Below are 230,686 nucleotides of genomic sequence, written 5' to 3' on the forward strand. Positions count from 1 at the left end.
CAGAAACATGGAGCTTGAGGGCAAGACAGCTCTGGTGACCGGCGGCGGTCAAGGGATCGGCCGTGGAATCGTAGACTGTTTCCTGCAAGAGGGGGCCCAGGTGGCCGTAGTCCAGCGCAAGCCCCTCGACCCTGACCTCCAAGCCCATCCCTCAGTACTCGCCATCCAAGCGGACCTGGTGGACACACGCATCCTTTCCTCCGTCGTCAACCAAGCCGTGGACCGCTTCGGCGGCCTCAACGTCCTGGTCAATAATGCCGGCACCATGTTCGAGCGCGGCGTCTCCGACATCCTGCCGGAGGAGTGGGACATGATGATGGCACTGAATCTGCGGACCCCACTGTTCCTTGCCCAGGCCGTGCTGCCGTTCATGCGACAGGCGGGAGGCGGAAGCATCATCAACATCGGCTCAATCGAAGGTCTCGCCGCCAATCCAGAGCACGCAGCATACGCCGCCTCCAAAGCCGGCATCCACGGCATGACCAAGGCCCTCGCCGTGGACCTGGGTCCGGACAACATCAGGTGCAACGCCATCGCACCAGGATGGATCACCTCGGAACTGAGCGAAAACTACCTGCAGTCCCAATCGGATCCCGCCGCCGCGCGCAACGCGCTGCATCGGCTGCACCCCGCGGGCCGCTTGGGCGAGCCCAGAGACGTCGGCGAACTCGCAGTTTTCCTGGCCAGTCACCGCTCGGGTTTCCTGACCGGTGAAGTCATCACGCTCGACGGCGGGCGCACAGCCAAACTACCGCTCCCCTTCTAAGCCCCACCAGGCCAACGACCGGATAGACGTCCAAGCCCGTCACCGCGGCGCCCTGTGCCATCGGGGATCCCTGCGCCTTCTGCCTGGGCGCTTTCGCCAGGGACTCAAGTTCACCAGGCGGCGGGATTGGCGGGCACGCCAATGACTAGGTAAGCCATGCCAAGTGCTTGTGCTGGCCTGCTGTTCGGATGCATTACCCGACGTCTTTCCAGTGCTGGTCTGTCCATAAAGAAGTCGACCCGCCCGGCTTGGAGATTACGCACAAAGATTGTCCTTGGGTACGGGCGTCGGCTGAGCCCAGCCTCTCAGCGGCCACGGCTGGATTGCCCCATTTCCGGAGCCCAAAACGGGCCGCCCCCGTGTTGGGTTGGGGCGTACTTCAACCTGCACGTTACAACGGGGACCTTGATGGCGGTTCGGCAATTGCATCCGGGTGAAGAGCAGCTATCTGAAGGGCGGCGCCGATGATGCCCGCGTCGTTCCTTAGTTTGGCCGGCACGATCGGGGCATTCAGTTTCAGCCTGGGAAGGTACTCATCGGCGCAAGCCGAGATCCCGCCGCCCACTATGAACAAGTCGGGGGAGAAGAGGAATTCAATGTGAGAGAAGTAGCGCTGCAGGATCACGCTGTATTGCTCCCAGTTCAGGTTGTATCTCTCGCGGGCGACGGCCGATGCCTTGGTTTCCGCGACAATCCCGCCGACCTCGAGGTGGCCCAGTTCAGAGTTGGGTACCAGTTTTCCATCGAATACGAATGCCGAACCGATCCCTGTTCCCAGCGTGATTGCCAGGACTTTGCCATTCACACCTTTGCCAGCACCAAATTTCACCTCAGCCAAGCCAACAGCGTCCGCGTCATTGATGACCTCAACACTTCGATCAAAACGGTCTGTGAAGAGGGCTTGAATATTGAAGCCAACCCACGACGGGTCCAGATTCGCAGCGGAGCGGGCAACGCCATGCTGGACGATCCCGGGGTAAGTAATCCCTACCGGTGCACCCACCGATTGCGCTTCCATTCGCTGCTCCAGTTCCCGGACTACTTCTGCAACAGCGTCAGCGACGGCCTGGGGAGTGCGTTGACTTGGGGTCGCGATATGGACCCTGTCTCCTTCAAGGCGGCCAGTGGTGAGGTCAGTGACGCCGCCCTTGATGCCGGTGCCGCCGATGTCGATACCCATCATCGAAAGTGAGGTCATGCCGATGTTTGCTCCTCTGTTAGCTGTTTTATGAATCTTCCGGTTCTGACGTTTGCGTGGCAGCGAACCCGGGCAGGAGCGATCGCAAACGGGCTTCCGGACGAGCAGCGGCGACGTGCGTGCTTTCAGGGTCGGTGACCACACCGCTTGTTACATCGGCCGTCAGCAGTTCCTGCAACCGTTAGCCGTTGCTGTTGAAGGCGGCGTCGAAGCTGGTTTGGGAGGAGGGGAAGTCGTATTTTTTGAGGTTGGCGAGGGCTTCGGGGGCGCCGTGGAGTCGGTCCATGCCGGCGTCTTCCCATTCGATGCTGATGGGGCCGTTGTAGCCGATGGCGGTGAGGGCGCGGAAGGAGGCTTCCCAGGGGACGTCGCCGCGTCCGGCGGAGACGAAGTCCCAGCCGCGGCGGGGGTCGCCCCAGGGCAGGTGGGAGCCCAGGACGGTGTTTCGGCCGGTTTGGCGGATCTTGGTGTCTTTGCAGTCCACGTGGTAGATCCGGTCTTTGAAGTCCCAGATGAAGGAGACGGGGTCGATGCCTTGCCACATCATGTGGGAGGGGTCCCAGTTCAGGCCGAAGGCTTCGCGGTGGCCGATGGCTTCGAGGGTGCGGTGCGTGGTCCAGTAGTCGTAGGCGATTTCGGAGGGGTGGACTTCGTGAGCGAAGCGGACGCCTTGTTCGTCGAAGACGTCCAGGATAGGGTTCCAGCGGTCGGCGAAGTCCTGGTAGCCGGCGTCGATGACCTGTTCGGGGACGGGCGGGAACATGGCGACGTATTGCCAGATGGCGGAGCCGGTGAAGCCGACGACGGTGTCCACGCCGAGTGCTTTGGCGAGCCGTGCGGTGTGTTTCATTTCCTCGGCGGCGCGTTGGCGGACGCCTTCGGGGTCGCCGTCGCCCCAGACCTTTGACCCGACGATGGCTTCGTGGCGGAAGTCGATGGGGTCATCGCAGACGGCCTGGCCCTTGAGGTGGTTGGAGATGGCCCAGACCTTGAGGTTGTACTTGTCCAGGATCTCGAGTTTGGAGTCGATGTAGCCGGGTTCGTCCCAGCGCCAGGCGTCCAGGTGGTCCCCGGAGACGGCGATTTCCAGGCCGTCGTAGCCCCAGCCGGAGGCCAGGCGCGCGACTTCTTCGAAGGGCAGGTCGGCCCACTGGCCGGTAAACAAGGTGAAGGGGCGGGGCATGGTGGGGCTCCTTGGTTGGTGGCGGGTGGCTAGTGGCGCACGACGGTGAGGGTGCTTTTGTTGGCCGCGGATTCCTCCACGGCGTCCAGGACGTATTGGACGTTCAGTCCTTCTTCGAACGACGGCGACGGCGGGGTCCCGGCATCGATGGCGGCCAGGAAGTCCCGGACCTGGTGGGTGAAGGTGTGTTCCCAGCCGATCACATGTCCTTGCGGCCACCACGCCTCCAGGTAGGGGTGCTCGGGTTCGTTGACCAGGATCCGGCGGAACCCCTGCTCACGGACCGGAGCTGTTGCGTCCAGGAAGCGAAGTTCGTTGAGGTTTTCCAGGTCGAAGGTCAGGGCGCCTTTCGTGCCGTATACCTCGATCTGGAGGCTGTTCTTATGGCCCGTCGCCACACGGGATGCTTCGACGGAGGCGCCGATGTTTCCAGTAAGCCAGAAGGTTGCCCACGCGGCGTCGTCCACGGTGACGTCCTCCAGGCCGTCCGGGCCCGGCCGCTGGGTGACGAACGTCTTCAACACCCCGGAGGCCTCAAGGATGCTTTCCCCGGTAAGGAACTGGATCTGGTCGATGGCGTGGGAGGCGATGTCGCCCAGGGCGCCGGACCCGGCGGTTTTCTTCCGGAGCCGCCAGGTCATGGGGGCCTGGGCGTCGGCGAGCCAGTCCTGGAGGTAGGCTGCGCGGACGTGCCGGACGGTGCCCAGGCGTCCCTCGGCGATCAGTTCCCTGGCCAGGGCCAGGGCCGGGACGCGCCGGTAATTGAAGCCGATCATCGACTGCACTCCCCGGGCGCGGGCCTTGGCGGCCGCTGCGGTCATGAGTTCGGCCTCGGCCAGGGTGTTCGCCAGGGGCTTCTCCACCAGCACGTGCTTGCCTGCCTCCAGCGCTGCGATGGCGATCTCGGCATGCATCCAGCCCGGCGCGCAGATATCCACGATGTCGATGTCATCCCGGGTGATCACCGTCTGCCAGTCCGTAGCCGACTCCGCCCAGCCATACCTGGCCGCGGCCTCGGCCACGGCGCCCGCGTCCCGGCCCACGAGCACCTTCTGTTCGAATGCCGGAACATCGAAGAAGCAGCCCACGTTCCGCCACGCGTTCGAGTGCGCCTTGCCCATGAAGGCGTAACCGATCATCGCAACCCCAAAGGTACGTCGGCTTTCGAGCGGGAGTTCAGCGAGGCCTGAGCGAGACGGCATGGTGCCTCCAACGTCGGTACCGATCAGCGGCGTGTTCTTGTGTGACTTCTCGTCCAAAAGACTTCCTTTCGATGCAGGAGCGTGGAGATAGGGGAGGCCGGCAGGGCGACAGTGTGCGCGGAATCGGTGCCGATCTGGTTGTGTCAGTGGCGCTTTTCATGGATGGTGCCGCAGGGCACGCTCGGATCAATCTGGACGGTGTACAAGTCGACGTCTTGCTGCGTGACGAGGATGCCGTGCCTGTGTTCGAACGCGGCAGGTATCAGTTGGTCGACGGCTTCGTTGATTTTCTGGTCCCGGCTCTGTGTGTCGTCCTCCGTCGTGACCTGAACAGAAAGCGAGAGCGGTTGATGACCAAACAGGTCGCTGGGTGTGATGAGGCTGTCCTCGTCGGTGGGCGGCCGTTGGGTGTCGTGGAACATGTGCCCTCCTGGGCTGGTGAATAAGCTGGCAGGGGAATGGACGAACAGATCATCTGCCTTGAGTTCGGGCCTAGGACCCCTTGGCGCCGGCAGACGATCCAGCCTCAGGATGACTGCCATTGCGCGCAGGCCGTTTTGGTGACGCTCAATCGTGGCGAGAACTCACAGGCAGGCTGATCTCTAGGACGGGCCGGAGCCCGGGATGGCTCATCAGTCAACATGGAGAGGGGACCTGGGGTGGTCACCGCGTTGAGGTCTCCGTGCTCGCCGACGAGCTATCGGCAGATCGACCGTAAGCCCACGGTGAGGTAAGCCACTCAATCATGCGATTGATGCTGCGCTGGGCACCGATCGTCGTCGGTTCGTTGAGGTGTCCGTGCTCTGTTCCGTGTTCCGTGACGGTTAACAAGTCCACGCCCGCGCTAGCGAGTTCGGCGGCAAAGGCGTCGCCGGATGCGCGGATGGTGTCCACGTCCGAGTTGAGGATGAACGTGGGTGGGAAGCCGGAGAGATCATGCCCACCAGGGAACGCGTAAGGGTCGCCCAACTGCTTGGGGGCGCCGTTCACATAGTTCAAAGTCAGCCCTGCGACGCCTTCCGGTGTTAGGGGGATGCCAGGGGCCGGTGTTAGTTCGGCGAGCTTTGCCTTCAGTTCGCTGCGGAACTGCGGCAATTGAGGGTGCAGGAGAGGGTAGGCCAGTAGCAGCCTGGAGGGCATGACGAGGCTCTGATCGCGCAAACGCAGAGTCAATCCTGCTGTGAGGGTCCCCCCTGCGCTTGCTCCACCCAGTGCCCAGCCGGCGGGACTCTGCGAATGCAGTTCTGTGTTCGCCCAAGCGAGGACAGCCTCTATCTCGTCGACCGCTGCGGGGTAGTAGGCGTTACCGGCGCCCGGTTCGGCGCCGAGGTCGAGGGCCCACTGAGGGACCGGAGCGAGTCGGTAATCTACTGCGACGACGGAAATCCCGGCCTCGGCCAGGCTGGTGGCGACCCAGTCGCTCTCGGCCATGTCGAGGTCGCCGTAAATGTAAGATCCCCCGTGGCACCACACCACGCCGACCGGCTCGGCGCGGGACGTCGATGGTGTATAGATGCGGATCGGGATTTCCCCGTGCGGCCCTTGGAGTTGTCGGTTCTCGATGTGGACGGTGTGGTCTGTCATGGTCTATTCCTTTCTGGGCGCGGGCGGGGGGCGCACTGCGCGGATCCGGACGGTTGTACGCCTGGACTTGAGCACGCGCAAGAACATGCTTCCGAAACCAGCACTTTTATAAGGCGAGTCGGATATAGGTTCCTGGCAGATTTTCTGCAATGCGCCTGGTCGACGCTCCGGCGTGCATCAACCACAACAGGGATCCATCGCTCGTAACGTCATCCACCCGGCCGTGGTCAATCAGCCGCCCATTCCTGAAAATTTCAACGTCTTGATTCTTGAGTGTTATCCAGTCGTCGACAGGCTTCCATGGGGCAGGCACGTAGGTTGTCTTTGACTGGGAATCAGGCAACGTATGTCCTTGATCTGCGCGGAGGAGGTCCACCGAAGCGTCTGCTCGATTGCCGTGCGTCGAAGTAACGTACTCTGGCGCGCCGGAAGCTGGACTGCGTACTGCCCGTGAACGCATATCCGGCTCTCGGGGCTCATCGGTGCTGGGAATGTATTGAGTTGCTTCTAGACGGTTCCCACGGGCCCTGTGTGGCCGAGGTGCGGGAGGCGGGCCAGGGCAATAGCGGTCATGCGCCCGGTTCTTCGACGCTGGACAGGTATGCCAGGGACCTGCTGATCCCCTCAAAGAGGTCCCCCGAGTAGTCATCAAATTCGACTACACCTGTTTCCAGTGATGTGGCTGCCCGGAGGATGGCCGGGACGTCCATTGCTCCCTCGCCGGCAGGGAGCTGGGCCGTCGTGTCGATACTGATCGGGCCGTCCTTGATATGGATGAACTTCACCCGGTCACCGAGCCGTGTCAGCAGATCAGCGGCATCTTGCCCGGCCACAGCCGCCCAATATGTATCGACTTCCAGAACAACTTCGGGCTTCAGCTTGCTGGCGAAGTACTCGAGGGCCGTGTTGCCGTCGATGGTGCTCTCCAGTTCCCAGGCATGGTTGTGGTACCCAACGCGGATGCCGTACTTGGCCCCTTTCCGGGCCGCAACGTTAAGTTTCTCCGCTGTGGCCAGGATGCTTTCTGGGTCCTGCCAGTGTTCTGCCGGCAGGAACGGATCGATAACTGTCGTGATGCCGAGTTCCCTCGCCGCGGCGAAGATCTCATCCTGGTCCTGGCTTAAAAGCGGGGCGTGGCCGGAAGGAGCCGTGAGGCCGTTTTCCTTCAACGCGGCGCTGAGCTCTTTGACTGTAGCCACGAAGTTGTACGGTTCCACTTTCTTGAAGCCGATAGCAGCGACTTTCCTGATGGTGCCAGGCAAGTCTTTCTGGAGGGAATCGCGAAGCGTGTACAGCTGGAGGGAGTAGGACATGTTTTCCTTTGACGATTTTCTTGCGTCGAGCTTGTCGCGTGTGTCAGCGTCCGGCGAGGGACCCGCCGATTCCGCCGACGCTGAAGTACCTGTTCAGGGTGGCGAAGACGATGATTGGCGGGACCATCATCACGACGGCCAGGGCCATGACTGAACTCCAGTCGGTAAGGTTCTGCTGGAAAAATGACTGGACACCCAGTGGCAGGGTGATGATCTCGGTTGATCGAAGGAACACGATGGCCACGAGGTAGTCGTTCCAGGCGAGCAGGAAGGAAAAGATCGCTGTGGAGAGCACTCCTGGCAGGGAGTTGCGCAGCACGAGCTGGGTAAAGGACCCGAAGACCGAGCAGCCATCGATCCAGGCTGCTTCCTCCAGGCTCATCGGAATGGAGTCGAAGTACGCGGCCATCATCCATGTCGCCACGGTCATCGTGGACCCCACATAGATGATGGTCAGGCCCAGAAGGTTGTCCACCAGCCCCAGCCCGGCGAACAGGATGAACAGCGGTACCACGGAGGTGATGATCGGCAGGGACTGCATGACAAACAGGAGCAGCGAGTAGCCGGAGACTGCCTTGCTCCTGCCGCGGGAGAGGACATAGCCGGCCGGTGCCGCCACGGCGACTGATACAACGACCGTCGCCAACGTGGTGATCAAACTGTTCTGCAACCACGTGGTGGCGAGCGTTTTGGAGAAGATGTAGCCGAAGTTCTCCAGAGTAAGGCCTGTGGCAGTACTAGTCCGTCCTGGTGTCAGTGACAGAACTATCGTGACCATGATGGGGATAAGGACGATGGCAGTGAGCAGGAGAACCAGGACGAACCTCCACCAGCGACCGCGTGTACCGGCCTCAGAAAGCACCGGCGGTTTGCTGCTGGCTCGCGGAAGCCGGCCAGCTTCGGCGGGTGTATGCAGTACTGCATTCATTATTCGACGCTCGACTTTCGGATCTGGCGGTAGAGAATGACCGACACCACCACGAGGGTGAGAGTCATGAGGAAGGCGATAGCCACGCCCGGGCCCGTCTGGAAGTTTTGAAAGACGGTGCGGTAAGCCAAAACCACCAGGGAAGTAGTCGCATCGACGGGACCGCCGCCGGTGAGGAGGTAGATGGTGGGGAAGTCATTGACACAAAAGATCGTCATGAGGATCCAGCTGATGTAGGTCGAGCGGGAGATCAGCGGGAGCGTGATCTGGCTGAACTGCTGCCACCGGTTGGCGCCATCCATGTTGGCAGCTTCGTAGACCGAAGTGTCCACGGATGCCAGGGCCGAGGAGGTCATCATCATCATGAACGGAAAACTGACCCACACCTTGAAGATCATGACGGTGACGGCGGCCAAGGTAGGGTCGGCCAGAAATAAGGGGCTACCCAGGCCGAGGCTACGGAACAGCGCAGGGACAGGACTGTCGGGCGTCGCCACCAGCCAGTTCCAGGCGGCCGCGGAGACCACGATCGGCACTACCCAGGGCAGGAGCAGCAGCACCTTGAAAACTCCGTTGGCCGGGATCTTGGTACGCAACAGCAGGGCCAGTCCCATTCCGACCAGCCAGGAGCCGAAGACTCCGACGACGGTGAACAGCACGGTGAATCGGGCGGCCTTCCAGAACGCCGACGACGAGAGCACACTTGCAAAGTTCTCCCCACCGATGAACTTGCCGGTTTCGATCAGGGAACCGTCATGTGTGGCTTGCACTCCGGCATAAATGAGGGGGTAGGCATAGATGAGGACCAGGAGGACCACCGAGGGCAACAATAGCCAAAAGAAGGTCCGGCGGGTTTGGGTACTGAGCTTGCTCTTGCGGTTTCCCGGCGTGCCGGGCCCGCCGGGGGCGACGCCCCGGCGGGCCCGGTCCAGGCCGATGCGGGCAGTGGATGAGGACACGTTTCAGCCTTACTTTTTCATTACTGATTCGATGCCGGACTGCAGGTCCCGCAGGGCGGTCTTCGCATCGGTCTTGCCGCCAAGTACCGTCTGCGTGAACTGGCCAAGGAACTGTCCACCTTCAACGGCTGCCAGGGATGCGAAGAGCCTGGTGCCTTGGGCGCTGAACGTCTTGGAGATCGGCTGCCAGTCTTTGATGATCTTGACGTTGTTGGCATCCTTCTGGAACTCGGGAAGCTCTGTGATGGATTTGAACACCGGCATGGCTCCCACCACGCCCTGCTTCCACAGTTCCTTCAGCTGGCCCAGGTAGTAGATGAGGAATGCCTCAGAAGACTCCTGCGACGGGGTGTTCTTGTACATCATGATGTTGTTGCCATATGTGAGGGTCGCTTTGTCACCGTGCGGGCCCGTCAGCGGGTCCGCGACCAGGATGTCACCCGTGGTGTCCCCGGCGCGCGCTGTAAGGCCAGGAGAGTGGGTGCCGAAGGCGATCTTTTTGTCCTTCCACTGGCTGGTGAGGCTGTCCTCGTTGTAGCTCACCGCGGCCGGGTCGACGATGCCGTTGGAGACGAGTTCGCGGATGAACTCCACGGTCTCGACGTTTCGGTCATTGAGGGCATCCGGCTGGCCGTCCTTGGTAAACAAGCCGCCGCCGTTGTTGAGCAGCATCTGGACCACGGACTGGACTCCGATGTTGTTTCCCGCGCCGGCGCCGGTACCGAAGGCGAACGCCCCGATTGTTTTGAGTTTCTTGCCGGCTTCCAGCAGTGTGGGCCAGTCCTTGGGAAGTTCAGCTCCGGCCTGCTCGAAGAGTGACTTGCGGTACCAGAAGACGCGCGGGTCCAGCTGCCAGGGGATGGCGATGTAGCCCTTGTCGGACTCAAAGGGTTCGAGGACGCCGGGAAGGAAGTCATCGAACATGCCGTTCTTTTTGAGTTCCTCGACAACTTTGTCGGCGTAGGCGATCTGGTTCTGCTCTTCGAACTGGAACGCCTGGAATCCGGCGCCGGTGGATACTGCAGGCCCCGTCTTGGACGCGATGGCCGAAGAAAAGGTCTGGTAGTAGTTGTTCCACGGGATTTGCTGATATGCCGCCTTGGCTTTTCCGCCTTCAGGTGCATACGATTCCGTGATTTTCTTGGCTGCATCCGTGTACGCGGCTGGACCCCATGGCATGTCCCAGAACTTCACGGTGCCCCCGGCGCCCGAACCTCCGCCCTGGGAGGATCCTGCGCCGCAGGCGGCAAGAAGCGGAACTGCGGCAGCTGCCGCGGTGAGTCCAAGGAAGCCGCGGCGTGAGACTGATGTGGCGGTAGTGCTGTTGGGATTCGTCATTGTTCTTTCCTTTTCTGACCTGGTGTCCCGGGCCTTGCTCTTCGTTGAGATGGATAAATTGGATCTGCTAGGGATATGCGATCGCGGTTCGGAATTCCGCGAGGTCCGGTGCAGTGGAACCGTTGGCAGCCAGTGCTGCCAGGCGTTTCCACGTTGCGCGGTGGGATGACTCGTAGATAGTTGGAGAGGTCAGTGCACCGTGCGGGTCTGTTCTCTTCAGCGTTGCCGGGCGGGCGGTGTCAGGAGCCGGGATCGAGAGGTCGACGCAACCGTTCCTGGTGAGCATCCGGACACGCACGTCGTTGTTCAAAGCGTTTGAGATTACGGCCACTATGGTCACCGGCGTCCCTGATGGGGTGAGGGTGGCAGCAATGGCAAACCCTTTTTTGTTGGTGCGGAGAGTGCGAACGTCATCCAGGTGTCCCAGAAGCCTCCCGGCCAGCACCAGGAGTTCGGCCCTCACCTGCTCAATGGGGATGCCGTTGCGTATGTAGGCAGTTACTTCAACGAGGGCGCTGTCAGGCGCCGCCTGTTTGTAGGCCTCCGCTGCCTGGGCTACCGCAGGGTTGGAAGCCCAGCGGAAGTCCAGCACCACGGGCACCGACTTGCTGGCCGCCAGTCGTTCAAGGGACTGCGTGTCGCCCGGCTCCGGCGCGATCACCGCGACCCCGGCCGCACCCTTCGTGATGGTTTCGGCGGCTCGCTCCGCCCAACCGTTCGTGCCGGACACGCCCTGCAGCGCCGCCGTATCCGCCTGTCCCGGTGCGAGGGACATGGGCAGGGACGCAATGACAGACGCGACCGCGCCAGTCTGAGACGCCCCGTTGTCCGCATAGACGTCGAATGTGGTTCTCATGCTGCGGCCTCTTGTCGTTTCAGTGCTGCCGACGCCGCCGCGTCGGCTGTTGCGAGTGCAAATTGCAGGTCCTGGATAAGAGTGTCGGCGCTCGGAGGATTGACTTCGCCCCGTGCCAGGAGCGCAAGGAACTGCCATTCCCCCTCGTAACCGTTGGCGTCAAAGGGGCCAAAGACCTGGGTCTTCTCGCCGTCGGATATTTCGGCTACGGCGGATCCGGCCTGCACATAGGAGGGCGTAAAAGTCACCTTCAGGGATTGCGTGTCACTGATCGCCTCGAAGGTCCATTCAGGTTCCCAGCTGTCGGACATGACGGCCTGCAGATCGATGGTCCGGCCACCGGCCTGGACGAGGATTAGGTACCCGAACGGCTCCAGGGCCTCTGCGCGAAGTACCTCGAGATCAGTGAACGACGGGACGAAGCGGCGCACCAGCGGAAGATCGTGGATCGCCAGACCCATCACTCCTCCGCGGATCGCGGCCTCCAAGACCGCTGGATCGCGAAGGTCAGGAGCCGCCGAAGTGGCCGGCCGGGCAACGACCTCCGTGGCGAAATCCTCAAATCGGGGATTTGGAGGCAACACGATAGATGACCGCAAGGTGTGCGCTGTCTCGGCCAAGTCGCCCCAGGCTTCAACCGCTGCTGCCCACCCCGGGTCAAAAGCGTGCATCGCGCCCACAATGATCGGCACACCGGTCTCGGCAGAAACGTCCGAGATCCGGGCCGCTTCTTCACCGCTCATGGCAAACGGCTTTTCACACAGGATCGCGCGCTTGCCGGCCCGGCACGCGGCGATGACCTGCTCCGCGTGGAACTGGTGCGGGCTGCAGATCACCACGACTTCGACCTCAGCGTCAGCCAGCAGCGCTTCGACGCTGGTGGAAAAGCGTGCGCCTACACGTCCGGCAACTGATTCAGCAATGCCCTCGTCAACGTCCATCACATGGGCGACAAAGAATGTTCGGGTGAGCCTGGCCAGAGTGGGTAGGTGAATTGCCTGCGTCACTGGGCCTGCTCCCAGTATTCCGACGCCTAAAAGCGCAGGTGCTGTTGTCTCCTGCTGTTCGACAGCGGACATGTGCATCTCCTCATTGATCTGAACACTTGCGTCACCCGGCGTGGGCTAGGCCACTCGAAAACGAACTGGTCGATTACTTTTCACCAAATATAAACAGGTGTTCTGAATTTGGCAAGAGCGCGACGGAGCTTGGTACGGAGGGATGTAACAGGTGGTCGTCAGCTTCACTCAAGAGCCCGGACCGTAAAGGTCGTCCAGCGGTCCCGGCAAGCCGTCGATGCCGCCGCATGAAAATTGTCCCGACATGGGGGCGGGCAGGCCCCGTGAGTCACATGCCCGAGGAAGTTGGCGTGATGGAAGCAGGGATGCCTGAAGGAATACTCGTCACTGCGACGCTCGTACGTTCATGCCAGGTCGAACTAAGGCATGAACGGCTTTTCGATACTGGCCGATGAAGTGCCGGCATACCGCATCCGACGGTGGCCCGAACCTTTGACTCACGGACGGGATGAGAACGCAGGGTCTCGGCCCCGACCCTGCGTTCTCAGTTTGGTGCACGCCCGTTAGGTCTGCGCTGTCACTGGCGGCGGGCCGACGCGTACGTGTCCCAGGCGGCCAGGGCTCGCACGTAGTAGGCCGCCCGGTAGGTGGTGGTGTCGTAGCCGTTCCACGCCTCGGGGGTATTGAAGGCGTAGGCGCCGCCGGCGGCCGCGGTGGGGCTGTATATCTGGTGCACCAGACCCTCCGCGAGCTCGTTTCCATCGGCGACCAAGTCGGGTCGTCCGAGTCGGTGGCCTTCCCGGATGAGCGTTCCGGCGACCTCGAAGTTCGTTCCAGTCCACACCTCTGCCGCTTGGAAACCGACTTCCCTGGGCCGGTTGGGCAGGAATGGGTAGGGCTTGCCCCCGCTCGGGACGAGGTTCGGCGCTCCGAGCGTATGCCCTGTGGAGTCCTTCACCTGCGTGAGAAGGTCAAAGGTGTTCGTCAGGTGCGCGGCCACGCGTTCGGGCGGATTGATGTCGGGCAGCGCGAGCTGCTCGGCCACATGCTGAGGCCACAGCACGTCGACGAAGACGTCGGAGGATCTGGCGCCTGCATCGGTGAACTTGTAGTAGCTCCCGGTCCAGAACGCGGCCTCGTACGCGGCCTGGGAACTGGCCCGCGTGTGATTGAGGGCGTCGACTTTGAGCGCCGAGGCTTCGGAGATCCCGAGCCGTTTAGCGTCCTGAGTAGCGGCTGCCATGATCTCTGTGGCCAGGATGTACAGGCCGGAGTTGTAGACCCCGTGCACTCCGCCGGATTGCCCCATCACGTCATAGGTGCTGGCGAAGACGGCCGGCTCCGTGGGAAGCGTGTCTCCCTGCGGTATCCGGGGTTGGACGTCGTGCGTCCATGCACGCAGCATCGCCGGATATGTCTCGCGCAACAGAGAATCGTTGCCCGAGCTGCGATACGCGCCGTACGTGCGGAGGAGGTACTTGACCGGACGGTCGAAGAAGGTATCTTCGGGTGCGGCTGGGCCGGTAGATTTCTCCCACAGCAGCCACGGCGCGCTCAGCTGCCACCAGATATAGCCGTCGATCGGCGGATTGAAGCCCGGGCTGCCGGGCACCCGGCCGTTGGGGTCTTGGGCAATCATCTCGGACGTCGCGCGGACAGAGTCGGCTTCGATGGAGGGAAACAGCTCACGCAGGGCAATCGCCATCTGACCCTGGACGTCGACCTCCCCGGCGTCGGCCCAGCCACCGCCCGTGAGCGTGTGAAACAGGTGGGTGCCAGGGACTGCCGCGCCTACCCGGGGTACGTCGCTCTGGTGTGGAGTGGAGACGAGGCCGGATTCCCAGAAGGAGCCGTTGAACGTGAGCTGATTGAGTTCGTTCAGCGCGGCCATGCGGACCGCGGGCGACACCGTGTCATCGAGCGCTACCGGCTTCCACCAGCGTTCCACCGCTTCCTTTGCCTCGTCCACGCGTGCGAGGTTCCGCGCAGCGATGGCAAAGCCCTGGTTGCCGGGATAACTGCCCGGGACATAGTTGTTTTGCGCGTCTTCACGCGCTCCGTAGAAGGAGGTGTAGCGCCGCATCCAGGATGTGTCGCCCGCAGTACCGAAAGTGATCTGGGGGAAGTCCCAGGCCAGGACGAAGTGAACGGTTTGCGTTTTATGGGCCGGCAGGTTCATCTCAACTGCGAGGGCGCTGGCGGAGTTGCTGCCGTCGAGGGCCGAGTTGGGGAGACTGCCGGTTGCACTGAAGGGGGTGTAGATGTCAGAGCCGTCGCCGTCGGCGTTCCAGGATGTTGCGTAGGTGACTCGCTGTCCGGGTTCACTTCGCACAGCAGTGGTCCACTCGCTGTTCTGCGAGTCTGCGGTGTTAGCGGGGCTGGAAGCCCCCAGTGTGATACCGGTGATTTTGTTACTGTGATCCTCGGTCTCGCGGCTGGTGTAGCCGGTGCGGACACTGGGAACGGAGCTGGGGGTGTTCTGTACTGTGCTGCCCACGTGTGCTGGAGCATTGGGGAAGGTGAACATGGTCGACACGTTCGTCGGCTTGCTCGTTTCGTTCGTGAGTTCCACATCGAAGTAGGCCACGGGCTGGGATGAGGATTCGTCGTTGCCGGCCACGATTGGTGTCCAGAACGTTGTTGACACGGATGTGGAGGGTACGGGGTCGGCGTAGTCGATGCGGCCGAAGGGGTAGAGCGCGCTGTATGTCCCGCTCCCAGCGTCCAGGGTCGACCAGGCAGGGAGGACGGACCCGAACTCGGAGCTGTTGACGGCGAGCGTCTTGGTCGTGGCAGTTTGGCCTGGCTGCTGTTCACGAATGTGTATCGCGGCCTGGGGCAGGATGCGCTTCTCGTAGTTCGTGTTTGTGGACCCGCCCATGTTCCATGGACCGAAGGTCCCGGCCTGATTGATCATGAAAGAACCTGCTCCGAGTCCCCCGAGCGGAATCCCGAGGCCGGGCTGAGCCATGGGGTTGCCGAGCTGGAACGGCGAGGTATTGGGTTCGGAGGTATCGCCTGCACAGCGTTGCCAGTCGTGAGTGCTGCATGGGGTGCTCCCGATGAGTCCAAGAGGTCGCTGGTATGCGGCTTCACCCAGGGCAGAGGGCTCCGCCGGTTGCGCGGTGGGTGCCAGCGGTGGCGACGCGACGGCTGGTGCGATGGCCGTGGCTGCTATGCCGGCTGCGACGGCAACGCCGGTTAGGCGTCGGGTGTGGCCTTTAAACAAGGTTGGTTTTTTCATCGGGCTGTTATCTCGTGCTGTTCGAGAGCGGACATGTACATCTCCTCATTGATCTGAACACCTGTCTCACTGGATGTGCGCGTGGCCATCCAAAAGAAACCGAGCGATTCGGTTTCGCCAAACATAAACAGGTGTTCCTGATTTGGCAAGAGGGCCATAGGATGGGATACCGAGGAAGGGAAGAGGTGGCATGTCAGCTTCACTCACGAGCCGAGGCCCGTATAAAAAAGGGGTGCTGCGGCGCCAGGAAATCGTCGATGCGGCTGCACGCATATTCGCCAGGCATGGGTATCACGCGGGCTCATTGCGTCACATAGCCGAGGAAGTTGGCGTGACCGGAGCGGCTCTGATCCGCTACTTCGGCAGCAAAGAAGGGCTGCTGATAGCGGTTTTGCGCCACTGGCAGAAAGAGTCGTCCCGCTGGCAGGGACCCCATACAGGTCTTGAACACATCCGGGCCCTGATTCCGCTCATGCGCTACCACACGACGCACCGGGGGTTCATTGAACTTTTCCTGACCCTAAGCACTGAGGCCTCAAATCCGGAACATCCCGCCCGCGACTTTATCGTCAAGCGTTACGAAGATTCGCTCCACGGATTCAATCGGCACTTAAGCATTGCCAGGGACGCCGGCGACATCCTGCCGCTTCCTGACGATGCAATCGATCTGGAGTCGCGCTCTTTGATCGCACTGATGGACGGGATGGAGCTCCAGTGGCTGCTCAATCCCGACCTCGACCTCGTAACCAACTTCCAGGCGCAGGTGAACATCACAATTTCCCGCTGGACCGGAAAGAGCATCGAGGAAGTCACACTTGAGACAGAGAAATGGCTGGAACGGGCCGACTCCTCACGGGCTGCCGCGCCCTGAAGCGCCCCGCTGAGGACCACACGGCATAGAGGGCTGGAACGGCGCCCTGCCTGGCCCGCTCGGTCTCGGCAGCCCTGGCTTCACTAACCCAGACAGGGAAGGAACGCCGTTCCCGCCTAAGAAAACAGAGGAACAGGGCGCACATGACGGATGACGCCGAAAATGAACGCGAAATATCGCTGACACGGCCTGACTATGGCCCGGGGATTGTCCGGCACATCGTGCTGTTCCGTTACCGTGACGACATCGACGGCAAGGACTTACAAGAAATCGAGCAAAAGTTCCACGAGATACAAACATCCAAGCGGGATGGGCGCCCCTACATCCTGAGTATCGAGTCCGGGGCACAAAACAGCCCCGAAGGATTAGGGCAGGGATTCCATCAGGCCTACATAGTGTCTTTCGCGTCGCAGGGTGATCGGAACTATTACGTCGGTGAACCATTGATCACTGACCCGGCACTGTATGACCCGATGCACCACGCTTTCAAATCCTTCATCACGAACTACATCAGCGGTCAGGAGAGTAGCGTCCTCGTCTTCGACCTTCACGTTCAAGCGCCGCAGTGAAGCCGTTGTTGGTCAACCAGCCACCGGCGACGAAGCACGCTAGGGCGGGTACTTGTCGTTAGATATCCCCGGCCTATTTGAAAGGCCGATAATGGTGATTCTGTCAGTCTTCTGAGGCGGGGAACTGGCAGTCTTAGCGCTGCCCTAAGGCTGCCCAGCGCAGGAGTCACATTTTCATCATTCGTGGCTGCCTGCGTGCTAAGTGGCCATCATTACGGCTACAGCAGGTTGAAAAATACACGCCGGGAAGGGCGGGAACGTCCGGTGACAGCATATGAGCGAGCAGGGCGGGGGTGGCTCCGGGACTGCCAGGAATTGGGCACCCGCGTGTACGGCGGCGTCGGCGTGTTCGGCCGCGAGGATGGGGCCGGCACCGACCGAGACTCTTGGCGTGTCCGTTTAGCGCCTCGACGATCCGTTCGCCCTGTGCCCGAGGGCGGACTCACTCCGCGGGGGCGACCCCGAGGTCCGCGGCGTGGCCGCTGATGGTGCGGGCGAGGTCGATGTCGCGGCTGGTGATCCCGCCGACGTCGTGGCTCGAGAGCGTGACGCCGACCTCGGGGTAGGTGAGCGTGAGGTCGGGGTGGTGGTTGGCCTCATCGGCGGAGGCGCCGATGCGGTTCACGAGCTCCAGGCCGGTGGAGAACTTCCGGGTCCTGAAGGTGGCGGCGAGGGCCTCGCCGGTCACGCGCCAGCCGGTGAGCCCGGCCTCGGCGAGCTCGGCGGTGGACAGCTTCCGTTGGGGATCTGTCATGGTGCCATCATGGCTCCGGATGGCCGCCTTGGGCTACCCCTGGAGGCGGCACGCCTCCATGGGTGATGGCAGGCGCCGGCGACTGAGGGCAAACGTCGGCACTGCCCGGGGATGACGTTGTCACGCCTTGGGAGGTGAGAGAAAAGGCCCAGTCGTGATGCCAGACGCGTCCTTCTCCGAGCCTCTCCGCCCACCAAATTCGAAGGCCGATAACGGCCGTTCGGTAAGTCTGACTAGACTCTTCGGATTCAGGCGACTGGCCGACTGAGAGAGACAGCCAGCAAGACTTTATGCCTGCGGCCTCGGCCCCTTGAGCTCGGGAGTCGAATCAAAGGCGGGTGCGGATTGCTGAAGGTGTCAGTACCGCTTTGGTACCATATGGGCATGGCTATGAATCTTCGTGTCCCTGAAGACCTCAATCGACGGCTGGAGAAGTTGGCTGCCGAGGAACACACGTCCAAGTCCGCGCTGCTGTTGCAGGGGGCAGAATTGGTTCTGCAGCGCCACGCGCGCCGACGCGAAATCAGCGAGGGCCTTGATTTTGTTATGAGTCATGACGCTGAGTTGCTGAAGCGTCTTGAGGACGCGTGACAGCGTATCTGGACATTGAGGATGCACTTCAGGTAGTTGATCGCTACGGCTTCCATATCCGTGATGTCGGGTTGTTGGCCTCGGCGTTGGCCAGGCCGGCTACGACTGTCATGGGCGCGGAGGCTTATCCCGAACTGGCGGTGAAGGCGGCCGCGTTGTTGGAGTCGGTCGCACGGTTCCATCCGCTCATTGATGGGAACAAACGGACCGCGTGGACGCTCATGGTGCTGTTGCTGTGGATCAACGGTTACCGGCATGGCTTCACCACGGATGAGGGCTTCGACCTCGTCGTCGGAGTCGCCGCGGGCACTATCGACTTGTTGGACTCTGCCGCTCAGATTTCCAGGCATTTGGTGCCCCGGTAGCCCTTGATCCCCTGAAAATGGGGTGTGGACAATGTCCACACATTTCGTCTCGTACTGCCTCGTACAGCTGCCGGACTTCTTCGAATTCCGCATGTTTTCGCGGGAGCCGAGTGTTTGCAAGGCCTGGAATACAGTTCGAGTCCCACCTCGGGCACAGCAGATCCCCTCGTCGGAGGGGCTTTTTGCTTTACGTGTGGACATGGCTTGTGGTGGCGCCCCTCTGACGGCTGGGTCGCGGGCTGTGGGCCTGGCTGCCGCGGAGCCTATTCAGGTGTGTGGTGTGGCGGGTTCAAGACCCTGGCTGGTGGGCCTTCCGCCTGCTGTCGTGCGGGTCTGCGGTTCCTCGTTCCGGTTATGTTGGTGGGTTGGCCGGTGGTGGCGTGCATCTATTCATGCCGCGGGGGAGTGGGACAACATGACCTTTACGCACCTGCTTTCCTGTGCTGCCGCAGGCCGGTCTGAAGGACCGGTAGAAAGGGTGGCCCGCGTGCTTTTGTCTTGTCAAACGGAATGTGTACAGTGTCCACACCTATATCTGCTTTTCGAGGACGAAGTTATTGAGCTTGCGCAATCCCTGACAGTTCTGATCACTGCACATGCCGTCCAGCTCATGAACAGCTATGGCCTGAGTTCGCCGAGCCTTTGATTATTGCGAACCGAGTCAGAGGACCTGCCGGCACTCAGCGTGATTGTCGTTGTCAGGCCGAGCCTGTCGACGGGACAGACCCCGGCCGCGACAAGCGCGTCGAGCTGCAGCTGCGCGTCCTGGCTGGATGAACTGACCCGTGTATAGCCAAGGTGTCTCACGTTGCCACTGTGGCTCGAAAAGGCCTCTTGAAGGCACTGCTAAGACCTCCCTCGCTGAGACGGCTTAGCGAGACGTCAGGAAACACGGTATGACGCAGAACCCTATTCCTTTGATTGGCCGTAAAGGGGTGTCTTGGAAGGCTTTTGCTTTTCGAGACACATGAGAGATGAGAGGTTGGTTCTCCAGCGAAACCGGTGTCGGAGGGATCCGACAAGCAGTTTCTCGCGGCCGAGGTCTATTGTTCAGCTCGGGCTGTTCGGGACTAGGCGCCAGATTCGGTGGGTTTCGGTGTGGAGCAGCCGCCGTTCCCCGATCTTTGGCCGGCGAATCCATAGAACACCGAGCTCGGGAGCTGTTATTTCAACATATGCCGGATCCGGGCAGTGGAGATCGTCGGAGATAGCGACTGCGTCGCCCGGCTGAAGGGATGACCAGTCGGTGACTTCCTGATGGGTTCGGTGATGGGATTTTGACATGTTCATCCTTTGCAGAGGCAGATGTGAATGGATAACCCGCCCCTGATCGGTGGTGGCCAGACGCGGGCTATCCAGAAGGGGAAATTTAGCCGTTGATTACCTGGGGGACGCCGAGGTGTTTGAGTCCTTCGACGCCGAATTCGAGGCCGTAGCCGGATTGTTTTGCGCCGCCGAAGGGGATGCGGGGGTCGACGGCGCCGTGTTTGTTGATCCAGACGGTGCCGGCTTGGATGCGGGCGGCGACGTTGCGGGCTGTTGCCGGGTCTGAGGACCAGACGGAGGCGCCGAGTCCGACGTCGAGGGCGTTTGCTTTCTGGATTGCTTCGTCGATGGTGCTGTAGCGGATGATGGGCAGGGCGGGGCCGAATTGTTCTTCGGCGACGAGTGGGTTGTCGTTGTCGACGTCGGCCACGAGGGTGGTGGGGTAGAAGTAGCCGGGCTGGTCAGTGTCCGGGTTTCCGCCGAGGAGGACGCGGGCTCCGGAGGCTTTGGCGGCCTCCACGAGGTTCGCGACGATTTCGTATTGTGCCTTGTTCTGCAGCGGTCCGAGGACGTTCTTTTCGTCCAGGCCGTTGCCCATCGGCATGGCCTTGGCCACGTTGGTGAGTTCGTCGCAGACGGCGTCGTAGATGTCGTCGTGGACGTAGAGGCGTTTCAGGGCGGCGCAGGTTTGGCCGGTGTTGATGAAGGCGCCCCAGAACAGGCCTTCGGCGATGGCCTTCGGGTCGGCGTCGGGCAGGACGATGCCGGCGTCGTTTCCTCCCAGTTCCAGGGTGAGCCGCTTGACGGTGTCCGCGGAGGATTTGATGATCGCTTTGCCGGTGGCGGTGGAGCCGGTGAACATGATCTTCCCGATGGCGGGGTGGGAGGCGAGGGCTTCGCCTACATCGCGTCCGCCGGAGACTACGGTGAGGAGCCCTTCGGGCAGGGCTTCGTTGATGGTTTCAACGAGGGCAAGCACGCTGAGCGGGGTGTGTTCGGAGGGTTTGACCACTACGGCGTTGCCCATTCTCAGGGCGGGGGCGACCTGCCAGACGGTGATCATCATGGGCCAGTTCCACGGCCCGATGGCCCCGACGACGCCGATGGGCCGGTAATGCAGCTCGGCGCGTGTTTCACCGTCATCGACCAGGGTTTCGGCTTCGAGCGGTGTCCCGGCGGCGGCGCGGAGCCAGGCGGCGCAGGCGCCGACTTCGAAGCGGGCGTTGGGGCCGTTCAGCGGTTTGCCCTGCTCGCGGGAAAGCAGCTGGGCGAGTTCTTCGGCGCGGGCTTCGATGGCGTCGGCGGCCTTCAACAGTGCAGCGGACCGTGCTTGGTGACCGAGCTCGGCCCAGCCGGGCTGGGCGGCGACTGCCACGTCGATGGCGTGCTGCAGGTCCGCGACCGTGTGGACGGGCGCGTCGCCGACGGGTTCACCGGTGGCGGGATTGAAGATGGTCCGGGCAGCAACGGAGCCCTCGGTCAGGACGGGTGTGGTGTTCATTAGATCCCTCTTATCTGGGTATTCAGTTGCTTGGAGCTGGCGGGACGAATCGTGCTCTAGTCGCAGCGGGTTCGGCTGTGACGGCGGTGTCGGTGAATTCGATGGTGTGTTCGCTTCGGTTGCGGCGCTCCAGGGCCATGCCGGCAATGAAGGCGACCGGGACCATCACGAGCAGCCAGTTGGCTGTGACGGCGTCACCGCCAATGAGGGTGGTGAAGTTGCTGACCACCGACCAGAGCACCGCGGTCATCAGGATTACGGCCAGGATCGGGGCGATAAGTGTCTGCCAGATCCCCTGCCCGCCGTGGCGGCGGAAGAAGACGACGACGGCCACCGATGCCAGGACATAGAGGACCAGCAACGCAACAACCGCGACGCCGGCGAACCAGGCGAAAAGGGTCAGGACCGGGTCCAGCCCCAGGATCGCGAACGGGATTGTCATCACCAGGGCCATCGCGGTCTGAACGTACGCGGCGGCGTAGGGTGCGCCGTGGGAGTTGGTCCGGGCCAGGCGGGCTGGGATGGAGCCGCGTTGGGCCAGGGAGTGGAGGTAGCGGTTGATGGCGTTGTGGAAGGCGATGATGCCCGCCAGGACCGAGGTGATGAGGAAGGCGCCCCCGACCGGGCCGGCCCAGGCACCGAGTTTGTCGACGGCTGCTGCGAAGAAGAACGAGGTGGCGTCGCCGGATTCGACCGCTGCGCCGGCGGCTCCCTGTACGGCTGTCGGGCCGTAGTAGGAGACGAGCATCCAGGTGATGAAGGCGAAGAAGATGGCAATGACACTGACCGAGAGGTAGGTGGCCCGGGCAACGGTGCGCCGTGGATCTTTCGCCTCGTCGGAGTAGATCGCGGTTGATTCGAAGCCGAACATGGACGCTACGGCGAACATGATGGCCACCCCCGGTGCCCCGGCTGCGATCGCGGCCGGTGAGAAGCTGGCGGAAAGGCTGATTCCTTCGGGTCCTCCTCCTGAGGCCAGCACGCTGATGCCGAAGGCGAGCAGGATGGCAACTTCGGCGCCCACGAGGAAGGCCAGGAATTTGGCTCCGAGTTCAACGTTCCTTGAACCCAGGAGCTGCACGGCGCCCATGGTGACCAGCACCAGCAGCCACCACGGTATGGTCACTCCCGTGTAGGTCGCGACGAGGGCGCTGAGACTGGCGCCGTAGAGCCCGTACATGCAGGCCTGGACGGTGCCGTAGGCCAGCAGCGCCAGCCAGGCGGCGCCGGCACCTGTATGCCGGCCCAAACCTGCCCCGACGTAAGCGTAGAAGGCGCCGTTGGCGCGGATCCTGCGGCTCATGGCGATGAATCCGACGGCGAAGATGATGATGACGACGCCGACCGTGAGGTAGGCCCCGGGAGCCCCGGCCCCGTTGCCGAGGAACACCGTGAGGCCGGATGCCCCCGCGATTCCGGTCAGTGGTGCTTGGGCGGAGAGGACGAAGAAAAGGATGCCGAGGACTCCGATGGAGCCCTTTTTCAGGTCGGTGCCCGGCGTCGTTGCCGCGGTTGAACCCGTGGATGTTTCTGTCTTTGACATGGTGGATGTCAACCTTCTTTGAGGATTCTTTGGGGTAGCCGTGCAGGGTTAGGCGCGACGCTGGTTGATAGTGTGTGCTGCTTCCATTCCGCTTTCAATGGCTCCGTCGATGAAGCCACCCCAGCCGTTGGCGTAATCGGAACCTGCGAACAGCAGGGGCCCGTGTGGCTGCTGGAAACTGGGGAGGGATTCGGTGAGGAATCCCGTGCGGTGCATAGGCCAGGTCTGTCCCGAGAGGGGATCGCTGGTCCAGTCGTGGCTGGCGACGTCCAGGACCTCAAGGTCCGGCACAAGGAGGTCGACGGCGGCCTGGACCTGCTGGAGGTCGGTCGCATCGAGGCGGGCGGTGTCGGGGCCGAAGGCCACCAGGATGGTGTTGCCATCCTGGTCGTATTCCGCCTGAGCGTAGTTCAGGGGCCAGTCCGCGGCCCCGAGGGCAACGAAGGGCTTGACCTCGCCCTTGACGGTGATCCAGGCCTTAATGCCTTTGGAGACCTGGCCCTCGGTGATGGCCTGCTGCTCCGGAGCCGGCAGTGCGGGCTGGAAACCGATGGTTCCCAGAGCGCCGAGGGGCACGGTGCAGATCGCGTGTCCTGCCTCGAAGGTGTCGCCGGTGCTGGTGATAACGGACGCCTTGTCGCCGGCGTACTCGACTGCGGCGACCGTCGTTCCGAGCCGTACGTCAGTGCCCTCGGCGATGCTGTTGATCAGTTTGCCGGTGCCGCCTTGGATCTTGAACGTCGCGCAGGCTTCGAAGTTGACCATCCAGTCGCCGTTGGTCAGCGCCACCCACCGCAGGGCCTGGGTGAAGGCTGCGTGGTCAACGGGGCCGTTGAAGTTCAGTGCCCAGAACGATTCCAGGATGTCGCGGGAGTAGGGCGAGAGTCCGAGTTCGGTGAATTTCTCGGGCAGCGAGACATTATCAATACTTTTGATGTCCGGGCTGATGAACGGGCTGAACGGCTGCGGGAAGTAGGTTCGGGACTCGTTCATGAGTTTCCGGTTCGGTTCGTCGATATCGCCCAGCAACTGCTCCGGGGTGCCCTCGTGGCGCTCACCGCCGGCCCACCAGTAGGCCGTCTCAGGGACCGGGCTTTGTACGGTACCCAGCCCGTAACGCTTCATCTCGGACCAGACATAGGGCTGGGTCCAGTGCACCCATGTCCCGCCCATCTCTAAGGGACGGCCCAGTTGCTCGTCCAGCCAGGTGCGCCCTCCGATCCTGTCCCGTGCTTCGAGGACAACGACGGAGTGCCCGGCCTGGCGGAGCTCGCGGGCGGCGGTGAGACCAGCGAAGCCGGCACCGATGATGATGACGTCCGCTTGCTCCGCGGTTGGGTTGGTGTTAGTCACGTTCGGCTCTTTTGCTTTCAAAACGATTCTGGGAATTGATCAGCTGGCGGCTGTTGATCAGGAGTAGACAAAGAACTCGGTGGTGTCTTCAATGACGGTCCATCGGGTCTGGGTGCCCTTATTGAAGGAAGCCGCGCAGCCGGGACGAAGGTCGAAGCTTTCTCCGCCTTCAACTTCAATGTGGAGGTGGCCCTCAAGAATGTGGAGAGTCTCGTCGGCCTCGATCAGAAGATCGAAAGGCTCCGGAGCATCTTCAGTAGTGACGTGCCAGAAACCGGCAGAGAGCGCAGGCCGGTCCCCGTCGCCCGGGCTGCGGACCCACTGGACCTGGCCCAGGATGAACGGCTCGTACTTCTGCGGATCAAAGGCGTCGTGGACGGTGAAGCCGGTGGTGGTCTGGGAAGTGGACATCGTTGTCTCCTCGAGAGAAAGAATAATTACTAAGCGCCCGCTTAGTTGTGCGCTCCATCACATCTAAGCACCTGCTGAGTGTCGACGTCAATAGACGCTCGGAGAACGATAGAATCAAGCCATGAACGGGGATAGGCACAAGGGGTATGGCACAGGCCGGGAGGCGCTGCTGGTTGCGACAGTGCACGTCGTGGCGCGCAAGGGCCTGAGAGGCCTGACCTTCCGCGCCGTGGCGGAGCAAGCGGGGGTCAACAACACCCTGGTGGCCCACCACTTCGGCACTCGGGACGCGCTGATCAAGGCAGCCCTCGATTGGTCGGTGCAGCAATCCATCGGACTGTCGCAACTGGAAGAACTCCCCGCGACGGAAGAAGAGTTTTGCGAAAGCATCCTCGCGCTGATCGCCGAAAATCCCGACCTGCAAATCTTCCAGTACGAGATGATCCTGGAATCACGGCGAAGGCCCGAACTCGCCGAGGCCGTGCAACAGTTGTACGCACGCTACGTTGCCGCGTTCGCAGAGGGTTTACGTCGAATCGGATTCGGTCAGGAGGAGGGTGCGGCCCAGGCTGCCTTCGCGGCACTGGATGGACTGGTGCTGCAGCTCCTGGCCGGCGTCGACCGGCAAGGCGTAGAAAGGTCAATCCGCTACCTCTGGGTGGCATTAGGCGGCCACATCACTGCCGGCGCGGTCAGCGGGGCTAACTAGCAGGATTCACTGCCGGAGCTGTATATCCATGTGCGCTACTGGCCACCGCTCCACCGCCGAGGGCGTAAGCCATTCCTCTTGTAGAACCACCTCATGCGTCAGGTAGCGTCGTGAAAACGCCGCCATTTATCGCCGAAGGTTACGTATTGGGGCCTAAGCTGACGCTTTTGGCACCGATTTCTGCCGTCAGGCTGGGTGTGTACTTCATCTGATACTGCTCAGCCACATCGTGCGGCAGTGTTCGCGCTCCATGGGGGGCTATTGCGTGAGTTAGTGATAGGCGCTACTCTGGTGGTCGGACATGTGACTGGTAGTGCAGGCAGGATCCAATGTAACGCTTTTCAAAAAGCGGGACGTTGGGTCCTTTTTTTGTGCCTGAACGACGAGGAAACGCATCGGTGCGTACGCGCATGGACTTGGAATCCAAAGGAGGACCCATGACAACCCAGGAGAACGCGAAAGCGATTTTGGAGCATGTCGGCGGCGACGCGAACATCACGAACCTGCACCACTGCTCAACGCGCCTACGCTTTAGCCTCGCCGACGACAGCAAGGCCGATGTGGCTGCACTCAAGGCGATTCCGGGCGTCCTTGGCGTCGTCAAGGGGTCGTCCCAAACCCAAGTCGTTGTCGGCGACCGGGTTGTTGACACCTTTGCGGCGATAGAGGCGCTTCGAGGACCGGGCGGCCAGCCAACTTCTCCATCTCAAAGGGCCCCATACAGCTGGAAGTCCCTGGGCGGTACCGTCATGGACTTTGTGGTCAGCGTATTTACCCCCATCATTCCGGCCATTGCGGGGTCCGGTATCTTCAAATCGTTGCTCGTTCTGGCATCTGCCCTGGGGTGGCTGGACGCTAAGAGCGATAGCTACAAACTGCTGGCCGTCATTCCCGATGCGGTCTTCGGGTTCATTCCCCTGCTGGTGGCGTATACCAGCGCCAGGAAACTGAAAGTCAACATACCTCTTGCCATCGGTCTCGTGGGCGTGATGGTCTACCCCGCCTTCACTGCATTGGCCACCAAGGAGGGCGGCGCCGCACTCTTCGGCCTTCCCGTACCGGTTGTGGCTTACACCGCCCAGGTATTTCCCGCCATCCTCACGGTCCTGCTGCTCGCCGTCATAGAGCCGCTCTTCACTAAGCTGGCGTGGGCTCCCATCCGGATCTTCTTCGTACCGATGATGTGCATCGTCATCGTTGCACCAGCGATGATCTTCCTGCTCGGGCCGCTTGGATTCTGGCTCGGAACGCTTCTCACCGGTGCTATGACCGGGCTGCACGGCTCACTGGGTTGGGTCGCCGTCGCACTGCTGGCAGGCGTGCTGCCCCTGATCATCTCCGTTGGGATGCACAAAGCCTTTATTCCTCCGACCATCGCAACGATCGCCGCGACCGGACGGGAATCGCTTTACCAGCCCGCCTCCCTGGCCCACAACCTCAGCGAGGCCGGCGCCGCCCTTGGCGTTGCCGTCCGCACCAAGAGTCCCGCGCTGCGTGCCACCGCTCTGTCTGGCGGAATCTCGGCACTTTTCGGTATCACTGAACCGGCCCTTTACGGCGTCACTCTTCAGAACCGCAGGGCTTTCATCGCCGTTGTCGCAGGGGCGGTGTCAGCCGGAGCCTACATGGGCATAATGCACGTGGCCGGTTTCGTCGCGGTTGGGCCAGGGCTCGCGAGCATCACATCCTTTATCGACGCCGACAACCCCCAGAACCTTCTGCATGCGGTCATTGGACTGCTGGTGGCCGTCGGGGTGTCCTTCGTGACGGCAGCTATCCTGTGGCGTGACGATGTGTCCGCAACCGTCCGCCAGTTCGGCGACGTGAAAGTTGAGACGCCTGAGGGAGCCCGCATCCTCAGCCCGCTCACGGGGGAGGCCATCGCGCTCTCGGAGGTGTCCGATCCGGTCTTCGCAACGGGCGTGCTGGGAGAGGGACTGGCCATCCGGCCCACTAACGGTGAGGTTCGCTCTCCCATCTCAGGGGTGGTGACGGCCCTTCTGGATTCGAAGCACGCAATCGGCATTCGCGGTGATGACGGTGTCGAGGTACTTATCCACGTCGGTATCGACACAGTTCGTCTTGGCGGCAGCGCGTTCGTTACCCACGTGTCAGTCCGTGAGAGGGTCGAAGCCGGGCAACTACTGCTCGAAGCAGACCTCGCCGCAATCACGAATGCGGGTTATGACACCACTACTCCCGTGGTCATAGTCAACTCTGCCCGCTTCGATGTCAGCCCCGTCGAACCACACGCCATTGCGGCCGGAGACCTGCTTCTGGTCGTCAACGAAAAAATCAAGGAGAAGATCGATGCCACTGCCTGAAACTTTCCGATGGGGCGGCGCCCTGGCAGCAAACCAGGTAGAGGGCGCCTGGCGCGAGGGGGGCCGCGGTCCGGCTGTCTCCGACGTCGCAACCTACAAACCTCACGCGGATCCCAAGGACTATGCCGTTCACCATCAGGTGACGGTGGAAGGCATCAACGCGGCGCTGGCCGACCAGAACGACCAGATGTATCCCAAACGGCGCGGCATAGATTTCTATCACCGGTACCCCGGCGACCTGGCATTATTCGCGGAAATGGGCTTCACCACGCTGCGGGTTTCTATTTCCTGGACCCGGCTCTTCCCAACGGGCGAAGAGGTTGAACCGCTGGCCGAAGGCGTCGCTTACTACAAGGCATTGTTCACTGAAATGCGGCGCCTGAACATCGAGCCTCTGGTGACTCTCTCGCATTATGATCCCCCGCTGGCACTGGCTCTGAAAAACAACTGCTGGGTTGAGCGCCGGACGATCGAACTTTTCGAGCGCTTTGCCCGGACCTGCTTCACAGAGTTTGGACACCTGGTCAAGCTCTGGCTCACCTTCAATGAGATCGACGGCATAACACGGCACCCGTTCACGTCGGGCGGCATCATTGACCAGACCGTTGAAGGCAGCCTGGATCAGGCCTGTTACACGGCTCTGCACCATCAGTTCATCGCCGCTGCGTCGGTGACCAGACTGCTGCGGGAGATCTCACCTGATGCCCAGATGGGCTGCATGCTGACCATGCTTGTGACCTACCCCAATACCTGCCGGCCGGAAGACGTGGCGGCGACCCAAGCCAAGGAACGGCTCCTTTACCTCTGCTCCGATGTCCAGGCAGGCGGCGGCTACCCCCGTCTGGCACTTCGTGCCCTCGAATTGCGGGGTGTGAAGATTCCTTTTGAGGATGGTGATGTGGAGTTGTTGGCCGAAAATACCATCGACTTCATATCGTTCAGCTACTACAACTCCATGACCGAGTCGGCAGACCCCAACGCGGAGCGCACGCCCGGAAACACCGTGCTCGGCGTGAAGAACCCCTTCCTGGGATCCACCGAGTGGGGGTGGCAAATCGACCCGATCGGACTAAGGATCGCGCTGATCGACCTCTACGACCGCTACGCAAAACCCCTGTTCATCGTCGAGAACGGTTTGGGAATGCGTGATGAACTCACGGAGGACGGCAGGATCCACGACCCGTACCGGATCGAGTACTTCCGGGCACACTTCCAGCAAATGATCCAGGCCATAGAGGAAGGGGTGGACCTCATGGGATACGTAAGCTGGGCGCCCATCGACCTGATCAGTTCATCAAGCTCACAGATATCAAAGCGCTACGGTTTCATCTACGTTGACCAGGACGATCTCGGCCGCGGAAGTGGTAAGAGATACAGGAAGGACTCGTTCTTCTGGTATCAAAAGGTCATCGCATCCAACGGGGCCGACTTGAGCTAGCACTGCTTCGAAGTTCTTGGCATCGTCAACGGAGACAAACACATGCAGATCATCACAAAGGTGCTCAACTCCAGCGTCCTGCTCGTCGAAGACGAACAGGGAGTTGAGCATGTTCTGCTCGGCAAGGGAATTGGTTACGGCCAAAAGGCAGGCACCTGGGTGGACGGGACGGGTGTCGACCGGGTCTTTGTGTCCCTTGACGATGCCAACCATCGAAACTTCGTTGAATTGCTTGGACAGGTCCCTGGCGAGTTCGCCGAGTTCACCCGGGCTATTGTTGCCGACGCGAAGGCCGAAGGCCTCGAACTGGACGAACACATCTACCTGTCGCTCACAGACCACCTCCACTTCGCCGTGGAGCGCCAAAGACGCGGACTTTTCGTTGTCAACCGGCTCGCCTGGGAGGTCCGGAACGTTTATCCGACGCAATACGCCGTGGGATCCCGCGCGGTTGAGAGGATGAATCAACAGGGCGGTTTCAACCTTCCTGACGACGAAGCGGCCAACATCGCGTTTCACATAGCCAACGCCGAACGGGGCAAAGCCGGACTTGATTCGATGCGGGTCGTCGAGCTCATCAGGGCGGTTTCGACCATCGTGTCGAACGTATCAGGGGTGAGCCTGGACCGTCAGGACCTCCATACGTCCCGCTTTATAACCCACCTTCAGTACATGGCTGAGCGGTTCTTCGCCTCCCGACTGCTTACCAGCGATGACGATTTCCTGTTCAACAGTCTCAGCGAGCGTTATCCGAAGGCAGTCTCCGCAGCCGAACGGGTGCGGACCTTTGTCGCTCAGAAGTACCACACAGACTTGCCCAACGAGGAAGTGGCTTTCCTCGCCTTGCACATCGCCAGGGCATCAAACGGATAAAAATGGCGCGGCACACCCTCGCCATCACGAAAGGCACCTCCATGACACAACGAACAGCAACGATAGCGTCCACCGCAGGCCTGCACGCGCGCCCGGCTGCGGTTTTCGCCAGGGCAGCAGCAGACTCCGCTCATGACGTATCCCTGAGTACCAACGGCCAGACCGTGGACGGCCACAGCCTCCTCTCCATCATCACCCTGGGCATAGCCCACGGGGACGAAGTCGTCATCGACGTAGCAGGCGAGGATGCAGGCAGGGTTGCGGACGAACTGGCTGCGCTCCTTTCCTCGGACCTGGACGCCCACTAGCTACACGGTCTGCTGACTCGGAATCCATCCCATCCGGTCGCACCACACAGGCAAAACAGAACGGTCTTCCTGTCCAGCGGGCAGGAAGACCGTTCTATTATTTGGTAACGCCCTCAGACGCCCGATTTCCGGGGAATCCGATTTACGATACAGCTGACAGGACTAGTTTCGATAGCGTCCAAAGCACGGGTGTGGGGACGCCCGCCTCCTGTCCGAGGCGCACTACAGCGCCGCCGATGTAGTCGATTTCGGTGCGTCGTCCGGCTTCCCGGTCCTGCAGCATGGACGTCTTATGGTCCTTATGACGGGTGAAAGCATTCTCAAGAGCTGACTCTACGCGGTCCCGCTGCAGTGTGACTCCCTTGGTCCGGGCGACCGCGGTGGTTTCATCCAAGACCCGATCAACAATGCGACGGGCTTCCGGACTTGAACCGATTTCCCCTACAGTTTGGCCGGTCACGGCACTGAGCGTGTTCAAAGCGGCATTGAAGGCGATTTTCTCCCAGATGGCCTGATGGATGGCCGGATCGGACGTGGCATTCAGGCGCGCCGTGTTGAGCCTGGCCGCCAGATCATCCGTTTCCCGTTCCAGGCCGCCGGTGAGCGGCCCGAGACGGACCTTCCCGCCGGAGCTTGTGCTGAGAAAGCCCGGCCGTTCCAGATCAGCCGGAAAGTCCGTGATCCCGATCCACGTTCTCTCCGCACCAAATTCCTTCGCCAGGATTTCTGCGTTGCCAAGCCCGTTCTGCAGGGTCAGCCCCATGCTCCGCTCATCGATGAGATGCCGGATGGATTCGATGGCCGCAGCGCTGTGGAACCCTTTGGTGAACACCACCACCAGCTCAAGGGGTTCGGCAAAGTCCTGCGCCGTGCCTGCCCTGGCTGGTGCATGTTCGGCCTGTCCGTCGGTGGTCAGGCTAATCCCGTGACGGTTCAAGGCTTCGATGGTCGTCGCTGAAGCATCGATGAACACAACATCGTTGCCGGCAAGCTGCAACCGGGCACCAAACAACTGGCCCATTGCCCCTGCGCCGAGAATTCCAATGGTCATTGGTATGGTCCTGTCGGTGTTAGAACGGGTACTGGCGGGGGCTGCTCTGGACACTGACCCAGTGGTCTGTGGTGAATTCCTGGATCGCCCACTCGCCGTTGAAGCGGCCGAGCCCGGAGCTCTTCTCTCCGCCGAAGGCAACGTGTGGTTCGTCGTTGACGGGGATGTCGTTGATGTGTGTCATGCCGGCTTTGATGCCCTTTGCGAAGGCAACTCCACGTTCGGGACTTCCGGTGAAGACCGCGCTCGAAAGCCCGAAGCTGCTGTCGTTGGCCAGTTGGAGCGCATGGTGTTCGTCCCGGGCCCGGAGGATGCCTACCAGCGGTCCGAAGATTTCCTCACGGGCTATCTCCATGTCGGGATTAACGTCCGCGAAGATGTGCGGGGGCAGGACGTTTCCGTTCACCTGCCCGTCGAGTACCGTGCGGGCACCCTGCTCTTGGGCGAGCCGGATCTTTTCCTGCAGCCCCTGAAGCTGTTTGCTGTTGATTACTGGCCCGATGATGGTGGCTGGATCAGCCGGGTTGCCCACGGGCAGGTTACGCACACGGGCAGCGAACTTCTCCACGAATTCATCATGGACTGCATCATCGACAATGATCCTGTTGATCGCCATGCAGATCTGTCCCTGGTGCAGGAACTTGCCCATCGCCGCGGCCCTGACCGCCTGGTCAATGTCTGCGTCTGCAAGCACCACGAAGGGGCTGTTGCCACCAAGTTCCAGCGCCACGTGCTTGAGATGTTCGCTGCTGGATGCCAGGCGTGCCACGTTCTGTCCCACCGGGGTGGAACCCGTGAACGAGATGAAGGACGGAACCGGATGTTCTACGAATGCATCACCGATTTCTGATCCTGCCCCGATGACGACGTTAAGGACCCCTGCCGGCAGGCCTGCTTCTTCGAAGACTTTCGCCAGTACGAGCCCGCCGGTGACCGGGGTGTCGCTGGCTGGCTTGATGACGACGGCGTTGCCCAAGGCCAAGGCGGGGGCGATGGACCGCTGCGTGAGGTGCAGTGGAAAGTTCCAGGGGCTGATGACGCCGACGACTCCCAGCGGCCGGCGGTAAACCCGGTTTTCTTTGCCGGCGGTGTTTGACTCAAGGATGCGCCCCTGGACCCGGTGCGGGAAGGAAGCTGATTCGATGGTGATGCCGATGGCCGCACCGAGCTCGATATTTGCCTTGAGGACAGTGCTGCCGGATTCGGCTATGAGCCAGGAGATGATTTCCTCGCGGCGGGTTTCCATTATCTGTGCCGCTTTCAGCATGACCTTTTGACGGGCGGCGGGGCTGGTGGCTGCCCACGCTTTGCCTGCTGCTTCCGCGCTGCTGAAGGCGTCGTCCAGGTCGCTGGTGTCTGCTTGCCGAAGCTCGAGCAGTTGTTCGCCGCTGAATGGGTTGGACACCTTCAACACCGACGGGGAGTTGCCAGCGCGCCACTGACCACCGATGAACTGGTTCCCGGTGATCCATGAAGTTTGATTGGGGGTTTCGCGCTCGATTTCTACAGTCATCTTTCACTCCTGATTGGATTGTTTGGTTTTGTCTCTAGTTGGTGCCTGCGTGGGTCGCGGCTGCTACCGGACCCGGCTGCGACGCATCTTTTTTGTGGGAGGTCCGCGTTGTGAAGACAAGGAGGACGGCAATGATGGCGACGATCCCAGGGGCGGCAAAGATGAAGAAGTTCTGCTCCGGTGGAAGATTCATCGCCAGCAGGCTTCCTCCAAGTACCGGCCCTGCGATTGCTCCCAAACGTCCCACGGCCGAGCACCAGCTGACACCCGTGGACCGGATGGCGGCCGGGTAGAAATCGGCGCCAAAGGCATGCACAACTGCCAGGGTGCCGACCGTGGTGGCTCCAGCCAAGAAGAGCAAGGCGTTGAGCAGGACGGGGGAGGGGTGCATGCCGAGGAGGAGAAGGGAGATGGCTGCGAGGGCGAAGAATGCCACCAGCACTTTCTTGTTGCCGAACCGGTCACCGAGCCAGCCCCCGGCGAGGGCGCCGGCGGTGGCCCCGATGTTGAGAACGACCAGGAACTGCAGGCTCGAGCCGAGGTCGAAGCCGCTGGCGATCATGATTTTCGGAAGCCAGGTGTTCAGGCCGTAAACCATGAGCATGCACATGCCGAAGGCGACCCAGATCATGGGCGTACCGAGTGCGCGTCCGGCCCGGAAAAGTGCCGCTGGAGATACGGATTCCCGCTCTTTGGCTGCAGGCAGTGACCAGTCAGCCGAGGACGCATCAACGGACGGGGCTGACCGGTTCAGCAGCTTGCGGGCCTCAGCGGCACGGCCGCGGTTCATGAGGAACGCCATGGATTCGGGCATGTGACGGTAGATCAGGGGAAGGATTAGCAGGGAGATGCCGCTGACAAAGAACACTGCCCTCCAGCCGAGCAGAGGGAGGATCCACATTGCAACAAGGGTGGCGATGATCGATCCGACCGAGTAGATGCTCAACATGATCGTGGTCAGGGTGTGCCGTTTAGCGGCAGGGGAAAGTTCATTCATAAGGGAAACGACGTTGGGGATGACGCCTCCCAGGAAGATGCCAGTGATGAAACGCAAGGCCCAGAAGACGTCCGGGTTAGGGGCAAAGCCTGTAGCGATCGCTGCGAGGGAGAACAGGAGGGTTCCGTGGACGATGATCGGGCGTCGTCCGACCCGGTCGGCAAGGGAACCCAGAACGAGGGCCCCACACATCATGCCCATCAGGGCGGCGCTTCCAAGCCATCCTGCCTGGTCCGGCCCGAGGTTCCACTCCTTCATCAGGGTCGGGAGTACGGAGCCGTAGACGATCAGGTCGTAGCCATCGAAGAACATGATGAACGAACAGCACAGAAGCAGGATCATGTGGAATTTGGTCAGCGGTGCTCCTGCCATGAGGGAGCCGGGGGTGGAGTGCGTCATTGCGATTCCTTACCTGGGGTTGGGAGGTATAGATGCCCGATGGCAGCCCGAATGGACTGCAGCAGGCGGTGAAAGGGTGGAGAGGGCCCCGCGGGGGTCCGTCGCAGCCGAGCCCAGGGAAGTGGGCACGGGCGCGGTAGGGTGTGGCGGTTTAGATACTCAGTCAGCAGTGATTCGCGTATCGATGAGGAACGGGCCCGTTCCTTCCAGGGCTTCCTTGTACGCCAGTACGAACTCTTCCCGGGTTTCACTTCTGATTGCTGGAACGCCGTAGCCTTCGGCGATGGCGACAAAGTCGATCCTGCCAAGTTGAAGGCCCGGCACATCGGGTACGCCCATGCGTTGTGCGAAGGCGGCCAAGGCCCCGTAGCTGGAGTTGTTGACGATGACGAAGACCGTGCGGGTCTGGCGTTGAGCGGCGGTGTACAGGGCGGTGATTCCGTAGTTGGCCGAACCATCGCCCACCGTGGCCACGACGGTCTTTGAGGGATCACCCAATGCCATGCCTACTGCTGCGGGGAGGCCGAAGCCGAGACCGCCTGAGGCGGGAAAGTGGTACATGCCCGGGCGGTCGATGGCGATGCGCTCAAGGTATTCGAGGTCGAGAGTTGTCGTCTCATTGACGTACGCAACGTCGGTGCGGGCGTTGGCGTTTAGTACTTCGAGGACCTCAGTGCCGGTCATACCATCCGGCGAGGTTTTGGCAGGTGGAAGGACGCGGGTACCGCGCGGTCCCCGCCGCCGGCCGCGGTCCTTGACGCTCTCGGAGAGAGTCCTGGCCGCCTCGGCTACGTCAGCGACGATCGCGCGGCCGTACGGCGCACGCGTTGCTTCACGGGGGTCCTGGGTGAGTTGGACCACCTGTGTTCCGGCAGTGAGGTAGTGTCCCGGCTCCCAACGGTGGTACCGGAAGACCGCCGCGCCCAGAACAAGAACCACATCGTGATCCGCCAGGCGCTCCCGCACGGAACAGATGCCCGGAACCAGGACACCGGCAAAGTTGGGGTGCGTAGTGGGGAAAGGACAGCGCGAGGGGGAAGGGGCGACGTAAACGGAAGCGTCGGTCTTCTCCGCGAGGGAGATAACGTCGTCGAAAACACCGGCGTCAAGGACCGCAGCTGCGTCTACTTGGGGACCAACGACGAGGGCGAGATTCTTTGCCCCATCCACGAGGGAGAGGAGTTCCTGGGTTAGTCCTGGTGTGAGGCCCCCTGCCGACGAGACGGAACGGGTGTTCAGCAGGACATCGTCTTCAAGGGCTGTCTCGGCCCAGTCGTCGAGCGGGACTGAGACGTACACCGGCCCGCAGGGCTGGGTGGACGTCTCAAAAATGGCCTGAGCCAACGTCCGCGGTACGTCAGCAGGGGAGAGGGGCTCGTGCGAGTACTTCACAAGCGGTGCCGGCAGCATGGCGGCATCCGCGCTGGCAAGCATCGTCTCCTGGCCCACAGTTCGCCGCACCTGCTGACCCGCGAGGATGACCATCGGCGTGTGCCCGTATCGAGCGTTCGTCAGGGCGCCCATGGCATTGCCGGACCCCGAAGCCGCGTGAAGATTGACCAAGGCTGGACGGCCGGTAGCCCGGGCATAGCCCTCCGCCATGCCGACAACCACCTGCTCGTGCAGGCCAAGGACAAAATCGAAGTCTTCGTTGAGGCCCGCCAGAAAGGGGAGCTCATTTGACCCGGGGTTCCCGAAGACGGTTGTCATGCCATGGGCACGGAAAACGTCCAGGCTGGATTCCAAAACAGTCTTCTTGCGGGTCACCGGCGTCCTCTTTCAATGTGTTGCGAAGCCCCAGCAGTAATTGGGACTCGGGATCTGCAGGAGGCCAACGCATAACATGCCGCCTCTTCGCCTAGTCCGAGTTTCGGTCCCGGGCCTCACTAGAAAGGCTAAGTGACATCAATCACCCAGGTCTAATAAAGATTCAGGCATGTATTCATAGGTGGTACCTATGGGTTTGCGACGCGGTCTCCGGACCTAAGTTCCTGTCAGGAGGCCTGCATTCTTTTGATCGCCCAGTCGACAAACCAGGATGTCGCCGATGAAGACCTGTCCAGCGCTGCATGCGCACGGACTGGGGCAGCGAACTCGTCGCTGGGCAAAGCCCTGACCTCAAGGCCCCATCGACTGATCCAGTCAGGCGTGACAACCTCCGGAACGAAAGCGACCAAGTCCGAGGCGGAAAGGATGCCAGGAATCGCTGAAAAGCCTGAAAGATACACAGAACCTGGTACCGGCGGCGGCAATAGTGACTGCATAAGGGCATGCCCTGTTGTCCCGCGCACAACGATTCGCGGAAGTACAGTCAGTTCCTCGAACGTTGGCTTCTCACCGGTGAATCGGTTGGGGCGGGAAACACAGACGTATCGATCCCAACGGATCACCGAGGTGAACAGCGACTCTGCAAGCAGGTTTGACGAAACGGCAAGGTCCAGTTGGCCCGAGGCAAGGTCCTGACCTGCCGTTTCTGTATTGAGGTTGGCTACATCGAGGCTGCAGTGTGGGGCTGCTGCAGCAAGACCGGATACCAGTGCCGGAAGGAAGACCGCTTGCCCCAGGTCAGTCAGAGCGATTCGAAACGTGGTCTGTGCCGTAGTGGGGTCAAAGCTCGTGAGTCTGTTAACTGCCGCATCGGCAAGCTTCGGTAGCGTGCCAATCTCCTCGTATAGCTGCAGTGCCGAGCGGGTAGGAGCGATTCCGCGCCCTTCCCGCCGGAACAGTGGCGCGCCCGTGAACCGGCTAAGCCTGTTTAGCCCCTGAGTAACGGATGGTTGGGAAATCTTCAGCCGCTCGGCGGCTCCCGTCACTGAGCCTTCTTCGATAACCGCCGCAAACACCCGGATAAGGTTCAAATCCACAAAGAACGCCTCTCCTTAGCCATAAGGGGCTCCAGGCTCAGAGTAGCAACCTGCTGCCGAAGCGCGAACACCGGGTTCTGCAGTCATTTGATCCATGGAGCCCCCGTCAATTTCTCACGTACAACTGGACTACGCCATGACTGCACCATTCGACTCACTCAGGTGACGGAGAAGTGCCTCGTAAAGGCGCGGCTTACTTGGCTTTCAGTCAGGAGCCGATATTGAAGAATCCGTCAGCCTCAACAGGGCGTCACTGCCCAAAAGGAAGAGTGTCGCATTGTCCACACCCTGGGCTGTGGATCGGCTCATATTGTCCTTGTACTACAGCGGTCAGGAAAACAAGGGACGACGGCGGGAATCCCGCCGTCGTCCCTTGTTCGGTCTTTAGGCTCTATAGGCCCACTGTGCGAGCAGCCGCCCTTGGGCATCGTACTTTTGGACGGCCAGTCCTGGCCCTTGGTAGCTCATGCCGGCTAGAGGGTTGTGGTGGTCGTAGGTGAAGGCGATGAGTGGCCCACTTGAAGCGACATCGTGCAGGTGAAACCGGGTTTGTCCGGCCCCTTCGCGGGCCAAGGCGCTAACTTCCTCCAGACCTTGGTATGTCTTGTCGAGATCGACGATGTTGTATTGAACGTCGTCGTGGAAAGTGGCGATCAGGGGTTCCGCGTCTCCGTTGTTGTAGGCCGCCATCACGGTTCGGACTGTTTCGGAGAGGGTGCTCACGACGCCGCTCCTGCTTTCCCTGGGGGTGCCGTTTTCAGGCCGCTGTCATGCCCTTCTTCGATGTTTTCCTGATTCGTTGGGGTGCGGGGGATGGCAAGGGCAGCGAGTGCCCCGGCTACCGCGACGCCTGCGATGAACAAGAGGGGGACGATGACATTGCCGGTCCAGTCCTGACCGAGCCCCATGACGTAAGGGCCAAGGAAGGACCCTATGGAGCCCACGGTGTTGATCAACGCGATGCCTGCGGCGGCCGCCGTCATGCCCTTGAGTTGGAGGTTGGTGACCGCCCAAATAATGGGGCCGGTGGCGGTAAAGAGTGCACTTGCGAGGGATATTCCGATGAGGGTGGGGACCAGTTGATCGCCGGTGGCCACACTGGCGACCAGTCCCAGTGCGGCCAGTACCATGCCCGTGACCAGTACCCGCCGGTGGGCCTGGCTGCGGTCGCAGTAGATGCCAAGGGCGATGGTCGCCACGACAGCGACTGCGAACGGGACGGAGGACAGATAGCCGATCGTCATTACATCCGTTACGCCGGTGTTCTTGATGATGGTTGGTATCCAGAAGACGACGGCGTAGATGCCTATGTAGTTGGCTGCCAGGATGACGCCGAGGAGCCAGACCCGCCTGTTGGTGATGGCCTTCTTGAACTGCGTTGTTGCTTTCTCACGCGCGCCGGCCGGGCCGAGGCTTGCCGCAATGGCGGTCTTTTCCTCATTGGTGAGCCACGCGGCGTCCTTCGGTGTGCTGGCGACGGCAAAGAAGAAGATAATGCCAAGGAGGGCTGCCGGAATGCCCTGGATCACGAAGAGCCATTGCCAGCCTGCGATACCTGCGAGTCCCCCCAGGCTGGACATGACCCAGCCGGAGAGGGGGCCGACGAACATGCTGCCGATGGGTCCTGCGATAACCAGCAGTGCCAGGGCCTGGGCGAGGCGTTTGCGTGGGAACCACTGGGATAGGAAGTAGACCATGCCTGGGTAGAAGCCGGCCTCTGCGATACCGAGGAAGATCCGGGCAATGTAGAACTGTTCAGTGTTTTGGACGAAGCCGGTAGCGATGGTGACAACGCCCCAGGTGACCATGATGCGGGCGATCCACATTTTTGCGCCGACGCGTTCGAGGATCATGTTGCTGGGCACTTCAAAGAAGATATAGGCGAGGAAGAAGATCCCGGCGCCGAGCCCGTAGGCAGCTGCCGAGAGACCGATGTCGGCACTCATTTCGAGCTTTGCGAAGCCGATATTGACCCGGTCGATGATGGCCACGGCGTAACAGATGGAGGCCAGGGGCAGGATTCGCCAGGCGAGTTTCTTGTAGAGGGTGGTTGGCAGGTCCCCGGTGCCTTCTGAAGCTGTGTTGTGGGTGTACGTCATTGTACGGACTCTTTCGCTCGTCAGTGGGTTGTGTTGTGTGCTGGATGCAGGGCGGGGAATGTCCACCAGGTGTCGGGCTGCCACTCTGCCGATTCCCATACCTGCCGTTGTTGCTGCCGGGGGTCCGGGACCACTGTTGGGGTGGTGTCCAGCAACATTGTCCACCGTTCTGTTCGCCGGTATTCCGGCCAGAAGGGCAGGTCGTGGCTTTCGGGTTTTCCGTGGTGGATGAAGGTTGTCCACGCCTGCCGGATTCCTGATGCCAGAGTCTGTAACGCCGGTTCTGCCGCTTCGAGTCCGATGTCCCAGACGAAGGGAACGTCGGCGCCATGGAACCCCCACTTCTCCTTGGGGGCGCCGGGGCTTGGAGCATCGAAGCGGTAACGCCAGCAGGACGCGTGTTCGGACTGGCTGTCGAGCAGCCGAATGGTGGGGATGCCGTACCGTTCGTCGGCCAGCACGGCGCAGTGTAGGCGGCGCTCGTCCGCCTCTGGGAAGGCGCTCCGGTAAATGTCCAGCACTTGTTCTGCTTCGTCCCCGAAGATCTCCTGTAGGACGCGTGGTGACTGTTGCGATGCACACGGGTCGGCGAGGTCGTAGCTTCCGGCCTCGTTGGCTGTCACGCCGGCCATGATGTTGATCCCCCTGGCGCGGCCCTTGGCGAAGGCGTGGACCGGGGCCTCGGGAAGAATGAGTCCGTCTACGGTTGGGCGCCAGACCCAGGTTGCCCTGACGCCGGCGGCAATCTCCTGCTGTGCGGCGAGGATTGTCTCAACGGGCATCGTTAGGAGCTCCGTGGCATCCGCAGGGCTAAGGCCGAGGGTGCGAAGCAGTGCAGCGGTGACCTGCTCTGCGGTGTCGGGGGTGTTGAGGTGCTCGCCGCCACTTTGAATGATTCCGCGGTGGAACAGGCCCTCGGCCATTGGCGAGGCCATCAGATTGACCACGCTCTTGGCCCCGGCGGAAACACCGGCGATGGTGATGCGTGAAGGGTCTCCCCCGAATGCGGCCACGTTGTCCCGGACCCATTTCAGTGCAGCGATCTGGTCCAGTAGGCCTGCGTTCGCCGACGAGGCGTACTGCTCGCCGAGGAGGTGGTCCAGCTTGAGGAAGCCGAGGGCTCCCAGCCTGTAGTTGACGGTGACCACGATGGTGCCTTCGAGGGCGAGGGCTGTCCCGTCGCCGATAAAGTTGGCTCCTGATCCCCAGGTGTATCCGCCGCCGTGGAACCAGACCAGAACCGGACAGGGCGAGTTTGCCGACTGCGTCGGTGCGGTGATGTTGAGGAAGAGGCAGTCCTCACCCATGGGCGAGTCATCGTCCGACGGCGTTGCCCCGCCAGGCGGCACGAGCTCGGCCGCGAGCACCTGCGGGGCACGCGTTGGAAACGTGGTCACGTCCAGAATGCCCTCCCACGGCTCTGCCGGCTGGGGAGCCTGCCACCGCAGGGCTCCGGTCGGGGGAGCGGCGTACCGTATCCCGCGCCAGCTGATGGTGCCATCGTTCGTGACCCCGCGAACTGCTCCCTGACGCGTCATTGCGACTGTGCCTGTCATTGCTTTTCCTTCACTAGGTATCGACTTCGTCAACAATCGTGTGCTGGGTCACGTGTTTCCGACAACGATTTCTGGATAAGTGGAAGAATCAGCCAAAAGTCTGGCGGAAAGTCTAGAGTTGGAGGTGACAAAGAAGTCGTAAAAGGGAGCGGGAAATGGATGTGCTGGATGAGCTGGACCAGCGGATTGTCGGCGCCCTCCAGGTAGACGGGCGCGCCTCGTGGGCGAAAGTGGCCGCATCATTGGGGGAGGCCGAACGGACGGTGGCGCGGAGGGGCTCCGAGCTCCTCCGGGACGGGCGGGTGCGGATACGCGCGTTGCCGAATCCGAGCCGCTTCAGGCATCTGGAACAGTTTGTGTTGAAGGTTGCCTGCAATCCGGGCTCAGCAGGAATAGCCGCTGCGGCCCTCGCGCGACGGCCGGAGACCTTGTACACCTACATCCTCACCGGTTCGGCGGATTGTGCGGCGGAGTTTTCCAGCCCTGCTTCCAAGTTTGCAGAGCTGCTCATCCGGGACATAGGGAGCATCCCGGGGGTGAGGTCGGCCGCCACGTATCCGGTCCTCAGCTATCCCAGGACCATGCATCAGTGGAATCCCGGCGTCCTGACGCCGGCGGAGATTGAGGCGATGGGCGGAACCCGGTACTCGGAGGCTCCCACCGCCCTGGAGCACGTGGAGCAATTGGGCAAAGAGGACCGGCAGATTCTCCGGGCACTGGAACGCGATGGCCGCGCCAGTTATGAGGAACTGGCGCGTATCACTGGGCTCTCAGTGCAGACCGCCCAGCGCAGGGTGGAGCGGATGCGGCGCGAGGGCACATTGTTCATCCGTGCGGTCTTCGAGCCTGCGCTGCTCGGTTTGCCGGTGGAGGTTCTGCTGTGGGTCAAGGTGCCGTTTCCAGAACTGGACCGTGTGGAAGCGGAAATGCTTCCTTCTTCGTCAGTACGGTATGCCGCGGTCCTCGCCGGTGACTTCCAGCTTGTTGTCGATGCCGTATTTCCAAGCCGCGCAGCACTTTCTACCTATCTAAAAGGGGCTGAGTGGGCCACGCGGGCGCAGGCCATCGAGCCTGCCGTGGTGGTAGACGCGTTGAAGCGCAGCGGAACGATGGCGTTGTCGTTCGGCGAAGACCTCGGCGGGTACAGCTCCTGACAAATTGGCCATCGTTGCCGCAGCGGCAGCAGCGACTCCCAGGCACTACGCCAATGTGTTCAGCGTTTCCTGCTCGGCGGCGATGGTGGTGTCCTCGCCGTGGCCGGTGCGGACCACGGTGTCGGCCGGGAGGGTCAGGAGCCGTTCGCGGATGGAGGTCAGGATGGTGGGGTAGTCGCTGTAGGACCGGCCGGTGGCGCCCGGGCCGCCGTTGAACAGCGTGTCCCCGGTGAAGACCGTCCCCTCGCTTTCCAGGTAGAAGCAGGTGGACCCGGGCGAGTGGCCCGGCGTGTGGATTGCCTTCAGGGTTGCCCCGCCCACCTGGAACACGTCGCCATCGGAGTGGTAGTGGTCCGGTTTGGCGTCCAGGTAGACCTGCTCCCACAACACCAGGTCCTCCTTGTTCAGGTGGATCGGTGCGCCCAGGGCATCGGCGACCTCGCGTGCGGCACCGATGTGGTCGTTGTGCGCGTGCGTGAGCAGGATGGCCTTCACCTTCCGGCTACGGACCTGGTTGATGATCGCGGCGGCGTCGTGCGGCGCGTCGATGATGATGCATTCCTCGTCATTGCCCACGATCCAGACGTTGTTGTCCACGTCCCAGGTGCCGCCGTCGAGCGAAAATGTGCCGGATGTGACCAGGTTTTCGATGGTGACGCTCATGCGGACGCCCCGGCCGGCTGGACCTCGACGACGGAGCGCAGCACCTTGCCCTCGTGCATCTTGCCGAACGCTTCCTCCACCTGGTCGATGGTGATCCGCTCGGACACGAACGCGTCGAGGTCCAGGTTGCCCTGCTTGTAGTGCGAGACAAGCATCGGGAAGTCGCGGGAGGGCAGGCAGTCGCCGTACCAGGAGGACTTCAGCGATCCGCCGCGGCCAAAAACATCCAGCAGCGGCAGTTCCAGCGTCATCTCCGGCGTCGGTACACCGACAAGGACCACGCGGCCGGCAAGGTCGCGGGCGTAGAAGGCCTGCTTGTAGGTTTCAGGGCGGCCGACGGCGTCAATCACCACGTCCGCTCCGTGGCCTCCGGTGAGGGCGCGGATGGCTTCCACGGCGTCCTCCTGGCGCGAGTTCACGCCGTGGGTGGCGCCGAGCGACTTGGCCATGTCGATCTTGTTGTCGTCGATGTCCACGGCGATGATCGTCGTGGCACCGGCCAGCCTGGCCCCGGCGACCGCAGCGATGCCCACGCCGCCGCAGCCAATGACGGCCACGGACTCGCCGCGCTTGACCTCGCCGGTGTTGATCGCGGCGCCGATGCCGGCCATGATGCCGCAACCCAGCAGGCCCACGGCGGCTGCGTCAACGTCCGGGTCCACCTTGGTGCACTGCCCGGCGGCGACCAGGGTCTTCTCGGCGAAGGCGCCGATGCCCAGGGCCGGCGAAAGCACGGTTCCATCCTCCAGGGTCATCTTCTGCGTGGCATTGTGCGTATTGAAGCAGTACTGCGGCTGGCCCTTGGCACACGCACGGCACTCCCCGCAGACGGCACGCCAGTTAAGGATGACCCGGTCCCCAGGGGCCACCGAGGTCACATCCGGGCCGACAGCACTGACAACCCCCGTGGCCTCGTGCCCGAGCAGGTACGGGAAGTCGTTTCCGATACCGCCCTGCTTGTAGTGCAGGTCGGTGTGGCAGACACCGCAGGTCAGGATGTCCACCAGCGCCTCCCCCGGACCTGGATCCGGCACCAGGATGGTCTCCAACGACACCGGAGCGTCCTTCTCCTTAACCACAACTGCTTGGACTTTATGAACCATGAATGTGCACCTTCGTTTGCGTTCTTGCTGTTGAACCGGGGCGGATCAGATGTCTTTAGTGTCGAGATGCCAGATTCTGTGGGTCCCGACGCTGAGAAGCTGGCGGTCACCACTGGAGATTCTGCGGACCCAGATCACGCCTATCTCTGCTGCTGTTTCTTCTACTTGGAGCCCGTCTTGGTAGAAGAGATCTTCTGAGACGGCAACCCTGTCGCCGGCCCGGAGCATGGACCAGTCCTCTACCTCAACTGCACGGGTGTGGCGGTTCAAGTAATCCTCCGCAATGTCGATTGGCACTACTGGGTCGCTGTATCTAGCGTGCGGCCCTTAGCCTTGGCCTTCCGCGGTGGGGGCACCGCCTGCGGCGGTGCCCCCACCAGTCAGTGGTGTTTTAGCCGTTGATTACCTGGGGGACGCCGAGGTGTTTGAGTCCTTCGACGCCGAATTCGAGGCCGTAGCCGGATTGTTTTGCGCCGCCGAAGGGGATGCGGGGGTCGACGGCGCCGTGTTTGTTGATCCAGACGGTACCTGCGTGGATGCGGGCGGCGACGTTGCGGGCTGTTGCCGGGTCTGAGGACCAGACGGAGGCGCCGAGTCCGACGTCGAGGGCGTTTGCTTTCTGGATTGCTTCGTCGATGGTGCTGTAGCGGATGATGGGCAGGGCGGGGCCGAATTGTTCTTCGGCGACGAGCGGGTTGTTGTTGTCGATGTCGGCCACGAGGGTGGTGGGGTAGAAGTAGCCGGGCTGGTCAGTGTCCGGGTTTCCGCCGAGGAGGACGCGGGCTCCGGAGGCTTTGGCGGCCTCCACGAGGTTCGCGACGATCTCGTATTGTGCCTTGTTCTGCAGCGGTCCGAGGACGTTGTTTTCGTCCAGGCCGTTACCCATTGGCATGGCCTTGGCCACGTTGGTGAGTTCGTCGCAGACGGCGTCGTAGATGTCGTCGTGGACGTAGAGGCGTTTCAGGGCGGCGCAGGTTTGGCCGGTGTTGATGAAGGCGCCCCAGAACAGGCCTTCGGCGATGGCCTTCGGGTCGGCGTCGGGCAGGACGATGCCGGCGTCGTTACCTCCCAGTTCCAGGGTGAGCCGCTTGACGGTGTCCGCGGAGGATTTGATGATCGCTTTGCCGGTGGCGGTGGAGCCGGTGAACATGATCTTCCCGATGGCGGGGTGGGAGGCGAGGGCTTCGCCTACATCGCGTCCGCCGGAGACTACGGTGAGGAGCCCTTCGGGCAGGGCTTCGTTGATGGTTTCAACGAGGGCAAGCACGCTGAGCGGGGTGTGTTCGGAGGGTTTGACCACTACGGCGTTGCCCATTCTCAGGGCGGGGGCGACCTGCCAGACGGTGATCATCATGGGCCAGTTCCACGGTCCGATGGCCCCGACGACGCCGATGGGCCGGTAATGCAGTTCGGCGCGTGTTTCACCGTCATCGACCAGGGTTTCGGCTTCGAGCGGTGTCCCGGCGGCGGCGCGAAGCCAGGCCGCGCAGGCGCCGACTTCGAAGCGGGCGTTGGGGCCGTTCAGCGGTTTGCCCTGCTCGCGGGAAAGCAGCTGGGCGAGGTCTTCGGCGCGGGCTTCGATGGCGTCGGCGGCCTTCAACAGTGCAGCGGACCGTGCCTCGTGGCCGAGCTCGGCCCACGCCGGTTGGGCGGCGACTGCCACGTCGATGGCGTGCTGCAGGTCCGCGACCGTGTGGACGGGCGCGTCGCCGACGGGTTCACCGGTGGCGGGATTGAAGATGGTCCGGGCAGCAACGGAGCCCTCGGTCAGGACGGGTGTGGTGTTCATGGCATTCTCCTCATTGAGTGGTTAGTTGTTGTTCCGCGTGAATCCGGGATGGTCACCATTGGTTTTGATCAGTAGGGCCGTCGAGTGTTTCCAGTGCCAGACGGAGTTGCTCGATCATGTGTTGGGCGTGTTCGAGTTCGAAGACGAGCGGTGGCCTCATTTTGAGGACGTTTTCGTGGCGACCGATCTTTCCGATGAGAACGCCGCGGGAACGCATCTCTTCTGTGAGTGCCTTGGTGGCGGCGGGGTCCGGCGTCGCATCGTCGGGATTGACGATTTCAAGGCCAAAGAAGAGGCCCCTGCCGCGGACGCTCTTGATCCTGGGGTTGCCCTTAGTAAGGGCTGCGAGTTCGTCAGCGATGAACTTGCCGAGTTGGTGTGCATTTTCAACAAGCCCGTTCTCTTCCATGACCTGCAGGACAGCAAGGCCTGCTGCTGACGAAACGGGGTTTCCAGCAAATGTGTTGAAGTAGGTGTTGTTTTCCCCGAATTCCTCCATCAGTGCGTGCGTGGTGATGACGCCACCTACGGGGTGGCCGTTGCCCATCGGCTTGCCAAGTGTCACCAGATCAGGGGTGGTGCCGAAAGCCTGGTGGCCCCACATGTGGTTGCCGGTCCGTCCGAAGCCTGACTGGACCTCGTCCGCGATGATCAGTCCGCCGGCGGCATGGACCCGGTCGGTGACCGCCTCGATGTAGCCGTCGGGGGTCTGCAGGAGTCCCTCGGTTGAGAACAGCGGGTCATACAGGATGGCTGAGACGCCGTAGCCTTCGGCCTGGAGCGAGGAGATGGCTGCGTCGACGTCGCGCAGCGCTTCCTGGAGGAGGCGCTTTCGTTTAGCCGGTGTCAGCCCTGCTGCGTCCGGAATACGAATGGGGCGTACGTGGGCGCCGAGGGGTTCTTTGACCTGGAGGCCGGTGGTCAATTCGGCAAGGGTCGTGGTGTTGCCGTGGTAGCTGTGGTCCGAAATAAGGATGCCGGTGTTGCCGGTGTGTTGCCGTGCGATTCGCAGCGCGAGCTCGTTTGCTTCTGATCCGCTATTGGTGAAGAACACCCGCTCCAAGGGGGAATCGAAGAGCGCCAGCAGCTTTTCGGCGTACTCAACGACGCGTGAGTTGAGGTACCTCGTGTGGAGGTTGACGGTCTGCAGCTGGGTTGTGATTGCTTCGCGGACGACGGGGTTGGAGTGTCCGACGTGTGGAACGTTGTTGTAGACATCCAGGTAGGTCTTGCCGGTGGCGTCGTGGACCCACACGCCCTCGCCGGCCACGATTTCCAGGGGAGTGGCATAGAACAGCGGGGAGTGGCGCCCGATGGTGCGTTCGCGGCGGTTAATGAGACCTTCCTGGAGGAGTGCGTCGGGTGCCGGTTCTGTGGCTGTTTCGAGTGTCATTGCTGTCCTTGGCCGTTGGTGCGGATTTGAGTCCGGAACATGAGTCGGTGGGTGTTGCCGGGGTCGGACGGTCGATGGCCGGCCCCGGCAACCGGTTAGAGGGCTTGGGCGCCGGCAGTAGCGACCAGGTGGTCGTTTTCCACGGTGCTGCCGCTGACACCGATGGCGCCGATGGTCACCCCGTCTTTGGTCAGTGGGATGCCTCCGGGAAAGGTGATCAGGCCGCCATTGGACACTTCGATGTTGAACAGCGGTCCGCCGGGCTGCGAGATCGAGCCGATGTCTCCGGTGGGCATGTCGAAGTAACGGGCCGTGCGTGCCTTTTTGATGGCGATGTCGATACTGCCGAGCCACGCACCGTCCATGCGGGTGAAGGCCTTGAGGTTTCCGCCGGCGTCTACAACGGCAATGTTCATCAGAGTTTCCGAGGCCAGGGCTGCCTCTCGTGCCGCTTCAACTATCTTGTGTGCTTCTTGCTGTGTGATGTCGTTCATCTGTTGCTCCGAAATCTTTTTCCTGTTTATGGGCGTAGTTGTATCGACTGGTGTAGAGCCAGCCTTGGTTAGGCGCTAACGCGCGACGGGGGGTGTTAGACGAGAGCTGCCGGTTTTGCGGCTGCCTTTACTAAGTCAGGGAAGTCAGGGGCTGTTATTTCGGTGATCAGCCCTTCCCAGCATGTACGCAGTTCCCCTGCGTAGTCGGCGTCGTCGTTGGGCGCAGCGTTGCCCATTGCGGTGATCCACAGTCCACTGTTGGACCAATGGGCCACCGCCATGAAGAGCCTGGCGCGGGCCATTTTTACTGGGTCAGTGTTGCCGAAATAGGCTTCGAAGAGTGCCTGTGCCCTCTCTTTCCCGAATCCGTTTTGCGCTGCAATAAATCCGATCTCGTAGCACGGGTCCGAGTTGCCGGCGAGGTCCCAGTCGATAATGTTGTAGGTCATCGAGGAGGTGTCCTTGATGATGTTTGCATCCCAAATGTCCAGATGGCAGGGAACAAACTGGGAAGGATCCAGGGCCAGGACGGTCTCCAGGCGGTCCATCAGGGCCTGGATGGCTGACGTTCCGGGCGGCAGCTCGATACCCTGTCTTTTGGCGGCCTCCATCCTTTGTCGGGCCAGGTTGAAGGGGTTGATGTCGTTGAGGAACCGGCGGCCGGAGTGATGAAGCCGGTGAAGGGCAGGGACGAGTCGGGTGACGGAGTCATCGTCCTCGCTTAGCCTCGGGTGGCCTCCCGGAACAAAGTCGAGAGCCAGCGCCAAGGGTTCGTTTGAGACTGTTATGACGGGCGCGCCCACTCCGATCTCGGCGGCAATTCTTGTGTTTTCCAGAACCACGTGGGCGGCGGGCAGAACTCCTACCGTTTCCCAGTAGTTGTTCCAGAGCTTGACGACGCAACGACGGGAACCGTCCTCGACGAGGTAGTTCTTATGGGCCTGGCCGCCGGAGAGGGAATGTGCGGTGACGTGACAGCCAGCCCAGTCTGGGTTCGTCGAAAGCACCGCCTCAATGCTGGTGATTTCGGTATCAGGGACGATGGTCATTAGGATTGGATGTCCTTCGATGTTCGAATGCAGGTGCACTGTGTTGGGGTCGGAGGTTGTCCTGGCTGCACTGTTCGCACTGTTTCACGAGCTCCCACAAGCTCTGTAACGGTGCGGTCAGGACGTCTGCCGGTGTCACTGTTTACGCCTTTGCTATGGCGAAGCGTGAAGGCAGGAACAGGTTTGTTTCGGGGCGGGAAATGCCGTCGACATGATCGGCCAGCATTTCACCAACAACCGCTGCATAGCGGAACCCGCGGCCCATGTCTCCGGTGCCTATGACGACATCGGACGACTCCGGGTGTCCACCGATAACCCAATGGCCGTCCTCCACCTCAGACCACATGCATACGGTGGTCGATACCGGGTTGGTGTCGATGTCCGGGAGCCTGGCGCTGAGCACTTCCTGGATCCGTTCGAGGTCTCCGGGCCTGAGGTCCTGACTAAGGTCCTCGGGGTCGATCCAGTTTCCCTTCCCGGGGACAGAGAACTTCCATTCACCGTTAGGCTCGGAGCAACCGTAAGCCGGTGCCTCGTCCGATCCTGGGGGCTTGGCGAAGTAGATGGCCGGCTTCGGTAGCCCGTCCTGGCGGAAATTGGCCAGCACCTGACGGTCCACCTTGTAGGGCAGATCCAGTTGCGTCAAATGGTTGGCGCGGGCACCCACGGTGACGACGACCTTGTCGGCCGAGTAGTTACCCTGATCGGTGCTCACGACGATGCCCGAAGCGCTCTCATCCCAGCCTTGAACCGCTTCTCCCGTGCGCAGGGTTGCGCCGAGCCGGCGAGCCTCCGACTGCAGGGCCTTGATGGCGGGGTGGACGAGGGCAACGGTGCCGTTTGGCTCCCATACGGCGACTTCGTCGTCACCAATGGTGGCCCAAGGGAACCGCTTCCGTGCCGTCGACGCGTCAAGGGCATCGTACTCAAAATCGGACGCGCTTAGGGAGGCCACCGTTTTGTCGAACCACATTGATCCGGGTTCGCCGACGAACACAGTTCCCGAACGTTCCAACAGCCGGGTCCCGGTTTTCGCGGCCAACTCGTCCCACAACTCAAAGGTCCGCTTTGTGAAGGTGGTGTACTGGGCTCCTGCACTGCTGGATTGCCGGGCCAGCCGTGTGGCGCCTCCGTGCGAACCGTGCATGTGCGGTGGTGCGAACTTATCCAGGCCGAGCACGGACTTGCCGCGGGCTGCCAAGTGCCACGCCGCCGATGAGCCCCAGGGGCCCAATCCAATGACGATGACGTCGTAGTGTTGTGTTGACACAAATTCCTCCGTTAGTGGTTTTCGGACCCTTGGCGGGTCAGACAGTGGCTCGTACTAGAAGTCCGTCCATGAGCAACCGGATAGCCGCGACCGCTGGCCCGGCGTTCGCCGGCTCACGTGCTGCAGCAGCCCCGGCAGCGCGGATCGCCCCGGTTATCGTTGCAGCCAAGGCCTCAGTCGGTGCGTCCTCCGGCAAGGTGCCGCTGTCCTTGGCATCCTTCAGATCCCGCGCAATGAGCTCTTCGAAAGAGCGGGAAGTCGAGCCCATGACGTCCGATAGTGCTGACACCAGGTCCGGTCCCATCACCCCGTAGAACCGGCCCTTGGGCTCCTTTGTCGCCTCCACCAGCGCCGTGGCCAGCGCCGTGATTCTTGCGCCGGGGTCCGTCAGGGGATCCCGCAAGCTGATCCCTCGTACGTACACGGCGTCGGCGATCCGCAGATAAACTTCGCGGACAATTTCGTCCCTTCCGCCGGGGAAGTGGGCATAAATGGTGCCCCTCGAAATACCCGCCTGCTGGCTGAGGACCTCGAGCGCGGTAGAGGCGTACCCCTCCGAACTCAGCAGCTCAGCTGCGGTGTCGAGAATGTCGCCGCGGGTTCTCATGCGGTTGCGTTCCCGAAGGGAGAGGGGCTTGTTGGAGGCACTCATTTCTGGTCCTTCGTGTGGGGTGCTGGTGATCTGCTTCACATGATTGCACATCAGATCCTAAAAGTGAACAGTCTGTGCAAACTTTGAAGAAGAGGTACGCGGCCGCTCCGATGCGGTTGAAAACATTGAACACTATGCCTAAGTTCTGAACTAGTCATGCAACAAACATTTAACGTGTTCTATTGCAGTACGAAACATTCAGTGTTTACCTTTTATGTATGAAACAGGTCACACCAGGCTTGGCTGGCCCTAACTCCCTTGAGGGCGTCCGGAACTTCCGAAGCCTCGGGGGACTGCCAGCGCACGGAGGATCCCGTGTGGCTGAAGGCATGGTGTACAGGAGTGGACACTTCGGATACTCGACAGCCCTGGACCGTCAGAGGCTGGAGGCGGCACGCCTGCACTTCATGGATCTGCGAAGTCCTTGGGAATCCGACGCCGAAGACCGTTGCGTGCCTGCGCTAACGGCTGTACAAACGCCACTTCAGGCTCAAGACAGCAGGGACGCGTGCCTGTGGTCTGCGGTTCGCGAAGGTCGCGTGAGCGAGCTTGGCAGGACGCTGACTGCTGCGGAGGCTGAAGAGGTAATGCACCGGCTCTATGCCCGTGACATAGCCGGCAACCCATCGGTATTTGCCAATTTCCTTCAGTCATTGGCTCGAGTTGAGCTGCCTGTCGTCGTCCACTGCTCGGCAGGGAAGGACAGAACCGGATGGGCAATAGCCATCCTTTTGACCATCCTGGGAGTACCTGAAACCGCAATCCTCGAAGACTACGTTCAGAGTTCATTGCCGGAGAACCAATACCTCATCAGAGATTCCGCAGGCAGCGTCGCGCCCATCGACAGGCACCTGCGAACAGTCATCACACCCTTGCTGGAAGCGCGGCAAGGGTACCTCGAAGCCGCATGGCACAGCGTGGAGCACGCCTGGGGATCACGTCACTCCTACTTGGAAGACGGACTCGGCATCACTCCGGCGCTCACAAACAAACTCAAGGCACGGCTCCTCGTCTGAGGAAGCCCGACCACGGCTACGGCCATTATCTGCCCGAAAGAGAAAACCCATGATTGATAATGTCAGCGAGTTGCCGGCAACGACGCCGTCCAGCACACCTGTCCCACCGCAAGCAGGCCATCTCCGCTCAAATAAACTCGGCGTCTTCGCCATCGCCTTTTTCGTCATCGCAGCGGCGGCCCCCATGGCAGCCGTCGTGGGCACCGGTCCCGTGGTCTTTGCTGCGGTTGGACCGGCAGCCCCCTTGATCTACGCGATCGCTGCCCTGCTCATCGCACTCTTCGCCGTCGGATACCTGCGCATGAGCAGGTATGTCACCAACGCCGGCGGCTTCGTCGCCTACATCGCCAAAGGCCTAGGTACACCCTGGGCCACGGCAGGAGCTGGTCTGGCGCTGCTGATGTACCTCAGCTTGCAGGTCGGGCTCTGGTCGCAGTTCGGCGTCTTCGCCGGGCAGTTGCTGGAGAGCATCACGGGACTCTCCGTGCCCCCGCTCGTCTGGATTGTCGCGTTGCTTCTGATCTCCACGGCACTCACTATGCGGGGCGTCGACACGAGCATCCGACTCTTGGCCGTCCTCATCATTGGTGAAACGCTCGTAGTGGCTGCCCTCGTTATCGTGCTCGTTGCCAGCAAGGGGCCAGGAGTCTTCACATTCTCTGGCTTCACGCCAGAAAACCTCTTCAGCCCGGGCCTGGGCATTGCATTGCTGTTCGCCTTCCTGTGCTTCACCAGCTTCGAAGCAACCGTGGTTTTCTCTGAAGAAGCAATCAACCCCCGCAAGACGATCCCGCGGGCCCTCTACGCCGTGATTGCCTTTGTCGGAATTTTTTACACGCTCTCCATCTGGGTTATCGGAGGGGCCATCGGGGTGGACAACATCCAACAGGCGGCAACGGATGACCCTGCGGGATTCATCTTCAACCTCGCCTCCGAAAGTGGAGGGAGCGTCTTGAGCATGGCCATGCAGGTTCTCGTCGTGACCAGTTACCTCGCCATGCTGCTGGGCCTGATGAACATGTTCGCCCGCTACCTTTTCGCCCTCAGCCGTGCCGGAGTCCTGCCGGCCAGGCTGGCCACCGTTTCCAAGGATGGGAGTCCCGCCACCGCAGCCCTGGCCAACGGCGTGGCCGTCGGCATCGTCGTGGTTGCCTTCCTGGTCTTCGGCGCAGATCCGCTGACCGTCGTGTTCGCCTGGTTCAGCGCCTTGGCAACGGCAGCCTTCATCACCATCCTCATCGTGGCGTCCGTATCCATCGTCGTGTTCTTCTTCCGGACCAAAGACAACACCAGTATCTGGGCGACCAAGATCGCACCCACTCTCTCCACCCTGATCCTCTCCTACATCGGCTACGTGACGGTCGAGAACTACGACTCCCTCATTGGGCCTGACAACGCTGCCGCGAAATGGCTGCTCGTCCTCATTCCCGCCGCGATGCTTGGCGGCCTGGTTTTCGGCAGGAGCAGACGCGACATCGACTACGCCAAAGAAGTAATCTGACGCGGATACCTTGCTGCCGCCCCTCTGGCGGCAGCAAGGTATCCGCCATCGTCGATGGGGAAAGCATTTCGGCATTGAAGCCACCAGAATGACGCGCAAAGGTACGCCGCACCCTTGTTTAAGTCGAAGGGTTAGTCCTTCATGAGACGGCAACAGCACACACTCCGAAACAGAACCGGGAGATCCAAATGACCCCCACACCAGTTGCAGTTATTACGGGCGGAGGAACCGGAATCGGAGCCGCCACCGCCGCAGCACTCCGGGGCCAAGGGTGGGAAGTTGTCATCTGTGGACGCCGGCGGGAAGCTATCGCGAAGGTCGCTGAAACAACCGGCGCCCACGCTATTGTCGCAGACGTCGCTTCGGTTTCCGATATGGAACGGCTGGTCGAGGACACCGTGGATCAATTCGGCACCATCAACGGCCTGGTACTGAATGCCGGAATTGTCCGTGCCGGCAGTGCCGGCGAGCTGTCCGATGAAGACTGGAACGCCATGGTCAGCACCAACCTCACCGGGCCCTTCCTACTAGTCCGTGCCGCCTTGCCGCACCTGATCAAAGCCAACGGCTCGATCGTAGGGGTGGCCTCGGCGGCCGCACTTCGGGCTACCGCTGGAATCGCCGGTTACGATGCCACGAAGGCCGGCCTTGCCATGTTGATGCAGTCCGTGGCCGTCGACTACGGACCGCGCGGGGTGCGCGCCAACGCAGTATGCCCTGGCTGGACCCGGACAGAGATGGCCGACATGGAGATGGGCGAATTCGCTGAACACAGCGGCATCGATCGCGAGGAAGCCTATAGCCTCGCCACAGCGTTCGTCCCAAGCCGGCGCCCGGCCGCATCCTCCGAGGTCGCCGATGTCATTGCCTGGCTGCTTTCCGATCAGGCCTCGTACGTCAACGCCGCCACGATCCCGGTGGATGGGGGACTGATCGCAGTCGAGCCCGGCGCCATCGCCTTCGACCCCCGGGTCAGTATCTGCACCACTGGCACCGACGGACCCACCCCGGCGATGCAAGCGATTCCCTGACTAACCACTACAGCCCGTCTTTCACGAGTTAATTGGAAAAGGAGTGTGGACTTTGTCCACACTCCTGGTCCCGGACTATCCCGTACTGCCTCCAAATGCGCCCGTATTTCCGATGTTTTCGCGGGCTCCCAGTGTTTGCAAGGGCGAGAATGTAGTTCGAGTCCCACCTCGGGCACAGCAGATCCCCTCGTCAGAGGGGTTTTTGCTTTAACGTGTTCAGATAGTTTGAGTGTCGTCGCTCTGGTCCGCCTGCGGTGTCCCGAGATGATGCACCCCACTGCGTGGACGTGTTTCTTTCCTAAAGCACCGCTACTTGCTGGCGCCTGCGGTGAGGCCTTCTCGCAGGGTTCGTTGGCCGAAGATGAAGACGACCAGAGCCGGCAGCATGGACAGGATTACGCCGGCGAGGACCACCGAGATGCTGCCGGTGCCGAGATTGCCCTGGAGCGTGACCAGGCCGAGGGGAAGGGTGAAATTCTGTTCGCTGATGGTGAGGATCAGTGGCCGGAAGAACTCGTTCCAATGGAAGTTGAAGGCGAGGATCCCGACGATCGCCATGCCGGGGACCGCCAGGGGGACGTAGACCGAACGGAAGATCCGCCACGGCCCGGCGCCGTCCAGGGCTGCTGCTTCGGCGAAGTCGTTCGGCAGGCCAAGGAAGTACTGGCGCATCAGGAAGGTGCCGAATGCTGTGGGAATGGCCGGAAGGATCAGGGCCAGCAGGGTGTCGGACAGGCCCATTCCACGGATCAGCATGAACACCGGGACGATGGTGACCTGCACCGGGACCATCATGGTGGCCAGCACCAGCGAGAAGATGGCGTTCTTACCGCGGAAGTCCAGGCGGGCGAAGGCGTAGCCGGCCAGGGTGGCCGACGCCATCTGGCCAAGTGCGATCAGGCCGGTCACCAGGGCGCTGTTCAGGACCAGGAGGCCGACGTTGATCTGCTTGAACACTTCCTGGTAGGCCGTGAAGTCAGGGTTGATGGGCAGGAAGGAGGGCGGCAGGTTGAACGATTCCGACGGCGTGCGCAGCGAGGTGGACAAGGTCCACAGGACAGGGCCGAGGGTCAGCGCCGCTGCCACGGCCAAGGCTGCGTATCTGCCGGCAGTGCCGGCTGATGGCAAGCGGCGGGGCGTACGGGTGGCGGGCGGTTCGGCGGTGGAACCGGAAGGCAAGCCGGTCCCGGTGTGCAGGGTCTGGCTGGACATGGCGGACCTCACTGGTAGAAGACGAAGCGGCGGCTAAGGCGGAACTGCAGGGCGGTGACGGCAAGGATCAGCACGGTGAGTACCAGGCCGACGGCGGAGGCTTTGCCGAACTCCAGTTGCTGGAAGGCGGATTCGAAGATGACCATGACGGCGGTCCGGGTGGAGTCGCCGGGGCCGCCGTTGGTCAGGACATAGGGCTGGTCGAAGACCTGCAGGGCGCTGATGATGGCCATGACGGACGCCACGAGCACCGTCGGGCTGATCAGCGGAAGGGTCACATTGCTGAACTGTTTCCAGCCCGTGGCACCATCCAGGTTCGCTGCTTCATGCAGTTCTTTCGGGATATTGGTCAGGGCGCCGAGGAAGAGCAGGAAGGAGAACCCGAAGTTCTGCCACACGTAGACCAGGACGACGACGGCGGCGGACGCCGCAGGGCTTGTCAGCCACGGCACAGCGGGGATCCCGACGAGCGACAGGAGCCAATTCACCACGCCGAATTGTTCGTTGAACATGTACCGCATGAAGATGGACACCGACGCGGCGGAAAGGACCAGAGGAAAGAAGAAGGTGGAACGGAGGAATACCCTCAGCCAGGACGGCATCCTGGCCTGAAGCATGGAGGCCAGGCCAAGGGCGATGCCGAGTTGAAGGACTACCGCCACAATCACAAACCCGATGGTGTTCAGGAAGGACACGCGGACGGTGGGGTCCTGTGCCAGCGAGGCGAAATTGGCGAACCCGACGAACTGTGGTGCCGAAATGATGTCCCAGCGGAAGAAAGCCAGGACCAGCGAAGCAATGATCGGCAAAAAGGTGAAAAGGGCCATCCCGATCACCGTAGGAGCAAGGAAAATCCTTGCAAGCCGCCGCTCGACAAAGGACCGGCGCACGGCCGGTGGCTTCACTGTTGGCCGCGGGACGGTGGACGTGGTGGTCATAAATTCCTCCTCAGGGCCAGTTCGAGGTCACGTTGAAGGTTGCCCATCGCTGTCCGTACATCGGCGGAGCTGCCGCTGACCGCGGTGGAGACGTTCTTCATCAGGGCAGTTTCGACGGCCGCCTGCTGCGGCGGGGCGGGGATCGGACCGGAGGTGGGGAACCTGTCCAAGGTGTCGTAGAAGACTTTCCAGTGCCGCGGCCCGGTGGCGGCGTACAAGGACTCGTTGACCATCGAACGGCGTGTGGGGGTGGTGTTCGGTTTGGGAATAGCCAGCTTCATCGCTTCGCGGCTGGAGCAGAACTTCACCCATTCCCAGGCCGCGTCCTTGTCTTTCGCAGTGCGCATGATCGCGTAGCCGGCAGCACCGAACTGGTGCCGCTGGGTCCGCCAGCGCGGGAAGAACTGCACGTCGAACTGATCGGCGGTCATCCCGGCCTCGTGCAGGCCCTGCGCCCAATAGCCACCGGCCGGCGTCGTGCCGATGCGGTTGTTGCCGAACAGGCCCACCAGGGCGTTGCCGCCCCCGGATTCGGGCCGCACGCCAAGCCCTTCGGCTACCAGTTCACGCAGATAGTCGAAGGTCTCGACCACCCGCCCGTCCTCGGCGTTGGGGGCCAGCCACTGGTACCCGCCGCCGCGGGTCCCACGGGCAGGATCGCTCGGGTAGAAGCGGTCCCAAAGCCAGTCCCCGCCGGGAGCCTTTGTTTCGGACAGGAAGCTGGTGTCATTGGCGTAAAGCCACGGGACAACCCCGCCGAAAAGCCGGTTGGTCCAGTAGTACGGGGTGAAGTCAGCCGGCCGGGCCTTGCGCAGGGCTCGCAGTGTGGCGCTGAAGTCGTCCTTGGTCCAGTCGTCCCTCGGCCGGTCAACGCCGGCCTGCGCGAAGGTGGTGGTATTCAGGTACATGTTCGCCGCGTTCCAGTCCAGGGGAAGCTGGTACAGGCTTCCCTGGTACATGAAGGCTTCCAGCAGGCTCGGATGAACGTCGTTAAAGTAGTCGCTCATCGCCGCGGCGTCCCGGCGGACATATCCATCCAGAGGCTCGGCCAGCTTGTCGGCGAACAACTGGGCGCCTTCGGTGGCGACATAGACCACATCCGGGGGCGTGCCCGCGGCCACCATGGTCAGGATCTTGGAAAAGAAGTCCTTCCAGTCCGCACCCTGAATCGCCTGCAGCCGCACTGGGATGTCGGGATGGGCGGCGGTGAAAGCCTGGATCAGGCCCTGGCGTCCCGCCGCATCCGCTGCCGTTCCCAGAATGGCGATGTTCAGGGCCTTGCTGCCGCGGCCCGGAATGTCAGCGCCGGTAAGTCGGGGCCAGGCCCCCACAGTGGCCCCCGCCACGGCGAGCCCGCCCAGGCCCAGCATGGAACGCCGGGTGAGTTGCGCAAACCTGCTGCTGGACGGCAGCGAATGCGCAGGGGCTTGGTGCCCCGGTGTCTTTTCAGACGTCATTGTTGGCTCCTCCTAACAGGGTAAACGGCGTCCTTTACTTTTGTTGCCCGCAGGGTCGTTTTGTTTATGCCTGGTCGCATGCGAAAGCCCGTGGTACGGAGGCGTGTGCTTCGACAGCAGCTGTGAGTTCGTCAAGGGTGGGCGGGTTAGCCCCGGCGCGCTGCACGGTGATGGCCGCTGCTGCGGCTGCGGTGCGTCCCAGCTGCTCCATGACGGCGGGGGCAAAGCCCTCGGTGCCGCGGGTGAGCAGGCCCAGGATCAGTGCGGCCATGTAGGAGTCGCCGGCGCCGATGGTGTCCGCCACCGTCGCTTTGACGGCGGGAATGGTGATGCTCGCGGACGGCGAGGTGAATTGGGAGCCGGCAGCACCTTTGGTTATCACCGCCAGCCCGGCGCCGAGGCGGAGGATGTGCTCAGCGGTTTCTTCCAGTGTTTTCGCGGGGTAGAGCCACTGGGCGTCCTCGTCGCTGAGTTTAACGACGTCGGTCAGTGCGCCGATTGCTTCGAAGGTTGCCTTCGCTTCGGCGTGGCTGCCAAGCAGGGATGGCCTGATGTTCGGGTCGTAGGTGATGGTGCAATGCTTGTGGGCTTGTTCGAGCAGGGTTTTGACGGCACCGGCGCCGGGGTTGAGGAAGGTGGCGATGGAACCGGTGTGCAGGATTTGGGGGAAACAGGCAGGCGTTGCTCTTGGCAGCTGCCAGCGGATGTCGAAGTCGTATGCGGCGGATCCGTCCGGTCCGAGGGTTGCGGTCGCTGTTGCGGTGCGGGTGAGGGATTTTGATCCTGGCAGAAGTGTCGCCCCTGCCCGGTGGAGGTGGATCTCTATAGTTCTTCCCCGCTCATCGGGTGCAATGGCCGTGAGCAAGCCCGTGGTGACCCCCAGGAGACCGAGGCCATAGGCGACATTGGCAGGCGATCCGCCAGGATGCTCAACCTGGCTGTTCGGGGTGGTGACCACATCGATCAACGCTTCACCGACAACGACGGCGTCAAAAGGCTTTTGGGAGTCTGGGCAGGCTGCTTTGAGGTAATCCATGTTTGTCTCTCGGACAGTGTTGATGGGGGAGCGGCTAGGTCGTCGCGTTGATCTCGTTGATCGTCAGGTCACTGAAGGTGGCCGTTCCATCGTTGGCGTAGAGCCGGATGTTGTTGTCACCTTCCAGGGGAAAAACGCGGTGTGAGTGCACCACCCGTCCGTCTCCGACGAACATTTCGACGCTGGTCCGGTCCACCAGGAGGCGGAGTGTGAGGCGCCCTGCCGAGGGATCGATAGGTGTCTGGCTTTCCCCGCCAGTGGGGTTGATGGTGGGTCGCCTGTTGACGTAGGCGAACGGGCCGCGGAGGAATGCACCGGCCGCGACGTGCCGGCCCCCACCGGATGCACGGCAGAGCTCAAGGCCGATGTTGGACGGAGGGGCCGCCGGGTCCCATACGAGCTCACAGGTCAGGTCATAGGCCAGTGAACTGATATCGAGGTCTTGGGTTCCCGTGACCTTGACGTCCCCGAGGTGGTGGGTGCGTTTGATGTGGTTGGCCAGGCCGGTGGTGGGGGTTGAGGCGAGGTGGTAGCTTCCGCCTGCCTTCTTGAGCCGGATGTCGCGCACGATCATGTCATCACCGTTGTACGCGTCGGTCGCCAGGGTGGGAGTGTTGTGGGGGTAGTCCCAGAAGTTCGCCCAGCCAAGCGCCCTGCGCAGGGTGGCATCCTCCGCGCCGGAGGAGTCGTGATGGGGGTAGGTCACTGCACCGTAGAAGTCATAGCCGTAGTCCAGCCATTCCGGCTCGGCATGGTCGGGAGTAAACGTGATTCCGTTGAAGGCTCCTGTCCAGTAGGCGTATGTTGCTGGCAGTCCACGGCCCTTGCCGTTGGCGCTGGTGCCCAGGATCCAGTGCGAAGTACCGTCGTCGGCGGTCATGCGGAAAAGGTCCGGGCACTCCAGCAACCCCAGGTCCGTCCGGACGAATTCGCCGACCCGCCGCCAGGAACGCAGGTTGGCAGATGTGTAGAAGCCGAGCTTCTGCCCTTCGGCGTTGACCATGAACCACTGCCCGCGGTCGGCGTCCCAGATGACTTTCGGGTCGCGGAAGTCCTGCACGCCTGGGTTTGGAAGTACCGGCGCCGTCCCACCAGGTTTGAACGAACGCCCACGGTCTGTTGAGTACCAGAGGTATTGCGCCTGGCGGCCCTGGGGTGCCTGGGTCACGAGGGCTATGACGGCGTTTTCACCGTAGCCGGCAGTGTTCCGTTCGTCGATGACAAGACAGCCTGACCAGCAGTCGCCGTTATCGTTGCTGAACTTAGGGATGGCAACGCCACGGTCGCGGAACGAGACGTGGTCGGTGGTGGTGGCACGGCGCCACGATGTGCCGCCGCCGCCCTGGAGGTAATCGGCGTTGTAGAGGTAGTAGTAGTGGTATTCGCCGTCAATGTAGATGGGCCGCTGGGGGTCGTTCTTCCAGTTGTCGGGGACGCTGAAGTGATAAGTCGGGCGCATACGGGTTGGTCCTTTGTAGGGCGGCTTGGCCGGTGCGTTGTCGGGGGCGTTCGGGGGTGCCGCTGCCGCTGACTGGGCGAATGGTGTTGAGAGTGCGAGCGATCCGGTGAGGGCAACGGCCCCGCTTCCGGTCAGGAGGGCACGCCGGGATACGGCGGGTGAATCTTCCATCAGTTACCTTTCGGTGGGCAGCGTCGGTGCTGCCAGTGCGTGAATGTTGATGTTTTGGACGTGGGAACGGGAACGTCAGTCTCCAGGCTCCGGTTCTGTCGCCAATGCATGGCCGCCGGCACCGGCGCGCGGGCGGTAGAGGTGGCAGCGGACCCAGTGGCGGTTGAGGGGGTCGCCCACCTGGTGCCGGACGGGTTCCCCGGATGAGCAGCGCTGCTCCGGGTCGTTCTCAAAGGCGCAGCTGGCGGAAGCCATGACGGCTTGCCGGAGCTGGCCGCGGTGGATGGGGTCGTAGGATCCCGCCCGCGCCGGGTCGGGGACGGCTGAGACGAGCAATTGGGTGTAGGGGTGGGCCGGGTTGGCGAGCAGGTCCAGTGATTCACCTTCTTCCACGATTTCGCCGGCGAACATGACTGCCGTCCGGTCCGCCAGGTACCGGGCGGAGGCGAGGTCGTGGGTGATGTAGAGCATGGAAATGCCCTGCTCATCGCGCAGTTTCCGCATCAGGTTCAGCACGCCGATGCGGACCGAAACGTCCAGCATGGAAGTCGGCTCGTCGGCGAGGATGACGTTTGGCTCCACGGCCAGGGCTCGCGCGATCGCGACCCGTTGACGTTGCCCGCCGGAGAGCTCATGGGGGTAGGAGTCGAGCATGTCGGCTTGAAGCCCGACGGTGGTCATGAGCTCCTCTAGACGGCGCCTGGTCTGCTCTTCGGAACCGCGCTGGCGGGTGCCGCCTTTGCCGTGGACGGTGAGGGACCGGCGGAGGAAGTGCTCGATTCGGTGGGCGGGGTTCAGTGAGCCAAAGGGGTCCTGGAAGACCATTTGCAGCTGGGACCGGAACTCCCGTGAGGCCTGGAAACGGTCACGTTTGAGGACGTCGACGCCGTCGACCAGGATGGCCCCTTCGCTGGGTTTTTCGAGCCGGGCGACACAGCGGGCCAGGGTGCTCTTGCCTGAGCCCGATTCGCCGACCAGTGCCACGATTTCTCCACGGCCGATGGTCAGGTCGACGCGGTGGAGCGCCCGGACCGCCTGGCTGGAGAACAGGCCGCCGATGTGGAAGGACTTACCCAGTCCGCGCACCTCCAGGGCCGGCGTCAGGGTCGAAACATCCGGCCGTGTCGGGGAGTGGACGGCGTGGCTCATTGTGCTGCTCCTTCAAGGACGGCGGCTTCGGCGTCGGCATCAAACGGTGCCACGAAGTGGCCGGGCGCAATTTCGGCGAGGTCCGGGATGTTCCGGAACTTCACGCCTTCGGGCAGGCCCTTAAGCGGGATCCGCGGGCCGGTGAGCGGCGGGAACGCGCCCATGAGGGCTTGGGTGTAGGGGTGCCCGGGGGCGGTGTAGATGTCGTGCGCTTTGGCGGTTTCCACGATCCGGCCGCCGTACATGACGGCCATCCGGTGGGAGAGTTCCACCATCAAGGACATGTCGTGCGTGATGAAGAGGACGGAGAAGCCAAGTTCGCGCTGGAGATCCTTGATCTGGGCCATGATCTCCTGTTGCACCACCACGTCCAGTGCGGTGGTGGGCTCGTCAAGGATCAGCAGTGACGGCTTCAGGGCCACAGCCATGGCGATGACGGCGCGTTGCCGCATGCCGCCGGAGAGTTGATGCGGGTACGACTTGAGGCGGGCGGGGTCCATTCTGACCAGTTCCAGCAGCTGTGCGGCGCGTCGAAGGGATTCTTTGCGCGAGTAGCCGGCGTGGGTGGTGAAGATGTCTGCCATCTGTTCCCCGACGGTGAGCACGGGGTTCAGCGAGTTCATGGCGGACTGGAACACCATGGCGACGTCCTGCCAGCGGAAACGGCGCAGCTCGTCCTGGTTCATGGCGAGCACGTCCTTGCCGCCGAAGGAGATGCTGCCGGCGGCGATCTTCGCCGGGTCCTTGAGCAGCCGCATGATGGAGTTGGCGATGGTTGATTTTCCGCAACCGGATTCGCCGGCCAGCCCGAACACCTCGCCGGCGCCGATGCTGAAGGAGACGTCGTTCACGGCCGTGGTCGAGCGGGAGTCGCCGATGTACTTGACGGTGAGGTTCTTGACGTCGAGGACCGGTTCATGGGAGCCGAAGGAGGTTTGGGAGACGGTCACTGTGCGGCGCCCCTTTCGGTGGTGGCGGGTTTGCGGATCTTCCGCAGACGGGGGTTGGTTACTTCGTCAACGGCGTAGTTGATGAGGGCCAGGGCGAACGCGACCAGTGCGATGCAGAGGCCGGAGGGGATGAAGACCCACCAGCTTCCAGTGAGCAGGGCGCCTTCGTTTCCGGCCCAGAAGAGGTTGTTGCCCCAGGAGACGGTGCTGACGTCGCCCAGTCCAAGGAATTCGAGGCCCGCCTGGGCCCCGATACCGTAGATGACGCAGGCGAGCAGCGTTCCCATCACGATCGATGCCATGTTCGGCAGGATTTCGCGGAACATGATGCGGCCGGCGCGCTCACCGGAGACGACGGCGGCAGCGACGAAGTCCTTGGAACGGATGGACAGGGCCTGTGACCGGACAACGCGCGCTGATCCGGCCCATCCCGTGACGGTGAGGACCAGGATGACCGTGCCCAGGCCTGGGGGCAGGAAGGCGGCCAGGATCACAAGCAGCGGCAGGCCGGGAAGGAGGAGGAAGACGTTAGTCAGCAGCGACAGTGCTTCGTCGATGAATTTGCCGAAATAGGCTGATGCCAGGCCGACGAGGATTCCGATGAAAGTGGATGCGAACCCGACGGTAAGCCCTACGAGCAGGGAGCTTCGGGCGCCGTGGATGGTCAAGGCGAGCACGTCCTGGCCCTTGGCGGTGGTTCCGAGCCAGTGTTCGGTGTCTGGTTCCAGTGAGGCCATCCCGGTGATCCGGGAGGGGTCGTCCGGGAACAGTACCGGCGCGGCCAGGGCCAGGACGATGAAGACGAGCATAATGGCCATGCCGGTCATGGCCTTCTTGTTGGTGATGAGTCCGTGGATGAAACCGCGGTTGGTTTTGCGGGCAGCTTTTGCTTCGGTGGGCTGCTGGAGGATAACGCTGGTCATGGTCGGTCCCTTGGTTACTGGGTACGCACTGCTCAGTTGCTGCGCACGCGGGGGTCGAGGCGGACGTAGAGGATGTCCACCAGGAAGTTCGCCAGCAGCACGGCGGCGGTGATGGTCAGGAACAGGCCCTGCATAAGCGGGTAGTCGAGGCCTTGGACGGCGTTGAGGAGCTGGTAGCCGACGCCGGGGTAGGCGAAGACGACCTCGGTCAGGAGGGCGCCGCCGACGACGAAGCCCAGGCCCATGCCGAAGCTGGTCACCGAGGGCAGCATCGCGTTCCGGGCTGCGTAGCGGAGCATGATCCGTCCGGGGCGCAGGCCTTTGGCTTCGGCCATTGTGATGTAGTCCTCGGAGTTCGTGGCAATCATGGTGTTCCGCATGCCCAACATCCAGCCACCGATGGAGACCAGCACGATGGTCAGCGCCGGTAGCACGAGGTGGGCGGCGACGTCACCGATGAACTCGGCAGTGAACGCCGGCTCCAGGCCGTCGGTGAACGCGTGGCGGATGGGGAACCAGCCGAGCACGACGCCGAACAGGTACAGGGCGCCCATTGCCAGCCAGAAGTAGGGGAACGATCCGATAAAGACCAGCACGGGGGGCAGAGCCGAGTCGAGGGCGCTGCCGCGGCGCCAGGCTGCCAGGATGCCCAGCAGGTTGCCCACGACGGCGGCAATCACCAGCGCGGTCCCGCCAAGCAGGAGGGTCCAGCCGATTTGGGATGAGATGACTTCGGTGACGGGGGTGGGGAAGCGTGTAATCGATACCCCCATCTGTCCGGTGAGGATGTTCTGGAGGTAGCCGGCGTACTGCTCCCAGATGGGCCGGTCGTCCACGCCAAGCAGCTTGCGCAGGGCTTCGAGCTGTTCGGGCTGCATTCTGTCCTGGGAGCGGGCAAACATGCGTGATACGGGGTCCCCGGGCATGAAGCGGGGGAGCAGGAAATTCAGGGTAATGGATGCCCAGAAGGCGATCAGGTAGAAACCCAGTCGGCGCAGGATGAAGCGCACGGTTTCCCTCCAATTCGGGAGTGGTCAAGATTGTGGGTACGCCCGACGGCCGGCTGATGGCATAAGCCAGGCCGTCGGGCATAGGTGGCGTGAGATCAGGTGGACCTCAAGCTCGGCGGTGGATGGGCCCACGCCGCCCTGGGTTCCCTGGCCGAAGCGCAGCGAGGTTAGGGCGGCGGTGGGGACTACTTGCGCGGTTCCAGGCTGGTCAGCACGAGAACCGTGGAGGGTGCGCGGACAGAGAGGGTGGCGTACGGGTTGTCCTGGGTGGGCCAGCCGGTGAAGCGGGTGTCGTTGTACGCACCCCATTCCGGGCCGGAGAACAGCGGCACCAGTGGTGCGACGTCGTTGTATTCTTCCTGCAGCTTGTTGGCAATATCTTTTTGCTTGGACTGGTCCGTGGCTGCGGCGAAGTCGCTCAGCAGGGCATCGGCTTTGGGGTCGCCGAAACGGTGGTAGTTGTCGGAGGCCTTAGTGCCCACCGGCTTCACCGATGCAGTGCCCATGGTGGTGTTGAAGTACTTGTAAGGGCTGGGATCGTTGGCGCTCCAGACGATGCCGGAGTCGAAGTCACCCTTTTCGTACCCTGCCACGACGGCAGCCCAGTCCGGGGAGTCCACCTTCGCGGTCACGCCGACCTCCGCCAGGTTCTGGGAGATAACGTTGGCCACGGAGAGCCAGTCGGACGAGGTAGCACCCACGGAAATCTTGAACTCGAACGGTTTGCCGTCCTTGAGCGTGCGCTTGCCGTCGGCGCCCTTGGGGTAGCCCGCCTTGTCCAGCAGGTCGTTTGCCTGCTGGACGTCGTGCTTGGTCCACGTGCAGTTGTCCTTGACCTGGGTGTTCTTCCAGGTCTCGTAGTTGCCGGAGAGGCCGGTGCAGTCGGCCGGCTGCGCGTAGCCGCTCATGCCGATCTTGGTGACCTGGTCCCGGTCCACGGCCATGCTCAGCGCCTTGCGGACATCAACATCGTTGAAGGGCGCCTTGGTGGTGTTGAGCTGCCAGTTGATCATGGCACCGGTCGGAGGGAACCAGTAGTGCCGGTGGTCCTTGTCCTTCGAGACGAAGGTCTTTTCGATATTCGGGATGTACTGGGGCGCCCAGTCCACGTCGCCGTTGGCGGCGGCGAGGTTGGCGCCGTCGTTCCCCGCGAACGCGAGCATCTTGATGCCGGCAATCTTCTGCTTATCCGGCTGCCAGTAGTTGGGGTTCTTCTTCAGCACGAAGGACTGCGCCTGGAAGTTGTCCACCTCGGTGTACGGTCCGGTGCCCACAGGTTTGGCGTTGGCATCCTTTTCCGGATCGGCCAGTGCGGACCAGATGTGCTTGGGCAGAATGCTGAGCTGGCCGACGTCGTACAGGGCGGGGGACCAGGGCTTGTTGAAGTTGAACGTGACCTTGTTGCCTTGGGCCGTGACGCCGTCGAGGTACTCGTAGCCGCCCTTAAGCTTCTTCTGAAGCTCGAAGGTGTACGCGACGTCGTCGGCAACGAAGGGCTGGCCGTCGGACCACTTCACCCCGTCACGCAGGGTGAAGGTGATGGACTTTCCGTCGTCCGCGGCCTTCCAGTCGGTGGCCAGCCACGGCACCGTATTCCCCTTGGCCGCGTTGAAGACCAGGAGGGACTCGTAAATGGACTGCTGGACCATGGGGTTGACGGTCGGCGCGAACGGGTTGAAGTTCTGCACGAACGTTCCCATGTCTTCACGGGGAATGGTGAGGAATGCGCTGGCGTTGGCCGCGGCGTCGGTGCCGCCGGACTTGTTGCCGGTGGCGGCGCAGCCGGTCAGCAGCATCGCGCCTACCGCCAGTCCGGCCGCGGCAATGCGGGCGGACTTGAGGAACTTGGTTTGTGTCATGATGGGGTTATCTCTTCCTGTCTTCATCAGCAAGGTGAAGGGTGGGTTGGGGTTTTGCTCTTCGACGTTGATTTCGCGGTCAGACCGAAGAGCGTTCTAACAGCGGACAGTCGACCAACTGCTGATTGGCAGTGATCGGCTGTCCGGCTGTAAGGGTGGCGAGCGTCTGGACTCCCAGAGCGCCCATCTTTTCGAACGGCAACGCAACAGTAGTCAGCTTGGGCCTGAGGTAGGCCGCGATGAGTTCCTGGTTGTCGAAGCCGATCACGGCGATGTCACCGGGGATGGCCAGGCCACGTTCCTTGATGGCGTCGTAAGCCCCCATGGCCATACGGTCATTGAGGCAAAACAGTGCGGTGGGCCTTTCCTTGGCCGGGTACCGGTCAAGGATCTGACACGCAGCGTCGTAGCCGCCGTCTGCCGTCGCATATCCGGCCGTCACCAGCTCCGGATCAAGCTCCAGGCCGGCGTCGGCCAAGGCCTCCCGGACGCCCTGCAAACGCCCAACAGCTGCCGGGATGCGCGGGTCCAGGTTGATCACACCGATTTTGGTGTGGCCGGCCCTGAGGAGGCGTTCGACGGCGACCCGTCCGCCCGCGCGTTCGTCAGGGACGATTGAGGGCAGCTTCCCGTCCAGGTCGAAGCAGTTGACGAGCACCGTGGGTACTTCGTGCGCGCTGCGGGGCACATGGACGCCGCGGTGGTGTGTTGCGGCGTACAGCAGGCCTTCCACCCGCTGCTCCAGCAGCTTTTCCACAGCAGCATCCTCCATCCCCTGGTTGGGGCCGGCCGCATCACCCTGGTCCGACGGGGCGATCAGGAGGAACCGGCCGTCACTCCAGGCCTGGTCCTGGGCACCTTTGATGATGTCCACGGCGAAGGGGGCGGTGACGATCTCGGTGACGATCCCGTACCAATCGCTGCGCTGGGATGCCAGCGCCCTCGCCCCGGCATTTGGGCGGTAGCCCAAAGCCTGAACCGCCTCAGCGATGCGGACTCGGGTCTCCTCCGAGATGCTGGCGTCTTCACGGTTGTTCAGCACGAATGAAACAGCTGTCCGGGATACTCCGGCATGCTTGGCTACGTCATTCATGGTGACGCCACGCTGCCGGGCAGTGCCGGGTTTGGCGGGGGAGGTGGTCTTCGCCATTGAATGCTCCAGAGGTCTTCATTGAGCTGGGGTTGCCCGTGCTAATACGGAAGCAATTGGGTGAATCTATGTTTAGTAACTCGCGTTACTTTCGGGCTGTGATCTAAGTTACCCGCGTTACTAAACGGTGTCAAGACGTTTCTTCAGCCGCTGCTGTTAGGGGCGCTGCTTGAAGGACTCGACCTTCCCGGGGTCTCTTTCAATGACGGGGCCGAGGATGTCATCGATCCTCAGGAGCATTTCCTGGTCGAGTTTGACTCCTGCGGCCCGGACATTGTCCACGAGCTGCTCGGGCCGGGATGCTCCCACGATGGCTGCCGAGACGTTGGGGTTTTGCAGTACCCATGCGACCGCGAAGGCTGCCATGGACAGTCCGGTCTCTTCGGCCAGGGGCTTCAGTTCCTGGACGCGGGTGAGGATGTCCTCGTTGAGAAAGCGGTGGTCATTCTTCAGCTCGCCGTTGTCGCCTCGGAAGCGGGAGCCGTGTGGGGGCGCCGCGCCGGGGGTGTACTTGCCGGTGAGGACTCCCTGGGCGAGCGGGGACCAGCAGATCTGGCCAATGCCCAGTTCTTCGCTCAGGGGAACGATCTCCTGCTCGATGACGCGCCACAGCATGGAATACTGCGGCTGGTTGGAGATGAGCTGGACCCCAAGGTCCTTGGCAAGGGCAACACCGGCTCGTATCTCGTCCGCCGTCCACTCCGACACCCCTATATAGTGTGCTTTCCCCGCCCGGACAATATCGGCAAAAGCCCGCATGGTCTCTTCCAGTGGGGTCTCGTAGTCATACCTGTGCGCCTGGTACAGGTCGACGTAGTCAGTCTGGAGCCGGCGCAGCGAGGAGTTAATGGACTCCATGACGTGTTTGCGGGACAGGCCGCGGTCGTTCCGGCCGTCCCCGGTGGGGAAGTAGGCCTTGGTAAAGATCTCCACGCTCTCACGGCGTGTTCCCTTGAGCGCCACACCCAAAGCTTCCTCCGCCCGGGTTCCGGCATAGGCATCGGCAGTGTCGAAGGTGGTGATGCCCAACTCCAGTGCCTGTTTGACGCATTCCGTCGCAGCCGCCTGGTCGATCTGCTCGCCGTGGGTGACCCAGTTTCCGTAGGCGATTTCACTGATGTACAGGCCGGAGGTTCCCAGTTTGCGGTATTCCATTAGGCATCATCCTTTTCGAAGTTGGTGAGTTGGAGCACTGCGTCGGCTGTGCCGCCGGTGGAGTAGAGAGTGAGGGAAGTTTGCGCTGGATCCGGGAAGATCAGTTCGGTCACCGAGACGAGCCCATCGTTCGCGAAGACCTCCACTGAGCAGTGGTCGACAAAGATCTGCAGGGTGTAGTTGCCGTCCTTGGCTGCGACAATGGGGGCGCGGCTGGTAGAGGGAAAGGCTTCGTGGAAGTCGGTGTCGCCGGAGTGGGTGCGGTCCACGATCAGGTCGCCGCTGCCGGGGTGGATCCCGATCCGTGTCCCGACCGTGCCGTCCGCTGGCCCTCTGACCACAAGCCCGAAGTCCTCGGCGTCCCCAGGGGAAAAGGTGATGTCAATAAGCTGTACCGCGGTGCCGCCCTCAACAGTTGCGGAGCCGCTCAGGGCCAGCCGCTGCTCGGGACCGGGTGTCGAAGTTGCCCTCACTTCCGGTACGGGGTGCTGCAGGAGCCGGGGTTGCCCGTTCACGGAAACGAGGGACACGTCCCGGACCAGGCTCATGGGGCTGCGCCAGGGCGAGGTGGGGATGTGGTTGGCATACTGCCAGTTGTTCATCCAGCCGATCATCAGCCGCCGGCCATCCGGGACGTTGCTGAACGAGACCGCGGCGTAGTAGTCCCGGCCCCAGTCCAGCCACTGGTAGTCGGGTACGCGCTCAGGGTCCTGCATCCCCTCGGTGAGGGTTGTCTCGGAGCTGAACGTGACGCCGTCGAACTCTCCCACAAAATACTGCCCTGCGGACCCGCCGTTGGGGCCGCCGGGGTTCATGTTCACCGTCAGGACCCATTTCATGGCTGAGGAGTCACCGTCCAGGGGCAGCTCAAAGAGGTCCGGGCATTCCCAGATCCCGCCGGTGGCGTTGGCCGGGCCGAAGGTGCTGAGATATTCCCAGATCTTGAGGTCCTGTGAGCGGTAGAGCAGGACGGTGAAATCATGGGCTTCCACCGCCACCATGACCCAATAGCTGCCCGAAGGGCCGTCGTAGCGGAAGACTTTGGGGTCCCGGAATTCCGGCGAGTTCCGGGTCAGGACCGGGTTGCCGGCGTACTTCGTCCAGGAGTATCCGCCGTCCGTGCTCCACGCGAGGGACTGCGCCTGCGTGCCCTCGTGGAGGGAGCCCGGCTTGTACGCGCTGGTGTAGATGGCCACCAGGGGAGCCTTACCGTCCGCGCCGAATCCGCTGGTGTTTTCGGCGTCCACCACAATGCTGCCGGAGTAGATTTCCTCGACGTCATCGCAGGGAATCGCTACCGGTTGCTCCGTCCAGCTGACCAGGTCAGTAGAAGTCGCATGGCCCCAGGACATGTTGGCGTGGACGTTTCCGAAGGGGTTGTTCTGGTAGTACAGGTGGTAGGTGCCCTCGTGGAAGACAAGCCCGTTCGGATCGTTGAGCCACGTGTCTTTGGCGGCGAAGTGCATTGCCGGCCTGTAGGTCTCAACGGTGGTGGTAACGCTGTTCATTCTTCTCTTTTCATGGCTGGCTGAGGTCCTCGGACCTGTGGAGCGGGCGTGTGTTGGCGTAAAGGGGCCACTGCGAAATCAACTGGCTGCAATTGCAGGAGTCGGGGTGCTCTCAGGTTCATCGCGTGGGGTGAGCGCCTGGCGAAGCAATGCCTGAGTAGTTCCGTGCCCGGCTTTGGGAGGCGGTGTCCGCCATTGGATGCTCCAGAAGTCTTCGTTGAACTGGACGTTGGCTGCTAGTGGTTTACGCTTATCGCTAGTAACTCGCGTTACCTTGTTGCGTGATCTAAGTTACCCGCGTTAGTTGGGTGGTGTCAAAGGTTTTTTAACTCGTCCGCCGTCGCCCACTACATGGAGGGTTTCGTTCAATGACGGGGCTGAGGGCGAGGACGATGCTGGCGGGGACGATTTCCCGGCCCACACGCCGCGCGCAGATCAGCTGGGGATGCTGGCCTGCTGCAGCCGTGCCGACAGTTCGCCGGCGGTAGGCGGAGCTGCGCCTTTTCGGCTGACCGTGATTGCAGCTGCGGCGGCAGCAGTTCGGCCGAGTCTTTCCTGGGCCTGGGGCGTCAGTCCGTGTGTTCCGCGCGCTAGGAGCCCGTAAATGAGGGCGGCCATGTATGAGTCCCCTGCTCCGATGGTGTCGACGACCGGTGAGGGGAATGCCGGTACGTGCACCCTGCCGTGAGGAGTCATCAGGAGTGATCCGTCTGCACCCAGTGTGGTGACCACCATCCCGGGCCCGAGGCGGAGGATTCGCTTGCCAGCCTCCTCTGCCGTCAATTCTGGGTAAAGCCAGGCGGCGTCCTCATGGCTGAGTTTGATGACGTGTGCAAACGCCGCCAGATCCTCGAACGTCGACCGTGCCTCCCATACGGAGCCCAGCAGAGCCGGCCTGATGTTTGGGTCGTAAGTGATAAGACACCGACGATGAGCCTGTGCAACGAGTTCCCTCACCACCGCGGCTCCGGGCGCCAGGAACGAAGCGAGGGATCCCGTGTGCAGGATTTGCGGCAGGATGGGCGCAGCGATCCTTAAGGGGTCCCAGGCGATATCGAACTGGTAGGACGCGGACCCATCGGCGGACAAAGTGGCGGCTGCGGTGGCCGTAGGGCTGTCGCGGTGTGCACCTGGCAGGAGTTCGACGCCGGCGCTGTTCAGGTGGGCGGCGATCGCGCGCCCCCGGGGATCTTGGCCAATCGACGTGTGGAAGCTGGTTTGGATCCCCAGGCGCCCCAGCCCGTAGGCCACGTTTGCCGGTGAGCCGCCCGGGTGTTCGGACACTCCTTCCGGTGAGTTGACGACGTCTATCAGGGCCTCCCCGACCACAAGGACGTCAGGGCCGTGCGGTTGTTTGGAGCATGTGTTCATGTTTCAGGCGAGCGGCGTCAGCTGCAGAGAAGCGGCGGCTGTTCCGCCGGTCGAGTAGAGCGCCAGCGAGGTCGCGGAGGGGTCAGGGAAGATCAGTTCGGTCACCGTCACGAGCCCGTCCTGCGCAAAGATCTCAACGGAGCAGTGGTCGATGAAGATCTGCAGGGAGTAGGTCCCATCGGGGCCCGGCTGGATTGGTGCGGTGCTGACGGAGGGGAAGGCGTCGTGGAATCCAGTGTCGCCGGAGTTGGTGCGGTCCACAAGGAGTTCGCCGGATACCGGACGGATGCCAATCCTGGTAGCGGCACCATCCTCGCCGCCCCTGACCGCAACGCCGTATTCTTCCGCTGTTCCCGGAGTGAAGGTGACCTGTATCTGCTGGACGGCCGTGCCGCCGTCGACCGCAACCGTCCCGTCCAGTTGCAGCTGCTGAGCGGAAGCGGGAACCGAATTGGTGGTGTATTCGGCGGCGGGTTGCTGGACCAGCCGCGGCTGTCCGTTGACGGAGGTGAGGGTGACGTCGCGGACGAGGCTCATGGGGCTGCGCCAGGGCGAGGTGGGGATGTGGTTGGCGTACTGCCAGTTGTTCATCCAGCCGATCATCAGCCGGCGGCCGTCCGGGACGTTGCTGAAGGAGACTGCTGCGTAGTAGTCCCGACCCCAGTCCAGCCACTGGTAGTCGGCTACGCGGCCCTCGTCCTGCATGCCCTCGGTGACCGTGGTTTCGGAGCGGAACGTGACGCCGTCGAACTGTCCCACGAAGTATTGCCCGGCGGACCCGCCGTTGGGGCCGCCGGGGTTCATGTTCACGGTCAGGACCCATCGGGTGTTCCCGGCGTCGCCGTCCAGGGGAAGTTCGAAGAGATCCGGGCATTCCCAGATGCCTCCCGTGCCGTTCGCGGGCCCGAAGGTGCTGAGGTACTCCCAGGTCTTCAGGTCGTCGGAACGGTAGAGGAGGACAGCGTAGTCGTGGGCTTCTACGGCGGCCATCACCCAGTAGCTGCCTGCGGGGCCTTCGTAGCGGAAGACCTTGGGGTCACGGAATTCGGGGGAGTCACGCGTGAGTACGGGGTTGCCGGCGTATTTGGTCCATGAGTAGCCGCCGTCTGTACTCCAGGCGAGGGACTGTGCCTGGATGCCGGGGTGGGCTGAGGCCGGCTTGTAGGCGCTGGTGTAAATGGCTACCAGCGGGTCGGCGCCGTCGTTGCTGAAACCGGAGGTGTTCCCGTGGTCCACCACGATGCTTCCGGAGAAGATCTCTTCCGTGTTATCGCATGGGATGGCCACCGGCTGCTCTTCCCAGTTCACCAGGTCTGTGGATGTTGCATGTCCCCAGGACATGTTGCTGTGGACGTTCCCGAACGGGTTGTTCTGGTAGTAGAGGTGGTAGGTGCCTTCGTGGAAGACCAGGCCGTTGGGGTCGTTGAGCCAGGTGTCCTTGGCCGTATAGTGCATGGCCGGGCGGAAGGTCTCAAGGGTGGACGTGACAGTGTTCATGGGTCTCTTTCGTGATGCCGCCGGCCGGGGCGGCGCAGGCTCGGGTGCCGGGCGCGGAGTCCGCGCCCGGCACCGGGAGGGAAAGCCGGGGGCTTAGGAGTTGCTCTTGTACCGGTCGTAGGCCTGCTGGTAGACCTCGACCATCTTGTCCACTCCGATGTTCTTAAGCTGTGAGACGTAGCCGTCCCATTCGTTCTCAATGCCGCCGGACACGATCCATTTGGCCGTTGACTGCTTGACGATGGTGGCGGCGTCGGACTCGATGGTGCTGATCTGCTGGATTTCCTCATTGGACAGCGGGACCGGCGGGTAGCCGTCGTTGGCGGCGAAGGGCTTGTAGTTCTCCTGGACCGTCTTCTGACGCTCGGCGGCGCGGGGTTCGGGCGCTACGACGTTCTTGAAGTTTTCAGCGGTGTTGGCTTTGGGACCGCCCGGGGCGACCTTTTGCCGGCGTTCGCCTTCGCTGGTGCCCGCCGGTGCGGGGATCTGGGTGAGCAGCCCGGTGGCGGGGTCCTTTTGCAGGGTTTCGCCGATGGGTCCCCAGTTGGCCTGGGCGGACTGGATGGGTTCGTAGAGGTGGTCCGCCCAGCGGATGGTGGCGGCGGGGTACTTGTCCGCCCGCGTCACGGCGAAGGCGCCGCGCGCGATCTCCTGGTTGTTGGACTGGCTGGCCCGGCGCTTGCCGTCCACTCCTTCCAGGACCGGCAGCAGCTTGTAGTCGGAGGCGCGGTCGGCGCCTACCATTTCCTTGATCTCCCACCAGGCGAATGACCCGAGGTTTTCCGTTCCGGCTTTGCCCTTGGCCAGGTAGGCTTTGTCGTCCTGGGAGAAGGATTCCGGATCGATCAGTCCTTCCTGGTACCACTGGTGCAGGGTCTGGAGCGCTTTCTTGTAACCGTCCTGGGTGGCGGTGTAGATGACCTTGCCGTCCTGGACGATCCTGTGGTCCATGTTGTCCGGAACACCGCCGAGTGCGGCGATCAGGTCCACGATGTCCCCACACCATGAGCCAGGCATGAAGCTCAGCGGGATCGTCTTGCCGGTCCCGGATGCGTCGCGGTTCTTGAAGGCCAGCAGGGCGTCGTGGAGTTCGTTGATGGTTTTGGGCATCGGGATGCCCAGCTTGTCCAACCAGGCGGTGTTGATGGCCATTTCGTTGGGGAACTGGACCAGGCCGAGCTCCTCGATGGAGGGGAGGGAGTAGATGTGCCCGTCGGAGGAGGTGATGGCTGCCTTGATGTCGGGCCGGTCCGTGAGCAGCTTTGAGAGGTTTGGAGCGTTTTTCTCGATCAGCCCTTCCAGCGGGATGAGGGTTCCGCTGGCCGAGTAAGTGGCGATTTCGGCGTCGGTCAGGCCGCTGTTGAAGAAGGCGTCGGGCAGGTCGCCGCTGGCAAGGATGAGGTTCTTCTTTTCCTTGAACACGGTTTCGGGAAGGTTCTGCCACTCGATGTGGACATTGGTGTCCTTTTCCCATTGCTGCACGAGGGACATGGTGTTGTAGTCAGGGGCCAGTGCGGTTTTCGTTCCGGAGAACTTGAGGGTCAGGGTGTCCTTGACGATCGGAAGTCCTGACTGTTGGAAGCCGAAGTCCGCGGACGAATCCTTGATCTCCGTGGTGCCCTTGGAGTTGCCTGAGCAGGCGGTGAACAGCATCGTTCCTGCCATCAGGGCGCCGGCGACGGCGAGTTTGCGGCTGGTTGCCATGGGTTTTCCTTTGCTTGTGTGGAGGGGAGGAGCACGACGGCGATGCGGGGCAACGGCGTCGGGCATTGGTTTTGCAGGGTGTCAGCTCTTGACGGCACCGATCATGGTGCCCTTGGTGAAGTGCTTTTGCATGAACGGCAGGGCGATCATCAGCGGGAGGCTGGAGACCACGATCATGGCGTATTTGGTCAGTTCGGCGATCCGCTGGGCGGCGGCGTAGGACTGGATGTCCCCGCCGGTGGTGCCGGTGGAGGAGACGTCCGATTGGATCAGGATGTTGCGCAGAACCAGTTGCAGCGGGTACTTGGTGTCATCGTTGAGGAAGATCAGGGCGTCGAAGAACGAGTTCCAGTGGGCCACCACGTGGACCATGATCATCAGCATGATGAGCGGCTTGGACAGCGGCAGGACCATCCTGAAGAAGAAGGTGAAGTCGTTGGCGCCGTCCATCTGGGCGGCTTCGCGGAGTTCGCCGGGAATGGTGTGTTCGAAAAACGAGCGGGCGATGATGAGGTTCCATACGCCCACCGCACCCGGCAGGACAACGGCCCACACTGTGTCGAGCATGCCCAGGTCGCGGACCACCAGGTACTTCGTGATGAGGCCCCCGTCGAAGAACATGGTGACCACAAAGAGCAGCATCAGGATCTTCCGGCCGGGCATGTCTTTCCGGGACAGGGCGTAGGCGCCGCACAGGATGGTGCTCACGCCGATGGCAGTCCCCAGCACGGTGTACACCAGGGTGTTGCCGAGGCCGTTCCAGATCCGGCTGTCGGCGAGTATGCGCTGGTAGCCTTCCAGCGTCACGCCGGAGGGGACCAGCCACACTTTGCCTTCATAGACGGCGTTCGGGTCGCTGACGGAGGCGATGACGATGAAGTACAGCGGGTAGACAACCGCGATGATGGACAGGGTCAGGATGGTGATGGCCGTGATGTTGAACGCTTTGTCGGCCCACTTTTCGCGGAAAGGGACAGTCCGCCCGGGGCCTGGATCGTTCGTTCCAGGCCTGTTTCGCTGGGCAGGGGCCGGAGTGGCCACAGGTTCGGTATGGAGGGTCATAGCGGCATCACCAGAGGGTTGCTTGGTTGGCCCTGCGTGCTACCCAGTTGAAGGTCAGCAGCAACACGAGGTTGAGGACGGAATTGAACAGGCCAATGGCGGCCGAATAGCTGAACTGTGCCTGCTGCAGGCCCGCATGGTAGACGTACGTCTGGATGATTTCCGACGCCGGCAGGTTCAGGTTGGTCTGCATCAGCAGGGCCTTTTCGAAACCGACGTTGAGCAGGTTCCCGATGGCCAGGATGAACAGGACGGTGACCACGGGCATGATGCCCGGAAGGTCGATGTGGCGGATGCGCTGAAGTTCGGAGGCGCCGTCCACCTTGGCTGCGTCGTGCAGCGCAGGGTCGATGCCGGAGAGAGCAGCCAGGTAAACGATCATGGAGAATCCGGCGTTTTGCCAGACGTCCGAGATCACATAGATCGGCCGGAACCACTCGGCCGAACCCATGAAGAAGATGGGCTCGCCGCCGGCCAGTTGGATGGCGTTGTTGACCAGGCCCGACCGTGGAGACAGCAGCACGAACATCATTCCCACCACCACCACCGTGGAGATGAACGCCGGCGAGTACAGCACGGTCTGCGTGAACTTCTTGAACCGTTCGCTCTGCAGTTGGTTGACCAGCAGGGCCAGGACAATCGGGATGGGGAAGGCCACAACGAGCCCGAGGATTGCGATCCAGAGGGTGTTCCCCACAACTTGGCCGAACTGGTATGAGTTGACGAACCTGATGAAGTGCTGGAGCCCCACCCACGGACTTCCTGTGAAGCCGTCAACCGGGTTGTAGTTGCGGAAGGCGATCTGCACTCCGTACATCGGCCAGTACTTGAAGACGGCGATATAGATGAGGGCCGGGGTTAGTAATACGTATAACTGCCAGGACCGGGCGACTTTCTTCAGCCGCAGTGGCAGGGGAGTGTGGCGCGTTGGTCCAGCGGGTGGAGCCGGCGGCGCTGCCGGTGTGGATCGAGCCAGGATGCGGCTCATGGCTTCTCCTTGGGATGAGTCACTGAGTTTCTTTCGATCAGGGGGCAGGTGATGAATTCCACCTGGCCGTCGGGTTCGGCGCCTTGCAGGATGAGGTCCACGGCGCGGCGTCCCATCTCCACGAACGGCAGCTCAAGGGTGGTGAGGCCGGGCCGCAGGTGCGGGGCGAGGGTTTCCTGGTTGTCGAAGCCGATGATGGATAGGTCACGCGGAATCGAAAGGTGCAGTTCCTGGGCTGCCTGATAGGCGCCCCAGGCGGTACGGTCGTTGGCGCAGAAGATGGCGGTGGGCGGCTCCGCAGCCGTAAGCAGCTCGATGGCGTGGGTGAAGCCATCCTCTTCGTTGCCCCTGCCGAAGCGCACCAGCTCCGGCTGAACGCCATGCCCCGCTTCGCTCATGGCCTGGGTGTAGCCCCGAAAGCGTCCGACGGCGGCGGGGAGTTCGCTTTCCAGGGTTTCGATGTTGATCATCGCCACCCGGGTATGGCCGGCGTCCAGGAGATGCCGGGTAGCCGTGAGGCCGCCCAATTCCTCGTCGGGAGCCACGCTGTGCAGGCGGAGCTTTCGGTCCTGGGAGTTCAGCACCACGGAAGGGACGTCCATCAGCGCCTCGGGAACGTCCAAGCGGCGGTGGTACATGCCCGCATACACCACCCCAGCCACCTTGTAGCTGAGCATGGAGTCCAGCGACGCTGCCTCGAGGGCCTTGTTTCCGCCGGTGTTCATGGTGAGCAGGAGCAGGCCGTCTTCCCATGCCCGTTCCTGCGCGCCCTCGATGATCTTCCCGGCAAAGGGAGCGGTGGCCACGGCATCCCCGAGGAATCCGATGATTCCAGAGACACCGTCACGCAAGGTTTTGGCATGGGCGTTGGTGCGGTACCCGAGCTTCTGGACGGCATCCTGCACCCGTTTCCGGGTGTCGTCCGAAAAACGCGATCCGGTGGCCGAATTCAGGACCAGGGAGACGGTGGCCTGCGAGACACCCGCTTCCGCCGCGACGTCGTGCATGGTGGGTCCTGAATGGGGGCGGGGTCGTGCCATGGGCACCTCCTTGGGCCGTTGGTTATTCGTATCAGTTATTCGTATAACTGGATTGCTGTAAACTGTAACCTGCGCCATATCGAGCCGTCAAGGGATTGCGGTGGATGCCTGGTAGACGAATTCGCTGTTGCTTGCGTTGGTTTGCCGATGAAGAGTCGTCCTGGCGGGTGATGCCGTGTTCGGCGAGGACAAGGTAGGTTCCTGCACGCTAAAGAGGAAAGCCGCCTCCATGGGGTCGGCTCGTGATCCGCCAGTGCGGCTCCGGAGGGAGATGTTCCACTCCGCGGTCTCCTTGAGTAGTTCGGCGGGATCCGCTGTGTCCGTGGTACCGGTGGCGCTGATGCGTCCGGGATTCTTGTGGTGATCTCCTGCAGGATCCAGCGGTTGCCTTCCGAATCATGGAATGATGCGTAGGAGGCATACGATCGGCCGCCGGGATCTGTCCTGGGGCCCGTCCTTCGTTTGCGATGTGGAAACCACCGCCGAGGCTGATGTGGAAACCACCGCCGAGGCTACCGTTTGGCGACTTGGAAGACCTCGCCCGGTCCATCGCCGTACTCCATCAGGGCAGTGCGGGCGGGCGTCGGTGTCATCGACCACCAGGAGCAGTCCGTCGAGACTGCCGGGTTGGGCGGAGGTGACCTGGGTGCCGAAGAGGACAGGGCGTCTGACCCGGGGGTCAGTTGCATCAGGCGGTACCCATTGCCGTCGTCGAGGTCTGCATCGATTCTCCAGCCCAGCCCCGCGTAGAAGCCCTTGGCCCGGGAGAAGTCGGCGAGGGGATGACCACCGCTTCAACCCGGCACGCCACGGGCGGGGCTTGGATGGCCGTTGTGCTGCTTGGATGTGTCGGGTTCACTGATGCTCCTGTTGTGTGGTGATTGTTCTTGGGGGTTGCTTTTTCAGGCGGCGGGGGCTGCCGGGGTGAGAGCGCTTGCGGTATCGCGCCGTTGGCGGACCAGTTGGATGACGACCGCCGGGACGGCGAAGGCCACGATGGCCGCTGCGTACCACTGGAAGGTCGGTACCGGTCCGAGGATGGGTACAAGCTGCCCGGCGATGATGACAGGAAGACCGAAGGCCAAGTACGCGACCGTGTAGATGCCGGAGAAGACGCCGGCACGCTGGTGCGGCTGGATGTGCGGGACGATCAGGCGGACCTGCCCCCCGAATGAGGCACCGAAGCCGGTCCCGCCGAGTACGGCACCGATCCAGACGGCGGCGAGCCAGGTTTGATTCACGCCGATGAGGACCACGATGACCCCGATCAGCGTGAGGGACGTACCGATGATGGTGGCCTGCCTGGCGGGGTGCCGGTTGAAGGTGAAACTTGAGACGGCAGCGGCGAAAGGACCTAGAAATGCGGTGAACCCTGCGACCAGTCCGCCGTCCAGGGCGAAATGGAGGCGGAGGATCGCAGGTGAGAGTCCAAGGAAGAAGGCCGGGAACATCCAGCCCGCGACGTGCACCGGGACGCCGGCAGCGAACTCGCTGCGGAGCGCTGCGGGCACGCCAATGCGGGGGATGAGGGAGCGTAGTGCGCCGGGCCACTTCGGAGTTGTTTCGGACGTGAAGCCCACGAACACAAGGCCCAGCGCCATGATTGCCGTAAGGGCACTAAATATCACGGTGTTGGCGTCGGAAGTGAATTGAACGGCAGCGCCGGTCACGAGCGCCCCGACACCCAGGCCGCCGGCAACGGAACCCGCAGCCAGGCCCCCGGCGAACTTCTTGAATCGGGCAGGTGCCTGCTCCGTAATGGCAGCACTGAAGGCGCTGGTCGCCAGGCCCGTGGCGATGCCTTGAAGGATGCGGGAACCGATGACCCACGTGATGCTTGGAGCGAGTACGAATCCAATCATCGCAGCGAGTTCAGCAGCAAGAGCAGCGAGCATGACGGGACGACGGCCCACGTGATCGGACAGCGAACCAGCCCCGAGCAGCGCCGCCAACAGGCCTATGGCGTACGCGGAAAAAGCGATGCCAAGGGTGCCAGTTGAAAAGTGCCACTCCTGCTGGCGCAGCGAGAGGAGTGGGGTCGGTGCACCGGCAGCGAAAAAGAACGCTGCGAATACTGCGGCGAGCCCGGGGAAGGCGAGACGCGCGGACATTTTCTTGGGGAACAAGGTGGAAACTCCTTAGACAGATTGGTCTAACACTTCCAGTTAGACAGATCTGTACAAAGCTGTCAAGCGCTGTTTAGACCGATCTGTCTGATATGGTGGATGTATGGCCTCTGCACGGGTTTCGGCACGACAACGCCTCTTGGATGCGGCTGACAAGCTGTTCTATTCCGAGGGAGTCCATACCGTCGGTATTGACCGGCTCATTGAAGAGGCCGGGGTTGCAAAGGGATCGCTGTTCTACAACTTCACGGGCAAGGACGACGTTGTTGCCGCTTATCTTGCCGGCCGGGACCACCGGCGGCGCGACCGGATCGCTCGCCATCAGTTGGGCCTTGAGGACCCGATTGATAAGCTGCTGGCCGTCTTTGATGCCTTGGAGGAGGCAGTTCTCGCCCCGGGCTACAGGGGCTGCGCATTCGCCAACGCCAATGCCGAGGCACTCCCGGACAGCGTCGAAGCCAAGGCCTTGCGTGCCTTCCGCGACTGGCTCGCCGGCACCCTCCTGGCGTTGGCGGAAGAAGCAGGCTTTAGGGACCCCGCCGATGTCGCCGCCCGCATCTGCCTGCTCTACGACGGAGCGGTCGCGAACTCGCAACTCGACAAGCACCCGGACGCCGTCCGGATCGCCAAGGAACTCGCCCGCCTGGTCCTCGACACCTCACCCCGGGGTTAACCGTCGGGCCGGCGCAGCGGACCCTGACAGCTTTGTTTCGCGAACCCATGCACACCAACACCGTCGGGGTGGCACGGACTTGTTTCTCGTCCATCTCTGGGGGAGATGCCGACCCGGACCCGGGATGATGTCGCCCAGGCTAGTTTCACTGAAGACAATCTATTTTCCCTCCCGTCCGAATTGAGTAAGCATTCTTACCAATGGGTGGCCAATCAGTGTCCTCGAGCTCGTTGAAGTGGCACAGCGCCTGGCCACGCCGTCGCGCTTCGTTGCGACCCGGACCGCGCCGTTACGGTGGTAGTTCCGGCCCTTCCTGGGCTTTGCTTCTCCCCCCCCCAGCGACCGACTTTGGACGAGCAAACGCATAAACTCTGGCACCACCTGATGACCGTCATCTCGGCCTCCAGCAGTACGCGGCGCATGGTGGTGATCTCGGCGCCGGAATCACCTCGCGGCTCGGGCAGGCGTATCGTGGCGCCGTCACAGGTATCCATCTCTTGGCGGTCGCTGCCCCGCTTCACATCGACGAGGCGACAGTTACCGGTGAGGAGCGGGAGCATCTAGACAAGGTTCAGGCGTGGATCGCAGCCGAGGGCGCCTAGCAGCATCAGCAGCAGACCCGGCCCCTCACCCTCGCCCCAGCGCTGTCGGATTCGCCCGCAGGGCCTTGCAACCCCACCACGCAGCTGGGCGGAGCGGACGCGGTGTACTCGTCGCACACGGGTGGCAGAAACACCTCGGGTGGTTCGGCGGCGGCGGTATTGAGGAGACCAGCAAGGGCATGGATGCCATGGGCTTCCGTCCTGCGAAGACCAGTGACCTCCGGTGGACCGGACTCAGCACAGCGCCCCTTGACGACCGAGGACCGTCGGCAGAGAGTGGCACATGTGAAGCGTGTGGCTCTTCGGGAGTATCTGGCGAGCGCACTGTGGGCGATGCCGACATGCGCCGTCGTGCTCGCGCTCATCGCGGGGGCGAGCCTTTCCGCTGTGCAGATCGACAAGACGTCGCCTCTTGCAGTCCTCCTCTTCCAGGGGACATCCGATGACGCCCGGAACCTGCTCGTGAGCATCGCCAGCACGATGGTCACGGTCATCGCCCTCGTCCTGGGACTTACCGTGGTGGCCCTGCAGCTCGCGTCGACGCAGTTCAGCCCTCGGCTCCTGCGGAATTTCCTCCGCGACATCCCCAACCAGCTGACCCTGAGCGCCTTCGTCGCGACCTTCGCGTACAGCACGGCGGGGCTCTACACGGTGGGCATCGCAGGCGGCCAACGCATCGAGGAGTACCCCCGACTCGCCGTTAGCGGCGCGCTGATGCTGCTGTTCGTGAGCATGGTGATGCTCGTGTTCTTCGTCCACCATCTATCGCATTCGATCCAGGTGGACCAAGTCATGAAGGGCGTCGAGACGGCGACGCTGAAGGTGATCGAGCAGTCATACGTCCCCGGCGACCCTGGGATCCCCATGCCGGACGTGCCGCAGGGTGCCACCGCCCTGCCGGCACCGGCATCGGGATACGTCCAGGCCTTCCATGTCGGGCCATTCGTCGGTGCACTCGCGGAGCGGGGCCTGAAGGCACTGATGGTGCCCATGGTGGGCCGGCACGTGGTTGCCGGAGCACCCATCGCCTGGGTATGGGACGTCGCTGACGGCAGCGGGAGACCGTATGTGCCCGAGGCTTCCGCCCCGCTTCGGCGTGCACTAGCGCAGAGTGTACGCATCGGCTACGAACGGACCCTGGAGCAGGACGTCGCGTTCGGGATCCGACAGCTCGCGGACGTCGCGTCCAAGGCGCTCTCGCCAGCTATTAATGACCCATACACGGCGAACCAGGCGGTCGACCATCTGGGCACGATCCTCGCCGCGCTTACACTCAGGCAGCACGGCCCGCGAGCAGTGACAGACGCCCAAGGTACGGTCAGGCTCCACATCCCGGCCCGCGACTTCGCCTATCTCGTCGATCTGGCCCTCGGACAGGTTCGGCGTTACGGATCGAACGAACCCCGCGTCGTCAGGGCGTTGCTGCGGGTGTGCCGTGATCTCGCCTGGTTCGGAGACGCCGCGCACCGCGCCGTCGTTCGGCAGTATGTGCAGACCCTTATGAGCGACGTAACCCGGCTCGTGGCGCAGACAGCCGATCGCGACCCCCTGCTGGAGGAGGGCGCAGCGGTCCTTGACCTCTTCGACATGGCGGACGGCCCTCCGGGCACCTCTTAACTCCATCCTCCTCCCGCCGCAGAGACGGCCGGAGAGCGGAGGCAGCCAGTGGCCTGGTGCCACGCTATTTCAAGTTCAAACGCAGGAAGGTCAGAGGGCACGAAGAAGGCGCGCCCCGTTCGCTGAGCGCGCGCCCTTCCCGTATAGAACTGTTACTCCTTGAAGGCATCCTTGACCTTCAATGCCGGCCAATTTCGCCAGGCAAAAACAATTACATGGGACGCGAAGCCTGCCAGCCATAAGCCACATCGGGGCATGCGGGAACGGCATCGTGGTGCTCTACGCCTCGATCACCCGGCCCGCTCGACATGCTCAGGTCCGTTGTTACGGACGCTGTTTACCCTCGTGCTGACAACCCGGGGTGTCAGGGTTGGCTCCGGCAGAGAGCCCAGCAGGTGCTCTGCCACTCAAAGTATCCGTCAGCCGGGAGGATTGCGCTTCGTTTGACCGCCGCTTTGCGGAAAGACGGCTTCTCCAGTTCACTGCGGGCATTGATCAGCTTTTTGCCGATCTTGATGTCTTTCGCCCAAGAGGGGACCAGACCCCAGTGGGCCACGAGCAGATGCCGCTCGATGGAACCCTCGTCCAGGCGCTCAGCCACGATATGCACGCTCTGTGTCGGCGCCACATTCCAGCTCGGAGGAGGCGGGTCACCTTCTACCTCTTTGGCATCAAAGTAGCTCAGAAGGTCGCCGGTGGCCTTGGACATCACGTATCTGCCGCACATGACGCCATTGTGCCTGAAGGCTGTAGTCAGTAGGCGTCGAAGCGAACCAACAATGTTTGTGCCACCTTTCAGAAGTGCATACGGGCTCTCCCTGGCCGTTCATGACCGAATCGTTCCGCCTGCTGCGGGCGTACCTGCCGTTCGGTGCGAGTGAATCCTAATTGGAGCAGTTAGGCCCCAACGGTTCTGTCCAGGGCCTAACTGATATTCGGATATGTCACGCGTTGAACAGGTCAGGTAGCTGTTTCGCTTACTGGAGGGCACCTCACTTCGCCTATAGGTTCAGCACCAGAAATAACGACTTTTTGAGATTCACAGACACGTTCAGAAAGCAGAAAGCAATCGCTCAAGTTGTGGCAGACGTGAGAGGGCTAGGTCATGGACCGTGCTTCCAACACTACTCCTGCCGGAAAGCCTGAGGGGCCAAGGATTCCAGGGCCGCCAACAGGAGAACCAAGCCATGCCGATCGAGTACTAGTTGGGGTCAGGCGGTGGTGATAGGGCCGGGCCGGTTAGACTCGTTTCATGCGCACAACCTCGGCACGAGGCCCCGACGCCGCTGGGAGCGAGCGCGTACTTATCTTGTCAGCAGGGGTAGGAGCGGGGCACAACAGCGCCGCGGCGGCGCTGCGGCAGGCGTGTGCCGCGCGCGCCGACATTGATGAGGTGCAGGTGCTCGACGTGCTGCAGGTGAGCAGCGTGCTCTACCGCTCACTGCTGGGCAAGGGTTACTTCGTCCTTGTCAAGGACTTGCCCTGGCTGGTCGAGTGGGGCTACGACATCAACGACCGTCCGTTCCGGCGCCGGGTCCCAGTTGATCCCTGGACACGGGTAAACGCTCTTCCGGTGATCGGTGCGATCAAGCGATTCCGGCCGACCGCAATCCTGTGCACGCACTTCCTGCCAGCCCAACTGCTGGCGTCGCTGCTCCTTCGCGGCGTGATTGACGCGCGGACCGCCGTCGTCATGACGGACTACGACTTCCAGGGCCTATGGCTTACGGGGGCGTTCCATGCGCTCTTCCTGGCCAGGGAAGAGGGCAGGGTGGAGCTGATAGCGCTGGGTTTGCCCCCCGACCGCGTCGCGGCCACGGGCATCCCGATCGCCAGCCAGCTGGATGTCGCGCCTGCGCGCGATGTAAACGAGCCCCCGATGCTGCTGATCTCGGCGGGCGCGACTGGCGGAGACTATGCCGTCTCGGTCGTGCGGCAGACGCTGCACATGCGCTCATCCTTCACGGCCACGGTTCTGTGCGGACGCAACGATGCCCTGCGGCAGCGTATCGAACAGCTAGTGGCGCCCGCTGGCGACCGCTACCGCGTGCTCGGCTTCACGGCGGAGATGCCCGAGTTGCTGCGCCGCGCCGACCTGTTTGTGGGCAAGCCGGGCGGTCTGGCGGCGGCGGAGTGCATGGCTGCAGGGCTGCCCATGGTGCTTGTGAACCCCATTCCGGGGCAGGAGGTTCGCAACGGGGATTACCTGATGGAGCAGGGGGCGGCGGTCCGTTGCAACACTCCCGCGACGATCGGGTGGAAGATCGACGAGCTGCTGCGGGAGCCGGGCCGCCTGCAGCGGATGCAGGCGGCGGCGCGGAGAACGGGCCGCCCTGACGCTGCAGCGGACGTGCTGACCGGGCTGTTGGACGGCCCGTCCCGTCCCCTCGTCGTGACACGCGCAGCGCAAAAGACAATCCTCGCCGAGAGCGAGCGGCGAGTCGTTTCGACCGATCTGACGGGACCTTCGTCGCTTGTCAGCATGATCGACTCGGCGGCTGGCAGCACGGTCGCGCTGCTGCGAGCCGAGGAGCTGGGAGATCTGCAGAAGTGGTACGCCACCCCGAACGGGGGTCTGCTACTGCGGCGCGGTCACGCGCTCAGGTCGCTCAGATGGGAGGAGCGGCGGCTGCTCCGCGCCATTCTGCGCGCGGACAACGAGCTGCACGTCCGTGTCGAAGGGCCCTCGCCACCGCCTCGCATCCGCCCCTCCCGGTCGCCAGCAGCGGCAAAGAGCCAGGCAGTCGACCCCGAATCAAAAAGCTGAACAGCGAACAGCCGGCTTCGTTTCCGGCTGTGTCGGGTTGGTTCGGGATGGCCAGCACCGGTGCATGGGCCGGGGGGGAGCGGGCACAACAAGACTTTGCTGATTGTGGTGGGAAACTTCCTCGGACTGCTACTTTCTTCGGCGCGGGAGATGGGGCACCTGTCTGTCCTGCCAAAGTTTGCTCCCATCCGGCGGGGACGAGCCGGTAGAAAGACTGAGGAGCAGCGCTTAGCGCTTCCCGTACTTGCGGTGGACGGCTTGTTTGCTTACGCCCAGGCACAGGGCAATGGCTTCCCAAGAAAGGCCGGCCTGCCGGGCCTTCCTGACCAGGGACGCTTCGGTGCGCCCAACCTCCTTCTGCAGCTCAGCGACCGCGCGCAACGCGTCAGCGGGGCCCTTGCCGTCCATTGATGCAACCAATGTCTTCATCCGGTCCACCTCCATGCGTCAACATTAGTTGACGGAAATCGCCAGCGTCAACATTTATTGACAATTCACAAGGTCCTGCAGACGGGTGTGAAGTCAGCAGTCCTCCAATACTCACGGGACAGCCACATGCCCCAGCCTCACCCGGACCAGTCTGAAACGGCTGGGGCTCGTCCCCATGAACTCGCGTCCCGCCGGCGATGCCGTCCGGGGGAGTTCCATCCAGGTCTTCATGCGGTCGACGTCGCTCCAGTCCGTTGTCGAGGATGTGCGGGATGACGCCCTGCCACTCCTGCCGATGGCCCTTTCATGAGCCCTGGCGGCGGCGTATCGTCTATTCCGCCGGGAACGGTCGTAGCCGTCAGAGGAGCGGACATGGCTGGATGGAATGCGGACACAGCGGCGGGGCCGGTGGGGGCGGGAACCGTAACGCTGGTGGAAGGCTCATGTTTCTGCATCTCCGCCGCCAACGGCGACATCCATTCGGAACTTCCCCACGGTGTATTCCACGAGGACACCCGGATCCTGTCCGAGTGGAGCATGACAGTGAACGGCCAGTCGCTTGAGCCGCTGGCCGCGGAAACGAAAGAACCCTACCGGGCACTGTTCATCGGCCGCGTTCCGCGCGGGGACGGATACGCGGACAGCCCTCTGATCGTGGAGCGCCTGCGGGAAGTCGCTGACGGCGTGATAGAGGAAATCACCATTCGCAACTACTCCGGAAACCCTGTGGAGTGCAGCGTCTCCGTTGGCGTCGATTCGGATTTCGCGGACCTGTTCGAGGTGAAGGAGGCGAGGGTCCAGCGGCGCTGGGAGGTCGCCCGTGGAGCCGACGGTGATTCCCTGATTATCAGCGCGGCATGGCAGGACCTGCGGAAGGCTGTCCTGGTGCGGGGACGCGGGGCCGTGGCCACCGCCGGCGCACTCACGTACCAGGCGGTGGTGCCCGCTTACGGCCACTGGACAACGCGGCTAAGCGTTGCACCGGCCGGGCAAAAGGACGTTTCACGCCCTGTCCGGCACGGCACCTCACAGAGTGATCGGCGGCACCAGGAATGGGTCGCGAAGATACCCAGGCTGCAGATGACCAACCGGTCCATCGAACGGACGCTGCGGCGCAGCTACGACGACCTCGGCGCACTTCGGATCGAGGACCCTGCGTATCCGGAGCGGATTGTGGTGGCCGCAGGAGCGCCATGGTTCATGACCCTTTTTGGGCGTGATTCGCTGTGGGCTTCAGAAATGGCCCTTCCTGTGGATCCGTCACTGGCTCTTGGCACCTTGCAGACCCTGGCTGACCGCCAGGGCAAGGTGGTGGACCCGGTGAGTGAGGAGGAACCCGGGAAGATCCTCCACGAAGTACGGCTTGGGGTATCTTCCGGGCTGGCCCTGGGCGGAAAGTCGGTCTATTACGGCAGCGTGGACGCCACTCCGCAGTTCGTGATGACTTTGGCCTCCGTAAGCCGCTGGGGTTTCGCCAAGCAAACCATCGCAGCCCTCTTGCCCAACGCGGACCGCGCCCTGGACTGGGTCCGGAACTACGGCGATAAGGACGGCGACGGCTTCGTCGAGTACTCCCGCCTCAATGACCACGGCCTGCTAAACCAGGGATGGAAGGACTCGTGGGACGGCATCAACTTCGCTGACGGCAACCTTGCCGAGCCGCCGATAGCCCTTTGCGAGGTGCAGGCGCTGGTGTACTCCGCGCTGCAGGCACGGGCGTGGATGGCGTACGACGGCGGCGACGCGGGTTTGGCCGCGCAGCTCACCGACGAGGCGGCGGCGCTGAAGAAGAAGTTCAACGAGGCGTTTTGGCTGCCGGAACGCGGCTACTTCGCGGTAGCGCTGGACGGCAGGAAACGCCCGGTGGATGCCTGTGCCTCAAACATGGGCCAGTGCCTGTGGCACGGCATCATTGATGATGACAAGGTGCCGATGGTGGCCGAGCGGCTGATGTCGCCTGAAATGTTCAGTGGATGGGGCGTGCGGACCCTTGCCACGAACATGGGCGCCTACAATCCGGCAAGCTACCACAACGGGTCTGTTTGGCCCCACGACAATGCCATTATCGCGGCGGGCCTCATGCGCTACGGCTTCGTGGAGGAGGCGCAACGGATCGCCACGGCCCTGCTTGAAGCGGCGGACTACTCCGACGGGCGGCTCCCGGAACTGTTCTGCGGTTTCAGCCGGGAACAGGTAGCCGAACCGGTGCCGTACCCCACGGCCTGCTCACCCCAGGCGTGGGCGGCCACCACACCCATCATGCTGATCACCAGCCTGATGCGGTATGACGCCCACGTGTCGCGGGGCGGCTTCTGGATGGACCCTGCTCTGCCGGCATCCTACGGGGATCTGCACATTACCAACGCGCCCCTGGCCGGGGGCCGCATCACCATTGACATCACCCCCTCTGGCCCATCGGTGCAGGGCCTGCCGGAGGGCATCACCTTCCACCGCGAACACCGTCCGTGGCTGAGCGAGCTAATTTCGCAGGCCGGACTCGACGCCAAAAGCTGAGCGTCCAGCCGGCGTCGTCTTTCAAGCGGCGGTGTCTCAGCGCAAGTCCTCTGACGCAGACTTGCCGGTGGATTCTGTGCCAGGTGCCACGTACCGAATATAGGACTCTTCGGGGCCGCCTTGTATACGTAATTTTGCGTAGCCAGGGGATTGGCAGAAAGGGTGGTTGAGCTACGTCTGATGCCTTGAAACGCGGTAATCCACGCGTCTAGCCTTGTATGACCGGGCTTTCGCTATCAGGGTGGGCAGAAAATGGATGCCGTAGGTGATCTCGCCAGCCAGTTGATCCGGTTGCCGGACCGGGAGACGTACTTGAGAGCGGCCAGCGAACTTCTCTCAAAGCTTTTCCCCTGCGATGGGCTAGCGTGGAATGAGCTGGATACGAAAGCTGCGAAAGCGGAAGTGTTCGCCCGCCCCGCCGACCACCCATTCGGTGACCTTGCCCCGAGATTGCTTGAGAGCCGAAGCTACCATCCACTCGTCACAAGCGACTTGAGCGATTCCCTGTCGGGCGTTTGGCGTCCCCGGCGTCTTAGTGACATTCTTTCGGAACGCGAATTCTATGGGTCCCGGCTCTACTGTGAGGGCTATCGAGAGCTGCGAATTAACCGTCAATTATCGATCCGGACTGCGCAGCACGGGCAAGGAAGCGTACACAGCTGGGTGATGAACCGCTGGAATCACGACTTCAGTGACGGGGAAATGGAGCTTGCCCAGGCAGTCCAGCCTGTACTGCGTTTGCTCGATGCGGCATACGCAAATTTCGACTTGCTGCCGGGCAACGTTTCTCATGGCGACGGCTTGGGGCTGACCGATCGGGAGAATGAAATCATGCGGCTCGTGTCCCGGGGCTTGACGAGCACTGCAATGGGCCATCTTTTGGGAATAAGCCCCAGAACGGTGTCAAAGCATCTTGAGCACAGCTACGCAAAACTGGGATGCAGTAACCGGATAGATGCCATCAGGGTCTTCACTTCGGGAGCGGCCGGCGGTGCGACTATAAGCATCTAGGATGCTCGGTGTCAGCGCCCCCTCGTGAGTCGAAACTTCCAGAGTTCGCGGGATTCGATTGGCAGCTGGCTCCAGGAAGCACCCGGGTGCGCGTTCGCCATCTCACGGGATGCGGGAGTGGTTTCGCTGTCGACGGCGTGATTGGCCTGGCTTGAGGTATCAGGGCCGACAAGCAACACGGCGCCAAAGACAACTGCCGTGAATAATGTCCGGAACCGGACAAAACCGTTTGAAATGCCGTAGGCGTGCATGGAAGCCTCAAATTATTCGTGAAAACTTGCGTGCTGTAACGCCCTGACGCCCTGTGCGCCTGGCTGAGATGCTGGCCGGTCAGGGGGTCGGGTCAACTAAAAACCGTCTAGTGCGGATCTCGAATCCCATGCGCCAGTGACGGGTACGAACCTATCGCCAACACCAAATCGATGGTGCCCAAGGGCGCTCTCCTTGTTCGATCTTCCATACCCTCGATGGTCCGCGCTTTGCCTTATATGAGCCATACGTATTAGTGCGTATGTCCGGGGAGGCTCCTCACGTCCTGTGCCGAAAGCTCTGAGCTGACGAGACCGGTAGCATCATTCGCCTCTTAGCCGTCGAAGTGCGTCGACTCGGTTGGTGCATCCGAGTTTGGTGTAGGAGTGTTCAAGATGCTTGGCAACTGTCCTCGGGCTGATCCCGAGCAGATGGCTGATGGCTTTCGCGGTGAGGCCCTGACCGACCAGTCGGAGGATCTCCTGTTCCCGGGCAGACAGCCCATGCACGTGGGCTGCCGTCGCCCACCTTATGTCAGGATGTTTTTCGTGATGGGATGCCTCGAGGAGCCTGAGTACCGGCTGGATATAGCCCGCAAGGTGAACCTCAAAATCCGTGAAGTCCTGGTGAACTCGGTTTATCGCCCACCCTGTGAGAGTAAAAGGAGTGGGCTGCGTCACCAGAAAGGCAAGCTCCCTGTTGGAACCCAGTGGCGCAAGCGTTTCATGGTATGCGTGGCTCCGGTACAGCTGCGTGTCAGTCACAAGGTCGCTGAGCCGTCGAGGAGTCCAGATGCCGTCACCGGTGTCATGCTGGTAGCTGAGGACCAGCGGGTGGTCATTCCAGATCTCAGGCAGAATATCGGCGGCGTGAGTGGGGAACGGATAGGCAGGAAAGACGCGGACGTCAGCCGCGGGCGCTCGCACGTCAAGAACGTTGTATACGACGTTTTCACAGGGAAAGAGCTTCAGCAGAAGCTCGCCGGCAGCCTGCAGGTATTCTTCAGGGTCACGGAGTCCGATGAGCTCCGCCGCAAGCTTGGTGGCTGGCTCCATCACGCGCCTCCGGACTCTCGGAACAATCCGTTCCCCGCAGCGCCCGGGGCGCTGTTCGAAGCCCTCGTACGCAGTGACGCGCACTGGCATCAGAAGGATGCGTGCCGACCCCTTAGCTGTGGAGATCAACCAAGGTTAGCTCCCGCGGGAAGATCCAAACAACAGCTGTTCGGTTCCGGATTTACTTTTGTATTTGCCTGCTGGTCAGCTGTTACCACTGGGGCCTTCCCCTAGCCGCGGCTTGGGTGGTGTCTCTGCCGGAGGCCTTGTGCCAGACGATCTGCGACCGGTTCTGCGACGCGTGCCGACGGGTGAAATTCGGTCCGCAGCAGCAGTACCAGGGCCACCAGCGTGACGGCCGCGTAGCCAGTCAGGAACCGTGAGAAGAACAGCCCCAAGGCAACATGGAATGCGATAGTGAGGACAAGCCCCATTTGAGTGGCCTTCCGCCGGTGAACACCGGAACAGGCGCGTCGTCGAAGAACTGCGGAGCGTTCACCGCCCGGAGAATTCATTCCAGGCGCAGGGGCCGGCAAACGCGCCAACAGCCACTGCGGTCAACGTTCCCGGCCGCCATTCACGGGCCACGAGAAATGCCAGAACCAGCGCAGCAAGCGCCGACAGCGCCGCTCCGTACAAGATCGTAAGCCACTCCAGCATGGTTGCCTCCTCAAGAACACCGCCCCAGGACGCGCAGTGGACCCTAACCGATGTGCCCCGCAGTGGTCCAGGGGCGTGGCGGGTGGCGTAAGAATGGCAACGTATAGGCGACGGCAAGCGCGGCTTCCGCGTCTACCCCGCATGGTGCACCGATCTGATTTCCCAAGCGTCACGTACCCAGCGCGCACAGGCGGCTGCGTTCTCCGAGCTTCCTCCCGGGTAATGAGGGCCAATTTAGGTTGACACACTCAGTTGCCCGCATCGGCAAGGAGCAGTGGCGAATCCGCACCGCCCGGATCACACCGGCGAAGCCGGGCGCCTTCGTCCCCGGTAGGACGTGTATTTTTGGCCCCAGCAGTCTGATGACGTCGGTTCGCTGCTGCCGGACGTGCAATCGAATCAGTCCTGTTGGGGGAACACGTCAACTATGAGCCCACTTAGGTTTGGGTTCGTTCCATGGTGCTGGCCTTGACGTTGTCGCGACTCGCGCGGTTGTTTTCAGCAGGGCGAACCGCTATTCCTTGGTCGTGCTGCCCTTGGCGTTGGCTCTACCGGCCGTGTGGTCCTGCGCATCGGTGGTCGTGGCGCAAGCCCTCGTGGAGCTGATCGCCATGGTGTTCCGGTTCCTGCCGATGGTCGTAAACAAGACGGGAAGGGGAATCACTGGCCTTCCCATGAGGCGATGGCGCGTTCGACATAGGTTGCGACAGTGGCGCGTATGTCGGTTGTCGGATCGAGGAGCCATTGCAACCCGATGCCGTCCAGCATCGCCGTAAGCAGCCGCGCCTCGATCTCGATCTGCGCAGGGGAAAGGGGAGCGATGTCACCGATGCGGGCAGCTTCGCCCAAATGTGCGGCGAGGGTTGCCAGGTTCGATGTGTAGCGCTCGGTGATGAAAGCGTGTGCTGGGTGGGTCGGACTGGAGGCTTCGGCCGCGATGGTGGTGAACAGTTCGAGCAGGCCGCGGTTGTCCTGGTGGGCGGCCATGACCTCTGGCAGCCGCCGGAAATAGTCCAATCCACTGACATCCGTGAGGCCGTTCTCCACGGTCCGTCGGTCCCATTCTTCCAGCACGGCCGTGAGCAGGCCTTCCTTGCTGCCGAAGTGCTGGATCAGGGTGGCGTGGTTGACGCCGGCCTGCTCGGCGATCGTGCGGAGGGAGCCGCCGGCGAAGCCGTGTTCGCCGAAGACGTCCGTCGCGATGCCGATGAGCTGCTCGCGTCGGCGGACCCCTGTGCGGTAAGGGCCCCGAGTTTTGGTCTGCGTGCTTTCTGGCATGCCACTACTTTCTCATGACCATTGCCGAAATATAACCATTCGGTTAGGGTTAACTTCCACGGCCGGTAGCCGCACGGGACCTCCTGACTGGCCGCTGCCTGTCAGCCCAGTCCCGAAACTCGCAGATGGGAATCCTTGAGATGAAGTACTCAGTTCTCGGCCCGACCGGCGTACGCGTGTCCCGCATCTGCGTGGGCACTGCGACCTTCGGCGTGGCACCGGGCCCACAGGAAGCCGATGGCGTCGTGGGGGCGGCATTGGATCTGGGCATCAACTTCTTCGACACCGCGGATGTCTACGGTTCGACCTCGACGTTCGACCGCCCCGGCGCTCCGCCGGCCGCAGAGCGCGAGTCCGCTGAGGAGATCCTCGGCCGCTCACTGGCCGGCCGGCGGGATGAGGTGGTGCTGGCGACCAAGTCCGGGGAGCGGAGGTTCGATCCGGATGCCGGTCTTTCGCGCCGGTACATCATCCAGCAGGTCGAACAGAGTCTGCGCCGGCTGCGCACTGACCGTATCGACGTCTATTACGCGCATTTCCCGGATCCGAACACGCCCTTGGGGCAGACACTTGCCGTCTACGACGATCTGATCCGGCAGGGGAAGCTGCGGTATGTCGCTTTGTCCAATCACACGGCCTGGCAGATGACCGAGGCCCTGTGGATCGCCGATGACCGCCGGCTGGTCTCTGCCCCCGTGGCCGCGCAGGTGATGTACAGCTTGCTGGACCGAAGCGCCGAAATGGAGCTCGCCGCCGCGTGCGTGCGGTTCGGTATGTCGATCATTCCCTATGCGCCGCTGCACGGCGGTCTTCTGGCCGACTTGTCCGTGCTGGACCGTGAGATCGCAGGGGGCAAGCGTTATTGCGGCCCCGGCTTTACTGCGTCCGAGATCGCGGTCGCCCGCAAGCTCGACCGGCTGGCCCGCGGGTGGGGACTGGGGATGCAGCAGGTCTCGCTGGCCTGGCTGTTGTCCCGCCCGGCCGTGGCGTCGGTGATCGTTGGAGCCGAGACGGCCGAGGAGCTCCGCGCCAACGCCGCCGCTGCAGATGTCGAGCTCACCCAGGAACAGTTGGATGCGGTCTCGGCGCTGACTGCCGGGACCACCTCCTGACCGGAAGATACGAGGAACGCTGATGAAGTACTCATTTCTTGGCCAGACCGGTGTCAGGGTTTCGCGGATTGCGCTGGGCACTGCCACCTTCGGGGTAGCCCCGAGCGCGGAAGACGCAGAGCGTGTCGTCGGTGGTGCGCTTGACCTGGGCATCAACTTCGTCGATACGGCCGACGTCTACGGCAACATGCCCGTATTCGACCGGCCTGGAGCCAAACCTGCCGCGGAGCGCGAACCGGCCGAGCAGATTCTCGGCCGTGCCCTGCAGGGACGCCGTGACGAGATGGTGATCGCCACCAAGTCCAATGGCATCGTCGGGCTCGGCGTCAATGACCGGGGGCTGTCACGCCGGCACATCATTACCCAGGTCGAGACGAGCCTTCGGCGTTTGCAGACTGATTACATCGATCTCTACTACGCCCACGACGTCGACCCGGACACACCGCCGGAACAGACTCTGGCGGTCTATGACGATCTGATCAGGCAGGGCAAGATCCGCTACGTCGGCCTATCCAACCACCCTGCCTGGCACGTCACCCGCGCGCTGTGGATCGCTGATGACCGCCGCCTGCAGGCTCCTGTCGCCGCGCAGGTGAAGTACAACCTCATCGACCGCGCCGCCGAGCGGGAGCTCGCGCCGGCGTGCGGGCAGTTCGGTCTGTCGATCATTCCTTACGCCCCGCTGCATGGCGGACTTCTCGCCGATCTCGCGGTCCTGGATCGTGAGGTCTCCGGCGACGAACGATTCGGCGCACCTGGGTTCTCCGAGGCGGAAGTTTCCCTTGGCCGCGAGGTGGATCGACTCAGCCGTGAATGGGCTTTGGGCACTTACCAGGTCGCCCTGGCATGGCTGCTGTCCCGCCCCGCCGTCGCCTCGGTGATCGTGGGGCCGGAGACTGTCGATGAGCTTCGCGCAAACGCCACCGCGGCGGACATCATGCTGGAGCCGGGCCAGTTGGATGCCCTGACGGCTTTGGCTAGCGAACCACCGGCTTTCCACCATCGCGCCGGTGACGGTCCGCTCAGCTCGCCTGTCAGAGACGGTCGCATGAGCCCACATTCCTTCAAACCTTCCTTAACCACCAAACAGTAAGGACCCAACCATGTCCCGTGCAGAGCAGAGCACCGTCGACTTCCTGACCGAATACTTCGCGGTCATGGAGAAGAAGGATTACGAACGTCTCGGCGACTACTTTGCTGACGACATCACCCTCACCTTCGCCAACGCACCGACCGTCAAAGGTAAGGACGCGGTGCTGGCACAAATGGCCGAGATCGGCGGCAAGGTCGGGTCCTTGGCCCACCCACTGGTCAACGTCTGGCAGGAGGAAGGCGGCATCGTCGCCCTAGAGGTCGACAGCGCCTGGCACTTCCTCGACGGGGTTGAGGTGACGCTCAGGGCCTGCTCAATCTTCACCATTGCCGACCGGAAGTTCACCGACCAGCGCATCTACGTCGATAATGGCCCCATCAACTCTTACCTCAGCTGAACCCAGCAGCGAGAACGAGCCATTCGAACGTTCACTTATGAGCGGCATGCCAAATGGCCAGAAACATTGGAAGCGCGGGGGGACCGCTACTGCGTGTGGGAGTCTCAAGTCGATCCTGAACGCACATTTTATCTGAATAGCGTGATCACCGTAGGCACCGGCTCAGGCTGATTGTTGCTTCCGTGTGGTGGCCAACTCGGGCGTCCCTTCGGATCTGCGCGAACAACTCCACTCTCGACTCCATCCAGACCAGCCCTCCGCCGCATCCATCCAGTGATGAATCCAACGTTGAAGGCGGGGCCACGTATAACCGTCACAGATGCCCGGCGAGTCACGAAGTGGGGCCAGAAATAACCGTTCTACCGGGGCCATCCAAACCTGTCACAGTCAGGCAACCCCGGATTCGTAGTCACCGTTCTGTTCTTCTACCTGGGTGACAGCCTGTGCGGCGGCACCAGGATCCGAAAGGTCGAGGAAGCGCTTGAATCCCTGGAACTTCACCCTCTGACTTTATTCGCTCAAGGATCCGGCCTGAGTCACAACACAGCCCGCTGCCCCAAGCCACCGCTTCTGAGGACAGCGGCGACCTCACCGAGGTCACGTCCAGCCGGGGTCAGGCGCTTCCCGCAGATAGGGTCAAGTCTGTGGGGTCCGGAGTAACCTGCTGCGCGACCGCCAGGCTCTGTGCAATGGCGGTAACGCGCTGCTCCACGCTGGCCTTTGGGGGTGCTGCCACCTTGATTGCCCGGAAGCCTGTTTCGTGCAGGGGGCCGGCTGCCTGCAGGCACTCTTCCATCCGCTCAATGGTCAGGAGCGAGCCAGGTTCGAGGAGCCCATCAGAAGGTACGCCCAGATCGGAAGTCCTGGCCTGGGCTGGTTCTGGTGGGGCGGCCGGTACGTGGACGTCGGCCCAGGCTGGACCGTACTTCGTGTCGATGCTGGAGCATCCGGAAAGCACAACCCCGCCCAGAATTCCGCGGTCACGAAGGTAGGTTATGTGTTCGCGCCCGGCTTCTGGTCGTCGCTGTTCGATCACCGACCGCCCCCAGTTGACGACCATGCCGAAAGGATAACCTGTGGCGTCGCACGCCCGCTGGACTGCTTCTGCCTCCGCTTCCAGGCTGAGGAAGCCTTTGGCCGGTGTTTGGCCTGGCATCAGGGCGTCGCAGTGTTCCAGGACGAGGCGGGCGCCGCCCGTGTCCCGGCCGGCCAGCTCGGTCAGCGAGGCTTCAAGTGCGGCAGCCGACGCGGCATCCTCAATGGCTATCGGGGCGGCATGCAACTCCAGGGCGGCGACGCCGGGCCTCCCCACCTGCCGGTTGAGCCGCTTCACGGACTCCAGCGCATCCTGGACGAAATCCAGTGCTGACCGCCGGCCGGACGCAGACGTCGAGGCAAGGCCGAAGCCCGGGTCAGCCTGCAGCCTGGCCATGGTGCCGGGGATCGTCGTGACCACGAAGCGTGCATTTTCCGGAAGCTGTCGCAGGAACCATGCTTCGTCCTCTTTGTGCAGCTTTCCGGTGAAGGGTATTTCCAGTCCGGCCACGCCATCCAGGGCCAGGACGGAGGCCAGGAACTTTCCTTCAGCCACGGGATCCCATCCCAAGAGGCTGGGCGCGGCCGCATAGGCCCCAATGAAGTAGGGGGCCCTGTCCGGGCTCGTTAAAGGCATCATGGTCTCCATTGGTTTGTGGCCGTCAACGGCTGACGGGCTCACGTGTCTGCAGCATCGCCAATTCGTGGCGGCGGGGGAGCCCTTCCCAGTCGCCTTGGACCAGGCAGGCGAAGGCCCCGGTAATGGTGGCGGTGATGAGTCTGTCCTGCGGTTCCCGGCCTGCTACGAGTTCGGCAAGGTAGCCGGCGACGAATGCGTCGCCGGCTCCCACGGTGTCCACGGCGTCGACGGGCACTGCCTCTTGGCGGAATATCGTGCCGTCGATGAGGGCCAGCGCGCCGTCCGCGCCCAGCTTGACGACGGCCTGGCTTGGACCCAGTGCGGTGATGCGCCGGGCCGCCTCCTCCGGATGGCCGGCTCCGACGGCGATCGCGGCTTCATCGTCGCCCGCGAACACGACGTCGGCGAGCGGGATGATGTCCTGGTAGACACGTTGTGCAGCTTCCGGTGACCACAGGGTTGCGCGATAGTTCAGGTCAAAGGAGACCGTCACGTGGTGGGCACGCGCCAGGTCCACTGCGTATCTCAGGGTCGCTTCCGCACGAGAGGAAAGCGCGGGTGTGATGCCGGTGACGTGCAGCAGGGTCGCTCCTGACACCAGTTGTTCGTCGATGTCCTCCGGCGCGATTCTGGATCCGGCGCTGCCGGACCGGTAGTAGCTGACGCGCTGGGTGGCGGGAGTCCGGCGTTCCTTGATCATCAACCCGGTAGGGGCGGAACGGTCGACGGCGGCCCTGACGTCAACGCCTTCGGCGCGGATTTCCCGCGCCACCAGGCTGCCCAGTGAGTCAGCGCCCACGCGTCCGCACCAGACAGTCTGCACGCCGAGTCGTTGGAGCCCGATGGCGACATTGGATTCCGAGCCGCCGATGCCCAGGCTCAGTGTGGATGTGTGGGCGAGCGGCCCCACCTGCTCCGTGCGCATCAGCGCCATGGTTTCGCCGAAAGTGAGCACGTAAGGCGCGCCGTTCATTGGGTTGCTCCAAGCTGGGCCGCGGTCTGGTCCACCAGGGCGCGGACGCGCCGGGCCCGGGCCGTAAGTTCCTGGAGGTCGCCGCCCTTGAAGGCATCACCCAGCAACGGGCCGCCCAGGCTGACCGCAAGTACTCCTGCCCGGATCCAGGCGGGGACGTCGTCGATGTCCACGCCGCCGGAAGGTATGACCTGGATGTCAGGGAACGGGCCGCGCAGCTGGGAGACGTAGCCGGCACCCACAGTGGAGGCGGGGAAAACCTTTACGGCGGTCGCGCCCAGCTTCCATCCGGCGTGGAGTTCGGTGGGCGTCAGGCCTCCTGGGTAGACGGGGATACCGCGGCGGACGCAGGCTGTGATGATGTCCGGGTCGGTGACGGGGGTGACGATGTACGCCGCGCCAAGGTCCATGGCCGTTTCTGCTTCGTCGGCTGCGGTGACGGTTCCCACGCCGATTTCCAGGGTGTCGCCAAACCTCTCCTGCAGGCGGGGCAGCTCGTCCCAGACTCCTGGCGTGCTCAGGGTCAATTCGATGCTCAGCACTCCGCCGAGCTGAAGTGCTTCGATGACGGGAGCGTAATCGGAGGCGTGGCAGGCACGGAGGACGGCCACAACCCGGGTTGCGCCGAGGATTGCGGATGGGTGCGGGCGCTGAAGCGTGCCTTGGTCATCGAGGCGCTGCATTGAAGGTCCTTCTGCTCTGGTGTGCGGTGGTGACGTGCCCGACGGCGGCGCGTGCCGCCGTCGGGCGTTTAGTCGGTCTATTTGACGTGCTGGGCGGTGGTTGCGTTGGCAGCCCCAGCGGCTGCGGCCGTAACGATTTCGCTGTGGTGCCGGGCATCCTCGGGGTCGGTGAGGTCGCGGTTGAGTGTTTCGGGCGTGAGCCGGGTGGCGATGAAGCTGACCACCATGGTCAGGGACATGTAGATGGCAACCGGGATCCAGGAATTGCTGAAGAGCCCCAGCAGCCCTGCGCAGATCATCGGTGCCACGCCACCGCCGATGATGGAGGAGAACTCGCGTCCCAGGGTGACGCCGGCGTAGCGGTAGCGGCTGCCGAAGATTTCGGGGAAGTAGCTCATGTGGACGCCGACGACGCCCTGGCAGGCAAGCATGAAGCCCACGATGATCACCAGGACGATGGCCACGGGGGACCCGGTGGTGAGGAGCATGAAGGCCGGTGCCGGGAAGAGGATCAGTGCCCCGGTGATGAGCGACACGACGCGCCGGCGGCCGATTTTGTCGGACAGTATCCCGAAGGAGACGGCGGCGACGCCGCCGCACAGTGCGCCGATGAGGAGGACCGGGGGGATGAACTTGGGGTCGGTTCCGACGACGGTGATCAGGTAGGAGGCCATGAACACCTGGATGGTGTACGACTGTGTGCTGACGCCGAGGTTCATGAGGATGACGCGCAGGACGTTGGCCTTGCCGTTTTTGGCGACTTCCTTCAGCGGGGCCGGCGGTACGGTACGGGCCTGCTTGATTTCTTCGAAGACGGGGGACTCATCCAGCTTGCGCCGGATGACCAAGGCTGCAATGGTGACGAAGATGCTGGATAGGAAGACAAGCCGCCAGCCCCAGGTCAGCATGTCGTTAGGGGCGAGGGACTGGGCCGCGATCCACACGAGGGCACCGAGGGCGGTGCCGGCGGCTGCGCCGACCATGATGAGTGAGGCGAGCTTGCCGCGGGTGCCGGGGGCAGCGGATTCGGTGAGCAGGGTTGCGCCGCCGGACTGTTCGGCGCCGGCGCCGAAGCCCTGGGCTGCGCGGCAAACGCAGAGCAGGACCGGGGCAAAGATGCCGATCTGGTCGAAAGTGGGCAGCAGGCCGATGGCCAGGGTGGCGCCACCCATCAGGAGCAGGGTGACCACAAGGACCCATTTGCGGCCGAGCCGGTCGCCGAAGTGGGAGAAGAAGACGCCGCCGAGGGGCCTGAACAGGAAGCCGACGGCGAAGGTGGTGAAGCTGGCGATCAGCGCCGCCGCGGGGGAGACATTGGGGAAGAACAGTTTGCTGAAGACGAGGGCCGAGGCGGTGCCGTAGATGACGAAGTCATACAATTCGAGGGTTGTACCGATGAGGCCGGCGACGGCGGCCTTCCGGACTTTGCTTTGGTCAACGTTCCCCGGGGGAACGTGCGCTGCTGTGGTCATTTCCATACTCCTTTGAATGGATGTCCTGCTGTGCTTCTGGTGGTGCTGAATCAGTAGGTGATGAGGACTTTGAGGTTGGTCGGGTCAACCACCGGTGCCGTAAGGGCCGCCGCGGTATTTTCGAGCGGGTAGGTGCTGGTGATGATGGACTGCAGGTCTACGACGCCGGAGGCCGCGAGGTCGATCGCGGCCGGGAATGCGTTGGCGTAGCGGAAAGCGGTGACGAGGTCGATCTCGTAGCGCTGGAGGAAGCCGAGCGGGATTCCGTCCACGGTGGGTTTGGCCTGGCCGACGACGGTGGCGCGGGTTGCCGGTGCCAGGGTCTGGATGCCTTCAGCGAGGGCGCGGGTGTTCCCGGAGCATTCGATCAGCCGGTCCATGCCTGCAAGGTCAAGTGGTGTGGTGGCGGTGTTGATGGTGCGGGTGGCGCCGAATTTGGTGGCGACGGCGAGGCGGTCGTCGTTCACGTCCGTCACGACGATCTCGGCGGCGCCTTGGGCTGCCGCAACCTGGGCGACGAGGAGCCCGATGGGTCCGGCGCCGGTGATCAGGACGCGCTGGCCTTTGTGGACCTGCGCCCGTTCGACGGCTCAGACGGCGACGGCGAGTGGTTCGATCGCGGCGCCGATTTCCGCCGGGATGGTGTCCGGCAGGGGGTGCACGGCGGCCTCGGGGACCACTACGTGGCGGGCGAAGAGCCCATCGGTCGGTGGGGAACCGAAGCAGGTACCGGTGGGGCAGAGGTTGTAGCGTCCGGACAGGCAGGTGGGACATTCACTGCATGGCAGGGCGGGCTCGATGACCACGGGGGTGCCGCTGGTGATGCCGGCCTGCGGACCTGCGGCAATGACTACGCCGGCGCCTTCATGCCCCAGGACCGTGGGCTGCCGCAGTACGTTGGTGCCGTTGCGTCCCTCGGCGAAGTAGTGCATGTCGGATCCGCAGATTCCGCCGGAGCGCATTTCGACCAGGAGGTCATTCGGGCCCAGGGGCGTTAGTGGTATGTGCTCGATGCGCAGGTCCCGGGCGCCGTGCAGTACGGCGGCCTGGGTGCCGGTGGGAAGCGCGGGCGTGTTCGTTTCGGGAATGGCTTGGGTGGTCATGGCGTGCTCCGCATGATTTGGAGGGACGGGGCTGGAGTAAGGGAAACGGGTGGTCTTGCTTCAGCGATGGCGGCCAGCGGTCCCGATGAGCGAATGATGTCGATGAACTCGCCGGTGCGCAGGATGAACCCGTCGCGTCCGGCCAGTTCCTCGCCGAGGAGGTGGTGGTCCCCGATGACCTTGCGGGCGAGGTCGCGGCCCGAGCGGGACCCTGCTGCGAGTCCGGCCAGCATTCCGCGCGCCGGGTCCTCCATGGCGTGGGCCTGTGGTCCGGGATCGAAGCCGGGCAACGGGGCGATGCATGCAAGATACGCGGCGGTGGTGAGGGCCAGGAGGTGGGGCATCCCGCCGTCGTCGAGCATCTGCAGCGCCGGCAGCGGGATTCGTTGGCGGAGTTTGACGGATCCGTCGGATCCCACCTGGCTGGTGCGGTGGCCAAGGGCCGTGTTGCGCCAGCGGGTGAAGAGCTCTTCCTCGTAGGCGTCCACGTCGACGTCGCGTGGCACCGCGACGGTGGGCAGGTACTCGTTGCGCAGCACGGAGCGGGCAGCTTGTTCGATGGACGGGTGCGAGACGGATTCGGGGATGGTGACGGCGCCGGTCAGGGCACCGAGGTAGGCGATCAGTGAGTGCGTGCCGTTGAGCAGGCGGACTTTCAGCTGCTCATAGCCGCCTACCTCGTGGGAGAACACCGCCCCGCCGGCCTCCCAAGTGGGCCGCCCGGCAATGAAGTTGTCTTCCACGATCCACATGCTGAACGGCTCAGCCGGGACCGGGATCCTGTCGGTGTAGCCGCGCTGGGATGCGACCAGCCTCCGGTAGTGGTCCGTGGTGGCGGGCACGATGCGGTCAACCATGGAGGAAGGGAAGCTGGTGCGGCTGTCAATGAAGGCCAGGGTCTCGGAGGCTTCCTCCGGCGGGAGCAGGGCGGCGAATTCGCGGACCAGCCGCTGGGTGTGGTGGCCGTTGTCGGCCAGGTTGTCGCAGCTGAGGATGGTCACCGTCTCGCCATGCGTCCTGGCTCGGTGCTGCAAGCCGCGGACGATCTGCCCGACGGGAGTCTGGGGTGAGCCGGGAACGGCCAGATCGTGCTGGATTGCCGGATCCTGAAGGTTGAGGGCGCCGGTGGCAGGGGTGTAGTTGTAGCCGTTCTCCGTGACCGTGAGGGACACGATCCGGGTACCGGCGTCGCCGATCGCCTTTACTACCCGGTCCGGGTTGGCGGCTGCCGTGAAGGCATCCGTGTGCACCCGGGGCACCGAATAGGTGGCACCCGCCGGGGAGGTTTCCACCACGGTGTAGAGCATGTCCTGGGCGTGCATGGCATTCGGGATGGTGGAGGAACGGCTGGCAACCCCGATGATGCCCCAGTCACCGCCGTGGGCGGCGACGGCGGCGTCGGTGTAGACGGCCTGATGTGCGCGGTGGAAGTTGCCGAGGCCCAGGTGGACAATCCCGGGAGCCGGTGCTGCCGGCCGTCGCAGGATTCCCGGGGTGGCCGCGGACAGCGGGGGAACGGAGGTCATGGCTACCAGTCCTTCATGGAGCCGTCGAGTTCCCGGGCGATGGGCAGGTAGGCCAGTTTGTAGGGGAACCGGGCTGCCGCCGCCTCGTCCACCTGCACACCGAGGCCGGGTTCTTCTCCGGGATGGAGGTAACCGTCCTCGAATCTGAAGCTGGACTTGAAAACTTCCGACACCAGCGGGTCGTAGCCCATGTATTCCTGGATCGCGAAGTTGCTGGTGGCAAGGCCCAGGTGCAGCGAGGCGGACAGGTTGATGGGCGAGACGTCGGAGGGGCCGTGGGGGGCTCCCTTGATCTGGTACACCTCGGCCAGCGCCAGGATCTTGCGGACGTGGGAGATGCCTCCGGCATGGACGACGGCGGTGCGGATGAAGTCGATGAGCCGCTCCGTAATGAGGTGCTCACAGTCCCAGATGGTGTTGAAGACTTCACCGATGGCCAAGGGGATGGTGGTCTGCTGGCGCAGGGTGCGCAGGAGGCGCTGGTTTTCGGCCGGGGTGACGTCTTCGAGCCAGAACAGGTCCACGTCTTCCAGGGAACGGGCCAGTCGGGCGGCTTCGGTAGGGTTGAGCCGGTGGTGGACGTCGTGGAGCAGCTTCAGCTCGGGACCGACGTGCTCCCGGACGGCCGACAGCACTTTCGGGGCGTGACGGAGGTAGGCGGAGGTGTCCCAGTCCTCTTCGACCGGTCCGGCTCCGCGCCCGGCCGGTTCATAGCCGGCGGCACCCTTGGTGACGCCGTAAACCTTGTCCAGGCCGGGGACGCCGGACTGGGCGCGGACAGCCCGGAAGCCTTGTTCGCGGCGCTGGTCGATCGAGTCGAGGAGCTCCGGGAGGTCCCAGCCCGTGGCGTGGGTGTAGGTGAGGATCTTCTCGCGGGCGGCGCCACCGAGGAGTTGGTAGACGGGGACGCCGAGGGCTTTGCCTTTGATGTCCCAGAGGGCGAGGTCGATCGCGCCGATGGCTGCCATGGTGACCGGTCCCCGGCGCCAGTATGCGCCACGATAGATGTACTGCCAGGTGTCCTCGATACGGTCGGCGTCGCGTCCGAGCAGTGCGGGGGCGAGGTGGTCCCGGAGGTAGCTGGCGACGGACAGTTCGCGGCCGTTGAGGGTGGCGTCCCCCCAGCCGATCAGCCCGTCGTCGGTGGTGATCTTGAGGGTGACGAAGTTGCGGCTGGGGCTGGTAACGAGGACGTCGACGTCGACGATTTTTCGGGTCATTTGGTGATCACGACATTCTTCAGTGGCTGGTTCGCGGACAGGCGGCTGATGTTTTCGGCTATCTCGAGGGCGCGGCCGCGGAAGGTTTCGGCGGTGACGCCGGATGAGTGCGGGGTCATGATGATGTTGTCTAGCCGGTCGAAGGGCAGGGCGGACGGCATGCCGCGGCCGTCCGGACCGGGGTACTGGTACCAGACGTCGACGGCAGCCCCGGATATTCTGCGGTCCATCAGGGCTTCGTAGAGCGCGGCTTGGTCAACGACAGGGCCGCGGGCAACGTTGACCACCTGCCCCTTGGGGCCCAGGGTGTTCAGTTCCTCGGCGCCGACAAGGGCTGTTGTTTCTGCGCTGAGTGGGATGCTGATGAGCAGAATGTCGGACTCGCTGAGTGCTTCAGCGAGGCGGCCGGTGATCCCGGCCCAGCGCAGGCCGTTTTCCTCCGGGTCGACGCTGCCGCTGCGGGTGATCGCGATGCCTTCCGCCCCGAAGGCCTGGAGCAATTTCCAGGCGGCGCTGCCGATATGGCCAAAGCCAAGGAACGTGACAACGGCTCCGCGGAGTGTTTCCGGCTGCGGGATGTCCTGTGAATATACGGAGGAGGCCCAGACGCCGCTGCGGAGGGCAGCGTCCTGGCCCAGCAGGTTGCGCCGGAGGGCGACCAATGCGGCGGCGATGTACTCGGCGATGGAGCCTTCGTGGTGGAAGGTGTTTGCGCACACCGCGCCGGCTGGCAGGGCGTCGGCTTCAATACCGTCGTAGCCCGCCCCGGCAACATGGACCAGTCGGAGGTTAGGGGCTTGGGCGCCCATGGCCGCGGTGAACTTGGGTCCGACATAGACGTCAGCGTCTTTAAGGTCTGTCAGGACCGAGTGCTCATTCCAGCTGTCGTGCCAGGACGTGAGTGCACCGGCCGGGAGTGCCGCCTCCAAAGTCGCCCTTTGGGGCATTAGATTGGGGTCTGCGATGACAATTCTCATGGTTACTTTCCTTGGAGGGCGTGATCTGCGTTGCGTGCGGCGAAGGTGGAGCCGCGGACGATGAGTTGTGAGCTGAGGTGGACAGCCTCAGTGGTGGAGGGCTTGCCTGCGATCTGTTCGAGGAGGAGCTCGAGGGCCAAGGAGCCGCTTCTGCCGATCGGAACGCGCACGGACGTGAGGCCGGGCTCCGCGGCTGCGGCGATGTCGAGGTCATCAATGCCCACGACACTGATGTCTTCGGGGCAGTGGTACCCGAGGGTCCGGGCTCCGGCGAGCATGCCGATCGCCACCAGGTCGTTGTATGCGATTACCGCGGTTGCACCGCTGGCGACGACTGACGCTGCGGCGGCGAGGCCGCCGTCGACTGTGGCATTCTGGTTGCCGACCGTCACCAGTTCGATTCCCCAGTCATTGCAGAAACGGCTGATGGCTGTGTGGCGTTGCCCGTTCGCCCATGACGAGGCGGGACCGGGAATGTAGGCGATTTTACGGTGGCCGAGCGCGTGAAGGTGTTCCACGGCCTGGCGGAGGCCTTCGCCCGCTTCCATCAACACACGGGCCGCATGGTCGGCTTCACCGTTGATCACCACAAGGGGCGTGTTGCCCGCGAGCTGGTGGATCTGGTCCGAAGGCAGGCGGGGGGAGCAGAGGATGATGCCGTCGACGCCGGCAGCGAATGACACCAGGTGTTCCCGTTCCCGGGTGGACGACTCGGAAGTGTCTGCCAGCACCATCCTGTGCCGTCCGTGCCAAGCCTGATCCTGGATTGATTTGATCAAAGCCGCGAAAACGGCGTTGGAGATGTCGGGAACAACGACCCCGAAAGTCCGGCTGCCCGACAGGCCAGGCACGTCGTAGCCGAGCTGCAATGCAGCGTCTACCACCTTCTGACGGGTTTCGGCCGCCAGTCGACCCGGATCGCTGAAGGCCCTGGACGCTGTCGCCAGCGATACACCCGCAAGCTTTGCGACATCCGTGAGTTTGGCCGGCATTGGTCCTCCAGTTGCTTCGTTGAAACCCTTCCTCATTAGTATGGAAATACTTGTACAAGTTTGTCAAGGATTTTCCATGACGTGCATCACTCGGCAGCGCGGTCGACAGCCGCGCCCGATCCTCTGGGTTCTCTACAGAACCAGGTGTAGCCGTTTCTGAATCAGGGCGCCGTTGCCGCGGTCGTGCAGATCCGTTGGCCCGAGGGGGAGTGGTCCAAGGCTCACGGCGTGCGTGACCTTGAGTCCAGGACAACGGCGCAGCCCGCGGACCGGGTGGAGGTGGCGAGCGTCACCAAAACTATGACCGCCGTGGCGGTGCTGAAGCTCGTCGACGATCACCTCATTGGTCTCGACGATCCCGTCAACGACGTCACTCCCGAGTTCACGTCCTCACTCAAGCCCCCGGGGCCCATCACATTAAGGCAGCTGATGAACCACACGTCCGGAATGCCCGAGGTAAACGATGCTCTGCCAAAGGACGTTGACTTCCGCCCTGTGCTTTCCAGCACGCTCAGCCTGGAGGAGGGACTCCAGTTAGCCGGGGCCCTTCCCTGGACCTCGGCCAGTGTTGGGTCCTTCAAGTATCCGAATACGAACTACCTGGCACTCGGTCTCCTGATCCAAACACTGCGGCACAAGCCTTACATCCAGATCATGCAGGAGGAGGTATTCGACCCCCTCGGTTTGAAGAACACCAGCCTGGACCACCTCCACCCGCACGAAACCGGACTTCTGCACGGCTACGTAACCCTCCTCGGCGAACGAATCGACACCACAGACAACACCTTCACGGTCGGCAACCCGGCAGCGGGCGCGGTCTCGACGATGGAAGACCTGAACCACCTCGTGGCCGGCATTTTCCAAGGACGGGCGCTACCAGGCGGCGATGACAGTCACAACGCCATCACTGCCCACCGAACTCGAAGACCCGTCCACCGGGAACAGGCGTGACCTCCTGGACAGCCAGATCGAGTCCTCCCTGAACGAGACCCTTGACCGGCTCTGCATGTCAACCAGATGAGAAAGTGCCTGCTGTTCAAGGCTTGGTTTGAACACAGCACAGATGGACGATCCGGCGGAATGCGCCGTCGCGACGGGCGGGAGGCCAGGGAATCCCGTGGCTTCGGGAAGGCCCGAAACCAGGTGACTAATGGCTCTGTTCGCCCGTCGGTGACCGCGCAAAGCTGGAATGAACGGCAGGGATTGAAGGGGCGGGTCCGGGGATGATGTACGGATGGTATGGCGACTGGGGTGTGGGCGGTTGGATTGTCATGGCCCTGATGATGCTGCTGTTCTGGGGTGGTGTGGTGACGGTCGTGATTCTTCTGGTCCGCGGCGGACGCCAGGGGCACGGGGGATACTACGGGTCTGCTCATGATGAGGCTGAGCGGATCCTGAATGAACGTTTCGCGCGGGGGGAAATCGACGCTACCGAGCTGAATGAACGCCGGGCTGCTCTCCGACGCAGGCCGTGAAGACACTCTCCCGCAGCACGCAGATCCTGATCGGGGCTATCGCGACAGTACTGCTGACCGCGTTGTCCATGACGGGGATCGCGCTGCTGGGCGGTGGCCCGAATCCGGGCGGAGCAGGGAATCCCGGCACCACCCGCTGTGCGGCGCCGAGTTTCGCGGGCACCGTCGTGAACGTCACTACCATCGACAGGGGCGGGACCATGATGGCCAGTCCCAGGATGATGCGCGGCAGCATGCGCCTGACCGCGGACCGGGCCACCGTGGTCCACGGCAAAGTGTCCTTCCTGGTCGTCAACACCGGCACCATTCCCCATGAAATGCTGGTCGTCCCCGTGGCGGGCACCCAGAGCGCAGGAACGCGCCCCGTGGGCCGGGACGGAAGAGCCGACGAGGCCGGCAGCCTGGGCGAGGCCTCCGCTGCCTGCGCCGAAGGTGAAGGAGAGGGGATCCTGCCGTCCACGAGCGGCTGGGTCACGCTTGACCTGCCGCCCGGGCGGTATGAACTGTTCTGTAATCTCCCGGGCCACTACTGGGCAGGGATGTACACGGAGCTCACCGTCACTTGAACCGGCCGGAGAACCGCAGGCGGCGGGGGAGCGATACCGGACAGGGGGAGCGGGTCCGCCGGTGACGAACCGGCGGACCTCACACGAGGTAGCCTGCCCAGGCAGCCCGCTTCCTGCCCGGATCTAGTTGCTGAGGTAGCCGTTCGGGTCCAGTACGTACTTTGTGGCCGCTCCGGCATCGAATTCCGCGTACCCCCGCGGTGCATCATCGAGCGCTATGGCTGTGGCGTTGACCGCCTTGGCGATCTGGATCTTGTCATGCAGAATCGCCATCATCAGTTGCCGGTTGTACTTCATCACCGGGCACTGGCCGGTCGCGAAGGAGAGGGACTTTGCCCAGCCAGTGCCCAGGGACAGGGACAGTGAACCCTTCTGGGCCGCCTCGTCCGCGGCGCCCGGGTCTCCGGTGACGTAAAGGCCGGGAATGCCCACGGACCCGCCGGCGGCGGTGAGGTCCATCAACGAATTGAGCACGGTGGCCGGCGCTTCCTTGGCGCCATGCCCGTGCCCGCGGGCCTCGAAACCGACTGCGTCAATACCGGCATCGACCTCCCGTACGCCGAGGATCTGCTCGACCTGGTCGGCCGGGTCGCCGTTGGCCACGTTGACGGTTTCGCAGCCAAAGGACCGGGCCTGGGCGAGGCGATCCTCATTGAGGTCCCCTACGATGACCACGGCGGCCCCCAGCAGCTGGGCGCTTGCCGCCGCGGCAAGTCCTACGGGTCCGGCCCCGGCAACATAGACGGTTGACCCGACGCCGACACCTGCCGTGACGGCGCCGTGAAATCCGGTGGGGAGGATGTCGGAGAGCATGGTCAGGTCCAGGATCTTCTCCAGGGCCTGGTCGCGGTCGGGGAACCGCAACAGGTTCCAGTCGGCATAAGGGACCAGGACGTACTCCGCCTGCCCTCCGACCCAGCCGCCCATGTCGACGTAGCCGTAAGCGGATCCTGGGCGGTCCGGGTTCACGTTCAGGCAGATCCCGGTCTTGCGCTCCTTACAGTTCCGGCAGCGCCCGCAGGAGATGTTGAACGGGACCGAGACGATGTCCCCGACCTTGATGAACTCGACGTCGGGCCCGGTCTCGATGACTTCCCCGGTGATCTCGTGACCCAGGACCAGGCCGGCCGGGGCGGTCGTGCGGCCGCGAACCATGTGCTGGTCCGACCCGCAGATGTTGGTGCTCACGGTGCGCAGGATGACGCCGTGCGGGACCTTCCGGCCGACGTTGACGGGATTGACTCCGGGGCCGGCCATCAGTTCAAAGGTGGGGTAGGGGGTATCGATGATTTCGACAATCCCGGGTGCCTTGTACGCAACGGCTTTGTTGGCTGACATGGGCATGGCTCCTATGGTTGGTGTTCGAATTGGCACGGAAGGCCTGACGCCGGCTGCATCAGACCTTCCGTGGGGCAAGAGTTGTCAGTTTTCGTGAAGCAAGGGGGTGGATTGAGGTGCCGGGCGGGCCGGACCGAGCGGCTAGGCGTCGATAACCATGTCGGTCAGCGCGGTTGAACAGCAGGGAAGGAACTTGCCTGCAGTGATCTCACGGGCCCGGATCCCGCCCTGGTGGTTCATCTCCACCTCGCCGGAAAGCTTGACGACTTTGCAGGAGCCGCACATACCCTCCTTGCAGTTCGCGCCGATCCGGACGCCTGCGCGCTGGGCCACTCCGAGGATGTGTTCGTCCGGGCCGATCCGTACATTGATGCCCGTCCGCATGAAGGACAACGTGAGGCTGCCCGTTCCCACAGTGTCAAAGCTCGAGGCGTCGGGGGACGCGGCCTCCGGTTCCGCATCTGATCCGCCTTCGGCGGCCGCCGGGCCCGGGTCGACCGTTTCCAGCGGCAGCCCCGTGGCCTTCAAGGTTCCCTCGTCGTCGTAGCCAGGCTCGTAGAGCCCGAACGCGCTGGGCTGGCTTTCGAAATAGTCCTCGGCGGAATCGGCGATTTCCTCGGCGATCTCCTCCGCGATGTCCGAAGCGAGCGCGATTTCTGCCTGGTATTCAAGGAGTGTCTGGCGATCCCCCGAGAAGAACTCCATGTAAATGGAGGTGTCGTCGACGCCGACCTGCTTAAGCAGCTCGGTGGCGGTGTTCAGGTAACCTTCCGGGCCGCAGGCGTACACCTGGCGGCCGTTGGCATCAGGAGCGACCTCGTCGATCATGGCCGAGGACAGCCTTCCGCTGAAGCCATCCCACTCCTCGGGCCGGCCGCGGTCGCCAAGGGCGTAGAAGACCTTGACGCGCGAGTCCACCGACGCGATGTAGGCCAGTTCCCGGTGGAAGGCAAAGCCGCCGGCTTCCGCTCCGTGGTAGAGCACTACCACATTGGCCGTACCGGGCAGCGAGTGGATGGTCCGCAGCATCGACATGATCGGAGTGATGCCGGCGCCGGCAGCCAGGAAGAGGTACCGTGCGCGCCGGTCGGCATCGGGCAGGTGGAATGCCCCCACGGGTCCCAGCATGTCCAGGACGGTGCCGGGTTTGACGTTGTCATGCACCCACGGTGAAACCAGTCCGCCGGGATCGCGCTTAACGGTGACGCTGAAGGTCCAGGGTTCCGTGGGTGAGCTGGAGATTGAGTAGCTGCGGTCCACGGGTTCCTGGTCCTCGCCGTTCACGGGAAAGGCGATATTCACGTACTGGCCGGCCCTGAATGCCAGGGGTGCGCCGTCGCAGCGGCGGAACACGAAGGTCATCATGCCCCCGGCCTCGGGTACGGTCTCCACACATTCCGCCATGAACTCCTGCGGATGCCAGGGACCCAATGCACGTGCAGCGCGGGCGGGTGCCTCGGCGCTGCCCATTACCCTGTTCCACGGCATCTCAAGGCCACGGATGCGTTGGGGTTCCTGGACTACCGTTTCAGTAAGGAGTTCCGTCATGCCAAGTGCTCCTGAACGCGCTGAACGTACCAGTTGATGAAGGCCTCCACCTGGTATTCGCTCTTCATGTAGGGGCCGGGCTGGTAGGCAGGGCTGCCGGCACCCTTCTGGCACAGCTCCACGAACGCCTTGTCCTGCAGGTTTGTCTGCTTCCAGGTGTAGGTGAGCTTGTCCAGGTCGTAGTCGACGCCTTCTTCCGCGTCGTCCGCCACGAGCCAGGTGGTTCGCACCAGCGACTGGTGTTCGTTGATGGGGAAGACACCGAAGGTGATGACGTGGTCCCCAAGGAAATGGAACCAGCTGTTGGGCTGCAGGTGCATCGAGCAGCGGCCAAGGCGGAAGTCCGGAAGGTCGCCAAGCAGTTTCTTGGAAAGCCTGCGTCCGTCGGGCGAGAACGATTCACCCTCGCCGTCGAGCGATTCCCGTGAGATGCGGATTCCCGCGATGCGCGTGTCGAGCTCCTCGACCACCTCGTAGGGAAGGCCGTAGCGGCGGCAGCGCTCCTCGAGCGATGACTGTGCGTTCTTGTTGCGGTCCCACACTTCCTCAAGGTGCGTCGGGATCAGCCCCTCCGTGAGGCCCCAGGTGGGGAAGAGGGAGCAGGCGAGTTCGGGGTGGCCGTCACAGTGGTAGCACTCCCGGTTGTTCTCCATGACCAGCTTCCAGTTGCCCTCTTCGATGATGTTCTGCTGGTAGGCAATCTTCGTCTTCGACAGATCGTGGGGCGCGAGGTAGGGCTCAAAGATCTTTGCGGTTTCATCGAAGTCCGTCGGCGGCACGTCCGCAATGCAGACGAAGATCAGTCCTGCCACCTCGCGGCCGTGGGCGCGCTTGAGGCCGAAGCAGCTCTTGTCGAACTTCGTTTCCCCCGGGGCCGAGGCGTGGATCAAATCGCCCCTGGGCGAGTAGGTCCAGGAGTGGTAGCCGCAGACCAGGTTTCCCGTTGATCCCGTGGATTCCGTCAGGACGCGGGCGCCGCGGTGCCGGCACACGTTGTGCAGTACGTTCACGCCGCCGTCGTCGTTGCGCAGCACGATCAGGGAATAGGGCCCGTAGTCGACAGTGACGTAGTCGCCCGGTTCCGGCAGTTCGGCAGTGCTGGCGGCAAAGATCCAGTGCTGCCCGAAAATGGCCTCCATGTCGATATTGAAGATCGTCGGGTCCGTGTAGAAGGGGGCATCGAGGGAATATCCCGTGCGCCGGAACTCGAACAGTTCGGTGATTTCCGCCAGTTGCTCGGCAGGCAGGGATGCAGCGAGTTTTCCGCGCTTGAGGGGGACGTTCACTGAAGCAGTCATGTTGGGTTTCCTCCCGGGAGGGCTGGCTGGTGTGCGATTCGTGGCGACCACAGAGTTGGAGGCGGCAACCGGCGTTGCCGCAACTTTGCAGTCATAAAGGTTGGGGAGGATCGACCTGCACCAATGCGTCCGTCGGGGACGTCCCTGTTCGCGCTGTACGCAACATCGATCACCATATGCAACAGTGTGACTCGTGCCACGCAGGGTGTCAATCTATTAATTGACGCCGCCAAAAACTACGAAAAAACGTGCTGACTGGACCCGGGCGCGCATCAGCTAAGGCGTGTGAAATCCGGTTGGACGCTGGCCCGGGGCCGGTTACTCACTGCTTTGGTTGCGCAACGCCGCCCACGCCTGGAAACCGCCGATCAGGTCGGTGGCACGGATCAGCCCCAGCCTCTGCAGGGTGTGCGCAGCGAGGCTGGAACTGTAGCCCTCGTTGCACACAACCACGATGCGGCGGGCGGGGTCGTCAGCGATCGGGAGCCGATGGGCGCTGGAAGGATCGAGCCGCCACTCAAGAACGTTGCGGTCGATCACGACGGCTCCCGGAAGTTCGCCGTCCCGGTCCCGCTGATCCACCGGCCGAATGTCAACAACAAGGGCGCCCGCTGCCATTTCCCGCTCAAGATCCGAAGGGTGGACACGCACGAGCCCGCTGCGGCTCTCTTCCAGTAACTGGTCGACCGTAAGGGCCGCGGGGGTGCCGCCCGCATCCGAACCGCGTTCGCCGCCTTCAGCGCCGTCGTCGGAGTTATCAAACTGGTTCAAAATTTTCTCCCTTTACCTTCTGATGCGTCCATCGTTCCACCATGAAGCTGAACGCGGGGACGGTCGGACCGGGGCGAATGTCTTTTTGCGTCCGCCTGGGGGAGGAGTGCACCGGCGGAAGGTGCACGACGGCGGTGCGTCCCGTCGTCGTGCTCCTTGACTTTTGTGGGGACTACTTGAATTTCGGCGCCGTAGTTTCTGCGGAAGACACGCGAACGCTGTCCTGTTGCTTTCGCGGCGCTTCGGGATATGCTCCACAAATGGCACCGCGAAGTTTCCTTCAATGGCCGGTCATCCGTCAATTGTCGACGGGGGATCTGCTGGGCCGTGGGCCCGCTGTCACCTCGGCCAAGACCCAGGCCATTGCCCCCCGCACAGCTACTGCTGACCGCGTTGTCCAGAGCGTCTGCCCCTACTGCGCCGTGGGTTGCGGACAGCGTGTCTACGTCAAGGACGAAAAGGTCATCCAGATCGAAGGCGATCCGGACTCACCCATCTCGCGCGGCCGCCTGTGCCCCAAGGGTTCTGCCAGCGAGCAACTGGTCAATTCACCAGGCCGGCAGACCAAGGTGCTTTACCGTGCGCCGCGCTCCAGGGAGTGGGAACACCTGGATTTGGTCACGGCCGTCGAGATGGTGGCGGACCGGTTCATCGAAACGCGCCGCAGGACGTGGCAGCAGGAGGACGACCAGGGCCGGCTGCTTCGCCGCACCATGGGCATTGCTTCGCTGGGCGGCGCAACCCTGGACAACGAAGAAAACTACCTGATCAAGAAGCTCTTCACGGCTGCAGGGGCGGTGCAGACCGAGAACCAGGCCCGCATATGACACTCCGCCACGGTTCCCAGTTTGGGAGCCTCGTTTGGACGCGGTGGTGCAACGCAGTCACTGCAGGACATGGCCAACGCCGATTGCATCGTTATCCAGGGTTCCAACATGGCCGAGTGCCATCCCGTGGGATACCAGTGGGTAGCGGAGGCTAAAGCCCGCGGAGCCAAGGTCATCCACGTTGACCCCAGGTTCACGCGGACGTCGGCAGTGTCGGATAAGCACATTCCCATTCGTGCAGGCTCCGACGTGGTTCTCCTTGGTGCGCTCATCAACTATGTCCTCACCAATGACCTGTGGTTCAAGGAGTACGTCAGCGCGTACACCAACGCCGCCACGCTGGTCCATGAGGATTACCGCGACGCCGAGGACCTGGGTGGGCTGTTCTCCGGCTTTGATCCGGAGAAGCGCGCCTACGACACGTCATCGTGGGCCTATGCGGAAAAAGGGGACGGTGCCATCGATGAGCCCGGGCCAGGTTCGGAACACGGAGCCGATGCCACGGCCCGCGCCGCCGGCCACGCCTTTGGCAGCGGCGGACCACCTTTGGAGCACGCCGAAGTGCAGCGCGACGACACCCTCCAGGACCCGCGGACTGTTTTCCAGATCGTCAAGCGGCACTACGCCCGCTACACCCCGGAGATGGTCCAGGACATGTGCGGGATCGACGCCGCGGACTTCGAGTACCTGGCGCGCTCCATCACGGAAAACTCCGGGCGCGACCGCACGACGTGTTTCGCCTACGCCGTCGGCTGGACCCAGCACTCCCTTGGGGCTCAGTTCATCCGGGCCGCCGCCATCCTGCAGCTTCTGCTCGGGAACGTCGGACGCCCCGGTGGCGGGATCATGGCCCTGCGTGGCCATGCCAGCATCCAGGGCTCAACGGACATCCCCACCCTTTTCAACCTTCTGCCCGGGTACCTGCCCATGCCCAGCGCCGGACGCCATGACAGCCTTGAGGAGTACCTGTCAGTCATTGGCTCGAAGCAACAGAAGGGTTTTTGGGCTGATGCCGACGCCTACACCATCAGCCTCCTAAAGGCCTGGTGGGGTGAGGCTGCCAACGCGGACAACGACTGGGCTTACGACTATCTCCCGAGACTGACGGGGGCCCACGGAACGTACGAGACAGTAATGGGCATGCTCGAGGATGAAGTTGAGGGCTACTTCCTTCTCGGCCAGAATCCTGCAGTGGGTTCGGCCCACGGCCGGATGCAACGCCTGGCCATGTCGCACCTGAAGTGGCTGGTGGTGCGTGACTTGAACCTCATCGAGTCGGCCACGTGGTGGAAAGACGGTCCGGAAATTGAATCCGGGGAGCTGCGCACCGAGGACATCGAGACCGAAGTGTTCTTCCTGCCTGCCGCAACCCACGTTGAGAAAGCCGGCTCTTTCACCCAGACCCAGCGCCTGCTGCAGTGGCGGCACCAGGCGGTGTCGCCGCCGGGGGAGTGCCAGAGCGAGCTGCAGTTCTTCTTCGAACTGGGCCAGCGGATCCGGGAGAAACTGGCCGGGTCGCAGGACGAACGGGACCGTCCGCTGCTGGACCTCACTTGGGACTACCCCACGGACGGGCATGGCGAACCTGATGGTGAAGCCGTGCTGGCGGAAATCAACGGCCGCCACCTGGACGGCCCGGATGCGGGCAAGCCCCTCTCGGCATACACCGAACTGCGCGCCGACGGATCCACGGCGGCCGGCTGCTGGATCTACACCGGTGTGTACGCTGACGGTGTCAACCATGCCGCCAACCGGAAGCCGGGCAAGGAACAGGGGCCTGCGGCCCCGGAATGGGGCTGGGCATGGCCGGCCAACCGCCGGATCCTCTACAACCGCGCGTCGGCTGATCCGGCCGGCAACCCGTGGAGCGAGCGGAAGAAATACATCTGGTGGGACCAGGAACAGGGTAAGTGGGTCGGAGACGACGTGCCGGACTTCCCGGTTGACCGGGCACCTGGCAGCAAACCCGATCCCTCTGTCGGTGGTCCAGCCGCACTCAGCGGTGATGATCCCTTTATCATGCAGGCAGACGGCAAAGGCTGGTTGTTCGCGCCGAAGGGCCTCATGGATGGACCCCTTCCCACCCATTACGAGGCGCAGGAATCACCGGTGGCGAACGCGCTTTATCCGCAGCAGCAAAGTCCTGCGCGGCTGGTGTTCCCCCGCGCGGACAACCTCAGCGCACCGAGCGCCGGCACCAGCGGGGCAGACGTCTACCCGTTCGTCTTCACCACATATCGGCTCACGGAGCACCATACGGCGGGTGGGATGAGCCGCTGGCTCCCATACCTGTCGGAGCTCCAGCCGGAGATGTTCTGCGAGGTCTCGCCTGAACTGGCCGCCGAGCGCGGACTTGAGCCGTACGGGTGGGCCACGATCATTTCGCCGCGCTCCGCCATCGAGGCGAAGGTTCTTGTCACGGACCGGATGAGGCCCCTGGCTGTTGGCGGCCACACCGTGCATCAAATTGGGCTGCCCTACCACTGGGGCGTCGGCAGCAATGCCGTGGTCAGTGGTGACGCGGCCAACGACCTGCTGGGTGTGACCCTGGACCCCAACGTCCAGATCCAGGAGTCCAAGGTGGCTTCGTGCGATATCCGTCCGGGCCGCCGTCCGCGGGGGAAGGAACTGCTTGCCCTGGTTGCGGAGTACCAGGCCCGGGCAGGAGTGACCATCGAGACGGGGAACAGCGCCGTCACCAATCCGACGGCGGAAGGCAACAAACCCGCCCCGCATACCGATCCCACAACGGAGGACTAGATGGGCCAGCTGTCCGGACCGACCGACCCCACCGCCGATGCCCACTGGGAACACAACCATCCGCGCAAGGGATTTTTCACCGACACCTCGATCTGCATCGGCTGCAAGGCCTGCGAAGTTGCCTGCAAGGAATGGAACCACAACCCGCAGGACGGAAACCTCGAGTTGCTGGGGTCTTCCTACGACAACACCGGATCCCTGGGCGCCAGCACCTGGCGGCATGTGGCGTTCATTGAGCAAGGCCAGGAACGCATTACCGAGGCCCGGGAATCCGGGCGGGCCCTGGTCAATTTGGGCATGCCCCGCATTGGTCCTCCCGCCACGGCAGGGTCCGCAGCGACCGACCTGGCAGAGGCCGACACGACGCCCCCGGACACGGCAGACTTCCGGTGGCTGATGTCCTCCGACGTCTGCAAGCACTGCACCCACGCCGGATGCCTTGACGTCTGTCCCACGGGGGCCCTTTTCCGTACCGAATTCGGCACCGTGGTGGTCCAGGACGACGTCTGCAACGGCTGCGGAACCTGCGTGGCCGGGTGCCCCTTCGGCGTGATCGAACGCCGCAGCAATGGCACGGTGAAGGTGGCCGGCCAGCGGGACGAGCAGCACGAAAAGCATCCCGCCGACCCCAACGTGGGCGTGGCCCAGAAGTGCACGTTGTGCTACGACAGGCTGGTGGCCGATGAGACGCCCGCGTGCGCCAAGGCATGCCCGACGACGTCCATCAAGTTCGGCGACCACGACGACATGGTGGAAACAGCCCGGGAGCGGGTGGCCCACCTGCACGCGCAAGGCCTCACCGAAGCGCGGCTCTACGGTGCGAACGAGAACGACGGCGTCGGTGGAACGGGATCGGTCTTCCTGCTGCTGGATGAGCCCGAGGTGTACGGGCTCCCGCCGGACCCGCGCGTCCCCACAGCCGACCTGCCGCAGATGTACCGGCGGGCAGGCATGGCTGTAGCGGGCATGGCCGCGGCTGCAGCATTGGCTTTCCTGGGAGGACGGGCGTGACCCTTTCGGAATTCGACAGCTTCCGGCCGGCGGAGCGTGCCCGGCGCCGCCGGCAGGACGGCAAACCCGGCCTGCGCCGCCGCAGGGACAACGGGGACGGTTCCCGCGAAGTGCCCATGGTCCCGGAGCCTGAATTCACCTCTTACTACGGCCGCCCCGTCGTAAAGCCCGCGCCGTGGGGCGATGACGTTGCCATCTACCTGTTCCTGGGCGGCGTGGCAGCAGGCTCGGCGCTGCTTGGCCTCGGCGGCCAGTTGACCGGACGGCCGATACTTCGCCGGAATGCCCGGCTGGGTGCCTTGGCCGCCGTGAGTGCCGGCGCCGTCGCGTTGGTGAAGGACCTGGGCAGGCCGGAGCGTTTCCTGCATATGCTGCGGACCTTCAAAGTGACCTCGCCGATGAGCGTGGGCTCCTGGATCCTCAGCGCCTTCAGCGCAGGTGCGGGCGTTGCCGCAGTGGCCGAAATCGACCGGATGAGCGGAAACCGGCTGCCGCTGGGACCCTTGCGCAGGGTGCTGCAGGCCGTGGAAGGACCGGCGGGCGTCGAGGCTGCGGTGTTCGCCGGACCATTGGCGGCATACACAGCTGTGCTGCTTGGCGACACCGCCACCCCCACCTGGAACGCTGCGCACGAGGAACTGCCGTTCGTCTTCGTCAGTTCGGCGTGCCTCGCTTCTGCCGGGCTCGCCATGGTCACCACGCCGGCCCGCGAGACCGGTCCCGCCCGCAAACTCGCGGTGCTTGGCGTCGTGGGCGACGTGCTTGCCATGAAGATCATGGAGCGCCGGATGGATCCGGTGGCAGCCGAGCCCCTTCATCAGGGCAAGGCAGGCACCATGCTGAAGTGGAGCGAGCGGTTGGCAGTCGCCGGCGGCCTGGGAACCGTGCTGGGTGGCCGCAACCGCGTCGCTGCTGCCGCTTCGGGGGTGGCGTTGCTGGCCGCTTCTGCACTGACCCGGTTTGGCATCTTCGAAGCGGGGCTGGCCTCTGCCAAGGACCCGCGGTACACCATCGAACCGCAGAAGGCCCGGCTCGCAGCCCGCCGCGCAGCGGGCGTAACCGGGGACGCGATCACGACCGCCAGCTGACCTGGCCGCCAGGCATCAGCGGATCCTGATGCCCCGGCCGGCAGTGGTGTGGCCGATGACGGGGTGCCCTGGCAGCTCGCCGACCACCAGCAGCCCGCCGGAAGTCTGGGCATCGGCAAGCAGCAGCAGGTCGTCTTCGGTGATGCCCGGTGCGGTCTGCAGGTGCGGCCGCACCCAGTCGAGGTTGCGCCGGGTCCCGCCGGAGACAAAGCCGTCGCGCAGTGCCTCGCGGGCTCCATCAATCAGCGGTACCGCCTTCAGGTCGATCACTGCGCCCACTTCCGATGCCCGGACCATCTTGTGAAGATGGCCAAGCAGGCCAAAACCCGTGACGTCCGTTGCTGCCCGGACGCCGGCGGCCACCGCTGCCTCGGACGCGTCGCGATTGAGGCCCACCATGGTCGCTATCGCCTCGGCGAACACTTCACCGGTCGCTTTGTGCCGGTTGTTGAGAAGCCCGACGCCGATCGGCTTGGTCAGCGTGATGGGCAGGCCCGGCCGGGCGGCGTCGTTGCGCAGCAGCCGGTCCGGGTGCGCGACGCCGGTGACGGCCATGCCGTACTTGGGTTCCGGATCGTCAATGGAGTGTCCGCCAAGCACCGGGCAACCGGCCTCCGACGCCACACTAAGCCCGCCGCGGAGGACCTCCGTCATCAGCTCCATTGGCAGGACGCCGCGGGGCCAGCCCACCAGGTTGATGGCCGTGACCGGCCTGCCGCCCATTGCATAGATATCCGAGAGCGCATTGGCGGCGGCGATCCGGCCCCAGTCAAAGGCATCGTTGACAACGGGAGTGAAGAAATCCGCCGTGGTAAGAACCGCGAGGTCGTCCCGCACCAGGACGGCCGCCGCGTCGTCGCCACTGTCCAGGCCAACCAGCACCTCTGCGCCCGGCTGGCCGATGAGGCCACGGACGGCATCTTCGAGCTCACCCGGCGGGATCTTGCAGGCACAGCCTCCTCCGTGGGCGTAGTCGGTGAGCCGAAGGGCGCCCACGGCGCCCTCATCAAGTTGCTGGACTGACGTCTGGGCCTCATTCACCCGCCTAGCGTACCCCCGTGAATCGACCTGCTATATTGAGGCGCGGTGGCGTCCGGGTCCTGGTGGGCCCCCCGGTCTTCAAAACCGGTGCGGCTGAGCATCTCGGCCTGGCGGGTTCGATTCCCGTCCGCCACCGCCAACTTTCGGCAGTGAATGCCGCGATATGAGGAGGGCTGTGGACCACGTCGATCCCCGCCGCCTAATTCCCCGCACGGACGACCTGCTGGCACTGCCGCCCGTCCGCGAAGCCCGGTCACGGCTGAGTGAGCGTGTGATCCGCGAACTCGTCCGGGACATCCAGGACCAGGCCCGGCGCGGTGACCTTCCTCCCGGCCAGGTGGAGCCAGTCCTGCTGGCCGCCGTCGCTGACCGCAAGGCAACAACCCTCCGCCCGGTGCTGAACGCCACCGGGGTCATCGTCCACACCAACCTGGGGCGGGCACCCCTTTCCGCGGCCGCGGTCGAAGCTGTTATCGCAGCCAGCGGCTACGTTGACGTGGAACTCGACCTGGCTGACGGAAACCGCTCCCGCCGTGGCGCCGGGGCCCGGGCGGTACTGCTCGCCGCCTGTCCCGCCGCTGAGGACGCACTGGTGGTCAACAACGGAGCAGCGGCGCTGGTACTGGCCACTACAGCCCTGGCCGCCGGCCGGGACGTGGTGGTGAGCCGCGGCGAACTCGTTGAGATCGGTGCAGGCTTCAGGCTCACCGACCTGATGGAATCGACAGGGGCAAGGCTTCGCGAGGTGGGCACCACCAACCGGACCCACCTGCACGACTACGCCGCGGCCCTCGGCGCCGATACGGGCTGCGTGCTGAAGGTCCATCCGAGCAACTTCCGGGTAGACGGTTTCACTTCCGCTGTTCCGCTGCATGAACTGGCCCCGCTGACGCAGGCACACGGAGTACCGCTCGTGGCCGACCTTGGCAGTGGACTGCTGGCACCCGACCCGCACCTCCCTGATGAACCTGATGTTGCCTCCGCTTTGGCGGCCGGGGCCGACGTCGTCATCGCCAGCGGCGACAAACTTCTCGGCGGACCCCAGGCGGGCCTGCTGCTGGGCCGCAAGGAGGTCATCACCCGGTTGGCCCGCCACCCGCTTGCCCGGGCCGTCCGGGCCGACAAACTTGCCCTCGCTGCCTTGGAGGCGACCGTGGCCGGCGGAATGCCGCCCGTCGTACAGGCGCTGCACGCCGACGTCGGGCAATTGCGGCGCCGCACGGAACGGCTGGCCCAGGAACTCGGGGCAGCGGTGGTGCCGCATGACGGCAGGGTAGGCGGCGGGGGCGCCCCCGGTTTTGCCTTGCCCGGGTGGGCGCTCCGGCTCCCCGAAGGACTGGCGCGGCTCCTGCGTACCGGCGATCCCGCCGTGCTTCCGCGCGTCCACGACGGTTCCTGCCTGATCGATCTGCGGTGCGTGCCCGCCGCGGACGACGACCGGATTCTCGAGGCCATTCGGCAGGCGCTGGCAGCCCTCGAGGCTGCGGATGCAGGCAGGGCGGGCTGAACCGTGCACGTCGTTGCCACGGCCGGTCACGTCGATTCCGGCAAGAGCACCCTTGTCCGCGCCCTTACCGGCATGGAGCCGGACCGCTGGGAAGAAGAACGGCGCCGCGGGCTGACCATCGACCTGGGTTACGCCTGGACCACGTTGCCGTCCGGGCAGGACGTTGCGTTCGTCGACGTCCCCGGCCACGAGCGTTTCCTGGGCAACATGCTTGCCGGCATCGGACCCGCGCCGGTGGTGTGTTTCGTCGTCGCCGCCGACGAAGGCTGGCAGGCCCAGTCGAGTGACCACCGGGACGCCGTGGCGGCGCTGGGCATCGAGCACGGCGTGGTGGTCCTCAGCCGCGCGGACCGGGCGTCCAGCCAGCGGGTGGCGGACGTCCTGGCACGCACCCGGGTGGAGCTGGCCGGGACTGGTCTGAGGGATGCCCCGGCCGTTGCCGTGTCCGCCATCGACGGCACCGGCCTGGCTGAGCTGCGTTCAGCGCTCGACGGCGTCCTGGCCAGTGTGCCCCAACCCGCCATAGATGGGCGGGTCCGGCTGTGGGTGGACCGGTCGTTCACGATCACCGGTTCCGGCACCGTGGTGACCGGAACGCTGGCCGCAGGAACGATCGTCCAGGGGGACCGGCTGGGCCTCTTTGGTCACCTTGGTTCCCGGTCCGTCGTCGTCCGTGGCCTGCAAAGCCGCGACACCTCGTACACCTCGGTGGCGCCAGTCAGCCGTGTGGCCCTCAACCTGCGCGACGTTTCCGCCACGGACATCCGGCGCGGTGATGCGCTGCTCACCCCCGATGCCTGGCCCACCACCGGCGTCGTGGGCATCCAACGGACCACCGGTGTGGGGTATACGGATGTGCCGGAGCAGCTCATGGTCCATGTTGGCACCGCGTCCGTGCCGGCCAGGCTGCGTCCTTTCGGCGCCGACCACGCCAGGCTCGTCCTTGACAGGCACCTGCCTCTCGTCCTGGGCGACCGGCTGGTGCTTCGCGACCCCGGAAGCCGCTCTGTGCTGGGCGGGGCACGCATCCTCGACGCCGATCCACCGGCCTTGCGGCGGCGCGGAGACGGCGCCCACTGGGCCCAGCGGCTTGCGGCCATGGACCCGGCGGGCGACGTGCTGGGGGAGGTGGCAGCCCGCAAAGCCGTGCAGGTGGAGCATCTGCGCCGGCTCGGGCTGTTGTCCGGGCAGGACCCGGAAGGGCCGCCCGGCGTGCAGGTCATCGACGACTGGTGGGTGCACGCTCCTGTCCTTGAGGCCTGGCAGCACCAGCTTCGCAACGCAGTCCAGGCGCTGCAGGAATCCGATCCCTTGGCGCCGGGCCTTTCCATGGGGGCAGCCCGCAACCTGCTTCGCCTGCCCGACGAGAAGCTGCTTTCCCATGTCATCCGTGGGGCCGCCCTGGAACAGGACGCAGGCCACATCCGGCTGCCCGGCAGCCGGGGCCACCTTGGCCCCATCGAACCGGCAATTGCCGAGCTGGAGCGCAGGCTCACCACGCATACGTTCCAGGCCCCGGAATCCGAGGAGCTGGCCGCGCTGGGTTTGGGCACGCGGGAGCTGGCTGCTGCAGAACGCTCGGGCCGCCTGCTAAGGCTGCGTGACGGCGTGGTGCTGCTGCCAACGGCGCCGGCCCTTGCGATGCGAACCCTAGCCGGCCTGGAGCAGCCCTTTACCACCAGCCAGGCGCGCCAAGCCCTCGGAACGACGCGCCGGATAGCGGTTCCACTGCTGGAACACCTCGATTCGCGGGGGTGGACCCAGCGGTTGGACGCAGGCCACCGCAAGGTGGTGCGCTAAGGGTTTGCGTCCCGAAGTCGACGGGCTTTGACGAGGAAGACAACCGCAACAATCGTCCAGAATGCAGCACCCCAAAGCAGTGCCGGCATCAGGACCGCCATTCCGGTCGCCGTACCTGATGCCATGAAAGAGTTGATGAACGCCCCTGCCGAAAGCGGCGCGTGCATGAGCATCGCCAGCGGGAGGCTCCCTGTCCGGTCGTAGACCCACACCATCAGCACCCGGAATGGGGGCAGCCAGGCAAACAGGAACACCGCCACGATAACCGCGTTTGGCATAGCTCCTGAAGGGTCAGTGCTGTCCGCGAACATCGGGTAGTGCCAGGTTCCCCACAGCAGGGCCATGATGAGGCCAGTCAAAAGAATGCCGTAACGCCTACGGAGCCTGGGCAGGGCAAAGCCCGTCCAGCCAAGCTCTTCCAGGATGCCGACCGCGAGCCCGACCAGGAGGCCGCCCAGGATAATGGCCGCTGTCCCCTCCAGTGTGGTCGTGCCCGCGTAGTAACCCGGAAACATCATCGAGACCAAGGCCGCCGTCGTAGCCATGACGATCGGGCCAGTAAGAAGGGCGAAAAGGTACCACCGGGGGCCCACCCGCCATTGGCGCAGCCGGGTCCCGAGTTCCCGAAGCCCTGTTCGGCCGTATAGAAGGGCGGTAAGGGAAACGCCGGCTGCGGCGGGCCCTGCCGGGAGCGCCGCCGCGGCCCAGGTTACGGTTAGGTGCCCTGCACTGAGAATGGCAGCCATTCCGCCCCAGGAGATGAAAAATGCGAGGAGGTAGAAAACAGGCAAGGGATGGCGCCTCGTGAACGAGGAGAACCCCTTGCCGGCGGCGCCCGAAACGAGCGGCACTCCGGGCTGTGGTTGCGTTGTCATGGGGACCCTCCTGCCTGACCAAACGCGCGCCCGCCGGTGACCCGGGAGCTGCTACCCCCAACTCCCAGCGTGATAGCGCAGGCAATGGCGGAGTAGGGGCTTTGGTCATGGCACCCTGTACCTCTGGAGCGCCGGGACGCCCCGGATACCTGTCTTGGTTCCAAAGACCCTGTTTGGGCACTTCTTCGCGCCCTAGTCTGTCGTCATCCATTACATCAAGGAGGCATCCATGCGCAGAGCAGCAATGACTGAAACCGAGCGGGTCCATCATCTCTCCGAGAACCTCATGGGCCAGCTGGCCAGAGGCAGGGAATGGGCCACGCCTGGTGTGCAGGCTGCGCTTCAGCGGGCGGTGGCCGGGCTGGATGCAGGCATCGAGACCGCTTCTCCCCGCCTCCAGGCGCTGTTGCGCCGGTTGGCCGATGAGCTTGCCGGGGGTGTGGAGACACTGACGCCACGGGTCCAGGGACAGCTTAAGCGCGTTGGCCCGAAACCGGCCGCACGAGCCAAGAGACGCGGCCCGGTGAGGTCCCGGCAGCCGGCCTTCCGGGTGTGGTGGTGGATCGCAGGGCTCGCAGCGTTGGCAGCCGGGGCAGCAGTCTGGCGCTCAATGCAGGCGTCCAAGGAAGAGACGGTGCGTTCGGACAGTTCGCAGGACATGAGCGGTGCGGATGCGAATGTCGACGCAGATCTTGCCTCAGGACGGATGTAGGAGGGCGTTCAGCGGCGGCAAGAAAGCATCGTTCTACAAAGGCGCCGGCCACCGATGGATTATCCCCCGGAAGGCCAGCGTCTCAGAGGAAGCGTCTGAGCAGTTCCGGGACCCGGGGCAGGACCAGTTCAGGGGGACCGGAAAGCCGGGACTCGAGGGCCACTGTTCCCTGGTACCCCATGGCCTTGAGGGCGGCGCCGATCCGAGCCCAGTCGATGTTGCCGGCGCCCGGTTCCAGTCGATTGGAGTCGCTGGCCTGGACGTGGCCGACGAAAGCGCCCGCTGCCTCCAGGGCCGCTGCGGGATCTGCTTCTTCAATGTTCATGTGATAGGTGTCTGCGGCAAGCTTGACCGAACCGAGTCCGACTTTCCGCAGCAGTTCCACGCCCTGGGCGAGTGTGTTGACCATGTGGTCTTCGTACCGGTTCAAGGGTTCCAGGTACAGTTCTACGCCTTCGCGCGCGGCGTGCCCGCCAAGTTGACCGAGAACATCAACAAGCACGGCCGTGTCCTCCTCCTGGGTTCGCGGCGGAATGAACGGGGGAAGGCGTTTTGAAAACATGCCGTAGGAGGCCGGGGTTACGGCGCCCCGGCCCCCCAGCTCGGCCATGACACTTAGCTGGGATCGAAGTTGAACCACGGCGTCCCGACGGAGGGCCTCGTCAAAGTCTCCGATGAAGTGAAGCATGTCCACGCATACGGTGGGCATGACCACTCCGTTCTTCCGTGCGCGCCGAAGCTCGGACAGACGGTTCTGGAAACCCAGGTCGCCTTGGGCGCGGAGCTCAATTCCGTCGAAGCCCCAGGCAACGGCTCTCTCAAATTTCTCCTCCAGGCAGCTACCGGGCAGGTGCTGCTCTTGTACGGTGAGCGGGATCATCGGAACTCCAAAACTGTCTGAAGGGCAGACTCGGGATTGATATCCAACAGCTCGTAGGCCTTGGCAGCATCTGCGATGTCGAACCGGTGGGTCACCAGCGAGGCTGCATCCAGGGCGCCGGACGCGATCGAAGCGATCACTGTCTGTTCCAGGCGGGGAACGCTCCACCGGGTGCGCAGCCGGTTTGGGACCGAACCGATTTGCGAGGCGAGTATCTGGACCCGGTTGTGGTGGAACTCTTCTCCCAGGCGGAGAGGTGCCGCGCCGCCCTGGTAAAAGCCGGCAGCAACCACTGTGCCATCGGCACCCACGGCCCGCGTGGCCTCGTGGAGGGCGCGGTAGTTCCCGCTGAGTTCAATGGCGCAATCGCACCCCATGCCGCCGGTAAGTTCGCGAATCCGGGCTGCGGGATCCGGGTCCGGCGCCAAGGCTTCCTCCGCACCCCAAGCGAGTGCCTTGTTTTGGCGCACCCTGATTCCGTCAACTGCGATCACCGTCGCGCCGTTCAAAACGGCGAAGCGGGTGGCCAGCAGGCCGATGACGCCCTGGCCAAAAATGGCAACCGTCGAACCCACCCCCAGGTCAGCTGCCAGGACGGCGTTCAGGGCTATCGCTCCCACCCGCACAAATACGGCAGCGAGCGGGTCCATGCCCTCGGGCAGTTGGTGACCGGCCACGGTTTTTGCCGGCAGGATAGCCTCGGACTGGTGCCCCCAAATGCCCCAGACGGTGTCTCCGACTTTGACAGGCCGGCCGGCGTCCTTCCCCTCATCGACCGGGTCGGGCACGGCAGCAACCTCCACGACCTCTCCGACCTCCGAGTATCCCCACCCGTCCAGGGGGTAGCCAAGCCGCGGTTCACGTAGATCCTGCTGGAACAGGCGGATCCCGGGATTCCATACGGAGGTCAGGTAGGGATTAGTGCCCCGGTACGCGGTCATCTCGGTCCCGGCCGAGATACCCGAAAACAGGGTGCGGACCCGAACCTCTCCGGGCTGGAGGGCAACGCTCTGGCTCTCGATGATCTCTACTTTGCCGGGGCCTGCAAAGCGAAGAAGGCGGTACACGGCTGATCTTCCTTGATGGCGATTTGGTGCCTGGGACCATGGCGGTGCTTTCAGTATGCATGGGTCCAGCGTGGCGCTGCTTTCGAGACAGTGATCAGATGTGGGGGGTATTGCCTCGGCCCCGTGCCCGCCGCAGGCTTACCCTCCGGGGGTGTGGAGCGGCACGGTTTCGGCGCATGCGGCTGTGCCATGGCCTTGCATGAAGGTGGACCGTGGTAGACGGCGCTGATGCCACCAGGGTGGATCCGTTCCTTCGGCGGCGAAGATGGACGATCACGAGGACGGTCAGGCCGATCCAGGCGAACGCAACGCCGATGACAAGGAGCACTGTCGGAATCGTGTCCACTGCGGCACTTCCTCAGGAAGCAGGGGTTTGCTGGTTCACGTAAAGAACGGGGTCATTGGCGTGGTGCCTCTGTACCCGGACGCACCACGGGCGGTCCCATGCCATGGTGGGGTCCGGGGTGGCTGCTGACGCGCAGGATCCTGCAGCGGGTGGGGGATAGGGGTGATGTCACAGCGGCCTCCGGCTGAGCTGAAGCGGGGCCTGCTGCTGGACTTAGTTGAGGTATAGCGCGGTGCCACACCATAGTCAATAGACGTGGGCAAAGCCCCCGGCTCAGGCCACCACCACGCCGTGCCGGGAACACTCCGCTGTCCAGCCAAGCGGCGTGACCTGTACTTTCATCCGGCGCCCGCAGGCGGCGCAGTACCGCGGCGGTTCCATTGCCATGCGTTCGCCGCAGCGTTGGTGGGCGTACGACGGCGGGTGGTTGCCGCCGTCGAACGCCTCGCCGCAGTGCCCGCAAAAGTTCCCGGCGGCTGAATGCATGGAGGGAAAAGCTCTCTTCACAGCGTTTTCTGAAGTTCCTTGATGGGCATGTTGAGGCCCACGAGCAGGTTCAGGTCTGCGGTGGCAGGGCGGCCGAGGGTGGTGAGGTAGTTGCCCACGATGACGGCGTTGATGCCCCCGAGCAGGCCATCGCGGGTGCCGAGGTCGCCGAGGGTGAGTTCGCGGCCGCCGGCGTACCGAAGAACGGTGCGGGGCATGGCCAGGCGGAAGGCGGCGATGGCGCGGAGGGCGTCCTTGCCGTCCATGATGCCTTGGTTCTCCAGCGGGGTTCCAGGCCGGGGATTGAGGAAGTTGAGCGGCACTTCGTGGGGTTCCAGGGCTGCGAGCTGGGCGGCCAGTTCAGCCCTCTGCTCCAGGCTTTCACCCATTCCGATAAGGGCGCCGCAGCACAGTTCCATGCCGGCGTCCTTGACCATGGCGCAGGTCTGCAGCCGTTCCTCATAGGTGTGGGTGGTGACGACTTCGGGGAAGTAGCTGCGTGCCGTTTCCAGGTTGTGGTTGTAGCGGTGCACCCCCCACTCCTTGAGCTGGTCCACTTGGCGCTGCGTCAGCATGCCCAGCGAGCAGGCGATGTTGATGTCCACTTCCTGGGTGATGCGGTCGATGGCGAACTTGATCTGGTTCATCAACTTGATGTCGGGCCCCCGGACGGCAGCGACGATGCAGAACTCCGTGGCCCCGGTGGCGGCTGTCTCCTTGGCGGCCTTGACCAGTTCCGGGATATCCAGCCACACGCCACGGACGGGGGAGTCAAAGAGACCGGACTGGCTGCAGAAATGGCAGTCCTCCGGGCAGCCGCCGGTCTTGATGGAGATAATGCCCTCTACCTCCACTTCCTCCCCGCAGTGGCGGAGCCGTACCTGGTGGGCCAATTCAAGGGCGCTTGGAAGTGCCTCATCCGGGAGCCGGAGGACCTCTTCGAGCTGGGCCTGGTTCAGGCCGATGCCGTCCCCGAGAACCTGCCGGCGGGCGGTTTCCAGGATTGCGTAGCCTCCGCCCGCGGTGGTCCCGGTGCTGCCGGCGCTGGGAAGGTTTGCCTGGATGGTCATTAATTGGTCCTTTGCGTCTACATGGAATATGCCTCACAGCAGACGCTAGTTCTCCCTGGGCGACTCGATTTTGGAGGAGTCCAACAAAGAATCCGGTGACGGGCCCAACGATGACGCGCCGGGACCGGTGACACGTACTCCGCCCACCGCCCCTGTCCACGGCGTATCGCCCGGAACGGGCAGCACCAGATGCGCAAAAACGTACCCCTGCTCAAGTGGGAGGACCCTGGACGTGGCCCCTGCGCACTTCAGGCACAGCTCCACCGGCTGAAAGGGGGCGCCGGGATGTTCCTGCCCCACGGAGACCACAGCGCCGGAACCACCCACGCAGGCTACGGTGACGGTGTACAGCCCAGCCGCCGGCACCTTCGCCATCGTGCCAAACCCCCTGACGGGGCCATCCAGGGGTCCCTCCTCGAAAAGGAGCGCAGGCCCGGGTACTGCCTTAAGAAGCCGGTCCAGCTCAGCATAGTTTCCCACCTCGCGCTCCAGGACGAGCGGGTCAACGTAGGGGGCAGGGGAATCAGCGACTGGGGACGGGCTCGCCATGGGACTCTGCACAGTCTCTTTGTACTCATACGCGCAGCCGGCGGTTCCCCAGGCCACAATCGGCAAGCAAAGGGTGAAAGCAAGACCACGCTGCCTGTCCTTCATTCCCACCTTTCCATGGTCGCCATGGCCGCGGTTCAAGGCAATGGTCCGGTCACTGGCAGCACCTTCGCGGCGGGAGGCCGTGGGGGTTCTTGGTCGACAGCCGACAATGAAGCCAAGCTCAAGATTGAAACAATAAATCCCTGTAGTGGACAAAATATCTTCCCCGTGGCCGCAGGGCTTCCTAAAGTGGCCGTACAGCTACGACTTGGGGGACAGTCCCCCAATTGACCAGGCCAAGGGGGGCCGCATGAGCACAAGCAATCCGCCGGCCGCCAAGGACGAACATACGGTGACGCGGCCGGTGCCCGCTCCACCTGTGGGGCCCTTGGCAAGACCCAGCACGGTTCAACAGACCTCGCGTTCCAGCAGGCGGGAACATGAGGTACAGCGCCTGATCCGCGACCTTGCCGTCCTTGCAGACAACCATCGCGCGCAGGTTTCGTAAACCGCCTGCTTAGCTCCCGGAACCTGTTCCGGTCCTGTGGAGGATGCCATCCACCACGCTCTGGAGTGGTGCAGTAGCGTCGATCGCAATGGCACCGGACGGGATTTCTTCCCGTGTTCCGTGAAGGCGTTCTATGAGCTTCCGTTCAGCCTGGCGCCCTCCCCACTCGTCCTTTGGGCGCGCATCAAGCCGCCGGCGAAGCGTTTCGAGGTCCACCTCAAGAACGAACACCGCGTCAAAAAGCTCAATGAACTTTGAGAGATTCCTGGATCCGCCGCAGAAGAACGTCACCGCCTCCCGCCGGTCTTCGGTGAGGGCCTTCACGTCGTCCACCCTCCAGAGATGGTGATGGTGCACGGAGACGCCGGTGATGCCGGCGAGTGGTTCACCGGTCTCAGGATCGCCTTGATAGGCCAGTTCGCGGTCACCGTTGATTGCGTGATAACCGCGCCGGCGCAACTCGTCGCAGACAGCGGTCTTGCCGGTTCCTGAGCCGCCTTCGATGAGGTAGTTCTTCCTGCCCATGCCTGATGGTACCGATACTGCGTGCTGAAGAAGATGGATCCGACGATGTTCCCGGGCGCTGCATGGTGGGTTGGGAACCGGCTCGTCCTTCAGCCCTCGCGGTTGATGGTTTGATTAGTCAGTGCTCCGTGTAAAACGCTTTGTTGTTTTCAGCCTGTTTGTCGTTTGCATCAGCACTGCTGTCTCCTTCTGGCTCATCCGGCAGCCGGGCGCGGACGCCCGGGTGGCCTTTTCCGCACCGCCGCGGGCAGGGGCAACTTTCGCACTCGGCCCCGCCGGCATCGACACCGCCGTCAACGTAACACGCAGCCCGGACGCCCAGTGGCTGCTGGAGGCTTCCACCCAGACCGGTATCCCTGCCCGGGCCCTGCGGGCCTACGTTGGTGCCGCCGCCACGGCCAATGACGCCACCCCGATGTGTCGAATCGGCTGGAATACTCTGGCTGCTGTCGGCTTCGTCGAATCAGCCCATGGAACCTATGGCGGCGGCCGCCTGGACAGCAACGGCCATGCGAGCGGGCCCATCGTGGGACCAAGCCTTAACGGCGATGGATTCGCCGCCATCGCGGATACGGATGGCGGCGCCCTTGACGACGACGCCCGGTGGGACCACGCGGTGGGGCCGATGCAGTTCATTCCCTCCACGTGGCGGCTTGCAGGAAGGGACGGGAACGGGGACGGAACAGCGGACCCGTCCAACATCGACGACGCCGCCCTCAGCGCGGCCACATATTTGTGCGCCCACGGCCGGGACCTCACAACCCCGCAGGGGTGGGCAGACGCCATCCACTCCTACAACCAGTCCGATGCCTACATCCGTCAGGTGCGGGCCCAGGCGACCGCTTACGCCGCAGAAACGGGCACCCCCGAATGATGCCGGGCGGCTGGCGGTCGCAGTGCCGGCTTCAGGTGCATACGGGGTCTCCCCGTGGACTCGGCCGTCCGTGCGTCAGGCAGGCTGCCACCTGACGGGAAGTGCCTTCAGTCCGTAAACGATGGTGCTTTCCATCCGCTCCAGTTGCGCTTCATGAGCCAAGGAGAGCCCAGGCAAGCGGGCCAGCAGTGCCTCCAGCGCAATCCTGGCCTCCAGTCGGGCAAGGGGCGCGCCGAGGCAAAAGTGGATGCCGTGGCCGAACGCCAGATGACGGTTGGGGTTGCGGTCAATGTCGAACTCCGCCGGCCGCTCGAATTGCTGCCCGTCGCGGTTGGCGGACCCGATCCAGGCAACAACCGGTGCCCCGGCCGGGATTCGCTGATCGCCCAAAATCGTCTCGGCCACCGTCACCCGGTACATGGACTGGACCGGCGACCGGAACCGCAGTACCTCTTCGAGGGTTTGGGGAAGCAGGGCCGGCTCCTTAAGGACACGCTCGAGAGAGCCCGGCGACTCAGACAAACATAGAACGGCGTTGCCGATCAGGTTGGTGGTGGTCTCATTGCCGGCGACGAGCAGCAGGCTGCAGAAGCCGAGCAGTTCAGGGACCGTGAGCTTTTGGCCGTCAATCTCGGCAGACAGCAGGCTGCTGATCAGGTCCCTGCCGGGGCGGCTCCTGCGTTGGTCGATGAGGGCCAGGAAGTATTCGACCATCTCTGAGGCGGTTGCGTCCTGCCCGTCGCTGGCCGGGCCAGTGCGGGTTTGGCTGACAATCACGTCGGACCATTGCTTGAAACGCTCGCGGTCCTCCGCCGGGATGCCCATGAGCTCGGAAATCACGATGACCGGCAGCGGGTACGCCAATTCCTTGATCAGGTCACCGCTCCCGCGGGCCGCGATCCCCTCCAGGAGTTCGTCCGTGAGGCCGGCGATACGTGGAGCCAGCGCGTCAACGGCCTTTGGCGTGAAAGCCTGTGTCACCAGGGAGCGCAGCTGCCGGTGCCTCGGGGGATCGGCGGTGATGAGGCTTGAGGCGAAGAGCTGGCCGGAGCCGGACGGATTTTCACCGCCCATGCGGGATGAGAACGTAGCGTGCTCGGACAGCACCCGCTGAACATCGTCATACCGGAACACGTGCCAGCTCCCCGATTGGCCGTCCTGGAAGACAGGAGCGGCTGCACGCATTTGTTCGTAGTGGGGAAAGGGGTCGAGCGGATAATCAGCAGCCTGTGTGACGTCCATGGTGGCCTCTCTGCCTCCTTGGCGCTCCCGGGGGCACGGCGGGCGCCAAGGCCTCAAACGACTGAGCGTGGAACCTTGATCCTAACCAAAGCCTGCGCCTGGGTCATCAGTCCGGCCGTCGAAATCCCTTGCCGTTACTGAAGTCTGGCTGTCAGCGGGCCCCGCCGCCGTCTGTGGGATTGCCGGAACCGCAACAGACACCTACCCCAGGCGTAAGGCGACGGCGAGGTCCGGTCCCAGTGACTTCGCGAAGGTATTGGTCATGTGGTTGTCCCGATAGACCAAGACGTTCCCGATGACAGCCGGGCAAAGGCCGTCCCGGCAAAAGAGCCTGGAGAGGTCAACAATTTCAATGCCTCCAACCCGGCGGGCCGCCCCCACAAGCGCGTCATCCCCGCCCGCAAGGGCCTCCGAGGCAGGCGTGGCGCAAGCGCCGTGGTCGGCATACTTTTGAATGCATTCCACCGGGTTGCCCTGTGGATACGGCAGGTCCGCGACGACCGCGACCCGCAGTCCCGCAGCACGCAGCCGGGAAAGGGTCTGAACATAACCCTCGACAAGCGGGGCATCCGGCGCCCAGGACCACCCAAGAGCCTTTTTGTAACCGGGCTCGCGCATCCCGGCAACCAGGACGAGGTCCGGTTTTCCTGCCGCGATTCTTTCGGCTGTTACGGAATTTTGGTTCGAACAGTTGGCGTAGAGGGTGGTCTCGGACCGCGGCGGAGTCAAGGCAAACGGGCAGCCGTTCCGCACCAGGGCGTGGATTCTCAGCGGGATCTTCCGGGATACGGCAATGAGGGGGTCAACAAACTGGCCGGCGTGTGAATCCCCGACAACCACAACAACAGGCGCATCCTGCTGTGCCACCGAACCGAACCAGCAATCAGTGTCAGGCACCACGGCGGGGTCGTAAACGCCGCAGGCCCCGGCGCTGGTGGCAGGTACATCCTGCATGGCGACCGAGGGATCAGGGCGGATGGGGAGGCCGGCAGGTACCGGCGCGGGGCGGGTGGACCACGCCTGGGCGCCGGGGTAATCGTGGTCCGACAGTTCGGTCGACAGTTGTGCGCGCTTAATCTCAATTACCTGCCACGGCGCCCACGCTGCAACGGACACCACCATCGCGCCGCACAGCGCCATCGCGTAAGTCCGGCGGTACACGCTCCAGCCAGCATGCCCTGAGCGGTGCCGGAAGCGTTGTTCCACCAGGTGGTAGGAGGCTACGGCGAGGACAAGACTGAGCAGGGCGAGAAGCAGCGCTTCCCTGATGCGTGGCGCGCGGCCCAAGAGCGCGACAGCGAAAACGATGACGGGCCAGTGCCACAGATACAGGGAATACGACACGTCTCCGACGAGCGTCATGGGCCGGATGGCAAGGAACCTGGAAGCGGACCACGGAACGGCTGATGATGGAGGGCCAGTGCGCAAGAGGATGGCGGTCCCGAGTACTGGGATGCCGGCGATGCTGCCGGGGAAGGCAATGTCAGTACTGAAGAGAAAAGCGGGGACGACGATGGCAGAGACGCCCAGCCACCCGCTGACCGCCGCAAGCCGGCCGGACGGTTTCGGCAGTGCCGGCAGGAGAGCGGCGAGCCCGCCGACGGCGAGTTCCCAGATCCTCGTCGTCGTGGCAAAGTACGCGATGGTGTGTTCATGGTCGCTCAGGTAGATGCTGTAGACGAACGACGCCAGGGCAGTCACGGACAACGCCGGGACGATGAAGCGGCCGGGCGGCTTGCCTGTGGCGAGCGCCGCGGAGATCAGGCCAAGGAAGAAGAACGGGATGACGAGGTAGAACTGCTCCTCGACGGCAAGGGACCAGAAGTGCTGAAGGGGAGACACTTCCTGCGTTGCGCCGGCGTATGAGACTGCGGACAGGGCCTGATGCCAGTTTTGTACCTGGAGCAGCGAGAACAGTACATCGGAGGAGATGTTCTGCCAGCGGCTTTGGGCAAGCAGCAGCATTGCCCCGGCCAGGACTGCAACCAAAACAACGGCCGACGCCGGAAAGAGGCGGCGGATGCGCCGTGCGTAGAACTCGGGAACGGAGATTGACGCGTTCTTTGACGCTTCCCTGGCAAGGGAGCCGATGATGAGGAAGCCCGAGACGACGAAGAACACGTCGACTCCTACGAACCCGCCCGGGAGGGCTTCAGGCCGAAGATGGTAGATGACGACGATCCCAACGGCCAGTGCGCGGAGGCCCTGGATGTCCCGTCTGGCCCCAAAGCCGTTGGTGCCGTGCGCCCGGACCTTAGCCGCGGCATGCCTCATTGCTTCCCCTTGTATTCTGCTGTCAACCTCCGCCCTTTAGCGGGTATCGAGGCGAGTGGGACTCGCCGAGAGGGGATTCTATCCGACACCAATGCCATGGTTGTGGCACTCGAACGCCGTTTTCGTTTTGACCGGCCAAAGTGGTGCCCGCCTTTGCCGGCGCCGGGGTGGAATGGTGACGGCCCGCCCCTGGATTTCCACCCCGCCGTTGGCCAGGGGCCGGGGGCCCGGGTTTTGTGGTAGCCAATCCGGGTCCCCTAAGGTTGATGCTCGATGAAAGCCCCTGAGAAGACTTCCGATCAGCTGCCCGCAGGTTCCCCGCGCGGACCCGTTTTTGTTGATGCCTCAGGACGGCGCCTCCGGCGGGTCCAGCTGATTGGCCTGGGGGTTCTCGGGCTGGTGGCCGGATACGTCGTCCTGGTGCTTGCCGCGTTCATTGGCGGCTCCGGGGTCTCCGCGCCCTTCCTGCCCCTTCCCGCCGCGGCAGGCCCCCACGACCAGCCGTCAATTCCGCCGTCTTCACCAGCGGCTGATTCCCACACTGCCGCAGCCTTGTCCGGCCCCGCCGCTCCGCCCGTTGAGCAGTCCCCGGCGGCAGTGCCGGTGGCCCTGGCCGCCGCACCGGCCGCACCCCCGGTGGGCGGTACCGCCGTCGCGACTTCCGCCCCTGTTGCTGCTCCGGTTCCTGCTGCGTCCACTCAACCCGGACTGAGCGGGACGGCTCCCGGTGCCGCTGGAACCGCCCCCGGCTCCAGCGGGACGGCCCCGGGTACCAGCGGTGTTGCGCCGGGGTCCAGCGGTGTTGCGCCGGGCCAGGCAACGCGGCCGTCGGCCCCTTCCCGCCAGTAACATGACCCTCCGGAACAAGGGCACCAGAAACGCAAAGAGCAATGTGCCCGCGAATGTCAGGGCCCATTGGTTCGTCCTCCTGGCCACCTTGATGGCGCTGGGGCTGGCTTTGGTGGTGCAGGGATACCTGCACCACCTGGGCGGTGCCGGCGTGGACCAGGTGCCCGTGAACCAGGCCGCCGGGAATGTCCCGGATGCCGTTTCCCACGGTGGCCCGGTGCTGGATTCCCGTGGCGGGACCGTAACGTCCGTCAGGCCGCCGGACCGGACGGTCGCCCTGACGTTCGACGACGGCCCTGACGCCCTGTGGACGCCCCGCATCCTCGACGTCCTCCGGGAACACCGTGTCCATGCGACCTTCTTCGTCGTGGGCTCCGCAGCGGTGGACAACCCGGATCTTTTGCGCCGCATCGTGGCCGAAGGCCATGAAGTGGGGGTCCACACGCTGACGCACACGGACCTCGGCCCAGCTCCCGACTGGCGCCGGGAACTTGAGGTGCAGGGCGGACAGGACGCGATTGTGGGCGTCACCGGCCGGGCCGCGTCCCTGCTGCGGCCGCCCTACACCGCCGGCAACGGGGCCATTACGGACAGCATGTGGTCCGCGCTGCGGGGGCTGGCGGATGAGGGATACCTCACCGTGCTGAGCAGCATGGACAGCAAGGACTGGCAAACGCCGGGCGCCGGAGCGATCGAGGACAATCTCACGCCGTCCGGGCCGCAGGGGCAGGTGGTTCTCATGCATGACGGCGGCGGCGACAGGGAACAGACCGTCGCCGCGCTGGACTCCGCCCTCTCCCGATTCTCGGAGCAGGGGTACCGCGTCACCACGGTCGGGGATGCGGTGGGCATTGACAGCATGCGCCCCGCATCCAGCGTGGAACAGGTTCGCGGCTCTGCGTTCGTGTGGGGCATCCGCCTCAGCGACTTCGTCGTCACGGCCATCTCGTGGGGACTCGTTGCCGCCGGCGCCGTGACTTTCGTGCGCGCCGTCCTGGTGATGTTCTTCGCTGCCCGCCACAGTCGCGCAGCGCGGCGCCTCCCCACGCCTGGTCGGGGCAGGCGCCGCGTCGACGTGATGGTGGGGCCGGCGGTCATCGAACCGGTGACGGTGATTGTCCCCGCCTACAACGAGTCCGCCGGAATTGAAGCGGCGGTCCGGTCTATCCTTGCCTCCACGCATCCGGTGGAAGTCATTGTGGTGGACGACGGCTCCACCGACGGGACCGCCGACATCGTGGAGGCTCTCGGCCTGCCCGGCGTGACCGTCATCCGCAAGGAGAACGGCGGCAAACCGTCCGCCCTGAACGCCGGAATCCAGGCCGCGGGCCACGACCTTGTTGTCATGGTGGACGGTGACACCGTTTTCGAACCGAATACAGTCCGCGCCCTCATCCAGCCCTTCGCGGACCCCCGCGTGGGCGCGATCTCCGGCAACACCAAGGTGGCCAACCGGGGAGGCATCCTGGGTGCATGGCAGCACATCGAGTATGTTGTCGGGTTCAACCTCGACCGCAGGCTGTTCGACGTCGCCGAATGCATGCCCACCGTTCCCGGGGCAATTGGGGCCTTCCGGATCGAGGCCCTCCGCAACGTCGGCGGTGTCAGCGATGACACGCTCGCTGAGGACACCGACCTGACCATGGCACTGTGCCGGGACGGCTGGCGCGTGGTGTACCAGGAGGATGCCAAGGCCTGGACGGAGGCGCCCGCAACCCTCGGCGCCCTGTGGCGCCAGCGGTACCGCTGGTGCTACGGCACCCTGCAGGCTATGTGGAAGCACCGGGGGGCTGTGCTGCAAAAAGGCGCGGCCGGGAAGCTCGGCCGGCGCGGGCTCGGCTACCTGTTTGTCCTCCAGGTACTGCTTCCCCTCTTCGCGCCCGTCGTTGATGTCTTTGCCCTGTACGGCCTGATCTTCCTTGACCCCCTGCGGATCGGGGTGCTGTGGCTCCTGTTCCTGGCGGTTCAATTCCTTATGGCTGCTTACGCGTTCCGGCTCGACAGGGAACGGCTCGGCCCGCTCTGGACGCTTCCCCTGCAGCAGTTCGTCTACCGGCAGCTCATGTACCTGGTGGTCATCCAGGCCGTCGTCACAGCAGTGGCCGGAGTGCACCTTCGGTGGCACCGGATGGAAAGGTACGGCAGCCTGCGCGTCCCGCAGACCCAACGACAGGGCTAGGGTAAGTTCGGGCCTGTGGGATCCCTGGCCCCCCGGGCCGGGACCCCGTCCCCTTGCCGGCAAGCCGGCGGCAGGTACCTGGAACGCAAAGGAGCTCCATTGGCTGACGAACTAACCACGGGCCGGCTCGAGTGCCTTTTCACGGGTTCGGTCTGGGCAGAGGGCCCCGTGTGGGTGCCGTCCTCGAAAACCGTGCGGTGGAGCGACATCCCGAACAACCGCATCCTCGAGTTCAATCCCGCCACCGGGGCCACCCGGGACTACGCGGTGGGCGTCGAGTTCACCAACGGCCGCACCCTCGACGCCGACGGCAGCGTGGTCCAGTGCAGCCACGGGCAGCGCCGGGTGGAGCGCGACCGCGAAGGCATAGTGACGGGCCTGGTGGATTCCTTCGAGGGTCACCGGCTGAACTCACCCAATGACGTGGTCATCGCCCGCGATGGAAGCATCTGGTTCACGGACCCGCCCTATGGAATTCTGCCGGGGACAAGGGAAGGCCACGAGGGTGAGCAGGAATATGGTGGCTGCCATGTCTTCCGCTTCGAGCCGGATTCCGGATCGATGACGGCCGAAATCACCGACCTGGTGCACCCCAACGGGCTTGCCTTCTCGCCCGACGAGTCCGTTCTTTACGTCGCGGATACGGCCGGTTCCCGCTATGGCGTTCCGCTGCGGATCGCAACGTACAACGTCCATGAGGGACGCTGCAGCGCCAGGACGGGGACGCTCGAGCTTGAGGACGGCCACCCGGCCGACGGCCTCAGGGTGGACGTCGAAGGCAGGATCTGGACCTCCGCCGGCCCGTCCATAAGGGTCTACTCACCGTCCTTCGAACTCCTGGACACCCTCCCAGTGCCCGAGACGGTCTCGAACCTGTGCTTTGGCGGTTCCGACGGCCAAGACCTCTACATCACGGCAACCACAAGCCTGTACCGGATCCGTACCACCACCAGGGACGCGGCTGCCCGCCACTTTCCGCCCCATAACCACTGAATACGAGGAGAAGCCATGCAGCATCGAACCCTTGGCCACAGCGGCGCCGTGGTCACCAGTTACGCGCTGGGAACCATGACCTTCGGCGCGGAGGCGACGGAGGAGACATCCCATGCCATCCTTGACAGCTATTTCGACGCGGGCGGCAACTTCATCGACACCGCGGACGTCTACAGTGCGGGAGTGTCGGAAGAAGTCATCGGCCGCTGGCTGGCCAAGCGCCCCGACGTGAGGGACAGGGCGGTGATCGCCACGAAGGGGCGCTTTCCCATGGGGACGGCACCAAACGACGTCGGAACCTCACGGCGGCGCCTGACCCGCGCCCTTGATGATTCCCTCCGCCGGTTGGGCGTGGAGCAGATCGACCTGTACCAGATGCATGCTTGGGACCCGATCACCCCGCTGGAGGAAACCCTCCGCTTCCTGGACGACGCTGTGAGCCGCGGCAAAATCGCCTACTACGGTTTCTCGAACTTCCTTGGCTGGCAACTGACCAAGGCTGTGCACGTTGCACGCAACCAGGGATGGAACCCGCCCGTCAGCCTGCAACCCCAGTACAGCCTGCTGGTCCGCGACATCGAATTCGAGATCGTTCCGGCAGCCCTCGACGCAGGAATCGGCCTGCTGCCGTGGTCGCCCCTGGGCGGAGGCTGGCTCTCGGGCAAGTACAAGCGCGACCAGCAGCCTACCGGTGCAACCCGCCTGGGGGAAAACCCCAAACGCGGCATGGAGGCGTGGCAGGCGCGCAACGAGAACCCGCGCACGTGGGCTGTCATCGACACCGTCCAGGACATCGCCGACGCCAACGGCGTGAGCCCGTCCCAGGTGGCCCTGGCCTGGCTGGCGGACCGTCCGGCTGTTACCTCGGTGATTCTGGGGGCGCGGACCACGGAACAGCTCGCTGACAACCTCGCCGCCGCCGAACTGCAGCTCAGTGCCGATGAAGTGGACCGGCTTACCCAGGCCAGCCAGCCAGAGGCCGGCGTTTATCCCTACGGACCCATGGCTGAGGAACAGCGCAGCCGGAAAATGGAGGGCGGGCGGTAGCTACACCGCGAACGAGGGCACGGTGAAAGGACCTACTCCGCGTGCTTCAGCACGTCCGGCAGCTCGTCCACATACACCGTTTGCGGCGGCTCGTAGTAGATCACCAGCACCTCGCTGCCCACCGGGAAGTCGCTGGTTTTGTCGAACGGGTGGGCGTGGAACGCCATGATGCCGCCGAGGTAGGGCAGCATGACTTCCCCGATGGTGCCCGGGCCGATGCGCCCGGTCACCCGGCCGATCTTCCCCGTCAGGCTCCGGTCAACGTCCTTGCGCATGGGCGGGCCTATGCACCGGGAGCCTTCGGCGGACGCTTGGTGTCTTCGCCCTTCCGGAGCGCTGATGCGAGGGCAGGCAGGTAGTCGCCCGCCTGTGCCAGGATGCCGCCCAGCATCTTGTTGACGCCTTCGCCGCCGTTGAGGACGGTCATGTTGCCCACGTGGGAGAAAGGCTCGGCTGCAGCGGCGATGATGGCGGGCATGTTTTCGGCAAGCTGTTGGGAGATGACCGCGTCCTGGTTGGTGCCCAGCGCTTCGGCCCGGGCCTTGATGCCGTCCGCTTCGGCCAGTGCCTTGGCCTTGATGGCGGACGCCGCGGCGTCGCCTTTGGCCCTGGTGGCGGCGGCTTCAGCCTCGCCGGTGACCTTGGTTGCTCCTGCTGCGGCGGCGGCTGCGGTGGCATTCGCCTGGGCCTGGAGTTCAGTGCGCCGCGCGTTCGCCTGCGCCTCGAGCTCGGTGCGGCGTGCCAGCGCCTCCGCAGCGCTGATATCCGCCGCCTTCTGGCCTTCAGCATCGGTGCGTTTGGCGTAGGCCTTCGCATCAGCGGGTTTGCGGATACTCGTCTGCAGCTTCTGCTCCTCACGGTCCGCCTCAAGCTTGGCGACTTCGGTTTCCTGGACCACCACCTGCTGCCGGGCCGTGGCCTCGGCGAGCGGGCCGGCCTGGGCTGCGTTGGCCCTGGCGCGTTCCGCGTTGGCCTGCGCCACGGACTGCCGGATTGCCGAAACGCTCTGCGCGTCCGCGATCAGGGCCGCAGCTTCCGCTTCCTTCTCTGCCGCCTCCCGGTTGCGGGTGGCCTCGGCAATCCGGGCCTCCATCTTCACCTGGGCAATATGCGGCTTGGCGATGTTCTGGATGTAGCCGGTAGGGTCCTGCAGGTCCTTGATCTGCAGGGAATCCACCACCAGGCCCAGCTTCTCCATCTCCACTCCGCTGGCGCTGCGGACCTGGGACCCAAGCTTGTCCCGTTCGCGGATAATCTCCTCCACGGTCATGCTGCCGATAATGGAGCGGAGGTGGCCCTCAAAGACGTTGTAGACCTGGCTTTCCATTTTGGGTTGCTGGCCCAGGAAGCGGCGGGCCGCATTTGCAATGAATGGCGGTGCGTCACCTATTTTGTAAATGACCACGCCCTCCACAATGACCTGGATGCCCTGCGACGTCACGCAGGAAACCTTGAGTTCGGTTTCATTCAATGTCAGCGAGAGCGTCCGTACCGTCTGGAGGCCGGGAAGGACCAGGGCGCCTTTGCCGGTGACAATCTTGAAGTCCATTCCTGCCCTGGTCTCCAGGGTTCCCCGGGTGAGTCCGGAGATGATCAGGGCCTCGTTGGGTTCAGCCACCTTCCACATCAGCTTTGTCGCCACCCAAATGAAGACAATGGCAACAAGTACGCCCAAAACAGTGGCAATTAGCGGGAAGAACGGTGCAAAGTCCGGCATGGCCAGGTCCTTTCAATGCCGCGAAAAACGCTTCACGGTAAAACCCCAATGAATGCAGCCGTCCATTTACCCGAACCATTGGAATCTGCGCCTGGCCAGCTGTTGTAGCCAGTCTGATTGGGCCCCGGTCAAGAGTCCAGAGCCGGGCGGATATTTGCCTGCAGCAACGAAGATGGGCGTACGACGGCGGCACCTGGCAGATGCCGGAGGGGTCCGGTCAGGCGTCCGGCAGGAAAGGGCCGGCCGTGGGTGCCGCAGTGACGGGTCAGCGGCCGTTCGGGTGTCCGGAACCCGTTCCCAGCAGTGCTCCGACTTCCGCCGAACGGTGGGCCTCAAAGACGAGGTCTGCGTTGGCGCGTCTGCTGGAAAGGTAAGGAATTGCGAGGCTGGCTCCGCACCCCCGGCACCGGATTTCGTCGGTCCATACCCAGTTGTAGGCTGCGTGACGTTCCAGGACGCCCTGCATGGCGGCGGCTATGGCTGTGGTGATGGCATTCGCTGCCGCGGTGACCAGCGCTGCATCCCCGGTGTTGTGGATGGACCCAACCTCAGTGTCGATGCTCATGGTGCCTCTTCCCGCGATCCCGATGGTGCTGTCGAGCATAGTGTGTTCCGCGTCACAAGCCGGCATTGGTAAGGTCTCGGTTCCCTAACGGCGCGCCGGGGGGGAGCAGTCCGGTCACGGCTCCAGGTCTGAGTCCACCACGGTGACCTCCAGGGGCATCCTGTTTGTCCGGCGCAGGCGGCCGGCGAGGACGTTGTGCAGCCCGTGGGTCACCAGCCGCCTCGTGGTCAGGAACCGGTATTCCGCTTTGTCGGACGTCACCAGCTTCACGATTGGCTGAGCGGCCTGGTCGGCACTCTGCCCCCACAGGCCCACCACCACCTGCAGTGCACCGAGACGCTGTTCGTACCCGGCCTGGGACGCGACCTTTCCCAGGAGGGCCGTCTCCACCAGGCCGGGATTCATGCCGTGCACCCGGACCCCCGTACCTTTGGTTTCCAGCCGAAGCGTCTCCGTAAACTGGCGGACCCACCGCTTGCTTGATGCATAGGCGTTCTGCAGCGCCACGGGACCGCGGTCACCTTGGCCGTAGAGGTTCACAAGGTCACCATGGCCCTGCTCCAGGAACACCGGCAGGGCAGCCCTGGCACCGTGGAAAGTGCCCAGGATGTTGGTCCGCACCACCCGTGTGAAGTCAGCCACGGGCGTCGATGCCGTCGGTCCGTAGACCCCTGGCGTGCCGGCGTTGTTGACCCAGATGTCCAGCGTCCCACGGCTGAGGGCCATGTCGCGGAGTGCGTCAACGTCCGCCGGGTCGCCGGTGTCGCAGCGTCTTCCGTCCGCCGCGATGCCTTCCAGGCGCAGACGCCCGACGGCGGCAGCAACGCCGTCGTCCGTTCTGGATGCCAGCACCACCGCCGCGCCATGCAGGCCCAGCACCCGGGCCATGGCAAACCCCAGCCCGCGGCTGGAGCCGGTCACCACCGCCACCCTGCCTTGGAGCACAGTGTGAGGGGGCATGGCCGGCCGGGAACGCATTCCTCCGTCCTACGCCTCTGCGCGGTCCGGGGCAAGGGCGTTGCCCGCTACCGTTCCGTCCCCGGCCTTCCGGTCCCGGAGGGCGGCTGCCAGGTAGGGCGCTGTGCGGCTGTTGGCTGAACGTTCGACGGCGGCGGGGTGGCCGGCGGCGACGAGCTTCCCGCCGGCGTCGCCTCCGGACGGTCCCAGGTCCATCACCCAGTCCGCGGCCGCGACCACATCCATGGCGTGTTCCACCACGATCACGGTGTTGCCGGCGTCCACCAGGCGGTTGAGCTGCGCCATCAGGAGTTCGACATCGGCCGGATGCAGTCCCGTGGTGGGCTCGTCCAGCAGGTACAGCGTGTGGCCGCGGCGGGCGCGCTGCAGCTCGGTGGCCAGCTTGATGCGCTGCGCCTCACCCCCGGACAGCTCGGTGGCGGCCTGGCCCAGGCGAAGGTAGCCCAGGCCTACTTCCTGGAGTGTCTGCAGGGACCGCGCGGCGGCGGGAACCCCGACCAGGAAACCGGCGGCGGCATTGACCGTCATTCCCAGCACGTCCGCAATGGTCCTGCCCTGGTAGGTGACCTCCAGGGTTTCGGGGTTGTAGCGCGAGCCGTTGCATTCGGGGCACGGACCGTAGCTGCCGGGGAGGAAGAGCAGCTCCACCGCGACGAAGCCCTCGCCCTGGCATGTTTCACACCGTCCGCCGGCCACGTTGAAGGAAAAACGTCCGGGCCCGAAACCCCGGCTCCTGGCGGCGCCGGTGGCAGCGAACTCCTTGCGGACGGCATCGAAGAGGCCTGTATATGTTGCCAGGTTGGAGCGGGGCGTGCGGCCGATCGGCTTCTGGTCCACCTTTACCGTGCGGTCGATCCGATCCAGCCCGGACACCCGCCCCACACTGCCCACACCCTCTTCGTCACGGTCCGCGCCGGGCTCGTCACCTGGTTCAAGGTTGTCGTCGCCGGCTTGCCCGGACGTGCCGGCGACGTCCGCCAGGACCTTGCTGACCAGGGTGGACTTTCCCGAGCCGGATACGCCGGTGACGGCTGTCAGGACACCAAGCGGAAAGGCCACGTCCAGGTTCCGCAGGTTGTGCCGGTTGATGCCGCGCAGGTCCAGCCACCCGGAGGGTTTCCGCGGCGCACCCCTGGCGGCGCCGCCGTCGTCCATTGACCCTGCTGAACCGTTTGGGAACAGGAACGGCCGGGTCACCGACCCTGCCACGGCGTCGAGGCCCTCAACGGGCCCGCTGTAGAGCACCTGCCCGCCGTCTTCGCCGGCCCGGGGACCAACATCCACCAGCCAGTCGGCACGCCGGACCACATCCATGTTGTGTTCCACCACGAACACGGAGTTTCCGGATGATTTCAACCGGTCCAGGACAGCCAGGAGGGGTTCGGCGTCGGCGGGGTGCAGGCCGGCCGACGGTTCGTCCAGCACATAGATCACCCCGAACAGCCCGGACCGGAGCTGGGTGGCAATCCGGAGCCGCTGCATCTCGCCCGGCGAGAGCGTTGGCGTGGCCCGGCCCAGCGCCAGGTAGCCCAGGCCAAGATCCAACAGCACGCTGATGCGCTGCAGCAGGTCCCGGGTGATGGCCACGGCCACTTCGTTGGATTCGGATGACTGCTTCCGCGATGCCGTCCCTGCCGTGGCCAGCAGGGTGGTGGGGCGGATGATCTCCGCCAGTTCGGTCATGGGCACGGCATTGAGCCCGGCGATGGTGTGCCCGGCGAAGGTCACCGCAAGGGCCTCGGGCCGAAGCCCCGTTCCGCCGCACCGCGGGCACGGTCCGGTTTCCATGAAGCGCAGCACCTTCTCCCGCATGGCGGGGCTCTTGGAATCGAGCAGTGTGTGCATCACGTAGCTCCGGGCGCTCCAGAACCGGCCCTTGTACGGCTTGGCCACGCGGTCCCGCTGCGGCGTCACTTCCACCACGGGCTGTTCCTCGGTGAACAGGATCCAGTCGCGGTCCTTTTTCGGCAGTTCCCGCCAGGGGGTGTCGACGTCGTAGCCCAGGTGGGCCAGGATGTCCCGCAGGTTCTTGCCCTGCCAGGCGCCGGGCCAGGCGGCGATCGCGCCGTCGCGGATGCTCAGTGACGGATCCGGAACCAGTGATGCTTCAGTGACGGTGTGGGCGGTGCCAAGGCCATGGCATTCCGGGCAGGCGCCTGCCGCGGTGTTGGGGGAGAAGGCGTCCGAGTCCAACGGGGGAGCTCCGGCGGGATAGCTGCCGGCGCGGGAGAACAGCATGCGCAGCGAATTGGAGAGCGTGGTGACGGTCCCTGCCGTGGACCGGGAAGTGGCGGTGCCCCGGCGCTGCTGGAGGGCGACGGCGGGCGGCAGCCCGGTGATCTGCTCCACCTTGGGGTTGTGGCCCTGCTGGATGAGCCGGCGTGCATATGGCGCGACGGACTCGAAGAACCGGCGCTGTGCCTCGGCGTAGATCGTGCCAAAGGCCAGGGACGACTTGCCGGAGCCCGATACTCCGGTGAACGCCACAATGGCATCCCGCGGCACATCCACGCTGACGTTGCGCAGGTTGTTCTCCCGGGCGCCCCGCACCCGGACGAAGCCGTCTTCGGCCTGGTCGGCCGTAAAACCCGGGTGGTCCAGCTCGGTCAGTTGCTCAGCGTTCTGTTTGGCATGCACCGCTTCGACTGTAGTGGCCAACCGTGCCTGGCCGGAACTTGAGGGGACCTGTCGGGACAGCGCGGACGGATTTACACTAAAGCATTCCGTGACGCAGGCAGGCGGGGGACGCCGACCGGGGACAGAAGACCAACTACATATTGAGGAAGGGCCGGCCATGGGCAACGCGTCGCAGGGAGCGAACAAGGCAGTATCCGAGGCCGCGTCGGCGAGCCGCAGCCCCGCGGTCCGTATTCTGGCCCGTGCCGGATTTGTCTTTATCGGTTTGGTCCACATCCTGATCGGAGCCATCGCCTTGCAGGTGGACCGGGGCCAGGGTGGTGAAGCCGACCAGTCCGGGGCGATCGGATCCCTGGCTTCCAAGCCCGGCGGCGGCATCCTGCTGTGGGTCGGGGCGGTGGCCTGCGCTGCGCTTGCCCTGTGGATGCTCAGTGAGGCGTTTATTGGGGCGCGCTCCGAGACAGACTCCAAGAAGAAGCTGAAGGCTGCCGCCAGCGCCGGGGGAAAGGCCGTGGTCTTCGGTTTCCTGGCCTTCACCTTCGCCGTCTTCGCCTCCGGGGGCAGCAAGAACTCCAGCCAGTCGGCCAGTGACTTCACGGCAAAGCTCATGGGAGCGCCCGCAGGCGTGGTTCTTGTGATCGCGGTGGGGCTGGCAATCATCGGCGCCGGCGTCTATTACGCCTACCGGGGCATTACCCGGAAGTTCATGAAGGACCTGCGGGACCCGGGCAACGCCCGGACTGCCGTCAAGTGGCTCGGAACAGTCGGTTACGCAGCCAAAGGCGTGGTGCTCGCCGTCGTTGGCGTGCTGATCATCGTGGCGGCCGCAACTGCCGACCCTTCCAAGTCCTCCGGCCTGGACGGCGGGCTGAAGACCCTGGGCTCGCAGCCTTATGGGGTGTTCCTGCTGGGCGCCATCGCCGCAGGGCTCATCTGTTATGGGGTGTACTCCATGGCCCGGGCACGGTACGGAAAGTTCTAGCTTGTGCCCCTGGGCCCCTTCCGGGACCGGGATGCCTGGATGCGGCCTTACTTACGGCGCCTGCCCGGACTTGCCGGGCCGGCCTGGCTGACCAGGCCGGCTACCGCTTCGTCCAGCTGGATGCGCAGGGCCGGCCCGTGGCCGGGCAGGACAACCGGGGCGTCAACGCCGGCCAGGGTCCGCACGGAGGCCAGCGCCGCGGCCCGGTCTGAGTGATACATCGAGTGCAGCATCTGCGGACCGGACGTCCGGCTGATCGGGTGGCCGCTGACAAACGAATCTCCAACGGCGATGGCACCCGCAGCCGGAAGAAGGATTGCTGCATTGCCGGGCGTATGCCCGGGCACGGAGATGGCAACAGGGCTGCCCGGCAGGGCTTTGAGTGTGGCGTCGTCCCAGGCCTTCGCCTGCGTCGCGGGCCCGGCCGCCAGCGCGCCGGCCCTGATGGCGTGCACCATCCAGCGGAACACACGCGGCCGCCACGCCCGCCTGAGGACCTGGCCCAGGGTGACTTGGTGCTTCTCCTTCCCCTGCACATGCGCCAACTCCGCGGGAGCGCACAGGACAGGGGTCCCGAAGGACTCGGAAAAGAATGCCGCGGAGCCGGTATGGTCCACGTGGCCGTGCGTGACCAGCAGGGCAAGGGCGTCCGCAGGTTCCAGGCCCAGGTGGCGCAGCGACGCGATGACGTGGCGGCGGTCATCGGGATATCCGCTGTCAATGAGGATGAATCCCGTGCCGTCCCGCACCACTATCCAGTTGGACGCCGGCCCTTCAGCGAAATACACGCCGGGTGCCTGCTCGGAAAGGCTGGTTGCGGGGTCCCACCCCGCGGTTTGCTGCTGCACGGGTAAAAGAGTAGCCGCAGGCAGCCGCATATGGCGGATGCGGCCCAAGCCCACGGATACCTAATGCCCCTAAAGTTCCTGTGCAGTCGCTGTGCATCCTTTGATCCTGGTCACCTTGGCCCTACAGTATTCCCACCATTGCCTACGATGGGATACGGACAGGGGACGGATTGGCGGCGCGCAGCCGCCTCCGGCCCGCGACGATTTGCTGGCAGGAGGTGGACCGATGCACCACGGCGTGCTGCTTCAGGGACATCCTGTGTACCGGCATCCCGGCCGCGTGATAGCGGCGGGAGCAGTTGGCCTGGTCCTGGCCATAACCTCAGGGAGTACGGCCCCCACCCAGCCCCCGGCCGCCGCGGCGCCGGTCCGCGTAGTGGTAGTGGGGGACTCGCTGAGCACCGGTCACGGCACTTCGCCGCAGCAGGCGTGGCCGGCATTGATGCGCAAGGACCCGCTGGGCGCCGGCCTGGAGGTTGTCAACGCCGCCGAGAATGGCAGCGGCTACCTCAGCACAGGTGATCTTGACGGAACTTTCGGCACCGAGGTCGAAGACTTCGTGACACCGGACACCGGCATCGTGGTCTTTTTCGGTTCAGAGAATGACCTTGGCTTTGCGCCCGCAGACGTTGGCGGCGCCGCCTTGGCCGCGATGGACCGTGCGGAAGCCCTTGCCCCGGAAGCGAAGATCATCGTGGTGGGGCCGCCGTCGTACTCTGCAACCCCGGACCCCGCCCTTGTGGACATCAGCGACCAGCTAAGGGCCGCTGCCCGGCAGGCAGGCGGGGAGTTCGTGGACCCCATCGCCGAGGGCTGGATCAGCGACGATTTTGACGACCTCATCGGCCCGGACGGCGACCACCCCACGGTGCTGGGACAGCACTACCTGCTGGAGCACATCGGCGCCTACCTGGAGCAGGCGGCCCCGGCGGCGGCCGCAGCGCAAGGCCGTCCGGAGGCCCAGTGAGCGCCGGCCGGACCGGGATTTCCCGGCGCAGCTGACTCAGATCAAGGGCCACGGGTAGCGCATGCCCGTATGGTCAACGGGAAGTACCTTGTCCTGAAGCACGCGCTGGACGCGCCGCCGGAGGGCTGCCACTTCGGCGTGGTCGAGGAGCCCGGCCACATCGGCAGGCACCGTGGTGGCCAGGGGACTGATGTCCTCAAGCAGGTCGTCCGGAATGGGGTCGCCGGCGAAGTCCCAGATCACGGTGCGCAGCTTGAACGCGGCAGAGAAACACAGGCCGTGGTCGATTCCCCAGATGTGGCCGTCAGTGCTGCGCAGTACGTGCCCACTCTTCCGGTCCGTATTGTTTGCCACGTAGTCGAACAGGGCGATCCGGGCCAACGCGGCGTGGGTCCCGGGCGAGTCGGCGTAGAGCGTGAAGTAGTGCTCCTCGAGGTCCCCTTCGACGAACCACTGCAGGGAGCCCACCCCAAGCGGCGCGTCCGATCGGACAACTGTTGGCGGAACGATGCCCCACCCCAGTGCTTCGCTGAGCAGATAGGCTGCGCGTTCCCGGCGGTACAGGCCGGCGTCGAAATCCGCGAGCGGCCGTTCCCCGGCTTCGGGCTTGTAGACCGCCCAGGCGGACTCATCCGCGCAGGAAACCTCCACCAGGAAGGTGGCGTTGCTGCCGCTCATGATGCGGCCCAGCAGTTCCACGCGGCCCTCGTTAAGGAGGGTCAGTTCCCGGCCGGACACCGCATGCCCCGTGCGGCCGCGTCCCGCGGCCATCCATCCGATGACACTCCGCACGGCATCACGACGACCTCAGCCCGCTCAGGGGTTCCGACGTCGAATTCACCGTGAGCACGGCCGGCGCCCGGCCGTCCACGTAGGAAATCGCGGAGACCGACGCCGGGCTGATCATGATCCGCTGGAAAAGGTCCAGATGGGTGCCCAAGGCGTGGGCCACGGCCGCCTTGATGGGGTCCGCGTGGGAGAAGCACACCACCACGCCGCCCCGGTGGGCTGCGCGAAGGTTCTCCAGGGTGCCGACCATCCGGGCCTGCATCCCGGAAAAGCCCTCTCCGTTGGGGAACCGGAAGGCCGACGGATTGTGCTGGACGGTCTGCCACTCCGGCAGGCCCGCAAGGCCGGCGAGCGCGGCGCCGGTCCAGTCACCGAAGTCGCACTCCAGAAGTCCGGGTTCTTCCGTCACCGCCATGCTTGTCCGTGCCGCCGCAGGTTCCGCGGTTTCCTTTGCACGCTCCAGGGGCGAGGAGTAGATGGCCTGGATGGGCAGGCCGGAAAGGCGTTCGGCAACAGCGTCCGCCTGGGCACGGCCGCGCTCGGAAAGGTGCAGTCCCGGGGCCCTGCCGGGCAGGACAGTACCCGTGGTGGGTGTTTCGCCGTGCCGCACCAGGAGGATCAACGTACTCTCAGCAGTCATCAGCAACCAGCCTAACGCCCCGCTGCCTGCCTGCGCCCCGCCGCACGGGCCGGGACGTCGGCTGGCTCCCTTGGCCGGCCACGCCGCATCGTCACGCTGCTTCGAGGAATCTGGAGGAAACTCTCGATTAGCCGCAGGGCGGGGACTACCGTAGAGGGGTGACTGATCGCCCCGATATCTTTACCGTTGGTGAACTGCGTGCGGCAGGCCATGTCCACAAGGACCTGCGCCACGAGATCCGCGACAATCTCCTCGCATCCCTGGCTGCGGGGCGCGACCCCTGGCCAGGTTTGTACGGCTTCGGCCGGACCGTGATTCCGCAGCTGGAGCGGGCCCTGATTGCGGGGCATGACATTGTCCTGCTGGGTGAACGGGGGCAAGGCAAAACCCGCCTGCTCCGTACCCTGGCCGGGTTGCTGGACGAGTGGTCGCCGGTGATCGAGGATTCGGAGCTGAACGAACACCCCTTTGAACCGATTACCGAACAGTCCCGCGCCCGGGCCCTGACCGAAGGGGACCGGCTCCGGATCGCCTGGCGTCACCGGTCCGAGCGCTACGTGGAAAAGCTCGCGACGCCGGATACCTCGGTGGCCGACCTGGTTGGCGACGTGGACCCGATGCGCGTCGCCGAAGGCCGCCGCCTGGGAGACCCCGAGACCATCCACTACGGGCTCATTCCCCGCTCGAACCGCGGCATCATCGCCATCAACGAACTGCCGGACCTGGCCGAGCGCATCCAGGTGGCGATGCTCAACGTCATGGAGGAACGCGACATCCAGATCCGCGGCTACGTCCTGCGGCTGCCGCTGGACGTGCTGGTGGTCGCGTCCGCCAACCCGGAGGATTACACCAACCGGGGCCGGATCATCACCCCTTTGAAGGACCGCTTCGGCGCCGAGATCCGGACCCATTACCCAATTGAACTGGAGGACGAGGTCTCGGTCATCCGGCAGGAGGGCCGGCTGGTGGCGGACGTTCCTCCCTTCATCCTGGAGATCCTGGCCCGCTATACCCGGGCGCTGCGGCAGTCCCCGGCCATCAACCAAACATCCGGCGTCTCCGCCCGGTTCGCCATCGCGGGGGCAGAGACGGTGGCCGCGGCCGCGCTGCGGAGGTCAAGCCTGCGGGGCGAGGACCAGGCCGTGGCCCGGATCATTGACCTGGAGCCCGCCGTGGAAGTCCTGACCGGGAAGCTTGAGTTCGAATCGGGCGAGGAAGGACGCGAACAGGGCGTCCTGGACCACCTCCTGCGCACCGCCACCGCCGAAGCCGTCAGGGCGCACTTCCAGGGCCTGGACATGGGTCCGCTCGTGGCTGCCCTGGACGGCCACCGGACCGTCACCACCGGGGAGCAGGTCACGGCGAAGGAGTTCCTCGGCAACCTCCCGGCCCTGAACGGATCAGGCCTCTATGACGAAATCGGCCGGCGCCTGGGTGCGACGAATGACGGGCAGCGGGCAGCCGCCGTCGAACTGGCGCTCGAAGGCCTGTACCTCGGACGGCGGATCTCCAAGGAATCCGACGACGAGGAAACCATTTACGGCTAGGCACGGGAGGCACCATGGCCATCCACAAGCGGTCCGCAAGATACGGCCGGTACACCGGTGGTCCGGACCCGCTCGCCCCGCCGGTTGACCTGGCGGAGGCGCTCGAAGCCGTCGCCCAGGACGTGATGGAAGGCTACTCGCCCCGCCATGCCCTGCAGGAGTTCCTGCGGCGCGGCGGCCGGAACCGCGACGGACTGGACGATCTCGCCCGGCGCGTCCAGCAGCGGCGCCGTGAGCTGCTCGGCCGCCACCGGCTGGACGGCACCCTGGATGAAGTGAAGAAACTCCTGGACACCGCCATCCTGGAGGAGCGCAAGCAGCTGGCACGGGACGCCATGATGGACAACACCGACCGCGCCTTCCGCGAGATGCAGCTGCAGAACCTGCCGCCCTCCACAGCGGCGGCCGTCAACGAGCTTGCGTCCTACGACTGGCAGTCAAGCGCGGCCAGGGAAGCGTACGACCGGATCAAGGACCTGCTGGGCCGGGAGGTCCTGGAACAGCGGTTCGCCGGCATGAAGCAGGCTCTGGAAAGCGCCACTGATGAGGACCGCGAGGCAGTCAACGAAATGCTCCGCGACCTCAATGAGCTGCTGGGCAAACACCGGCGGGGCGAGGACACGGAAGCCGATTTCCAGGAGTTCATGGCCAGGCACGGCCAGTTCTTTCCGGAGAATCCGCAATCGGTCGAGGAATTGGTGGATGCCCTGGCACAACGGGCCGCCGCAGCCCAGCGGCTCCTGCAGTCCATGTCCCCGGAACAGCGTGAGGAGCTGATGCGGTTGTCGGCGCAGGCCTTCGGCTCTCCTGAGCTGATGGCCCAGCTCAGCGAGCTCGACGCCACCCTGCAGGCGCTGCGTCCCGGGGAGGACTGGACGGGATCGGAACGCTTCGAAGGACAGGAAGGCCTGGGGCTGGGTGACGGGACAGGTGTCCTGCAGGACATCGCCGAGCTTGACGAACTGTCTGAGCAACTGTCCCAGTCCTACAACGGCTCCCGGCTTGATGACCTGGACCTTGATGCCCTTGCCCGCCAGCTGGGCGAGAACGCGGCCGTGAGTGCGCGCACGCTTGCCGAGATCGAGCGCGCCATGCAGGTCGGCGGCTACCTGCGGCGCGGTGCCGACGGCGACCTGCGGCTGTCACCGCAGGCAATGCGCAGGCTGGGGAAATCACTGCTGCGGGACACCGCCAGGCAGCTCTCCGGGCGCCAGGGGAACCGTGACACCAGGGTGGCCGGGGGCGCCGGGGAACAAACGGGTTCCAGCCGCCAATGGGAGTTCGGGGACGCCGAGCCCTGGGACGTTACCCGCACCATGACCAACGCCATCCGGCGCACCATGGCCGACGGCGGCGATCCGGCCCGCGGACTGCGGCTCGCCGTCGGCGACATCGAAGTGAGCGAGACCGAGGCCCGTACCCAGGCCGCCGTTGTCCTGCTGGTGGACGTTTCCTTCTCCATGGCTGCCGAGGGGCGGTGGGTTCCCATGAAGCGGACCGCGCTGGCACTGCACCACCTGGTCTCCACCCGGTTCCGCGGTGACAGGCTGCAGCTGATCACGTTCGGCCGCTACGCGCAGTCCATGGACATCGGGGAACTCACGGCCCTGCCGGCCCTCCGCGAACAGGGCACCAACCTGCACCACGGCCTGCTGCTGGCGGGGCGCTTTTTCCGCCGGCACCCCTCCATGCAGCCCGTGCTGCTGGTGGTCACCGACGGCGAACCGACGGCGCACCTGCTGCCGGACGGGGACTCCTGGTTCAACTGGCCGCCGGACGCCGGGACCATCCGCGCCACCGTTGCCGAACTGGACCGGATTGGCCGTTCGGGCGTCCAGACCACGTTCTTCCGCCTGGGCAACGACCCCGGCCTGGAGCGCTTCATCCGGCGGATGGCGCAGCGCGTTGACGGCAGGGTCGTGGCGCCGGAGGTGGGGGACCTGGGTGCCGCGGTGGTGGGGGAGTACCTCCGGGCGCACGTCCGCAGCGCCTACGCCGACGGCGACTGGTTCTGACCGGTTCTGCGGTCCGGGCTGGTCCGTGAGTCCGGGTCACTGGTCCCTTGCCGGGCTTCGCGGGCGGGAATACCATGGCCGCCATGAGCCAGTTGATGGTGGACATGATCATCACTTTGGACGGCTTCGCCTCGGGCGAGGGATGGCCTGGCTGGTGGGGCCTGGAAGGTCCTGAATATCTGGCCTGGCTGCAGCAGGAGGCCGGAGGGGACCGCACCTACCTGATGGGGGCCAACACCTACCGCCTCATGTCGGGGATGTCGGAAGATGCTGCCGCCGGGGGCACGGGATATTCGCAGGACGAAAGCACCTCCCTGACGGGTCTTGCCGCCGTTCCCAAAGTCGTGTTCTCCTCCAGCCTGGCCGCACCCCTCCGCTGGCCGAACTCCGAACTGGTGGCCGGGGACGCGGTCGAGGCCGTCCGGCAGATGAAGCGGACCCACGACGAACTCTTAAGCACCCTCGGCAGCCTCAGCCTCTGCCGTTCCCTGGTGGCAGCGGGTCTAGTGGACCGGTTCCGGCTGGTCGTCTTCCCCCTGATCACCGGGCGTACCGGACGTGAACGCATCTATGACGGCTATCCGGACGTCGCCCTGGAGATGGTGGACAGCAGGATTTTCGACGGACGCCTGCAGCTGCTCGAGTACATCCCCCGCGTCATCGACCGCCCGCCGCTCACCGGCGAACCGTAACACCCTCGGCAACAGCCAGCGGCTGCTGCCCAGGCGGCCGATTCCGTGTCAGGATCAAGGTATGCCCCGGCGACTCATGCTGCTCGATACTGCCTCCCTGTACTTCCGCGCCTTTTACGGCCTGCCGGACAGCATCCGCCGCCCGGACGGAACGCCGGTCAACGCGGTCCGCGGGTTGCTGGACATGATCGCCAGGCTCAGCACCGACTATCACGCCACCCACCTGGTGGCCTGCTGGGACGACGACTGGCGCCCGCAGTGGCGGGTGGACCTGATCCCCACCTACAAAGCCCACCGGGTGGCCGAGGCAGTTTCCGGCGGCGCCGACATCGAGGTGGTTCCGGAGGGCCTCCAGGCGCAGCTGCCGATGATCCGCCGCGTGCTGGAGCTGGCCGGCATCGCCATTGTGGGCGCGGCACACCACGAGGCCGACGACGTCGTTGGCACCTATGCGAGCCATGCCGGCTTCCCGGTGGACGTGGTCACGGGTGACCGCGACCTGTTCCAGGTGTGCGACGACGAACGGGGTGTCCGGGTGATTTACACCGCCCGCGGCATGAAGAACCTCGAAGTCATCACGGAAGAAACCGTGGTGGCCAAATACAAGGTGCTGCCCCAGCAGTATGCCGACTACGCCACACTCCGCGGAGACGCCTCCGACGGCCTGCCCGGAGTGGCGGGCATCGGCGAGAAGACGGCAGCGTCGCTGCTGCTGAAGTACGGAACCCTCGAAGGGTTGCTGGCGGCTGCTGACGAGCCGGGCACGGGCGTGTCGGCACCTGTCCGGGCCAAGCTCTCCGCTGCCTCCGCGTACCTGGAAGCAGCCCCCGCCGTCGTACGCCTGGTGCGGAACCTGGAGCTTCCCACCCTGGACCAGGCGGGCGCCCGCCTGCAGCCCGTCACGGGCGACCGGCGCGCGGAACTGGAGCAGCTGGGCGGCGAGTGGAACCTGGGCGGCTCGGTCCGCCGGCTGCTGGCCGCGCTGGACCTGCGGCCTTAACCGGGGCTGTCCCGACCGGCCAGTGCTGGTTACGTCCTTCTGTTGCGTCAAACAAGGACACGTCAGCGTCCCTGAAGCCACGCGCCGATGACGCCGGAAGTACGGGCATGACAATTCGTTTCGCCGCGGGTCGGTGCGTTTCAGGCGGCTTGAATGAGCCGATTTGCTGATGGTTTGGTGAGGTAACGATCCAGATGAGAGGCCATTTCCATGACAGTCACTTCAGATCTTGCTCCGCGCCGGCTCCGGGACATTTTCGGCACGTTTGCCAGCGGCCTGACCATCATTACGGGTTCCACCCCCGATGGGCCCACCGGGTTCACCTGCCAGTCCTTCGCATCCCTTTCGTTGGAGCCGGCGCTGGTCACCTTCAGCCCGGCGCGGACATCGACCACCTGGCCTGCACTGAGAAGGGCCGGGTCCTTCACCATCAACATCCTTCCGGCCGAACACCAGCACCTCGCGGGCCAGTTCGCGCGCTCGGGGACGGACAAGTTCGCCGGCGTCAGCCACGCATCCTCGCCCCTGGGGAACCCGGTGCTGGATGACGCGCTCGCCTGGCTGGACTGCGAACTCCATGCAGAATACGACGGCGGCGACCACACCATTGCGGTGGCTGCCGTGCGGCACCTCAGTGCCCGGAACGACGCCGAACCCCTGCTGTTCTTCAAGGGCCGGTATGCAGGACTCGCCCCCGCGGAGCGCCTGCTCGAAGCGGCCGGCTGACTGGCGCGCCCAATCCACCGGGCATTGCCGATGCCCCGGGACCCCGCCTCCGTGCCCTTGCTTTAGCTCCATCCAGTAGTAAGCTTGCTGAGCATTACTAGTAAGCTTGCTGATTAAATGGGATGGGAGCAGGAGCTATGGGCGCAATTTTCGGTACGGCCCTGTCACTGGTGCTGACCGTTGGCGGTGCGGCGGTGGCGGCAGAACGCGGCCCGGGAGCCGCGCAGCACTATCTGGCCGGGCACGTGCTCCTCGGAGTGGGGATCGGCCTGTTGTTCGCCACCGGACTGCGCATCGGCATCCGGCATCTCCTGGCCCGGCCAGGATCCCAGCGGCGGAGCGCTCCCGTGGCACCCCCGGCAGCGGAGCTCGCCTCCGTGACTGTACTCCCCGTCCGGACCGCCTCCGCAGTCCCGCTGCGGGGCAGGCATGCCGCTTGAGGCGCAGGCACCGGCGGACCCGGTGCTGACTCCTGAGCAACGCGCCCCGCATCCCGCACCCCGGCGTCGCCGCGGAGTCCGTGCCCTGATGCTCCTGTGCTGCGCCGTCGTTGCGGCGGCGCTGGTTGCCGGCGCCTCCGGCATCCGTTCCGGGGATGCAGACGAAAACGTCCTGCGCGGTTTCCAGATCCGGGTGCTGAGTATCAGCCAGGCCGCCGCCGAGAACAGGATGGATGGGGCGCTGGCTGCCCTGCAGGCCCTCGAGAAGGACCTGGGCGATGCGGCAGCAAATGGCCGGCTTTCGGCATCGCGGTACCGGAGCATCGAGAATGCACTGTCGGTGGTCCGGACAGATCTCGCCACGCAGGTGGCAGCAGCGTCCGCGGCAGCATCCCCTGACACAGCGCCCGGCGCCGTTTCGGCAGACCCTGCCCTTGCCGGCACCGGGCAGAACCAAGCCGCTCCCGTGGAACCCGCCGTTCCGGCCGTCGCTCCGGCGCCGGTCCCGGCAGACTCCGCTCCGCAGGCCCCCGGGCCGGAGCATCAGGACACCGCGAAGGAAGCCAAAGGCAAGGGCAAAGGCCAGGGCAAGCCCTGACCGCAGCGGCAAACAGCTCCCCGGCCAAGGGAGAATGGATGGATGAATCCTTCTGAGGGCCGCCCCGCCGCCGACGCCTTCGACCTCCGCGCGATCGGTGCCGGACTCGCCTTCGAAGGATCCCTTTCCGCTTTGCGGGAGGCACTGGGAAGTGATGGTATCCCGGGTGCCGCCGTTGTGCAGGCACCCCCGGGAACGGGAAAAACCACCCTCGTACCGCCCCTGCTGGCGAACCTCCACGGCCGGCGGGGCCGCGTTGTCGTCACCCAGCCGCGGCGGGTTGCCGCCCGTGCCGCCGCCCGGCGCCTTTCTGCGCTCGACCGCAGCCGGATGGCCGGCCGCGTGGGCTACACCGTCCGCGGGGAACGCCAGGCGGGCCCGGACACCCTGATTGAGTTCGTCACCCCGGGCATCCTGTTGCGACGCCTGCTGGCAGATCCCGGGCTGGAGGGCACTGCCGCCGTCGTCCTGGATGAAGTGCACGAGCGGGGACTGGAAACAGACCTCCTGGTCGGCATGCTCGCTGAGGTCCGTGCGCTGCGCGGCGACCTCGCCGTCGTCGCCATGTCCGCAACCCTGGACGCGCCCCGGTTCGCAGCCCTGCTGGGGGATGACGAGGGCGCCGGGCCCGCACCCGTCGTCGACTGCCCCTCCGTCAACCATCCACTGGACGTGCAGTGGCTCCCGGCGCCCGCCGCCCGGCTGGACGCGAGGGGAGTGGCGCGCACCTTCCTGGATTATGTGGCTACGGCAGCCGCGGACGCCCATGAACGTGCCGTTGCGGCCGACGGGTCCGTGGACGCGCTCGTGTTCCTGCCCGGGGCCAGGGAGGTCTCGCACGTTGCAGCGGTCCTGCGCAGCCGGCTGGGCAGCAGTGTTGACGTGCTGGAACTTCACGGCCAGGTGGGGACAGCCGAGCAGGACAGGGCAGTGGCGGGGCGTGCTCCCGGGGACCTCCCGCGGATCATCGTCTCGACCGATCTTGCCGAGTCCTCCCTGACAGTGCCCGGCGTCCGGCTGGTCATAGACTCCGGACTGGCCCGGGAACCGCGGCGGGACGCAGGCCGCGGCATGAGCGGGCTGGTTACCGTGTCCTGTTCCAGGGCGTCAGCCGACCAGCGGGCCGGGCGTGCCGCACGGCAAGGCCCGGGGACAGTGGTCCGCTGCTACTCGCAGCACGCATATGGTGCCGCTCCCGCCCACGTGACGCCGGAAATCAAGGTGGCGGACCTGACCGGCGCCGCCCTGACCCTTGCCTGCTGGGGCGCGCCCCGGGGGAAGGGGATTGCCTTGCCGGACGCACCGCCCGGCCAGGCAATGGATGACGCCGTTGAGGTGCTCCGGGAGTTGGGCGCAGTGTCCGGTGACGGCCACGTGACTGCAACGGGCCGCGCCCTTGCCGGCATCCCCGCCGATCCACGGCTTGCCCGGGCATTGCTCGACGGCGGCACCTCCACCGGACACCGGTTCGCCGCCGGGGTGGTAGCCGCGCTCTCCGGGGACCACCGCGCACCCGGAGCGGACCTGACCCGCCTGCTGGCCCAGCTCAAAGCCGACACAGGCCCGGCCGGAAGGCGCTGGGCGGACGAGTCCAGGCGGCTGGGCGCCCTGGCGGGTCGGCAACAGGACGGCGCCACGGCCCCTCCCGCCATCCCTGCCGCTGGAAACGAAGCTGCGGGCGCCGTCGTCGCGCTTGCCTTTCCCGACCGCGTGGCCCGCCGCGTGCCCGGCAGCGACGGCGCCGGACAGTACCTGCTGACGTCCGGGACCAGGGCAGGGCTGCCGGCAGGCAGCACGTTGTCAGGCCACGAGTGGCTGGCCGTGGCCGACGTGTCCCGCGCCAAGGGAAGGGACGCGGCCGGTACGGGCGCCGTGATCCGCGCCGCAGCCCCCATCACCCTTGGCATTGCCGAAGCGGCGGCGTCCCACCTGCTGTCCGACAGTGTGGACGCGGAATTCAGCGGCGGCCGGCTGAGCGCGCGCAGGACCAGGCGGCTGGGAGCGGTCGTACTCTCCGCAACCCCCGTGCGCCCCACCGCCGAACAGGGCAGGAGGGCCGTGCAAGCCGCGCTGCGGTCAAGCGGCCTTGCCGCCCTGTCGTGGTCGACGGCGGCGGCCTCCTTGCGGCGCCGCCTCGCCTTCCTGCACCGCGAGGTGGGGGCGCCGTGGCCTGATGTGTCGGACGGGGCGTTGCTTGGGCGGCTGGAAGAGTGGCTGGGGCCCGAGCTGGAAGACCTGGCGGCCGGGAAACCGGTCACCTCAATCGACCTGGCCCACCCCCTGCGCCGGCTGCTGCCCTGGCCCGAAGCGGCCCGGCTGGACGAGCTTGCGCCGGAAAACCTGGAGGTCCCCAGCGGCTCCCGCGTCAGGATCGACTACCCGGAACCAGGTGGGGACTCCGCCGCGCCCGTGGTGGCGGTGAAACTGCAGGAGTGTTTCGGGCTGGTTGAATCCCCGCGCCTGGCGGGCGGCCGTGTCCCGGTCCTGTTCCACCTGCTGTCACCGGCCCGCAGGCCGCTGGCGGTCACCGGCGACCTCACATCGTTCTGGTCCGGCCCGTATACCCAGGTGCGCGCCGAAATGCGGGGCCGCTACCCCAGGCATCCCTGGCCGGAGGACCCCTGGTCGGCTCCCGCCACGGCACGGACCAACAAGCGGAACTGAAACCACGTCCGATTCTTTCCGGCCGGAGAAGGCTGCGTGAGAACTCCGATACACAGCCGAAACGTCGCGTCGACGTGCTGAAACATGCCTTCCCTACGCTCTTAAGTACGCGGACAACGTGGTCCGCATTCCCCTACGGAAGGACACACCATGTTTCTCTTGAACAGCCTCAACCTCCTGCTGGACGGCCGACGCAGTGAGGCCAGCGGGTCCCGCAACACCGACACCGGCACGTTCCCGGAAGGCCGGCTCACCTCCGCCGCCTGGGAAGGCTGGTGGCACGAGGACGCTGCCTAGCAGCGTCAGCCGTGCCCGGCGATGAACTCCGCCACCGGAAGCGCCAGCGACGCACCCACCTCATCGGCGGGGCGCTTGTTTCCCGCCACGGCAAAGGAGTGGTCACCGCCCTCCACCCACTGCAGGACCGCGTTGGATCCGATCCGGGCCACGACGCCCGCCAGGATGTCGGGCGTGGCAAACGTGTCGCGCGTTCCCTGCAGGAACAGCATCGGCGCCGTGATCCCGTACAGGTGCTCATCCCGGAGTTTCTCCGGCTTGCCGGGGGCATGCAGCGGGTAGCCGAGGTACACCAGGCCTGTGGCCTCCATGCCGTCGGCAACGGCCATGGACGCCATCCTGCCGCCGAACGACTTGCCCGCCGCCCAGACGGGGCCGCTGCCGCCGTTGGCCTCCGCCTGGGCGCGGGCTGTGTCCATGGCGGCCCGCCAGGCGGCGATGGCAGCCGGAGGGCGGTCTGGGAACTTCCGCCCTGCCTCCAGGTACGGGAAATTGAAGCGCAGGGTGGCCAGGCCCAGCCCGTTCAGGGCGTCGCTGAAGCCGCGGAGGAACGGATGGTCCTTGCCGGCACCGGCACCATGCGCCACCACCACAGTGGCGGTGGGCTTCCCGGGACGGGCGTAGACGGCGGAAAACGAGGCGTCACCGACGGCGACCATGAGCTGCTGATCGGATGAGGGCATGGCTCCATCATGCCGGAGGCCGGCGGATATGCCGGTGTCTGCCGGCGGCCGGGTGTACGTTGTCCCCATGGCGAGCGAACAGACCACCATCACTGTCCCGGGTCCCAACGGCGGGCGCGAAATGCGCATCTCCAGCCCCAGCCGCGTCCTCTGGCCGGACCTGGGCCTGACCAAGCTGGACCTCGCCAGGTACATCTGCGACGTGGGGGAGGCATTCATCGCCGCCAACGGGGACCGGCCCGTGTCCCTCCAGCGGTACTCGGACAACATCGAAGGCGAGATGTTCTTCTCAAAGAACCCGCCAAAAGGCACGCCGGACTTCATCAGGTCCGTCAAGGTGGTGTATCCGAGCGCCAGGTCCCACCCCCAGCTGGTCCTTGACGAACCGGCAGCTGCCGTCTGGGCCGTACAGATGAACACCGTGGTCTTCCACCCCTGGCCCTCCCGGGCGGAGAACACGGACAACCCGGACCAGCTGCGGATCGACCTTGACCCGCAGCCGGGCACGGACTTCGACGACGCCGTTCCCGCCGCCTTGGTGCTGAAGGACGTCCTCGCCGAGGCAGGCCTCACCTGCTTCATCAAAACGTCCGGCAACCGCGGGCTGCACGTTTACGCACCCGTCGAACCAACACGGGAATTCCTGGACGTCCGGCACGCGGTCATCGCCGCTGCCCGGGAAGTGGAGCGCCGGATCCCGGACAAAGTAACCACGGCGTGGTGGAAGGAAGAACGCGGCCAACGGGTGTTCCTGGACTTCAACCAGGCCAACCGCGACCGCACCATCGCCGGCGCCTACAGCCCGCGGGCCCTGCCGCACGCCCCCGTGTCCTGCCCCATCACCTGGGAGGAACTGGAACACGCGGATCCAAAGAACTTCACCATCCTCACGGTTCCGGAACGGTTGAAGACGGTGGGAGACCCCTGGGCTGGCTTCAACGCCAAGCCCGGGACCATCGACACGCTGCTGGAATGGTGGGACCGCGACTGCAAAGCCGGCCTGGGGGAGATGCCCTTCCCGCCGGACTACCCCAAGATGCCGGGCGAACCGCCCCGGGTCCAGCCCAGCCGGGCGAAAAAGCAGACTGACGCCAACAGCGACTGACCCGCGCCCTCCAAAACGGGGCACTTTGGCACGGACACGGCGGCCGCCGTCGGAAATTACGACGGCGGCGCCGCCAAAGTGCCCCGGGACCGCAGGTGCGGCCCGGGTTACTTCGAAGCAGGTTTATTCGAAGCGGGACGGGTCGCCCATGCCACGCCGGACCACCTCGGCCAGCCCGCTGGAGAAATCAATCACGGTGGTGGGCTCTGCGCCGCAGTCCCCGGCGTCGATCACGGCATCCACCTGGTGGTCCAGCCGCTCCTTGATTTCCCAGCCCACGGTCAGCGGCTCTTCCTCGTCCGGCAGCAGCAGCGTGCTGGACAGCAGCGGCTCGCCCAGTTCGGCGAGCAGCGCCTGGACCACGCGGTTGTCCGGAATCCGCACGCCCACCGTCTTCTTCTTGGGGTGGAGCAGGCGCTTGGGAACCTCCTTGGTGGCGGGCAGGATGAAGGTGTAGCTGCCCGGGGTAACGGACTTGATGCTGCGGAACACGTCGTTGCCGATGTTCACAAACTGGCCCAGCTGCGCGAAATCGCGGCAGACCAGCGTGAAGTGGTGCTTGTCGTCCAGGTGCCGGATGCTCCTGATCCGGTCCAGCGCCTCCCGGTTGCCCATCTGCGCCCCCAGCGCGTAGCAGGAATCCGTGGGGTAGGCGATCAGGCCGCCGTCGCGGATTATGTTCACTGCCTGCGCGATGGCGCGCGGCTGGGGGTCCTGGGGATGCACATCAAAGAATCGGGCCATGCCCCGAGCCTACGTTCCCGCGGCCCGCGCCGCACCCTTTCCTGCGGGATATGCCTCGACACGGAAACAGTTTCGTCCCCTGACATTCAAACCCCGGAACACGGGATGAACAGGGGAGACTTCCCCTACCGGGTGGCGGCCGGATAGGGCAGGATGTTGTCTGCCCGCGTTCCGGCCGAAGCAGTTCCGGCCCCTGTGAAGGAGAACCTGCCATGCCAACAATCCTCAATCCCTACATAAGTTTCCGGGACAATGCCCGTGAGGCACTGAACTTCTACCAGCAGGTGTTCGGCGGCGAGCTGACACTCAGCACTTTTGGTGACTTCCAGGCCAGCGAGGATCCTGCGGAAGCGGAAAAGATCATGCACGGCATGCTGATCACCACCCAGGGCCTGGTCCTCATGGGCGCTGATACCCCCAACAGCATGGAGTACCACCCGGGTTCCGCCATCTCCATCTCGCTCAGCGGCGATGATGAAGTGGAGCTTCGCGGCTACTACGAGCAGCTCAGCGGCGATGGCGGCGCGGTGACAGTCCCCATGGAAAAGTCGCCGTGGGGTGACATCTTCGGCATGTGCACCGACCGGTACGGAGTCGCCTGGCTGGTCAACGTCAACGCATCGCAGGCCACGCCGGCACCCTGAGGACCCTGAGGACGTGGAGGGGGGAGGGCCGGCCGGCCAGCCTGCATGGATCTGCCCCTGCGCCTTGAGGCCGGGCCCCCGGGCTGGGAGGATTGATGCGTGAGGCCCCTCATGGAGTTCCTGTACGACAAGTGGTGGATGGTGTTTCCACTGATGGCGGTGGCCGGCCGTTGGGCAGGCGGCTGGCGGCGTGCCGGCGAGCGCCGGTACCGGCGCCGGGTTGAACTGTACAAACTCCAGAACCAGGACAAACTCCAGAACCAGGACAAACTCCAGAACCAGGCACGCGAAGCTGACAGGGCGTCGGTGGCCGACGTGAAGTCGCTCATGGCCACCCACGATGCCACCAACCGGCGATGGCTTGACTATGAGCTCGACGTGGGAAAGCTCATTGATTTTCCCCTCATGACGGACGTCCGGGAACCCCTCACAGTCGCCTTCCTGCGCGCCAAACGCGAAGCCGACGGCCTGCGGCCACCCTCTGCCGAAGACCTGACATCAGTGGCCGGCCTTGACGCCTACCGGCAGGCCGTGAACAACTTCGCGGTGGCCCTGGATGTGGCCGAGCGCGAAGCCATACGGATCAGGGACAGCAAGTTCAGCGGCCCCGAACGCGAACGGCTTGCCGTGGCACGGAAACTGCTCATGATTGCCGAGAACCATGCGGCTACCCCGGCCGAACGGCAGTCTGCCTACAAGCGGGCCCGGCGTGAGCTGGACGGGCTCATCGTCCTGCCGGACGTCACAGTGGCGGCCCTTGAGGGCAGAATCGCACCGCCGCTGGATGCAGGTCCCAGGCCGCCGCAGTTCCACCAGGGCTGAAGCCCCTGCAGGTGCAGCGTGCGGCGGACGCTTTATTTGGATGTCGACGGCGTGGTCTGCCCGTTCGGCCCGGAGGGAACCACCGGCTGGGGGTCCGCCTGGCAGCGCGCCGACGCTGGGCTGTTGCCCGTCACCTTCGCCGCAGAACTCGTATCGGGGCTCAACTCCCTGGCCATGACGCCCGGGCTGCGTTGTGTCTGGCTTACCAGCTGGGAGGAGCTGGCGCCCCAATACCTGTGTCCCGCCGTCGGACTTGCGGGCAGCGGCTGGCCATACCTTGCCGCGGACGGGGCAGCAGGCGGGGCCGTCTGGTGGAAGCTCCGGGCCATCCAGGGCGACGTCGAGAAGACCGGACCCGACTCGGTGGCGTGGGTGGATGACCAGCTGGCGTTCGAGTCTGAAGCACAATCATGGGCACGCTTCCTGGGCAGGCGCATCCTCACGGTGTCGCCCCATCCGCGGCAGGGAATCACGCCCGCGGAACTGGACGTGCTCCGCTCTTTCCTGGCCGGGCCCGTGTTTTGACCTCCTGCCCGGTACGCGTACGATCGATAAGGTTTCCCGCCGGTTGTGCCATCGCCGCAAGTCATTCCAAAGCAAACAACTGGTGAACTATGCTGTCCAAGGCAGCCGGGTAAGAGAAACTGCTGAACGTCGACTCTGCAGATTGGGCAACAGGTGGATATCACCTTCATGGTGGCGCTGGTCATCGCACTGGCACTATTTTTCGACTTCACGAACGGCTTCCACGACACCGCGAACGCCATGGCAACGCCCATCGCAACCGGTGCCATCAAGCCCAGGACAGCCGTGGCCCTGGCAGCCGTCCTGAACCTGGTGGGCGCCTTCCTTTCCACCGAGGTGGCCAAGACAGTGTCCGGCGGCATCATCCGCGAAGGGTCCGGCGGCGTCCAGATCACGCCGGAGATCATCTTCGCCGGATTGATGGGGGCCGTCCTGTGGAACATGGTCACATGGCTGAAGGGTTTGCCCTCCAGCTCATCCCACGCACTGTTCGGCGGACTGATCGGCGCGGCCATCGTCGGCGCAGGGTTCAACTCCGTCAACCTTGAGACGCTCCTTCAGAAGGTCATTCTTCCGGCGGTCTTCGCACCGCTGATCGCAGGCCTTGCCGCCTACGTCTGCACGCGCCTTGCCTACGCCCTCACGTCACGCCACGATCCCGAGACGGGCACCAAGCTCACCCAGAAGCGCGGCGGCTTCCGCACGGGGCAGGTCTTCACGTCCAGCCTGGTGGCCCTGGCACACGGAACCAATGACGCCCAGAAGACCATGGGCATCATCACGCTGGTCCTGATCGCCGCCGGAAGCCAGGCGCCCGGGTCCGGTCCCCAGCTTTGGGTGATCGCCGCCTGCGCCCTCGCCATCGCCATCGGTACTTATGCCGGCGGCTGGCGGATCATCCGCACCATGGGTTCCGGCCTGACCGAAGTCAAGCCCGCCCAGGGCTTCGCGGCCGAGACCAGCACTGCGTCCGCCATCCTCGCCTCGTCCCACCTTGGCTTCGCCCTTTCCACCACGCAGGTGGCCTCGGGTTCCGTCATCGGCTCCGGAATGGGACGCCGCGGGACCACCGTCCGCTGGAACATGGTGGGCAAGATCGCGCTGGGATGGCTCTTCACCCTGCCGGCCGCCGGCATCGTCGGTGCCCTGACCGCCCTGCTGGTGAAGACCGGCGTCGTGGGCGTGCTCATTGCCGCGATTGCCGGCAGCGCCGCGGTGCTCTTCATGTTCTTCTACTCACGCAAGTCCTCCGTGAGCCACCAGAACGCCGTCGAGGTGGAGGAAGCCGGCCAGGCTGTCCGGTTCGCCAAGAAGAAGGCCATGGCCCGCGCCCGGGCCGAAGCCAAAGCTAAAGCCAAGGCCGACGCCAAAGCCAACAACCCCAAGGAGAATCGGCGATGAAGTGGTTGGAACTCCTGACCGTTGCCGGCGCCACGCTGGTTGCTGCCGCAACAGTGGTGACCCTTTACTCGCTCGGCGTCCGGCTGACGGCCATCGCCGCTGACGCCGAACAGACGTCCCCGGCCATGAAGCGCTCGTTCGCTTATGCTTGCTTCGGCCTGTGCGGCCTGGCTGTCCTGGTGGGGCTGTACCTGATCATTCCGTACTTCTCCAAGTAGCCATTCCCGGAAGCTGCTGCCCGGAGAGCCGCAGCCCGGGCCATTGGCTGGACTGGGCCGCTTGGCTAGGATGGGGCCATTGGCTGGCCCGGGCCACTTGGCTAGGCTGGGGCCATGCCCCGCATCCAATACTTTGTGGCCGCGTCCCTTGATGGCTTCATCGCCACGTCCACCGATGATCTGGACTGGCTCCTGCAGTTCGACGGCTTCGAAGGCGGGGCCGACAGTTACGGCGAGTTCATGTCCGGGGTGGGCTGCATCGTCATGGGCGGGGAAACCTACGCCTGGCTAATGGAGCACGAGCCCGGCAGGTGGCCGTACACGGACACACCCAGCTACGTCTTCACGCACCACGAATACCGTGCCCCGGAGGGCGCAGACATCACGTTCGTCCGCGGGGATGTCCTGGAGTTCATGGCCGACTTCGAGCGCGCGGCCGGGGACAGGAACATCTGGGTAGTGGGCGGCGGCAACCTGGCGGCCCAGTTCGCGGATGCCGGACTGCTGGACGACATCATCCTTTCCGTCATCCCGGTGGTCCTGGGCAGCGGGAAGCGGCTGCTCCCGGTAAAAGGACCGACGCCGCCGCTCGAGCTGGCTGCGTCCCGCACCATGGGCAGGGGGATCGTGGAGCTGCGCTATCTGCTGCCCGGGCGAACGGGCCCGCGGTCCTGACGCACGTACCTCAGCCGGCGTCGTCCCGGAGCATGTTGGTGATCCGTGCCGTTGACAGGCGCCGTCCGTGGGCATCGGTCATGACGATTTCATGGGTGGCAAGCGTGCGCCCCAAATGGATCGCCGTACAGGTGCCCGTCACCATGCCCTTCGCAATGGACCGGTGATGCGTGGCACTGACCTCGATGCCGACGGCATGCCGGCCGGGACCGGCGTGCATCCCTGCGGAGAACGAACCCAGGGTCTCGGCCAGCACCACGTGCGCGCCGCCATGGAGTATGCCTGCCACTTGGGTGTTGCCCTCCACCGGCATGGTGGCAACGGTCCGTTCCGGACTCATCTCCAGGAAATGGATTCCCATTTTGACCACCAGGGCGCCAACGCCAAACCGGCCCAGCCAGCCGTGCATGTGGTCGGGAATGCCGGCGGCCGCCAGCTCCTCCGCGAAAGCGCCCGGCGTGAAATTGTCTGTCATGGCAACTAGGCTGGCACCTGTGAGTGAAACAACCAAACCGGCCCCTTTCCCGTCTTCGGCCATCGCTGAGGAGGCTGCCGCGCAGCTTTCGTCCTCCACGCCCAGGCCTGCTGCAAAGGCCGCCACCCCCGCTGCCGGTGGGTCTGTTTCAGCCACGGAAGCGCCCGTGATTCCCATCACCGACCAGCCCCGGCTGCTGGTCCTTGACGGCCACTCCATGGCGTTCCGCGCCTTCTTCGCCCTGCCCGCGGACAAGTTCTCCACGTCCAACGGCCAGCACACCAACGCCATCCACGGCTTCACCTCCATGCTGATCAACCTCATCAAGGAGCAGCAGCCCACCCACATCGCGGTGGCGTTCGATGTCTCGGACGAATCCACCCACCGGAAGACCGAGTACAGCGACTACAAGGGCGGCCGGAACGAAACCCCCCGCGAGATGAGCGGCCAGATCGACCTCATCGCGCAGGTCATGGAAGCGTGGGGCATCAAGACCATCAAAATGCCCGGCTACGAGGCCGACGACATCCTGGCCACGCTCGCCACCATGGGTGAAAAGGCCGGATTCGAAGTCCTGCTGGTCTCCGGTGACCGGGATGCCTTCCAGCTCATCACGGACAACGTCTTCGTGCTCTACCCGCGGAAGGGCGTCAGCGACATCCCGCGGATGGACGCTGCGGCCATTGAAGCGAAATACTTCGTCAGCCCGTCCCGCTACTCGGACCTTGCCGCCCTGGTGGGGGAGACGGCCGACAACCTGCCGGGCGTGCCCGGCGTCGGGCCCAAGACCGCGGCGAAATGGATCAACCTGTACGGCGGCCTGGAAGGCGTCCTGGAGCACCTTGACTCCATCGGGGGCAAGGTGGGCGACGCCCTGCGGGAGAACGTCGACGCCGTGAAGCGCAACCGCCGGCTGAACCAGCTCCACACCGATCTTGACCTTCCCGTCACCCTGGACGACCTCTACCAGCCGCGCCCCGACCAGGCCGCGATTGAGGACCTCTTCGACCAGCTGGAGTTCAAGGCCATCCGCGGCCGGCTGTTTGCCCTCTACGGCGACGCTGACACTCCCGCCGCCGAACGCGACAGCATCGAAACACCGCACTACACCACGCCTGCCGGTGCCGCCGAACTGGCCGCCTTCCTGGCCGCAGGCGCCGGCCAGCGGACCGCCCTCGCTGTGGACCTCGTGCCCGGCCGCATCGGCGAGGACGCCGCCGCGCTGGCCATCGTGCGCGGCGACGCCGCCGTCTACGTCGACCTCGCCGGCCAGGACGCCGAAACCGAAAATGTACTGGCCGGATGGCTGCGCGACCCCGAAGCACCCAAGGTGATGCACGGCTTCAAGGCCGCGCTCAAGGCACTCACTGCCCGCGGCCTGGAGCTGGAGGGCGTGGTGGACGACACCTCCATCTCGGGCTACCTCATCCAGCCGGACCGCCGCACCTATGAACTCGCCGAACTCGCCCAGCACCACCTCAACGTGGGAATCCCCGCCGCCACGGCCAAGGCCGGGCAGCTGGAACTGTCGTTCGACGGCGACGACACCGCAGCCGCCGACGCCCTGGTCCAGGCCGGCGCCGTCGTGCTGGCCCTGAGCCGCTACTTCGAGGACGAGCTCAAGGAGCGCAAGGCGGAGGAACTGCTGTCCACCCTGGAACTGCCGGTCAGCCGGGTCCTCGCCGACATGGAACTCGCCGGCATCGCCATCGACATGGACAAGATGGATGAACAGCTTGCCGACCTCGCGCGGGTGATCGACCAGGCGCAGGAACAGGCCTTCGCTGCCATCGGCCACGAGGTCAACCTGGGCTCGCCCAAGCAGCTGCAGACCGTCCTGTTCGACGAACTGCAGCTCCCCAAGACCAAGAAGATCAAGTCCGGCTACACCACGGACGCCGCTTCCCTGAAGAACCTCCTGGAAAAGACAGGGCACGAGTTCCTGGTGCAGCTCATGGCGCACCGCGAGGCGGCCAAGCTGCGTCAGATGCTCGAATCGTTGAAGAAGTCCGTGGCGGAGGACGGCCGGATCCACACCACCTACGCCCAGAACGTGGCCGCCACCGGCCGGATCTCGTCCAACAACCCCAACCTGCAGAACATCCCCATCCGCAGCGAGGAAGGCCGGCGCGTCCGTGGCATCTTCGTGGTCAGCGATGGCTACGAATGCCTGTTGTCCGCCGACTACTCCCAGATCGAGATGCGCATCATGGCGCATCTTTCGGGGGATGCGGGCCTGATCCAGGCGTACAGGGACGGCGAGGACCTGCACCGCTTCGTCGGCTCCAACATCTTCCACGTCCCCACCGACCAGGTCACCAGCGCCATGCGCTCCAAGGTGAAGGCCATGTCCTACGGGCTTGCCTATGGTTTGACGTCCTTCGGCCTGTCCAAGCAGCTGGAGATTTCCGTTGATGAGGCACGGACCCTGATGAAGGATTACTTCGACCGCTTCGGGGCCGTCCGCGACTACCTCCGGGGAGTGGTGGACCAGGCCCGGGTCGACGGCTACACCGCCACCATTGAGGGGCGCCGCCGCTACCTGCCGGACCTGACCAGCACCGATCGCCAGCTGCGCGAGAACGCCGAGCGCATCGCACTCAACAGCCCCATCCAGGGTTCGGCGGCGGACATCATCAAGCGCGCCATGCTGGGTGTCCATGCCGAACTGCAGGCGCAGGGCCTGAAATCGCGGATGCTGCTCCAGGTCCATGACGAACTGGTCCTGGAAGTCGCTGCCGGGGAGCGGGCCGCCGTGGAGAAACTGGTGACCGAGCAGATGGCGGCAGCCGCGGACCTGAGCGTGCCCCTGGAAGTCCAGATCGGCGTCGGACCCAGCTGGTACGACGCCGGGCACTAACGTGTGTTGATGCTGGCCAGGCGCCGGAGGTCTTGGCTAGGCTCAGGTGCGTGGCTGATCTGAGTGGAAACTACGAAATCCGGCGCTTTGGGGCTGTATCCAGGGGCAAAGACGGTTACGCCCAGGCGGAAACCTGGAGCCGCGCCGTATCCTTCGGCTTCCACGAATCCACCCGCACCCCGGAACACGTCGCGAAGACGCTCGAAACGTATGAGGCAGACCGGCGCGTCCTCACCGGCGCCTACCAAACGGGCCCGGTAGCGCCCTCGTCGCTGCCCGCGGACGTGCCGGTGGCCACCTTCGGCACCATGCGCAATACCCTCAACGTAGGCTTCGGGCGCCTGGTGGAAGCCCACCTGGTCACCGCCGTTACCGTCCGCACCTCGCACCGGCGGCGGGGGCTGCTGCGGCGGATGATGAGCGAGGACCTCCAGCTCGCGAAGGACGACGGGGTGGCGGTGGCGGCGCTGACCGCATCAGAGGGAACCATCTATGGCCGGTTCGGCTACGGCGTGGCCAGCTTTGAACGCACTGCCAAGGTGGACACCACTGCGCGGTTCAGCCTGCGGCACCAGGCCACCGGCACCGTGGAGGTCGCCGACCCCAAGGCCCTGCTGCAGCTGGCTCCTGAAGTCTTCGACCAGGTGCACCGGCTGACTCCGGGGTCCGTAGGCCGGCAGGACTGGTATCGGCTGCTTGCGTCGGGCGAGCTCGGCCGCGACGGCAAGGAGGACCCCGCCATCAAGGTGGCGCTCCACTACGGCCCGGGCGGCGACATTGACGGCTACGTTTCCTACAAGTTCCTCGGCTGGGACACCGAGCCCTACACCGTGGAAGTAGTGGACCTGCTGGCCGGCAGCAACGATGCCTACCTGGAACTCTGGCAGTTCCTTGGTGCCATCGATTTGGTGGACCGCGTGTCCTGGATGGAAGCCCCGTTGGACGACCCCCTGGCCTGGGCCCTGGACGATCCCCGCTGCATCGACTCCTCGGACAGCCGGGACATGCTCTGGCTGCGCATCCTCGATGTCCCCAAGGCACTCTCCGGGCGGCAGTACCCAACAGCAGGCCGCCTGGCGCTGAAAGTCCTGGACCCGCTCGGCCTCACGGCTGGAACCTACGCCCTTTCGTCCGACGGCGGCCAGGCCGCCGTCGAGCGCCTGCCGGAATCCGCGGAGGCGGACCTGACCCTCGATGTGTCCGCCCTGTCGTCCATCTACGTCGGCGGGGTCAGTCCGGTTACGCTGGCGGCAGCCGGCAAAATCCGGGAGCACACGGCAGGTTCGGCGTTGACGGCCATGCAGATGTTCGCCGTCGAACGGGCGACGCACTGCCTCACCCACTTCTGAGGTCGGTTGACTGCATGGGGTCCGGTCCTGGGTGAACGCGCCACCGGCGTACTGCGCCTGCCCGCTTTGACCCGAATTGCGGGCAGCGACTAGAATAAACGGGCGTGTACCACGTGTACGCACTTGCGTCCCCTCGCGGGGCGCATTGAAAGCAATCCACAAAATCAGGATGACCCGGAGGATCCGTCGGATTCACCGCGAATCGCGCCTGCGTTCCATAACGCGGGCGCGCCGGTTTGCCTGACCGACTAACTATCCACAACGGAGCCCCTACTACATGACCATCACCTCCACCGAGAAGCCCGGTACCCCCGTAGTCGCCATTAACGACATCGGTACCGCTGAGGACTTCCTCGCAGCAGTCGACGCGACCATCAAGTACTTCAACGACGGAGACCTCGTCGAAGGTACCGTCGTCAAGGTCGACCGCGACGAAGTTCTGCTCGACATCGGTTACAAGACCGAAGGTGTCATCCCCTCCCGCGAGCTTTCCATCAAGCACGACGTTGACCCCGGAGACGTCGTCTCCGTTGGCGATCAGGTCGAAGCCCTGGTGCTCACCAAGGAAGACAAAGAAGGCCGCCTGATCCTCTCCAAGAAGCGCGCTCAGTACGAGCGTGCCTGGGGCGACATCGAGAAGGTCAAGGAAGAAGACGGTGTCGTCACCGGTACCGTCATCGAGGTTGTCAAGGGTGGTCTTATCCTCGACATCGGCCTGCGCGGCTTCCTGCCCGCATCCCTCGTCGAGATGCGCCGCGTGCGCGACCTGGCTCCGTACATCGGCCAGCAGATCGAAGCCAAGATCATCGAGCTGGACAAGAACCGCAACAACGTGGTCCTGTCCCGCCGTGCATGGCTGGAGCAGACCCAGTCCGAGGTCCGCTCCACCTTCCTCAACAAGCTGGAAAAGGGCCAGGTCCGTCCCGGCGTTGTTTCCTCCATCGTCAACTTCGGTGCCTTCGTGGACCTGGGCGGCGTAGACGGCCTGGTCCACGTTTCCGAGCTGTCCTGGAAGCACATCGACCACCCGTCCGAGGTTGTCGAGGTTGGCCAGGAAGTCACCGTCGAGGTCCTCGAGGTCGACCTGGACCGCGAGCGCGTCTCCCTGTCGCTCAAGGCTACGCAGGAAGACCCGTGGCAGACCTTCGCCCGCACCCACGCCCTGGGCCAGGTTGTCCCGGGTAAGGTCACCAAGCTGGTTCCGTTCGGTGCGTTCGTCCGCGTCGAAGACGGCATCGAAGGCCTGGTCCACATCTCCGAGCTGGCCGTGCGCCACGTGGAGCTGGCCGAGCAGGTTGTCTCCGTTGGCGACGAACTGTTCGTCAAGGTCATCGACATCGACCTGGAACGCCGCCGCATCTCGCTGTCCCTCAAGCAGGCCAACGAGGGCGTCGACGCCGACAGCACCGAATTCGATCCGGCTCTGTACGGCATGGCCGCAGAGTACGACGAAGAGGGCAACTACAAGTACCCCGAGGGCTTCGACCCCGAGTCCAACGAATGGCTCGAAGGCTACGAGACCCAGCGCGCCGCTTGGGAGCAGCAGTACGCTGACGCCCAGGCCCGTTGGGAAGCCCACAAGAAGCAGGTTGCCCAGCACGCTGCTGACGACGCTGCTGCCGCAACGTCCGGTGACGGCGATTCCGGCGCCACCAGCTACTCCTCCGAGCCTGCTGCCACCGACACCGGTGCCGGCACCCTGGCTTCGGACGAGGCACTTGCTGCCCTGCGCGAGAAGCTGACCGGCAACTAATTGCCGCCGGCCCGGATTCCGGGCTGACGCAAGGGGCCCCCGCGAAAGCGGGGGCCCGTTGTGCTTTAACGCGACAGCTGGCTGGCAGCTGCCAGACAACGCATGGGGCGTTGCGGTCAGCCGGGCCTACAGGTCGACGACGGCGAGGACCGTCCCTTCGCCGTCAGAGGTCAGTGCCGCCCCGGCTGCCGCGAGCAGCCGCTGGGCGCGGTGGTTCCCAGCCAGGGTACGCGCGGTGACGCGCCTCAGGCCGGCCCGGCGGGCCTCCGCCAGGACCAGGTCCAGGGCGGCGGTGCCGATCCCGCGCGAACGGAAGCTCCGGCCAAGCCAGATCCCGGTTTCCGCGGAAGGCACGTCGGCACCAGCGTTCCGTTTGAGGCGCACGGAGCCGGCAATCCGGCTGCCGCTGAAGACGGCCCAGGACTTTTCCGCTGCGGGGCCTCCCAACCCGGCGGCCGCAGCGTGATGGTAGCTGTAGAACCAGGCGGTGCGCTCCAGGTTCCAGCCGGGGCCGCCCAGTGGGGGAGCCACTTCATCCGGGGAGGCGTCGCGCTTGGCCAGCTGGAGCAGCTGGTCCGCTACGGCTTCATCGACGTCCACCAGGGTCACTTCAGGTGATGGCTTCATCCACCCATTCCGTTCCACCGGGCGTGAGCGTGGCAGACCCTGCCGTCAGCTGCAGGACGCGGTCAGTTGCGGCAGCTATGGCGGCTGCGTGGTCCGGCACGGCAATCCGCAGCACCGTGTGCCGGTCCTGGTAGCTGGTCTCCGCCATGACGGCGCCGGTGGCACGCAGGTCGTTCTCCAGCCGCCCTGCGGCGGCGTGCGGTACCGCCGTGGAACAGATCCGCATCCTGCTGCGGCGGACCAGGGGCGCCAGGTCCAGGGCTGCCGAAACCGACTCGGAGTAGGCCCGGACCAGCCCACCGGCGCCGAGCAGGACGCCGCCGAAATAACGCACGACGACGGCACTGGTGTCACTGAGGTCGGTCACCCCGGGTGCGGTCTCCCTCTTCAGCAGGGCTTCGAGCATGGGGATGCCTGCAGTCCCGGCAGGTTCGCCGTCGTCGCTGGAGCGCTGGATGGTGCGGTCCGGCCCAAGGACAAACACCGAGCAATGGTGGCGCGCGTCGTGGAATTCCCGGCGGAGGTCCGCCACCAGGTCACGGGCCGCAGCCTCCGTGCCGGCCCTCCGCAGGACCGTGATGAACCGGGAGCGCTTGATCTCGAGTTCGTGCCGGAAGTCCCGGCCGGCCGCCAGCGTGGTGTAGGTGCCTGACCGGCTGTCTTGCTCTTGCATCCGCCCCAGTCTAGGCCCACCCGCCGGCGGCCTCACCTCCCTGCTTCCAGGCGGCGGACCTGCGGCCGGGGACTAGTAGGCTGGCGGGGTGCTGAAAATCGGGCTGACGGGCGGGATCGCTTCAGGGAAATCGGTGGTGGCCGCGCGGCTGAAGGAACGTGGCGCCGTGCTGGTGGACGCAGATGCGCTGGCACGGGAGGTGGTTGAGCCCGGCACCGAGGGCCTCGAGCGGATTGTGGGGGAGTTCGGCGCGGACATGCTCGACGGCGCCGGGCGGCTGGACCGCGCACGGCTCGGCGGGGCGGTGTTCGGCAACCAGGAGCGCCTGGCTGCGCTGAACGCCATCGTCCACCCCCTGGTACGCGCCCGCGCCGCCGCCATCACGGCAGCGGCGCCGGAAGACGCCATTGTGGTCCAGGACATCCCCCTTCTGGTGGAGACGGGGCAGGGGGCCGCCTTCCACCTGGTGCTGGTGGTGGACGCCCCGGACGAGGTGCGGATGCAACGCATGCAGGAGCAGCGCGGCATGACCGCCGAAGCGGCGCGTGCGCGGATGGCCGCCCAGGCCACCCGGGAGGCACGGCTGGCCGCTGCCGACGTCGTCCTGGACAACTCCGGCACCATCCTGCACCTGCTTGAGCAGGTAGACAGGCTCTGGGACCGGCGGCTGGTGCCGTTTGCGCGCAACCTGGCGGCCGGGACCCGCGCACCGCGGAAGGGGGGACCGGTGCTGGAGCCGCACCGGAAGGAATGGGCACGGCAGGCGGCCCGGATCGCGGCCCGGCTGGAAGCGGCTGCGCCCGGCCTCATCCTGACCGTGGACCACATCGGCTCCACCTCCGTTCCCGGCCTGGCCGCCAAGGACGTCATCGACCTGCAAGTGGCGGTGCCGGACCTGGAAACCGCGGACAGGATCGCGCCGCTCCTGGCGGCTGCCGGCTTCCCGGCAGTACGGGGAGCCGAATCGGACACCCCGAAGCCCAACGCCCCTGATCATGCCGAATGGCAGAAGCGGTTCCACGCCAACGCGGACCCGTGCCGGGCCGTGAACGTCCATGTCCGGGCCGCCGGCTCGGCCGGGTGGCGTTACGCGCTGATGTTCCGCGACTGGCTGCGGACTGACCCCTCCGCGGTCCGGCTTTACGAAGCGCACAAGGCGGACCTGGCAGGACGCTTCGCGGACTCCGCCACCACCAGGGCCTACGCGGACGCCAAGGAGCCCTGGTTCACCGACGTTGCCTGGCCGCGCATGTCCGCCTGGGCCGAGGCAACAGGGTGGGTGCCGCCGTCGTACGCGTCCTGAGGCAGGTCCTTGGACGGGCGGCTGTTCGCCTGTAACGGACGGGACCGCCCAGTGTCGGTGCCCGGTTGTAGATTAGATCCATGAGCCTTGCGCAGGAGATCAACCGTGTTGTAGCGCCCTTTGAGGTCATCAGCGAATTCAAGCCCGCGGGCGACCAGCCGGCGGCCATCGCGGAGCTGACGGAGCGGATCAACAACGGCGAGAAGGACGTGGTGCTGCTCGGTGCCACAGGTACCGGTAAGAGCGCCACCACTGCCTGGCTCATCGAACAGGTGCAGCGCCCCACCCTGGTAATGGTGCAGAACAAGACCCTCGCCGCCCAGCTGGCCAACGAGTTCCGCGAACTCCTGCCCAATAACGCGGTGGAATACTTCGTTTCCTATTACGACTACTACCAGCCCGAAGCCTACGTCCCGCAGACGGACACGTTCATCGAAAAGGACTCCTCCATCAATGAGGAAGTCGAACGGCTGCGCCACTCCGCCACCAATGCCCTCCTGACCCGCCGTGACGTCATCGTGGTGGCCACAGTGTCCTGCATCTACGGCCTGGGAACGCCGGAGGAATACATCGCAGGGATGGTCACGCTGCGCAAGGGCCAGGAGATGAACCGGGATGCCCTGCTGCGCAAGTTCGTGTCCATGCAGTATGCCCGGAACGACATGGACTTCCACCGCGGCACGTTCCGGGTACGGGGCGACACGGTCGAGATCATCCCCATGTACGAGGAACTGGCGCTGCGGATCGAGTTCTTCGGGGATGAAGTGGAAAACATCTACACCCTCCATCCGGTGACGGGCGATGTCATCCGGGAGGAGACGGAGATGTACGTCTTCCCCGCGTCGCACTACGTGGCCGGGCCGGAGCGGATGAGCCGCGCCATCAAGACCATCGAGGCCGAGCTCGCGGAGCGGCTGGCGGTCCTGGAGGGCCAGAACAAGCTGGTGGAGGCGCAGCGCCTCCGCATGCGGACCACCTACGACCTCGAAATGATGCAGCAGATGGGCTTCTGCAACGGCATCGAGAATTACTCGCGGCACATCGACGGCCGCCCCGGCGGATCTGCGCCGCACTGCCTGCTGGACTACTTCCCGGACGACTTCCTGCTGGTGGTGGATGAATCCCACGTGACCATCCCGCAGATCGGTGCCATGTACGAAGGCGACATGTCCCGGAAGCGGACCCTGGTGGACCACGGCTTCCGGCTGCCCTCCGCCATGGACAACCGGCCCCTCAAGTGGGATGAGTTCCTGGAACGGATCGGCCAGACCGTCTACCTTTCCGCCACCCCCGGCAAGTACGAACTTGGCAAGGCCGACGGCTTCGTCCAGCAGATCATCCGCCCCACCGGGCTGATCGACCCCGAAGTGATCGTCAAACCAACCAAGGGCCAGATCGATGACCTGCTGGGCGAGATCCGCACCCGGGTGGAGAAGGATGAGCGGGTCCTGGTCACTACGCTTACCAAGCGCATGGCCGAAGACCTGACGGACTACCTCCTGGGGCACGGCATCAGGGTGGAGTACCTCCACTCCGACGTTGACACGCTGCGGCGCGTTGAACTCCTGCGGGAGCTGCGCCTCGGCAGCTTCGACGTCCTGGTGGGCATCAACCTGCTCCGTGAAGGACTGGACCTGCCGGAGGTCTCCCTGGTAAGTATCCTGGACGCAGACAAGGAAGGCTTCCTGCGCTCCTCAACGTCGCTCATCCAGACCATAGGCCGTGCCGCCCGCAACGTGTCGGGCCAGGTGCACATGTACGCGGACCGGATCACTGACTCCATGGCCAACGCCATCGACGAAACCAACCGGCGGCGCGCCATCCAGGTGGCCTACAACAAGGAACACGGCGTTGACCCGCAGCCGCTGCGCAAGAAGATCGCGGACATCACGGACCAGCTGGCCCGCGAGGACGCCGACACCCAGGAACTGTTGAACAACAACCGGCTGGCCAAGGGTGCCAAGCGCAGCAAGTCGGGCGCCAAGGGCGCAGCGCAGGTGCGTGCGGACGGGCTGGCCGCTGCACCGGCCGAGGACCTGGTGGGCCTGATCGAGCAGCTGACGGAACAGATGCACGGCGCTGCGGCTGAACTGCAGTTCGAGGTGGCGGCCCGCATCCGCGACGAAGTCAGCGACCTGAAGAAGGAGCTGCGGCAGATGCAGGCGGCCGGCCACGCCTAGGCGCTGCTTTTCCAGGCAGCCGCAGCCATGACCGGAAACGGCGGGCACCCACCCCGGGTGCCCGCCGTCGCGCTTTCTCTGCTGTGGTGCTGTTGCCTTACTTCCTGGCGGAGTCGATCATTCCCTTTGCTTCCTGCATCAGGCCCTTCGCAGCATCCGAAGGGGATTTCCGGTCGAACAGGACATCAGTGCTGTACCGCTGGATAAGCGCCTGCACGCCGGAGGAACCGGTGGGAGGTACCGGCGGACCGCTCTTCAGGTCCGGCTTGATGTCCTTCAGGAACGCGGCAGCGGCCTTGTCCGCAGGGGTCAGCAGCGGGTCGATCGCCGTCTGGACCTCGGAGTTGGTGGGGAAGCCGCGTTCAGTCAGGATGGTCTTGGCCGCATCCAGGTTGTTGAGCATGTAGTTGACCACTTCTGCGGCTTCCTTGGGGTGCTTGCTGCGCGAGGAAACTGACCAGAACATGGACGGTTTGTAGGACATGCCGTTGTCCTTGGCGCTGCCGGTGGAGCTGGGTGCCCGCAGGATCTTCACCTCGGTCTTCAGTGCGGACTGGAGCGCATTCACCTGGTTGGTCCACCACCACGACATGGCCGTCTTGCCGGTGGCGAACAGGGTTTGTTCCACGGGGGCGCTGATGTCCTCGGTGGCAATGTTGGCCGGTGGGGCGGCGCCCTTGTTACGCAGGTTCAACACGTTCTGGAAGAAGGACGCTGCCGTGCCCTCGTCAAAGCCGAGGCCGCCATCCGCCGAGTACAGCGACTCGCCGTGCTGCATGGCCCAGGTGTTCAGGTCGGAGTCGGTCAGGGAGTAGGAGCTGCCGTAGTTGGTCTGGCCGGCCTTGCCCGCAGCCGCCGCGATCTGGGCGGCGGTCCGGGCGTAGTCGTCCCAGGTCCAGGTTTTGTCATCCGGGATGGGAACCCCGTAGTCCTGGAACATCTTGGTGTTGATCATCACGGCCTTGGCGTTCTGCCCGGTGCTCAGGCCGTACTGCTTGCCGCTCACCTGGCCGGACTTCAGGGCGTCCTGGTCAATCTTGGACGTGTCGACGTTGCCCTGCTTGGACAGGTCCAGCAGCGCGCCCCGGCCGCCGTACTCGGCGATGTACGCCTGGTCCATCTGGATCACGTCCGGTGAATCGTTGGCGGCCGTGGTGGTGGCCAGCTTGTCCCAGTAACTGCTCCACACCCCGGGCTCAGCCTTGACGGTGATGTTGGGATGCGAAGCCTGGAATGCATCGATCACCTGCTGCGTCTGCTTGTTCCGCAGGTCGTTGCCCCACCAGGTGAAGCGGATGGTGACGTTTCCGCCGTCGCCCGACGATGAAGAGGGGGAGGACGAGCAGCCGCTGGCCAGCATGGCCAGCGCAGCGGCGGTGGCAAGGGCCTTGGCCACCACGCCAGTGCGATGAGGAGTCTTCATTGACCAACCTTGATTTCTGGGAATGACGCCGGGACGCCGGGTCGAAGCGAGAAACCGCTTTCTCGCCTGAACGTGATTATTGCAAGCGTGCCGGCGGCCGTCAACGGTTTGGGGGAAAACGTTATCCAGCGACGTGCGCCCGCGTCCCGGGGCGCGCCGGTCAGCCCCCTGGGGTACAGTTAATGGCACGTAGGGGAGTATCCCAAGCGCTACGATCGTCAACACGCAGGGCACAGTTGCCCTGCCGGGCGTAGCGGGCCGCCGCATCAGCACCAAGTGCACAGGCAGGCCGGAGAGACTTACACCATTTTTGTGTACCCTGCGAAAGGCTTCCCTGTGCTTGATTTGCCTGTTTGGTTCGAGGTCGGCTCATTTGTCGTCCTCGGCCTGATTCTCCTGATCGATCTCCTCCTGGTGGTCCGGCGGCCGCACGAGCCGTCCATGAAGGAAGCCGGTCTGTGGGTAGCCTTCTATGTCAGCCTCGCCCTGGCCTTTGCCGGTGCCATGTTCGCTTTCACGGGTGCCGAGTTCGGCAGCCAGTTCGTGGCCGGCTGGGTCACCGAATACAGCCTCAGCATCGACAACCTGTTCGTGTTCATCATCATCATGGCCAGGTTCTCCGTGCCCCGGAAGTACCAGCAGGAAGTGCTGATGGTGGGCATCATCATCGCGCTGGTCCTGCGAGGCATCTTCATCATGCTCGGCGCCATCGTCATCGAACAGTTCAGCTGGGTGTTCTACATCTTTGGCGCATTCCTGCTGTGGACGGCCTGGAAGCAGGCCCAGGACGAGGGCGAAGAGGAAGAAGACCGGGAAAACCCGCTGATTGCCAGGATCCGCAAGGTCATCCCCATGTCCGAGAAGTTCGACGGGGGCAAGCTGCGGACCACGGTGAACGGCAAGAAGGTGTTCACCCCCATGGTGATCGTCTTCATCACCATCGGCCTCACGGACCTGCTGTTCGCGGTTGACTCCATTCCCGCCATCTTCGGCCTGACCCAGAGCCCTTTCATTGTCTTCACGGCCAACCTTTTCGCCCTCATGGGACTGCGGCAGCTGTACTTCCTGCTCGGTGGCCTGATGAACCGGCTCATCTACCTGAAGCACGCACTGTCCTTCATCCTCGCGTTCATCGGCGTCAAGCTGGTCCTGCACGCCATGCACGTGAACGAGCTGCCCTTCATCAACGGTGGACACCACATCGAATGGGCGCCGGAGATTCCCACGTTCGTCTCCCTTGCCGTCATTGTGGGCACCATCATCATCGCCGTGGTCGCCAGCCTGGTCAGCTCCAAGGCGCAGGCTGCCAAGATGGATCCCCGGCTTGAGGAAGACGTCCGCAGGAGCCACAGCGACGTCGACTAGGCGCCCCCGCCCGCTCCAATCCGCCGGATCCCGGCCGCACGCGCGGCCGGGATCCGGCATTTAACCCTTCCTGAGGCAGCGGGCAAAAACCCCTGTGGCGTGCGCCGCGCCGGGACTATGCTCTGAACATGGCCCGCACACTTGTGATGGAGCAGGACGTGCGCCACGTGCAGCGGCGCACTGTTGTGCTCTTGAGCGTGGCCCAGGTATTCAGTGGACTTGGGACGGGATCAACCGTCTCCATAGGCTCAATCCTGGCCGTGGAACTCTCCGGTTCCAGCGCCTGGGCGGGTGCCGTTGCCACGGTGATGACCCTCGGGGCCGCGGCCGCGGCACTGCCGCTGGCATCGCTGGCGGAACGGCGCGGACGCCGGGCCGGGCAGGTGGCCGGTCTCTCGGCCGCTTTGGCAGGCGCCGTGCTGATGGTGCTGGCCGTTGTCTCCGGCCTCTTCGTCCTGCTGCTGCTTGGATCGGCAGGCATAGGGGTGGGCACGGCCGCGAGCCTGCAGGCAAGGTTTGCCGCCGTCGATCTCGCTCCTGCCGAACACCGCGGGCGGGCGCTGTCCACCGTGGTCTGGGCCGTGACTGTCGGCGCCGTTGCCGGACCCAACCTGATCCAGCCGGGCACAGCCGTGGGGGCAGCATTGGGCCTGCCTCCGGTTGCTGGTCCTTTTGTGATTTCCGGGGCCGGGCTCCTCATTGCCACTGTAATCCTGTTCGCAGGCCTTCGCCCCGACCCCTTGCTGCTGGCACGCCAACGTGCGGCCGCCGGCCCTGGTGGAGCCGTTCCGCCGTCGGCGGCAGCGCGAACCGGGGTCGCTGCCGCCGCCCCCTCGCAAGCCCCTCCCATGGACGCCCCACCCACTGTCTCCGCGGCCGCCGCAGCTGCCTCCCCGGGTTCGCTCAGCCGGGGGCTTCGTGCCATCCGTGGATCGCGGACAGCACTGCTGGCGGTGACGGGCGTCGTGGCAGCCCACGCGGTGATGGTCGGCGTGATGTCGATGACGCCGCTGCACCTCCAGCACCTCGTGGAGGGACCCGGTCCGCACGCCGGGCACGTTGCCGAGGGGGACGTGCTGGTCATCATAGGCTTCACCATCTCACTTCACATCGCCGGGATGTTTGCGCTCTCCCCGGTCATGGGCTGGTTGACCGACAGGGCGGGCAGGATGGAGACCATCATGATCGGCTTCACGCTGCTGATCGCGGCGGTGGCCGTTGCCGGGTTCGGCCAGTCCTCAACCGCCGCGGTGGCCACCGGGCTGGTCCTGCTGGGCATGGGCTGGTCTGCGGCCACGATTTCCGGCTCCACGCTCCTGGCGGAAAGCGTGGGGCAGGGAGCCCGGGTGGCGGTCCAGGGTGTCTCCGACATGCTGATGGGGGCCGCGGGGGCTCTGGGCGGCGCGGTGTCGGGACTTGTCCTGGGTGTTGCCGGCTACCTGGGCCTGAACCTTCTGGGCGGGACCATCGGGGCGGCCGTCCTGGCCGCAGCGGTGGCCACGCGCCTGTCACACCGCCGGTCAGCGGCCGCCTGACCGCACCATGCCCAGCAAGCGGGCAAAAATCCGCTCACCGTCGTCGGCGATTCCGTCGTGATGGAAGTCCGCCGTCTCCCAGACCTGCAGCCCGCGCACCGCAGCGGCGGTCCGCAGCGAAAGCTCCCGGTCCACGTAGATGTCGTCCGAGTAGACTGCCGCAGCCACGGGAACAGTATTGCGGGCCAGTACCCGCGCGTCGTACAGCGGCTTCCAGTCCTGTTTGCCGGCCAGCAGTTCCGCCACTTCCCGCAGGGGCCGGAGGGCAGGGTCCTGCTCGAAGTACCACGGATACACCATCTCCCCGGTGAGCAGCAGCGGGTCGGCATCCGGCCGGAACCAGGGGTTTTCGCCGAGCATCCGCCACGCTGACCAATCGGTGGCCTGGCCCTGGCCATAGATGGATTCGTGCATCAGCGCGTACAGCGGGTTGGACCGGCGGGAGATGACGCCTTGGAGCTGCTCCAGGAACGCGTCGGACAGGCGCGGTCCGGCCGCCGTGTCCACAAAGGCGTCCTCGAGCAGGTAGTGGAGGCTGTCCACGCGCGTGTTGCCGCCCAGGAACGCCCCCGCCATCTGGAACCGCTCCACGGTGAGGGGCCCGCCGTCGGGCAGGAATTCCGGCGTGGAGCGCAGGTGGCGGGCAATCCGCTCCACAACGTTCCTGTCCTCGGGATACCAGCGGAAGTACTCGTCGTTGCGGGCCGCCACCCGCTGGTACGTGGCCCGGTACACGTCGTCCGCGGAACCGGTGAGCGGGGCAAGGCCGCCGGTTACCAGCACCTCGCGCAGGCCCGCAGGTGCGAAGGACAGGTAGGTAAGCGCGCAGAAGCCCCCGTAGCTCTGGCCGTAAATCGTCCAGGGCGGTGATTCCAGGGCGTGGCGGATCAACTCCGCGTCCGCCACGATCGAGTCCGCCCTGAAGTGCTCCAGGTAGGCCGCCTGCTCCGCCGCGCTTCCGCGGCCGGGCAGGGTGTTCCGGTCAATGGGCGAGGAGAGGCCCGTGCCGCGCTGGTCAAGCATCAGGATGCGGAAGTCCTGCGCCGCGGCTTTGCTCCAGCCACCCAGGGAACCCCACCTGTTGCCGCGGCCGCCCGGGCCGCCCTGCAGGAAGAGGAGCCACGGCAGCCGCGCGGCGGCTTCTTCGCTGTGCGCAGCAGACACGTACTCCCGGGCGAAAACCGTGATGGTTTCGCCGCGAGGCTGGCCGCCGGCCACGGCATGATCCTCCGAAGCAAAATGGTCCAGCGGGACTGTGAAGTAGTGCTCCACCGTGCGCATGCCACGGAATTCATGCCGGGCCTTGACGTCATGCCCGACGGCGGTCGCCTGGACCCGGCGCGCGTCAGCCACGGGCAGAAGCGGGAAGGGAGTCGCGGGACGTGGCCCGGCCGAACCGGTCCAGTGATTCGCCGGTCAGCCTGAAGGTGGACCAGCCGTCCATGGGGCGCGCACCCAGGCGGCGGTAAAAGTTGATGGAGGGCTCGTTCCAGTCCAACACGCTCCATTCCACCCGTGCGTAGCCATTCTCGACCGCGATCGCCGCAAGGTGCTGCAGCAGCGCCTTGCCGTGGCCTTCGCCCCGGGCTTCAGGGCTGACGTAAAGGTCCTCCAGGTAGATCCCGTGAACGCCCTCCCAGGTGGAGTAGTTCAGGAACCACAGCGCGAAGCCCTGCACCTCGCCCGCCGCGTTTTCGGCCATGGCCGCGAATACGCGGGGGTTGTCGCCGAAGAGCACCTGTTCCAGGCGCTCGGGCGTGTTCCGGACGGCGTCGGGTTCCTTCTCGTAATGGGCCAGTTCATGGATCATTCGGAGGATGGCGGGCACGTCGTGGCGGGTTGCGGGGCGGATTGCACTCATTCTCCGAGCTTACCGCCGGCGCCGGGACGGCTGCCCCGGCCAGGTCGGTGTCAGAGCCGGTTAACCTCCGTCACCTTGACCACCGCTGTCCCGGTGGCATTCGAGCCCGCAAGATCCACCTCGGCGGAGATCCCCCAGTCGTGGTTGCCCGCCGGGTCATCGAAGATCTGGCGCACCTTCCACGTTCCGGGTTCCTCGGTGATCATGAGCAGGCCCGGACCGCGGGCGTCGGGCCCGGTCCCGATGTCATCGTGTTCGTCGAAGTAGTCGTCCAGCGCGTCTTCCCAGCGTTCGGCACCCCACCCGGAACCGCCGTCGAGCTCGCCCAACGCCGTGGCGTCCTCGTCAGCGAACAGTTCCACCCGCCGGAACATCTCGTTGCGCACCATCACCCGGAAAGCGCGGATGTTGGAGGTGAGCGACGGCGGCGGGGGAGGCGGCGCGTCATGCGGCGTCGGCGCCGCCCCGGAGGCCAGCTCCTCCCATTCGTCCAGGAGGCTGGAGTCCACCTGCCGCACCAGCTCACCCAGCCAGGCGGTCAGGTCTTCCAGGTCCTCGCGAAGCATGTCCTGCGGAACAGTCTGGCGCAACGCCTTGAAGGCATCGGCAAGGTACCGCAGCACGATTCCTTCGGACCGGGCCAGGCCGTAGAACTGGACGAATTCGCCAAAGTTCATCGCCCGCTGGTACATGTCGCGCACTACCGACTTGGGTGCAAGCTCAAAGTCGCCCACCCACGGCGCGGCCTTCCGGTAGACCTCGAACGCCTCGCCCAGGATCTCCGCGAGCGGTTGGGGGTAGGTGACCTCGTCCAGCATGGCCATCCGCTGGTCGTAGTCGATGCCCTCAGCCTTCATGGCGGCCACCGCTTCGCCGCGCGCCTTCTTCTGCTGCGCCGACAGTATCTGCCGCGGTTTCTCCAGGGTCGCCTCGATCACGGACACCACGTCCAGGGCGTACGACGGCGACTCCGGGTCAAGGAGCTCCAGTGCGGCAAGCGCAAAGGGGGAGAGCGGCTGGTTCAGCGCGAAGTTCGGCTGCAGATGGACGGTCAGCCGGACGGAACGGCCATCGGGGCCTTGCTCCTCCGGCGGGATGCGTTCGATCACTTCGGCGGCCAGCAGTTCCCGGTAAATGCCCAGGGCCTTCTTCATCAGCCGCAGCTGGGAAGCGCGCGGCTCGTGGTTTTCGGTGAGCAGCCGCCGGGCCGCCGCGAACGGGTCGCCGGGCCGCTCCATCAGGTTCATCAACATGGCGTGCGTTACCGTGAAGCTGGACGTCAGCGGGTCCGGTACCGATTCCACCAACCGCTTGAACGTGGGCTCACCCCAGGAGACGAAGCCCTCGGGCGGCTTTTTCTTCACCACCTGGCGCAGCTTCTTCTGGTCATCGCCGAACTTGGCGGTGGCCTTGGCCATCGCCTTGACGTTCTCAGTCACGTGCTCGGGTGCCTGCACCACCACTGTCCCGGCGGTGTCGTAGCCCGCACGGCCTGCCCTGCCCGCAATCTGGTGGAACTCACGCGGGTTGAGCAGCCGGGTGCGGACGCCGTCGTACTTGCTCAAAGCCGTGAGCAGCACCGTCCGGATGGGGACGTTGATGCCCACGCCCAGGGTGTCCGTGCCGCAAATGACCTTCAGCAGCCCCTCCTGCGCCAGCTGCTCCACCAGCCGCCGGTACTTGGGCAGCATCCCGGCGTGGTGCACACCGATCCCATGGCGGACCAGGCGGTTCAGCGTCTTCCCAAAGCCCGCGGCAAACCGGAAGTTGGCGATCAGCTCCGCGATTTTGTCCTTTTCCTCCCGGGTGCACACGTTGATGCTCATCAGGTTCTGGGCACGGTCGATCGCTTCGAGCTGGCTGAAGTGCACCACATAGACGGGCACCTGCCGGGTGGACAACAACTCCTCCAGCGTCTCGTGGACGGGTGTCTGGTGGTAGTAGTAGTGCAGCGGAATGGGCCGTTCGGCGGAACTGACGGTGGTGGTCGCACGTCCGGTCAGCGCCGTGAGCCCCTCCTCGAACCGGGTGACATCGCCCAGGGTGGCGGACATCAGCAGGAACTGGGCCTGCGGAAGCTCCAGGAGGGGGACCTGCCAGGCCCAGCCGCGCTGCGGGTCGGAGTAGAAGTGGAACTCGTCCATGATCACCGCACCGAGTTCGGCTGCGGCGCCTTCCCGGAGCGCGATGTTGGCCAGGATCTCGGCGGTGCAGCAGATGATGGGAGCATCCTGGTTCACCCCGGAGTCGCCGGTGATCATGCCCACGTTCTCTGCTCCGAAGATGTCGCAGAGCGCGAAGAATTTCTCGGACACCAGGGCTTTGATCGGTGCCGTGTAATAGCTTCGGCGGCCCTGGGCCATGGCCTGGAAGTGCGCCGCAATGGCCACCAGGGACTTCCCTGAGCCGGTGGGCGTGGCCAGGATGACGTTCGCCCCGGTTGCCAGCTCCATGATGGCCTCGTCCTGTGCCGGGTACAGCGACAGGCCCCGGCTTTCCGTCCACTCCACGAACCGGGTGTAAAGGGCGTCGGGGTCGACGGCGGCGGATGGGGCGGGGGCGGGCAGATCGATCAGCTGGTCAACGAGTTTCATTGACTTCAACCTTAGTGCCACGTTGCGGCCGGATCCGGAGTCCCTGGCGGGTTAGGCTACGCCTTGCCCGTGTGCGCGTCAGAAGCTGGAGAGATTCATGAAGTGGGACCCCGCCAAGTATGTCCAGTTCGGTGACTACCGGAACCGGCCGTTCTTCGATCTCACGGCCCGGATCCATGCCGACCGGCCCAAGCGCGTGGTTGACCTGGGCTGCGGGCCAGGGAACCTGACGGCAACCCTGGCTGACCGCTGGCCGGGGGCCCGGGTCCTGGGCCTGGATTCCTCCGCGGACATGCTGGCAAAGGCGTCGGCACTGGCGGAGGAGAAGCCCTCCCTTCGCTTTGAGCAGGCCGGCATCGAGGGCTGGATGCCCAGTCCGGAGACGGACGTTGTGGTCAGCAACGCCGCCCTGCAGTGGGTTCCGGGCCACCAGGACATGTTGCGCAAGTGGCTGGAAGTGCTCCGGCCGGGGGCCTGGTTCGCCCTGCAGGTACCCGGAAATTTCAACGCCCCCTCGCACTCCCTGATGCGGGACCTCGCGGGGTCGGACCGCTGGGCTGCAAAGCTGGACGGTGTGCTGCGGGGCGGGGAGGCCGTGGGGGAGCCGGAGGAATACCTGCGGATCCTGCTCGACGCCGGCTGCGCGGCGGATGCGTGGGAAACCACCTACCTGCAGGTCCTGCCGGGGCCGGACCCCGTGCTGGAATGGGTCCGGGGCACGGCACTGCGGCCTGTGATGGCCGCCCTGGGCGAGGAGGACGCCAGGAGTTTCGAGACCGAGTACGCGGCTTCTTTGCGGGACGCCTACCCCCGCGGGGTCCACGGCACCGTTTTGCCTTTCCGCCGCATCTTCGCAGTGGGCCGCAAGGCCGGCTAACCGGTACCCGGCCAACGGGTTTTCCACGCCCGTCACAGGCTGTGACAGCAGTGAAAAGTGATCTGGCTTACAATGGCGACTGTGGTTTAGGGGTCAAGCCGCTGGCCCCCTCTTCGGCCCATGCATTTACAGGGGGTATTTTGCTGGTCGGACTCGTGAAGCGGCAGCTTGCCGGTCAATACGCGTATGTATGGGCGATCGTTTTCCTTCAGCTGATCCAGGCGGCGGCAAACCTGCTGCTGCCCACGGTGAACGCCGCCATTATCGATGACGGGATTGTCGCAGGGGAGCCGGGGGTGGTCTCGCGCCTTGGCGTGCTCATGGCCGTCATTGCCGTGGTGCAGGCAGCGTCCGCCATTGCTGCCGGCTACCTTGGGGCGGTGGTGGCCATGAGGATCGGGCACCGCCTGCGGGCCGAGGTTTTCACCCGGATCCAGTCCCTGTCCTCCCAGGACGTGGCCCTGTTCGGAACACAGAGCCTGACCATCCGCGCCACCAACGATGTCCAGCAGATCCAGGCCTTCGCGGTGCTTGTCTTCACCATGCTCTTTGCCGGGCCCGCCATGGGCGTAGGCGGCATCGTCCTGGCCGTGCAGCAGGATGTTGCGCTGTCCCTGGTGGTGATCGTCATCGTGCCCCTGCTCCTGCTGATCATGTACCTGATTGTCAGGCGGCTGATTCCGCTCTACCGTGAGGGCCAGGACCTGCTGGACCGGTCCGGCGGGATTCTTCGCGAGCAGATCATCGGGGTGGATGTCATCCGCGCCTTTGTCCGCCAGGGCCATGAGGTCCGGCGGTTTGCGGAAACCAACGCCGGCCTCACCGCCAACAACCTGCAGTCCGCGCTCCTGGTGGCGGGGATGCTGCCCATCATCATGCTGGTGGTCAATACCAGCTCGGTTGCGGTGGTGTGGTTCGGCGGGCACCGGATCCAGGCAGGCCAGATGAACCTTGGGGCGCTTACGGCGTTCATCGCCTACATCATGCAGATACTGCTGGCGATCATGATGTCCATGTACGTGCTCATGACGGCGCCGCGGGCGGCAGTCTGCGCGGAACGCATCCAGGCGGTCCTTGACACCGAGCCGTCCGTCGGCGATCCGGGCAATCACACTGCGGCCAGTGACCGAGCGGCCAGCGACAGGGCAGCCAGTGACAAGGCAGCCGCGCCTCCACCGCCCGGCGCCGTGCTGCCGGGGCGGCAGGCAACGCTGGCGTTCCAGGATGTCGCCTTCTCTTATCCGGGAGCAGAAGCGCCCGTGCTCGCGGACATCAGTTTCACGGCAGCTCCCGGTACCACCACAGCAATCGTGGGCTCCACCGGAAGCGGCAAGACCACGCTGCTGAACCTGATCCCGCGTTTCCTGGACCCCACCCACGGCCGCATCACCCTTGCCGGCCACGACATCCGCCACCTGCCCCTGGACCAACTCCGCGCTGCCATGGCTATCGTGCCCCAGCACTCCCACCTTTTTACGGGAACCATCGCAGACAACCTGCGGATGGCGGACCCCGACGCCACGGACCAGGAACTGTGGGCTGTCCTGGAGGCTGCCCAGACCATGCGTTTCATGCGCGACCTCCCGCTTGGACTTGCCACCCCCGTCGGCCAGGGCGGCGCCAGCCTGTCGGGCGGCCAGCGGCAAAGGCTCTGCATCGCCAGGGCCCTCCTGCGCAAAGCGCCCCTCTACCTCTTTGACGACAGCTTCTCCGCGCTGGACTATGACACCGACACCAGGCTGCGGCGCGCACTTGACCAGGCGCTCGCCGCCGCAACGGTCATCATCGTGGCCGAGCGCATTTCCGCGGTCGAAGACGCGGATCTCATCCTGGTGCTCGACGACGGCCGGCTGGTTGCGCAGGGAACGCACAGGGAGCTGCTGGAAACGTCCGCCACCTACCGGGAAATCGCAGAATCCCAGCTCGCGCTGGACGGCACGCTGTGACGGCGGTGGAGGAATCCGCGGAAACGGCGCACAGGTTCTGGCCGACCGCCCGCAGGCTCCTTGGCCTGCTGCGCCCGTTCCGGCTGCAGATGCTGGGGGCCGTGGCGGCAACGTGCGCCTTCGCAGGGGTCAACGTTGCCGCCCCCAAGTATCTGGGCGACGCCACCGACATGGTGGTGCAGGGCATCTTCCAGGGAAGCCTGGACCAGCGCCTCGGAGTCCTGCTGGCAGCCGTGGCCTTGATGTATGTTTTCGCGTCCCTCTTCAACTGGATCCAGGGCGCGCTGACGGCACTTGCGGTGCAGGGACTTATGTATGGCCTGCGAGCAGCGCTTGAGGACAAGCTGCACCGGCTCCCCTCCACGTATTTCCGGGAACGCTCCCGCGGGGATGTCCTGAGCCGGGCCACCAACGACATCGACAACATTGCCCAGGCCCTGAACCAGGTTCTGACCCAGCTCATCGTGTCCGTCCTGATGCTGTGCGGGTCGCTGGCCATGATGCTGTGGATCTCGCCGCTGCTCGCGGCCATTGCCATTGCCAGCGTCCCCGTTTCCACCTGGATCACCGTCCTGGTGGCCCGGCGGTCCCAGGAGCATTTCGCCAGGCAATGGAAGGAGACCGGCGAACTCAACGCGCACGTGGAGGAATTCATCAGCGGGCATGAAGTCATCAAGGCCTTTGGCCGGCAGGCGCAGGCCACGGAGGTCTTCAGCCGCAGCAACGGCCGCCTGGCCCGGGCGGCAGCCAAAGCCCAGTACTCAGCCGGTGTGGTCCAGCCGCTGATGGTGCTGATGTCCAACCTCAATTACATTGCTGTCGCAGTGGTGGGTGCGCTGCAGGTCATCGCAGGCGCCATGACCATCGGCGGCGTCCAGGCCTTCATCCAATTCAGCCGGCTGTTCACCCAGCCGGTGGGTCAAATCGGCGGCCTGCTCAACGTCATTCAGTCCTGCGCAGCCTCGGCGGCAAGGGTTTTCGTGCTCCTCGATGCCGGGGAAGACCTCCAGGAACCGGCCGGCGCAGCGGCCGGCGCTCCCGCCGCCGGCCGCATCGTCTTCCATGACGTCACCTTCAGCTATCCCGGTTCCGTTCCGGCGGTCAGCAACCTCACCTTCACGGTGGAACCGGGCCAGGCGGTGGCCATCGTGGGGCACACGGGCGCGGGCAAGAGCACCGTGGTGAACCTGCTGATGCGGTTCCTGGAACCTTCGTCCGGCAGGATCACCATGGGCGGAAGGGACATCGCGGAAATTCCCCGCGACCAGCTGCGGGGCAGGTTCGGCGTGGTGCTCCAGGATTCCTGGCTTTTTGCCGGGACCATCCGGGAAAACATCGCCTACGGGCTGCCAGGCGCTGCGGATGCGGCCATAGTTGCCGCCGCGGAGGCAACGCACGCGGACCGTTTCATCAGGTCCCTGCCGCGCGGCTACGACACAGTCCTGGAGAACGGCGGCGAGCAGCTCAGCCAGGGGCAGCGTCAGCTCATCACCATCGCCAGGGCGCAGCTCGCCGGGCGCAGTGTGTTGGTCCTGGATGAGGCCACAAGTTCGGTCGATTCCAGGACGGAGGTGCTCATCCGCCAGGCGATGCAGCGGCTGCGCCAGGGGCGGACCAGTTTCGTGATTGCCCACCGTTTGTCCACCATCCGGAACGCTGATCTAATTCTCGTCATGGACCATGGACGGATCGTCGAGCAGGGCACTCATGACAGCCTCCTTGCCGCCAACAGCTACTACGCCCGGCTGTACAACGCACAGTTCGCCGAACGCGACGGCCGCGCGGGCATCCTGGAGGGCGGCCTGTGAGCGCCGCAGGCGACTTCCCGGGGTCCTGGCGCCCCAACCCGGCCAGCAGCGTGGCGCTGTTCGAGCAACTCCGGCTTCAGGTCATCCATCTGGCGGACAGCGGCGCGTTGGCGCCGGGCACCAGGCTGCCTGCCGTGCGGGCCCTGGCGGAGAAGCTCGACGTCGCCCCGCACACCGTGGCCAGGGCGTACAAGGAACTGGAGGCCGCCGGGATCGTCACCACCCGTGGCCGGAACGGTACGGTGGTTGCCGCGCGTGACGAGCGCCTGGGCGGCCTGTCCGCCGCAGCCGCCGCATACGCCGCCGTCGCCAAATCCCAAGGGGCCAGCTTTGCCGAGGCCGTGAAAATCCTGGCGGCCGCCTACGATGTTCCCTGACGGCGGAACCGCGAGTGTTCGAAAAAGTTTTCGATTAGCATAATGGGGTGCCTAAAGCCGTAGCTGAAGAAACCCCTGCCCCCTCCACGTCCTTCGCGGTCCCTGCCGCCGCCGCCCCGCAGCGCCCGGACCTCTCCCGCCTTGTGGTGAAGGGCGCGCGGGAGCACAACCTGCGCAACGTGGACCTCGACCTGCCGCGCGACGCCATGATCGTCTTCACCGGCCTCTCCGGATCCGGCAAGTCCTCGCTGGCGTTCGACACAATCTTTGCCGAAGGCCAGCGCCGCTACGTCGAATCGCTGTCCGCCTACGCACGCCAGTTCCTGGGCCAGGTGGACAAGCCCGACGTCGATTTCATCGAAGGGCTCTCCCCGGCTGTCTCCATCGACCAGAAATCCACCAGCAAGAACCCGCGGTCCACTGTAGGAACCATCACCGAGATCTACGACTACATGCGCCTGCTGTGGGCGCGCGTCGGCAGGCCGCACTGCCCCGTCTGTGGTGAACCCGTGTCAAAGCAGACGCCGCAGCAGATTGTGGACCAGCTCCTCGAACTCGACGAGGGAACCCGCTTCCAGGTCCTGGCGCCGGTGGTGCGTGGCCGCAAGGGCGAGTTCGTGGACCTCTTCATGGAACTCACCGCAAAGGGCTACTCCCGGGCGCGGGTGGACGGCAACCTCGTCCAGCTCAACGATCCCCCCAAGCTGGGCAAGCAGTTCAAGCACACCATCGAAGTGGTGGTTGACCGCCTGGTGGTCAAGGAAGGCATCAGCCAGCGGCTCACCGACTCCATCGAGACCGCGCTGGGACTGGCCGAGGGCCGGGTCCTGGCGGAGTTCGTCGACGTGGACGCGGACGCCCCCGAAAGGATCCGGGCGTTCTCCGAGAACCTCGCCTGCCCCAACGAGCACCCCCTGTCCATCGACGAAATCGAGCCGCGCTCCTTCTCGTTCAACAACCCCTTCGGCGCCTGCGCCGCCTGCAGCGGCATCGGCACCCGCCTCGAGGTTGACGAGGAACTCATTGTTCCCAACCCGGAACTCTCCCTGTCGGAGGGAGCCATCGCGCCCTGGTCACTGGGTACTGCCACCACGGAGTACTGGAACCGGCTCCTCGAGGGCCTGGCCAAGGAGGTTGGCTTCTCCATGACCACGCCGTGGGAGAAGCTGGGCAAGGACGTGCGCCAGACCATCCTGCACGGCAAGGACCACAAGGTGGTGGTGCAGTACCGCAACCGCTTTGGCCGCGAACGCAAGTACAGCACCGGGTTTGAAGGCGCCATCCAGTACGTCCACCGCAAGCACGGCGAGACCGATTCCGACTGGGCCCGCGACCGCTACGAGGAGTACATGCGGCAGGTTCCCTGCCCCGCCTGCAACGGCGCGCGGCTCAACCCGGCATCCCTGTCGGTGCTGATCAACGGCAAGTCCATCGCCGAGGTTGCCGCCCTGCCCATGCGGGACTGCGCGGATTTCCTCAACAACCTGGTGCTGACCGGGCGCGAGGCGCAGATCGCCCACCAGGTCCTCAAGGAGATCCAGGCCCGCCTGACCTTCCTGCTGGATGTGGGGCTGGAATACCTCAACCTGGAGCGCCCCTCGGCCACCCTGTCCGGCGGCGAAGCGCAGCGCATCCGGCTCGCCACCCAGATCGGCTCCGGCCTGGTGGGCGTCCTCTACGTCCTGGATGAACCCTCCATTGGGCTGCACCAGCGGGACAACCGCAGGCTCATCGAAACCCTCACCCGGCTCCGCGACATGGGAAACACCCTGATCGTCGTGGAGCACGACGAGGACACCATCCACGTGGCCGACTGGATCGTGGACATCGGACCCGGCGCGGGCGAGCATGGCGGCCAGGTGGTCCACTCGGGGACCTACAAGGAGTTGCTGGACAACAAGGAGTCCCTGACCGGCGACTACCTGTCCGGCCGCAAGGCCATCGAGGTGCCCCGGAAGCGGCGCAAGTACGACAAGAAGCGGGAGATCAAGGTATTGGGCGCACGGGAGAACAACCTCCTGAACGTCGACGCAGCCTTCCCGCTGGGTCTTTTCACCGCGGTGACGGGCGTGAGTGGTTCGGGCAAGTCCACCCTGGTCAATGAAATCCTCTACAAGGTGCTGGCCAACAAGCTCAACGGCGCCAAGCAGGTGGCCGGACGGCACAAGACGGTCCAGGGCCTGGAGCACCTCGACAAGGTGGTCCATGTAGACCAAAGCCCCATCGGCCGCACGCCGCGGTCCAACCCGGCCACGTACACCGGTGTCTTCGACAACATCCGCAAGCTCTTCGCCGAAACCACCGAGGCCAAGGTCCGCGGCTACCTGCCCGGCCGTTTCTCGTTCAACGTCAAAGGCGGCCGCTGCGAGGCCTGCTCCGGCGACGGCACGCTGAAGATCGAGATGAACTTCCTGCCTGACGTGTACGTCCCCTGCGAGGTGTGCCACGGTGCGCGCTACAACCGGGAGACCCTGGAGGTGCACTACAAGGGCAAGACCATCGCCGACGTCCTCAACATGCCCATCGAAGAGGGCGCCGAGTTCTTCGCGGCCTTCTCGCCCATCGCACGGCACCTGAACACCCTGGTGGACGTGGGACTCGGGTATGTCCGCCTCGGACAGCCCGCCACCACCCTCTCCGGCGGTGAAGCGCAACGCGTCAAGCTCGCGGCGGAGCTGCAGAAGCGCTCCAACGGCCGCAGCATCTACGTCCTGGACGAGCCCACCACTGGCCTGCACTTCGAGGACATCCGCAAGCTGCTGATGGTCCTGCAGGGGCTGGTGGACAAGGGGAACACGGTGATCACCATCGAGCACAACCTGGACGTCATCAAGAGTGCCGACTGGCTGGTTGACCTCGGGCCCGACGGCGGTTCGGGCGGCGGCCAGATTGTCGCGGCCGGAACGCCGGAGCAGGTGGCCAAGTCCGGCACCAGCCACACCGGGAAGTTCCTGGCCGAGATACTCGGCTGACCGGAGGAAATTCCACGGAAATATTCCTCACGGGGAATGCGAGTTTCAGGCACTCCTGCTGTCATGAGAAACTAACCCGGTGACTTCAACAACAGTGCCCGTGATCTTTGACCTGGACGGCACTCTTGTCGACCCGGCAGGTGGCATAACCGAGGGGATTGCCGCGGCCCTCCGCGGACTGGGGCTCCCGGTTCCCGGCCAGGACCTGCTCAACGCGATGATCGGCCCCAAGCTGAGCGATTCCCTGCTCAACGTGGCAAAGGTACCGGCGGACCGCCTGGAAGAGGTGGTCCGCCGGTACCGCGAACACTACGTGGCCACCGGAATCGCCCAAAGCCGGCTGTACCCGGGCATCCGCGGGATCCTTGAATCCTTCGCCGCAGCAGGCCGGCCTGTGGCAGTAGCCACCCAAAAGCCACAGCGTCTGGCGCATACGGTGCTGGCGCATCATGGCATCGACGGCCTCTTCCACGGAATCCACGGCTCCGGCGATGACGAAGCGGCAGTGGACGGTGTTCCCCTGGGCAAGACCCAGATCATCGCCGCCGCCCTGCGGGACCTGGACACGCAGCACGCCATTATGGTGGGGGACCGCGCCCAGGACGTGTCCGGGGCCATCGCCAACGGACTGGACTGCATCGGCGTCGCATGGGGGTTCGCTCCGGACGGGGAACTGGAGGAAGCCGGCTCCGTGGCTGTCGTCAGCACCGATGAGGAGCTGGTCGCGGTCATCGAGCGTCTGCAGGCCGTCCACGTCGCGGCAATGAGCGGGGTGAGCAACGATGGAAATGTTTGATGCCGTCCGCTGGACCACCCGCAACCTGATCTCCGGCACCTGCCGGCCCACCGTCGTCGGGCTGGACAATGTCCCCTCCGACGGCCCGTTTATCGTGGCTCCCAACCACCTGTCCTTCTTCGACAGCGTGATCGTCCAGGCATTGATGCCGCGGCCGGTCGCCTTCTTCGCCAAAGCCGAATACTTCACCACCGGCGGCGTCAAGGGCAAGGTCATGAAGGCGTTCTTCGAATCCGTGGGCTCCATTCCGGTGGAGCGCGGCGAACAGGCCGCAAGTGTCCAGGCGCTCAAGACACTGCTGGACATCCTGGAGTCAGGCCGCGGCATCGGCATCTACCCTGAGGGAACCCGTTCCCGGGACGGCATCCTCTACCGGGGACGCACCGGGGTCGGCTGGCTGGCGCTCACTACCGGGGCGCCGGTGATTCCCGTGGGCCTGATCGGCACCGAGAAGCTGCAGCGCGCCGGCGAGAAGGGGGTCAGGCCGCAGCACTTCACCATGAAGGTGGGGGAGCCGCTGTACTTCGACAAGACCGGCCCGGACCACTCCCTGCCTGCCCGCCGCGAGGTCACGGACCGCATCATGGACGCCATCGCCGAACTCAGCGGCCAGGAACGTTCGGCCAGTTACAACCAGAGCAAGACCCCGGAATAGCCGGCAAGCCGGCCAGGGACAGCCGGTACGGACCCCGTCCTGGCCGGCTGGCAGGGAGACCCGGCGCGACTCAGTAGACTTGATAGGTGGCAAATCCAGCAAGTTACCGGCCCAAAACCGGTGAAATCCCCACCAACCCGGGCGTATACCGGTTCCGTGATCCGCACGGCCGGGTCATCTATGTGGGCAAGGCGAAAAGCCTGCGGTCCAGGCTGAACTCGTATTTCGCCAACCCGGCCGGACTGCTGCCCAAGACCTATGCCATGGTGCACGCGGCCAGCAGCGTCGAGTGGACGGTCGTTGGCAGCGAACTCGAGTCGCTGCAGCTGGAATACACCTGGATCAAGGAATTCAAGCCCCGGTTCAATGTGGTGTTCCGGGACGACAAGACCTATCCCTACCTCGCCGTGACCATGAACGAAAAGTACCCCCGGGTACAGGTCATGCGGGGGGACAAGCGGAAGGGGACCCGCTACTTCGGCCCGTACACCGCCGGGGCCATCCGCGAGACCATGGACACCCTGCTCCGCGTCTTCCAGGTCCGGAGCTGCAGCGCCGGCGTCTTCAAGCGGGCGGAGGCCAGCGGGCGGCCGTGCCTGCTGGGATACATCGACAAGTGCTCCGCGCCCTGCGTGGGCCGAATCTCGCCGGAGGACCACAAGGCACTTGCCGAGGATTTCTGCGCCTTCATGGGAGGCGAGGCCAAGCGGTTCATCAACAAGCTGGAAAAGCAGATGGCCGACGCCGTGGCGAAGCTGGACTATGAGCACGCCGCCCGGCTCCGCGACGACATCACGGCCCTGCGCAAGGTCTTCGAACGGAACGCCGTGGTGCTGTCCGAGGACACGGATGCAGACGTCTTCGCCCTGCATGAGGATGAGCTGGAAGCCGCCGTCCAGGTGTTCCACGTCCGCGGCGGCAGGATCCGCGGCCAGCGCGGCTGGGTGGTGGAAAAGGTGGAGGATTTCACCACTCCGGACCTGGTGGAGCACCTGCTCCAGCAGGTCTACGGCGAGGACGGCGACACCCATGGCCGGCTGCCACGCGAAGTCCTGGTGCCCGTGGCGCCCAGCAACGCGGAGGACCTTGCCAAATGGCTGGGTGGCATCCGTGGCGCCAAGGTGGACATCCGGGTGCCGCAGCGCGGAGACAAGGCGGCGCTGATGTCCACCGTCCGCGAGAATGCCGAGCACGCGCTGAAGCTGCACAAGACGCGGCGCGCCGGGGACCTCACCGTCAGGTCCCAGGCCCTCCAGGAACTCCAGGAGGCACTGGACCTGCCCGTGCCCCTGCTCCGGATCGAATGCTTCGACGTCTCCCATGTCCAGGGCACCAACGTGGTGGCATCCATGGTGGTGGTGGAGGACGGGCTGCCCAAGAAGTCGGACTACCGCAAGTTCTCCATTACCGGCCCCGCGGCCGCCGATGACACGGCGGCCATGCATGATGTCCTGACCCGGCGGTTCCGGCACTACCTGCAGGACAAGTCCGCGCAGGTGGACGAATCCGTCCTGGCATCCGACGGCCTGGAACCGGACGCGGACAGCGCCGTGCTGGACACCACCACTCCTGCACCCAAGGCCAGGTTCGCCTACCCGCCCAACCTGGTGGTGGTGGACGGCGGGCAGCCACAGGTGAACGCAGCGGCCCGCGCCCTGAAGGACCTGGGCATCGACGACGTCTACGTGGTGGGCCTGGCCAAGCGGCTGGAGGAGGTGTGGCTTCCGGACAGCGACTTTCCCGTCATCCTGCCCCGAACCTCCCAGGGGCTGTACCTGCTCCAGCGGATCCGTGACGAGGCGCACCGCTTCGCCATCACCTTCCACCGGCAAAAGCGCGGCAAGGCCATGACCGTGTCCGCGCTGGACGCTGTTCCGGGCCTGGGCGCCTCCAAGCGCAAGGCCCTGCTGGCCCACTTTGGATCGGTCAAGGGCGTGAAGGCCGCAACCGTGGAAGAGCTTTCACAGGCAAAGGGGATTGGTCCGGCACTCGCCAGCGCCATCGTGAACCACTTCGCCGCTGACGGGCCCGAGGCCGTTGCCGTGCCCGCGATCAACATGACCACCGGCGAAATCATCGAGACTTAGCGGAGTTCCCGGAAATTTAGCTAGGGTAAAGGACGGGCAGTGCCATCACGGCTGCCGGTGGACAACGAGGAAACGGGGCAGGCTTCATGGCAGACACGACGGCGGGATCCGGAGCGGATCAGGACGGGCTGGAGCCCGTCAAACCGCTCGAAGCGGAACTGCTGGTGGTCACCGGAATGTCCGGCGCCGGGCGGAGCACCGCCGCGGACGCCCTGGAGGACCATGGCTGGTATGTCGTGGAGAACCTCCCGCCCCAGATGCTGGGCACGCTGGCGGAGCTTGTTTCGCACGCCCCGCAGTCCATCCCCCGGCTGGCAGTGGTGATCGACGTCCGCAGCAAGGGCCTTTTCGCGGACATCCGCGCAGCCCTGGGCGCACTCGCCGCGAGCGGTGTCACCTTCCGCGTCCTGTTCCTCGACGCCAGCGACAACGTCCTGGTCCGGCGGTTCGAACAGGGGCGGCGGCCCCATCCGCTGCAGGGCGGCGGACGCATCCTGGACGGCATCGCTGCCGAACGTGAGCTGCTGCAGGAACTGCGCGACAGCTCCGACGTCGTCCTCGACACCTCCAACTACAACGTCCACGGGCTGGCCACCGCCATCACCGAACTGTTCAGCGAAACCGGTCCGGTGGCGCTTCGGCTGAATGTCATGAGCTTTGGCTTCAAGTACGGCCTGCCGGTGGACGCCAACTATGTGGCCGATGTCAGGTTCATCCCCAACCCGCACTGGGTACCGCAGCTGCGCCCGCTGACGGGCCTGGACAAGGACGTCAGCGACTACGTGCTCGAGGCCGAAGGCGTCAAGAACTTCGTGGACCGGTATGTCCTGGCACTCGAACCCGTCCTGGAGGGCTACCGCAGGGAGAACAAGCACTACGCCACCATCGCCGTCGGCTGTACGGGCGGCAAGCACCGCTCCGTTGCGGTCGCCGTGGAACTTTCCAAGAAACTTGCGCAGTACCCCCGGGTCACGGTGACCACCGCGCACCGGGATCTGGGCCGCGAATAATGGCACTTTTCACCGGAGCACTGCCCCTGGTGCCGCCTGCCGCCGGCAAGGGCTCGGGCCAGCAGGACAAGGGCCCCAACGTGGTGGCCCTGGGCGGCGGCCACGGCCTTGCGGCCTCGCTGTCCGCGCTCCGCCTGCTCACCTCCGAACTCACTGCGGTGGTCACAGTGGCGGACGACGGCGGGTCGTCGGGGCGTCTGCGCGAGGAGTACGGTGTCCTTCCGCCGGGAGACCTCCGCATGGCGCTGTCTGCGCTCTGCGACGACACCGACTGGGGCCGTACCTGGCGCGATGTCATGCAGCACCGGTTCCGCGCCGCAAAGGGACCCGGCGGATCGCTGGACGAGCACGCCATGGGGAACCTGCTGATCGTCACGCTCTGGGAACTGCTGGGGGACACCGTCGCAGGGCTCAAATGGGCGGGTGCCCTGCTGGGCGCCCGCGGCCAGGTCCTGCCGATGTCCACCGTGCCACTCACCATTGAAGGTGATGTGCGCGTGACCGCACCTGACGGCTCAACCGCGCTGCAAACCATCCACGGCCAGGCCCGCTGTGCCGTGGCAGGCTCACTCGAGGAGGTCCGCCTCCTGCCGAAAGCGGCGCCGGCCTGCACGGACGCCCTGACGGCCATCGAACTGGCGGACTGGGTGGTCCTGGGTCCGGGCTCCTGGTACACGTCCGTCCTGCCGCACCTGCTCCTGCCGGAGATGCGCCAGGCCCTCTGCAGCACCCCCGCCAAACGCTGCCTGACCATGAACCTTGCCACGGACACCAAGGAAACCACGGGCATGACGGCGGCGGACCATCTCCACGTCCTGCGGCGCTACGCGCCGGAGTTCAGCGTGGACGTGGTCCTGGCCGATCCCACCTCCATACCGGACCGCCGGGAGTTCGAGAAGGCCGCCGGCATGATCGGCGCAGAGGTGGTCTTGGGTAAAGTAGGGGCGTCGGGACGCCGCCCTGTCCACGAGCCGCTGCGGCTGGCGACGGCGTACCAGGACATTTTTGGGAACAGTTAGGAAGGTGCCATGGCACTGACAGCATCAGTCAAGGAAGAACTGTCCCGTCTGGACATCAAGAAGTCATCAGTGCGCAAGGCTGAGGTTTCCGCCATGCTCCGGTTTGCCGGGGGACTGCACATCATCTCCGGCCGGATCGTCATCGAGGCGGAAGTGGACCTGGCCTCGACGGCGCGCAGGCTCCGTGCCGCCATCGCAGAGGTCTACGGACACCAAAGCGAAATCATCGTCGTTTCCGCCGGCGGACTCCGGCGCGCCAGCCGCTACGTCGTCCGCGTGGTCCGCGACGGCGAGGCGCTGGCACGCCAGACCGGCCTCCTGGACGGACGCGGACGCCCCGTGCGCGGGCTGCCGTCCGCCGTCGTGAACGGTTCCGCGGCGGACGCCGAGGCCGTCTGGCGCGGGGCCTTCCTGGCCCACGGCTCCCTCACGGAACCCGGCCGGTCATCATCGCTGGAGGTCACCTGCCCGGGGCCAGAATCCGCCCTGGCCCTGGTGGGCGCGGCCCGCCGCCTGGACATCCAGGCCAAGGCCAGGGAAGTCAGGGGAGTGGACCGGGTGGTGATCCGCGACGGTGACACCATCGCCGCACTCCTGACCCGCATGGGAGCCCACGACGCCCTGATGGTCTGGGAGGAGCGCCGCATGCGCAAGGAGGTCAGGGCAACCGCCAACCGCCTCGCCAACTTCGACGACGCCAACCTGCGCCGTTCCGCACAGGCAGCGGTGGCGGCAGGGGCAAGGGTGGACCGGGCACTGGAAATCCTCGGCGACGACGTTCCGGACCACCTGAAGTACGCAGGCGAACTGCGGGTGGCGCACAAGCAGGCCAGCCTGGACGAGCTGGGCCGCCTGGCCGACCCCGTCATGACCAAGGATGCTATTGCCGGCAGGATCCGCCGGCTGCTGGCCATGGCGGACAAGCGCGCCCTTGACCTGGGCATTCCCGGAACGGACGCCAATGTGACGCCCGAAATGCTGGACGAGTAACCGCCCCATAGAATCAAAAATAATTCCGGGCACCAGCTGCCCGGATGCACAATCCGAGAGTTACCAACCGGGCCTGACGGGTCCACGATATTGGAGGATTTTGTGACCGAGTACGTATTGCCGGAACTCAGCTACGACTACGCCGCCCTCGAACCGCACATTTCCGCGCGGATCATGGAACTGCACCACAGCAAGCACCACGCCGCCTACGTGGCAGGCGCCAACAACGCCCTCGCCCAGTTGGCCGAGGCGCGCGAAAAGGGCGACTTCGCCAACATCAACCGGCTTTCCAAGGACCTCGCGTTCCACACCGGCGGCCACATCAACCACTCCGTGTTCTGGAAGAACCTCTCCCCGGACGGCGGCGACAAGCCCGAGGGCGAGCTGGCTGCCGCGATCGATGACGCCTTCGGCTCCTTCGATGCCTTCCGTGCGCAGTTCTCCGCCGCTGCCCTGGGCCTCCAGGGATCGGGCTGGGGCTTCCTCGCCTACGAGCCCATCGGCGGAAACCTCGTCATCGAGCAGCTGTACGACCAGCAGGGCAACACGGCACTGGGAACCACCCCGCTGCTGATGCTGGACATGTGGGAGCACGCCTTCTACCTGGACTACGTCAACGTGAAGGCCGACTACGTCAAGGCCTTCTGGAACATCGTCAACTGGGCGGACGTTGCCAAGCGTTTCGAGGCAGCACGCACCAACGCCACGGGACTCATCACCCTCCCGTAGTGGGCGGCACCATACCCTGCTGTAACAAACTTCACATTCGGACTTAAACCACCCGCAATGTGGACCGTCCGCCCCCGCACTTGCGGGGGCGGACCCAGTTAAACGTAAGATAGGTCACGGAAGGCGGTTAGCCTTCAGCAATGAGGCTGGTCGCCCTCCGTTTGTAAATCATCTCTGCCCAATGGCGTGCGGGATCTGTTAGTTGGCTTGATAGCCCGCTCAACTAGTTGTGCTTCTGAAAGCACCAAGGAGACTGAAAAAGTGACGACCCGTATTGGTATCAACGGCTTTGGCCGTATTGGCCGCAACTACTTCCGCGCAGCCCTGGCACAGGGCGCCGACCTGGAGATCGTTGCAGTCAACGACCTCACCAGCCCCGAAGCCCTGGCCCACCTGTTCAAGTACGACTCCGTGGGCGGCCGCCTGAAGGAAACCATTGAGGTCAAGGACGGCAACATCGTCGTCAACGGCAACGTCGTCAAGGTACTGGCTGAGCGCGACCCCGCCAACCTCCCCTGGGGCGAACTGGGAGTGGACATCGTCATCGAGTCCACCGGCTTCTTCACCAAGGCCGCCGATGCCCGGAAGCACATCGATGCCGGCGCCAAGAAGGTCCTGATCTCCGCTCCCGCCTCGGACGAGGACATCACCATCGTGATGGGCGTGAACCACAACCTGTACGACAACGCCACGCACCACATCATCTCCAACGCTTCCTGCACCACCAACTGCCTCGGCCCGCTGGCCAAGGTGGTCAACGACGAATTCGGCATCGAACGCGGCCTGATGACCACCGTCCACGCCTACACCGCAGACCAGAACCTGCAGGACGGCCCGCACAAGGACCTGCGCCGCGCCCGCGCTGCCGCCATCAACATGGTCCCCACTTCCACCGGCGCCGCCAAGGCCATCGGCCTGGTCCTGCCTGAGCTGAAGGGCAAGCTGGACGGCTACGCCATCCGCGTTCCCGTGCCCACCGGCTCGGCCACCGACCTCACCGTCACCGTCTCCCGCGAGACCACCGTGGAGGAAGTCAACGCAGCCCTCAAGCGTGCCGCCGAATCCGAGGAACTGCAGGGCTTCCTGACCTACACGGACGAGCCCATCGTGTCCTCCGACATCGTCGGCGACCCCGCATCCTCCATCTTCGACTCCGGCCTGACCAAGGTCATCGGCAACCAGGTCAAGGTTGTTTCCTGGTATGACAACGAATGGGGCTACTCCAACCGCCTCGTAGACCTTACGGAGCTTGTCGCATCCAAGCTGGGCTAGGGTTAGACACATGACATCTCACACCCTCAACGAACTGATCGCTGAAGGTGTCCGCGGGCGGTACATTCTGGTTCGAAGTGACCTGAATGTGCCGCTCGACGGCTCTACAGTCACTGATGATGGCCGTATCAAGGCCTCCCTGCCAGTGCTGCAAAAGCTCACGGACGCCGGTGCCCGCGTGCTGGTAACAGCCCACCTCGGACGCCCCAAGGGCGCGCCGGAAGACAAGTACTCCCTCCGCCCCGCAGTGGACCGCCTCGCCGAACTGGCAGGCTTCAAGGTCACCCTTGCAGCCGACACCGTCGGCGATGCCGCCAAGGCAGCCGCCGCGTCGCTGCAGGACGGTGAAGCGCTGGTCCTCGAGAACGTCCGCTTCGACGCCCGCGAAACCAGCAAGGACGACGCTGAACGCGGAGCCTTCGCGGATGAGCTCGTGGCGCTCACCGGCGGCAACGGCGCCTACGTGGATGACGCCTTCGGCGCCGTCCACCGCAAGCACGCCAGTGTCTATGACGTCGCCACCCGGCTTCCGTCATACCAGGGCGACCTGGTGCACACCGAAGTGGAAGTCCTCCGAAAGCTGACCACCGACACCCAGCGCCCCTATGTGGTGGTGCTCGGCGGCTCCAAGGTCTCGGACAAGCTCGCGGTCATCGACAACCTGATCGGCAAGGCTGACACCATCCTGGTGGGCGGCGGAATGCTCTTCACGTTCCTGGCGGCAGCAGGCCACAAGGTTGGCTCCAGCCTCCTTGAGGAGGACCAGATCACCGTCGTCAAGGACTACCTGAAGCGCGCGGCCGATGCCGGCACGGAATTCGTTGTCCCCACGGACGTTGTGGTGGCAGAGAAGTTCGCCGCCGACGCCAGGCACGAGACCGTGGCAGCCGACGCCATTGAAGGCAGCAGCTTCGGCGCCCAGGGCATCGGCCTGGACATTGGGCCGGATACAGCGGCTGCCTTCTCCGAACGGATCAAGGGCGCGCGGACAGTCTTTTGGAACGGCCCCATGGGTGTCTTCGAATTCGAGGCATTCTCGGCCGGCACCCGTGCAATCGCCCAGGCCCTCACCGAAACCGGCGGGTTCACCGTGGTGGGCGGAGGGGACTCCGCTGCCGCTGTGCGCACGCTGGGTTTCAGTGATGACCAGTTCGGACACATTTCCACTGGCGGCGGCGCCAGCCTGGAATACCTTGAAGGCAAGGAACTCCCCGGCCTCAGCGTCCTGGACCGGTAGGGCCAGGCCGGTAGAACCACCGCTGCTTTCCCAGCAGTAAACGGACTTCGCAGTCCTCCGGCCGGCAGGTTGCCCGCGGCAGCCTGCCGGCCGCACACATATCAAGAACTTTTTGGAGATTACGTGACTACGTCAACGAACGGCGCTTTCGACCGCAAGCCCTTCATCGCGGGCAACTGGAAAATGAACATGGACCACGTCCAGGGCATCACGCTCCTGCAGAAGCTGGCCTGGACCCTCTCCGACGCCAAGCACGACTACAGCCGCGTCGAGGTGGCCGTCTTCCCGCCGTTCACGGACCTCCGCGGTGTCCAGACCCTGGTCCAGGGCGACGACCTGCAGGTCGCCTACGGCGGCCAGGACCTGTCCCAGTTCGACTCAGGAGCCTACACCGGCGACATTTCCGGGCAGTTCCTGAACAAGCTCGGCTGCAAGTACGTCCTGGTGGGCCACAGCGAACGCCGCACCATCCACAACGAATCCGATGACGTCCTCAACGCCAAGGTCAAGGCCGCCTTCAGGCACGGGGTCACCCCGGTCCTCTGCGTCGGCGAAGGCCTTGAGATCCGCCAGGCCGGAACCCACGTCGACCACACGCTGCAGCAGCTCCGTGCCGGAGTGTCCGGCCTGACGGCCGAACAGGCCGCCGAACTGGTGGTGGCCTACGAGCCCGTCTGGGCCATCGGCACCGGTGAAGTGGCAGGACCGGAGGACGCACAGGAAATGTGCGCCGCCATCCGCGCCGAGCTGGAATCGCTGTTCGGTGCCGGGACAGCCGGCAAGACCCGCCTTCTCTACGGCGGTTCGGTAAAGGCCAACAACGCGGCAGCGATCCTGCAGGAACGCGACGTGGACGGCCTGCTGGTGGGAGGCGCAAGCCTCGACCCCGCCGAGTTTGCTAATATTGTCAGGTTCGAGAGCCACCTGGTCGCGGACTAGTCCCCAGCCAGCGAAAACTCCCGCAATCCCAACTTCTGAAAGGCCGTCGTGGACGTTCTTCATGTCATTCTGCAGATCCTCCTGGGCATCACCAGCCTCCTGCTGACGCTGCTGATCCTCCTGCACAAGGGACGCGGCGGCGGGTTGTCCGACATGTTCGGCGGCGGCATGAGCTCGGGCCTCAGCTCTTCAGGCGTGGCAGAACGGAACCTCAACCGCTTCACCATCATCCTGGGCGTGACGTGGGGCGTGGTGATCATCGCCCTTGGCCTGATCATGCGGTTCAGCGGGACCGGGGATTCCTGACCCCTGCTGTACAAGGTCCTTTAGGCCCTGCCGCCCGGTAGGCCTGCCAATTAGACTGTGGCTGTCGGTTCACCCGGCGGCCACAGTCTTGTTTAAGCTGCAGGTCCCCGGCGTCCGCTTCGAGGCAGGAGTCGTAATGGTCCATCCGTCATCAGGCTTCCGGGGCACCCGCGCCGGGGTTACTGCAGGGTCCGGGTCGAGCCTGCAGTCCAACGACTCGTCCCCGCGCCCTCTTCCCCGTATCCGGGTGTCCTATTGGTGTGCCAGGGGGCATGAGACGCAGCCCGTGTTCCTGAAGATGCCCGAGGACCAGATTCCCGCGACGTGGGACTGCAGGCGTTGTGGTGGACCCGCCACCAGGGACGGACGGGCCGCGGCTGCTGACGACCCTTTCGACGACGGCTACAAGAGCCATCTGGAATACGTTAAAGAACGGCGCTCCGCCCAGGACGCCGAAGACGTCCTGGCCGGAGCGCTGGAAAAGCTACGCGCCCGCGGCGTCCTTCCGGACCAACTGCTGCGGGACACGTGAGGCTGCATTCTCGTCAATCAACCACAGGGTACGGGACGTTCCACGGGGGCCGGACGCCGGTACCTGCACAGGGTTCGCCCCGGCCAGCGCCAGCCCTACAGCTCCTGCCTTGTCCTCACCGGCCACAACCATCCAAACCTCCGCCGCCGTATTGATGGCGGGAAGGGTCAGCGAGATCCGCAGCGGCGGCGGCTTGGGGGCGTTCCTGACACCCACCACCGTGCGCTCCTTTTCGCGGATGCCGGCCTGTTCCGGAAACAGCGATGCGATGTGTGCGTCGGGCCCCACGCCGAGCAGCACCACGTCCAGCCGGGGGAGCAACGACGGCTCCTCCGGCCGGTCGTCGGACATGTCGGCCGCGTGTTCGTCTGCTGCGGCTTCCCGCAGCTGGCGGGCGTAGTCCTCGGCGGCTTCCTCCGGAGTGCCGAACTCATCCGAAGAACCAGGGGAGTGCACCCGGTCCGGATCGACGGGGATGTGGGACAGCAGTGCGTCGAACGCCTGCCTGGTATTCCGCTCAGGATCGGCAGACCCGACGAATCGTTCGTCGCCCCACCAAAAGTTGACCTTGGACCAGTCGACGGCGGGCGCTGCCGGTGAGTCCGCAACCGCCTTCAGCGTGCCGATCCCCACGGTTCCCCCGGTGAGCACCACGGTGGCTTCGCCGTACTTGTCCTGCACATCAACGAGCTTGGTGATCAGGCGGGCCGCGATGGCGGCCATGAGGACGGACGAATCTGGATGGATGCTTACTCGTGGGTCAACGCTCACTGGGTCGGACGCTCCTTAGATTGGTACGTGGCAGTCCCATAGTAATCACTTCCCCGAAGACTTCGTCCGGGTCGAGGCGGCGGAGTTCTTCGGCGAGGCAGTCGCGGAGGCTGCGGCGTGGGAGGGAGATCCGTTGGGCGGGTTGGCCGGGTTGGGTGAGTTCGGCGACGGAAAGTCCGGGGCGGAACAGCTGGACGTCGCCGCCGGGGCGGCTGAGGCGGACGCGGCGGATGCCGGTCCCTGCCGGGTCCGCGACGATGGTCACGGGTGCGTCCAGGGTCAGGGTGAGCCAGGCTGCCAGCAGGATGGTGGAGGGTGAGTCCGAGGCGCCTTCGACCGCGACGGCCGTGACCGGTGAGGAGTCCACTTCGTCCAGGGCTGCCGCGAGCTGGATCCGCCAGTTGGTCAGCCGGGTCCAGGCGAGGTCGGTGTCGCCGGCCTTGTAGGTGCGGTGGATCCGTTCCAGTGCGGCCTGGGGGTCGGGTTCGTTCGCGGAGTCGGTGATCCTGCGGTGCGCGATCGCGCCGATGGAGGTCTCGCACGCGTTCGCGGGGGCGCCGTGCGGCCACCAGGCCACGATCGGGGCGTCCGGGAGCAGCAGCGCGGCCACCAGGGACTCGGACTCGTGGGCCAGTTGGCCGTAGCCGCGCAGCACGATCACTTCCGAGGCGCCGGCGTCCCCGCCCACCCGGATCTGCGCGTCGAGCCGGTCTTCGGCGTCCTTCCCGGCGTCGGCGAGGACGATGATCCGGCAGGGGTGTTCCCGGCTGGCGTCGTTCGCGGCCTCGATCGCTTCTTCCTCGAGCCCGGACTTGGTCACGACCACCAGGGTCAGGACCCGGCCCAGCGCGATCACGCCGCCCTGCTCGCGCAGGGCCATGAGTTTCTTGGACACCTTCGAGGTGGTGGTGTCGGGCAGGTTAACGATCATGGCCTTCTCCAGGTTCGTCCGTCACGGGCCAGCAGCTCATCGGCCGACGCGGGGCCCCAGGAACCGGGGGCGTAGGGTTCGGGCTGCTCACTCAGGGACGCCCAGTATTCCTCGAACGGGTCAAGGATCTTCCAGGACAGCTCCACTTCCTCATGCCGCGGGAACAGCGGCGGCTCACCCAGAAGCACGTCCAGGATCAGCCGCTCGTACGCCTCCGGAGAGGACTCCGTGAACGAGTGCCCGTAGCCGAAGTCCATGGTCACGTCGCGGACTTCCATTTGCGTGCCCGGGACCTTGGAACCGAACCGGATGGTCACGCCCTCATCGGGCTGGACCCGGATCACCACGGCGTTCTGCCCGAAGTCATCCTCCCCGTGGTCACGGAATAACAGGTTCGGGGCGCGCTTGAAGACCACCGCGATTTCGGTCACGCGCCGGCCCAGGCGCTTGCCGGCCCGCAGGTAGAACGGCACTCCGGACCAGCGGCGGGTGTGGATGTCCACCCGGACAGCGGCGTAGGTTTCGGTGGTGGAATCGGCGGGGATGCCTTCTTCCTCCAGGTAGCCCTGGACCTGCTCGCCGCCCTGCCAGCCGCCGGTGAACTGCCCGCGGGCCGAGTGCGTGGACAGGTCCTCCGGGAGCTTGACCGCGGCGAGGACTTTTTCCTTCTCTGCCCGCAGGTCATCGGCGTTGAAGGAGATCGGCTCCTCCATCGCCGTCAAAGCGAGCAGCTGCAGCAGGTGGTTCTGGATCACGTCGCGGGCCGCGCCCACGCCGTCGTAATATCCTGCCCGGCCGCCGGTGCCGATGTCCTCGGCCATGGTGATCTGGACATGGTCCACGTAGTTGGCGTTCCACAACGGCTCGAACAACTGGTTCGCGAAACGCAGCGCCAGGATGTTCTGCACCGTTTCCTTGCCCAGGTAATGGTCAATCCGGAACACCGCGTCCGGCGGGAACACCGATTCGACGATGTCGTTCAACTGCCTTGCCGACTGCAGGTCGTGACCGAACGGCTTTTCGATCACCACGCGCCGCCATTTGTCCCCCTCGGCCTGCGCCAAACCGTGCTTGGAGAGCTGCCGGCAGACCTGCTCGAACGCCTTGGGCGGGATCGACAAGTAGAACGCGTGGTTCCCCCTGGTGCCCCGGACGTCGTCGAGTTCCTTGATGGTCTCACCAAGGCGCTCAAAGGCCGCGTCGTCGTCGAACTCGCCCTGGACAAACCGGATGCCCTCGGACAACTGGTTCCACACGGCCTCATCGAACGGCGTCCGCGCATGGGCCTGCACCGAGGCCTTGACCTCGGCGGCGAAATCTTCCTTGTCCCACTCCCGGCGGGCAAAACCCACCAGCGCGAAACTCGGCGGCAACAGCCCACGGTTGGCAAGGTCATACACCGCAGGCATGAGCTTCTTCCGGGCCAAATCACCCGTGACCCCAAAGAGCACCAACGACGACGGACCGGCAATCCGGTTCAAACGGCGGTCACGCGGATCGCGCAACGGATTACGCCCGCGGCCCGCGCCCTTCCTGCCGTATTCAGTTTCTGGCATGGTTGCTTCTGCGCCTTAGCTTTCGGTAGCGGATGCGCGGGTGGACAGGGCAGCGACGATGTCCTGCAGCTGCGCCACGCCGGCGGCACGGTCGGTGAGGTGGAGGCGGAGCACGGGACGTCCGTGCCCACCCAGGACCTGGGCGTCGCCTGCTGCCTGTGCGGCGATGAGTTCGCCAAAGCTGAAGGGCCGGTCCGGGATCCCCAGATCCTCGGCGGGGGTGGCGGTGACCTGGAGGAACACGCCAATGGCGGGACCGCCCTTGTGGAACTGGCCGGTGGAGTGCAGGAAGCGCGGACCCCAGCCGAACGTCACCGGACGGCCGGTCGCGGCGGCAAGTTCGTCCCGGATACCCTCCAGCCCGGCGAACGCCAGCCGGTCGAAGTACGCCTGGACGCTCAGGTAGCTGTCCGCGGCCAGGGTGCCCAGCAGGGCCTTGACGGCGCCCTCCGCCGTGGCGGCGTTTCCGAGCCAGTCCCCGCCGCGCACCTCAATGGCGCCGTCGACGAATGCCGCAGGCGTGGGCTCCGGCTGGGCGTCCAGCAGCCCACGCGCTGCCACCTTGGCGGCCTCAACGTCGGGCTGGTCGAAGGGGTTGATCCCCAGCAGGCGCCCGGCAACGGCGGTGGCGAACTCCCACACCATCATCTGGGTGGCAAGGCCGCCGGCAATGGCCACCTGGTTGTCACCGGGTTCGACGTCGGCATCCGCGGCGACGAGCCGCACCACCAGGACGTCGGGGGCACCGGAGGTTACCTCCGGGGCCTGCGGCTCCGCGACGACCGGCAGGATCCCGGTTCCCAGCTTGCCCGTGGACTCGGCGATGAGCTGCTCAGCCCAGTCCGCGAAGCCAACGATGCCGGAGCCGTCCTCGGCGATGACGACCTTGTTCCGCAGCGGGCTGGTTCCGCCCAGCGCGGCGCCCAGTGCCAACCCGATGTTTTCAGGGGCGTCGTCGTTGAGGATCTCGGCAGCTTCCTCGGCTTCGTCCAGGAATGCCTGGATGTCCACGCCTGCCAGGCCGGAAGGAACCAGGCCGAACGCTGTCAGCGCGGAGTAGCGGCCGCCCACGTTGGGGTCGGCGTTGAAGACGGCGCGGTAGCCGGCTTCGCGGGAGGCCTTGTCCAGCGGCGATCCCGGGTCCGTCACGATGATGATCCGGCTCTTGGCGTCCGCGCCGGCCTCGGTGAAGGCCTGCTCGAAAATCCGGCGCTGCGAGTCGGTCTCAAGGGTGGAGCCGGACTTGGACGAGACCACGATTGCGGTCTCGGCCAGCCGGTCTTCAAGGGCAGCACGGACCTGGTCGGGGTCCGTGCTGTCCAGCACCGTCAGCTCGACGCCGGCCGTGCCTGCGATAACCTCGGGGGCCAGCGAGGATCCGCCCATGCCGCAAAGCACGATCCGGGTGACGCCTTCGGCGCGCAGGGCGTCGCGGAGTTCCAGGATGTCCTTGACCAAGGATTGTGAAACGGTGGCCGCCTCCACCCAGCCGAGGCGGATGGCCGACTCCGACTCCGCATCAGGACCCCACAGGGTGTGGTCCTTCGCGAAGATCCGGGTGGCGATCCGGTCATTTACCAGGGCGGGAAGGTGCTGGTCCAGGGCTTGCTGGGCAGCGCCGGTGGCGTCGAAGCTGAGTGTGCTCATTGTGTGTTAGGAGGCCTTCCGTGCAGAGGCGAGGGCACCTTCGACGTCGGCCAGCAGTTCTTTCCAGCTGGCCACGAACTTGTCCAGGCCTTCGGTTTCGAGCAGGGCGACGACATCGTTGTAGGAGATGCCGAGCTTTTCCAGGGCGTCGAGGGTGGCGTTCGCCTCGGCGTACGTGCCGGTGACCGTATCACCGGTGACCACGCCGTGGTCGAAGGTGGCGTCCAGGGTCTTCTCCGGCATGGTGTTGACGACGCCGGGAGCGACAAGTTCGGTGACGTAGAGGGTGTCGGGGTACGCCGGGTCCTTCACGCCGGTGGAGGCCCACAGCGGACGCTGGGGGAGTGCCCCGGCCCCGGCGAGCAGTGCCCACCGCTCAGTCGAGAAGAGTTCCTCGTAGACCTGGTAGGCAAGGCGGGCGTTGGCAACGCCGGCCTTCCCCTTCAGTGCCTTGGCTTCGTCGGTGCCGATCTTGTCCAGGCGCTTGTCGATCTCGGTGTCCACCCGGGAGACAAAGAACGAGGCCACGGAGTGGATCTTCGCAAGGTCGTGGCCGTTCTCCTTGGCCTGCTCCAGGCCGGACTGGAAGGCGTTGATGACCGCGCGGTAACGCTCCAGGGAGAAGATCAGCGTTACGTTGACGCTGATGCCCTCGGCCAGGGTGGCGGTGATGGCCTCGAGGCCTTCCAGGGTTGCCGGGATCTTGATGTGGACGTTGTCCTTGTTGACCCGCTGGTAGAGGTGCTTGGCCTCGGCGATGGTGCCTGCGGTGTCCCAGGCCAGGCGGGGGTCGACTTCGATGGACACGCGGCCGTCGACGCCCTTGGTGGCTGCGGCCACCGGGGCGAAGAGGTCGCAGGCATCAGCAACGTCGGTGGTGGTGATCTCGAAGATCGTGTCCTCCACGCTGGCGCCTTCTGCGGCCTTGCCGGCAATGATGTGGTCGTAGTCGGTGCCGGACGTGATGGCTGCGTGGAAGATGGACGGGTTGGTGGTCACTCCGACCACGTTCTTCTCTTCAATGAGCTTGCGGAGGGTGCCGGTCTGCAGGCGTCCGCGGGAAAGGTCGTCGAGCCAGATGGAGACTCCGGCGTCGGAGAGCTGCTGGGTGGGAGTAGTCATTTCTTGTATCTCCTAAAAGATGAGGGTTTCAGGCCTGGAGGCTGGAGATGGAGTCCTTGGCTGCGGCAGCCACTGCTTCTGCCGTGATGCCGAACTCCTGGAAGAGGCGCTTGTAGTCCGCGGAAGCGCCGTAGTGCTCAAGGCTCACGGAACGGCCGGCGTCGCCGACGAATTCCCGCCAGCCCAGGGCCAGTCCTGCTTCCACCGAAACGCGTGCCTTGACGGCGGCGGGCAGGACGGATTCGCGGTAGGCGGCGTCCTGCTTCTTGAACCACTCGACACACGGCATGGAGACAACCCGGGCTGCGATGCCTTCGGCCTGGAGGGCTTCGCGGGCCTGGACGGCCAACTGGACCTCGGAGCCGGTGCCGATCAGGATCACGTCGGCCGGAACCGTGGCGCCGTCCTTCGAGGCCTCGGCCAGGACGTAGCCGCCCTTTGCAACACCTGCGGTGGAAGCGAACGTGTCGCCGTCGGCGTCGCCCGCGCCACGTTCCCAAGTGGGGATGTTCTGGCGGGTCAGGACGATGCCGGCAGGGTTGCTGTGGTTTTCGAGCATGGTCTTCCACGCAGCTGCCACTTCGTTGGCGTCGCCGGGGCGGACCACGTCCAGGCCAACGATGGCACGCAGCGAGGCGAGCTGTTCCACCGGCTGGTGGGTGGGGCCGTCTTCGCCCAGGCCGATGGAGTCGTGGGTCCAGACGTACAGCGACGGAACACCCATGAGCGCGCCGAGCCGGATGGCGGGGCGCTGGTAGTCGCTGAAGATCAGGAAGGTGCCGGAGAAGGCGCGGGTGTTGCCCGCCAGGCTGATGCCGTTCACGATCGAGGCAGCAGCGTGCTCGCGGATGCCGAAGTGCAGCACGCGGCCGTAGGGGTTGCCGGACCAGGCACCGGTCTGCTTGGAGGCAGGCACGAAGGACGGCGAGCCCTCGATGGTGGTGTTGTTGGACTCGGCGAGGTCGGCGGAGCCGCCCCAGAGTTCGGGCAGTACCGGGCCCAGCGCGTTCAGTACCTTGCCCGATGCTGCGCGGGTGGAAACGTCCTTGCCTGCCGGGAAGACCGGAAGGGCAGCGTCCACGCCTTCGGGGAGTTCCCTGGCCTCGATGCGCTGCAGCAGAGCCGCGCCTTCAGGGTTGGCTGCCTGCCAGGCATTGAAGGACTCTTCCCATTCCTTGCGGGCGGCGGCGCCACGGTCCACTACGGAGCGGGCGTGGGCCAGGACTTCCTGGTCCACATCGAAGGACTTGGACGGGTCGAAGCCCAGGACTTCCTTCAGCGCTGCGACTTCCTCGGCGCCGAGGGCGGAGCCGTGGATCTTGCCGGTGTTCTGCTTCTTGGGCGCCGGGTAGCCGATGATGGTGCGCAGGGAGATGATGGAGGGCTTGGAGGTCTCAGCCTTCGCTGCGAGCAGGGCCGAGTACAGCTCCTGCACATCTTCCTTGTATTCGCCCGTCTTGGTCCAGTCCACCCGCTGGGTGTGCCAGCCGTAGGCTTCATAGCGCTTCAGGACATCTTCGGTGAAGGCGATGTCGGTATCGTCCTCGATGGAGATGTGGTTCTCGTCGTAGATGACCACTAGATTGCCGAGTTCCTGGTGGCCGGCGAGCGAGGAAGCCTCGGCCGTGACGCCTTCCTGGAGATCGCCGTCGGACGCAATGACCCAGATGGTGTGGTCGAACGGCGATTCGCCGGCGGGGGCGTCAGCATCGAACAGGCCGCGCTGGCGGCGCTGGGAGTAGGCGAAGCCAACCGAGGAGGCCAGGCCCTGGCCCAGCGGTCCGGTAGTGATCTCCACGCCGGCGGTGTGCTTGTACTCCGGGTGTCCCGGGGTCAGCGAACCCCATGTGCGAAGCGCCTCCAGGTCCTTCAGTTCCAGGCCGTAGCCGGAGAGGAACAGCTGGATGTAAAGGGTCAGCGAGGTGTGGCCGGGGGACAGGACGAACCGGTCGCGGCCCAGCCACTGCGGATCGCGCGGGTCATGGCGCATCAGCTTCTGGAAAAGAAGGTAAGCGGCGGGGGCCAGGCTCATGGCGGTTCCGGGGTGGCCGTTGCCCACCTTCTCTACGGCATCGGCGGCCAGGACGCGGATGGTGTCCACGGCGCGCTGGTCCAAGCTGGTCCATGACAGTTCTTGCTCTTCCAAATGTGGCACGAAAACCGGGCCCCTCTCTGTGCTGATGGCGGCTGTACACCGGTTCCGTTTAAGGGCGCACTGCGTGGCGCCTGCTGCGGTGTGTACCAGCCGTTCACCATCGAAACGTTGATCCTTGCATTCAGTCACGGACAGCAGCGGGAATGCGTTTTCCACCGCTTTCTTGCTGCGTGCTGATCTGTTGACAGCTTAGCTCTTATCCATTCTGCGGGCGGCCCAAATCTCACGTTTTGGACGCAATTTCCCCTTTTGTGAATCACCGTCACGAAGGGTTGAGTTAATCTGCTCGAATGGGCCCGTGAGCAATCATCTGCGCATATGGCGGGGCCGGGACAGCGCCCGCGGCGCGGTATGATATTCGGAGGCCAACGCCGGGCGTGCATCCCTATCGCCGTCCGGGGTTTCCCGACTGTTGCACGCACCTGAAGCATTTCCTCCCTTCTTGCCGTGCCCGGGTCCGGGCCGCACGACCGGAGCTGCACTGCCAGCCTCAACTGCCACACAGAACGGGTGACTGCCACCGTGAGCACAACAGATACGCCGCTGAACGCATCCCGGGCCTCCGGCGCCGGGTTTGCCCGTAAGGCCAAGGCGTATCTCGCCCTCACCAAGCCGCGCGTGATCGAACTGCTGCTGGTCAGCACCTTGCCCACCATGATTTACGCCCAGCGGGGCTTCCCATCCATCGGACTGATCCTCGCCACGCTGGTGGGCGGTGCCTTCGCTGCGGGCAGCGCCGGGGCCTTCAACTGTTACATCGACCGCGACATCGACAAGCTGATGCACCGCACGGAGAACAGGCCGCTGGTCACCGGTGAAGTCACCCCGCGCGAGGCGCTGGTCTTTTCCTGGCTGCTGGGTGCCGCCTCGATCGTGATCCTCTGGTTCGGAGCCAATCCGCTTTCCGCCTGGCTGGGGCTGGGTGCCATCTTCTTCTACGTGGTCATCTACACCATGATCCTCAAGCGGCGCACGGCGCAGAACATTGTCTGGGGCGGTGCAGCAGGCTGCTTCCCGGTGCTGATCGCGTGGGCTGCCGTCACCAACTCTGTTGAGTGGCCGGCGGTCGTTCTGTTCATGGTGATCTTCCTGTGGACCCCGCCACACTACTGGCCCCTGTCCATGCGTTACGGCGAGGACTACCGGAACGCCAACGTCCCCATGCTCGGTGCCATCGCCGGCGCCAAGGTGGTGTCCGTCCAGGTGGTCCTGTACGCCTGGGCCATGGTGGCCTGCTCCCTGCTGATGATTCCTGCGGGTGGGGCCGGCTGGGTCTACACCGTAACCGCAGTCCTGGCCGGCGCGTGGTTCCTCTATGAATCCCATGCCCTGTATTCGCGCGCCCACAGCGAGGACATCCCGGACAAGCGCGCCATGAAGGTCTTCCATGGCTCCATCAGCTACCTGACGCTGTTGTTCATCGCGCTGGCGGTGGACCCGTTCGTCGGGCATGCAATCATGGCCGGCTAGGCCCCGGCGCACATCCCCGGCCCAAGCCCATCGGCGGCCCCCACCTGAGTGGTGGGGGCCGCCGTTTGCGTTAACCGGGATCGAAACCGATATGACATTTTTGTCATATCGGTCACTTTAGGTGTCATCCATCATGACCAGCTGCTTACGGTGGGGTGGACCCTTCCCTCGATCAAAGGAAAAAATCCATGGAAGTCCGTCCCTCCACAATTCCCGCCCCCAGCCACAGCCCGCCGGGAGGCAGGGGAAGCCGTGGCCGCTTCACCTTCCGCCGCCCGCCGTTTGCTGCCCATTTGGGCGCCGACGTACCCGCATCCCTGGTGGTGTTCCTCGTGGCCCTCCCGCTCTCGCTCGGCATCGCAGCCGCGTCGGGAGCCCCCATCATGGCAGGCCTCATCGCTGCAGCCGTGGGCGGGATCGTGGCCGGAAGCCTGGGCGGCTCACCGCTGCAGGTGAGCGGACCCGCGGCCGGGCTGACCGTCGTCGTGGCCGGGCTGGTCCAGGAGTTCGGATGGCAGGTGACCTGCGCCATCACCGCGGCCGCGGGCGCCGTGCAGCTCCTGCTGGGCATCAGTCGCGTGGGCCGGGCCGCCCTGGCCGTCTCACCGGTGGTGGTCAAAGCCATGCTCGCCGGCATCGGTGTCACCATCATCCTGCAGCAGGTCCACGTGATTCTCGGATCCCGGCCGGCAGGCTCGGCCCTCGAGAACCTTGCGGCACTGCCGGCAGCCATCACCAACCTGGAACTGCACGCGGCCCTGCTGGGACTGGCCGTCGTGGCAATCCTGCTGTGCTGGAAGTTCCTGCCCGCCACGGTCCGGCGTGTTCCGGGCCCCCTGGCCGCCGTCGCGGCAGGAACCGCACTGGCCGTGGCCTTTGCCCCCGGTGTTGAGCGCATCTCCCTTGATGGCTCCATTTTCGATGCCATCGCCCTGCCGCAGCTTCCGGACAGCAACTGGCGCGCGTTCGCTTTTGCCATCTTGACCATGGCCCTCATCGCCAGCATCGAGTCCCTCCTGTCGGCCGTGGCCGTGGACAAGATGCAGACCGGTCCGCGGACCAACCTGAACAGGGAGCTCATCGGGCAGGGCACCGCGAACATCGTTTCCGGGTCCCTGGGCGGCCTGCCCGTGACGGGCGTCATTGTCCGCAGCGCCACGAATGTGGAAGCGGGAGCGGCTTCCCGGACATCCGCAGTGCTGCACGGTGTCTGGGTCCTGGCTTTCTCTGCCCTCTTTGCCGGGTTGATCCAGCTGATCCCGCTGGCCGTCCTGGCCGGCCTGCTGGTGGTTATCGGCGCGCGGCTGATCAAGGTGGCGGACATCCGGACCAGCCTGCGCACGGGAGACCTCACCATTTACGCGGTTACCCTCATCTGCGTGGTGTTCCTGAACTTGTTGGAAGGAGTCATGATCGGCCTGGCCCTCGCCGCTGCCAGTGTGCTGTGGCGTGTCCTGCGGGCCCCCATCCAGGCGCACCGTCCCGCCGCACCGCCGTCGCCCTGGCGGGTGACCATCGCGGGATCATGCAGCTTCTTCGCGCTGCCAAAGCTCAACGGCGTCCTGCAGTCGGTGCCTGCCGGCGCGGACGTGGTGGTGGAGCTCAACGCCGACTATGTTGACCATTCCTTCCGGGAAGCCCTGTTGGCCTGGCAGCTCCAGCACCAGGCCGCCGGCGGCACGGTGAACCTTGAGGAGCACGGCAACACGGTGTTCCGGGACGCCGCCCACCAGGCTCCCCGGCGCGAGGAAGCCACCGAGTTGCCCCTTCCGCCAAGGAAGGAGCCGTTGTTGCAGGGCGTCAACAAATACCACCGCCGGTTTGCGCACCAGGTCCGTCCGCTGGTGCATGACCTGACGGAAGGACAGAACCCGGACAGCCTGTTCGTGGGCTGCATCGATTCGCGCGTCAATCCGAACCTGATCACCAGCAGCGGCCCGGGGGACCTGCTCACGCTGCGGAACATCGGCAACGTGGTGTGCGGCAATGGCCAGGACGCCTCAACGGATTCTGCCCTGTCCTTTGCCGTCAAAGGCCTGGGAGTGCAGTCGGTCGCCATCTGCGGGCACTCCAACTGCGGCGCCATGAAGGCGCTGCTCGCAGAGGCCGGCGGCGAAGACAACAGTTCGCTTGGTCCGGCATTCGGACAGTGGCTGGACCACGCCCGGCCCAGCTACACGGAGCTGCTGGCAGGGCATCCGGTGGGCCGGCAGGCGGCGGCGGCGGGATACGCCCGGGTGGACCAACTGGCGATGGTCAACGTGGCCGTGCAACTGGCCAAGCTGCAGGACCACCCGGTGACGGGCCCGGCGCTGGTGGAGGGAAAGGTGCAGGCAACGGGCCTCTTCTACGACATTGCCACCGCGCAGGTCCTGCAGATCACCGCCACGGGGATCCGGAACCTTGACCCGGCCGGCGGGTCCGGGCTTCGGATCAACGCCTTCGCTGAACGGTAATTTCCCGGGACGCCTGCAAGGCGGCGAAACATACAAGGCGGTAAACGCAGGCGCCCCGGCCCCATCCCGGGCCGGGGCGCCTGCGCGCTGTACGGGTGGGCGGGCGCCTACTTCGCTGCCCTGGATGAGTCCACGGCACTGGAACGGGCGATGTCCCAGGCGTTGGTCGATGCCGCCATCAGCAGGGCCGCGCCGAGCATGTGGGCCGCTACCAGCAGCGCCGGAATACCGTTGTAGTACTGCGTAAACCCGATCACCGCCTGGAGCACGGTGACGCCCAGGAGGGCCAGGACGGCCGTCCGGAAGGGGCCCGTAATGCGGCGCCTGATGACCAGGACCAGGGCCACTACAGTCCCGGCAGTCACCAGGTACGCGGGCACGGCATGGATGTGGGAGAACAAATCCCAGTCCAGGTCGTTGCGGGGAGCATCGGCGTCACCGGCATGCGGGCCGGCCCCGGTGACCACCACACCGAGCATCACGGCGACGGCGGAGAAAAGCGCGACGGCGGCCGTCACCGGGCGCAGGGGTGCGGGCAGGGCGGCGGGCCGGGTGGCAAGGAAGCGGCCGGTCCGCCCGAAGGCACGGTTGACCAGCAGGGTGGCGAAGACCACCAGCGCCATGGAGACCAGGAAGTGCAGGCCCACCACCCACGGGTTGAGGTTGGTCAGCACGGTGACACCGCCGATCACGGCCTGGGCGGGGATGCTGGCCAGCAGGCCCAGTGCCAGGAGGAAGAGGTCCTTGCGCTCCTTCCGGAGGTTCCACAGGTACACCAGCATCAGGGCGGCGACGGCGGCCAGCGCGAACGTCAGGAGCCGGTTGCCGAACTCGATGAAGCCATGGATGCCCATCTCCGGAGTGTTTACCAGGGAGTCGGAGGTGCAGCGGGGCCAGGTGGGGCAGCCAAGGCCCGATGCGGTGAGGCGGACGGCGCCGCCGGTGACCACCAGAAGCGTCTGGCCGATCAGGGAGGCGACGGCGAGGCGGCGGATGCGGACGTCCACGGTGCGTGGGAGCCGCGAGGCCAGGCGGCCGGCGAGCTGGGGGAGGCGTGAAGCCGTGGACACGGTTATCTCAATTCCACTTGAACCAACGGATGGCTGCGGCGCCGGCGATGACCGTCCAGAGCAGCAGGATGAGGGCGGCGCCGCCGTTCACGGCCCCGTCCAGGAAGGCGGCCCGCATCGATTCGCCCAGGGCGCCGGAGGGCAGGAAGTGCACGACTGCCTGCGCGGCGGCAGGCAGTCGCCCCGCGGGGATGACGATGCCGCCCATGGCGCCGAGGAGGATCCACAGCAGGTTGGTGATGGCCAGCGTGGCTTCCGGCCGGACTGTCCCGGCCACCAGCAGCCCCAGCGCGGTGAAAGCCGCCGCGCCCAGCGCGAGCAGCGCCAGCCCCGGGAGCCAGCCCGCCGCCGTCGGCTGCCATCCCAGGGCCAGGGCAACCACGCCAACCACCACCACCTGGAGGCACAGAACGGCCAGGACCGACAGGACTTTGCCGGCAATCAGGCCGCCGCGGCCCAAGGGGGTGGTGGACAGGAACCGGAGCACGCCGTAGCGGCGGTCGAAGCCGGTGGCGATGCCCTGGCCGGTGAAGGCCGTGGACATCGCACACAGGGCCAGGATTCCGGGAACGGCCACGTTGATGCGGCTGGATCCCATTCCGTCCAGGAACGGGGTGACCGTCAGGCCCACAAGTGCCAGCAGCGGCAGCACCACTGCCAGGATCAGCTGCTCGCCGTTCCGCAGCATTGTCAGTGCCTCGTACTTGCCCTGCAGCAGGACCCGGCGCAGCAGGGGCGCCGGCTGCTGGGCCTCCTGCATTGCTGCGGTGCTCATCGGATGTCCTTTCCCGAGATATCCAAAAAGACGTCTTCAAGGCTACGCGCCTGAAGGCTCATTGAGGCGGGCATGATTCCCTTCGCCTCCCACCACCGGGCCAGGGCGGAGAGGTGCCGGGGCGTCAGGGCGCCGGTGATGGTGTAGCTGCCGGCACGGGGTTCGGAAACGTCCACGTCATCCGGCAAAGCGGCTGCCAGGTCCAGCCCGGGCGGGGCTTCGAACACCAGCGTCCGGATGTGCCCGCCGTCCTGGTCCGCAACGGGGCTGCGCTGCAGCAGTTCCTGCACGGTCCCTTCGGCAACGTTGCGGCCGCCGTCGATGATGTACACGTAGTCCGCCAGGCGCTGGGCGTCGTCCATCAGGTGGGTGGTGAGGATGATCCCCATCCCACTGTCACGCAACTCGGCGATCAGGTCGAACACCAGCTGCCGGGACTGCGGGTCCAGTCCGGCACTGGGCTCGTCCAGGAACAACACTTCGGGCCTGCCCACCAGGGCGGCGGCGAGTGCCAGGCGCTGTTTCTGGCCGCCGGACAGCCTGCGCACGCTGGTCCGGCTGAAGGAGTCGATGCCCAGCCTGCCCAACAGGTCTTCCAGCGGCCACGGGCGGGCGTACAGCCCGGCGATGTGCCGCAGCAGCGGCAGGGGCCGGGCCGACGGCGGGAGGCCGCCGTCCTGCAGCATCACGCCGACGCGGGACCGGAGGTCAGCGCCTGCCGCCGCCGGGTCCTGGCCCAGCAGCGAGATGGTGCCGCCACTGCGCTTTTGCAGGCCCTGGGCGCATTCGAGGGTGGTGGTTTTTCCGGCACCGTTGGCGCCGAGGAGGGCGGTTACCTGTCCGCGCTCGGCAACGAGTGAAACGCCGCTGACAACCCTGAGCATCTTTCCGTCCAGGCTGGAAAGGGGGCCGACGTCCTTGATGAGCCCATGGATGGACAGAACGGGGGACTGGGGGGATCGCACCACAGTATTCTACGGGATGTAGTATTTAGCACCGTCCCCCGGGCCTGTGCAGCTGCCTGGCATAGGTCAGCCTGCCCTTACTGGAGTGCGGGACTAAATTACGACATGATTGTGTTGTGTATTCCATGACCAACGCTACTGCCGTGCCTGCGCCCGGGCCTGTGGCTGATGCCGACGAGCGCACCCGGGACCGGGTCCTCGCTGCCGTCCTGGAGCACGGGCCCGTCAGCGCGGCCGAACTGGGCGACATGCTGGGATTCACCCCGGCCGCCGTCCGGCGCCACCTGGACCACCTCTCGCGTGCGGGCGTCATCGAGGTCAAGCGGGTGGCCAAGCCCGGCGCGGGTGCCGGCCGTCCGGCCCGCCGCTACGTCCTCAGTTCACAGGGCCAGTCCAGCCTGGGCAACGACTACCTGGACATCGCCGCCCTTGCGCTCCAGCAGCTGCAAAAGATGGCAGGCCCGGACGCGGTGCGCGTCTTCGCCGAGGAGCGCTTTGCGGACATGGAGCGGCGCTACGCACCCGAAATCGAGCAGGCCGGCCCGGACATCCGGGACCGCGCCACCGCACTCGCAGCGGCGCTCACCCGCGACAACTTCGTGGCCTCCGCTGCGTCCATCGAGGCAAAGGCACCGCTGCCCGCGGCGCTTTCCAGCGTGCAGCTCTGCCAGGGCCACTGCCCCATCCAGCAGCTCGCCGCCCGCTTCCCGGTGTTCTGCGACGTCGAGACCGAAGTCTTTTCAAGGCTGGTGGGCGTTGACGTCCGCCGCCTCTCCACGCTGGCCCGCGGCGGCCACGTCTGCACCACACATATTCCTACAGGCAGGCTGCCTGCCAAACCGGCCACGGTGCCGGCGGCAGCCCCCGCCAGCCTGGACGAAGTAATCAACCATCAGCAAGAAAGGCCGTGATGACGGACCAACTATCAGAGAAAGCAGTCGCCGAAAACACTGTGATCTCGGAGATTCTGGAAAAGAATCCCGAGCTCCACGGCATCGGCAACTACGAGTACGGCTGGGCTGACAAGAACGATGTCGGCGCCAATGCCCGCCGTGGGCTCAACGAAGAGGTAGTCCGGGACATTTCGGCGAAGAAGAGCGAGCCGGAATGGATGCTCGACCTGCGCCTGAAGGGTCTGAAGTATTTCGACCGCAAGCCCATGCCCACCTGGGGCGCGGACCTCTCCGGCATCGACTTCGACAACATCAAGTACTTCGTGCGCTCCACCGAGAAGCAGGCTGCCACCTGGGAAGACCTGCCCGAGGACATCAAGAACACGTACGACAAGCTGGGCATCCCCGAGGCCGAAAAGCAGCGCCTTGTTTCGGGTGTTGCCGCCCAGTACGAGTCTGAGGTTGTTTACCACCAGCTGCGGGAGGACCTTGAGCGGCAGGGTGTCATCTTCCTGGACACCGACACCGCGCTGAAGGAACACCCGGAGATCTTCCAGGAGTACTTCGGCACCGTCATCCCGGTAGGCGACAACAAGTTCGCCTCGCTGAACACCTCCGTCTGGTCCGGCGGCTCGTTCGTGTACGTCCCCAAGGGCGTCCACGTGGAGATCCCCCTGCAGGCCTACTTCCGCATCAACACGGAAAACATGGGCCAGTTCGAACGCACGCTGATCATCGCCGACGAGGACTCCTACGTCCACTACATCGAAGGCTGCACAGCGCCGATCTACACCTCGGACTCGCTGCACTCCGCCGTCGTGGAGATCATCGTCAAGAAGGGCGCCCGCGTCCGGTACACCACCATCCAGAACTGGTCGAACAACGTCTACAACCTGGTGACCAAACGTGCCATCTGCGAAGCAGGCGCCACCATGGAATGGATCGATGGAAACATCGGCTCCAAGGTCACCATGAAGTACCCGGCCGTGTACCTCGTAGGCGAAGGGGCCAAGGGCGAGACCCTGTCCATCGCCTTCGCCGGCGAAGGCCAGCACCAGGACACCGGCTCCAAGATGGTGCACATTGCGCCGAACACCAAGAGCTCGATCATCTCCAAGTCCGTTGCCCGTGGTGGCGGCCGCGCCGCCTACCGCGGCCTGGTCCAGATCCGGGAAGGAGCCAAGCACTCGGCCAACACCGTGCGCTGCGACGCCCTCCTGGTGGACACCATTTCCCGGTCTGACACCTACCCGTACATCGACATCCGCGAGGACGATGTCCAGCTGGGACACGAGGCCACCGTTTCCCGCGTCAGCGAGGAACAGCTGTTCTACCTCATGTCCCGCGGCATGCCCGAGGACGAGGCCATGGCCATGATCGTGCGCGGCTTCATTGAGCCGATCGCCCGCGAACTGCCCATGGAATACGCCCTCGAGCTGAACCGCCTCATCGAACTCCAGATGGAAGGATCCGTCGGTTAATGACTGCCGAAGCAACTACCGAAAAGGCGCGCGTCGGCGCACCGTCGATCGCCGGTTTCACCGAGGAGGGCGAGCACCTCGTCGCCTCCAAGGTGGACCGCCACCACAGCCACGGCACACAGGTCATGGCCTCCCGCGCCGAGCGGCTCACCAGCCATGACGTGGCCGATTTCGCCCTGCCCAACGGCCGGGAAGAGGAATGGCGCTTCACCCCGGTGCGTGAACTGGCCAACCTGCTGTCCGATACCCCGTCGGAGGCCGGCGCCCTTGGCGTTACGGTCGAGGCACCTGCAGCCGTGGTCCAGCGGACCCTCCGCGCAGGTGAGGCCCCCCGTGGCGCCACCCTCGTCCCCGCCGACCGTGCCGCCGTCGTGGCTTCCGCGAACGCCGGCGACGCCCAGCTCATCTCCATCCCGGCGAACGCCGAGTTGGACGAGCCGGTGCGCCTGGTCCTGACCGGCAACGGCGCAGGCCGCCGGACCAACTCCCACGTGGTGATCGAAGCCGGAGTCAACAGCCGCTCCGTCGTGATCATCGAGCACGACGGCACCTCAGACCACAACGGCAACGTTGAGGTCCTGGTTCGCGAAGGCGCCCACCTCACGGTGGTTTCCCTGCAGCTCTGGGGGGACGACGCCAAGCACCTGGCACAGCATGACGCCGAGGTTGCCAAGGACGCCGTGTACAAGCACATTGCCGTAACTCTTGGCGGCAAGATCGTGCGCCTGAACTCCAACGTCCGCTTCGCCGGGGAAGGCGCCGAGACACAGCTCCTGGGCCTTTACTACGCCGATGCAGGCCAGCACCTGGAGCACCGTTCCTTCGTGGACCACAACGTGGCCAACTGCAAGTCCAACGTCCTCTACAAGGGCGCGCTGCAGGGCAAGGGTGCGCACACGGTCTGGGTTGGCGACGTGCTGATCCAGAAGCAGGCCGAGGGCACCGACTCCTACGAGAAGAACCAGAACCTGGTCCTGACTGACGGCTGCCGCGCGGACTCCGTGCCCAACCTCGAGATCGAGACCGGCCTGATCGAGGGTGCCGGCCACGCCAGCGCCACCGGCCGGTTCGACGACGAGCACCTGTTCTACCTGATGGCCCGCGGCATCCCCGAGGATGTTGCCCGCCGCCTGGTGGTCCGCGGCTTCCTGAACGAGATCATCCAGCAGATCAAGGTCCCGGCCCTCGAAGAGCGCCTGACCGATGCCGTGGAACGCGAACTCGCGGCAATCGACTACTAGAGACAGGCAGGCAGGAACGTATGAGCGGCAAACCCAAGGGTGAGCTGGTGTGCAGCGCCAATGACATCCAGGTCAAGCAGGCGCTGCGCATCCTGGTGGACGGCTACCCCGTAGCCGTGGTCCGGGACTCGATGGGGGACATCCACGCCATCGGTGACACCTGCTCGCACGCGGACATTTCCCTGTCCGAAGGCGACGTGGAAGGCTGCGCCATCGAGTGCTGGGGGCATGGTTCCCAGTTCGACCTGCGCAGCGGCCAGCCGCTCCAGCTCCCCGCCTACGATCCCGTGCCGGTCTTCGCCGTCGAACTCGACGGGGACGACGTCTACGTGGACGTCACCAACGTTTTGAACGGCGCAGCAGTAGACAACTACTGAGCGCCCGCAGCACCAGACTTACGAGCGAAAAGAAAGAAGAGCATGTCAACTCTTGAGATCAAGGACCTGCACGTCAGCATTGAGACGGAACAGGGCACCAAGGAGATCCTGAAGGGCGTCAGCCTGACCATTAGGACCGGCGAGACGCACGCCATCATGGGCCCCAACGGCTCGGGCAAGTCCACCCTCGCGTCCACCATTGCAGGGCACCCCCGCTACACCGTCACCCGCGGCACCATCACGCTGGACGGCGAAGACGTGCTGGCCATGAGTGTTGACGAGCGCGCCCGCGCCGGCGTCTTCCTGGCCATGCAGTACCCGGTGGAGGTTCCGGGCGTCACCATGACCAACTTCCTGCGCACCGCCAAGACCGCCATCGACGGCCAGGCGCCCGCCCTGCGCACCTGGACCAAGGACGTCAAAGCCGCCATGGAGAAGCTGCGCATCGACGCCGACTTCGCCCAGCGCAACGTCAACGAAGGCTTCTCCGGCGGCGAAAAGAAGCGCGTGGAGATCCTGCAGCTGGAGCTCTTCAAGCCCAAGTTCGCCGTCCTGGACGAGACCGACTCCGGCCTGGACGTGGACGCGCTCAAAATTGTGTCCGAGGGCGTCAACCGTGCGCACTCCGAGGGAAGCATGGGCACGCTGCTCATCACGCACTACACCCGCATCCTGCGCTACATCAAGCCTGACTTCGTACACGTGTTCGTGGACGGACAGGTTGTCGAGGAGGGCGGCCCCGAGCTGGCCGACCGCCTCGAGGAAGAAGGCTACGACCGTTACGCCAAGGGCGCCGGCGCAGCCACCATCGCGGCTGCCGCCGCAGCACAGGCCTAGTAAGGACTTGTCATGACCGAAATCAAGCCGGGCCGCACGGCCCTGGAGGACGTCGAAGAGGCGCTCAAGGACGTCATCGACCCTGAGCTTGGCGTCAACGTGGTGGACCTGGGCCTCCTGTACGGCCTGAAGTACTCCGATGACGACGGTGCGCTCCTGATCGACATGACGCTCACCACCGCAGCCTGCCCGCTCACCGACGTGCTCGAGGAGCAGGTGGGCCAGGCCCTGGACGGCGTCGTTGACGACTGGCGCCTCAACTGGGTCTGGATGCCGCCTTGGGGTCCCGAGCGGATCACCGATGACGGCAAGGACCAGATGAGGGCCCTCGGCTTCAACATCTAGAAAAAAGTACGACGACGGCCGGTCACCTTTCCCGCGAAAGGTGACCGGCCGTCGTCGTACCCCGTTCCATCGAGGTTAGAGGGTGGCGGCGCTGAAGGTGTCGCACTGCTTGATGTCGCCGGTCTGGTAGCCCCGGCTGAACCACCGCTGGCGTTCCTCACTGGAGCCGTGTGTCCAGCCTTCGGGGGAGACACGTCCGGTGGCTGCCTTCTGGATCCGGTCATCGCCCACTGCTGCGGCCGCCGACAACGCGTCGTTGACGTCCTGCTGGGTGAGCGGTTCCAGGTAGGGCTGCCCGGTGGACGGGTCCGGCGTGGTGGATGCGTACTTGGCCCACAGGCCTGCATAGCAATCCGCCTGCAGTTCCGTACGGACGGAACCGGACTCCGGTCCCTGCGGGTCCTGCTGCGCCCGCTGCAGATCGCCCAGCAGGTTCTGGATGTGGTGGCCGAACTCGTGCGCCACTACGTATTCCTGGGCCAGAGGTCCGCCTGAGGAACCGAACCGGTCCACGAGTTCCTGGAAGAAACCGGGATCAAAGTAGGCGGTAGTGTCCGTGGGGCAGTAGAAGGGCCCTACTTCGGAGGTTGCGGCCCCGCACCCGGTGTTGGTGCCGCCGCTGAAGATCACGGCCTCCGGGCGGGGGTACTGCACGTTGTACTGCTTCAGGTAGCCGGGCCAGAACGCATTGAGGCTGTTCACCGTGCCGGTGATCCGGCAGTCCAGGCGGGCATCGGCGTCCGCTCCGGTGGTGCAGGCCGGTGCCGTGCCCTGGGACTGTCCGCCGGCACCGTTGTCCACCAGCCCGCCGAGCATGTTCGGGTTGATTCCCAGCAGGAGCGCAACGAGCAGCACCAGGCCGCCGCCGATTCCGCCGCCGATTTTCACGCCGGTGCCCATGCCCCTACGGTCCTGGACCTGGGAAGGATCAAGCTGCACGTTGTCATTGAAACTCATATCGTCACAATACCCGCGGGCCGGGGGCTCAACCCGTGGCGGCCGGTAAAGTTGGTCCGTGCCTTTCCTCGACAAGATCCAGCTCTGGGCTGGGCAACGGCCGCACGACACTGCCGTGGTGATCGCGGGCCGGCGACTGGACTGGGCGGAGCTGCTGGATGCCGCCGCGGGTCTGGTGCCGGAGATGAAGTCTGTCAGTACCCTGTGCGAGTCCAATTCGGTGGACTTTGCCGTGAAGTTCGCAGCCGCCGTGGCCGGCGGCCGCCAGTGCGCGGTCCTGGACCCTTCGTGGCCCGCACCGCTGCAGGAGGATATTGTCCGGCGGGTGGAGGCATGCGCCGTTCCGGCCCAGGTCTCCCCGGACGACGTGCTGGCCGACGGCCCGCCTGGCTCCAGCTTCCTCATCGGCCTCACTTCCGGCACTACGTCTGTACCCAAGGCGTTTACCCGCTCCCGGCGGTCATGGCAGCAGTCCTTCGACGCTTCCATCGAGTTTTTCGGGCTTCGCCAGGACGACGTCACCCTTGCGCCCGGGCCGCTGGCTGCCAGCCTGAACCTCTATGCCCTGGCCGAATGCCTCTACGCCGGATCCGAGTTCCAAACACTGGAGACGTTCGACGTCGGCGACGTCCACGCTGCCATCACCCACGACCGGGTCACCCGGCTGGTCCTGGTGCCCACCATGCTGCGGATGCTCAGCGAACGGGGGATGACAGGGTGCGTGGACGCCTCCGGAATCCGCACCATCATCTGTGCGGGCTCCAAACTCGATGCCCGCACCCTGGAAGCGGCACGGCGCTGGGCGCCGAACGCCACCATTTATGAGTACTACGGCGCCTCCGAGCTGAGCTTCGTCTCCGGCCTGGGCCTGGCCGCGGGACAGGTTCCGGCGGCGGGCGGTACGGGAATCGGGCGGCCCTTTCCCGGCGTGGACGTCCGGATCCTGGATGACGACGGCGGAGAGGTTCCGGATGGCGGCTACGGCAACATCTGCGTCCGCAGCGGCATGGTGAGCAACGGTTACCTGTGGGGCGACGACGGCGAGGCGCTGCGGTCCTTCGGCGACTGGTACACGGTGGGGGACCAGGGCTACGTTCTGGACGGCGAGTTGCACATCCTTGGCCGGCGCGCGGACATGATCCTTACCGCCGGAAGGAACGTCTACCCGCACGAGGTGGAACTGGCCCTGGCGGCAGTCCCGGGTGTGGCGGCAGCGGTGGCCGCCGGCGTGGCTGACGATCTGCGCGGCCAGCGCGTGGTGGCGGGGGTGGTTGCATCCCATGGCGGGCTGACGGCCACGCAGCTGCGCGCCGGCCTGGAGGATATCCTGTCCCGGCACAAGCGGCCGCTGCAGTACTACCTCCTGCCGGAACTTCCCACCACGGACCGCGGCAAGGTCAGCCGGAACCTGCTGCTGGAGTGGATCAACACCCGGGATCCCAGGGTACGGCCCCTTGGTGGCTGACGCGGTGCACGCTGAGCTCCTGCCGCCGGACCGCCAGCCGGTGATCATCGCCGCCCGCCGCACCCCGGTGTACCCGGTCAACGGAGCCCTGCGCACCCTGCGGGCACATCAACTCCTGGCCCCGGTGCTGCGCGCGCTCGTCTCCGAACTGTCCCTGGAGCCGGAGTCAGTTTCCGACGTCGTGATCGGCAACGCGGTGGGCGGCGGCGGAAACGTGGCCCGGTTGGCCTTGCTGGAGGCGGGTCTGCCCGTCACCGTACCCGGGATCACCGTGGACCGGCAGTGTGGCTCAGGACTGGACGCCATCGTCCTCGCCGCCCGGCTCGTGGCGGCAGGAGGCAGTCCCGTTTACCTGGCTGGGGGAGTGGAGAGCACCAGCACCGCGCCCCTGCGCGCCAACCGGAGGGACGACGGCAGCCCGGAGTTTTACGCCCGCGCCCAGTTTGTGCCGGCCAGCTACGGCGATCCGGACATGGGTACCGCCGCGGAAACGGTAGCCGCGGAATACGGCGTCGGCAGGGACCGCCAGGATGCCTTCGCCCTTGCCAGCCACCGGAAGGCCCTCACGGCGACCCGGGACGGGCGTTTCGCGGGCGAACTCGTGCCACTGGCCACCGCTGCCGGGACCGTCTCCGTCGATGGCGGGCCGCGGGCCGGCCTGACCCCCGCCATCATGGCAAGGTTCCCGGCCGCCTTCGTGCCGGGAGGAACCGTTACCGCCGGAAACTCCTGCTTCGACGCGGACGCCGCCGCCGCCGTCGTCATTACCTCCCTGGAGCGTGCACGCCGGCTGGGAGCACGCGACGGCCTGGTGGTGCGCGGCACCGGCACAGCCGGCGTGGCCCCCCAGGTACTGGGGATCGGTGCTGCCCCTGCCGCGCGGGAGGTGCTGGCCCGTGCCGGGGTGTCAGCCGGCGAGGTGGACCTGGTGGAATTCAATGAGGCGTTCGCGTCGCAGGCACTTGCCTGCCTGGACCAGCTTGGCATCGATCCCGAGCGGGCAAACCTCGACGGCGGTGCGCTGGCCCTGGGGCATGCCTACGGTGCGTCCGGGGCCGTTCTGGTGACGCGGCTGCTGGCCCAGGCGAGGGGCGCCGGCACGCCGGGAACCCTGGGTCTGGCGATGATCAGCATGGCGGGCGGCATGGGGACCGCGGCACTGCTGGAGTACCGGCAGCTGGCGCCAGCCTGATCTTCAGGGGGCTGTGTCAGTCCTCGGCCTCGCCGAGGCCGCGGGCGGCGAGCGCTTCGCCGGTTTGGCGGGCGTAGGCCACGGAGGTGATGAACACGGGCAGGATCAATGCGCGCGGGTTGCGCTCCAGGCCCCGTGCCCGGGCGGAATCGCGGACGTCGGCGAACGTGCCGGCAATGAACGGGATGCTGCGGAGCATGATGCCAATAGTCAGGGCGAAGCGTTCAGGATCGGCGCCGAGCCTCCTGAACGGACGCGCCAGCCGGACAACGCCATCCAGGAGCTGTTGAATGGGTGTGGTGGCGGTGAGCAGGGACGCCGCCACCACGCAGACCAGGATGTTCAGGACGATCCGCGCCGCAGCGGGGCCGCCGAGCTGCCACCACTGGAAGAACCCGATGGCCAACAGCACTGGAGCCAGCGGCCGGACGGCTCCCCAGATCCGTCTCGCGCCGGCGCCTGCCAACAGGAACAGTCCGGTGAGCATGGCCAGCACGGCAGCGGAGATGCGCCAATCCACGATGACGAAGGACGCCAAGCCGCAGGCAAACACAAGCCCGAACTTCAGCGCCAGCGGTGCGCGGTGAAGGAGGGAGTTGCCTGGCACGTAATTGGCCAGGAGGAATCCGTGGCCCCTCACGGAGCGTCCCTGCCTGCCGGATTCAGCCCCTGCAGGCACCACGAACGGTAGGCTGCCACGGCTTCGCCAGGGGCGCCGTCAAATGCCACGCGGCCTGCTTCGATGACCAGGACGCGGTCCATTTCCAGTGCCAGGTCCAGGTCATGGGTGGACATGATGATCTGCTGGTCCAGGTTGGCCAGCGTCCGGCGGAGCAGCTCACGGTTGCGCAGGTCAAGGAGGGTGGAGGGTTCATCCAGGACCAGGACCGCAGGGTTCACTGCGAGCACGGCGGCGAGCGCCATGAGCTGGCGCTCACCGCCGGACAGCTCGTAGATGCTCTGGTCGGCCAGGTGCAGGAGCCCCAGCCGTTCGAGAGCCGCGTCGGCCTGGCGGCGCCGCTCGGGGCCGTTTTTCACGGAACGGCGCAGGGACAGCTCC

General features: G+C 64.8%; 202 protein-coding genes, 1 tRNA gene and 2 pseudogenes (1 of these 205 running past the window's edge). 92 read left to right on the forward strand and 113 right to left on the reverse strand.

The window, feature by feature from the left end; genetic code table 11:
* Nucleotides 1-7 precede the first annotated feature (7 nt).
* Entirely contained in the window at nt 8-766 is a 759-nt protein-coding gene (locus tag FB478_RS01040; protein WP_056393946.1) for an SDR family NAD(P)-dependent oxidoreductase, read from the forward strand.
* 391 nt (nt 767-1,157) lie between these two features.
* Here the strand turns inward: FB478_RS01040 and ppgK are convergent, their stop codons facing one another.
* The 12 genes from ppgK to FB478_RS01100 all read right to left on the reverse strand — a co-directional run bounded on the left by ppgK (nt 1,158) and on the right by FB478_RS01100 (nt 15,590).
* Nucleotides 1,158-1,964: a polyphosphate--glucose phosphotransferase gene (gene ppgK, locus FB478_RS01045; RefSeq protein WP_056393948.1), complete on the reverse strand. Its 807-nt coding sequence runs from the start codon at nt 1,962-1,964 to the stop codon at nt 1,158-1,160.
* Nucleotides 1,965-2,145: 181 nt separating this feature from the next.
* Nucleotides 2,146-3,147, reverse strand: a complete 1,002-nt coding sequence (locus tag FB478_RS01050) for a sugar phosphate isomerase/epimerase (RefSeq protein ID WP_144599660.1) — start codon at nt 3,145-3,147, stop codon at nt 2,146-2,148.
* Nucleotides 3,148-3,176: 29 nt separating this feature from the next.
* On the reverse strand, nt 3,177-4,349 hold the full coding sequence (locus FB478_RS01055; protein WP_056394027.1) for a Gfo/Idh/MocA family protein: 1,173 nt from the start codon (nt 4,347-4,349) through the stop codon (nt 3,177-3,179).
* A gap of 143 nt (nt 4,350-4,492) precedes the next feature.
* Complete coding sequence (locus FB478_RS01060; protein ID WP_056393952.1) at nt 4,493-4,771, reverse strand: hypothetical protein; 279 nt, start codon at nt 4,769-4,771, stop codon at nt 4,493-4,495.
* A 241-nt stretch (nt 4,772-5,012) separates the two neighbouring features.
* A complete protein-coding gene (locus FB478_RS01065; protein ID WP_082581881.1) occupies nt 5,013-5,933 on the reverse strand; it encodes an alpha/beta hydrolase in 921 nt (306 codons plus the stop codon).
* Nucleotides 5,934-6,502: 569 nt separating this feature from the next.
* Nucleotides 6,503-7,246, reverse strand: a complete 744-nt coding sequence (locus tag FB478_RS01070; protein WP_056393955.1) for a sugar phosphate isomerase/epimerase — start codon at nt 7,244-7,246, stop codon at nt 6,503-6,505.
* Nucleotides 7,247-7,289: 43 nt separating this feature from the next.
* The gene (locus FB478_RS01075) at nt 7,290-8,174 is read right to left on the reverse strand and encodes a carbohydrate ABC transporter permease (RefSeq protein ID WP_144599661.1); all 885 of its coding nucleotides are present in this window, start codon (nt 8,172-8,174) and stop codon (nt 7,290-7,292) included.
* A complete protein-coding gene (locus FB478_RS01080) occupies nt 8,174-9,133 on the reverse strand; it encodes a carbohydrate ABC transporter permease (RefSeq protein WP_056393958.1) in 960 nt (319 codons plus the stop codon). The genes FB478_RS01075 and FB478_RS01080 overlap by 1 nt, the downstream gene beginning before the upstream one ends.
* A 9-nt stretch (nt 9,134-9,142) precedes the next feature.
* Nucleotides 9,143-10,471, reverse strand: coding sequence for an ABC transporter substrate-binding protein (locus FB478_RS01085; RefSeq protein ID WP_056393960.1), 1,329 nt, complete (start codon nt 10,469-10,471; stop codon nt 9,143-9,145).
* A gap of 67 nt (nt 10,472-10,538) precedes the next feature.
* Complete coding sequence (locus tag FB478_RS01090) at nt 10,539-11,327, reverse strand: hypothetical protein (protein WP_056393962.1); 789 nt, start codon at nt 11,325-11,327, stop codon at nt 10,539-10,541.
* Nucleotides 11,324-12,406, reverse strand: a complete 1,083-nt coding sequence (locus FB478_RS01095; RefSeq protein ID WP_056393964.1) for a Gfo/Idh/MocA family protein — start codon at nt 12,404-12,406, stop codon at nt 11,324-11,326. Before FB478_RS01095 ends, FB478_RS01090 begins: the two co-directional genes overlap by 4 nt.
* A 517-nt stretch (nt 12,407-12,923) precedes the next feature.
* Nucleotides 12,924-15,590 (reverse strand): GH116 family glycosyl-hydrolase, encoded by a 2,667-nt coding sequence (locus FB478_RS01100; protein ID WP_144599662.1) that lies wholly within the window; start codon nt 15,588-15,590, stop codon nt 12,924-12,926.
* A 190-nt stretch (nt 15,591-15,780) separates the two neighbouring features.
* On the opposite strand from FB478_RS01100, the gene FB478_RS01105 reads away from it, so the two are divergent.
* Both FB478_RS01105 and FB478_RS01110 read left to right on the forward strand, forming a co-directional pair.
* The gene (locus tag FB478_RS01105) at nt 15,781-16,461 is read left to right on the forward strand and encodes a TetR/AcrR family transcriptional regulator (protein WP_082581883.1); all 681 of its coding nucleotides are present in this window, start codon (nt 15,781-15,783) and stop codon (nt 16,459-16,461) included.
* Between the two features lie 143 nt (nt 16,462-16,604).
* Nucleotides 16,605-17,030, forward strand: coding sequence for a Dabb family protein (locus tag FB478_RS01110; RefSeq protein ID WP_056393970.1), 426 nt, complete (start codon nt 16,605-16,607; stop codon nt 17,028-17,030).
* 442 nt (nt 17,031-17,472) lie between these two features.
* On the opposite strand, the gene FB478_RS01115 is transcribed toward FB478_RS01110, so the two are convergent.
* On the reverse strand, nt 17,473-17,784 hold the full coding sequence (locus FB478_RS01115; protein ID WP_056393972.1) for a 4a-hydroxytetrahydrobiopterin dehydratase: 312 nt from the start codon (nt 17,782-17,784) through the stop codon (nt 17,473-17,475).
* A gap of 384 nt (nt 17,785-18,168) precedes the next feature.
* Here FB478_RS01115 and FB478_RS01120 point away from each other — a divergent pair, with 384 nt between their 5' ends.
* Together FB478_RS01120 and FB478_RS01125 are read left to right on the forward strand one after the other, a co-directional pair.
* A complete protein-coding gene (locus tag FB478_RS01120) occupies nt 18,169-18,375 on the forward strand; it encodes a hypothetical protein (protein ID WP_235509898.1) in 207 nt (68 codons plus the stop codon).
* Nucleotides 18,372-18,740 carry a type II toxin-antitoxin system death-on-curing family toxin gene (locus FB478_RS01125; protein ID WP_056393974.1) on the forward strand — a complete coding sequence of 123 codons (369 nt, stop codon included), beginning with the start codon at nt 18,372-18,374 and terminating at the stop codon, nt 18,738-18,740. Before FB478_RS01120 ends, FB478_RS01125 begins: the two co-directional genes overlap by 4 nt.
* A gap of 723 nt (nt 18,741-19,463) precedes the next feature.
* Here FB478_RS01125 and FB478_RS21270 read toward each other — a convergent pair.
* From FB478_RS21270 to FB478_RS01150, 5 genes and pseudogenes are all read right to left on the reverse strand, one after another.
* Nucleotides 19,464-19,547 (reverse strand): annotated as a pseudogene (locus FB478_RS21270) (recombinase family protein); the annotation flags it as partial.
* Nucleotides 19,548-20,109: 562 nt separating this feature from the next.
* Entirely contained in the window at nt 20,110-21,507 is a 1,398-nt protein-coding gene (locus FB478_RS01135; RefSeq protein ID WP_144599663.1) for an aldehyde dehydrogenase family protein, read from the reverse strand.
* A 22-nt stretch (nt 21,508-21,529) separates the two neighbouring features.
* Complete coding sequence (locus tag FB478_RS01140; protein ID WP_144599664.1) at nt 21,530-23,050, reverse strand: APC family permease; 1,521 nt, start codon at nt 23,048-23,050, stop codon at nt 21,530-21,532.
* A gap of 48 nt (nt 23,051-23,098) precedes the next feature.
* A complete protein-coding gene (locus FB478_RS01145; protein WP_133832278.1) occupies nt 23,099-24,403 on the reverse strand; it encodes an NAD(P)/FAD-dependent oxidoreductase in 1,305 nt (434 codons plus the stop codon).
* A gap of 57 nt (nt 24,404-24,460) precedes the next feature.
* Nucleotides 24,461-24,814 carry a cupin domain-containing protein gene (locus FB478_RS01150; RefSeq protein ID WP_144599665.1) on the reverse strand — a complete coding sequence of 118 codons (354 nt, stop codon included), beginning with the start codon at nt 24,812-24,814 and terminating at the stop codon, nt 24,461-24,463.
* A 121-nt stretch (nt 24,815-24,935) separates the two neighbouring features.
* Between FB478_RS01150 and FB478_RS01155 the strand changes: the two genes are divergently transcribed.
* The 5 genes from FB478_RS01155 (at nt 24,936) to FB478_RS01175 (ending at nt 30,466) form a co-directional block, all read left to right on the forward strand.
* Nucleotides 24,936-25,523 carry a TetR/AcrR family transcriptional regulator gene (locus FB478_RS01155; RefSeq protein ID WP_082581737.1) on the forward strand — a complete coding sequence of 196 codons (588 nt, stop codon included), beginning with the start codon at nt 24,936-24,938 and terminating at the stop codon, nt 25,521-25,523.
* Nucleotides 25,524-25,960: 437 nt separating this feature from the next.
* On the forward strand, nt 25,961-27,847 hold the full coding sequence (locus FB478_RS01160; RefSeq protein WP_056391259.1) for a beta-glucoside-specific PTS transporter subunit IIABC: 1,887 nt from the start codon (nt 25,961-25,963) through the stop codon (nt 27,845-27,847).
* The gene (locus FB478_RS01165) at nt 27,834-29,285 is read left to right on the forward strand and encodes a glycoside hydrolase family 1 protein (protein WP_133832280.1); all 1,452 of its coding nucleotides are present in this window, start codon (nt 27,834-27,836) and stop codon (nt 29,283-29,285) included. Before FB478_RS01160 ends, FB478_RS01165 begins: the two co-directional genes overlap by 14 nt.
* A gap of 42 nt (nt 29,286-29,327) precedes the next feature.
* Complete coding sequence (locus FB478_RS01170; RefSeq protein WP_133832281.1) at nt 29,328-30,158, forward strand: PRD domain-containing protein; 831 nt, start codon at nt 29,328-29,330, stop codon at nt 30,156-30,158.
* 41 nt (nt 30,159-30,199) lie between these two features.
* Nucleotides 30,200-30,466 (forward strand): HPr family phosphocarrier protein, encoded by a 267-nt coding sequence (locus FB478_RS01175; RefSeq protein WP_056391300.1) that lies wholly within the window; start codon nt 30,200-30,202, stop codon nt 30,464-30,466.
* Between the two features lie 142 nt (nt 30,467-30,608).
* Here the strand turns inward: FB478_RS01175 and FB478_RS01180 are convergent, their stop codons facing one another.
* From FB478_RS01180 to FB478_RS01215, 8 genes are all read right to left on the reverse strand, one after another.
* Complete coding sequence (locus tag FB478_RS01180; RefSeq protein ID WP_056391271.1) at nt 30,609-31,517, reverse strand: ketopantoate reductase family protein; 909 nt, start codon at nt 31,515-31,517, stop codon at nt 30,609-30,611.
* Nucleotides 31,518-31,536: 19 nt separating this feature from the next.
* Complete coding sequence (locus tag FB478_RS01185) at nt 31,537-33,030, reverse strand: aldehyde dehydrogenase family protein (RefSeq protein WP_082581738.1); 1,494 nt, start codon at nt 33,028-33,030, stop codon at nt 31,537-31,539.
* 34 nt (nt 33,031-33,064) lie between these two features.
* Complete coding sequence (locus FB478_RS01190; RefSeq protein WP_056391274.1) at nt 33,065-34,426, reverse strand: aromatic acid/H+ symport family MFS transporter; 1,362 nt, start codon at nt 34,424-34,426, stop codon at nt 33,065-33,067.
* A gap of 159 nt (nt 34,427-34,585) precedes the next feature.
* The gene (mdlC, locus tag FB478_RS01195; protein ID WP_082581739.1) at nt 34,586-36,193 is read right to left on the reverse strand and encodes a benzoylformate decarboxylase; all 1,608 of its coding nucleotides are present in this window, start codon (nt 36,191-36,193) and stop codon (nt 34,586-34,588) included.
* 227 nt (nt 36,194-36,420) lie between these two features.
* Entirely contained in the window at nt 36,421-37,290 is an 870-nt protein-coding gene (locus tag FB478_RS01200) for a LysR family transcriptional regulator (RefSeq protein ID WP_133832282.1), read from the reverse strand.
* Nucleotides 37,291-37,674: 384 nt separating this feature from the next.
* Nucleotides 37,675-38,013 carry a nuclear transport factor 2 family protein gene (locus FB478_RS01205; protein WP_056391280.1) on the reverse strand — a complete coding sequence of 113 codons (339 nt, stop codon included), beginning with the start codon at nt 38,011-38,013 and terminating at the stop codon, nt 37,675-37,677.
* A complete protein-coding gene (locus tag FB478_RS01210) occupies nt 38,010-39,389 on the reverse strand; it encodes an MFS transporter (protein ID WP_056391283.1) in 1,380 nt (459 codons plus the stop codon). Before FB478_RS01210 ends, FB478_RS01205 begins: the two co-directional genes overlap by 4 nt.
* 20 nt (nt 39,390-39,409) lie before the next feature.
* Complete coding sequence (locus FB478_RS01215) at nt 39,410-40,945, reverse strand: carboxylesterase/lipase family protein (RefSeq protein ID WP_144599666.1); 1,536 nt, start codon at nt 40,943-40,945, stop codon at nt 39,410-39,412.
* A gap of 155 nt (nt 40,946-41,100) precedes the next feature.
* Between FB478_RS01215 and FB478_RS01220 the strand changes: the two genes are divergently transcribed.
* Nucleotides 41,101-42,099, forward strand: a complete 999-nt coding sequence (locus FB478_RS01220) for an Lrp/AsnC family transcriptional regulator (protein WP_018771318.1) — start codon at nt 41,101-41,103, stop codon at nt 42,097-42,099.
* Between the two features lie 45 nt (nt 42,100-42,144).
* Here FB478_RS01220 and FB478_RS01225 read toward each other — a convergent pair whose 3' ends face one another.
* The 9 genes from FB478_RS01225 to FB478_RS01265 all read right to left on the reverse strand — a co-directional run bounded on the left by FB478_RS01225 (nt 42,145) and on the right by FB478_RS01265 (nt 50,512).
* The gene (locus FB478_RS01225) at nt 42,145-42,762 is read right to left on the reverse strand and encodes an MBL fold metallo-hydrolase (RefSeq protein ID WP_134164200.1); all 618 of its coding nucleotides are present in this window, start codon (nt 42,760-42,762) and stop codon (nt 42,145-42,147) included.
* On the reverse strand, nt 42,759-43,865 hold the full coding sequence (locus FB478_RS01230) for an S-(hydroxymethyl)mycothiol dehydrogenase (RefSeq protein WP_134164199.1): 1,107 nt from the start codon (nt 43,863-43,865) through the stop codon (nt 42,759-42,761). The genes FB478_RS01225 and FB478_RS01230 overlap by 4 nt, the downstream gene beginning before the upstream one ends.
* Nucleotides 43,866-43,910: 45 nt before the next feature.
* A complete protein-coding gene (locus FB478_RS01235) occupies nt 43,911-44,162 on the reverse strand; it encodes a hypothetical protein (RefSeq protein WP_134164198.1) in 252 nt (83 codons plus the stop codon).
* A 94-nt stretch (nt 44,163-44,256) separates the two neighbouring features.
* Nucleotides 44,257-45,654: an aldehyde dehydrogenase family protein gene (locus FB478_RS01240; protein ID WP_144599667.1), complete on the reverse strand. Its 1,398-nt coding sequence runs from the start codon at nt 45,652-45,654 to the stop codon at nt 44,257-44,259.
* 52 nt (nt 45,655-45,706) lie between these two features.
* Nucleotides 45,707-47,047 (reverse strand): aspartate aminotransferase family protein, encoded by a 1,341-nt coding sequence (locus tag FB478_RS01245; RefSeq protein WP_134165428.1) that lies wholly within the window; start codon nt 47,045-47,047, stop codon nt 45,707-45,709.
* Nucleotides 47,048-47,142: 95 nt separating this feature from the next.
* Nucleotides 47,143-47,541: a heme-binding protein gene (locus FB478_RS01250; RefSeq protein ID WP_018771074.1), complete on the reverse strand. Its 399-nt coding sequence runs from the start codon at nt 47,539-47,541 to the stop codon at nt 47,143-47,145.
* Between the two features lie 95 nt (nt 47,542-47,636).
* Nucleotides 47,637-48,590, reverse strand: a complete 954-nt coding sequence (locus FB478_RS01255) for a phosphotransferase (protein ID WP_056390041.1) — start codon at nt 48,588-48,590, stop codon at nt 47,637-47,639.
* A gap of 142 nt (nt 48,591-48,732) precedes the next feature.
* The gene (gene solA / locus FB478_RS01260) at nt 48,733-49,860 is read right to left on the reverse strand and encodes an N-methyl-L-tryptophan oxidase (protein ID WP_082581700.1); all 1,128 of its coding nucleotides are present in this window, start codon (nt 49,858-49,860) and stop codon (nt 48,733-48,735) included.
* A gap of 37 nt (nt 49,861-49,897) precedes the next feature.
* Nucleotides 49,898-50,512 (reverse strand): TetR/AcrR family transcriptional regulator, encoded by a 615-nt coding sequence (locus FB478_RS01265; RefSeq protein WP_056390044.1) that lies wholly within the window; start codon nt 50,510-50,512, stop codon nt 49,898-49,900.
* 218 nt (nt 50,513-50,730) lie between these two features.
* Between FB478_RS01265 and FB478_RS01270 the strand changes: the two genes are divergently transcribed.
* The 3 genes from FB478_RS01270 (at nt 50,731) to FB478_RS01280 (ending at nt 54,060) form a co-directional block, all read left to right on the forward strand.
* Nucleotides 50,731-51,528: a tyrosine-protein phosphatase gene (locus FB478_RS01270; RefSeq protein WP_081620239.1), complete on the forward strand. Its 798-nt coding sequence runs from the start codon at nt 50,731-50,733 to the stop codon at nt 51,526-51,528.
* A gap of 49 nt (nt 51,529-51,577) precedes the next feature.
* A complete protein-coding gene (locus FB478_RS01275; protein ID WP_018771069.1) occupies nt 51,578-53,029 on the forward strand; it encodes an APC family permease in 1,452 nt (483 codons plus the stop codon).
* Nucleotides 53,030-53,217: 188 nt separating this feature from the next.
* Nucleotides 53,218-54,060, forward strand: coding sequence for an SDR family NAD(P)-dependent oxidoreductase (locus tag FB478_RS01280; RefSeq protein WP_051081424.1), 843 nt, complete (start codon nt 53,218-53,220; stop codon nt 54,058-54,060).
* 309 nt (nt 54,061-54,369) lie between these two features.
* Here the strand turns inward: FB478_RS01280 and FB478_RS01285 are convergent, their stop codons facing one another.
* The 20 genes from FB478_RS01285 to FB478_RS01385 all read right to left on the reverse strand — a co-directional run bounded on the left by FB478_RS01285 (nt 54,370) and on the right by FB478_RS01385 (nt 79,825).
* A complete protein-coding gene (locus FB478_RS01285) occupies nt 54,370-55,272 on the reverse strand; it encodes a carbohydrate ABC transporter permease (protein WP_056390047.1) in 903 nt (300 codons plus the stop codon).
* Between the two features lie 8 nt (nt 55,273-55,280).
* Nucleotides 55,281-56,210 (reverse strand): carbohydrate ABC transporter permease, encoded by a 930-nt coding sequence (locus FB478_RS01290; protein WP_056390049.1) that lies wholly within the window; start codon nt 56,208-56,210, stop codon nt 55,281-55,283.
* Complete coding sequence (locus FB478_RS01295) at nt 56,207-57,667, reverse strand: extracellular solute-binding protein (protein WP_056390051.1); 1,461 nt, start codon at nt 57,665-57,667, stop codon at nt 56,207-56,209. Before FB478_RS01295 ends, FB478_RS01290 begins: the two co-directional genes overlap by 4 nt.
* A 64-nt stretch (nt 57,668-57,731) precedes the next feature.
* Complete coding sequence (locus FB478_RS01300) at nt 57,732-58,703, reverse strand: PfkB family carbohydrate kinase (RefSeq protein WP_144599668.1); 972 nt, start codon at nt 58,701-58,703, stop codon at nt 57,732-57,734.
* 34 nt (nt 58,704-58,737) lie between these two features.
* Nucleotides 58,738-60,333 (reverse strand): glycoside hydrolase family 32 protein, encoded by a 1,596-nt coding sequence (locus tag FB478_RS01305; protein WP_235509765.1) that lies wholly within the window; start codon nt 60,331-60,333, stop codon nt 58,738-58,740.
* 75 nt (nt 60,334-60,408) lie between these two features.
* Nucleotides 60,409-61,482 (reverse strand): ABC transporter ATP-binding protein, encoded by a 1,074-nt coding sequence (locus tag FB478_RS01310; protein ID WP_056390054.1) that lies wholly within the window; start codon nt 61,480-61,482, stop codon nt 60,409-60,411.
* Nucleotides 61,479-62,432: an ABC transporter ATP-binding protein gene (locus FB478_RS01315; RefSeq protein WP_056390055.1), complete on the reverse strand. Its 954-nt coding sequence runs from the start codon at nt 62,430-62,432 to the stop codon at nt 61,479-61,481. The genes FB478_RS01310 and FB478_RS01315 overlap by 4 nt, the downstream gene beginning before the upstream one ends.
* Nucleotides 62,429-63,355 (reverse strand): ABC transporter permease, encoded by a 927-nt coding sequence (locus FB478_RS01320; protein WP_056390056.1) that lies wholly within the window; start codon nt 63,353-63,355, stop codon nt 62,429-62,431. Before FB478_RS01320 ends, FB478_RS01315 begins: the two co-directional genes overlap by 4 nt.
* Nucleotides 63,356-63,387: 32 nt before the next feature.
* The gene (locus tag FB478_RS01325; RefSeq protein WP_056390057.1) at nt 63,388-64,365 is read right to left on the reverse strand and encodes an ABC transporter permease; all 978 of its coding nucleotides are present in this window, start codon (nt 64,363-64,365) and stop codon (nt 63,388-63,390) included.
* Nucleotides 64,366-64,550: 185 nt separating this feature from the next.
* The gene (locus tag FB478_RS01330; RefSeq protein ID WP_056390060.1) at nt 64,551-66,224 is read right to left on the reverse strand and encodes an ABC transporter substrate-binding protein; all 1,674 of its coding nucleotides are present in this window, start codon (nt 66,222-66,224) and stop codon (nt 64,551-64,553) included.
* A gap of 79 nt (nt 66,225-66,303) precedes the next feature.
* A complete protein-coding gene (locus tag FB478_RS01335; RefSeq protein ID WP_056390062.1) occupies nt 66,304-67,374 on the reverse strand; it encodes a LacI family DNA-binding transcriptional regulator in 1,071 nt (356 codons plus the stop codon).
* A 156-nt stretch (nt 67,375-67,530) separates the two neighbouring features.
* Nucleotides 67,531-68,529 carry an aldo/keto reductase family protein gene (locus tag FB478_RS01340; RefSeq protein ID WP_056390064.1) on the reverse strand — a complete coding sequence of 333 codons (999 nt, stop codon included), beginning with the start codon at nt 68,527-68,529 and terminating at the stop codon, nt 67,531-67,533.
* Nucleotides 68,529-70,037: a glycoside hydrolase family 32 protein gene (locus tag FB478_RS01345; RefSeq protein WP_056390066.1), complete on the reverse strand. Its 1,509-nt coding sequence runs from the start codon at nt 70,035-70,037 to the stop codon at nt 68,529-68,531. The genes FB478_RS01340 and FB478_RS01345 overlap by 1 nt, the downstream gene beginning before the upstream one ends.
* Before the next feature lie 435 nt (nt 70,038-70,472).
* Entirely contained in the window at nt 70,473-71,408 is a 936-nt protein-coding gene (locus FB478_RS01350; RefSeq protein WP_056390069.1) for a carbohydrate kinase, read from the reverse strand.
* Nucleotides 71,409-71,411: 3 nt separating this feature from the next.
* Nucleotides 71,412-72,905 carry a glycoside hydrolase family 32 protein gene (locus tag FB478_RS01355; RefSeq protein WP_056390077.1) on the reverse strand — a complete coding sequence of 498 codons (1,494 nt, stop codon included), beginning with the start codon at nt 72,903-72,905 and terminating at the stop codon, nt 71,412-71,414.
* A 93-nt stretch (nt 72,906-72,998) separates the two neighbouring features.
* Nucleotides 72,999-74,609, reverse strand: a complete 1,611-nt coding sequence (locus tag FB478_RS01360; protein ID WP_056390079.1) for an ABC transporter substrate-binding protein — start codon at nt 74,607-74,609, stop codon at nt 72,999-73,001.
* An 81-nt stretch (nt 74,610-74,690) separates the two neighbouring features.
* Nucleotides 74,691-75,671, reverse strand: a complete 981-nt coding sequence (locus FB478_RS01365) for a carbohydrate ABC transporter permease (protein ID WP_144599669.1) — start codon at nt 75,669-75,671, stop codon at nt 74,691-74,693.
* Nucleotides 75,672-75,678: 7 nt separating this feature from the next.
* Nucleotides 75,679-76,659 (reverse strand): sugar ABC transporter permease, encoded by a 981-nt coding sequence (locus FB478_RS01370; RefSeq protein ID WP_186447708.1) that lies wholly within the window; start codon nt 76,657-76,659, stop codon nt 75,679-75,681.
* Complete coding sequence (locus FB478_RS01375; protein WP_235509766.1) at nt 76,656-77,699, reverse strand: LacI family DNA-binding transcriptional regulator; 1,044 nt, start codon at nt 77,697-77,699, stop codon at nt 76,656-76,658. Before FB478_RS01375 ends, FB478_RS01370 begins: the two co-directional genes overlap by 4 nt.
* Nucleotides 77,700-78,601: 902 nt before the next feature.
* Nucleotides 78,602-79,825, reverse strand: a complete 1,224-nt coding sequence (locus FB478_RS01385; RefSeq protein ID WP_261377329.1) for an MFS transporter — start codon at nt 79,823-79,825, stop codon at nt 78,602-78,604.
* 103 nt (nt 79,826-79,928) lie between these two features.
* Between FB478_RS01385 and FB478_RS01390 the strand changes: the two genes are divergently transcribed.
* Both FB478_RS01390 and FB478_RS01400 read left to right on the forward strand, forming a co-directional pair.
* A complete protein-coding gene (locus FB478_RS01390) occupies nt 79,929-80,498 on the forward strand; it encodes a TetR/AcrR family transcriptional regulator (RefSeq protein ID WP_056390089.1) in 570 nt (189 codons plus the stop codon).
* Between the two features lie 785 nt (nt 80,499-81,283).
* Nucleotides 81,284-82,717, forward strand: a complete 1,434-nt coding sequence (locus FB478_RS01400; RefSeq protein WP_082581702.1) for a DUF2254 domain-containing protein — start codon at nt 81,284-81,286, stop codon at nt 82,715-82,717.
* Between the two features lie 364 nt (nt 82,718-83,081).
* Here FB478_RS01400 and FB478_RS01405 read toward each other — a convergent pair whose 3' ends face one another.
* On the reverse strand, nt 83,082-83,444 hold the full coding sequence (locus tag FB478_RS01405) for an SOS response-associated peptidase (protein ID WP_377204688.1): 363 nt from the start codon (nt 83,442-83,444) through the stop codon (nt 83,082-83,084).
* Nucleotides 83,445-83,969: 525 nt separating this feature from the next.
* Here FB478_RS01405 and FB478_RS01410 point away from each other — a divergent pair.
* A complete protein-coding gene (locus tag FB478_RS01410; RefSeq protein WP_056390092.1) occupies nt 83,970-85,484 on the forward strand; it encodes an MGDG synthase family glycosyltransferase in 1,515 nt (504 codons plus the stop codon).
* Nucleotides 85,485-85,712: 228 nt separating this feature from the next.
* Here FB478_RS01410 and FB478_RS01415 read toward each other — a convergent pair whose 3' ends face one another.
* Nucleotides 85,713-85,928 (reverse strand): hypothetical protein, encoded by a 216-nt coding sequence (locus FB478_RS01415; RefSeq protein ID WP_018771053.1) that lies wholly within the window; start codon nt 85,926-85,928, stop codon nt 85,713-85,715.
* Nucleotides 85,929-86,088: 160 nt separating this feature from the next.
* Here FB478_RS01415 and FB478_RS21275 point away from each other — a divergent pair, with 160 nt between their 5' ends.
* The 3 genes from FB478_RS21275 (at nt 86,089) to FB478_RS21225 (ending at nt 89,438) form a co-directional block, all read left to right on the forward strand.
* A complete protein-coding gene (locus FB478_RS21275; RefSeq protein ID WP_261377330.1) occupies nt 86,089-86,223 on the forward strand; it encodes a hypothetical protein in 135 nt (44 codons plus the stop codon).
* Between the two features lie 62 nt (nt 86,224-86,285).
* Nucleotides 86,286-88,427, forward strand: a complete 2,142-nt coding sequence (locus FB478_RS01420; RefSeq protein WP_056390093.1) for a glycogen debranching N-terminal domain-containing protein — start codon at nt 86,286-86,288, stop codon at nt 88,425-88,427.
* Between the two features lie 252 nt (nt 88,428-88,679).
* A complete protein-coding gene (locus tag FB478_RS21225) occupies nt 88,680-89,438 on the forward strand; it encodes a response regulator transcription factor (protein WP_056390096.1) in 759 nt (252 codons plus the stop codon).
* A 572-nt stretch (nt 89,439-90,010) separates the two neighbouring features.
* On the opposite strand, the gene FB478_RS01430 is transcribed toward FB478_RS21225, so the two are convergent.
* Together FB478_RS01430 and FB478_RS21025 are read right to left on the reverse strand one after the other, a co-directional pair.
* Entirely contained in the window at nt 90,011-90,742 is a 732-nt protein-coding gene (locus FB478_RS01430) for a helix-turn-helix transcriptional regulator (RefSeq protein WP_056390097.1), read from the reverse strand.
* A gap of 495 nt (nt 90,743-91,237) precedes the next feature.
* Nucleotides 91,238-91,402: a hypothetical protein gene (locus FB478_RS21025; RefSeq protein ID WP_156400189.1), complete on the reverse strand. Its 165-nt coding sequence runs from the start codon at nt 91,400-91,402 to the stop codon at nt 91,238-91,240.
* A 103-nt stretch (nt 91,403-91,505) separates the two neighbouring features.
* Between FB478_RS21025 and FB478_RS01440 the strand changes: the two genes are divergently transcribed.
* The gene (locus FB478_RS01440) at nt 91,506-91,625 is read left to right on the forward strand and encodes a MepB family protein (protein ID WP_261377355.1); all 120 of its coding nucleotides are present in this window, start codon (nt 91,506-91,508) and stop codon (nt 91,623-91,625) included.
* Nucleotides 91,626-92,062: 437 nt separating this feature from the next.
* Here the strand turns inward: FB478_RS01440 and FB478_RS01450 are convergent, their stop codons facing one another.
* Complete coding sequence (locus FB478_RS01450; RefSeq protein WP_056390099.1) at nt 92,063-92,680, reverse strand: TetR/AcrR family transcriptional regulator; 618 nt, start codon at nt 92,678-92,680, stop codon at nt 92,063-92,065.
* Between the two features lie 140 nt (nt 92,681-92,820).
* On the opposite strand from FB478_RS01450, the gene FB478_RS01455 reads away from it, so the two are divergent.
* The 3 genes from FB478_RS01455 to FB478_RS01465 are packed head-to-tail and all read left to right on the forward strand — an operon-like array spanning nt 92,821 to nt 95,282.
* Nucleotides 92,821-93,792, forward strand: a complete 972-nt coding sequence (locus FB478_RS01455) for an aldo/keto reductase (protein ID WP_056390781.1) — start codon at nt 92,821-92,823, stop codon at nt 93,790-93,792.
* A gap of 22 nt (nt 93,793-93,814) precedes the next feature.
* Complete coding sequence (locus tag FB478_RS01460; RefSeq protein ID WP_082581705.1) at nt 93,815-94,885, forward strand: aldo/keto reductase; 1,071 nt, start codon at nt 93,815-93,817, stop codon at nt 94,883-94,885.
* 10 nt (nt 94,886-94,895) lie between these two features.
* Nucleotides 94,896-95,282: a nuclear transport factor 2 family protein gene (locus FB478_RS01465; RefSeq protein WP_056390100.1), complete on the forward strand. Its 387-nt coding sequence runs from the start codon at nt 94,896-94,898 to the stop codon at nt 95,280-95,282.
* Between the two features lie 613 nt (nt 95,283-95,895).
* Here FB478_RS01465 and FB478_RS01475 read toward each other — a convergent pair.
* The 10 genes and pseudogenes from FB478_RS01475 to FB478_RS01515 form a co-directional block, all read right to left on the reverse strand.
* Entirely contained in the window at nt 95,896-96,957 is a 1,062-nt protein-coding gene (locus FB478_RS01475) for a DUF4862 family protein (protein ID WP_162256821.1), read from the reverse strand.
* A 22-nt stretch (nt 96,958-96,979) separates the two neighbouring features.
* Nucleotides 96,980-97,930 carry a sugar kinase gene (locus FB478_RS01480; protein ID WP_056390105.1) on the reverse strand — a complete coding sequence of 317 codons (951 nt, stop codon included), beginning with the start codon at nt 97,928-97,930 and terminating at the stop codon, nt 96,980-96,982.
* Nucleotides 97,927-98,613 (reverse strand): bifunctional 4-hydroxy-2-oxoglutarate aldolase/2-dehydro-3-deoxy-phosphogluconate aldolase, encoded by a 687-nt coding sequence (locus tag FB478_RS01485; protein ID WP_082581707.1) that lies wholly within the window; start codon nt 98,611-98,613, stop codon nt 97,927-97,929. The genes FB478_RS01480 and FB478_RS01485 overlap by 4 nt, the downstream gene beginning before the upstream one ends.
* 77 nt (nt 98,614-98,690) lie before the next feature.
* The gene (locus FB478_RS01490) at nt 98,691-100,085 is read right to left on the reverse strand and encodes an MFS transporter (protein ID WP_018771039.1); all 1,395 of its coding nucleotides are present in this window, start codon (nt 100,083-100,085) and stop codon (nt 98,691-98,693) included.
* 50 nt (nt 100,086-100,135) lie between these two features.
* Nucleotides 100,136-100,642 (reverse strand): annotated as a pseudogene (locus tag FB478_RS21280) (zinc-binding dehydrogenase); the annotation flags it as partial.
* A gap of 33 nt (nt 100,643-100,675) precedes the next feature.
* The gene (locus FB478_RS21285; RefSeq protein ID WP_261377331.1) at nt 100,676-101,188 is read right to left on the reverse strand and encodes an alcohol dehydrogenase catalytic domain-containing protein; all 513 of its coding nucleotides are present in this window, start codon (nt 101,186-101,188) and stop codon (nt 100,676-100,678) included.
* A complete protein-coding gene (locus FB478_RS01500) occupies nt 101,185-102,714 on the reverse strand; it encodes a mannitol dehydrogenase family protein (RefSeq protein WP_056390109.1) in 1,530 nt (509 codons plus the stop codon). Before FB478_RS01500 ends, FB478_RS21285 begins: the two co-directional genes overlap by 4 nt.
* A 2-nt stretch (nt 102,715-102,716) precedes the next feature.
* Nucleotides 102,717-103,934 (reverse strand): D-mannonate dehydratase ManD, encoded by a 1,218-nt coding sequence (gene manD / locus FB478_RS01505; RefSeq protein WP_144599672.1) that lies wholly within the window; start codon nt 103,932-103,934, stop codon nt 102,717-102,719.
* Entirely contained in the window at nt 103,931-104,911 is a 981-nt protein-coding gene (locus tag FB478_RS01510) for a 2-hydroxyacid dehydrogenase (RefSeq protein WP_144599673.1), read from the reverse strand. Before FB478_RS01510 ends, manD begins: the two co-directional genes overlap by 4 nt.
* 2 nt (nt 104,912-104,913) lie before the next feature.
* The gene (locus FB478_RS01515) at nt 104,914-105,903 is read right to left on the reverse strand and encodes a LacI family DNA-binding transcriptional regulator (RefSeq protein ID WP_144599674.1); all 990 of its coding nucleotides are present in this window, start codon (nt 105,901-105,903) and stop codon (nt 104,914-104,916) included.
* Between the two features lie 228 nt (nt 105,904-106,131).
* Between FB478_RS01515 and FB478_RS01520 the strand changes: the two genes are divergently transcribed.
* From FB478_RS01520 to FB478_RS01530, 3 genes are all read left to right on the forward strand, one after another.
* The gene (locus FB478_RS01520) at nt 106,132-106,854 is read left to right on the forward strand and encodes a serine hydrolase (protein ID WP_261377332.1); all 723 of its coding nucleotides are present in this window, start codon (nt 106,132-106,134) and stop codon (nt 106,852-106,854) included.
* 272 nt (nt 106,855-107,126) lie between these two features.
* Complete coding sequence (locus tag FB478_RS01525) at nt 107,127-107,378, forward strand: SHOCT domain-containing protein (RefSeq protein ID WP_018771032.1); 252 nt, start codon at nt 107,127-107,129, stop codon at nt 107,376-107,378.
* A complete protein-coding gene (locus tag FB478_RS01530; RefSeq protein ID WP_144599675.1) occupies nt 107,375-107,944 on the forward strand; it encodes a sulfocyanin-like copper-binding protein in 570 nt (189 codons plus the stop codon). Before FB478_RS01525 ends, FB478_RS01530 begins: the two co-directional genes overlap by 4 nt.
* Before the next feature lie 123 nt (nt 107,945-108,067).
* Here FB478_RS01530 and fdhA read toward each other — a convergent pair whose 3' ends face one another.
* The 4 genes from fdhA to FB478_RS01550 form a co-directional block, all read right to left on the reverse strand.
* On the reverse strand, nt 108,068-109,282 hold the full coding sequence (fdhA, locus tag FB478_RS01535; RefSeq protein ID WP_056390113.1) for a formaldehyde dehydrogenase, glutathione-independent: 1,215 nt from the start codon (nt 109,280-109,282) through the stop codon (nt 108,068-108,070).
* Between the two features lie 141 nt (nt 109,283-109,423).
* Nucleotides 109,424-110,830: a ferredoxin reductase gene (locus FB478_RS01540; protein ID WP_056390115.1), complete on the reverse strand. Its 1,407-nt coding sequence runs from the start codon at nt 110,828-110,830 to the stop codon at nt 109,424-109,426.
* Nucleotides 110,827-112,128: an SRPBCC family protein gene (locus FB478_RS01545; protein ID WP_144599676.1), complete on the reverse strand. Its 1,302-nt coding sequence runs from the start codon at nt 112,126-112,128 to the stop codon at nt 110,827-110,829. Before FB478_RS01545 ends, FB478_RS01540 begins: the two co-directional genes overlap by 4 nt.
* Nucleotides 112,129-112,446: 318 nt before the next feature.
* Complete coding sequence (locus FB478_RS01550) at nt 112,447-112,899, reverse strand: rhodanese-like domain-containing protein (RefSeq protein WP_144599677.1); 453 nt, start codon at nt 112,897-112,899, stop codon at nt 112,447-112,449.
* Between the two features lie 260 nt (nt 112,900-113,159).
* Here FB478_RS01550 and fdh point away from each other — a divergent pair, with 260 nt between their 5' ends.
* Genes fdh through nrfD form a run of 3 tightly spaced genes read left to right on the forward strand, consistent with a single transcriptional unit; the run spans nt 113,160 to nt 118,585 of the window.
* Nucleotides 113,160-116,486 (forward strand): formate dehydrogenase, encoded by a 3,327-nt coding sequence (fdh, locus tag FB478_RS01560; RefSeq protein WP_261377333.1) that lies wholly within the window; start codon nt 113,160-113,162, stop codon nt 116,484-116,486.
* The gene (locus tag FB478_RS01565; protein WP_018771024.1) at nt 116,487-117,497 is read left to right on the forward strand and encodes a 4Fe-4S dicluster domain-containing protein; all 1,011 of its coding nucleotides are present in this window, start codon (nt 116,487-116,489) and stop codon (nt 117,495-117,497) included. It begins immediately after the preceding gene.
* Nucleotides 117,494-118,585: an NrfD/PsrC family molybdoenzyme membrane anchor subunit gene (nrfD, locus tag FB478_RS01570; protein ID WP_056390125.1), complete on the forward strand. Its 1,092-nt coding sequence runs from the start codon at nt 117,494-117,496 to the stop codon at nt 118,583-118,585. Before FB478_RS01565 ends, nrfD begins: the two co-directional genes overlap by 4 nt.
* A 15-nt stretch (nt 118,586-118,600) precedes the next feature.
* Here the strand turns inward: nrfD and selD are convergent, their stop codons facing one another.
* Nucleotides 118,601-119,581: a selenide, water dikinase SelD gene (gene selD, locus FB478_RS01575; protein WP_144600025.1), complete on the reverse strand. Its 981-nt coding sequence runs from the start codon at nt 119,579-119,581 to the stop codon at nt 118,601-118,603.
* A gap of 89 nt (nt 119,582-119,670) precedes the next feature.
* Here selD and FB478_RS01580 point away from each other — a divergent pair.
* The 3 genes from FB478_RS01580 to selB all read left to right on the forward strand — a co-directional run bounded on the left by FB478_RS01580 (nt 119,671) and on the right by selB (nt 122,933).
* Nucleotides 119,671-119,765 (forward strand) — tRNA-Sec (locus tag FB478_RS01580).
* A gap of 36 nt (nt 119,766-119,801) precedes the next feature.
* Entirely contained in the window at nt 119,802-121,133 is a 1,332-nt protein-coding gene (selA, locus tag FB478_RS01585; protein ID WP_144599680.1) for an L-seryl-tRNA(Sec) selenium transferase, read from the forward strand.
* A gap of 3 nt (nt 121,134-121,136) precedes the next feature.
* Nucleotides 121,137-122,933, forward strand: coding sequence for a selenocysteine-specific translation elongation factor (gene selB / locus FB478_RS01590; RefSeq protein ID WP_144599681.1), 1,797 nt, complete (start codon nt 121,137-121,139; stop codon nt 122,931-122,933).
* Here selB and FB478_RS01595 read toward each other — a convergent pair.
* The gene (locus tag FB478_RS01595; RefSeq protein WP_018771019.1) at nt 122,930-123,808 is read right to left on the reverse strand and encodes a CPBP family intramembrane glutamic endopeptidase; all 879 of its coding nucleotides are present in this window, start codon (nt 123,806-123,808) and stop codon (nt 122,930-122,932) included. The genes selB and FB478_RS01595 overlap by 4 nt on opposite strands.
* Before the next feature lie 229 nt (nt 123,809-124,037).
* On the opposite strand from FB478_RS01595, the gene FB478_RS01600 reads away from it, so the two are divergent.
* Entirely contained in the window at nt 124,038-124,520 is a 483-nt protein-coding gene (locus FB478_RS01600; protein WP_056390133.1) for a hypothetical protein, read from the forward strand.
* A gap of 82 nt (nt 124,521-124,602) precedes the next feature.
* Here the strand turns inward: FB478_RS01600 and FB478_RS01605 are convergent, their stop codons facing one another.
* From FB478_RS01605 to FB478_RS01625, 5 genes are all read right to left on the reverse strand, one after another.
* A complete protein-coding gene (locus tag FB478_RS01605; RefSeq protein ID WP_144599682.1) occupies nt 124,603-125,400 on the reverse strand; it encodes a sugar phosphate isomerase/epimerase family protein in 798 nt (265 codons plus the stop codon).
* Nucleotides 125,397-126,467 (reverse strand): zinc-binding alcohol dehydrogenase, encoded by a 1,071-nt coding sequence (locus tag FB478_RS01610; protein WP_144599683.1) that lies wholly within the window; start codon nt 126,465-126,467, stop codon nt 125,397-125,399. The genes FB478_RS01605 and FB478_RS01610 overlap by 4 nt, the downstream gene beginning before the upstream one ends.
* 619 nt (nt 126,468-127,086) lie before the next feature.
* Nucleotides 127,087-127,320 carry a hypothetical protein gene (locus FB478_RS01615; protein WP_261377334.1) on the reverse strand — a complete coding sequence of 78 codons (234 nt, stop codon included), beginning with the start codon at nt 127,318-127,320 and terminating at the stop codon, nt 127,087-127,089.
* Nucleotides 127,317-128,369, reverse strand: coding sequence for a biotin synthase BioB (bioB, locus tag FB478_RS01620; protein ID WP_144599684.1), 1,053 nt, complete (start codon nt 128,367-128,369; stop codon nt 127,317-127,319). Before bioB ends, FB478_RS01615 begins: the two co-directional genes overlap by 4 nt.
* Nucleotides 128,370-128,414: 45 nt before the next feature.
* Entirely contained in the window at nt 128,415-128,918 is a 504-nt protein-coding gene (locus tag FB478_RS01625) for a hypothetical protein (RefSeq protein WP_223995009.1), read from the reverse strand.
* 352 nt (nt 128,919-129,270) lie between these two features.
* On the opposite strand from FB478_RS01625, the gene FB478_RS01630 reads away from it, so the two are divergent.
* Nucleotides 129,271-129,468 (forward strand): hypothetical protein, encoded by a 198-nt coding sequence (locus FB478_RS01630; protein ID WP_134165398.1) that lies wholly within the window; start codon nt 129,271-129,273, stop codon nt 129,466-129,468.
* A gap of 9 nt (nt 129,469-129,477) precedes the next feature.
* Here the strand turns inward: FB478_RS01630 and FB478_RS01635 are convergent, their stop codons facing one another.
* Nucleotides 129,478-129,993, reverse strand: coding sequence for a nucleoside kinase (locus FB478_RS01635; RefSeq protein ID WP_144599685.1), 516 nt, complete (start codon nt 129,991-129,993; stop codon nt 129,478-129,480).
* Nucleotides 129,994-130,114: 121 nt separating this feature from the next.
* On the opposite strand from FB478_RS01635, the gene FB478_RS01640 reads away from it, so the two are divergent.
* Complete coding sequence (locus tag FB478_RS01640; protein WP_018771012.1) at nt 130,115-130,867, forward strand: lytic transglycosylase domain-containing protein; 753 nt, start codon at nt 130,115-130,117, stop codon at nt 130,865-130,867.
* A 75-nt stretch (nt 130,868-130,942) separates the two neighbouring features.
* Here FB478_RS01640 and FB478_RS01645 read toward each other — a convergent pair whose 3' ends face one another.
* Both FB478_RS01645 and FB478_RS01650 read right to left on the reverse strand, forming a co-directional pair.
* Nucleotides 130,943-132,109 carry a cytochrome P450 gene (locus tag FB478_RS01645; RefSeq protein ID WP_144599686.1) on the reverse strand — a complete coding sequence of 389 codons (1,167 nt, stop codon included), beginning with the start codon at nt 132,107-132,109 and terminating at the stop codon, nt 130,943-130,945.
* Between the two features lie 201 nt (nt 132,110-132,310).
* Nucleotides 132,311-134,383 (reverse strand): acyltransferase family protein, encoded by a 2,073-nt coding sequence (locus FB478_RS01650; protein WP_144599687.1) that lies wholly within the window; start codon nt 134,381-134,383, stop codon nt 132,311-132,313.
* Between the two features lie 273 nt (nt 134,384-134,656).
* Between FB478_RS01650 and FB478_RS01655 the strand changes: the two genes are divergently transcribed.
* The 4 genes from FB478_RS01655 (at nt 134,657) to FB478_RS01670 (ending at nt 139,451) form a co-directional block, all read left to right on the forward strand.
* The gene (locus FB478_RS01655; protein ID WP_134165394.1) at nt 134,657-135,232 is read left to right on the forward strand and encodes a hypothetical protein; all 576 of its coding nucleotides are present in this window, start codon (nt 134,657-134,659) and stop codon (nt 135,230-135,232) included.
* Between the two features lie 43 nt (nt 135,233-135,275).
* Complete coding sequence (locus FB478_RS01660) at nt 135,276-137,411, forward strand: bifunctional polysaccharide deacetylase/glycosyltransferase family 2 protein (RefSeq protein WP_261377335.1); 2,136 nt, start codon at nt 135,276-135,278, stop codon at nt 137,409-137,411.
* Between the two features lie 99 nt (nt 137,412-137,510).
* On the forward strand, nt 137,511-138,404 hold the full coding sequence (locus tag FB478_RS01665; RefSeq protein ID WP_134165392.1) for an SMP-30/gluconolactonase/LRE family protein: 894 nt from the start codon (nt 137,511-137,513) through the stop codon (nt 138,402-138,404).
* A gap of 15 nt (nt 138,405-138,419) precedes the next feature.
* Nucleotides 138,420-139,451 (forward strand): aldo/keto reductase, encoded by a 1,032-nt coding sequence (locus FB478_RS01670; protein ID WP_056390162.1) that lies wholly within the window; start codon nt 138,420-138,422, stop codon nt 139,449-139,451.
* A 32-nt stretch (nt 139,452-139,483) separates the two neighbouring features.
* On the opposite strand, the gene FB478_RS01675 is transcribed toward FB478_RS01670, so the two are convergent.
* The 5 genes from FB478_RS01675 to FB478_RS01695 all read right to left on the reverse strand — a co-directional run bounded on the left by FB478_RS01675 (nt 139,484) and on the right by FB478_RS01695 (nt 145,321).
* Complete coding sequence (locus FB478_RS01675; RefSeq protein ID WP_056390165.1) at nt 139,484-139,726, reverse strand: hypothetical protein; 243 nt, start codon at nt 139,724-139,726, stop codon at nt 139,484-139,486.
* 8 nt (nt 139,727-139,734) lie between these two features.
* Nucleotides 139,735-141,168, reverse strand: a complete 1,434-nt coding sequence (locus FB478_RS01680) for a flotillin family protein (RefSeq protein ID WP_056390168.1) — start codon at nt 141,166-141,168, stop codon at nt 139,735-139,737.
* Nucleotides 141,169-141,433: 265 nt separating this feature from the next.
* Nucleotides 141,434-141,733 carry a hypothetical protein gene (locus FB478_RS01685; RefSeq protein ID WP_261377336.1) on the reverse strand — a complete coding sequence of 100 codons (300 nt, stop codon included), beginning with the start codon at nt 141,731-141,733 and terminating at the stop codon, nt 141,434-141,436.
* 114 nt (nt 141,734-141,847) lie between these two features.
* Entirely contained in the window at nt 141,848-142,693 is an 846-nt protein-coding gene (locus FB478_RS01690; RefSeq protein WP_235509773.1) for an SDR family oxidoreductase, read from the reverse strand.
* A gap of 27 nt (nt 142,694-142,720) precedes the next feature.
* A complete protein-coding gene (locus FB478_RS01695; RefSeq protein WP_144600026.1) occupies nt 142,721-145,321 on the reverse strand; it encodes an excinuclease ABC subunit UvrA in 2,601 nt (866 codons plus the stop codon).
* Nucleotides 145,322-145,505: 184 nt separating this feature from the next.
* Here FB478_RS01695 and FB478_RS01700 point away from each other — a divergent pair, with 184 nt between their 5' ends.
* Nucleotides 145,506-146,330 (forward strand): DUF1206 domain-containing protein, encoded by an 825-nt coding sequence (locus FB478_RS01700; RefSeq protein ID WP_056390178.1) that lies wholly within the window; start codon nt 145,506-145,508, stop codon nt 146,328-146,330.
* 47 nt (nt 146,331-146,377) lie between these two features.
* On the opposite strand, the gene FB478_RS01705 is transcribed toward FB478_RS01700, so the two are convergent.
* Nucleotides 146,378-147,178: an MBL fold metallo-hydrolase gene (locus FB478_RS01705; protein WP_144599689.1), complete on the reverse strand. Its 801-nt coding sequence runs from the start codon at nt 147,176-147,178 to the stop codon at nt 146,378-146,380.
* Nucleotides 147,179-147,404: 226 nt separating this feature from the next.
* Here FB478_RS01705 and FB478_RS01710 point away from each other — a divergent pair, with 226 nt between their 5' ends.
* Nucleotides 147,405-148,145, forward strand: a complete 741-nt coding sequence (locus tag FB478_RS01710) for an SGNH/GDSL hydrolase family protein (RefSeq protein ID WP_018770998.1) — start codon at nt 147,405-147,407, stop codon at nt 148,143-148,145.
* Nucleotides 148,146-148,181: 36 nt separating this feature from the next.
* Here the strand turns inward: FB478_RS01710 and FB478_RS01715 are convergent, their stop codons facing one another.
* Nucleotides 148,182-148,916: an SCO1664 family protein gene (locus FB478_RS01715; RefSeq protein ID WP_261377337.1), complete on the reverse strand. Its 735-nt coding sequence runs from the start codon at nt 148,914-148,916 to the stop codon at nt 148,182-148,184.
* Between the two features lie 25 nt (nt 148,917-148,941).
* Nucleotides 148,942-149,574: an MSMEG_4193 family putative phosphomutase gene (locus FB478_RS01720; RefSeq protein WP_144599690.1), complete on the reverse strand. Its 633-nt coding sequence runs from the start codon at nt 149,572-149,574 to the stop codon at nt 148,942-148,944.
* 158 nt (nt 149,575-149,732) lie between these two features.
* Between FB478_RS01720 and FB478_RS01725 the strand changes: the two genes are divergently transcribed.
* From FB478_RS01725 to FB478_RS21030, 9 genes are all read left to right on the forward strand, one after another.
* On the forward strand, nt 149,733-151,121 hold the full coding sequence (locus FB478_RS01725) for a sigma 54-interacting transcriptional regulator (RefSeq protein ID WP_018770995.1): 1,389 nt from the start codon (nt 149,733-149,735) through the stop codon (nt 151,119-151,121).
* 14 nt (nt 151,122-151,135) lie between these two features.
* Entirely contained in the window at nt 151,136-153,136 is a 2,001-nt protein-coding gene (locus tag FB478_RS01730) for a VWA domain-containing protein (RefSeq protein WP_144599691.1), read from the forward strand.
* Between the two features lie 74 nt (nt 153,137-153,210).
* Nucleotides 153,211-153,828 carry a dihydrofolate reductase family protein gene (locus FB478_RS01735; protein WP_377204693.1) on the forward strand — a complete coding sequence of 206 codons (618 nt, stop codon included), beginning with the start codon at nt 153,211-153,213 and terminating at the stop codon, nt 153,826-153,828.
* A gap of 61 nt (nt 153,829-153,889) precedes the next feature.
* Nucleotides 153,890-154,828: a 5'-3' exonuclease gene (locus FB478_RS01740; RefSeq protein ID WP_144599692.1), complete on the forward strand. Its 939-nt coding sequence runs from the start codon at nt 153,890-153,892 to the stop codon at nt 154,826-154,828.
* 210 nt (nt 154,829-155,038) lie between these two features.
* A complete protein-coding gene (locus FB478_RS01745) occupies nt 155,039-155,554 on the forward strand; it encodes a flavin reductase family protein (protein WP_018770991.1) in 516 nt (171 codons plus the stop codon).
* A 137-nt stretch (nt 155,555-155,691) separates the two neighbouring features.
* Complete coding sequence (locus FB478_RS01750; RefSeq protein WP_056390189.1) at nt 155,692-155,994, forward strand: hypothetical protein; 303 nt, start codon at nt 155,692-155,694, stop codon at nt 155,992-155,994.
* Nucleotides 155,984-156,592, forward strand: a complete 609-nt coding sequence (locus tag FB478_RS01755; RefSeq protein ID WP_056390191.1) for a hypothetical protein — start codon at nt 155,984-155,986, stop codon at nt 156,590-156,592. Before FB478_RS01750 ends, FB478_RS01755 begins: the two co-directional genes overlap by 11 nt.
* Before the next feature lie 42 nt (nt 156,593-156,634).
* Complete coding sequence (gene hrpB / locus FB478_RS01760) at nt 156,635-159,256, forward strand: ATP-dependent helicase HrpB (RefSeq protein ID WP_056390194.1); 2,622 nt, start codon at nt 156,635-156,637, stop codon at nt 159,254-159,256.
* 150 nt (nt 159,257-159,406) lie between these two features.
* Nucleotides 159,407-159,553, forward strand: a complete 147-nt coding sequence (locus tag FB478_RS21030) for a hypothetical protein (protein ID WP_186447710.1) — start codon at nt 159,407-159,409, stop codon at nt 159,551-159,553.
* A 5-nt stretch (nt 159,554-159,558) separates the two neighbouring features.
* Here the strand turns inward: FB478_RS21030 and FB478_RS01765 are convergent, their stop codons facing one another.
* Nucleotides 159,559-160,236: an alpha/beta family hydrolase gene (locus FB478_RS01765; RefSeq protein WP_056390198.1), complete on the reverse strand. Its 678-nt coding sequence runs from the start codon at nt 160,234-160,236 to the stop codon at nt 159,559-159,561.
* 67 nt (nt 160,237-160,303) lie between these two features.
* Here FB478_RS01765 and ligD point away from each other — a divergent pair, with 67 nt between their 5' ends.
* A complete protein-coding gene (gene ligD / locus FB478_RS01770; protein WP_056390805.1) occupies nt 160,304-161,341 on the forward strand; it encodes a non-homologous end-joining DNA ligase in 1,038 nt (345 codons plus the stop codon).
* A gap of 123 nt (nt 161,342-161,464) precedes the next feature.
* On the opposite strand, the gene FB478_RS01775 is transcribed toward ligD, so the two are convergent.
* Entirely contained in the window at nt 161,465-162,085 is a 621-nt protein-coding gene (locus FB478_RS01775) for an L-threonylcarbamoyladenylate synthase (RefSeq protein WP_018770984.1), read from the reverse strand.
* Between the two features lie 212 nt (nt 162,086-162,297).
* Here FB478_RS01775 and FB478_RS01780 point away from each other — a divergent pair, with 212 nt between their 5' ends.
* The 6 genes from FB478_RS01780 to FB478_RS01805 all read left to right on the forward strand — a co-directional run bounded on the left by FB478_RS01780 (nt 162,298) and on the right by FB478_RS01805 (nt 166,370).
* Complete coding sequence (locus FB478_RS01780; protein ID WP_018770983.1) at nt 162,298-162,729, forward strand: VOC family protein; 432 nt, start codon at nt 162,298-162,300, stop codon at nt 162,727-162,729.
* A 99-nt stretch (nt 162,730-162,828) separates the two neighbouring features.
* On the forward strand, nt 162,829-163,551 hold the full coding sequence (locus FB478_RS01785; protein WP_144599693.1) for a hypothetical protein: 723 nt from the start codon (nt 162,829-162,831) through the stop codon (nt 163,549-163,551).
* A gap of 18 nt (nt 163,552-163,569) precedes the next feature.
* Nucleotides 163,570-164,076: an HAD domain-containing protein gene (locus FB478_RS01790; RefSeq protein WP_186447711.1), complete on the forward strand. Its 507-nt coding sequence runs from the start codon at nt 163,570-163,572 to the stop codon at nt 164,074-164,076.
* Nucleotides 164,077-164,229: 153 nt separating this feature from the next.
* Nucleotides 164,230-165,477 (forward strand): inorganic phosphate transporter, encoded by a 1,248-nt coding sequence (locus FB478_RS01795; protein ID WP_018770980.1) that lies wholly within the window; start codon nt 164,230-164,232, stop codon nt 165,475-165,477.
* Nucleotides 165,474-165,695 (forward strand): hypothetical protein, encoded by a 222-nt coding sequence (locus FB478_RS01800; protein ID WP_018770979.1) that lies wholly within the window; start codon nt 165,474-165,476, stop codon nt 165,693-165,695. The genes FB478_RS01795 and FB478_RS01800 overlap by 4 nt, the downstream gene beginning before the upstream one ends.
* Before the next feature lie 114 nt (nt 165,696-165,809).
* Nucleotides 165,810-166,370: a dihydrofolate reductase family protein gene (locus FB478_RS01805; protein ID WP_134165375.1), complete on the forward strand. Its 561-nt coding sequence runs from the start codon at nt 165,810-165,812 to the stop codon at nt 166,368-166,370.
* Between the two features lie 10 nt (nt 166,371-166,380).
* Here the strand turns inward: FB478_RS01805 and FB478_RS01810 are convergent, their stop codons facing one another.
* Nucleotides 166,381-166,845: a hotdog fold thioesterase gene (locus FB478_RS01810; protein WP_144599694.1), complete on the reverse strand. Its 465-nt coding sequence runs from the start codon at nt 166,843-166,845 to the stop codon at nt 166,381-166,383.
* 217 nt (nt 166,846-167,062) lie between these two features.
* Here FB478_RS01810 and polA point away from each other — a divergent pair, with 217 nt between their 5' ends.
* The 3 genes from polA (at nt 167,063) to rpsA (ending at nt 172,807) form a co-directional block, all read left to right on the forward strand.
* The gene (gene polA / locus FB478_RS01815) at nt 167,063-169,705 is read left to right on the forward strand and encodes a DNA polymerase I (RefSeq protein WP_056390808.1); all 2,643 of its coding nucleotides are present in this window, start codon (nt 167,063-167,065) and stop codon (nt 169,703-169,705) included.
* Between the two features lie 50 nt (nt 169,706-169,755).
* Entirely contained in the window at nt 169,756-171,054 is a 1,299-nt protein-coding gene (locus FB478_RS01820; protein WP_018770975.1) for a GNAT family N-acetyltransferase, read from the forward strand.
* 277 nt (nt 171,055-171,331) lie between these two features.
* Nucleotides 171,332-172,807, forward strand: coding sequence for a 30S ribosomal protein S1 (gene rpsA, locus FB478_RS01825; RefSeq protein ID WP_018770974.1), 1,476 nt, complete (start codon nt 171,332-171,334; stop codon nt 172,805-172,807).
* A gap of 126 nt (nt 172,808-172,933) precedes the next feature.
* Here rpsA and FB478_RS01830 read toward each other — a convergent pair whose 3' ends face one another.
* Nucleotides 172,934-173,434, reverse strand: a complete 501-nt coding sequence (locus FB478_RS01830; protein ID WP_018772000.1) for a GNAT family N-acetyltransferase — start codon at nt 173,432-173,434, stop codon at nt 172,934-172,936.
* Entirely contained in the window at nt 173,418-174,107 is a 690-nt protein-coding gene (locus FB478_RS01835; RefSeq protein ID WP_144599695.1) for a YigZ family protein, read from the reverse strand. Before FB478_RS01835 ends, FB478_RS01830 begins: the two co-directional genes overlap by 17 nt.
* Before the next feature lie 88 nt (nt 174,108-174,195).
* On the opposite strand from FB478_RS01835, the gene coaE reads away from it, so the two are divergent.
* On the forward strand, nt 174,196-175,410 hold the full coding sequence (coaE, locus tag FB478_RS01840) for a dephospho-CoA kinase (RefSeq protein WP_144599696.1): 1,215 nt from the start codon (nt 174,196-174,198) through the stop codon (nt 175,408-175,410).
* A gap of 80 nt (nt 175,411-175,490) precedes the next feature.
* Nucleotides 175,491-177,590 (forward strand): excinuclease ABC subunit UvrB, encoded by a 2,100-nt coding sequence (gene uvrB, locus FB478_RS01845; protein ID WP_142073049.1) that lies wholly within the window; start codon nt 175,491-175,493, stop codon nt 177,588-177,590.
* Nucleotides 177,591-177,687: 97 nt separating this feature from the next.
* Here the strand turns inward: uvrB and FB478_RS01850 are convergent, their stop codons facing one another.
* Entirely contained in the window at nt 177,688-179,013 is a 1,326-nt protein-coding gene (locus FB478_RS01850) for an ABC transporter substrate-binding protein (RefSeq protein WP_026266194.1), read from the reverse strand.
* Between the two features lie 336 nt (nt 179,014-179,349).
* Here FB478_RS01850 and FB478_RS01855 point away from each other — a divergent pair, with 336 nt between their 5' ends.
* Both FB478_RS01855 and FB478_RS01860 read left to right on the forward strand, forming a co-directional pair.
* Nucleotides 179,350-180,378, forward strand: coding sequence for a TerC family protein (locus FB478_RS01855; RefSeq protein WP_018771995.1), 1,029 nt, complete (start codon nt 179,350-179,352; stop codon nt 180,376-180,378).
* A gap of 128 nt (nt 180,379-180,506) precedes the next feature.
* Nucleotides 180,507-181,913: an MFS transporter gene (locus FB478_RS01860; RefSeq protein WP_144599697.1), complete on the forward strand. Its 1,407-nt coding sequence runs from the start codon at nt 180,507-180,509 to the stop codon at nt 181,911-181,913.
* Here FB478_RS01860 and FB478_RS01865 read toward each other — a convergent pair.
* From FB478_RS01865 to FB478_RS01875, 3 genes are all read right to left on the reverse strand, one after another.
* Nucleotides 181,899-183,194, reverse strand: a complete 1,296-nt coding sequence (locus FB478_RS01865; RefSeq protein ID WP_223995184.1) for an alpha/beta fold hydrolase — start codon at nt 183,192-183,194, stop codon at nt 181,899-181,901. The two genes, FB478_RS01860 and FB478_RS01865, sit on opposite strands and share 15 nt — an antisense overlap.
* Before the next feature lie 64 nt (nt 183,195-183,258).
* On the reverse strand, nt 183,259-183,774 hold the full coding sequence (locus FB478_RS01870) for a GNAT family N-acetyltransferase (RefSeq protein ID WP_018771992.1): 516 nt from the start codon (nt 183,772-183,774) through the stop codon (nt 183,259-183,261).
* Between the two features lie 50 nt (nt 183,775-183,824).
* Nucleotides 183,825-186,368 (reverse strand): RNA helicase, encoded by a 2,544-nt coding sequence (locus FB478_RS01875; protein ID WP_144599699.1) that lies wholly within the window; start codon nt 186,366-186,368, stop codon nt 183,825-183,827.
* 97 nt (nt 186,369-186,465) lie between these two features.
* Between FB478_RS01875 and FB478_RS01880 the strand changes: the two genes are divergently transcribed.
* The 17 genes from FB478_RS01880 to FB478_RS01960 all read left to right on the forward strand — a co-directional run bounded on the left by FB478_RS01880 (nt 186,466) and on the right by FB478_RS01960 (nt 205,920).
* Complete coding sequence (locus FB478_RS01880; protein WP_144599700.1) at nt 186,466-187,245, forward strand: trans-aconitate 2-methyltransferase; 780 nt, start codon at nt 186,466-186,468, stop codon at nt 187,243-187,245.
* A 140-nt stretch (nt 187,246-187,385) separates the two neighbouring features.
* The gene (locus tag FB478_RS01885; RefSeq protein ID WP_144599701.1) at nt 187,386-189,191 is read left to right on the forward strand and encodes an ABC transporter ATP-binding protein; all 1,806 of its coding nucleotides are present in this window, start codon (nt 187,386-187,388) and stop codon (nt 189,189-189,191) included.
* Nucleotides 189,188-190,999, forward strand: a complete 1,812-nt coding sequence (locus tag FB478_RS01890) for an ABC transporter ATP-binding protein (protein WP_144599702.1) — start codon at nt 189,188-189,190, stop codon at nt 190,997-190,999. The genes FB478_RS01885 and FB478_RS01890 overlap by 4 nt, the downstream gene beginning before the upstream one ends.
* The gene (locus FB478_RS01895; protein ID WP_018771987.1) at nt 190,996-191,376 is read left to right on the forward strand and encodes a GntR family transcriptional regulator; all 381 of its coding nucleotides are present in this window, start codon (nt 190,996-190,998) and stop codon (nt 191,374-191,376) included. The genes FB478_RS01890 and FB478_RS01895 overlap by 4 nt, the downstream gene beginning before the upstream one ends.
* Before the next feature lie 47 nt (nt 191,377-191,423).
* Nucleotides 191,424-194,348, forward strand: coding sequence for an excinuclease ABC subunit UvrA (gene uvrA, locus FB478_RS01900; RefSeq protein ID WP_144599703.1), 2,925 nt, complete (start codon nt 191,424-191,426; stop codon nt 194,346-194,348).
* A 79-nt stretch (nt 194,349-194,427) separates the two neighbouring features.
* Entirely contained in the window at nt 194,428-195,144 is a 717-nt protein-coding gene (locus tag FB478_RS01905; RefSeq protein WP_026266193.1) for an HAD hydrolase-like protein, read from the forward strand.
* Nucleotides 195,131-195,799: a 1-acyl-sn-glycerol-3-phosphate acyltransferase gene (locus FB478_RS01910; protein ID WP_026266192.1), complete on the forward strand. Its 669-nt coding sequence runs from the start codon at nt 195,131-195,133 to the stop codon at nt 195,797-195,799. The genes FB478_RS01905 and FB478_RS01910 overlap by 14 nt, the downstream gene beginning before the upstream one ends.
* An 86-nt stretch (nt 195,800-195,885) precedes the next feature.
* Complete coding sequence (gene uvrC / locus FB478_RS01915) at nt 195,886-197,886, forward strand: excinuclease ABC subunit UvrC (RefSeq protein ID WP_144599704.1); 2,001 nt, start codon at nt 195,886-195,888, stop codon at nt 197,884-197,886.
* An 86-nt stretch (nt 197,887-197,972) separates the two neighbouring features.
* The gene (gene rapZ / locus FB478_RS01920; RefSeq protein WP_018771982.1) at nt 197,973-198,896 is read left to right on the forward strand and encodes an RNase adapter RapZ; all 924 of its coding nucleotides are present in this window, start codon (nt 197,973-197,975) and stop codon (nt 198,894-198,896) included.
* The gene (gene yvcK, locus FB478_RS01925) at nt 198,896-199,915 is read left to right on the forward strand and encodes a uridine diphosphate-N-acetylglucosamine-binding protein YvcK (protein ID WP_018771981.1); all 1,020 of its coding nucleotides are present in this window, start codon (nt 198,896-198,898) and stop codon (nt 199,913-199,915) included. The genes rapZ and yvcK overlap by 1 nt, the downstream gene beginning before the upstream one ends.
* A gap of 9 nt (nt 199,916-199,924) precedes the next feature.
* Nucleotides 199,925-200,905, forward strand: coding sequence for a DNA-binding protein WhiA (gene whiA, locus FB478_RS01930; RefSeq protein WP_015937022.1), 981 nt, complete (start codon nt 199,925-199,927; stop codon nt 200,903-200,905).
* 102 nt (nt 200,906-201,007) lie between these two features.
* Nucleotides 201,008-201,634 (forward strand): superoxide dismutase, encoded by a 627-nt coding sequence (locus FB478_RS01935; RefSeq protein ID WP_018771980.1) that lies wholly within the window; start codon nt 201,008-201,010, stop codon nt 201,632-201,634.
* A gap of 261 nt (nt 201,635-201,895) precedes the next feature.
* Nucleotides 201,896-202,906 (forward strand): type I glyceraldehyde-3-phosphate dehydrogenase, encoded by a 1,011-nt coding sequence (gap, locus tag FB478_RS01940; protein WP_018771979.1) that lies wholly within the window; start codon nt 201,896-201,898, stop codon nt 202,904-202,906.
* 10 nt (nt 202,907-202,916) lie between these two features.
* On the forward strand, nt 202,917-204,143 hold the full coding sequence (locus FB478_RS01945) for a phosphoglycerate kinase (protein ID WP_056390232.1): 1,227 nt from the start codon (nt 202,917-202,919) through the stop codon (nt 204,141-204,143).
* 123 nt (nt 204,144-204,266) lie between these two features.
* Nucleotides 204,267-205,082, forward strand: a complete 816-nt coding sequence (gene tpiA / locus FB478_RS01950; protein ID WP_018771977.1) for a triose-phosphate isomerase — start codon at nt 204,267-204,269, stop codon at nt 205,080-205,082.
* 48 nt (nt 205,083-205,130) lie between these two features.
* A complete protein-coding gene (secG, locus tag FB478_RS01955) occupies nt 205,131-205,388 on the forward strand; it encodes a preprotein translocase subunit SecG (RefSeq protein ID WP_018771976.1) in 258 nt (85 codons plus the stop codon).
* Between the two features lie 136 nt (nt 205,389-205,524).
* Entirely contained in the window at nt 205,525-205,920 is a 396-nt protein-coding gene (locus tag FB478_RS01960; RefSeq protein WP_026266190.1) for an RNA polymerase-binding protein RbpA, read from the forward strand.
* Here FB478_RS01960 and pgl read toward each other — a convergent pair.
* The 6 genes from pgl to tkt are packed head-to-tail and all read right to left on the reverse strand — an operon-like array spanning nt 205,873 to nt 214,093.
* The gene (pgl, locus tag FB478_RS01965; protein ID WP_018771974.1) at nt 205,873-206,643 is read right to left on the reverse strand and encodes a 6-phosphogluconolactonase; all 771 of its coding nucleotides are present in this window, start codon (nt 206,641-206,643) and stop codon (nt 205,873-205,875) included. The two genes, FB478_RS01960 and pgl, sit on opposite strands and share 48 nt — an antisense overlap.
* A gap of 37 nt (nt 206,644-206,680) precedes the next feature.
* A complete protein-coding gene (locus tag FB478_RS01970) occupies nt 206,681-207,622 on the reverse strand; it encodes a glucose-6-phosphate dehydrogenase assembly protein OpcA (protein ID WP_134165361.1) in 942 nt (313 codons plus the stop codon).
* On the reverse strand, nt 207,619-209,178 hold the full coding sequence (gene zwf, locus FB478_RS01975) for a glucose-6-phosphate dehydrogenase (RefSeq protein ID WP_134165360.1): 1,560 nt from the start codon (nt 209,176-209,178) through the stop codon (nt 207,619-207,621). The genes FB478_RS01970 and zwf overlap by 4 nt, the downstream gene beginning before the upstream one ends.
* 15 nt (nt 209,179-209,193) lie before the next feature.
* Nucleotides 209,194-210,825, reverse strand: a complete 1,632-nt coding sequence (locus FB478_RS01980; protein ID WP_144599705.1) for a glucose-6-phosphate isomerase — start codon at nt 210,823-210,825, stop codon at nt 209,194-209,196.
* Nucleotides 210,826-210,831: 6 nt separating this feature from the next.
* Nucleotides 210,832-211,947, reverse strand: coding sequence for a transaldolase (gene tal / locus FB478_RS01985; protein ID WP_144599706.1), 1,116 nt, complete (start codon nt 211,945-211,947; stop codon nt 210,832-210,834).
* Nucleotides 211,948-211,975: 28 nt separating this feature from the next.
* A complete protein-coding gene (gene tkt / locus FB478_RS01990) occupies nt 211,976-214,093 on the reverse strand; it encodes a transketolase (protein ID WP_026266206.1) in 2,118 nt (705 codons plus the stop codon).
* Between the two features lie 519 nt (nt 214,094-214,612).
* On the opposite strand from tkt, the gene FB478_RS01995 reads away from it, so the two are divergent.
* Nucleotides 214,613-215,572 (forward strand): heme o synthase, encoded by a 960-nt coding sequence (locus FB478_RS01995; RefSeq protein WP_018772117.1) that lies wholly within the window; start codon nt 214,613-214,615, stop codon nt 215,570-215,572.
* A gap of 188 nt (nt 215,573-215,760) precedes the next feature.
* Nucleotides 215,761-218,028, forward strand: coding sequence for a bifunctional SulP family inorganic anion transporter/carbonic anhydrase (locus FB478_RS02000; protein ID WP_144599707.1), 2,268 nt, complete (start codon nt 215,761-215,763; stop codon nt 218,026-218,028).
* Nucleotides 218,029-218,135: 107 nt separating this feature from the next.
* Here FB478_RS02000 and FB478_RS02005 read toward each other — a convergent pair whose 3' ends face one another.
* The 3 genes from FB478_RS02005 to FB478_RS02015 are packed head-to-tail and all read right to left on the reverse strand — an operon-like array spanning nt 218,136 to nt 220,838.
* The gene (locus FB478_RS02005) at nt 218,136-219,098 is read right to left on the reverse strand and encodes a heme A synthase (protein ID WP_018772115.1); all 963 of its coding nucleotides are present in this window, start codon (nt 219,096-219,098) and stop codon (nt 218,136-218,138) included.
* 7 nt (nt 219,099-219,105) lie between these two features.
* Nucleotides 219,106-219,873, reverse strand: a complete 768-nt coding sequence (locus FB478_RS02010) for an ABC transporter permease (protein WP_018772114.1) — start codon at nt 219,871-219,873, stop codon at nt 219,106-219,108.
* Entirely contained in the window at nt 219,870-220,838 is a 969-nt protein-coding gene (locus FB478_RS02015; protein WP_144599708.1) for an ABC transporter ATP-binding protein, read from the reverse strand. Before FB478_RS02015 ends, FB478_RS02010 begins: the two co-directional genes overlap by 4 nt.
* 125 nt (nt 220,839-220,963) lie before the next feature.
* Here FB478_RS02015 and FB478_RS02020 point away from each other — a divergent pair, with 125 nt between their 5' ends.
* From FB478_RS02020 to FB478_RS02045, 6 genes are read left to right on the forward strand one after another with little or no spacing between them, the layout of a single operon-like run.
* Complete coding sequence (locus FB478_RS02020; protein WP_144599709.1) at nt 220,964-221,749, forward strand: metalloregulator ArsR/SmtB family transcription factor; 786 nt, start codon at nt 220,964-220,966, stop codon at nt 221,747-221,749.
* On the forward strand, nt 221,749-223,212 hold the full coding sequence (gene sufB / locus FB478_RS02025; protein ID WP_018772111.1) for a Fe-S cluster assembly protein SufB: 1,464 nt from the start codon (nt 221,749-221,751) through the stop codon (nt 223,210-223,212). The genes FB478_RS02020 and sufB overlap by 1 nt, the downstream gene beginning before the upstream one ends.
* Nucleotides 223,212-224,453, forward strand: a complete 1,242-nt coding sequence (gene sufD / locus FB478_RS02030) for a Fe-S cluster assembly protein SufD (protein WP_018772110.1) — start codon at nt 223,212-223,214, stop codon at nt 224,451-224,453. The genes sufB and sufD overlap by 1 nt, the downstream gene beginning before the upstream one ends.
* Before the next feature lie 20 nt (nt 224,454-224,473).
* Nucleotides 224,474-224,830, forward strand: coding sequence for a non-heme iron oxygenase ferredoxin subunit (locus FB478_RS02035; RefSeq protein WP_018772109.1), 357 nt, complete (start codon nt 224,474-224,476; stop codon nt 224,828-224,830).
* 42 nt (nt 224,831-224,872) lie between these two features.
* Nucleotides 224,873-225,667, forward strand: coding sequence for a Fe-S cluster assembly ATPase SufC (gene sufC / locus FB478_RS02040; protein WP_144599710.1), 795 nt, complete (start codon nt 224,873-224,875; stop codon nt 225,665-225,667).
* Between the two features lie 12 nt (nt 225,668-225,679).
* Nucleotides 225,680-226,012: a metal-sulfur cluster assembly factor gene (locus FB478_RS02045; RefSeq protein WP_018761278.1), complete on the forward strand. Its 333-nt coding sequence runs from the start codon at nt 225,680-225,682 to the stop codon at nt 226,010-226,012.
* 75 nt (nt 226,013-226,087) lie between these two features.
* On the opposite strand, the gene FB478_RS02050 is transcribed toward FB478_RS02045, so the two are convergent.
* On the reverse strand, nt 226,088-226,969 hold the full coding sequence (locus FB478_RS02050; protein WP_144599711.1) for a neutral zinc metallopeptidase: 882 nt from the start codon (nt 226,967-226,969) through the stop codon (nt 226,088-226,090).
* 58 nt (nt 226,970-227,027) lie between these two features.
* Between FB478_RS02050 and FB478_RS02055 the strand changes: the two genes are divergently transcribed.
* Nucleotides 227,028-228,434 carry a class I adenylate-forming enzyme family protein gene (locus tag FB478_RS02055; RefSeq protein ID WP_144599712.1) on the forward strand — a complete coding sequence of 469 codons (1,407 nt, stop codon included), beginning with the start codon at nt 227,028-227,030 and terminating at the stop codon, nt 228,432-228,434.
* Nucleotides 228,427-229,626 carry a thiolase family protein gene (locus FB478_RS02060; protein WP_144599713.1) on the forward strand — a complete coding sequence of 400 codons (1,200 nt, stop codon included), beginning with the start codon at nt 228,427-228,429 and terminating at the stop codon, nt 229,624-229,626. The genes FB478_RS02055 and FB478_RS02060 overlap by 8 nt, the downstream gene beginning before the upstream one ends.
* 16 nt (nt 229,627-229,642) lie before the next feature.
* Here FB478_RS02060 and FB478_RS02065 read toward each other — a convergent pair whose 3' ends face one another.
* Together FB478_RS02065 and FB478_RS02070 are read right to left on the reverse strand one after the other, a co-directional pair.
* Nucleotides 229,643-230,266 (reverse strand): energy-coupling factor transporter transmembrane protein EcfT, encoded by a 624-nt coding sequence (locus FB478_RS02065; protein ID WP_144599714.1) that lies wholly within the window; start codon nt 230,264-230,266, stop codon nt 229,643-229,645.
* Nucleotides 230,263-230,686, reverse strand: the 3' portion of a protein-coding gene (locus tag FB478_RS02070; protein WP_018772103.1) for an energy-coupling factor ABC transporter ATP-binding protein. Its footprint extends 308 nt past the window's final position; the window shows 424 of its 732 coding nt (coding positions 309-732); its start codon lies beyond the right edge, outside the window — the gene reads right to left on this strand; the stop codon is at nt 230,263-230,265. Before FB478_RS02070 ends, FB478_RS02065 begins: the two co-directional genes overlap by 4 nt.

Source organism: Arthrobacter sp. AG367 (assembly GCF_007828995.1).
In the GTDB taxonomy this organism is placed as follows: Bacteria; Actinomycetota; Actinomycetes; order Actinomycetales; family Micrococcaceae; genus Arthrobacter.

Excerpts from the sequence above, each read along its gene's own strand:
- FB478_RS01355 (WP_056390077.1), bottom strand. The coding sequence starts at position 72,905 with ATGAACACTGTCACGTCCACCCTTGAGACCTTCCGCCCGGCCATGCAC.
- FB478_RS01075 (WP_144599661.1), bottom strand. The coding sequence starts at position 8,174 with ATGAATGCAGTACTGCATACACCCGCCGAAGCTGGCCGGCTTCCGCGA.
- FB478_RS01405 (WP_377204688.1), bottom strand. The coding sequence starts at position 83,444 with ATGTGCGGCAGATACGTGATGTCCAAGGCCACCGGCGACCTTCTGAGC.
- ligD (WP_056390805.1), top strand. The coding sequence starts at position 160,304 with ATGGCGAGCGAACAGACCACCATCACTGTCCCGGGTCCCAACGGCGGG.
- whiA (WP_015937022.1), top strand. The coding sequence starts at position 199,925 with ATGGCACTGACAGCATCAGTCAAGGAAGAACTGTCCCGTCTGGACATC.
- FB478_RS01180 (WP_056391271.1), bottom strand. The coding sequence starts at position 31,517 with ATGACCATTGGAATTCTCGGCGCAGGGGCAATGGGCCAGTTGTTTGGT.
- FB478_RS01715 (WP_261377337.1), bottom strand. The coding sequence starts at position 148,916 with ATGGCCGCGGGACGCGGCCGCACGGGGCATGCGGTGTCCGGCCGGGAA.
- FB478_RS01170 (WP_133832281.1), top strand. The coding sequence starts at position 29,328 with ATGCAGATCATCACAAAGGTGCTCAACTCCAGCGTCCTGCTCGTCGAA.
- FB478_RS01400 (WP_082581702.1), top strand. The coding sequence starts at position 81,284 with ATGCCATGGGCTTCCGTCCTGCGAAGACCAGTGACCTCCGGTGGACCG.
- FB478_RS01140 (WP_144599664.1), bottom strand. The coding sequence starts at position 23,050 with ATGTCAAAGACAGAAACATCCACGGGTTCAACCGCGGCAACGACGCCG.
- FB478_RS01655 (WP_134165394.1), top strand. The coding sequence starts at position 134,657 with ATGAAAGCCCCTGAGAAGACTTCCGATCAGCTGCCCGCAGGTTCCCCG.
- FB478_RS01710 (WP_018770998.1), top strand. The coding sequence starts at position 147,405 with ATGCACCACGGCGTGCTGCTTCAGGGACATCCTGTGTACCGGCATCCC.
- FB478_RS01070 (WP_056393955.1), bottom strand. The coding sequence starts at position 7,246 with ATGTCCTACTCCCTCCAGCTGTACACGCTTCGCGATTCCCTCCAGAAA.
- FB478_RS01910 (WP_026266192.1), top strand. The coding sequence starts at position 195,131 with ATGGAAATGTTTGATGCCGTCCGCTGGACCACCCGCAACCTGATCTCC.
- FB478_RS01490 (WP_018771039.1), bottom strand. The coding sequence starts at position 100,085 with ATGACCACAGCAGCGCACGTTCCCCCGGGGAACGTTGACCAAAGCAAA.
- FB478_RS01230 (WP_134164199.1), bottom strand. The coding sequence starts at position 43,865 with ATGGTTCATAAAGTCCAAGCAGTTGTGGTTAAGGAGAAGGACGCTCCG.
- FB478_RS01800 (WP_018770979.1), top strand. The coding sequence starts at position 165,474 with ATGAAGTGGTTGGAACTCCTGACCGTTGCCGGCGCCACGCTGGTTGCT.
- polA (WP_056390808.1), top strand. The coding sequence starts at position 167,063 with ATGGCGTTCCGCGCCTTCTTCGCCCTGCCCGCGGACAAGTTCTCCACG.
- FB478_RS01755 (WP_056390191.1), top strand. The coding sequence starts at position 155,984 with ATGCCGCTTGAGGCGCAGGCACCGGCGGACCCGGTGCTGACTCCTGAG.
- FB478_RS01805 (WP_134165375.1), top strand. The coding sequence starts at position 165,810 with ATGCCCCGCATCCAATACTTTGTGGCCGCGTCCCTTGATGGCTTCATC.
- yvcK (WP_018771981.1), top strand. The coding sequence starts at position 198,896 with ATGGCACTTTTCACCGGAGCACTGCCCCTGGTGCCGCCTGCCGCCGGC.
- FB478_RS01135 (WP_144599663.1), bottom strand. The coding sequence starts at position 21,507 with ATGAACACCACACCCGTCCTGACCGAGGGCTCCGTTGCTGCCCGGACC.
- FB478_RS01465 (WP_056390100.1), top strand. The coding sequence starts at position 94,896 with ATGTCCCGTGCAGAGCAGAGCACCGTCGACTTCCTGACCGAATACTTC.
- FB478_RS01765 (WP_056390198.1), bottom strand. The coding sequence starts at position 160,236 with ATGCCCTCATCCGATCAGCAGCTCATGGTCGCCGTCGGTGACGCCTCG.
- uvrB (WP_142073049.1), top strand. The coding sequence starts at position 175,491 with ATGAGCCTTGCGCAGGAGATCAACCGTGTTGTAGCGCCCTTTGAGGTC.
- FB478_RS01340 (WP_056390064.1), bottom strand. The coding sequence starts at position 68,529 with ATGGAATACCGCAAACTGGGAACCTCCGGCCTGTACATCAGTGAAATC.
- zwf (WP_134165360.1), bottom strand. The coding sequence starts at position 209,178 with ATGCCAGAAACTGAATACGGCAGGAAGGGCGCGGGCCGCGGGCGTAAT.
- FB478_RS01860 (WP_144599697.1), top strand. The coding sequence starts at position 180,507 with ATGGCCCGCACACTTGTGATGGAGCAGGACGTGCGCCACGTGCAGCGG.
- FB478_RS01345 (WP_056390066.1), bottom strand. The coding sequence starts at position 70,037 with ATGAACAGCGTTACCACCACCGTTGAGACCTACAGGCCGGCAATGCAC.
- FB478_RS01635 (WP_144599685.1), bottom strand. The coding sequence starts at position 129,993 with ATGGGCAGGAAGAACTACCTCATCGAAGGCGGCTCAGGAACCGGCAAG.
- FB478_RS01330 (WP_056390060.1), bottom strand. The coding sequence starts at position 66,224 with ATGACACAAACCAAGTTCCTCAAGTCCGCCCGCATTGCCGCGGCCGGA.
- tal (WP_144599706.1), bottom strand. The coding sequence starts at position 211,947 with ATGACTACTCCCACCCAGCAGCTCTCCGACGCCGGAGTCTCCATCTGG.
- FB478_RS01945 (WP_056390232.1), top strand. The coding sequence starts at position 202,917 with ATGACATCTCACACCCTCAACGAACTGATCGCTGAAGGTGTCCGCGGG.
- FB478_RS01450 (WP_056390099.1), bottom strand. The coding sequence starts at position 92,680 with ATGCCAGAAAGCACGCAGACCAAAACTCGGGGCCCTTACCGCACAGGG.
- FB478_RS01415 (WP_018771053.1), bottom strand. The coding sequence starts at position 85,928 with ATGGAGGTGGACCGGATGAAGACATTGGTTGCATCAATGGACGGCAAG.
- FB478_RS01060 (WP_056393952.1), bottom strand. The coding sequence starts at position 4,771 with ATGTTCCACGACACCCAACGGCCGCCCACCGACGAGGACAGCCTCATC.
- FB478_RS02045 (WP_018761278.1), top strand. The coding sequence starts at position 225,680 with ATGACCGAAATCAAGCCGGGCCGCACGGCCCTGGAGGACGTCGAAGAG.
- pgl (WP_018771974.1), bottom strand. The coding sequence starts at position 206,643 with ATGGCCGCCATCGCGGCCCGCCTGATCACCAAGCTCGTTGATGTGCAG.
- rpsA (WP_018770974.1), top strand. The coding sequence starts at position 171,332 with ATGACCATCACCTCCACCGAGAAGCCCGGTACCCCCGTAGTCGCCATT.
- FB478_RS02010 (WP_018772114.1), bottom strand. The coding sequence starts at position 219,873 with ATGAGCACCGCAGCAATGCAGGAGGCCCAGCAGCCGGCGCCCCTGCTG.
- FB478_RS01500 (WP_056390109.1), bottom strand. The coding sequence starts at position 102,714 with ATGACCTCCGTTCCCCCGCTGTCCGCGGCCACCCCGGGAATCCTGCGA.
- FB478_RS01115 (WP_056393972.1), bottom strand. The coding sequence starts at position 17,784 with ATGACAGATCCCCAACGGAAGCTGTCCACCGCCGAGCTCGCCGAGGCC.
- FB478_RS01190 (WP_056391274.1), bottom strand. The coding sequence starts at position 34,426 with ATGACGCACTCCACCCCCGGCTCCCTCATGGCAGGAGCACCGCTGACC.
- FB478_RS01980 (WP_144599705.1), bottom strand. The coding sequence starts at position 210,825 with ATGAGCACACTCAGCTTCGACGCCACCGGCGCTGCCCAGCAAGCCCTG.
- FB478_RS01175 (WP_056391300.1), top strand. The coding sequence starts at position 30,200 with ATGACACAACGAACAGCAACGATAGCGTCCACCGCAGGCCTGCACGCG.
- FB478_RS01110 (WP_056393970.1), top strand. The coding sequence starts at position 16,605 with ATGACGGATGACGCCGAAAATGAACGCGAAATATCGCTGACACGGCCT.
- sufC (WP_144599710.1), top strand. The coding sequence starts at position 224,873 with ATGTCAACTCTTGAGATCAAGGACCTGCACGTCAGCATTGAGACGGAA.
- FB478_RS01850 (WP_026266194.1), bottom strand. The coding sequence starts at position 179,013 with ATGAAGACTCCTCATCGCACTGGCGTGGTGGCCAAGGCCCTTGCCACC.
- FB478_RS01540 (WP_056390115.1), bottom strand. The coding sequence starts at position 110,830 with ATGACGGAACTCCTTACTGAAACGGTAGTCCAGGAACCCCAACGCATC.
- rapZ (WP_018771982.1), top strand. The coding sequence starts at position 197,973 with ATGGCAGACACGACGGCGGGATCCGGAGCGGATCAGGACGGGCTGGAG.
- fdhA (WP_056390113.1), bottom strand. The coding sequence starts at position 109,282 with ATGTCAGCCAACAAAGCCGTTGCGTACAAGGCACCCGGGATTGTCGAA.
- FB478_RS01605 (WP_144599682.1), bottom strand. The coding sequence starts at position 125,400 with ATGATCCCGCTCACCGTACAAGAGCAGCACCTGCCCGGTAGCTGCCTG.
- FB478_RS01700 (WP_056390178.1), top strand. The coding sequence starts at position 145,506 with ATGGGCAACGCGTCGCAGGGAGCGAACAAGGCAGTATCCGAGGCCGCG.
- FB478_RS01865 (WP_223995184.1), bottom strand. The coding sequence starts at position 183,194 with ATGCGCACGGTGGAGCACTACTTCACAGTCCCGCTGGACCATTTTGCT.
- FB478_RS01270 (WP_081620239.1), top strand. The coding sequence starts at position 50,731 with ATGAAACAGGTCACACCAGGCTTGGCTGGCCCTAACTCCCTTGAGGGC.
- FB478_RS01515 (WP_144599674.1), bottom strand. The coding sequence starts at position 105,903 with ATGCCGGCCAAACTCACGGATGTCGCAAAGCTTGCGGGTGTATCGCTG.
- FB478_RS01150 (WP_144599665.1), bottom strand. The coding sequence starts at position 24,814 with ATGTCCACTTCCCAGACCACCACCGGCTTCACCGTCCACGACGCCTTT.
- FB478_RS01350 (WP_056390069.1), bottom strand. The coding sequence starts at position 71,408 with ATGAACACATGCTCCAAACAACCGCACGGCCCTGACGTCCTTGTGGTC.
- FB478_RS01265 (WP_056390044.1), bottom strand. The coding sequence starts at position 50,512 with ATGAGTGCCTCCAACAAGCCCCTCTCCCTTCGGGAACGCAACCGCATG.
- FB478_RS01480 (WP_056390105.1), bottom strand. The coding sequence starts at position 97,930 with ATGAACGGCGCGCCTTACGTGCTCACTTTCGGCGAAACCATGGCGCTG.
- FB478_RS01970 (WP_134165361.1), bottom strand. The coding sequence starts at position 207,622 with ATGATCGTTAACCTGCCCGACACCACCACCTCGAAGGTGTCCAAGAAA.
- FB478_RS01225 (WP_134164200.1), bottom strand. The coding sequence starts at position 42,762 with ATGAGCGTCACCATCGAAAACCTGGTCACATCCGGCACATTTTCGCTC.
- FB478_RS01680 (WP_056390168.1), bottom strand. The coding sequence starts at position 141,168 with ATGCCGGACTTTGCACCGTTCTTCCCGCTAATTGCCACTGTTTTGGGC.
- FB478_RS02000 (WP_144599707.1), top strand. The coding sequence starts at position 215,761 with ATGGAAGTCCGTCCCTCCACAATTCCCGCCCCCAGCCACAGCCCGCCG.
- FB478_RS01830 (WP_018772000.1), bottom strand. The coding sequence starts at position 173,434 with ATGAAGCCATCACCTGAAGTGACCCTGGTGGACGTCGATGAAGCCGTA.
- FB478_RS01160 (WP_056391259.1), top strand. The coding sequence starts at position 25,961 with ATGACAACCCAGGAGAACGCGAAAGCGATTTTGGAGCATGTCGGCGGC.
- ppgK (WP_056393948.1), bottom strand. The coding sequence starts at position 1,964 with ATGACCTCACTTTCGATGATGGGTATCGACATCGGCGGCACCGGCATC.
- manD (WP_144599672.1), bottom strand. The coding sequence starts at position 103,934 with ATGACCCGAAAAATCGTCGACGTCGACGTCCTCGTTACCAGCCCCAGC.
- FB478_RS21275 (WP_261377330.1), top strand. The coding sequence starts at position 86,089 with ATGAACTCGCGTCCCGCCGGCGATGCCGTCCGGGGGAGTTCCATCCAG.
- FB478_RS01740 (WP_144599692.1), top strand. The coding sequence starts at position 153,890 with ATGCCCCGGCGACTCATGCTGCTCGATACTGCCTCCCTGTACTTCCGC.
- FB478_RS01750 (WP_056390189.1), top strand. The coding sequence starts at position 155,692 with ATGGGCGCAATTTTCGGTACGGCCCTGTCACTGGTGCTGACCGTTGGC.
- FB478_RS02020 (WP_144599709.1), top strand. The coding sequence starts at position 220,964 with ATGACCAACGCTACTGCCGTGCCTGCGCCCGGGCCTGTGGCTGATGCC.
- FB478_RS21025 (WP_156400189.1), bottom strand. The coding sequence starts at position 91,402 with ATGCTGGAGTGGCTTACGATCTTGTACGGAGCGGCGCTGTCGGCGCTT.
- FB478_RS01165 (WP_133832280.1), top strand. The coding sequence starts at position 27,834 with ATGCCACTGCCTGAAACTTTCCGATGGGGCGGCGCCCTGGCAGCAAAC.
- FB478_RS01065 (WP_082581881.1), bottom strand. The coding sequence starts at position 5,933 with ATGACAGACCACACCGTCCACATCGAGAACCGACAACTCCAAGGGCCG.
- FB478_RS01300 (WP_144599668.1), bottom strand. The coding sequence starts at position 58,703 with ATGGATTACCTCAAAGCAGCCTGCCCAGACTCCCAAAAGCCTTTTGAC.
- FB478_RS01780 (WP_018770983.1), top strand. The coding sequence starts at position 162,298 with ATGCCAACAATCCTCAATCCCTACATAAGTTTCCGGGACAATGCCCGT.
- FB478_RS01735 (WP_377204693.1), top strand. The coding sequence starts at position 153,211 with ATGGCCGCCATGAGCCAGTTGATGGTGGACATGATCATCACTTTGGAC.
- FB478_RS01595 (WP_018771019.1), bottom strand. The coding sequence starts at position 123,808 with ATGACAACGCAACCACAGCCCGGAGTGCCGCTCGTTTCGGGCGCCGCC.
- FB478_RS01155 (WP_082581737.1), top strand. The coding sequence starts at position 24,936 with ATGAACGGGGATAGGCACAAGGGGTATGGCACAGGCCGGGAGGCGCTG.
- FB478_RS02050 (WP_144599711.1), bottom strand. The coding sequence starts at position 226,969 with ATGAGTTTCAATGACAACGTGCAGCTTGATCCTTCCCAGGTCCAGGAC.
- FB478_RS01210 (WP_056391283.1), bottom strand. The coding sequence starts at position 39,389 with ATGACGTACACCCACAACACAGCTTCAGAAGGCACCGGGGACCTGCCA.
- FB478_RS01625 (WP_223995009.1), bottom strand. The coding sequence starts at position 128,918 with ATGGCGAGCCCGTCCCCAGTCGCTGATTCCCCTGCCCCCTACGTTGAC.
- FB478_RS01650 (WP_144599687.1), bottom strand. The coding sequence starts at position 134,383 with ATGAGGCATGCCGCGGCTAAGGTCCGGGCGCACGGCACCAACGGCTTT.
- FB478_RS01670 (WP_056390162.1), top strand. The coding sequence starts at position 138,420 with ATGCAGCATCGAACCCTTGGCCACAGCGGCGCCGTGGTCACCAGTTAC.
- FB478_RS01255 (WP_056390041.1), bottom strand. The coding sequence starts at position 48,590 with ATGACCATCGTCCCTGATACCGAAATCACCAGCATTGAGGCGGTGCTT.
- FB478_RS01220 (WP_018771318.1), top strand. The coding sequence starts at position 41,101 with ATGGATGTGCTGGATGAGCTGGACCAGCGGATTGTCGGCGCCCTCCAG.
- FB478_RS01105 (WP_082581883.1), top strand. The coding sequence starts at position 15,781 with ATGTCAGCTTCACTCACGAGCCGAGGCCCGTATAAAAAAGGGGTGCTG.
- FB478_RS01240 (WP_144599667.1), bottom strand. The coding sequence starts at position 45,654 with ATGAACACCACACCCGTCCTGACCGAGGGCTCCGTTGCTGCCCGGACC.
- sufB (WP_018772111.1), top strand. The coding sequence starts at position 221,749 with ATGACGGACCAACTATCAGAGAAAGCAGTCGCCGAAAACACTGTGATC.
- FB478_RS21285 (WP_261377331.1), bottom strand. The coding sequence starts at position 101,188 with ATGACCACCCAAGCCATTCCCGAAACGAACACGCCCGCGCTTCCCACC.
- FB478_RS01275 (WP_018771069.1), top strand. The coding sequence starts at position 51,578 with ATGATTGATAATGTCAGCGAGTTGCCGGCAACGACGCCGTCCAGCACA.
- FB478_RS01370 (WP_186447708.1), bottom strand. The coding sequence starts at position 76,659 with ATGAGCCGCATCCTGGCTCGATCCACACCGGCAGCGCCGCCGGCTCCA.
- FB478_RS01295 (WP_056390051.1), bottom strand. The coding sequence starts at position 57,667 with ATGACGTCTGAAAAGACACCGGGGCACCAAGCCCCTGCGCATTCGCTG.
- FB478_RS01250 (WP_018771074.1), bottom strand. The coding sequence starts at position 47,541 with ATGAACGACATCACACAGCAAGAAGCACACAAGATAGTTGAAGCGGCA.
- FB478_RS01600 (WP_056390133.1), top strand. The coding sequence starts at position 124,038 with ATGCGCAGAGCAGCAATGACTGAAACCGAGCGGGTCCATCATCTCTCC.
- FB478_RS01100 (WP_144599662.1), bottom strand. The coding sequence starts at position 15,590 with ATGAAAAAACCAACCTTGTTTAAAGGCCACACCCGACGCCTAACCGGC.
- FB478_RS01455 (WP_056390781.1), top strand. The coding sequence starts at position 92,821 with ATGAAGTACTCAGTTCTCGGCCCGACCGGCGTACGCGTGTCCCGCATC.
- FB478_RS01365 (WP_144599669.1), bottom strand. The coding sequence starts at position 75,671 with ATGACCCTCCATACCGAACCTGTGGCCACTCCGGCCCCTGCCCAGCGA.
- FB478_RS01310 (WP_056390054.1), bottom strand. The coding sequence starts at position 61,482 with ATGAGCCACGCCGTCCACTCCCCGACACGGCCGGATGTTTCGACCCTG.
- FB478_RS01305 (WP_235509765.1), bottom strand. The coding sequence starts at position 60,333 with ATGGAAGATTCACCCGCCGTATCCCGGCGTGCCCTCCTGACCGGAAGC.
- FB478_RS01685 (WP_261377336.1), bottom strand. The coding sequence starts at position 141,733 with ATGAGCATCGACACTGAGGTTGGGTCCATCCACAACACCGGGGATGCA.
- FB478_RS02035 (WP_018772109.1), top strand. The coding sequence starts at position 224,474 with ATGAGCGGCAAACCCAAGGGTGAGCTGGTGTGCAGCGCCAATGACATC.
- FB478_RS01215 (WP_144599666.1), bottom strand. The coding sequence starts at position 40,945 with ATGACAGGCACAGTCGCAATGACGCGTCAGGGAGCAGTTCGCGGGGTC.
- FB478_RS01485 (WP_082581707.1), bottom strand. The coding sequence starts at position 98,613 with ATGCAGCGCCTCGATGACCAAGGCACGCTTCAGCGCCCGCACCCATCC.
- FB478_RS21030 (WP_186447710.1), top strand. The coding sequence starts at position 159,407 with ATGTTTCTCTTGAACAGCCTCAACCTCCTGCTGGACGGCCGACGCAGT.
- FB478_RS01120 (WP_235509898.1), top strand. The coding sequence starts at position 18,169 with ATGGCTATGAATCTTCGTGTCCCTGAAGACCTCAATCGACGGCTGGAG.
- FB478_RS01835 (WP_144599695.1), bottom strand. The coding sequence starts at position 174,107 with ATGCAAGAGCAAGACAGCCGGTCAGGCACCTACACCACGCTGGCGGCC.
- FB478_RS01280 (WP_051081424.1), top strand. The coding sequence starts at position 53,218 with ATGACCCCCACACCAGTTGCAGTTATTACGGGCGGAGGAACCGGAATC.
- FB478_RS01510 (WP_144599673.1), bottom strand. The coding sequence starts at position 104,911 with ATGAGAATTGTCATCGCAGACCCCAATCTAATGCCCCAAAGGGCGACT.
- FB478_RS01430 (WP_056390097.1), bottom strand. The coding sequence starts at position 90,742 with ATGGAGCCAGCCACCAAGCTTGCGGCGGAGCTCATCGGACTCCGTGAC.
- hrpB (WP_056390194.1), top strand. The coding sequence starts at position 156,635 with ATGAATCCTTCTGAGGGCCGCCCCGCCGCCGACGCCTTCGACCTCCGC.
- FB478_RS21225 (WP_056390096.1), top strand. The coding sequence starts at position 88,680 with ATGGATGCCGTAGGTGATCTCGCCAGCCAGTTGATCCGGTTGCCGGAC.
- FB478_RS01745 (WP_018770991.1), top strand. The coding sequence starts at position 155,039 with ATGACAGTCACTTCAGATCTTGCTCCGCGCCGGCTCCGGGACATTTTC.
- FB478_RS01095 (WP_056393964.1), bottom strand. The coding sequence starts at position 12,406 with ATGTCCGCTGTCGAACAGCAGGAGACAACAGCACCTGCGCTTTTAGGC.
- FB478_RS01870 (WP_018771992.1), bottom strand. The coding sequence starts at position 183,774 with ATGAGTGCAATCCGCCCCGCAACCCGCCACGACGTGCCCGCCATCCTC.
- FB478_RS01320 (WP_056390056.1), bottom strand. The coding sequence starts at position 63,355 with ATGACCAGCGTTATCCTCCAGCAGCCCACCGAAGCAAAAGCTGCCCGC.
- FB478_RS01565 (WP_018771024.1), top strand. The coding sequence starts at position 116,487 with ATGGGCCAGCTGTCCGGACCGACCGACCCCACCGCCGATGCCCACTGG.
- FB478_RS01185 (WP_082581738.1), bottom strand. The coding sequence starts at position 33,030 with ATGACTGTAGAAATCGAGCGCGAAACCCCCAATCAAACTTCATGGATC.
- FB478_RS01730 (WP_144599691.1), top strand. The coding sequence starts at position 151,136 with ATGGCCATCCACAAGCGGTCCGCAAGATACGGCCGGTACACCGGTGGT.
- FB478_RS01525 (WP_018771032.1), top strand. The coding sequence starts at position 107,127 with ATGATGTACGGATGGTATGGCGACTGGGGTGTGGGCGGTTGGATTGTC.
- FB478_RS01775 (WP_018770984.1), bottom strand. The coding sequence starts at position 162,085 with ATGGCCCGATTCTTTGATGTGCATCCCCAGGACCCCCAGCCGCGCGCC.
- FB478_RS01675 (WP_056390165.1), bottom strand. The coding sequence starts at position 139,726 with ATGCGCAAGGACGTTGACCGGAGCCTGACGGGGAAGATCGGCCGGGTG.
- sufD (WP_018772110.1), top strand. The coding sequence starts at position 223,212 with ATGACTGCCGAAGCAACTACCGAAAAGGCGCGCGTCGGCGCACCGTCG.
- FB478_RS01810 (WP_144599694.1), bottom strand. The coding sequence starts at position 166,845 with ATGACAGACAATTTCACGCCGGGCGCTTTCGCGGAGGAGCTGGCGGCC.
- FB478_RS01055 (WP_056394027.1), bottom strand. The coding sequence starts at position 4,349 with ATGCCGTCTCGCTCAGGCCTCGCTGAACTCCCGCTCGAAAGCCGACGT.
- FB478_RS01645 (WP_144599686.1), bottom strand. The coding sequence starts at position 132,109 with ATGGACGTCACACAGGCTGCTGATTATCCGCTCGACCCCTTTCCCCAC.
- FB478_RS01475 (WP_162256821.1), bottom strand. The coding sequence starts at position 96,957 with ATGATGCCTTTAACGAGCCCGGACAGGGCCCCCTACTTCATTGGGGCC.
- FB478_RS01040 (WP_056393946.1), top strand. The coding sequence starts at position 8 with ATGGAGCTTGAGGGCAAGACAGCTCTGGTGACCGGCGGCGGTCAAGGG.
- FB478_RS01875 (WP_144599699.1), bottom strand. The coding sequence starts at position 186,368 with ATGAAACTCGTTGACCAGCTGATCGATCTGCCCGCCCCCGCCCCATCC.
- FB478_RS01630 (WP_134165398.1), top strand. The coding sequence starts at position 129,271 with ATGAGCACAAGCAATCCGCCGGCCGCCAAGGACGAACATACGGTGACG.
- FB478_RS01960 (WP_026266190.1), top strand. The coding sequence starts at position 205,525 with ATGGTCCATCCGTCATCAGGCTTCCGGGGCACCCGCGCCGGGGTTACT.
- FB478_RS01420 (WP_056390093.1), top strand. The coding sequence starts at position 86,286 with ATGGCTGGATGGAATGCGGACACAGCGGCGGGGCCGGTGGGGGCGGGA.
- FB478_RS01285 (WP_056390047.1), bottom strand. The coding sequence starts at position 55,272 with ATGTCCAGCCAGACCCTGCACACCGGGACCGGCTTGCCTTCCGGTTCC.
- FB478_RS01360 (WP_056390079.1), bottom strand. The coding sequence starts at position 74,609 with ATGGCAACCAGCCGCAAACTCGCCGTCGCCGGCGCCCTGATGGCAGGA.
- FB478_RS01050 (WP_144599660.1), bottom strand. The coding sequence starts at position 3,147 with ATGCCCCGCCCCTTCACCTTGTTTACCGGCCAGTGGGCCGACCTGCCC.
- FB478_RS01245 (WP_134165428.1), bottom strand. The coding sequence starts at position 47,047 with ATGACACTCGAAACAGCCACAGAACCGGCACCCGACGCACTCCTCCAG.
- FB478_RS01690 (WP_235509773.1), bottom strand. The coding sequence starts at position 142,693 with ATGCCCCCTCACACTGTGCTCCAAGGCAGGGTGGCGGTGGTGACCGGC.
- FB478_RS01545 (WP_144599676.1), bottom strand. The coding sequence starts at position 112,128 with ATGACTGCTTCAGTGAACGTCCCCCTCAAGCGCGGAAAACTCGCTGCA.
- FB478_RS01335 (WP_056390062.1), bottom strand. The coding sequence starts at position 67,374 with ATGGCGAAGACCACCTCCCCCGCCAAACCCGGCACTGCCCGGCAGCGT.
- FB478_RS01720 (WP_144599690.1), bottom strand. The coding sequence starts at position 149,574 with ATGACTGCTGAGAGTACGTTGATCCTCCTGGTGCGGCACGGCGAAACA.
- FB478_RS01375 (WP_235509766.1), bottom strand. The coding sequence starts at position 77,699 with ATGGCACGACCCCGCCCCCATTCAGGACCCACCATGCACGACGTCGCG.
- FB478_RS01410 (WP_056390092.1), top strand. The coding sequence starts at position 83,970 with ATGCGCACAACCTCGGCACGAGGCCCCGACGCCGCTGGGAGCGAGCGC.
- FB478_RS01085 (WP_056393960.1), bottom strand. The coding sequence starts at position 10,471 with ATGACGAATCCCAACAGCACTACCGCCACATCAGTCTCACGCCGCGGC.
- FB478_RS01290 (WP_056390049.1), bottom strand. The coding sequence starts at position 56,210 with ATGACCACCACGTCCACCGTCCCGCGGCCAACAGTGAAGCCACCGGCC.
- FB478_RS01880 (WP_144599700.1), top strand. The coding sequence starts at position 186,466 with ATGAAGTGGGACCCCGCCAAGTATGTCCAGTTCGGTGACTACCGGAAC.
- FB478_RS01390 (WP_056390089.1), top strand. The coding sequence starts at position 79,929 with ATGGCCTCTGCACGGGTTTCGGCACGACAACGCCTCTTGGATGCGGCT.
- bioB (WP_144599684.1), bottom strand. The coding sequence starts at position 128,369 with ATGACCATCCAGGCAAACCTTCCCAGCGCCGGCAGCACCGGGACCACC.
- FB478_RS01090 (WP_056393962.1), bottom strand. The coding sequence starts at position 11,327 with ATGAGAACCACATTCGACGTCTATGCGGACAACGGGGCGTCTCAGACT.
- FB478_RS01460 (WP_082581705.1), top strand. The coding sequence starts at position 93,815 with ATGAAGTACTCATTTCTTGGCCAGACCGGTGTCAGGGTTTCGCGGATT.